The sequence below is a fragment of the Sphingomonas sp. BL-S-05 genome (assembly GCF_055521695.1).
The window spans coordinates 3,320,001-3,550,686 of the sequence record NZ_CM145499.1 but is presented as its reverse complement, the minus strand read 5'-3'; the positions used below and the strand labels follow the sequence as shown (position 1 = coordinate 3,550,686).

Here is a 230,686-nt window from a genome sequence, read left to right as displayed (position 1 = left end):
CGGCAGCCCCGCCGCCTTGCCCTTGATATCCCACAGCGCGGTATCGACCGCGGCGATCGCGGTCATCGTCACCGGCCCGCGCCGCCAATAGGCGCCGCGATAGAGATATTGCCAGATATCCTCGATCCGGTGCGCGTCGCGCCCGATCAGCACGGGCACGACATGGTCGGTCAGATACGACGCGACCGACAATTCGCGACCGTTCAGCGTCGCGTCGCCGATGCCGTAGATGCCCTGGTCGGTCTCGATCTTCAGCGTGACGAAATTGCGCCCCGGACAGGTCACGATCACGCGTGCGTCGCGGATGATGAGCGGTATGCACGACGTTGGGGTGGGGCCTGTCACTGTCCGACTCTCCTGATATCAAGGACGCATCATTCGGCGTCTCGAAGGACCGTTAGCGCTAACAACGACAAGAATGAACCCGGAAATCGCCGGGCAGAGAGGAAGTCATGCCGATCCCGACCATTACCGCTCCGCCGCCCGATACAGCACCCGACCATGGCGGGCATCGGTTCATCACGCCGGGGTTCGGCGTCGGTTTCGCGGTGGTGGTCAGCCTGTTCTTTCTTTGGGCGATCGCGAACAACTTCAACGACATCCTGATCCGCCAGTTTCAGAAGGCGCTGGCACTGAACCGGGCCGAGGCCGGATTCATCCAGTTCGTCTTCTATCTCGGCTATTTCCTGATGGCGCTGCCGGCCGGGATCATCATGCGGCGCTTCGGCTATCGTGCCGGTATCCTTGCCGGACTGGGGCTGTACGCGGTTGGCGCGCTGCTCTTCTATCCGGCCGCGGAGCTGCGCGAATATGCCGGGTTTCTGGGGGCGCTGTTCGTGCTGGCGGCAGGGGCGGCATTCCTCGAAACGGCGGCCAATCCGTATATCGTCGCGTTCGGCGATCCGGCGCGGGCGGAACAGCGACTCAATCTGGCGCAGGCGTTCAACGGGTTGGGCGGCGCGATCGCGCCCAGCATCGGCGCGCTGTTCATCTTTTCAGGTGTCGAACATGACCGCGCGACGCTCGACGCCATGGCTCCCGCCGCGCTCGAAGCCTATCGCGCCGGCGAGGCGCAGATGGTGCAGCTGCCCTATCTGGTGCTCGCCGGGGTCGTGACGGTCATCGCCATCGCGGTGGCGCTGGTTCGCCTGCCCGAACTCGCGCACGACACGCGCGGCGGCACGCTGGCGGGGTTGAAGTCGGTGATCGGCGTCCGGACGCTGCGCTGGGCGGTGGTCGCGCAATTCTTCTATGTCGGGGCGCAGGTCGGGGTGTGGAGCTTCTTCGTCGATTTCGTGAAGACGCTGAGCCCCGCCACGCCGGAGCGCGAAGCGGCCTATCTGTTGTCGGTCAGCCTGGCACTGTTCCTCGCCGGGCGGCTGGTCGGCACGTTGCTGATGCAGAAGATCGCGGCGACGCGGCTGCTGGCCGGATTTGCCTTGGCGAACATCGTGTTGACGCTGGTCGCGGCACTGGCCGGGGGCATGATCGCGATCGGGGCGCTGCTGCTGACCGGTTTCTTCATGTCGATCATGTTCCCGACGATCTTTTCGCTGGGGGTGCGCGATTTGGGACCGCAGGCGACGCTGGGCGCGCCGCTGATCGTGATGGCGATTATCGGCGGGGCACTATTCCCCCCGGCTATGGGGTTGTTGAGCCACGATATCCTGTCGATCCAGACCGCGATGCTAATACCCTGCCTGTCGTTCGCGGTCGTGCTGGCGTTCGCGCTGGCGATGCGGAGGCGGGCAGCATAGGAGGACGCATGCGATACCGGCGGGCGGGGATGGCGGGGGCGGCGCTGTGGCTGAGCGCGGCGGCGCCCGATCCCGGGGTCGAGGCCGCGGTGCGCGCGGCGCTGGCACAGGCGCCGGCGGGCACGCGCTTCGGGCTGGTCGTGCGCGATGCGAATGGGGTCGAGCGCGTCGCGATCGATGCCGACAACCGCTTCGTACCTGCTTCGAATACCAAGATTTTCACGACCATCGCCGCCTTTGCCAACCTGGCCGTGGATGGGCCGGACAGCGCGCGGACGGGGGTGCGGATCGAGGGGCGCGACGTGGTGCTGGTCGGAGCCGGCGATGCGCGGCTGTCGTCGGCGGAGGATTGCGCAAGCGACTGTCTTTCCACGCTGGCCGATGCGGTGGCGGCGCGCACGCGGGTGGTGGAGGACGTGATCGGCGATGACAGCGCGTTCCCCGACCAGCGCTGGTCGCCGGGCATGGGGTGGAACAACATCGTCACCCGCTATGGCACCGGCATCTCCGCGCTGACGCTGGACGACAACGAACTGGCGCTGACCGTCGGGGTCGAGGACGGCAAGGCGGTGGTAAGCGGTTCGGATTATTACCGGATCGACAACCGCGTGACGGTCGGCCCGGGCAACGCCATCGCCTATGACCGGATGCCGGGCAGCGACCTGCTGAGGGTGTCGGGGACGGTCGCGAGGGGGCCGAGCGAGCGCATCCGGGTGGGGATCGACGACCCGGCGCATTATGCCGCGTGGAAGTTGGCGAAGGTGCTACGTAGCAAGGGGGTCCGGGTGACCGGGCGGGTACTGGTTCGGCACCGGCCCTACAGGGCGGCGGAGGACGGAGCGGTCGTGCAGCGTGGCGTTTTGCCGCCGATGTTGACACAGACCCGGCCCGGAGCGCTGCGCGAGGACATCGCGGTCACCAACAAGGTCAGCCAGAACCTGCACGCCGAATTGCTGCTGCGCCGGGTCGGCGCGGTGCAAGGGAGCGGGTCGATCGCCGATGGATTGAAGAAAGTCAGCGCGATCATGACGTTGGCAGGCGTGCCGCGCACCGCATGGGATTTGTCCGACGGGTCGGGCATGTCGACCTATAACCGGGTGACGCCGCGGGCGATGGTCGCACTGCTGGGCTGGGCGCAGGCGCAACCTTGGGGCGCGGCGTGGCTGGAGACGCTGCCGGTCGCGGGCGTCGACGGCACGCTGGCGCGGCGGTTCAGGGGCACGGCACTGGCGGGGAAGCTGCGCGCCAAGACCGGGTCGTTGTCAGGGACGTCGGCGCTGGCGGGGACGATGACCGCCGCCAGCGGGCAGACGCTCACCTTTGCGCTGTACGCCAATGACATACCGGAAGGGGCTTCGGCGACGGCAGCCATGGATGCGGCGTTGCTGGCGGCCGCTGCGGGATTGTAGGGGCTGAGCGCAGTCGAAGACCCGTATCGAAGTACCTGTGGCGGTCCTTCGATACGCCATTTCGACAAGCTCAATGGCTACTCAGGACGAACGGGCGTGGCGCAAGTGACCCGTTCTCGACAGGCTCGAAGCTGCTCGAACCGAACGGGTTTTGCCTATCCTTCAATGTTTGCGCGGGAGGACGTGCAGGACGCCGGCGATGATCGCGCCGATGACGATGCCGACCACCGCCGACAGCGCGGCGTTGACGATCCAGTCGACCACGCCGCCGATCGCGGGCAGCGCCTCCGCCGCATGATGGGCGGTGTCGTGGATCAGGTGCGGCAGGGCGACGACGCCGAATTCCTCCATCCCATGGACGATGATCTGTCCGCCGACCCACAGCATCGCGGCGGTGCCGATCAGCGCCAGCGCCTTCAGCAGCACCGGCATCGCCTTTACCAGTCCGCGCCCGATCGTCTGCGCCAGCGCCCCAGACCGGCGGGCCAGCGCGAGGCCAATATCGTCCATCTTCACGATCAGCGCGACGACGCCGTAGACGCCGACGGTGATGGCGATGCCGACCGCCGCCAGCACCACCGCCTGCATCCACACCGGCATGTCGGGCAGTTCGTTGAGCGCGATGATCATGATTTCCGCCGATAGGATCAGGTCGGTGCGAATCGCCCCGCTGACCTGCGTCCGTTCCAGCTCGGCCGGGTCGGTGGTGGTCGCCGCTTCCTCCGCAGCATGGCCGCCAAGCCAGGGGGCGAGGATCTTCTCCGCCGCCTCGAAACACAGGAACGCGCCGCCCGCCATCAGGATCGGGGTGATCGCCCATGGCGCGAACACCTTCAGCAGCAGCGCGGCCGGCAACAGGATCAGCAGCTTGTTCTTGAGCGATCCCAACGCGATCTTGCCGATGATCGGCAGTTCGCGCGCCGGCGACAGGCCGACGACATAGCGTGGCGTCACCGCCGCATCGTCGATGACCACGCCAGCCGCCTTGGCCCCCGCCCGGCTGGCCGCCGCGGTCACATCGTCGAGCGACGCCGCCGCCAGCTTCGCGATCGCCGCGACGTCGTCGAGCAGTGCCACCAATCCGCCAGCCATTGCCTGTCCCCTTGTTCCGTCGCGCCGAGCGGTAGCGGGCGGCGGACGACAACGCCATCGAAAGCGAGGATGAAATTTTGTTTCTTAACCTTTGGCGGAGCAGGTTCGGGGACCAGTGCGAGCAACCAGATCGACGGCAGTTCGGTACGCTAACGTACCAAATTACTGGTTTGTGCTCATTTTCGTCGCGGCGATCGACGGCGGCGCTGTCGCGCGGAAACGGCATGTCCGTTCCGCCGAAGTCCAGATACCGTAATGCGCCCAACTGTCGTTAATAGCTGTTCCACAATGGTTAACCGCGCAACAGCCATTTGTTAAACGACAGCATCCTACCCGTTGTCGGGATGAACTCACAGCCGCGAATATTGTCCGCGGCTTCGTTCTTATTCGTCGTCGGGAGGGCATGATGCGTTGGACGATTAAAGCCAAGTTGGGGGTGACATTCGGGATCGTAGTGATGATGCTGCTTGCAGTCGTCACGATCGGCGTCACCCGGATGTCGCAAATGAATGCGGACATCGTCGACGTCATCGACGGTCCGGCCGCGCGGCAGGCGCGGTCGTTGCGCGTGCAGGTCGAGGTGAACGAGATCATCCGGCTCGAAAAGAACATGGCGCTCGCGACCGATCCGGCGCTGCTGCGACAGTGGGAGCAGGATTCGACGACGAAGATCAATTCGACGACCGAACTGATCCGGGATGCATTGAACAAGGCGCCGAGCGAAGCGAAGCCGAGTTGGGCGACGACCGCCGGTTTGTGGGATGATTTCAAGCAGGTGAACCAGGAGGTTCGGGCACTGGCGCTCGCCGGGAAGCGCGACGAGGCCGGGGTCGCGTCGATCAACCGGTCGCGCGAGACCGTGAAGAAGCTGTACGCCGGCCTGGACGACATCGTGTCGACCAATACCGCGCTGATGAACGACGCGAAGACGTTGACGACCGCAAGCTTCGAAAGCGCACGGACGATGTTGCTCGGCGTGGCGATCGCCGCGATCCTGATCGCGATCGGCGGCGCGGTGTGGGTCAGCCTGATCGTATCGCGCGGATTGAAGCAATTGGCGCTCGCGCTCGACACGGTGGCCGGCGGCGATCTGACCCAGGATCTGGTCGCGAACAGCAACGACGAGATCAAGGACCTGATCGGAACCACCAACAACATGATCGAACGGCTGCGGATGGTCGTCGGCGACGCATCGGGCGCGGCGGACAATGTCGCCGCCGGCAGCCAGCAGCTCTCCGCCTCTTCCGAACAGGTCTCGCAGGGCGCGACCGAACAGGCGGCGGCTGCCGAGGAAGCTTCGGCGTCGATGGAACAGATGGCCGCCAACATCAAACAGAATGCCGACAATGCCGCGCAGACCGAAAAGATCGCACGCCAGTCGTCGCAGGATGCCGAAGCGAGCGGCGTCGCGGTGGAACGCGCGGTGGGCGCGATGCGCGTGATCGCCGAAAAGATCAGCATCGTGCAGGAAATCGCTCGCCAGACCGACCTGCTGGCGCTGAACGCGGCGGTGGAAGCGGCCCGGGCCGGCGAACATGGCCGCGGCTTCGCGGTGGTCGCGTCGGAAGTCCGCAAGCTGGCCGAACGCAGCCAGACGGCCGCCGCTGAGATCAGCGCGGTGTCGGGCGATACGGTGCAGGCGGCGGCCCAGGCCGGCGAGATGCTGACCAAGCTGGTGCCCGACATTCGCCGGACCGCCGAACTGGTGTCGGAGATCAGCGCCGCGTGCCGCGAACAGGATATCGGCGCGTCGCAGATCAACCAGGCATTGCAGCAGCTCGATCAGGTCACGCAGCAGAACGCGTCGGCTTCGGAACAGATCACCTCGACCTCCGAGGAACTGGCCGGACAGGCGGAAGAGCTGCAGTCGAGCATCGCCTTCTTCCGCGTCGATACCGGCTCGGGCGCAACGGCCAAGCGTCCCGCCGCCGCGCGCAAGTCCGCCAAGACCAAGGCGCCCGCTGCGCCCAAGGCCAAGCCGAATTCGGTCGCCGACCAGCAGGCGCGTGCCCGCGGCTTCGCGCTCGATCTCGCGCAGGGCGGGCCGGACGGTGACGATGCGGCGTTTGGCCGTGCCGCCTGAACGCTGATTCGCCGCCCCGGGCGCGGCGGCGATCGGAACGAGACAATCGGAACGGACGGCGGGCGCCCTGGCAAGGACGTCCGCCGTTCGCATTCCGATGAAGTGAGTCGCGGATAAAGGCGACGAAAATCAACAGAAAGCACGTTAACCGTAACCGGCCCCCGTCGACCAACGGCGCGATCGATCACAATTTCGTCCACAGCGTACCAAGCCGTTAGGCCATAGGATTTTTTCAAGCGCCGTGCTCGCGAAGCATTTGCGGGTGACCATGCGACCTTGCGGCAAGTCGCGCCGGCTTCGGTCGATCTCCACCGTCATGTTAAGCTTGGTTCGATTTCACCTAACGATCGTCCAACCAAATCTTAAAATCGTTCGCGCCATTCGATTCCCGTGCCCCCGTTCGGCGGGGTTTGGTTTCACAGCACCGGGAATAGAACATGCGCGCTACGATCAGAATGAAATTGGGGGCGACCTTTGCCGTCGTCCTCCTGTTGCTGGCGATCGTCGTCGGTTTCAGCGTCGTGCAATTGTCGACCTTGAGCAGCGCGATGGGCAGGCTGGTCGACGATCCGGCGACCGCGCTCGACCGTATCCAGCAGTTCAACGATGCACAGACCTCCGCGATCGTCGCCGAAAAGAATCTCGCCCTGTCCAACGACCCGCAGATCGAGGCGGCACAGATGGAGGAACTGCGCAAGCAGCGCAGCCGCGCCGACGAACTTATCGCCAAGGCCCCGCCAATGGCCGATCAGTCCGATATCGAGCAATATGCCAGGATCCGAGCGGCGTGGACCGAGTATAAGGCCGCTGCCGACAAGGCGGTCGAACTGGCGCTGGCCGACAAGAATATCGAAGCCGGCATGGTCTCGCTGGGCGCCGCGCGCATCGCCGCCGAGAAGACCGGCGGGCTGATCGACGAAATGGTCGAACGGCAGCGCGAGGAGATGAAGCAGGCCGATGCCGAGGGCGACGCACTATATGCCAGCGCGCGCACCTGGCTGATCGTGATCGCGGTGGTGGCCTTTGCCGTGGCGATCGCCGGCGCGCTGTGGATCAGCAAGATCGTGGCGCAGGGGCTGCGGCGGGTCGGCGTGGCGCTGGACGCGGTGGCGATCGGCGACCTCGACAACGAAGTCGTCGTCACCAGCAACGACGAGATCCGGGAACTGGTCGACACCGTCAACCGCATGACCGCATCGCTACGCAAATCGGCCGAACTGGCCGACACGATCGCGCTGGGCGACCTGTCGGTCGATCACAAGCCGCTGTCGGACAAGGACAAGCTGGGCTTTGCGATGGTGTCGATGGTCGACGGGCTGCGCAAGTCCGCGGCGCTTGCCGACACGATCGCGCTGGGCGACCTGTCGGTCGACCACAAGCCGCTGTCGGACAAGGACCGGTTGGGCCATGCGATGGTGTCGATGGTCACCGGGCTGCGCAAGTCGGCGGCACTGGCCGACACGATCGCGGGCGGCGACCTGACCGTCGATCACAAGCCGCTGTCGGACAAGGACCAGCTGGGCCATGCGCTGGTGACGATGGTCGGGCGGCTGCGCACCGTGGTGGGTGACGCATCGGATGCGGCCGACAATGTCGCGGGCGGCAGCCAGGAACTGTCGGCTTCGTCCGAACAGGTCAGCCAGGGCGCGACCGAACAGGCGGCGGCTGCCGAGGAAGCTTCGGCGTCGATGGAACAGATGGCCGCCAACATCAAACAGAATGCCGATAACGCGGCACAGACCGAGAAGATCGCACGCCAGTCGTCGCAGGATGCCGAGGCGAGCGGCGTCGCGGTCGAGCGTGCGGTCGGCGCGATGCGCGTGATCGCCGAAAAGATCAGCATCGTGCAGGAAATCGCCCGCCAGACCGATCTGCTGGCGCTGAACGCGGCGGTGGAAGCGGCCCGGGCCGGCGAACATGGCCGCGGCTTCGCGGTGGTCGCCTCGGAAGTCCGCAAGCTGGCCGAACGCAGCCAGACGGCGGCCGCCGAAATCAGCGCGGTGTCGGGCGACACGGTGCAGGCAGCGGCACAGGCCGGCGAGATGCTGACCCGGCTGGTGCCCGACATCCGCCGGACCGCCGAACTGGTGGCGGAGATCAGCGCCGCGTGCCGCGAACAGGATATCGGCGCATCGCAGATCAACCAGGCACTGCAGCAGCTCGATCAGGTCACCCAGCAGAACGCGTCGGCCTCCGAACAGATCACCTCGACTTCCGAGGAGCTGGCCGGACAGGCGGAGGAACTGCAGCACAGCATCGCCTTCTTCCGGATCGGCACGCCCGACGCGGCGGCGAAGCGGCGCAAGGACCGCAAGTCGGCGGGACGCAAGCCGGCGGCAAAGGCGAAGCCGAACACGGTCGCCGACCAGCAGTCCCGCGCCCGCGGCTTCGCGCTCGACCTGCAGCAGGGCGGCCCGGACCCGCACGACGACGCCTTCGACCACGCCGCCTGACCCTTTTCGCCGGTCGCCACCCGTTGCGGCGGGTGGCGACGCGTAACCGACAGGAGCAACCGCCATGTTCCGCGCGACGATCCTCGGGCTCACCGCCCTCGCCTTTGCCAGCATGTCCGCCGCCGTCCGCGCGCAGGACGCCGAACCGGCGTCGGCGCTGTCGATCGATTTCGCCTATAAGGGCGATGTCGTCGGCGTGGCGGCGGGCGGGACGCGGGGCGTACGCTATCTCGACAATATCGACCTGCTCGCCGCGCTCGACCTCGACCGCGCGGTCGGCTGGCAGGGCGGCAGCGCGTTCGCCAGCCTGCTCAACAATCTGGGCGGGCGGCCGAACGATCTGGCGGCCACGTTGCAGGGGGTGAACAATATCGAGGTGGGGGCGCCCGACCTGCTGCTGTACCAGGCATGGTTCCAGCAGAATTTCGCGGGCGACCGGCTGTCGGTGCTGGTCGGCAAATATGATCTGAACAGCGAATTCTATTCGGGCGACGCGGCCGCGCATCTGATCGCGCCGGCGTTCGGCATCGGGTCGGAACTGGCCGCGACCGGGCCGAACGGGCCGTCGATCTTTCCGCGCACCGACCTGGCCATCCGGCTGCGCGCCGCGGACGATCGCCATTATGTGCAGGCGGTGGCGATCCGCGCGCCGCGCGGCACCGCCGATACCGGGCGCGACCGATCGACGCTGTTCGTCGCCGAGGGCGGGCTGCAGGGGCGCACCGCGATCGGCATCGGCGGCTGGGCCTATAGCCGTCGCCAGCCGCACATCGTCCCGCCGGGCGTGACGCTGGCCGAGGGGAAAGCCGCATCGCATGGCGTCTACCTGCTGGTCGAACAGGATCTGGCGGGGCAGGCTGATCAGCCCGGCCATTGGCGCGCCTTTGCCCGCGCCGGGCTGTCCGACGGGCGGACGACGCCGTTCGCCGGCGGGTTCCAGTTCGGACTGACCGGACGCGGCATCGTGCCCGCACGGCCCGACAGCCAGCTGTCGATCGGCGTGGCGAGCGCCGACCTGAGCACCCCCTATCGCCGCGCCAATCCGGCGGGCCAGCCGGGGCTGACGGGATCGGAGGGGATGGTCGAGCTGACCTATAGCGACCGGATCGCGCCGTTCCTGACGCTGCAACCCGATGTGCAATATGTCCGCCGCCCCGGTGGCCTGCGCGACGTCGACGATGCGCTGGTGCTGGGCTTGCGGGCGATCGTCGAATGGAAGGTGATGTAGCGCCTATGCCGGTACCGCCACCCCCTGTGGCGCAAGGCCAGCATCGACCAGATTGCCGACGAACTGGTCGGTGCAGTGCGACCAGCAATATTGCGTGCCGATGCGGACACATGCGTCGCGATCGGCGGTGAGCGCCTGGCGGACGGCGACCGCCAGATCGGTATCGAGCGCGCCGATGCGGTCGGTGCCGCCGCCCATCCCGTCCAGCCCGATCACGTCGAGCGGCCCCGGCACCGGATAGGCGGCGACCGGCGTGCCGCAGGCCAGCGCCTCGATCATCACGAGGCCGAACGTGTCGGTACGGCTGGGAAAGACCAGCACGTCGGCGGCGCGGTACGCGGCGGCAAGGCTCGCGCCCTGCTTGACCCCGACGAACTGCGCGAGGGGATAGCGCCGCTCCAGCTCGGCACGCGCCGGGCCGTCGCCGACCAGCAGCTTGGTGCCCGGCGTATCGAGCGACAGGAACGCCTCGATATTCTTTTCAATGGCGATGCGCCCGACATGGAGCAGGATCGGGCGCGGCAGCGTCGCCACGTCGAGCCGCGCGCCATCGGGTTTGAACAGCGACAGATCGACGCCACGCGACCAGCGCCTTGTATGGGCGATGCCATGGTCGTGGAGCGAGCCGGCGACGCGCGCGGTCGCGGTCATCACCGCGCTGGCCGCCGCATGGAAACGGCGCAGGAACGGCCAGAACAAGCCGGCGGGCAAATGCGTGCGCATCGCCAGATAGTCGGCGAAATTGGTGTGGAACGAGGTGGTGAAGCGCGCGCCATTCCCGCGACACCAGCGCCGCGCCGCCCAGCCGAGCGGTCCTTCGGTGGCGATATGAATCGCATCGGGGTGGAAGGCGGCGAGGCGGCGACCGAGTTCGGGACCGCAGCCAAAGGCCAGCCGGATTTCGGGATAACCGGGACAAGGCCGGGTGGCGAAACCGTCGGGAGTGAAGGTTTCGACGACGTGCCCCCGTTGTTGCAGGCGGGCGATCGTCGTCTGCAACGTGCGGACGACGCCGTTGACCTGCGGACTCCATGCGTCGCTGACGATGGCGATCCTCACGCGGTGGCGACCGCCCGGCCGGCATCGGCGGCCTTGCCGTTCGCCTTCGCCAGTTCCTTTTCCCAGGTCAGCGCACGCCAGTCGATCAGCGACAGCGCACCCGCATGATCCTCGACCAGCGCGGTGCAGCTTTCGACCCAGTCGCCATCGTTATAATACATGATGTCGCCGATCTGGCGGATCTCGGCGGTGTGGATATGGCCGCACACCACGCCGTCGACGCCATGTTCGGCGGCGGCGTGCGCCACGGTTTCCTCGAACCGGCCGATGAAGTTGACCGCGTTCTTCACGCGATGCTTGGCATAGGCCGACAGCGACCAATAGGGCAGGCCGAGCTTGCGCCGCGCGAAGTTCCACACGCGATTGGCCTTCAGCAGCGCGGTATAGGCATGGTCGCCCAGAAAGGCGAGCCATTTGGCATAGAGCACCACGCCGTCGAACTTGTCGCCGTGCAGGACCAGCAGGCGGCGGCCATCGGCGGTTTCGTGGATATCCTCCTCGACCATCTCGACGCCGCCGAATTCGAGACCGGTATAGTCGCGAAACGCTTCGTCGTGATTGCCGGGGATGTAGATGACGCGGGTGCCGCGGCGCGCGAACTTCAGGATCGAGCGGATGACGTCGTTATGGCTCGACGGCCAGTACCAGCCGCGCCGGATCTGCCAGCCATCGACGATGTCGCCGACCAGATACAGCGTCTCGCATTCGAACGAATGGAGAAAGTCGACCAGTTGCGTGGCACTGCACCCCGGCGTGCCGAGATGGACGTCGGAGATGAAGACGGTGCGGTAGGATTTCTTCGGACCCTCGGCCTGATAGCTTTGCGGGTCGTTGATCCAGTCGGGAATCTTGCGCGCCAGCGACTTGATAGGCGACCGTTTGCCGCAATCCTTTTCCGACCGGTGTTCCGTCCGGGATACAAATGCCGTCGTCATCGTATTTCCCCACGATAGTGGATCGGACGTCCGTCCTCGCGATGGCGAACCCTGTATAGCGTCACCGCGACAATAGTATTTCGCGCGTGTGACGCTCGCTCTCATCAAACTGAAACCTTGCTGACACGGGTACGACATTGCCCTGTCATCGACCGGCGTCATTGTGGCTGGCCAGACAAGCCCGGTGCGGCACTGGACAAGGAAACTCACGGATTGGCTCAGGAATTGAACCGCCTCGGCGTGGCGAGCGCCTATGATCGCTGGGCGCCGATCTACGATCTGGTCTTTGGTCCGGTGTTCCGGCGCGGGCGGCGGGCCGCGATCGATGCCGCCGAAACGGTCGGCGGACGCATCCTCGAAGTCGGCGTCGGCACCGGCATCTCGCTGCCGCATTACCGCCACGACAGCCGGATCACCGGCATCGATATCGCCGACCAGATGCTCGACAAGGCGCGCGACCGGGTGCGCCGGCTGAAGCTCAACCATGTCGAGCGGATCGCGATCGGCGATGCCGAGGCGCTGGACTTCGCCGACGCATCGTTCGACGTGGTGGTCGCGCAATATGTCGTGTCGGCGGTGCCGCATCCCGACCGCGCCCTGAGCGAGTTCCTGCGCGTGGTACGGCCCGGCGGGATGATCGTGATCGCGACCCGGCTGGGCGCGGAAGCGGGGATGCGCGCCAAGATCGAGCGCGCGCTGATGCCGATCACCAGCCGGCTTGGCTGGCGGACCGATTTCCCTTGGGCGATCTATGGCGACTGGGCGGCGCGCAACCCGCAGGCGGAGTTGATCGAGCGCCGCCCGCTGCCCCCGCTCGGCCATTTCTCGCTGGTCTGCTTCCGTCGTGCGGTCGACGGGCAGGACAATCACCCGACACCGGCACACGCTGCGACCGCCTGAACCAAAACCCTTTTCATCAAAGGCTTATTCAATGCCCGGATTCAAGGAAGCGCTGAAGGAACAGCGGTGGGACGATCATCGCTATTACCATCACAGCATCATCAACCAGGCGCTGCACTTCGTCAGCGCGACGACGTTCCTGATCGCCTATGTCGTGGTGTGGATCGACCCGGCGGTCGCCAGCCTGCTCGGCTGGCTGGTGGCGATGACCGCGCGGCAATCGGGGCATTTCTTCTTCGAACCCAAGACCTACGACCATGTGAACCAGGCGACGCACGAACATAAGGAAGAGATCAAGGTCGGGTATAATCTGTTCCGCAAGGTCGTCTTCATGGGCCTATGGGCGGCGACGCCGATCCCGCTGCTGCTCGACCCGACCTTCTTCGGGGTGTTCGAACCGCATGTCGGCTTCGTCGGGTTCCTGCGGCATCTGGCGCTGCTGTGGCTGGCGTTCGCGGTCGGCGGGCTGGTGTTCCGGGTGGTGCAGCTGTTCGTGCAGCGCGATGTGATGACCGGGCTGGTATGGGCGACGAAGATCGTGACCGATCCGTTCAACGACTTCATCCTGTATCGGAAAGCGCCGGTGCAGTTGCTGAAGGGCGCGCGGATTGACACGGATTTGCAGGAAGCAGCGCGCCACTAAGCGCCGGGCGAGGCGTAGCGACGCTACGTCGAGCCTTAAGGCGCGCCCGGCCGGCGGCGCGAAAAGCGCCGTCCGACGGCACGGGCTTTGCCTGTGCCGGGCTGAAAACACTGCGTTTTCCAGAACAAGTTCACTAAGTTCACACTCGCGACCGGTTTGCCGACATGGCGGACCGGTCGCGTTTTGTGGTGGTGATGCGATCGACGTGGAGAAAGAGCGGGCGGCAGTGTGGCGAGCGCCCGGCTGGTAGGAAAGCGATATTGGACCGACCGAGAGCGATGCATTAAACTGCACCGATAGTAGGATTTTGTTGGAGGCCGAACATGGCGGTCGTGCGCAAGACCATTACCCTGACCGAACAGCAGAATGCTTGGATCGGTGCGCAGATTGCGGCAGGTCACTATACCAACGACAGCGAGGCGATACGCGACCTGATCCGCCGCGAGCAGGAGCGGGGCCAAGCGACCGAACGGCTGCGTGCGGCGCTGATCGAAGGCGAGGAGAGCGGAGCAGCCGAACCGTTCGACTTCGGCGCGTTCAAGGAGCGCAAAGTCGCACAGCATGGCTGAGTTCCGGCTGACGCCGGCAGCGCGAGACGATCTGGACGCAATATTCGACCATAGCGCGGCAGCATGGGGTTTGACGCAGGCTATGGCATATGCCGATCGGATCGAAGCCGTTCTGCGCGCAACCGCGGCCGCGCCGATGCAAGCTGCCAGTTGCAACGATATCCGGCCCGGGTATCGACGCCGGTCGGTCGGACAGCATGTGATCTTTTTCCGGCCGACCGACTATGGGATCGCGGTCGTCCGCATCCTGCATCGTCGCATGGATGTGGACCGACATTTCTAGCGTCGAGCTCGATCGGCTCCAGTCGCCCTCACCCTTCCGCCGGGGAGGGAGAAGGGCGCCGCCCGAGCCGCCGCGACAGCGTCTCTTTCAACACCCGCCGCCGCAGCATCTTGTTGGTCGTGCCGGGCGCGTTCCACCACCAACCGTCCGCGGCCATCGCCTGCGCCGCCTTCACGAACCTTGCCACGACCTCGGCGAAGGCCGCGTCGTCATAGTTCAGGCTGAAGATCAGGCGGCCGGTGCCGACCCAGCTTAGCGCGAGGCCCTCGGCTCGGGCATAATATTGCAGCATCCAGTTGTAGCGCGACGGCACGGTGTAGAGGATCGTCCAGACCGTCTGCATGCCCGCGGCACGGACCGGCAGGTCGGCGGCCGCCATCGCCGCGTTGAACTGTTCGAGGCGCGCGTCCCAGCGGGCGTCGACGTCGGCGTACATCGCCTGCACTTCCGCGCTGTCGAGCCGTTCGAGGAACACGTCCATCGCCCCCATCACATAGGGATGCGCGTTGAACGTGCCGCGCGCGAAGCAGATGTCGGCGGGCGCTTCGGGGCGGAAGCGCTTCATCAGGTCGGCGCGGCCGCAGACGACGCCGATCGGCAGGCCGCCGCCCAGCGTCTTGCCGTACGTCACCATATCGGGCTGCACCCCGAACGCCTCGGCCATGCCGCCCTTCGCCAGACGGAAGCCCATGAAGACTTCGTCGAAGATCAGGACGATGCCGGCCCGCGTGCACACGTCGCGCAGCTTGACCAGCCAGTCGCGATAGGCGGCGCGGTCGACATGCGCGCTACGGCTGCTGTCGACCAGCGTCCCGTCCGACGGCGCGCCCCGGTTCGGGTGCATCGCTTGGAGCGGATTGACCAGCACGCAGGCGATGTCCTTCCGCGTCGCCAACACATGGAGCGTGCGGTCGGACAGTTCGGACAGGGTCAGCGTATTGTCGGCCGGGGTCGGGTTGCCGATGCCCGGCTGCACATCGCCCCACCAGCCATGATAGGCGCCGGCGAAGCGCACCACGCGGCGGCGGCCGGTATGATAGCGGGCGAGGCGCACCGCCTGCATCACCGCTTCGGTCCCCGACATGTGGAACGACACTTCGTCCAGCCCGCTGATCGCGCGCAGCCGGGCGACATTGGCGGCGATGACCGGGTGATAGGTGCCGAGGACGGGGCCGAGATCGGCGACGCGCGCGGCCCCTTCGGCAATGCAGTCCTTGTAGAAATCATGGCCGAACAGGTTGACGCCGTAGGAGCCGGCAAGGTCGTAGAAGACATTGCCGTCGAGGTCGGTGGCGGTGACGCCCGACGACGATAGGTAGAAGGCACCGGTGGCGAGGCGTTCGCGGACCAGCCGGCTGAACTGGAACGGTACGCGATAGCGGCCGGTGAATTGCAGGTCGGACAGCCCTTCGCGCAATTCCTTCGTCGCGGCGACGGTCTTGGCGAAGCGGGTTTCGTACAGCGCCGACAGCCGGTCGAAGCCGGCGCGGCGCTGGGCCGCGACATCGGCGGGTGCGTCGTCGGCGGCGAAGAAGCGGGCGTCGTCATAATCGTAAAAGGCGATTTGCCGCGCGATTCGCTGGCCCCAGCGGACATGCCCGGTGAGCGAGCCGTGCTTGGCGCGGCTGAGCGCGAGGCGGGCGCGGCCCTTGGTAGCGACAAGACCGGCGGTGCCGGCGGCGAGGACGATGGCGAGTGGCGTCATGACTGACGCGAATATGACGCGATCGGGAAATATTGATGACGGCCATGGACGATATCCGCCCCGCGCGCCCAGCGCCCGCCGCCCCTGCCCTGTCCCGCTGGATCACGAAGCTGACCGACATCGAATCGGTCAATTATGCGCTGACCAACTGGCTGCCCCGGCGCAGCGCGACGCAGGCGATGGGGTGGCTGAGCAAGGTCGAGCAGCCGCTGGTGGCAAAGGCGTCGATCGCGCTGTGGCGCACCTTCTGCGACGTCGACCTGTCCGATGCGGCGGAGGCGACATGGCCGTCGCTGCACGCGGCGTTCATCCGGCGGCTGCGGCCGGGGGCACGCCGGTTCCGCGCGGAGGCGCAGCAACTATCGGCACCGTCGGACGGGATCATCGTCGCCAGCGGGCGGATCGCGAGCGACAGCATCGTACAGGCCAAGGGGCGGCGCTATTCGATCGCGGAGCTGACCGGGGGCGAGGGCGAGGCCTATATCGGCGGCAGTTTCGTGACGCTGCGGCTGACGGCCGGCATGTATCACCGCTTCCATGCGCCTCAGGATGCGGTGGTCGAGCGGGTGCGCTATTTCCCGGGCGACTGTTTCAACGTCAATCCGCCGGCATTGAAGCGGGTCGACCGGCTCTATTGCCGCAACGAACGCGCGACGGTGCGGCTGCGCCTGGACGACGGGACGCCGGTGCTGCTGGTGCCGGTGGCGGCGATACTGGTCGCGGCGATCCGGCTGACCTTCCTCGATACCGTCAGGCTGCTGCGCGAACGCGCCGACCCGGTCGCGACGCTGGCGACGCCGGTCGCGCAGGGGGAGGAGATGGGCTGGTTCGAACATGGATCGACGATCGTGATGCTGACGCCCGCGCCGTTCGTGCTGGCGGACGGGGTGCAGACCGGCGACCGGGTGCGTGCGGGGGATGTGTTGTTCGATCGGGTGGTGATCGAGGAGATCTGAATTGGCTTCCCCCTCCCCGGCCCAGGGAGGGGAGAAGAAGACATGGACCCGTTTGCCCCTCTCCGCCTAGAAGACGCGCGATCTTTACCGGGGAAACCACCATGGTCCGTTCGCTGTTCGCCGCCCTGCTCGCTTCCTCGATCGCGCTGCCCGCGTTGGCGCGGACCGCGCCGGTGCATCCGGCCCCTGCCCCCGGCCAGCGCGATCCGGGCGCGGCGGCGAAGGTGCGCTACGACGTGTCGTTCCCGCAGGTCGCGCATCACCGCGCGCGGATCACCGCGACCTGGACCGGAGTGCCCGCTGGTCCCTTGCGCGTGCAGATGTCGCGGTCGTCGCCGGGGCGCTATGCGATCCATGAATTCGCCAAGAACGTCTATGACGTCACCGCCACCGACGGCGCCGGCCGGCCGCTGAAGCTGACGCGCAGCGATCCCTATGGCTGGAGCGTCGCGGGGCATGACGGCACGGTCGTGGTCACCTACACGCTGTTCGCCGACCATGGCGACGGCACCTATGCGCAGATCGACACCAGCCATGCGCACCTCAACATGCCGGCGACCTTCCTGTGGGCGAGCGGTTACGATGCGCAGCCGATCCGCGTCCGTTTCCAGCGCCCCGACCCGAAATGGAAGGTCGCGACGCAGCTGCCCGAGAGCGATGCTACGGACACCTATTGGGCGCCGAACCTGCAATATTTCATGGACAGCCCGACCGAGCTGTCGGACCATATGGTCCGCGAATGGCAGGAGGGCGGCAAGACCTATCGCCTAGCGCTGCATCATGACGGCAGCGCCGCCGACATGGACCGCTATACCGAGAAGGCGAAGCGGGTGGTGCGCGAGCAGATCCGCATCTTCGGCGCGCCCGCGCCCTATGATTTCGGCCGCTATACCTTCATCGCCGATTACCGCCCGTCGATCACCGGCGACGGGATGGAACATCGCAACTCGACGATCATCACCGACAAGCGATCGCTGGCCGGGGCGAAGGACGATCAGCTCGGCACGCTGGCGCATGAATTCTTCCATAGCTGGAACGTCGAGCGCATCCGCCCGGCCGAACTGGAACCGTTCGACTTCTCCCGCGCCAATCCCACGCCGTCGCTGTGGCTGGCCGAGGGGTTCACCAGCTATTACGGGCCGTTGTCGATCCGCCGCGCGGGGCTGTCCAGCGTCGACGAATATCTGGGCGAGATGGGGCCCATGCTGAGCGGCATCGTCAACAATCCGGCGCGGATCGCGGCACGGATCAATGCGTCACCGCAGGAGATGAGCCTGCGCGCACCGTTCGTCGATGCCGCGCGCTCGATCGATCCGGTCGATCCCAACATCTTCGTGTCCTATTACCCCTATGGCGCGATCATCGGCATGGCGCTCGACCTCGAACTGCGGCAGCGTTTCGCGGGCAAGAGCCTCGACGATTTCATGCGGACCTTGTGGGCGCGGCATGGCCGGAACGAACAGGCCTATACCCCCGCCGATCTGCGCGCGGCGCTGGCGGCGACGACGGGGGACCAGGGCTTTGCCGATGCGTTCTTCGCACGCTCGATCGATGGCAGCGGCCTGCCCGATTTCGCGCCGCTGCTGGCACAGGCCGGGCTGGTGCTGCGGCCTGCCGCGCCGACGCGTGGCTGGATCGGGCGGACGGCGGCAAGCGACGAGGCGGAGGGAGTGACGCTGACCTTCCCGCCCGCGCAGAATTCGCCGCTGTTCGCCGCCGGGCTCGACCGGGGCGACGTGATCGTCGCGGTCGGCGGGCAGGCGATCGCCAATGGCGCGGCGTGGAATGCGGCGGTCGCGGCGCTGAAGCCGGGCGCGCCGGTCGAACTGCGCTATCGCCGGTTCGGCACCGAACATAGCGTGACGCTGACCCCGGCGGCCGATCCGACGCTGGAGGTGGTGCGCGGCGAGACGGTCGGCCAGGCGCCGACCGCGCGGCAGAAGGCGTTCCGCAAGGCCTGGCTGGGCGCGTAGCATGCGGCTGTGCGCCGATGTCGGCGGGTCGTTCGTCGACATCGCCGCATTCGACGATGCGGGCGCGATCGGCGGGCGAAGGAAGGTACCGACGCCGGTCGACGACTGGGCGGCGTTCGTCGCGCTGTTCGCCGATGCGCTGGCGGCCATGGCGTGCGACCGGGTGTCGATCGCGACCGCCGGGCTGGTCGATCCACATTCGGGCATCGTCACCAGCGCCAATATCCGCTGCATCGACGGCCGGGCGCTGGGCGAGGAACTGTCCGCCGCGCTGGAGGTGCCGGTGCGGGTGGTGAACGATGCCGATGCCTTCGTACTGGCGGAGGCGGCGCGCGGCGTCGCGGCCGGGCATGCGCGGGTGTTCGGCATCATCCTCGGCACCGGGGTCGGGGGCGGGCTGGTCGAGCATGGCCGGATCGTCAGCGGGGCCGGCGGGATCGGCGGCGAATGGGGCCATGGACAGGTCGTGCCGGAAAGCCGCATCGCACCGGGAACCAATCCGGTATTCGCCTGTGGCTGCGGGCTGAAGGGATGTCTCGACACGATCGGCAGCGCGCGCGGGCTGGAGCGGCTGCACCGGTTTCTGCACGGGGTCGATGCCGACAGTATCGCGATCACGCGCGGTGCGGAGGGTGGTGACGTGGCGTCCGGGGCGACGGTCGATTACTGGTGCGATCTGGTCGGCGGGCCGCTGGCGATGCTGCTCCATGCCGTGTCGGCGACGATCGTGCCGGTCGGGGGCGGGCTGGCCAATGCGACCGCGCTGATCGCGGCGCTCGACGCGCGGGTGCGGGCGAACTTGCTGATCCCGACGACGGCGGCGGTGGTGGTGCCGGGGCGGCTGGGTGCGGATGCCGGGCTGATCGGGGCGTTCGTCGCGGGGGGATAGGCTGGCGTACCCGTACCCCCGCCTGCGCGGGGATACGGTCCTGGTTTCGATCCTTACCGGCGATAGCCCGGGCGGTTGTTGCGGTCGCGCTTGTCGACGCGGACCTTGTACGCCAGCGCGTCGAAGCGGCGGTCGAGATCGCGGCGTTCCTGCATCGACAGGCCGTTCGACCGGCGATAGCGCTGTTCGAGCTGCGCGATCTGACGGAATTCGACGCGCAGATTGGTCGCTTCGCGGCGGCTGAGCGCGCCGCTGCGAATGCCCTGGTCGATGCGGCGCTCGATCTGCGCCTGACGCTGGTTGACCGACTGCCATGGCTGGGCGGCGGCGGGCAGCGCGGTCATGGCGACGCCGAGGCCGGCGAGCATCAGTGCGAACTTCTTCATGAACTTTCTCCTGTTCGAACCCCTTGGGCTGAACAGACAATGGGGACGGCGTGTCGCAAGGGTTTGTCGCCAACCCGCGAAAATTGTGTCGGAATGTCGCGACGGCGGTGGGTTCGTTCAGCTTGTCAGACGGCCAGTCGCTTCGCGCGCAGGATCGGGGTCAGCACCGCCCCCATCGCGGCATAGCCGGCGGCGGTCGGGTGGACGCCATCATCGGCGAAACCCGGCTTCATCGCCCCGCCGGGCGTCGCCAGCGCCGGCGTATAGTCGACAAAAATCGCGCCCGTCTGTGCGGCATAGGTTTTGATCCAGGCATTGAGCGCACGGATCGGCCCGACGGTGGCGAGACCGGGACGCCATGGAAAGCCGTCCGCCGGGGGCACGCTGGCGAGGAGCACGCCGATCTTCGCAGCCTGCGCGAGCATCACCATCATCGCCAGATTGTCGTGCGTCTGCTGCGGCGTCATCGGCCCGGTATTGCCGGCGATGTCGTTGGTGCCGGCCATGATGTGGACGAATTTCGGGCGGTGGGCGATGACGTCGGCCATCATCCGCAGCACCATTTGCGGCGTCGTCTGCCCGCTGATCCCGCGCCCGACCCGGCCGGCGCGGAAGAATTCGGGGCGCTTGCCGACCCAGCCTTCGGTGATCGAATCGCCGATGAATACGATGTCGGTCGGCTTGCCCGATGCAGCGAGCGCGGCATTGTCGGCGGCGTAGCGGCCGAGCCACGGCCAGTCGGTCGCGAGTTGCCGCTGGCGCTTGACCTCATAGCTTTCCTCCTGCGCGCAGGCGGTGGCGGGAAGCAGGGCCGCACCGGCGGCGAGGCCAAGGAAATGACGGCGATCGGGGGTCATAGCGATCCTTGCAAGCGGCAGATTTCGGGGCGGATGTCGCCGTCGCGAGGCGTGGCCCCGCGGGCGTCGAACAGGATGTTGGCGGGCTTGCCCTTGGTCGTGCGCGGCCATGCCGGGCGGCCATCGCCATTGGGGTCGCCGGTGGTGGCGAAGGCGACCCAATAATCCTGCATCGACACCGGTCCGACGCGGCGATCGGCAAAGATATAGCCGATCTCGGCGGCATGGGCGGTGCGGCCCGGCCCGCCATCGCCCGCCATGTCGAATTCATAGCGCCAGACCGGCCAGTTGCGGCCGGCGAGCAGATTGGCGAGCGACCCCGCCGGACAGCGGAAGGTGGCGTCGGTGGCGATCTGCTGGTCGCGGCTGCCCATGCGCGGATGGGCGACGGGATCGGGGTCGTCGAGCCGGTAGAAGGTGCGCGCGCCTTCCGCGTTGGTGCCGAACGACAGGTCGACAAAGCCGTCGCGCGCCGGGCGGCCGCCGGGCAGGTCGAGTTCGAGCATATTGCTGCCGATCAGGACCGGGCGCTTCGGCGCGGTGACGAACAGCCGGTCGGGCGTGTCGGGCAGCACCGCGCCGTCGATCGTCGTGCGCAGGTACAGATAGTCGTCGGCGGTCAGCTTCGCGTCGTGCAGCTTCAGGTCGGCCGCCAGCAGCGCGGCGGGCGACGCGCTGCGCAGCGCCGCTGTGCCCCGGGTGCCGAGCAGCACGTCGAGCTGGTCGCCGATGCGGAACGCTTCCTTCAGCGAGCGCCATGGCAGGCCGAAGCCGGGGGTGCCCGACTCCATCGCCGCCCTGGCGAACAGGCCGCGCGCCAGTGGCGAGGCGAGCAGCAGCGACACGTCCTGCGACCCGGCGCTTTCCCCGGCGATGGTGACGTTGTCGGGGTCGCCGCCGAACTTGGCGATATTGTCGCGGACCCAGCGCAGCGCCGCGATCTGGTCCATCAACCCGTAATTGCCGCCGGTCCCGTTCGCCTCTGCCGCCAGCGCACGGTGGGGCAGGAAGCCGAAGATGCCGAGCCGATACTGGATGGCGACGACCACGACGTCGCGCTTGCCGATCGCCGACAGCGCCATGTCGCCCGCCGAACCCGCGCGGTTGCTGCCGCCATGGATCCACACGATCACCGGACGCTTGCCGGTCAGTGCCGGGGTGCCGACATCGAGCGTCAGGCAATCCTCGGCGGCATAGACATGGTCGGTATGGTTCCAGCCATAGTCGTTCTGGAGACAGGCGGGCGCCTGCGCCGTGGTGGCGCGGATGCCGAGCCATTCGACCACCGGCTGCGGTTCGCGCCAGCGATTGGCGCCCAGCGGCGGCGCGGCGAAGGGGATGCCGCGGAACAGGATGCGGTCGGGCTCGGCCTTGCCCTCGACGATCCCGCCCGAGACCGAGACACGCGGGGGAACGGGCGCGGCGGCGGGCGTGGCTTCCTGCGCGATGGCGGGGGTTGCCGTGGCGAGAAAGAGTGATGCCCAGATTGCCTTCATCGCCGATGCCCCTGTGTGTCGTCGCTGGCGCGCGGTTAGCAAATCCTCCCCGGCACGGGGAGGGGGACCAGCGAAGCTGGTGGAGGGGGTTGTCCGCATACGGAACCGTTGCGTTGCGGGGCGAACCCCCTCCACCATCGCCTGCGGCGACGGTCCCCCTCCCCGCCAAGCGGGGAGGAGCTTACTTGCAGCTTACGGTTACGTCGGCGGTCGTACCCAGCGCCACGCGCGCGACGCTGACCGTCAGCCCGCCGTCGGTCGAAAGCACGAAGGGCGTATCGACCTTGGCCATGTTCACATTGCCGCCGAAACATTTGAGCGGCACGCCCAGCGTCTTCCACTGGCCGACCGGCAGCTGCTGCAACTGATTAAGCGCGACCTGTCCGCCGCCGGGGCCGCTGCGTAGCGACAGGGTGACCGGCCGGGTCGCGGCGGCGTCGACGCGCATCGTCGATACCAGCATCACGTCGCCATTGGTCTGGCGCGTCAGGTCGACCGGCGACTGCGTGCTCAGCACGATCTGCGCCGGGCCGCTGCCGTCGATCGCGAAGCGGCGCGCGCCTTCCTGTACGCCATGGTCGGTCGCGGTGACCTTGACGCGGCCTGCCCCCGATTGCGCGGGGACAGTGGTGATGCGGGTGTTGCCGCCGGTGCCGGCGCCGCCGACTTCCAGCGACCATGCCGTCGCGGGCAGGCCCTTGTCCATGAACACGTCGCCGGCATCGGCCTCGGCGACCTTCGCGTCTTCGGACAGCGTCGGCACCGTCGCCTTGCTGGTGGCGGTCAGGCCATAGCCGATCGGAAATTGCGTCGGCCCGGTCGCATCCGCCGTCGCCGGCCATGGGAAGGACAAGGTACCGGTAAAGTCGCGCTTCGGCTTGCCGCCCTGCCCGGCGAGCAGCACATCGGCGACGCCCGCGCCCTCCGATCCGGGCAGCCAGCCGACGACGAAGGCATCGGCGGCGTTGATCGCGGCGTTCACGAACAGCGGCCGTCCGGTCAGCATCAGCGCGACGACCGGAATCCCCTGCGCCTTCAGCTTCTTCATCGTTTCGATGGGGCCACGCAGTTCGGGGCGGAGCTGCAGCGTCTTTATGTCGCCCTGGAACTCGGCATAGGGGGTTTCGCCGAACACCACGATCGCGGCATCGGGCTTCTGCCCGGTAAAGCTACCATCGGCCGACAGCGTCGCCGATCCGCCCGCCGCCTTGGCCGCCGCATCGATTCCCTGCCAGATCGAGGTCGCGCCGGGGAAATATTTCGGGTCGATGCCGGTCCCCTGCCATGTCAGCGTCCAGCCGCCCGACTGGCGCGCGACGTCGTTGGCGCCATCGCCCGCAACCAGCACCCGCGCGCCGGCCCTGATCGGCAGGACCGAACCATTGTTCTTCAGTAGCACCAGCGACTTGGCCACCGCCTCGCGCGCGATGGCGCGATGTTCGGGACTGCCGAGCAGGTCGAACTTGCCCGACAGCGGCCGCGACGACGGCTTGCCCGCCTCGAACAGCCCGGCGCGCAGCTTCACGCGCAGGATGTTCGATACCGCGTCGTCGAGACGCGCCATCGGCACTTCGCCCGACTTGACCTGGCGGACGAGATTTTCCCAGATCGGCTTCCAGCTATCGGGCGCCATATACATGTCCAGCCCGGCATTGATCGCGCGCGGGCACGAGGCATTGGTGCAGCCCGCAACCTGCCCGTGCGCGTTCCAGTCGCTGACGATGAAGCCGCCGAAACCCATGCGCTGCTTGAGCACATCGGTCAGCAGCCCCTTGTGCCCGGTCACCTTCTCGCCGTTCCAGCTCGAAAAGCTGGCCATGACCGTCTGCACCCCGGCATTGATCGCCGAGACATAGGGCGTGCCGTGAATGTCGCGCAGCGTGGTTTCGGGGATTTTCGCGTCGCCCTGATCCTGCCCGCCGAACGTCCCGCCATCGGCAAGGAAATGCTTGGTCGAGGCGAGGACGTACGGCCCCTTCAACTGATTGGTCGACCCCGGCGCGCCCTGCAGCCCCTCGATGAACTGGGTGACATAGCTGGCGACCAGCTTCGGATCTGACGAATAGCCTTCATAGGCGCGGCCCCAGCGCAGGTCCTGCGGCACGGTGATCGTCGGCGCGAAGGTCCATTCGATGCCGGTCGCGCGGATTTCGGCCGCCGTCGCCTGCGCGATCTTCCGCATCAGCGCGGGGTCGTGCATCGCGCCCAAACCGACATTGTGCGGGAACAGCGTCGCGCCGACGATATTGCTGTGGCCATGGACCGCATCGGTGCCCCAGATGACGGGAATGCCGACGCCGCCGTCGCTCTTGTCGACCGAGGCCGCATAGAAACGGTCGGCGAGCTTCAGCCATTCGGAGGCGGGCGCGAATTCGTCGTTGTTCGGCGCGGAATTGCCGCCGTTCAGCACCGATCCGAGGTGATAGCGCTTCACGTCGTCGGGCGTCAGGCTGGCGATATCGCCCTGCACGACCTGTCCGACCTTTTCCTCGACGGTCATCTTCCGCAGCAGGTCGGCGATGCGCTTCTCGATCGCCGGATCGACCTTGTACGGCCAGTTGGCACGCGGCCAGAGTTCGGGATGGACGGTCGCGGCGGGCGCGGGTGCCGGTACGGTCTGCGCCGTCGCGGGCGGAGCAAGCCCGATACCGGCCAGCATCGTGCACAGCAGAAATTGCGGTACCGGTTTCATCGCATCACCCTCCCTTTGCCCATGATCGCATCACGAGCGCCTGTTCGGCCCCCGTTCGCCAATTCCGACAACGTTGTCAATGTCCCGCCCGGCGTTTCGGCAACCCGCTTTCCGATTGAACTGACCTGTCCACTGGTCCACGCTTCGGCAAAAGAACGAACGGCGCCGCCGTGACTGGGAGATACCGCGTGTCCTGCCCCCTGCCCGCCCGGGACCTCCGGACGTGACCGATGGTGCGTCGATCCGCCTGTCGGGGACCAATCTCGAACGGGCCGCCGATCATAACCAGCGGATCACGCTGCACGCCATCCGGGTGTCGGGGTCGCTGACCCGCATCGATCTGGCCAATATCACCGGACTGACCCCGCCGGCGATCGCCAACATCACCCGCCGGCTGCTGAGCGAAGGGTTGATCCTCGAGGCCGGACAGCGGCGCGGCGGGCGCGGGCAGCCACCGACCAAGCTGGTCGTCAATCCCGCCGCCTGCTACGCGATCGGTATCAATATCGACCGCGATCATGTGACGATCGTGCTGGTCGACTTCACCGGGCAGACGCTGGCGCGCGCCAGCCGCGACGTCGATTTCGCGCTGCCGGGCGACGTCGCCGACTTTTATCGATCGGCGGTCGAGGGGCTGGTCGCCGAAGCCGGCATCGATGCCGGACGCATCGTCGGCATCGGCGTGGCGCGGCCCGACGATCTCGGCACCGTCGACCTGCCCGGCCGCCCCGCCAGCTATGCCGAATGGGAAAGCGTCGACCTGGCCGCGCTGTTCGCCGCGCCGATCGACCGGCCGGTCTTTGTCGAGAACGATGCGGCGGCAGCGGCGATGGGCGAGTTGCAACTGGGGCATGGCCAGCAACAGGCCAGTTTCTTCTACGTCCTGATCTCCTCGGCGCTGGGTGGCGGGCTGGTGATCGACGGCAGCTATTTCCGGGGGGCAAGCGGGCGATCGGGCGAGCTAGGCTTCCTGCTGGGCAGCGACGGCAAGGGCGGGCAGACCCAGATCCAGCACACCGTATCGCTGTCGGGCCTGTCGCATCCGCTGCGACGCGCGGGCTTCACGCTCGGCGACATCCGGGGCGAACGCGATCCGGCCGAGTTGCTGACGATCGTCGATGCATGGATCGACGCCTCGGTCGAGCGGCTGATCGAACCGATGATCGCGATCAACTGCCTCATCAATCCGGCGGCGATCTTCGTCGGCGGGCGGCTGCCGGGGCGGCATGTCGAGACGCTGGCCGCGCGGCTCAACGAACGGTTGCGGGTGAAGGCGACCAACGTTCCCACCCTCGCGCCGGTGCGCCGCGCGATGCTGGCCGAGGATGCCCCGGCGGTGGGTGCGGCGATCCTGCCGTTCAGCCACTTCCTGCTGCCGAGCGCGACCGCTTTGTGGAAGGCAGCGGACGCCGGTTAAGGTTTCGCGAAGTCGAGCAGGTGGCGCAGCGAACGATAGGCCACCGAGGATTTGGGTTCGAACACCGCATCGAGATGCGCCAGACGCTCGCGCGCCTGTGCGGCGAAATCCATCTTCACGTCGGCGGCGGGCGTCCCGTCGGTCGCGATCAGTTCGCGGCGGAAGCGGTGCAGCGTATGGATGTCGATCGCGCCTTCCGCGAACAGGTGAAAGCCGTAATCGGCCATTTCGCGTGGGCTCATGTCCCGGATATCGGGCGGCGACACGGTGGACGCCGGCTGGGCGGCGCTCCCCTTGAACTGCGCCGCGAATGCCAGTTCGAACCGTCCGCCCGCCCCCGCCGCCGCACCCTTCGCATTCGCCTGCATCGCCGACTCCATTTCCAGCCGACAGCTTTGGCATGGCGGTCCTTGCCGTTCGGTTAGCGGCGGGGCAGAAATTATACGAAATCTGCCGCACTGCCGGACGGCATGTCCCGGGACGATCGATTTTATTAAACAAACCGATTTTCCTAATTGCGCTTGACCGACAAGGCTGCGACGTTGCCGACTTTCACCGGTGACAGGATTTTCGCGAATGAACATGACGATCGATCCTTTGGCGGCGCGCAATCAAGGCGACCTGCCGCTGGCCGGGATCGAACTGGGCGGGACCAAGTGCGTCTGCACGCTGGCGCATGGCTCGGGCCGGATATTGGCACAGGAAACGGTGCCGACCGAGCATCCCGACGTCACCCTGCCCGCCATTGCCGCCGTGCTGCAGCGCTGGTGGGACGCGACCGGGTTCGCGGCGCTCGGCATTGCCAGCTTCGGCCCGGTCGATCTCGACCCTGCTTCGCCGACCTGGGGGCATATCCTCGCCACGACCAAGCCCGACTGGCCGATGACCGACGTCGCCGGCCGGCTGTCGGCACTGTTCGACATACCCCATGCCTTCGATACCGACGTCAATGGCGCGGCCTTCGCCGAAACGCTGTGGGGCTGTGCGCAGGGGCTGGACGATTTCGCCTATGTGACGATCGGCACCGGGGTCGGCGTGGGGCTGTTGGTCAACGGCCAGCCGACGCGCGGGATCGGCCATGCCGAGATCGGCCATTTGCGCACCCCGCGCCTGCCGGGCGATACGCTGCCGAGCGGTTGCCCGTTCCATGACGATTGCGTCGAGGGGCTGGCATCGGGCACGGGGATCAAGGCCGCGCTGGGCGACGTCCATGTATCGACGCTGTCGCCCGACCATCCGGTCTGGGACCGCGTCGCGGCGTCGATCGTCGCCATGTGCCACGCGATGGTGTGCGCCACCGGGCCGAAGCGGATCGCGATCGGCGGCGGGGTGATGAACAAGCAGCCGCATCTGCTGGCGCGGATCGAACCGGCACTGCGGGAAAGCATCAACGGCTATCTGCCGCTGCCGGCACGCGACTATGTCGTCGCCCCGGCGCTCGGCGATCAGGCGGGGCCGCTCGGCTCGATCGCACTGGCGCAGAATGCGTTGCGGGCGCGCGTCGCGGCGTGAAGCGGGGGCGGGCAGCGACGCCCGCCCCGTCCGGTCAGTGCAGGCTCTTCGCCGAAGCGACGTTGCGCGTCGCGGTCCGTCCGGCGGCGATGGCGAAGCCGCACAGCGCCGCATAGCAGAGCGCCGGCACGAGGAACGCCGGCCCATGGCCGACCGCGCCCGAGACCAGCCCCACGACCGGCGGGATCACCGCCCCGCCGAAGATCGCGGTGCACAACAGGCCGGAGGTCGCCGCCTCGCTGGCGGTCGAGCGTTCGAGCGTCAGGGTGAAGATGACGGGGAACATGATCGAGTTGAACAGCCCCATCGATAGCGCGACGAACCCGGCGGTGACCCCGCCCACGCCCGCGACATAGAGGCACATGCCGACCGCGATCGCGGTGAACAGCGCCATCAGCTTCCACGCCTTCACCTTCGACAGCAGCACCGATCCGATCGCGCGACCGACCATCGCTCCGCCCCAATAAAAGGCGACGGCCTTGCCCGCTTCCTGCAACGACACGCCGGGCACGCCGTCGCTGCCCATCGCGAAGCCGAGCAGCGGCACGCCGAACGGCGCGTCCGACCCGCCCCAGACGCTGTCGGCATTGAGGAACAGCGCCATCTGCGTCCCGATCGCGACTTCGGCACCGACATAGAGGAAGATCGCGCTCGCCCCGAGCAGCGCCCAGCGCGACGAGAAGGCATCGGCGAGCAGCGCGCCCGGCCCCGGCACCTTGGCGGGCGCGGCGGGCACCGCTGCCGACACGACCCGGCGGCTGAGGAAGAAGAAGATCGCCAGCGCCGCGATCAGCCCGGCGATCCAGAAATAGGCGCGATCGATCCCGGCCAGCGCCCCGGCGCGCACCGCGTCCGTCAACACCGTGCCGTCCTTCACCTCGACCCCTTCGAGGAACAGGCTGGCGCCGAGCAGCGGCCCCAGAAAGGTACCGAACGAGTTGAATGTCTGGCTGAGCGTCAGCCGGAAATGGCTGAGCTTCGGATCGCCGAGCGCGGCGGCCAGCGGGTTCGCCGCGACCTGCAACACGGTGATGCCCGCGGCGAGGACGAACAGGCCGAGCAGTACCAGCGGAAACACCGCGAGGTTCGCCGCGACCAGCATCGTCAGGCAGCCGATGATCATCGTCACCAGCGCGAACAGGATCGACGGCACCGCGCGCAACCGGCCGAGCAGGATCGCGGCGGGCATCGAGATCAGGCCATAGGCGAGGAAGAAGGCCGAAGCGGCCAACTGCGCCTCGAAATCGGTCAGGGTGAAGATGCCCTTCACCGCCGCGACCAGCGGGTCGATCAGCGAGGTGATGAATCCCCAGGCGAAGAACAGGGTCGTCACGGCGGCGAATGCCAGCCCGGTGGTGGCGGAACCCGCCTGTTTGTCAGCCAATGCGGCGCTCCCCTTAGTCGGACTAATTCGACTATTTGCTTATGATATTGGTGCGCTCGCCGAGGGCGGGGGGAATGTCAAGGCGGGGGCGGTTGCGATGTGCCAGTCCCGGACCAGTCGCCCTCGTTATCCCGGACTTGAGCAAGGCTTCTTGGAAAGCACTGCTACTGCCCCCTGCCGTACCCCCGCGCAGGCGGGGGTCCAGGGTCCAAAGCGCAGGCCGTAGTCCTGCTTGGCTCTGGACCCCCGCCTGCGCGGGGGCACGGCAGATTTTTGGTCAAGCTCGCGCCTTTCGCAGAGGTCTCGAGCAAATCCGCGGTAACGGAACGCCCCTACCCCAGCATCACCACCATCGCCGCCGCCAGTTCGGACAGCGTATCGTCGCGCGCGCCCATCACCACGATCCGATCGCCGTCACGCGCCTGCGCCACCAGATGCGCCGCCGCCGCCGCCCGGTCGGGGATATGCCGTGCCGGAGCGCCCTGCACGGTCAGGTCGCTGACGATATCGGCGCTGGTGACCTCGCGCGTCACCGTGCCGCCGCGATAGACCGGATCGGGCAGCACCAGCAGGTCGTCGCCGTGCAGTTCGCGCGCGAACATCGTCACCAGTTCGCGGCGCATGACCTTGAGCGGACCATAGCCATGCGGCTGGAAGAACAGCAGCAGCCGCCCCGGTTGGGTGCGCAGCGTGGCGATGGTCGCGGCGATCTTGTCGGGATTATGCCCGAAATCGTCGATGACGCTGACCCCGCGTGCCGTGCCGACCCATTCGAAACGCCGCTTCAGGCCCGAAAAGCCGGCGATGGCCGCGACCGCATCGGCGATCGGCACCCCGGCGGCAACGACCGCGCCGATCGCCGCCAGCGCGTTGGCGACATTGTGCCGCCCCGGCACCGCCAGCCGCACCGCATGGACCTGCCCGTCCGCGACCAGTTCGAAGCGGCTGGCAAAGGGGTCGAGCACCAGCGCGCGGGCGACCAGATCGGCCTCGCCCTCGACCGCGAAGGTCGTGCGCTTGGCCGCCGGCACCGCCGCCGCCAGCGCCGCCGCCTCGCCATCGCCGATATTGACGACGACATGCCGCGCGCGGTCGGCGAAGCCGCCGAACAGGTCGCGCAACTCCGCCAGCGTCTTGTGGTCAAGGCTGACATTGTTCAGCACCGCGACCTGTGGGCGGTAATAGGCGATCGACCCGTCGCTTTCGTCAACCTCGCTGACGAACGCATCGCCCTGCCCGACCAGCGCGCTGGCGAAGGGGCGGTCGGTGGCGACGAAATCCTTCATCACCGCGCCGTTCATCACGGTCGGATCGCGGCCGAGCGCGTGCAGCACAGTGCCGATCATGCCGGTGACCGTCGACTTGCCGCTGGTCCCTGCCACCCCGATCGACAGCGGCGCGGCGTTGAACAGTTGCGCAAGCAATTCGGCGCGGCCCATCCGCTTCGCGCCGACTGCCTCGGCAGCGACGATATCGGCGACGGTCGGTTCGATCGCGGCGGAGGCGACGACGATCTGGTCGGCCGAGACGATGCCGCTGCCGTCCTGTGGGAACAGCGCGATGCCGGCGGCGCGCAGCGCGTCGAACTTGGCGGGCAGGCTCGCCTGGTCGAGCGATCGGTCCGATCCGGCCACGGTCGCGCCGCGCCCGGCAAGGATCATGGCGAGCGGCAACATGCCCGAACCGCCGATCCCGACGAGGAAGAAGGATTTGCCGTACAGCATCGCGCGGGGCTATCGACCTTGTCCTTCAGTGGCAAGCGGGGTTGCAGGATGCGGATCGGTGTGGTGGCCCCGGCGCGGCGCGTGGACGAGGAGCAGATGGCGCGGACACAGGGCTATGCCGCGCTGACCTACCCCTCGGTCGATCTGGTCGTGCATCCGCAATGTTTCCTCGACGCCGGGCATTTCGCCGGCACCGACGAACAGCGCGCGGCCGCCTTTCTCGAATTCGCCAACGATCCCGGCTTCGACGCAATCTGGTTCGCGCGCGGCGGCTATGGGTCGAACCGCATTCTCGACATGGTCATGCCGCAACTCAACCGCGCGGCGGCGGCGAAGACCTATGTCGGATTTTCGGACATGGGGTTCCTGCTCGGCGCGCTCTACGCCCGGCGGATCGGACGGCCGGTCCACGGCCCGATGGCGGCACAGGTCGGCAAGGCGGGCGGCACCAACAGCGCGGCGCGCTCGCTCGCCTGGCTGGTGAACCGCGACCGGTCGGTACTGGCACCCGAACTCGACGGCCGCCCGAGTGTCGCGTTCAACCTCGTGATCCTGTGCGCGCTGATCGGCACGCCATGGCTGCCCGACCTGACCGACCATGTCGTCATCGTCGAGGAAGTCGGCGAGGACCTGTACCGCATCGACCGGCTGTTCTGGCAATTGCGCGAGGCGACGCAGTTGAAGGGCATTGCCGGTATCCGCCTCGGCGCGGTGACCGATCGCCACCCCGACGACACCGGCTTCGGCGAGACCGAGGAACAGATCGTCACCCGCTGGGCCGGCGCGATGGGCGTGCCCTATCTGGGGCGCGCCCATGTCGGCCATTATGCCGACAATATGGTGGTGCCGTTCGGGGTGGTTTGAGCACCAAGCCAATTAAGAAGAAGATGTTTGATTTAGATACGTTTTGGACCAAACGCGCTTTCATCTAGCTCGCCCCGGTGGAATGCCGAGACTATGTCCATTTGCATAAGGTGCGCCTCGTTTCTTATTGCCACGATCCTTTCAACGCAATCTAGAATATCCCGCTCGGTCCATCGGAACATCTCACGCTTCCTAGGATCATACTCGATCAGATCGTCAGGGTACTGATCCGATTGCATCCATTGCGCATGTGCAATTCGGTTACGTTCCCTCGATCGTTTCGTTAGGTTTGAAATAAATATCTTCCAGCGCTCCTCCAAGGAGGAGGCTTCGAGCAATTTTCCAACCGAGGCGTCCAACAGCTTTATTCTGCCACGAATTGTTTCTGCAGTTGCCATCATGTTGTAGGCGATCATGTTAGTATAAAACTCAACACTTCCGCTAGCCGGATCCCGCGATGCGCCACAGACATTCCCGACGAGCGCGACCAGACCACTCTCAACCCAAGTCCATTCCGCCAAGACAGCGGTAATGGCAGACGAAATACCAGGCCGTGCCAATGTGCCTTTAGGAGGAAACTGCCACGAATTGGGATTAATCGGTTGAGGCACTAGCCAACACCTCCGATGAAAGTCCTACTCTCCGAACGTCCGCGGTGCCGGGCTGACCGTCACCGCACCCCCCGTCCGCACTTCCTGTACCTCCAGCGCGCGTTCGGCGATGCCGTCGCGGCCGAAGCGGAAGGCGCCGTCCAGCCCGGCAAAGCCATCGTCGCCGCGCAACCGGCTTTCGGGGAAGTCGCGGCCGATCGGCCAGTCGCGGGCGATGCGCACCGTCAGCAGCACCGAATCATAGCCGAGGCTCGACAGGCGGTACGGCGCGGCGTTGAAACGCGCGCGATATTTGGTGGCGAACTGGCGATAGAGGGTGTTCGACACGCTCGCATACCATGCGCCGTTGAGCGCCGGCATCGACCCCAACCCGGTCTCGGTATTCCACAGCTCGGTGCCGAGCACCTTGGCACTGCGGCTGGGCGACTTGCGGATCGCGGGCACCGCCAGCGCCGCCGTGCCGGCCTGATCGGCGATCAGCACCGCTTCATAGGGCGAGGTGCGCGACAGGCGGGTGACGGCAGCCGCCACCTGTCCGCTGCCGCGATCATAGGTCTGGATCGACACGACCTGTCCGCCCGCCTGTTCGACCGCGCGCAGGAAGCTGGTCGAGGCGCGCTGGCCATAGACGCCCGCCGGCACCAGCCCGGCGAACTTGCTGATCCCGCTGGTCCGCGCGAAGCCGACCACGCGCTCGATCGATTGCGCCGGGGTATAGCCGAGCAGATAGGCGCCGTTGCCCGCGACCGACACGTCGTTCGAATAGCTGATGACCGGCACCTTCGCACCGCGCGCGATCGGCGCGACCGCGCGGACGTCGTCGGCGAGCAGCGGGCCGAGGATCAGGCGATTGCCTTCCGCGATCGCGCGCTGCGCGGCGGCGGCGGCACCGGTGGCGGTGTCATAGGTCGTGATTCGCACCCGTTCGCTGCGCGTGTCGAGCAGCGCGAGCTGCGTCGCATTGGCGATCGATCGGCCGACGCCGCCATTGGGACCGGTCATCGGCACCAGCAGCGCGACGCGGTGGCGCTGCGTATCTTCGGGAATGCCGCCGGTCACCGGCGCGGGGCGGGTCGGTTGCGGACGGGTGGTCGTGGGCGGCGCCTGTTCGACCGGCCCCTTGGGCACCAGCGTGGCGCACCCCGCCAGCAATGCCGCGCCCAGCAGCGCCGTGGCGCGCGCGAAATGGTGCCGCCATTGCCGGGGCGCTATCGTCTCTGCCATGACCCTATCCCTGATGACCGAAAAACTTGAGCCCGGCCTCTACATCGTCGCGACCCCGATCGGCAATCTCGCAGACCTAAGTCCGCGCGCTGCCGATATTTTATCGCGCGCCGACATTATCGCGGTGGAGGACAGCCGGGTGACCGCCGGGCTGCTGCGCCATATCGGCGTCAAGCGGCCGATGATCCCCTATCACGACCATAATGCCGAGGGGATGCGCCCCGGCCTCATCGCGCGGATGGCGTCCGAAGCGGTGGCGTTGGTGTCGGACGCGGGCACGCCGCTGATTTCCGATCCGGGATACAAGCTGGTGCGCGATGCCCGCGCGGCGGGCCATGCGGTGGTGACGATTCCCGGCCCCTGCGCGGCGGTGGCGGCGCTGACGCTCGCCGGGCTGCCGACCGACCGGTTCCTGTTCGCCGGCTTCCTGCCGCCCAAGGCGCATGCCCGCGCCGAATCGATCGCCGAGATCGCCGCCATTCGCGCGACGCTGATCTTCTACGAAAGCGGGCCGCGCCTGTCGGCGACGCTGGCGGCGCTGGCCGAGGGGCTGGGCGACCGGGACGCGGGCGTCGCGCGCGAAATCACCAAGAAGTTCGAGGAATGCGTGACCGGCAACCTGTCGACGCTCGCCGCGCGCTATGCCGATGCGCCGCCGAAGGGCGAGATCGTGATCGTGGTCGCCCCGCCCGGCGCGCCGCCCCCCGCGACCGAGGCCGACGCCGATACGGCGCTGCGCGAAGCACTGACCCGGCTACCCGCGTCGAAGGCGGCGGGCGAGGTCGCCAAGGCGCTAGGGCTGGACCGGCGCGAACTCTATGCGCGGGCGATGGCGCTGAAAGGGGAATGAATTAGGCGGCGATGATGCCGAACGCCTGGGTCTGCAGCGGGCGGACGGCGGCGTTGATCGGCAGCGTATCGCCGCAACAGGCGCATTCGGCGATGATCCGTCCGACAAACCATTGCGAGGCACCGCAGCTGGGGCAGTTGTTGCGCCCGTGCAGCGCGTAGAGCGGCACCCGCGTATGGAATTGGACGGATCGTTCCATGGCATTCTCCCTGTCGAAAAGGGAACGCCACCACCGCTTCGCAGTTCCGTGCCGAAGCCGCTGAAAAATAGACGAAGCCACCAAAGGTTCCGAACACTGTGCCACGGTTGGACGGTTACGCGAACCGGCCCGCCGCACTTCCGGTTACGCGGGCGTCCGTTCGTCCAGCAGGCTTTGCGCGTCAAGCCCCAGCAACGCGATATGCGCGCGAATCCGGGGCCAGTGCCCGGTCAGGAACCGCTCGCGCTCCGCCACGCGCAGCCGCTCGACCGCACCGGGCAGGACGAACATGCCGACGCCGCGCCGCACCTCGACATAGCCATCGTCCTGAAATGTCTGGTACGCCTTGGCCACGGTCAGCGGGTTGGCACCATGTTCGGCCGCGAAGGCCCGGACCGAGGGTAGCTGGTCGCCCGCCCGATATTCCCCACGCAGGATCGCCGCCGCGATCAGCGCGCGCAGGCGAAGATAGACGGGCGTGTCCTCATGGTCGATCGCTGTCATGCTGACTTAATACAGCAACGGCCGGGAAAGTCCACCGCTCACCCGGCCCAAACCGTACGGATGCGCGCCAGATCGGGACGCGGCCGTTCGTCGAGCGGCCGCCCCGGCGACCCGATATAGACGAAGCCGGCAATCGCTTCGTCCCCCGAACCGAACGCGTCGCGAACCTGCGGACTGAACGCCGCCCAGCCCGTCAGCCAGCTCGCGACATAGCCCATGGCATGCGCGGCGTGGAGCAGGTTCATCGTCGCCGCCCCCGTCGACATCAGTTGCTCCCATAGCGGGATATGGCTGTCGACCGGCGCGGACAGGACGACGATCAACGCCTCCCCCTCCTGCGCGAAGCGGTCGCAGGCGTCGAGTTGCGCTTCGGTCGCGCCCGGATTGTCCGCGGCAAAGGCGTCGCGCAGCAACGCCGCGAACGCCGCGCGACGCGCGCGCGGGATCACCACGAACCGCCACGGCGCCAGCTTGCCATGATCGGGCGTGCGCGCGGCGATCGCGATCATCGCATCGATCTCGGCATCGCTTGGCCCCGGCGCCACCATGTCGCGCGGCTTGCCCGAACGGCGGGTTTCCAGATAGCGAAGCGGCGTGGAAAGGTCGTTGAAGGTCATGCCCGGCCAAGTAGGGCACCGACCCGGTCCACACAATGCGCTTGGCATTGCCGTTTCTTGCGTTACCAATTGGCGACAGGAGACGGGCGCGTAGCGGCCCGATGACGATACCCCAGGACAAGGGACAACAGCGTGCCTGAATTCAAGGCGTTTGCACTATGGAGCGAGGCTGACTGGATCGCCGCGATCGCGACCTTCATCCTCGCCGCATTCCTCGCGGGCGGACTGGCGGTGGGGTTCAGCCGCAAGCCCGAATTCGCCGGCCACCCGCGCGGCCTCTACATGCTGTTCTTCGCGGAGATGTGGGAGCGGTTTTCCTATTACGGGATGCGCGCCATCCTGATCTTCTACCTGACGCAGCATTGGCTGTTCAGCGACGGCAAGGCGAACCTGATCTATGGCGGCTATACCGCCTTGGTCTACATCACCCCCGTGCTCGGCGGCTATCTCGCCGACCGCTATCTGGGACAGCGCAAGGCGGTGCTGTTCGGCGGCGTGCTGCTCGCCTTCGGCCATTTGTTCATGGCGTTCGAGGGGATGGAGGGCGTCACCGACGCCGCGGTCAAACAGGCCGATCCCGCGATCAACATCTTCTGGCTGGCCCTCGCCCTCATCATCGTCGGCGCGGGCTTTCTGAAGGCCAATATCTCGGTGATGGTCGGACAGCTCTACAAGCTGACCGACGTGCGCCGCGATTCGGCCTATACCGTCTTCTATATCGGCATCAATCTCGGCGGGGCGGCGGGTTCGATCCTTGTCGGCTATCTGGGACAGACGGTCGGCTGGGCATGGGGCTTCGGCCTCGCCGGCATCGGCATGATCGCGGGCCTGCTGGTGTTCGTGGTCGGCAAGGGGCTGCTGAACGGTCGCGGCGAGGCGCCCGACCCGGCGGCGCTCAAGCGGCGCGTGGCCGGCATGCCGTTCGAATGGCTGCTCTACGGGACCGGTATCGTCGCGGTCGCGGTGATGTGGGGCCTGATCCAGTATCAGGACGTGATCCAGACGCTGCTCATCGTCTCGGGCGTCGCACTGCTCGGCTATGTCCTGTTCGAAGCGTTCAAGCTCGAACCCCATGCCCGCGACCGGATGTTCGCCATCCTGTTCCTGATCGCGCTCAACCCGATCTTCTGGGGCCTGTTCGAACAGGCCGGCGGCAGCTTCAACCTCTATACCGACCGCTATGTCGATCGCGGCGGGGTACCGGCGTCGCTGTTCCAGTCGGTCAACTCGATCTACATCATCCTGCTGGGCGCGATCTTCGCCGGCTTCTGGGGCTTCCTCGCGCGGCGCGGGCGCGAGCCTTCGGCACCGGCCAAGTTCGCGGTGGCGCTGATGCTGGTCGGCCTCGCTTTCCTCGCCTTCGTCTGGGGCGCGAACAGCGTCGGGCCGGAAGTCGCGACCCCGGTCGCCTTCGTCTTCCTGTTCTATTTCCTCCAGACGTCGGGCGAGCTGTGCCTGTCGCCGGTCGGGCTGTCGGCGATGAACCGGCTGGCCCCCAAATATCTCGCATCGCTCATCATGGGCGCGTGGTTCTACATGACCGCGGTCGGCAATTTCGTCGCGGGCAAGATCGGCGAGGCGACCGGCGGCCATGACGGCGAGATGACGAAGGAAGGCACGCTGTCGGTCTATACCACCATCGGCCTGTGGACGATCGGCATCGGCGTGGTCGTGCTGCTGCTCTCCCCGATCGTGAAGCGGTGGATGCACCTCGACACGCTCAAGGACGATGTCGACCACAGCCTCGCCGGCGAAGCCGCAATCGGCGAGCCGAAGGCGGCGGGCGTCGACGTGTGGAAGGAACAGCGCTGACCGGATCGCGATGCGGGACGGTTCTTGACGACCGTTCCGCATCGCATCGGATACCCGCAGAACATGATGACAACCAGTCGAACCGTTCGTGCTGAGTAGGGGCTGAGCTTGTCGAAGACCCGTATCGAAGCACCTGCACCGGACGATCCTTCGATACGCCCTTTCGCCATGCGCAATGGCTACGCAGGACGAACGGATGATGGGGTTGGCGCAACGTCATCGCGCTTTGGCCGCGCCGGATGATCCGGTATCGCGACGACATTGACGGGCTGCGCGCGGTCGCCGCGCTGCTGGTGGTCGCCTTCCACTGCGGCTTTGCGAAATTCGTCCCCGGCGGGTTCGTCGGGGTCGATATCTTCTTCGTCATTTCGGGCTATCTCATCACCGGCATCGTGCACGGCGAGGTGCAGGCCGGGCGCTTCTCGCTCTGGCACTTCTACGAACGGCGGGTGCGACGCATCTTTCCGGCGCTGATCGCGGTCTATGTCGCGGTGCTGCTGGCGTCGTTCGTGCTGCTGTTTCCCAGCGAAACCGCGCAGCAAGCGAAGAACGCGACCGCGTCGATCCTGTTCGTCTCGAACGTCTATTTCTATCTCGGCACCGATTATTTCGATTCGGCATCGCGCTTCAACGCGCTGCTCCACAGCTGGTCGATCTCGGTCGAGGAGCAATATTATCTGTTCTTCCCGCCGCTGCTGGCGCTGGCATATCGGCGGTTCCGTGCCGGTTTGAAGCCGCTGGTCGCGATCCTGCTGATCGGATCGCTGGCGCTGGCGCAGTGGCGCGTCACCGACGATGCGTCCGCCGCCTTCTATCTGGTCCAGTATCGCGCATGGGAACTGATGATCGGCGCCGCGCTCGCGCTCGGCATGATGCCGGCGGCGCGGCATCGCGGCGTCGCCGAACTGGTCGCCATGCTCGGTCTGGCGCTGATCGTCGGCAGCACTTTGCTGCTCACCCGCGACAGCGTGTTTCCGGGGCTGGCCGCCGCGCCCGCCTGTCTCGGCGCGGCATGTCTGATCTGGTCGGGCATTGCCGGGCCGACGCTGGTCGGGCGGATCCTCGGAATGAAGCCGGCCCGGTTCGTCGGCAGGATCTCCTATTCGCTCTATCTGTGGCACTGGCCGCTCTGGGTGCTGGGCGGGCAGGTGCGCGAGATCAAGTCGCTTGCCGGATCGGCGGCGTTCCTGCTGCTGTCGCTGCTGGTCGCGGCGATCTCCTGGCGGTGGATCGAACAACCCTTCCGCCAGCGCGATTCGACAGTCCCGCCCCGGCGCGTCGTGCTGATCGGGGTCGCGGCGATGCTGGCGACGCTGGCCTTCGTCGTTGCGATCCCGTTCGCGGCGCGCGCCTATTGGCAGGTGCCGGCTGCGGTCGAGCGCGTCGCGCAGTTCGTCCGCTACCGCGCCGCGCCCAATTCGCGCGCCGGGCAATGTTTCCTGACCACGCATGACCGCTTCGCGGCGTTCGATCACGACCATTGCCTGCGCCTGTCGCGGGACCGGCCGAACGTCCTGCTGCTCGGCGACAGCCATGCCGCGCATTTCTATCGCGGCCTTTCCGCCCTGCCCGGCATCAACCTGCTGCAGGCCAATGCCTCGGGCTGCCGGCCCGTCGCCGATCCGGTGGGGGAGGCGCGCTGCACCGCGCTGATGCGCTATGTGACCGACGATTTCCTGCCGAAACACCACGTCGATACGGTGATCCTGTCGGCGCTGTGGCGCGAAGACGACTGGCCGGCGCTGCAACGGCAGATCGCACTGTTGCGGCAATATGTTGACCAAGTCGTGGTCTTCGGCCCGATCCCCGAATACAACCACCCCCTGCCCCGCATCCTCGCCGAGGCGCTGTATCGCCGCGATCCGGCGATCGTCGATCGCCACCGCGTCGCCGCGCGGCAACGGCTCGATGCGATGCTCGCCGCCCGCGTACCGGCGACGGGAGCGCGCTATGTCTCGACCTATCGCGCGTTGTGTCCTGCGGATCGCTGCACGCTGTGGACCGACGACGGCAATCCGATCCAGTTCGACTATGGCCATCTGACCGCGCGCGGATCGCGGCTGATGGTCGAGCGCATGCGTCCGCAACTGCCCTTCGCCACCCGCTGACCGAGCGGCCACACGAAAACCCTGTTGCACTTGGCCGAAACCACGGTATGCCGGCCGCTCCCCGATCGGGGGCGCTTAGCTCAGTTGGTAGAGCATCTCGTTTACACCGAGAGGGTCGGCGGTTCGAGCCCGTCAGCGCCCACCACCGCCCGAAGCGGCGATCGCGCGACAACCCATGCTGTCGAACGACCACGCGAAATCGGAACGCTTCCGTACCGATTATTCGATTGGGCTTGTTTCCGCAGATGGCGGGACTTGGTGAACATAACGCATTAACGATTGCACCATAATGGACGGGTATGCGGTTCGCTCAGGCCAACTACCTGCTCATTTTGCAGCTTTTTCTTGTCACCGCGACCTTTGCGGCGTTCAGTCTCTGGCCGCCTGTGTCGGGACGGATGCTGCTGGTCGCGCTCGACGGATCCAGCCGCAGCGACGTCGCCAGGACCGCGCTTGCCGGCGGGGCCGCGCTGCTGCGCGCCGGCGTGCTGCCCGGATCGATGGTGGTATCGGGCAACCGCGCGGACATCGCGGCGCAGCATCGGGGGCGCCCGATCCTGATCCTCGCCGCCTCGGGCGTGACCTGCGGGAGCGGCGCCGGTGGCAAGTAGCGTGGGAGAAGATACGGTGCTGGCACGGCTCAAGGCGTCGGTCCTTCGCGAACCCACCGAAGCGCTCGGATCACTCGACCGGCTGCGCTACCATGGCATTCGGGCATGGGCGGTGCTCGGCTGGGTGTCGCTGATCCTGCTGTTGATCGGCAATGCGATGATGGGGATCGGGGTCGCGCCGCCGCTGTTCGTGGTCGGCATCCTGCTGAACCTCGCGCCGACGACGGTCGCGTTGCAGGGGCGCTATGACGCGACGGCGCGCGCACTGATGGGAACGCTTGCCGCATCGATTCCGGCGATGCTGGTCTTCCTGTTGCGTGGCCATGCGTGGCAGATGGACGCACACATGTATTTCTTCGTCGGCATGGCGGCGCTGGTCGTGCTGGCCGACTGGCGACCGATCGCGGTGGCGACGGTGCTGACCGCGCTGCACCATGTCCTGCTCGAATGGCTGGCCCCCGATTATGTCTTTACCGGCGACGGCAATATCGGCCGGATCGCGTTCCATGTCGTTGCGGTCGGGCTGCAATCGGGGTTGCTGACGGTGGTGACGATCCAGCTGTCCCGGCTGTTCGACGCACAGGATCGCGCGGTGCGCCACGCCTGCGATCTGGCCGGGGCCGCCGCCGACGGGCAGCGTCGGGCGGAGGCGGCGATGCAGCTGGCGCGCGCCGCCGAACGCGATGCGGCGGACCAGCGGCGACGGCGCGAGGAACAGGCCGCGCGCATCGCCGACGACCGCCACCGCGAACTGATCGAACTGGCGCAGCAATTCGAACGATCGGTGACGACCGTCGTCCGCAGCATCAGCGACACGACCGACCGGCTCGAAGGGGCGGCGGCGACGCTGGAGGACGTCACCGGCCTCGCACGGACGGAAGCGGTGGAAGCGTCGGCCGGTGCCCATCGCGCCACCGACGAAATCGTCGCGGTCGCCGCGTCGATCCGCGACCTGTCGACCTCGATCTGGACCATCGCCGCCGCCGCCGAACAGCAGAACGATCTGACCGGCACGGCGAGCGGACAGGCGGCGCGCAGCGTGCGGACCGTCGCGATGCTGGAGGAACAGGCGATCCAGATCGAGGGGTTTCTGGGCGATATCCGCGCGATCGCATCGAAGACAAACCTTCTGGCGCTGAACGCGACGATCGAGGCCGCCCGCGCTGGCGAGGCGGGCCGCGGCTTCGGCGTGGTCGCCGGCGAGGTGAAGGCGTTGTCGGCCGATACGCGGCGGGCGAGCGACCGGATCAGCGCGCTGATCGCCGGCATTCGCGGCGGCGTCGCCGATACCGGCGACAAGCTGCGATCGGTGCATCAGTCGATCGAGGAGGTCGCCGCCGCCGCCAGCGGCATCGCTGCCGCCGTCCGCGACCAGAGCAATACCTCCCGCGCCGTCGACGATGGCGCGACGCGGGTGGCGACGGCGGCGGCCGAGGCCGGACAGCAGATCGACAGCGTCGCCAATGCCGCCGGCGCCGCATCATCGCTGTCGGCGGCGGTTCGCATCAGCGTGGAGCAATTGGTCGGCAGCGCGGGCGCTCTACGCCGCTCGACCGACCAGTTCGTTGCATATCTGCGTTCCGATCAGGCCCAGCCCAACCCCGCCCGCCCCACCGCCTCGGCATAGCCCTGCATGCCGGCCACGCCGCGCGCGGTCAGCACGATGAACGCCCGACGCTTGTCGGCCGGGTCCTCCTGCCGTCCGACCAGTCCGGCATCGGTCAGCGTCGTGATCCAGCGCAACGCGGTGGTCGGCGGCACGGCGGAGGCAATGCACAGGCTGGAGACCGAGACATTGCCGCCCTCCAGCCGCGCCGCGAACAGGTCGAGCAGCATGTCCCATGCCGGATCGGCGAACAGGTCGGGCGCGAAGAACTGATCGCGCAGCCGCCGCGCACGGATCGCACCGCGCACGCTCGCCGCCGAGACCGCCGGCACCGGGGCGTCGCCCATATCCGGCGCGGCGAAATCGTCGGTGCGGTCGCGCACGCCCTCCCCCGTGTCGCCGTCGCGAGCGAGCCTCGCCAGCGCCTCGGCGATACGCGCGACCTCGACATTCAGCCGCCGCAACCGCTCGGCGTCTCGTTCAGGAGCGCTGAACCCCGCACCGCTACCCACGCCCAGCACGATCGCCGCGATCCGCTCCTCGGGACGCGCCTCGCACAACAGCGTCGCGGGACCGCCCAGCAGGTGCAGCGACACCATGTCGATCGCCTCGACCCCGAAGCTGACCACCAGCTGCGCTCGGTCGCGCTCGGCCCGTGCCGCGAGCAGGGGCAGCGCAGCGTCGAGCGCCTCGATCGCGACCCCGGTCGCATCGACCAGCAACAGATCGGCATGGGTGATGTCGTCCAGCGCCTGCGCCAACCCGGCAAAGCCGATCGTCGCCGCGATCACGATCCCGGCATGGCGCACCGTCGCCTGCGCATCGGCCGCCGCCAGCGTATCGTCCGCGACGATCACCGCCCGCCGCGCCGCCATCGATTGCTGCTCGAATCCTTCGAACCCCGTCACCCGCCTGCCCCTTCGCTTCCGTCGCGCACGTTACGCCGCGACCGTTGCGATGAAGCAACGAACCGGGTCAGTCCATCGCCTTGACGATCTCCTCGACCATCTTCTTGGCATCGGCCAACAACATCATGGTGTTATCACGGTAGAAAACTTCGTTATCGACGCCGGCATAGCCGACGCCGCCCATCGACCGCTTGATGAACAGCACCGTCTTCGCCTTTTCGACGTCGAGGACAGGCATGCCATAAATGGGCGAACTCTTGTCGGTCTTCGCCGCCGGGTTGGTCACGTCATTGGCACCGATGACGAAGGCGACATCGGTCTGCGCGAATTCGCTATTGATGTCCTCGAGCTCGAACACATCGTCATAGGGCACGTTCGCCTCGGCGAGCAGCACGTTCATATGCCCCGGCATCCGCCCCGCGACCGGATGGATCGCATATTTCACGCGGACACCATGTTCCTTCAGCTTGTCGCCCATTTCGCGCAGGGCATGTTGCGCCTGCGCCACCGCCATGCCGTAGCCGGGGACGATGATGACCTGTTCGGCCTGTTGCATCAGGAAGGCGGCGTCCTCGGCCGAGCCGCGCTTCCACGGCCGGTCGATCGCGGCCGCGCCACCTCCGCCGCTGTCGGTCGCGCCGAACCCGCCGGCGATGACGCTGATGAAGCTGCGGTTCATCGCGCGGCACATGATATAGCTGAGGATCGCACCCGACGACCCGACCAGCGCGCCGGTGATGATCATCGCGGTGTTGCCGAGCGTGAAGCCCATCGCCGCCGCCGCCCAGCCCGAATAGCTGTTGAGCATGCTGACGACGACCGGCATGTCCGCGCCGCCGATCGGGATAATGAGCAGGAAGCCGATCGCGAACGACAGGACGACCACTGCCCAGAACGGCCACGCATCCTGCGTATGGGCAAACTGTGCGACGAGCAGCAGGATCGCCGCCAGCGTGGCGAGGTTGATCGCATGGCGCGCGGGCAGCAGGATCGGCTTGCCCGACATGCTGCCGTTCAGTTTCAGGAATGCGATGACCGAGCCGGAAAAGGTGATCGCGCCGATCGCGACGCCCAGACCCATCTCGACCTTGCTGACGGGGTTGATGACGTTGAACGGCTCGCCGATCATCGGCACGACGACCGACGAAATGCCGAACGCACCCGGGTTGAGATAGGCGGCGATCCCGACCAGCACCGCCGCCAGCCCGACCAGCGAGTGGAAAGCGGCGACCAGCTGCGGCATCGCGGTCATCGCGATGCGTTTGGCGGTGGTCAAGCCGATGACTGCGCCGATGGCGATGGCGGCGAGGATTTCGGCCGCGCTGACCCAATCGATCGCGATCGGCAGGGAGCTTGCCGGTGCGTAGACCGTCGAGCCTTCGGGTGCCGTTTGTGGCAGATGCGTCAGGATCGTGGTCAGCACCGCGATCCCCATGCCGATCATGCCGAGGCGATTTCCCCGCCGGCTGGTCGCGGGCGACGACAGCCCGCGAAGGGCAAGGATGAAGCACACCCCCGCCACCAGATAGGCGAAGGCGACCCATGGATTGACCGGTGCGGCCTCGTGCATCCCCCTCACCCCTTCTTCTTGTACATGGCGAGCATGCGTTCGGTCACCGCGAACCCGCCGAAGATGTTGATGCTGGCCAGCACCACGCCAAGCAGCCCCAGCCACTTCGCCCCCGGCACCCCGGCGGCAGCGGCGGCGATCAGCGCGCCGACGATGATGACCGACGAGATCGCGTTGGTGACCGCCATCAACGGCGTGTGCAGCGCCGGCGTCACCGACCACACGACATAATAGCCGACGAAGCAGGCGAGGACGAAGATCGACAGGATCGAGAGGAAGTCCATCGGTCACTCCGTTGGGTGAAAGACGTCTAAATCCTTCCCAAGCGCGCTTGGGGAGGGGGACCGCCGCCGAAGGCGGTGGTGGAGGGGCAGCGCCGCCGCGACGATCGCTTCGGCCGCCGCTTCGACATCCGCCAGCACTTCGCGAGCAGGCATGCGCAATATCGTCAGCCCGTGAGCAACAAGTGCCGCATCGCGCCTGTCGTCACGCCCGGGCCGATCGCCGCAATCATGCGCTTCACCATCGATCTCCACCGCCATCTTGGCGCGGGCGCAGTAAAAGTCGAGAACGTAACCAAGCACCGGGTGCTGCCGACGAAACTTAACGCCGTGCGGCTCCAGTCGCAATTTCTGCCATAACAACACTTCAGGCAAGCTCATCGCTCGCCTTAGCTGCCGCGCTCGCGCGACCGTGGAAACCCCTCCACCACGCTTTGCGTGGTCCCCCTCCCCACGCGGAGCATGGGGAGGATTTGGGGGCACCCCTCCGCTCACCGCTTCGCCAGCACCAGTTCCGCGAGCAGCCGCTGGATCGCCGCCGGGTCGGCGTTGCGACTAACCTTCAGCGACAGCGGCATCGCCTCGCCGGTCACCCACAGCTTCAGGTCGCTGTCGAGGTCGAACGTCCCCGCGCTTTCGACCGAAAAACTCTGGATCGAGCGATAGGGCACGCTGCGGAACGAGATTTTCGAGCCGGTAAGCCCCTGCACATCGACGAGCACGAAGCGGTAATTGGTCAGGAACGCGGTGTCGCGCAGCGAACGGAACGCGGCCAGCACCTCCTCGCCGCCGATCAGCGCATGGCCGTATTTCTCGCGGATTTCCGCCGGGTCGACTTCGTGGCTGCTGAACAAACCCATGGCGTTTCCCCTGTGGAATCAATCGATCAGGCGCGGACTTACGATCTGGCCGTCGCGGGTCAGCACGATCGCCTGCGTCACTTCGTCATCGGGGGGCAGGATGGGACGGCCGGCGTCCTTGTCCCAATAGGCCGACAGAAAGTTGTAAAGGTTACGCGCAAACAGGGCCGATGCGTCCGCGGCCAGCCGGCTCGCCACGTTGCGATGGCCGACGATGTTGACACCGTGACGCTGCACGACCTCGCCCGCGACCGACCCTTCGACATTGCCGCCCTGTTCGACCGCGAGGTCGACGATGACGCTGCCCGGCCGCATCGACGCGACCTGCGCGTCGCTGATCAGGCGCGGCGCAGGCTTGCCGGGGATCAGCGCGGTGGTGATGACGATGTCCTGTTTGGCGATGTGACCGGAGACGAGTTCAGCCTGTGCCGCCTGATACTCGGCGCTCATCTCGCCGGCATAGCCGCCCGCGCCCTCGCCCTCGATCCCCGCCACCTTCTCGACGAAGATCGGCTTGGCGCCGAGCGACAGGATCTGTTCCCTCGTCGCCGAACGAACGTCGGTCGCGCTGACCTGCGCACCCAGCCGCCGCGCGGTCGCGATCGCCTGCAGCCCGGCGACGCCGACGCCCATCACGAACACCCGCGCCGCGCTGATCGTGCCGGCGGCAGTCATCATCATCGGAAAGGCGCGGCCATATTCGGACGCGGCATCGAGCACCGCCTTGTACCCCGCCAGATTGGCCTGCGACGACAATATGTCCATCGACTGGGCGCGGGTGATGCGCGGCATCCATTCCATCGCCAGCGCCTCCAGCCCCAGCGCGGCATAGCCGTCGATCCGCGCGCGGTCGGCAAAGGGGTTCAGCCCGGCGACCAGCCACGCGCCGCGCTTCGCCCCCGTCAGACTGTCGGGCGCGGGCGGGGCCACGCCCAGCAGGATATCGGCACCGGCAATCGCCTCCGCCCGCCCGGAAGGCGTTGCGCCCGCAGCGGCATAGGCGGCATCGTCGATCGACGCGCCGGCCCCCGCCCCCTGCTCGACCATGACGGTCGCGCCCAGCGCGATCAGCTTCTTGACGGTTTCGGGGGTCGCGGCGACCCGGCGCTCGCCGGCGGCCTGTTCGGCGAGAACCGCGATCCGCATGTCAGCCCGCGATCAGCCAGATGACCAATGCGGCAAGCAGGGCGCAGATCACCGTGCCCCAGGTGAACCAGCGGATGAAGCTGTTGTATGTCCCGGCATGGGCCGGGGTGCGGCCGTCGCTCGCCATCGATGAACCTCTCCATACAGCGTCGTTCAGACAACTCTAACGCAGGTTGGACCAAGAACAAGCCCCGCACCGCCCACGACGGTTTTGATTACCGTCTTAAGGCGAATTTTACGCCCCTCGGCGCAAGACGGTGTCGATCCGGGACGGCAGGGACGTAGGAACAGCAATGACGCGAGACGGACAGCGAGTGCTGATGGTGATCGACGACGAACCGGCCCAGCGCCGGCTGGTCGGTGCGATCGCGGGGCGGCGCGGCTGGCGGACGGTGTTCGCGAACGATGCGCGGGCGGCGCTGGCCATGCTGAACACACCCGATGGGCTGGCGCTCGATGCGGTGCTGATCGACCATTGGTCGCCCGACGCCGATGCGCTGACGCTGATCGCCGATCTGCGGGCCGCGCGGCCGACGCTAGCCATCCTCATGCTTACCGCCAACGAATCGGTTGCCGGCGCGGTGGCGGCGATGCGGGCCGGGGCGAGCGACTTTCTGGTCAAGCCGCTGGCCGCCGAACGGCTGCTCGCCGCGCTGGAAGCGGCGGCGGGAGCGAGCGGCCACGGCGAATTGCGCCCGCTGACCGAGAAACTGTCGATGACGCTGGCGTTCGACGAGATCGTCGGATCGGCCCCGCAATTCCGCGCCGCGCTGGCCATCGCGGCCAAGGCGGCGCGCGCCCGCGTGCCGGTGCTGATCGAGGGCGAAAGCGGCGTCGGCAAGGAAGTCGTCGCCGAGGCGATCCACGCCGCCTCCCCGCGTGCCCGCAAGCCGATGGTGCGCGTCAATTGCGGCGCGATCGCCGCCAATCTGGTCGAAAGCGAGCTGTTCGGCCATGAAAAGGGCGCGTTCACCGGCGCATTCGAACGCAAGGCCGGCCGGTTCCAGGAGGCGGACGGCGGCACCATCTTTCTCGACGAAATCGGCGAGATGCCGTTCGAGACGCAGGTCAAGCTGTTGCGCGTGCTGCAATCGGGCGAGATCCAGTCGGTCGGCGCGCGCACCACGCGCGAGGTCGATGTCCGCGTGATCGCCGCGACCAACAAGACGCTGATGGCCGAGGTCGAGGCCGGCCGGTTCCGCGAGGACCTTTATTACCGGCTGAACGTCGTGCAGGTGACGATCCCGCCACTTCGCGAACGGCGCGGCGACATTCCGGCGCTCGCCCGCCATCTGCTGGCGCGGATCGCGCAGCAGCCGGGGCTGCGCCAGTTGGGCATTACCGACGATGCGATCACGCTGCTCGACAGCTATGGCTGGCCGGGCAATGTTCGCCAGTTGCAGAACGCGCTGTTCCGTGCGGCGGTGCTGTGCGAGGGCGACGCGCTGACCCGTGGCGACTTCCCGCAGATCGCGCAGATCGCGCAGGGCGAGGCGCCGCCGCCGGTGACACTGGTCCAGCGCCACGACATGGCGGGCGGGGTGACCTTGTTCCGCCCCGACGGCAATCTGCGCATGCTGGAGGAGATCGAGGCCGACGTCATCCGCCTCGCCATCGGTCATTATCGCGGCCGCATGACCGAAGTCGCCCGGCGGCTGGGGATCGGGCGCTCGACGCTGTATCGCAAGCTGGGCGAACTGGGGATCGACCAAAGCGCGGCGTGAGGCCGGACACGGTTCCAGCACCGTATCCCCGCGCAGGCGGGGATCCCGAGCGGCAGGCGTTGCGCTCCGTAACCCTGGATCCCCGCCTGCGCGGGGATACGGCTGCCCCCCAGAAGTCGGAGCTTACGCCGACACCTCGCGCCATTCCCCCGGGGCCAGTCCCTCGACCGTCCACCCGCCGACCTGCCACCGAACCAGCCGCAGCGTCGGCAGGCCGACCGCGGCGGTCATCCGCCGCACCTGCCGGTTGCGGCCTTCGCGGATGGTGATCGACAGCCAGTGATCGGGCACGGTCTTGCGGAAGCGCACAGGCGGCACCCGCTCCCATAATGCGGGCGGATCGATCGCGGCGACCTCGGCCGGGCGGGTCGGTCCGTCGTTCAGCGTCACCCCGCGCCGCAGCCGGTCGAGTGCCGCGTCGTCGCGCGCCCCCTCGACCTGCACCCAATAGGTCTTGGCGAGCTTGAACCGCGGATCGGCGATGCGTGCCTGCAGACCGCCATCGTCGGTCAGCAACAGCAACCCTTCGCTATCGCGGTCGAGCCGCCCGGCCGGATAGACGCCCGGCACCGCGACATGGTCCGACAGCGTCGCGCGGGCGCCGCCGGTCCCGCGATCGGAGAATTGCGACAGCACGCCATAGGGTTTGTTGAGCAGGATCAGCCGCGCCATGCCGCCCTGTCGGCGATCCGCCCCGCGCTGTCGAGAGGAACCGGATGTTGCCGCGAACCGTCCCTATCCTGTAGCCCCTGCACACCATCGGTGGAGAACCCCATGAAGACCGTTTCGACCGCGCGCGCCCATGGCGGTACGCAGGGCGTCTATTCCCACGAATCGACCGCGACCGGCACGACCATGACCTTTTCGGTGTTCGTGCCGCCGCTGGAGCCGGGGCAGCGGGCGCCGGTGCTGTGGTATCTGTCGGGGCTGACCTGCACCCACGCCAATGTCACCGACAAGGGCGAATATCGCGCGGCGTGCGCCGCGGCGGGCATCGCCTTCATCGCGCCCGACACCTCGCCACGTGGCGAGGGCGTGCCCGACGATCCGGAGGGCGCGTGGGATTTCGGGCTGGGCGCAGGCTTCTATGTCGATGCGACCGAGGATCCATGGGCGCAACATTATCGGATGCGCTCCTATATCGAGGACGAACTGCCCGCGCTGGTCACCGCCGAATTCCCGATGCTCGATTGCAGTCGTCAGTCGATCACCGGCCATTCGATGGGCGGGCATGGGGCGCTGACCATCGGCTTGCGCAACCCCGACCGCTTTCGCTCAATCTCCGCCTTCGCGCCGATCGTCGCGCCGTCGCAGGTGCCTTGGGGGGAAAAGGCGCTGGGCGGCTATCTCGGCGACGACCGTTCGGCATGGCGCGCAGCGGATGCGGTCGCGCTGATCGAGGATGGGGCGCGGGTAAAGGAAATCTTGATCGATCAGGGGGATGCCGACAATTTCCTGGCCGAGCAGCTACGCCCGGAATTGCTGGCCACGGCATGCGCGGACGCCGGGATCGACTGCACGCTGCGGATGCAGCCGGGATACGACCATAGCTATCATTTCATCTCGACCTTCATGGCCGATCATGTGCGGTGGCATGGCGCGCGGTTGAAATAGCCTGCGAGACGCACACCGTACCCCCGCGGAGGCGGGGGTACGGCAGAACGTGCCGGAGTGCCTCACCCCGCCCCCCGCGCGTCGATCAGGTCGAGCACGTCGCCGATCAGCGCGCGCATCGCGCCCCGCGCCGCGATCGGATCGCGTGCGGCAATCGCCTCCGCCACCGCCGCATGCTGTTCGACGCTGGCCGAGCGGCCGACGATGGTGTTGGTGAAGCGGATCGAGGTGTTGAGCGCGGTCGCCACCATCTCGCGGAACTGCGCGTAGAAGGGGTTCTTGGCGGCGAGCAGGATCGCGACGTGGAAGTCGATATCGGCCTCCAGCGGATCGTCCTCGCCGCGTTCCGCCGCCGCCATCCGCGCAAGGCCATCGGCGATCCGCGCCTGATCGTCATCGTCCGCCGCCACCGCCGCCAGTGCCGCCGCTTCGGGTTCGATCGCGACGCGCAGCTGGTTGAACTGGCGCAACAGCTCGACCGAGAATTTGCGGTCGAGCAGCCAGTGGAGGACATCGGGGTCGAACAAATTCCATGCCGCCGCCGGGCGGACCACCGTCCCCTGGCGCGGGCGGGCGCTGACCAGCCCCTTCGCGGTCAGCATCTTCACCGCCTCGCGCGTCACCGACCGGCTGATGCCATGCGCCTTGCCGATCTCGGCTTCGGTCGGGAACGGCGTTTCGTCATATTCGCCGGTGACGATCGCGCGACCGAGCGTGTCGAGCGTCGTGCGGGTCAAATTGCCGCCGGGCATTCCGCTCATCCGCGCTGCCATCCCGTCTCCTTTCGGTTCGTCCGTGCCGCTTGGCACTGGACACATTGCATTCGTCGTATAATTGTCCGCCTCCAAAAGCCAGTGGGCGGGGAGGACATCATGCGTCTGTCGACGATCGATCTGATCGTCGTGGTCATCTATGCGATCGGCATTTTCGGCCTCGCGCAATGGGTGAGCCGCGACAAGGGGGGGCATCAGAAGGATAGCTCCGACTATTTCCTCGCATCCAAGTCGCTGCCATGGTGGGCGATCGGCGCGTCGCTGATCGCGGCCAACATCTCGGCCGAACAGATCGTCGGCATGGCTGGCTCTGGCTATGCGATCGGCCTCGCCATCGCCTCGTACGAATGGATGGCGGCGCTGACGCTGCTGATCGTCGGCAAATTCTTCCTGCCGATCTTCCTGCGCAACGAAATCTACACGATGCCGCAGTTCCTCGAACAGCGGTACGGCCCGTCGATCCGCACGCTGATGGCGGTATTCTGGCTGGCGCTGTACGTGTTCGTGAACCTGACCAGCATCATCTGGCTCGGCTCGATCGCGGTGACGCAGGTCGCGGGCGTCGACCAGACGGTGGCGTTGATCGGCCTCGGCCTGTTCGCGTTGCTCTACCAGCTGCGCGGCGGGCTGAAGGCGGTGGCGCTGACCGACATCGTGCAGGTCACGCTGCTGGTATTCGGCGGCCTCACCATCTCCTACCTCACGCTGTCGCAGATCGGCGGCGATGCCGGGGTCGTGGGCGGCTTCCACGAACTGACCCGTCGCGCGCCCGAAAAGTTCCAGATGATCCTGACCCCCGACAATCCCTTCTACAAGGATTTGCCGGGCCTGTCGGTGCTGATCGGCGGCATGTGGATCGCTAACCTCAGCTATTGGGGTTTCAACCAATATATCATCCAGCGCGCGCTGGCCGCCAAGTCGCTGCCCGAGGCGCAGAAGGGCATCGTGTTCGCGGCGTTCCTGAAGCTGCTGATGCCGCTGGTGATCGTCGTGCCGGGCATGGCGGCGGTGCTGCTGGCGCCCGACCTAGCCAAGCCCGACGAAGCCTATCCGACGATGATGCGGCTGCTGCCCTCGGGCCTGCTCGGCCTCGTCTTCGCCGCCCTGATCGCCGCGATCATCGCGTCGACCGCGTCGAAGATCAATTCGATCGCGACGATCTTCACGCTTGACCTCTATGCCAAGCGCACGAGTGAGAGCGGGCAGATGGATGCCGGACAGGAACGCAAGCTGGTCCGCATCGGCCGCATCGCCGCGACGATCGCCATCCTGATCGCGATCGTCGCCGCCCGGCCGCTGCTGGGCGGTGCGGATCAGGCATTCCAGTTCATCCAGGAATTTTCGGGCTTCTTCACGCCGGGGATCACCGTGATCTTCCTGCTCGGCCTGTTCTGGAAGCGCGCGACCGAAGCCGGCGCGATCGGCGCGGCGATCGCCTCGGTCGTGCTGTCATACCTGTTCCGCAGCTTCGCGCCGGGCATCCCGTTCATGGACCGGATGGGCATCGTGTTCCTGCTCAGCCTCGGCCTCGCCATCCTGTTGTCGCTGGCGGTGAAGGGGCGCGGTGACGCCAATCGCATCACCATGCAGGGCGTGTCGTTCGGCACCTCGACCGGGTTCAACGTCGCCGGTCTGGGCGTCATCCTGATCCTCATCGCGCTGTACGCGACATGGTGGTGAGCCCGTTCATCGCCCTCGACTGGGGCACCACCAACCGCCGCGCCTACCGGCTGGAGGATGGCCGCATCGCCGCCGTGGTCAAGTCGCCCAAGGGCGTGTCGGCGATGGCGGCGGACGACTATCCGCAAGAACTGGCGGCGATCCGGGCGGAATTGGGCGACTTGCCGGTGCTGATGGCCGGCATGGTCGGATCGACGATCGGCTGGCAGGTCGCGCCCTATGTCGCGGTCCCCGCCGATATCGCCGATATCGCCGCGCACCTCACCTGGATCGACGACCGTACCGCGATCGTGCCCGGCCTGTCCTTCATCGACGGCGATCTTGGCGATGTGATGCGCGGCGAGGAGGTGCAGTTGCTCGGTGCGGCGCTCGCCGGACAGGTGCCGGCGGACGCGCTGCTCTGTCAGCCCGGCACCCATTGCAAATGGGTCGAGCTGACCGGGGGCAAGGTCACCGCCTTCACCACCGCGATGACCGGCGAGCTGTTCGCGCTGCTGAAGGGCGGCGGCGTGCTCGCGCCACAACTTGCCGCGCCGGTCACCGCTGCCGACGCCTTCCGCGAAGGCGTCCGTGAAGGGGCGAAGCGCGACCTTGCCGCCAGCCTGTTCGGCATCCGCGCCTCGCACGTCCTTGGCCTCCGCAACGAATCGAACGCCGCGTCCTATGCCAGCGGTGTGCTGATCGGCAGCGACGTCGCCGCACGCATCGGGGACGGCCGCGACGTCCATCTGGTCGCCGACGGCGATCTCGCCACCCTCTATGCCACCGCGATCGAGACGCTGGGCGGCCGCGCCATTGTCAGCGGGTGCGAGCATGCCTTTATCGCCGGTATCACCCATATCCGAAAGTTGTCCGCATGAGCCATTTGTCCGCCTTCGACGCCGCCTTTGCCCGTTGCCCGCTGGTCGCGATCCTACGCGGCGTGCAGCCGCACGAGGTGGAGGCGATCGGCGACGCGCTGATCGATGCCGGCTTCACCATCGTCGAAGTGCCGCTCAACTCGCCCGATCCCTATGAGAGCATCACCCGCCTGTCGAAGAAGCTGGAGGGCTATGCCGCGGTCGGTGCGGGCACCGTGCTGACCGTCGAACAGGTCGAACGGGTCGAGGCGGCCGGCGGCACGCTCATCATCTCGCCCAACGCCAACACCGCCGTGATTTCGGCCGCGGCCGAGCGGGGACTGGTGGCGATGCCCGGCATCGCGACCCCGACCGAAGCCTTTGCCGCATTGGAAGCCGGTGCCGCCGCGCTGAAGCTCTTCCCCGCCGAAGCGGCCAGCCCGGCAGTGATGAAGGCGATGCGCGCCGTGCTGCCGCGCGACGTGCGGATGCTGCCGGTCGGCGGCATCGTGCCGTCGGTGCTGGCCGACTGGCACAAGGCGGGGGCGGCGGGCTATGGTCTTGGTTCGGCGCTGTACGTGCCCGGCATGGACGCGGACACGGTCGGCGAACGCGCGCGGGCGTTCGTCGCGGCGTGGAACGCGCTGGAGAAGTAAGCCTTTCGTCAAAGCGCGGACCGTCTTCCTCGCAGAACCCGTACCCCCGCGCCGGCGGGGGTCCAGCGCCAAACAGCGCACTGTTTGCGGCTCTGGATCCCCGCCAACGCCGGGACAAGCCGTTCCGTACGGACGCGGGACTTGAGGGAAACCCCCGCCCCCTCGACCGTTTGCCTCGCTCCCCCCCTTGTCGGAGCACCGCTTATGTCGCACCCCCGCCCCGTCCTCGGCCTGTTCGCCGGGATCGCCGCCGGCCTGATCGCCTCCGCCGCGATGGCCGCGTTCCAGTCGGTCGCCGCCAAGCCGATGGGACAGGACCAGGGCGACGACGATCCCGCGACGGTGAAGGCCGCCGACAAGGTCGCACTCGCCACCACCGGCACGCGCGTGCCCGACGCCTATCGCGCCCCCGCGGGACAGGCGGTGCATTATCTCACCGGCGCGGCGCTGGGCGGGCTGTACGGCGTGCTCACCGAATATCGGCCGGGTGCTGCGAGCGGCTTCGGCAGCCTGTACGGCATTGCCACCTCCGCGCTGCTCGACGAAGCGGCGGTACCGGCGGCGGGGCTGGGATCGGCACCATGGGACACGTCCGCCGCGACCCACGCCTATGGCGCGCTGGCGCATCTGGTGTTCGGGGTGTCGCTGGAAGGGGCACGGTCGCTGCTAGGCGGGCGGCAGGGATAGGCCCCCCTCCCCCCTTCCGTTCGGTTCGAGCCGCCCCCCCCAGCCGTTTGCTTCGAGCGCAGGTTCGAGCCTGTCGAGAACCGAAGTCGAGAAGGGGTTGCCCCAAACGGGGCGTTCTCGACGGACGCTTCTCGACTTCGCTCGAAGCTGCTCGAACCGAACGGGTAAGTAGGACAGGTGAGGGCAAACCTACCGCCCGACCATCTCCACCATCCCGACCTCGATCACCGGAATCTCCCACGGGTGCACCGCCGCGATCGCCGCCAGTTCGGCATCGATATCCATACCCATCGCCGCATAGGTCTTCACCACCACCGTCGGCACGACCGCCGCCTCGCCGGCCCGCCCGGTAGTCGGCACCGCCTCCACGCCGGGCACGAAGCTCTCCAGCCCGAAACCCAGTTCGAACACCCCGCGATACGGGCCGATCGCGCCCAGCACGTCGCTGCCCCGGATCACGCCGACCACCCCGACCAGCACCGGATCGTCGCCCAGCGCCGCCGTCTCGCCCACCTGCAACCGCGCGAGGACATTGCCGGACACCGGGCAATGCACCCGCACCACCTGCATCGCGGTCCGGGTCACAGCAGCAGCCAGTCGTTACGGCTGCGAGGCTTGATCTCGCCGCCGCCCTGCCGCCGCGCCAGTTCGGTTTCGGCGGTAAAGCGGACATCCTCGTCGCGGTCGGTCAGGAACCCGTCGAGCGAATCATCGTCGATCTCGGTCCAGGCACGCCCGCGATCGGGGCCATAGCGCACCCGCGGCAACAGTCCCGGCAGGCGCGACCATTCGAGCAACTGCGCGATCGACGCCTCGTTCAGCATGTCGCGCAGGTGGAAGGCGGTGACATAGGCATCGGGAAACGCCCGATGCGCCGGCAGCCCGCGTTCATGCTCCATGCCCTGCGGCTTGCGCCAGTAGCGCAGCATCTGGTTCGAAAAGCCCGGACTGTCCGGCCACAACCGCAGCGCGCATTTCCACGTGCAGATCCAGTCGGCCCCGTGCGTCAGCTGCGCAGTACAGAATTTCTGTTCGAAATCCGCACGATGCGCCGCCAGCGCCACGCGACGGGGGTAGGGGTCGAGCACGCGGCGGGCGATATCCTGCCACCACGGCGCATCGGCGACCTGTTCGTCGAGGATGTGATGCACCGCCTGCGTCACCGGCGGGATCGGGCGGCCGGGATTGACGAAATGCTGTCCGCCCTCGCCCATCAGCTCCCAGCGCCCGTCCTCGCCCAGCGCCACGTCCTGCCAGCCGACCTCGCACACGCCATGCGCGGGGGGAGCCTGCCCGGTGGTTTCGAGGTCGACGACACGGATGATCTGCGGTTGCGCCATGGGGCACAAATGGCGCTTTAGGGCCGAAAATGCCACCCCGGGGGCGGTGAGGGTCCGGTTTGAAAGAAGGAAAGAGTGGGTTCGCGCAAAGGCGCAAAGGACGCCAAGAGGTTGCGTGCTGGGCATGGCCGGCGCGAACGGCAGACCGCTTCGCCCGCGGAAAGCGCAATACGGAGCGGCTACGCGAAACCCCTTTGCGCCCTTCGCGCCTTCGCGCGAACCAACCAGCTACCTCCGCACCACCCCCGACGCCGCCAGTTGCGCGTCGACCTCACCCAATAACCGCGCCAGCCCTTCCTCGGTCCGTGCCTCCGCCCGCGCGGTCAGCACGTCCTGCGTGTTCGAGGCGCGCAGCAGCCACCATCCGTCGGCCGTCGTCACCCGCGCGCCATCGGTGGTGTCGACCTGCGCCCCCGCCGCCGCCAGCCGCGCCAGTACTTCGTCGACCACCGCGAACTTGCGCGTCTCGTCGACAGTGAAGCGCAGTTCGGGCGTGGTCGCCATTTCGGGCATCGCATCGCGCAATTCGGTCAGCGACCGCCCGCTCAAGTGGATCGCACGGATCAGTCGCACCGCCGCATAGGGCGCGTCGTCGAACCCGTAATCATCGCCGCCGAAAAACACATGCCCCGACATTTCGGCGGCGAGCGGCGCGCCGGTTTCCAGCAGCTTGGTCTTCATCGGGCTGTGCCCGGTCTTCCACATCAACGGCGTGCCGCCGAGTTCGGCGATGCGGTCGAACAGCAGCTGGCTGGCCTTCACGTCCGCAATAATCGTCGCGCCGGGCGTCTCGCGCAGTTGCGGCTCGGCGAGCAGCATCAGCAACTGATCGCCCCACAGCGTCCGCCCCCGTCCGTCGACCGCCCCGATCCGATCGCCATCGCCGTCGAACGCCAACCCGAAATCGAGCCCCTTTTCGACGACCAGCCGCTTCAGGTCGACCAGATTGGCTTCCTCGGTCGGGTCAGGGTGATGATGCGGGAAACGGCCATCGACCTCGGTGAACAGCAGGTGATGTTCGCCGGGCAACAGCGCCACCAGTCGCTCGATCACCGGCCCCGCAGCACCACTGCCGGTATCCCAGCCGATGCGGTAGCTGCCCCCGGCATAGCCGGCCATCAACCGTCCGACATAGGCATCGACATGGTCATGGTCGGTGACGGTCCCCGCACCCTCGTCCCAGTCGCCCGCCGCCGCCATCGCGCCCAGCCGCTGGATATCGTCGCCAAAGAACGGACGGTGCTGCAACACCATCTTGAAGCCATTGTAATCGGACGGATTATGGCTGCCGGTGATCTGGATACCGCCATCGACCTCCAGCATCGCTTCGGCATGATAGAGCATCGGCGTGGGGCCAAGGCCGATGCGCACCACGTCCACCCCGCTGGCGGTCAGCCCGGCGACCAGCGCCGCCTCCAGCTCGGGCGACGACAGCCGCCCGTCGCGCCCGACCAGGACCCGCGTTCCGCCCGCGCGCCGCACCAGCGTCGCAAAGCCGCGCCCGATCGCATTCGCGTCGGCCGTCCCCAGCGTCCGCCCGACGACCCCGCGAATGTCGTATTCGCGCAGCGAACTGGGGTGGAAGTCATGGGCCATGCCGGTATCCTCGCCATTACAAGGCGGACGGGTTTAGGTCGAAGCGGCGACGGAGAGTAGGGAAAAGAAACGGTTCGCGCAGAGGCGCAAAGGCGCAGAGAGGTTGCGCTTGTCGCGAAGCACCCGCGACCGGGAGACCTTCTGCAAAGTTCAGACCAGACGACTAGGCCGCCGGCGCTGGTGGCGTTGCGCCGACCGCAACCTCTCCGCGCCTCTGCGCCTCTGCGCGAACAACTATCTTCTTACCTTCGAACAGCGGCTCAATGCCGCAGCCGCCCCAGCAGCACATCCCGCGCCGCGTTGATCCGCCGCGCCAGATCGGCCGACCCGCCGCGATCGGGATGGACCGCCTGCATCAGCCGCCGGTGCGCGGCGCGGATTTCGCCCGCCTTCGCATCCTTGCCGACGCCGAGGATCGCACGTGCCTCCGCCTCGCCGCCCACTTTCTTCGGCTTGGCGCGCAGCCACAGCCAGAAGGCGAGGATCATCGCGACGATCAGGACGAACTTGAGCATCGCGCCCGGAACGTCAGATCGCGGTCGGCGCGCCGAGCGGTTCGGGCAGTTGCAACCCGCCCATCATCTCGCGCAATTCCTGCCGCGCCGCGACATGCGACAGCCCCATCTCGCCGAATTCGTTGCGGTCGAGCATGGTCAGCCCCGACGGGAACAGTTCGCGATAGACGACGCGTTCGGACAGGCCCGGCGTCACGCGAAAGCCGACGCGCTTCGACAGCGAATTGATCGCCTCCGACACGCGGCGCATGTTGCGCGCCTCGATATGCTGCAGCCGGTTGCGCAGCACGACCCAGTCGATCGTCGACCCGTCGATCTTCGCGCGATGCTTGCGCGTTTCCCAGATCAGTTCGGAATAGAAGCTCGGCCGCGTCACCTTGAACGTGTCGGGATCGACCTGTCCGATCAGATCGAAATCGACGAAGCTGTCGTTCATCGGCGTGACCAGCGTATCGGCATTGGTCACCGCGATCCGCGCGAAGCGATCGTCGCGGCCCGGCGTGTCGATCACGAGGAATTCGGCATTCTCACCCAACCGGCCGAGCGCGTCGTTGAAGCGCGTCATGCTCTCGCCATCATGCGTGTCGTAGATCGGCATCGGCAGGTTGCGGCCGGTGCGCTTGATCGTTTCCGCCCGGTTGTCGAGATAGCGGCCCAGCGTCCGCTGGCGATGGTCGAGGTCGAAGCACGCGACGCGCGCGCCCTTTGCCGCCAATGCGATGGCGACATGCACTGCCGTCGTCGACTTGCCGGTGCCGCCCTTCTCGTTGGCGAACACGATGACGTGCAACCGATCCGAACCTTCGTCCAAGCGCGCAACCCAACCTTGTTGATCCCGGGCGGCCTGATCCAGTACAGCCGCCTCCCCCACCCATATCGAAGGGCCATCGGCCGTGCAAATTATACGTCGGTTGGAGGTGCTTCGCGAAGCGCTCGACCAGTTTACCCAGGCGGGGGAAGGCGTTGCGCTGGTCCCGACCATGGGCGCGCTCCATGCCGGCCATATGGCGCTGGTCGATGCCGCGCGCCGCCGCGCGGCCCGGGTCGTCGTGTCGATCTTCGTCAATCCCAAGCAGTTCGGCCCGAACGAGGATCTGGCGCGCTATCCAAGGCGTGAGGCCGCCGATGCGCAGATGCTGTCCGAGGCGGGCGTCGACATCCTGTGGGCGCCCGAGGTCGAGGAAATGTACCCGGCGGGCTTTGCCACCAATGTCAGCGTCGCGGGCGTCAGCGAAGTGCTCGACGGCGCGCACCGCCCCGGCCATTTCGATGGCGTCGCAACGGTCGTCAGCAAATTGTTCGGGCAGGTCCGCCCGGCGGTCGCGCTGTTCGGCGAAAAGGATTTCCAGCAACTGGCGGTCATCCGCCGCATGACCGCCGACCTGCACCTGACGCCCGAGATCGTCGGCGTCCCGACGCAGCGCGAGGATGACGGCCTCGCTTTGTCGTCGCGCAACATCTATCTCGACGAAACCGAACGCGCCCGTGCCGTCGCCCTGCCGCGCGCGCTGGGCGAGGCGAAGCGTGGCATCGAGCGCGGCGACGATCCGGCGACCGCGCTGGCGGCGGCGATCGCGACGCTGACCCGCGCCGGCTTCGATCCCGATTACGTGACGCTGGTCGACGCCGAAACGCTGACCGCCCCCATTCGCGGCCGCCCCGCCCGGCTGCTGGCGGCCGCGCGGATCGGCACGACGCGGCTGATCGACAATATCGCGGTGACTTTCGAGTAGACGCTGCATGCACACCAAGTGATTGTTCGCGCAGAGGCGCAAAGGGCGCAAAGGGGTCGCGTTCTACGCAATGTTCTCCGCGGCAGCGGCCTTCCAAACCGGTTGCCGCCGCTCGCGAGGTCTACCGGTCGCGGTCCAGTTGCCAGAAACACAACCCTTTGCGCCCTTCGCGCCTCTGCGCGATCAAACCCTTCTTCCTCTCAAACCTGAACCAGCATCCACACGGCCATTGCGACCATCAGCAGATTCTCGGTCAGCGACACGAAGCCCAGCGGCACGTTGCTGTTCCCGCCGACACACGCGCATTTGAGCGAGCGTTTGTCGATATAGACCGCCTTCACCACCGACACCGCGCCGACCGTCCCGATCACCAGCGCGACCGGAATCGCGATCCACAGCAACGCGCCGGCGATCATCAGCACCCCCGCCAGCCCCTCCGCCCATGGATAGACCCATGCATAGCGCACCACCCGCTGCGCCAGCAGGTCGTAGCCCAGAAAGCCATTGGCGAAGCCATCGATATCGCGCAGCTTCTGCAAGGATAACAGGCACATGGCAATGCCGACGAACCATTCGCCCGCCCGCATGGTCAGCGCGTCGCCGAACGCCGAATGGCTTGCCGCCAGCGCAATCGCCGCCGCCATGCCAAAGATCGCCACGACCGGGGCATAGGTCGTCGCCTTGGGATCGCGGACCTTCAGCCCGAAATGGCGGCGCAGATCGTCATGCCCGCCGATCCGCTGTCCGTCGATAAAGGTCTGCGGCGTGGTCTTGACACCATGCTCGGCCTTGAACGCATCGACCTCGGCGCGCGTCGTCAAATGCCGGTCGTCGACCGTAAATCCATGCCGCCGCAATAGATCGAGCGCCCGCCGCCCGAACGGGCAGACATGGTCGGGCATCACCATGCGGTACAAGGTAGCGGTCCTGGCCATCACGGCTCCTTTCGTCCGCTATATGGGGAGGCGCGGCGGCACCTGCACGTCCGGCTTTCCTACAGCGGGGACGAATGCCATGCTCGGCAGGCTCTTTGACATGGTTTGGCTGGCGGGACGTCGCCGACGACAACCGCGCCCCGCCTTCGCGGGAAGACGGACCGGCGGAAACCGAAACCACACAAATAGCGCACGAGTGTGAACTTCGTGAACTTTGGCCTAGCCGCTATTGCGCAGCGCCGTAGCGATCGCATTGATCGACAACAGGATTCCCTCGCCGATCCGCGCATCGGCCTCGCCCGCGCGGTGCCGCTTGAGCAGTTCGATCTGCAGCAGGTTGAGCGGTTCGATATAGGGCGTGCGCAACCGGATCGATGCTTCGAGCGCCGGACTCTTCTCCAGCAGCCGCGTCTGGCGGGTGACCGACAGCAACCCGTCATGCGTCGCCTGCCAGCCGTCGCGGATCCGGCCGAAGATCGCCTCCGACAGCGCCTTGTCCTCGACCAGCCCGGCATAGCGCGCCGCGACGTTCATGTCGGACTTGGCCAGCACCATCTCCATATTGGCCAGCGTCGCGGCGAACAGCGGCCATGCGCTTGCCATCTCGCGCAGCAACCCCTTGTCGTCGAAGGATTGCAGCGCCGCGCCGACCCCGTACCAGCCCGGCAGCATGATCCGCGCCTGCGCCCAGCTGAACACCCACGGGATGGCGCGCAGATCCTCGATCGCGTCGGACTTCTTCCGGCTCGCCGGGCGCGATCCGATCTTGAGGCCGGCGATCTCGGCGATCGGCGTCGCCTGTCGAAAGAAGGTGGTGAAGCCGTCGGTGCCGTAGACGAGGCCGCGATAGGTCTTGAACGCGGTGTCCGACAGCGCGTCCATGGCGGCGGCGAACCGCGCCGCATCGGCCGGGTTCAGCGAGTCGGGTTCGAGGCTGGCGAGCAGCGTCGCCGACGTCATCGCCTCCAGATTCGTCACCGCGCTGTCGCGCGTGCCGTATTTAGCGGCGATCACCTCGCCCTGTTCGGTGATGCGGATGCGGCCCTGCACCGTGTCGTGCGGCTGCGCGCGGATCGCAGCGAAGGACGACCCGCCGCCGCGCCCCACCGCGCCGCCGCGCCCGTGGAACAACTGCATGCCGATGCCGGCTTCCTCGAACACCGGCGCCAGCGCCGTCGACCCCTTCGACAATTGCCAGGTCGAGGTGAGGTAGCCGCCATCCTTGTTCGAATCGGAATAGCCGATCATCACTTCCTGATGGCCGCGTGCCTGCGCGATGGCCGCCACTTCGGGCAGCGCCAGCCAGCGGGTCATGATCGCGGGCGCGGCCTCCAGATCGGCGACGGTCTCGAACAGCGGGATCGCCATGATATGCGCCTGTGGCGGCTCGCCCGGGACGTACAGCCCCGATTCCTTCAGCAGCAGATGCACTTCGAGCAGGTCGGACACCGACTGCGCCATCGACACGATATAATGGCGGATGCATTCGCGACCGTAGCGGGCATGGGCGTCGGCGGCGGCGCGCAGGATCGCCAGTTCGGACGCGGTCTGCTCCGAATAATCGGCATAGGGGCTGGTCAGCGGGCGTGGGCTTTGCAGTTCGCGGCGCAGCAGTTCGACGCGCGCCTCCTCGTCCAGCGCCTTATAGTCGGCCTCGACACCGGCGACCTTGAGCAGCTCGGCGACGACGCTTTCGTGGATCACGCTGTTCTGGCGCATGTCGAGCGTGGCGAGATGGAAGCCGAATGTCTCGACCGCGCGGATCAGCCGTCCGAGCGCGCCGCCGGTCGACAGCGGACCATTGCCCTCCTGCACCAGCCCGCGCGCCAGGGCCGCGAGATCGGCACGGAATGCCGCCGGATCGGCATAGGGTTCGCCGGTCAGATTGCCGGGGCGCGGTGCGACCTTGCCGGTCAGCTTCTGATGGGTCGCGGCGAGGCGCGCATAGATTCCGCTGATCGCCCGGCGGAACGGTTCGTCGGCCCGGCTCGGCGCATTGTCGCCGCTCCGGTCGGCCAGCGCGGCGATCGCCTCGTCGACCGTCACATGTTCGGTCGAGATCGACAGTTCGGCACCCAGGCTATGGAGCTGGTCGAGATAATAGCCGAGCACCGCCTCGGCCGCCTTGGCCAGCGCCAGCCGCATCGCGTCGGCATCGACGAACGGATTGCCGTCGCGGTCGCCGCCGATCCAGCTACCGGGCTTCAGGAACGAGGGCGGCCGCTGGCCCAGCACCCGCTCCCACCGCGCATAGAGCGCGGGCAGCGTCGGCAGGAACACGTCGCGCAGATAGCTCAAAGCGGTCTCGACCTCATCGGCGACGTACAGCCGCTCGCGGCGCAGGACGCGGGTCTGCCACAACAGCGCGATCTGGCGCAGGATCGCTTCGTCGACCCGGTCGCCCTCCGGCGTCTCATCGGCGCCCTGATCCTTCAGCAGCATCAGGTCGGCGATGCGGTTCTTGTGGTCGATCATCGACTTGCGCCGCACCTCGGTCGGGTGCGCGGTCAGCACCGGCGCGATCAGCGCATGATCGAGCAACGCCAGCACCGCGTCACGGCCAATGCCCTCGCCTGCCAGCTTCTCGATCGCGGTGGCGACATCGGCGCCCGGTTCGGCGGCGATGCCCTGCCGATCCTCGGCCAGATTGGCGAGCATCGAGAACATCATGAACCCGCGGACGAACGCGATGGTGTCGTCGAGGCTGAGGCTGTCGAGCCCGAGGTCGATCGTATCGGCCCCCGCCACCCCGCGATGCCGGTCGACCGAGGTCGATCGGATATGCTCGATCCGCTTGAACAGCGCCTCCCCGCCATAGGTGCGGATGACGTCACCGAGCAGCCGGCCGAGAAAGCGGATGTCGGGATTGTTCGTGATCGGGGGCAGAGTCGTCATGGGCACACTTGCTGCAATGCGGCAGGATGCGGGTCAAGGCACGATAAGCGACATGGCGCAAAGATCGCCCGTCGCGTACAGCGGCGGCGCTGCAATCGATCCGCGGCGGACCGTTCGAAGGAAGAGCCGATGACGACGCCGATGACCCTGTGGTGGCAGATGTGGACCGATGCCGCGCAGACCGGGCTGCGCCTGTGGGAGACGATGGCCGCCTCCGCCGTCGTTATCGACCGGCGGATGCCGATGATCGATGCCGGCATGCGCAATCCGTGGACCGCCGATCATGTCGAACTGACCGGCATGGTCACCGAAAAGGCGCAGGCATTTTCAAAGGCCGGCGATTCGCTGGCAAAGGACATGGCGGCGATGCAGGGGCTGTGGATGCAGACGATGCAGGACGCATGGTCGCTCGGCACCGCCGGCCGCGTGCCCTCCGCGCGCCGGATCGCCGCCGGACAGGACCGGGCGATGCGGCTGACCGCAGGCATGATCGGTGCGGGCGGGCGGGCGCTGACCCCGATCCATGCCAAGGCTACCGCCAATGCCAAGCGGCTGAGCAGCCCGAAAAGATAGTCTGTACGCAATCGGCGTTGAACCGTTCGCCGCGCGTAACGTTTATCCCGGCGAACCGTCTTTCAGGACCTCCGCCGTCATCTTGACCCAGCCCGCCCCCGCGTCAGTCGCGCCAGTCGAGCACCGGCCAGCCTTTCTTGCGCGCCAGCGCCTTCAGCGGGGCATGGGCGTTGACCGGGAACGGTTCGTCGGCCCAATCGAACACCGGCGCGTCGGAGACATGATCGCTGTAGAACCGCACCGCGACATCGCCGCGCGCGATCCCCTGTTCGGCGGCCCATGCCTCGATCGCGCGCAGCTTGGCCGCGCCGTAGCAATTCTCGCCATCGATCCGCGCCAGCACATTGCCGCCGGTCTCCTCGGCGCAATTGGTCGCGATCACCGCATCGAAGCCGAGCAGCGCGGCGATCTCCTGTGCGTAGAATCGGTAGGATGCGGTAGCGAGCACCAGCATCCGCCCCTCGGCCCGGTCGGCCTCGATCCGCGCGCGGGCGCCATCGAGCAGCCCGGTGGCGACCGTCGCCCGGGCAAAGGCGCGCGCCGTATCGGCCAGCCGTTCGCCCGGCACCGCACGGCCCAGCACCAGCCGGTGGGTCATCTCCTTCAACCGGTCGCGACCATAGAGGCGCAGGACATAGCCGGTGACGGCGATCCCCGCGATCGGCAGCAGCCACAAAGCCCCCCGCCCCCGTTCCTTCAACGCATGGCGCAGGAACGGCGTCCACGTCGCGACGCGGGTGATGGTCTTGTCCATGTCGTAGATGGCGAGATCGCGGTGGCGCATGGGAAAGGCGCGTACCACCTTGCCGCGACGCGGCAAATCGCCGATGGATGGTGGCGATGAGCGCTTCCGCCGATTTTTCGCACGACCGGGCCGATGGCGGCGACGTGCTGCGCTTCACCGGCAATCTGTCGCTTGCCCATGTCGGCGACCTGCCCGAACGATTGGGCGCGTTCGACGGCCGGGTGAGTCGCATCGATCTGTCGCAGGTCGATCGCATCGACACGGTCGGCGCGTGGCTGGTCCATCGCTTCGCCCGCGACCGCGACGTTGCGATCGAGGGGCTGAACGACGACAGCCGGCATCTGTTCGATCAGGTCGCCGCCGCCGACGATCCCGTCGTCCGCAAGGAAAAGGCGCTCAGCCCCCCGCTGCGCGTGCTCGAGGAAATCGGGGAGGCGGTGAGCGGCAGCGCGCGGCAGCTGCTCGGCCTGCTCGGCTTCATGGGCGCGACCGTCCTCGCCTTCCTGAACGTGCTGCGCCATCCCAAGCGGTTCCGCTTCAACGCGACGGTCCAGCGATTCGAGGTCGTCGGCGTCTCGGCGCTCGGCATCATCGGGCTGATGAGCTTCCTGATCGGCATGGTCATCGCGCAACAGGGCGCGGTGCAGCTTCGCCAGTTCGGCGCGGAGGTGTTCACAATCAACCTGATCGGGCGGCTGACGTTCCGCGAACTGGGCGTGCTGATGACCGCGATCATGGTCGCGGGGCGCTCCGGTTCGGCCTTCGCCGCGCAGCTCGGCACGATGAAGCTGACCGAGGAGATCGACGCGATGCGCACGATCGGCGTGTCGCCGATGGAAGCGCTGGTCCTGCCGCGCGTCATCGCCGCGATCGTGATGATGCTGCTGCTCGGCTTCTATGCCTCGATCATCGCGATCATCGGCGGCGGCCTGCTCAGCTGGGCGCAGCTTGGCATTCCGCCGATCACCTTCGTCACGCGCATCCGCGAAGTCGTGCCGATCACCGACCTCTATATCGGGCTCATCAAAGCTCCGGTGTTCGGCGCGATCATCGGCATCTCGGGATGTTTCCACGGAATGCAGGTCGAAAGCGACGCCGAACAGGTTGGCGGTCGCACCACCGCCGCCGTGGTGCAGGCGATCTTCCTCGTGATCGTACTCGACGCCTTCTTCGCCATCTTCTTCGCATGGATCGGCTGGATATGAGCGACGACAACGACGCCATCATCCGCGTGCGCGGCCTGAAGAACCAGTTCGGCGATCAGGTCATCCACGACAATCTCGACCTCGACGTGCGGCGGGGCGAGATCCTTGGCGTGGTCGGCGGATCGGGCACCGGCAAGTCGGTGCTGATGCGCTCGATCATCGGCCTCCAGACGCCTGCCGCCGGCACGATCGAGGTCTTCGGCGAAAACACGATCGGCCGCGAGGAAACCGAAGCGACCGAGATCCGCAAGAAATGGGGCGTGCTGTTCCAGGGCGGCGCGCTGTTCTCGACCCTGACCGTGGCCGAAAACGTGCAGGTGCCGCTCAAGGAATTCTACCCGAAACTCAAACCCGCCCTGCTCGACGAGCTTGCCGGGTACAAGGTCGTGATGACCGGCCTGCCCGCCAATGCCGGGCCGAAATATCCCAGCGAGTTGTCGGGCGGCATGAAGAAGCGCGCCGGTCTCGCCCGCGCGCTCGCGCTCGACCCGCAGTTGCTGTTCCTCGACGAACCGACCGCCGGGCTCGACCCGATCGGTGCGGCGGCGTTCGACGACCTGACCGCGTCGCTGCAAAAGACGCTGGGGCTGACTGTCTTCATCATCACCCACGACCTCGACACGCTGTACGCCATTTGCGACCGCGTGGCGGTGCTGGCCGACAAGAAGGTCATCGCCGTCGGCACGATCGACGAACTGCTCGCGCTGGACCATCCATGGATCCAGGAATATTTCAACGGACCCCGTGGCCGCGCCGCGACCGATGCGCAGGAACGCATCGCCGCCCGTGACCACGACCGCGACGCCGGCGCAGAACCGGCCTCGCTGCAAGCCCAGAGGCGCTGATGGAAACCCGGTCGAACCATGTCCTTGTCGGCGCGGTGGTGCTGATCCTGCTGGTCATGCTGGCGCTGTTCACCGTGTGGCTGGCCCGTGTCGGTGGCGGCCGCGAAAAGGAATATGACGTCTTCTTCAAACAGGCCGTTGATGGCCTGGCCAAGGGGTCGCCGGTATCCTTTTCGGGCGTACCCTCGGGCCAGGTCGAGGATATCGCGCTGTGGCCGAAGGACCCGCAATTCGTCCGCGTCCGCATCAAGGTGAAGGACGAGACCCCGGTCCTGCTCGGCACGACCGCGACGATCGTCGGCAGCTTCACCGGCGTGTCGACGATCACGCTCGATGGCGCGGTCAAGGGTGCGCCGCCGATCACCTGTCCGGAGACCAACGCCGAACAATCGTGCCCGATGGGCGTGCCGGTCATTCCGCCCAAAGCCGGCGGGGTCGCCGCGCTGCTCAGTTCGGCGCCGCAATTGCTCGAGCGCGTCACGACGCTGACCGAGCGGCTGGCCGACGTCCTGTCCGACCGCAACCAGAACTCGATCGCCGCGATCCTCGACAGCACCAACCGGCTGACCGACGCGCTGGCCGATCGCGGGCCGGAAATCGCCGCGACGCTGGCCGAGACGCGCGTCGCGATCCAGCGTGCCGGCATCGCGTCGCAACAGATCGGCGAACTGGCGGCGACGACCAACGGCGTGCTGGCCAATGATATCCAGCCGACGATCCAGCAATTGAACCGCACCATCGCCAGCGCGCAGAAGAGCGCCGACACGCTGAATGAAGCGATCGGCGATGCGAAGCCGGGGCTGCAGGCGTTCAGCAAGCAAACGATCCCCCAGGTCAACCAGCTGGTCGGCGACCTGCGCGCGATGACCGGTGCGCTCGCCTCGGTCGCGGAAAAGGTCGATCAGGGTGGCGCGACCGCGTTGGTCGGCCGCTCGAAGCTGCCCGACTACGACCCCAAGAAGTGATGCGGAAGACGAGGATGCACGCCATGAAGAAGCTGTCGGTTCTGCTGCTCCTGCCGCTTGCCGGGTGCATCCGCTTCGGTGCCGAACCGCCGCCTGCACTGCTGACATTGGCCCCCGCCGCCCCGATCGCGGCCGGCGCGACGCAAAGCTCGGCGCAGGCACGTTCGATCACGGTGCAGGTCCCGGTCGTGCCCCAGGAACTGGCGGTGACCCGCGTGCCGGTGCAGTCGAGCGCGACCAGCATCGCCTATGTCAAGGAAGCGCAATGGGTCGAACCGCCGGCGCGCCTGTTCGCCCGGCTGTTGTCCGACACGCTGACGTCGCGGGCGAACATGGTGGTGCTCAGCACGCGGCAGGGCTTTGCCGATCCGGGCGCTCAGTTGACCGGCGAGTTGCGCGAATTCGGCATCGACGCCGGACGCAGCGAAGCCGTCGTCGTCTATGACGCCACCCTGCAACGCGCCGGATCGACCGCCTTCGAAAAGCGCCGCTTCGAAGCCCGTGCGCCGGTCGCGACGATCGACGCGAACAGCGTGGGTCCGGCGATCAACCAAGCTGCGAACAACGTCGCCACCGCCGTCGCCGACTGGGTCCGGGGCTGATCCCGCACCGCCATGGCACTGCATAGCTGGCTGTTGTTCGTCGCCGCGGTGGTCGTGCTGTGTGGCACCCCTGGTCCGAACATGCTGCATGTCCTGACCCGCAGCGTCTCGCTCGGCTGGCGCGGCGCGCTGCCGGCGATGGCGGGCTGCCTGACCGCGCTCGTCGGGGTGCTTGCGGCATCGGCGGCGGGATTGGCGGCGCTGCTGACGGCGGTGCCGGGCCTGTTCGACGTGCTGCGCTATGCCGGTGCCGCCTATCTGGCATGGCTGGGCTATCGCGCGATCACCGCGCGATCGGCACCGATCGACGTCGCTGCTGACGCCATCCCGTCGCGTCACCTGTTCCGGGGCGGCTTTCTGGTCGGGATCAGCAATCCCAAGCTGTTGCTGTTCGCCACCGCCTTCCTCCCGCAATTCGTCGATCCGAACGGCTCGCAGCCGGTGCAGTTCGCGATCCTCGTCGCGACCTTCGCGCTGGTCGAATGCCTGTGGTACGCGGCCTATGCGATCGGCGGACGGTCGCTCGCCCGCCATCTGACCCGCCCACGCGTCCGCCGCTGGTTCGACCGCGCGACCGGTGGCATCTTCATCGGCTTCGGCGCAGCGCTCCTCGCCTCCCGCGCCTGACGCCTATTTGGTCGGCGTCCGCCGGACCGGCGGCATCGCATTGCAGATATCCGCGCCGCCCGCCGGTACTTCGAAAAAGGGCGGCTCGCGATTTTCACGGCCCTTCACCCATGCGGCGTAGCGGGCATTGTCCGCCGCCCGCACCTGAAAATGCGGTCGTTCGGCCGCTGGGATCTCGCTCGCCAGCCGCACCGACACGATCTGGGTGGGCGTCTGATCGGGCGCATAGAAGCCCATCGTGCCGGTACCGCGCGGCAAGGACGACAGATATTCGATCCCCTCCACCACGCGGCCGACCAGTGCGATGTTGCGGTCGAGATGGCGGGGGCCATGGCCGATCACCGCATAGAGTTCGGCGCCGCTGCCGGTGCTCGGCGCCATGTCGCGGCCGACGCCGACCATCGCATAGCAATGGGTCAGCCACGCTCCCTTGCCGTCGCTCGCCACCGGCCAACCATCGGCGCTATGCCCGCTCTTCGCCGCATAGGGATCGCGTCGCGTCATCTGCGTTACCGCGTCATAGCGGCCGGTGACATATTCGGCGGGCGGATTGGCGACGACTCCGGCGGGCAGCGGCTTCTTCTCGGTCACGTCGCCCCATTGCGCGACGTAATTGTCCTGCACCCGGTAGACCGAACTGCCATCCCACCAATGTGCCTGCGCCAGCTTACGCAGATTGTCGACATGGACCGGCGCGTAGCGCGGCGCCAGCCGGATCACGACCCGCTTGTCCCCCGCCAGCGTCATCACCAGCAATTCGTTGTCGGGAATCGCTCGCCAGTCGCTCTCGATCGGATCGGCCGGCATCGGCGGAGAGGCGGGGGCAGCGGCCTGAAGCAAAGCTGCGATCAGCGAGACGAAGTGCATGCGCCATCCTGCCACGCGCCACGTTGCCCCCGCAACTCCCGCTTGCACGAAACCCCGCCGCGCCCTAGGGAACCCACCTTCCGGCAATGCGGAGCGGTGGCCGAGTGGTCGAAGGCGCTCGCCTGGAAAGTGAGTATACGGCAAAACCGTATCGAGGGTTCGAATCCCTCCCGCTCCGCCACCTGGTCCCCCGATATATGCTTTCGTGGCAAATGTCGGCAAATCCGCCCGGTCGCAACCTTACCGTAGCGACACGCCATGCGCCGCCCATGCCTGACCGAGACGCCTTGCCGGCGAACATTTACATCCGCGGCAGCCGGCAGGATGATTCTCTCACCCTGCCGGTCCGCTCTCCTCAAAAACCCCGGCGCAGCGTCACGAACCACTGGCGCGGCGCGCCGGCGAGCAGCGTCTGGTTGTCGCCCCGCGCGGTGTAGCCGTTGGTGCCGACGGTCGCGATATACCGCCGGTTGGTCAAATTGTTGACGCTACCCTCAATCGCCAGCCCGTCTAGCACGCCCCCGATGCCGGTCAGGCGATAGCCGATGCTGGCATCGACCAGCAGCCGGGCACCGACCGACCGGTCGTTCAGATAGGTGAAGTAGCGCTTCGACATATAATCGCCGCCGACCCGGGTGAAGAAACGGTCGTCGTCATAGGCGATCTCGCCCTTCGCCATATGCTCGGGCGTATCGACCACGGTCTTGCCCGCGGTCGGTTGCAGCACCACGCCCGCCGCGTTGCGGACGTCGTCACGATAGGTCGCCTTGTTGTACGAATAGCTGGCGAACAGCGTCAGCGGACGCGCCACGCGATAGGTCGCGGCGAGTTCGGCGCCATAGCTTTCGACACTGCCGGCATTGTTCAGCGTCGGCGGGTTGCCGATGATCCCGGCGCCATTGGCGAAGGTCAGCAGCCGGTTCGCGAAATCGACATGATAGGCGACCGCCGACAATTGCAGCCCGCCCGAGCGCAGGCGCGCGCCGCCCTCGATCGTCTTCGAGGTTTCGGGCTTCAGCGTCGCGCGGATCGCGTTGAACCCGTTCTGCGTGGTCGCGAACGGACCGGTGGTCGCCGAGGAGACGAAGGCCCGCAGATTCTCGGTATAGCTGGCGAACAATTCCGCCCCGCCGCCAAGGCGGAACAGTGCCGACGCCTGTGGCAGGAACCAGTCGCGCGCCTTGATCTCACCGACGACCAGCGTGCCGGTCCGCAGATTGGCGGCGTTGTTCACGCGCAGCCCCTTCCACCCGCCATTCAGCGTCAGCGCGCCGAGGTAGAGCGTATCCGCGACGTGATATTGCAGCGTCTCGGTGTCGTACTTGCCGTCCCATTGGGTGCGATAGGCATTGGCCTGGAAATCACGCGCATTGCGGTTGGGCGACGCGGCGTCGTTCATTCCGTAGAAGCGGCGCGCCTGTTGAAAGCTGTTGGTCTCGTACCACAGGCCGATCTCGATCCGGTTGTCGCCGGTGGTCAGCGCCATGCGCGTCTGGTTGCCGGCACGGTCGATGCCATATTCGGTGGTACGGAAGCCGAGCGGCGAGGCGAGGCCGCTGGTCGAGGTCGCCGAAGCCGGCAGCGCGGTGCCATCGGGGCCGAGCGCGCCCGCCGGGGTCGGCGAATAGGGCGTGATCCACGACCCCTGCCCCTTGTTGTGATGATAATAGGCGGTCGAGGTCAGCGACAATTCGGGCGTCAGCTTCGCATCGACGGTCAGCCCGCCCAGCCAGTCGCGGCGCAGACCGGCGGCGTCGTAATAGGCATCGTCGACCGTGCCGAACCCGGTCGGGAAGGTGAAGCCCGCTCCGGTCCAGGGTGCCACGAAGCCGGTCGTCGAGCCGCCATTGGCGGCGGCATAGGCGCTCTGCGCCGCCTGATTCTGGTACACGCGGCCGATCTGCAACGCGGTCGGATAGTCGTTCGAGATATTGTCGGCACGCAGACTGCGACGGGCGATGATGTCGTAGCTGAGATCCTGATAGTCGTTTTCGCGCCGGTCGGAGAAATTGACGAACGCGGTGATGCTGCCACGCGTATCGATTTCCTTGACCAGCTTGGCATTGGCCTGGTGCTGGCGCTGCACGCCGAAGCCCTTCCACTTGTCGGTGCCGAGATAGCCATAGGACAGATAGCCCATCAGCCCGCCGCCCAGGTCGCCGCTGTCGATCCGCGCGAAGGCCCGGACGGTATCATTGCTGCCATAGGTGCCCGATGCGACGACATCGGCGGTGTCGGACGGCTTGCGGCTGACGAATTCCAGCGTCCCGCCCAGATTGCTGGTCGAAGCGGTGCCGAGCGCACCGGCACCCTGTGCGACGGTCGTCGTCGCGATGTTTTCGGACAGGATCGCACGGCTGATGTGCAGGCCGTTGACGTTGCCATAGCTCATGTCGCCGAGCGGCACGCCATCGAGGGTGAAGCCCAGCTGGTTCTGGTTGAAGCCGCGCAGCGAGATGCGGGTCGACCATTCATAGGCACCGAACGCGTCGGCGGACTGGAAATTGACGCCGGGCAGCTTGGCCGCCGCCTTCAGCGGCGACGTACCGGGGGTCAGGCGCTCCATGTCGACCGCTGAGATCGTCTGCACCTGTCGGGTCTGGCCGAAGCCGAGGACGACGATCTCATCGCCCTCGACCGGGGCCGCTTCGTCGACATCGGGTGCGGCAGTCGCTGCCACGACGACGGGTTCCTGCGCATGCGCGGAAGATGCGATAAGGGCGATGGGCGCGGCGCCGAGCAGCCACAAGCGTGCAGTCATGATATTCCCCCCGGACGTGCTGAACTGCCGTCCTTTCGGGGCGCGCCCTGCGATGCGTTGGTTAATCCTGCGCGACGGATCGATGACCTGTCGGTGACAATCTCCGTCGGTACGCCGACGTCCTCGAAAAACGGGCGGGAGCAGTCCCCCGCCCGGTTTCCCTTCATGCGTCGACAATCCCCTTCGACCGATCGGTCGTCACGCGGTGGCGCGCGGCGACGGTGCGGGTGAACGGTTTCGCCATGACGCTCGACACCGCGACATGCTCGGTCACGACCGCATCGGGGGTCAGCGTTAGCAGCGAATAGCCCTTGCGATCCTGATCGCAGAACAGGACCTCGCGGTTCGTTTCCGCCACCAGCGCACCGATACCGGGCAGCAGCGCGCCATAGGACGGGCTGGTAATCGCGGTGCAGCCGAACTCGACCGCGGCCAGCCGCCCGCCCGCGTCATACAGGTCGTTCGACCATGCGGCGTGGCTGTCGCCCGACAGCACCACCGGTCGGCTGCCGGCCCGGGCAAAGGCGGCGTAGAGCCGCTCGCGCGCCGCCGGATAGCCGTCCCACGAATCGAGGCTGAACGGCACCCCCGCACGATAGCCCGCGACCAGTGCCGGCAGGCGCTCGCGAAAGGAGGCGGGCATCGTCGCCAGCGCCGCTTCATAGCGCTCGCGGCCCATCATTACCGGCAGATCGGGTCCGGCGACGCGCGCCATCACCACCTGATTGCCCAGCAACTGCCACGGTTTCCCCGCCGCGACCGATTGCGACAGCATCTGTTCGAGCCAGCGCTGCTGCTCGGCACCCAGCATCTCGCGGTCGGGTCGGGCGCGCGTCGCCAGCACGGCGGCAACCTCGTTCGGCTCGGGTGCCTCCCCCTTGAACGCGGCCTGTTGCGACCGCGCCAGCAACCGCGTCTCGACCATCGCCAGGGTCGCGAGATCGCCGAATTCGAAGCTGCGATAAATCGCTTCGCGCCCCAGCCCGCGCCGGGATTCGCGGATCGGCATCCATTCGAAATAGGCCTGCATCGCTGCCGCCTTGCGCGCGGTCCAGTCGCCCTCGGTCGCGGGATCGTGATTCTCCGCCCCACCGACCCAGCCATCATTGGCGACCTCGTGATCGTCCCAGACACAGATGAATGCCGCACGGGCATGCGCCGCCTGCATATCGGGGTCGGACTTCACCTGCGCATGGCGGCGGCGATAATCGTCGAGCGCAACGATCTCGTGCGGCGGATCGGGCAGCCGCCCCAGCTTACGGCCGATATCCGCGCCATAGCCATCGGCGCCATATTCATAGATATAGTCGCCGAGATGCAGGACCGCATCGAGCTGCGGCAGCGCCGCCATGTCGGCATAGGCGTTGAACAAGCCGCCGGGATAGAGCTGGCATGAGGCGATGGCGATCACCAGCCGGTCGACCTTCCCCTGCGGCAGCGTGCGGAACCGCCCGACCGGCGAGCACGTCCCGTCGGGCGCGGTGAACCAGAAATGATAGTCGCGACCGGGGGCGAGGCCGGTCGCCTCGACCTTCGCCGTATGGTCCGCCGCCGCCCGCGCCGTGACGCGTCCCGAACGATAGGGCTTGGCATCGGGCGTTTCGGCGACGTGCCAGTCGAGCGCGACGTCCCCCGCCCCCGTATCGACGGTCGCGCGGGTCCACAGCACCGCGCCGTCCGTCGCCGGATCGCCGCTGGCGACCCCGTGGTCGAACCGCGCCGTCCGCACCGTCGTTGCGGTGGCCGCCGCTCCCGGCACCAGCATCCCCGCCCCGCCGCCGATCAGCGCCAATGCGCCGCGTCGTCCGATCATCGTCATCGTCGTGATTCCTTTAAAAACGGGGGGACAGCCGGGCGCCGTAGAAGCGCGGCTCACTGGGGAGGAAGGCCGGAATGCCGAAGCCGCCGCCGCTATTGCCGGCGCTGAGCAGATCATCCCGGTCGAAGGCGTTGCGCAGGAACTTGACCGAAAGCGTGATCGGCACATCCCTGGCGCGCTGTGCGATGTGCTGTGCGGCGACGATGATGTCGTTGCTGCTTGCGTCCTCGGCGTCCGCGTCGGGCTGTGTCGATGCCTGCGCCGACGCGGCCGGCATGGCGAGGCAGGATGCCGGCACCAGCGGTATGAAGGAAAATCCGATACGCGTGACCATGTCTGCCCCTTTGCGATACAGGACAACCCACTGACGGCGCATGATGAAGGCCATGCGACGATGGCGTGACGCGGCGGTTACACTGCGGGACGCATGCCGTCGCGATCGGTGGCGAGCGGTACCGCCCACTGCCCGGCATATACCGTAACCGATGGGTCGCAGTTCTCAGATTGACGGTGCGGGCGATTTCTTGTGTTGCACAACGACCTAGCGGGAGGCCGTGTGTACGATGGAGGAACCGCCGCGGCACGGCGGCGCAAGTTCCTCGACGAACGTGGGGCGATCAACAGCTACACGACCCGTGCTGGTGTCGATCGAATTGCGGTCACAGACCGAAGACGTGCTGAACGAGTTCGAGGAAGCGGTGGTACGCTGCCCGTCGATGAGCCTTTGCAGTTTCGTGTCGGGCGACACCGATTTCGTGATGATGGTGCATGTGCGTTCGTTCGGCGATTACGACCGGGTCTATCGCAGCAAATTATCGAAGCTGCCGGATGGCGCGCAAATCCGCAGCGACCGCATTGCTCTTAGCCGGATATGTCGCCGGACACTGGACCCCGGCGTGCGGAACGTCCATCGTCCGGCGAGGCTGCCGCATCCAACGCGGCACGGCCGAGCCGGCATCCGATTTCCCGCAACGCCGTAGAGTGATGCATGTCCCAGTTGAATTGCGAGTTGCTGGACCTGCGCGCGCTCCTCGCCGTGGCGGAGGGCAAGAGTTTCCTGCGCGCGGCGGAACAGCTCAACCTGTCGCAGCCGGCGCTAAGCCGGCGAGTGCAGAAGCTGGAGGCGATGGTCGGCACGCCGCTCCTCGAACGGACGACCCGCAGCGTCCGGCTGACCCCCGCAGGGCAGGAGATCGTGCCGTTGCTGCGGCGGTTGCTGGAGGAAGTCGACCATTCGCTGCTGGGCATGATGGCGCTGGGCGAGCGACGCGCCGGGCGGCTGACCGTCGCCAGCATCCCCAGCGCGACGGTGCGGTTCCTGCCCGACGTGCTGGAACAGTTCGGGCAGGAATATCGCAACGTCCGCGTCCGCGTGCTCGACCTGTCGGCGACCGAATGTGCCGAGGCGGTGCGGACCGGCGAGGCGGAGTTCGCCATCACCCTGCCGGTGCTGTCGGATGCCGACCTGTCGTTCGAGCCGCTGACCGACGATCCCTATGGCCTGGTCTGCCGACGCGACGATCCGCTGGCGGAGATGCCCGCACCGGGTTGGGCCGACCTTACGGGCATGCGGTTGGTGACGGTGCATATGGGCAGCGGCAACCGGACCGCGCTCGACGCCGGGCTGGCGCGGGCGGGGATCGAGTTGCGCTGGTTCTACGAAGTGACGCGGCTGACTTCGGCGCTGGCGCTGGTGCAGGCGGGACTCGGGCCATCGGTGCTGCCGCGCCTCGCCTGCGAGGGGCCGGAGGCGCGCGATCTGGTGTGGCGGCCGCTGGCCGGGGCGGAGGTCGTGCGGACGATCGGCGTGCTGCGCCGCGCGTCGGCGACGCTGTCGCCGACCGCGACCCGGCTGATGGCGCTACTCGCCGCGGCGTGGGGACGGTAGCGCGGGGCGGACCCCGCTCCACCGGGTGACCAGCAGCGACGCGGCGACATTGGCGGTACCGCTGGTCAGCGCACGGATTTCGGACAGGAAGCGGTCGATCGCGATCAGCAGCGCCGCCGCGCCCACGGGCACGTCGGGCAGCAGCGACAAGGTCAGCAGCAGCGCCGAAAAGCCGCTGCCCGTGACCCCCGCCGCCGCCTTCGACGTGATGAACATCACCGCGAGATAGGTAAGGATACGTGCGGGCGAGAGGGTCACGTCGACCGCTTCGGCGAGGAACAGCGTCGCGACGATCAGGTAGACGGCGGTGCCGGCGAGGTTGAGCGAATAGCCGAGCGGTACGGTCAGCCCGACGATGCCGCGCGGACAGCCCATCGCCTCGAGCTTTTCGATCAGGCGCGGCAGCACGACCTCGGTCGAGGAGGTGCCGAGGACGATCAGGATTTCGTCGCGGAACAGGCGCCACAGGCCGCCGGGACCGATGCCGGTCGCCAGCCTTATCGCCAGCAGCAGCCCGGCGACCAGCAGGCCGCAGGCGAGCGCCAGCGTCGCCACCAGCACGCCGAGCGATCCGATGAAGCCGATACCATAAGTGCCGACGGTAAAAGCAATAGCACCGAAGGCGCCGACCGGGGCGGCGCGGATCAGGAAGCCGAAGATCGCGAACTGCAACCGCGTCAGCGCCTCGATCCCGCGGACGATCGGTGCGCCCGCTTCGCCGATGCGCAGCAGGCCGAAGCCGACCAGCGCGGCGACGAACAGGACCGGCAGGACGTCGCCGGCGGTGAAGGCGGAGAACAGCGTGTCGGGGACGATATGGAGCAGGAAATCGCCCGGCCCGGCGATCGAGCGCGCGCGGACCTGTTGCGCGACGAGGTCGAGCGTCGCGGCGTCGGGGGCGAGCACCAGCCCCTCGCCCGGATGGAGGACCAGCGCGGCGCCCAGCCCCAGCCCGAGCGCGGCAAGGGTAATTGCGAGGAACATCAGGACGCTGCGCAACACGGTCGCGCCGGTGTCGCGCGCCGCGCCGTGGCGCACGATCCCCTCGACGATCGTGCAGAACAGGACGGGCGGCACCATCATCCGCATCGCCTTCACAAAGGCGATGCCGAGCGGACCCAGCGCGCGGCCGAGGTCGGGCAGCCAGACGCCGATCAGCGTACCAGCCGCGATCCCCAGCAGCATCTGCACCCAAAGGTGACGAAGGTTACGCGTAGCGACCGTCCTTTCGCGACTATTTATGCGTCTGACGCATAAAGCGGCTCGATCATTGCATTTGATCGAAAGGCCGCCGGTGCTGCTTAGTGTCGCATACGGCACGCCGGCTCAAGCCTTTGCCGCCACGGGAATCCGCCGGAGAGCGGGACGAACGAGAGGTGTTCATGCACGATCCACTATCCAGGCCGATGGCCGTCCTGTCGCGGCGCACCGCGCTGTTCCTGGGACTTGCCGCGCTGATCGGCTTCCAGACCGGCGATGCCACCGCGCAGCGCCGCCCCCGCGAACTCCATGTCTTCACCTCGGGCGGGTTCACCGCCGCGTTCGAGGCGCTGGCCAAGCAATATGAACGCGATACCGGCGTCCATATCGTCACCGAACACGGGCCGTCGATGGGCGACACGCCACAGGCGATCCCCAATCGCCTGGCGCGCCACGAAGCCGCCGATGTCGTCATCCTCGCGCGCAGCGGGCTCGACAAGCTGGCCGAACAGAAGGTCGTGACGCCCGGAACCACGGTCGATCTGGGCCTGTCCAAGATCGCGGTCGCGGTCAGGACGGGCGCGCCCACCCCGAACATCACCACCCCCGAAGCGCTGCGATCGACGCTGCTGACCGCCAAGTCGGTGGCGTGGTCGGACAGCGCATCGGGCGTGTATATCCAGTCGGCGATGCTCGACCGGCTGGGCATCGCCGATCAGGTCCGGCCCAAGGGGCGGATGATTCCCGCCACCCCGGTCGGCAAGATCGTCGCCGACGGTCAGGCCGAGATCGGGTTCCAGCAGCTGAGCGAACTCAAGCCCGTCAAGGGCATCCGAATCATCGGCCTGCTGCCCGACACGTTGCAGAAGGTCACGCCCTTCTCGGCCGGTGTCGTCGCCTATTCCCCGCATCAGGCCGAAGCACGCGCGCTGATCGCCTATCTCGCCTCCCCCAAAGCCCACCGGCAGATCCGCGACAGCGGCCTCGAACCGGTCGTCGCAAAGGTGACACCATGACCCAAGCCATCCCCTATCCCGCCGACAGCGCGGGCGCCGCGCCGCCGATTTCGGCCGAGCGGAAAAAGTCGGCATTCAAGTCGATCTTCATCGTCGCCAGCGGCAACTTCCTCGAAATGTTCGACTTCATGGTGTTCGGCTATTACGCCACCTACATCGCGAAGGCGTTCTTCCCGACCGGCAGCGAGTTCGCGTCGCTGATGCTGACGCTGATGACCTTCGGCGCCGGATTCCTGATGCGTCCGGTCGGTGCGCTGGTGCTGGGTGCCTATATCGACCGGCACGGGCGACGGCAGGGCTTGCTGCTGACGCTGGGACTGATGGCGCTGGGCACGCTCGCCATCGCGGTCACGCCGACCTATGAACAGATCGGCCTTGCCGCGCCGATCATCATCCTGATCGGGCGACTGGTCCAGGGCCTGTCGGCGGGTGTCGAGGTCGGCGGCGTGTCGGTCTATCTGAACGAGATCGCGCCGCCCAACCGCAAGGGCTTCTTCACCTCATGGCAGTCGGCCAGCCAGCAGGCGGCGGTGGTGTTCGCCGCGCTGATCGGGTTGCTGGTGTCGACCAACCTGTCGCCCGACACGATGCAGGCATGGGGTTGGCGCATCCCGTTCATCATCGGCTGCGTGATGATCCCGTTCCTGTTCGTCATCCGTCGCCACATGGAGGAGACCGAGGCGTTCCTGAACCGCAAGGAGCATCCGCAACTCGGCCAGATCCTGCGGACCATCGGCGGCAATTGGGGCGTGGTGGTGCAGGGTACGCTGATGGCGGTGATGACGACCGTCTTCTTCTACATGATCACCGCCTATACCCCGACCTTCGGCAGCAAGGTGTTGTCGCTCAGCCCCGGCGAAAGCCTGTTCGTCACCGCCTGTGTCGGCATCACCAACTTCGTGCTGCTGCCGGTGATGGGCGCGCTGTCGGATCGGGTCGGGCGTCGGCCGCTGCTGATCACCGCGACGGTGCTGGGCGCGGTGCTTGCCTATCCGCTGATGAGCTGGCTGGTCGCGTCGCCCAGCTTCGGGCGGCTGCTCGCGGTCGAACTGCTGCTCGCGGCGATCTATGCGACCTATAATGGTGCCTTCATCGTCTATTTGACCGAAGTCATCCCGGCGCATGTCCGCACCGTCGGCTTCAGCCTCGCCTACAGCCTTGCCACCGCGATCTTCGGCGGGTTCACCCCGGCGATCAGCACCGCGCTGATCGGCGCGACCGGCGACAAGGCGATCCCCGGCGCATGGTGCGCCGCCGCCGCGATCCTGTCGCTCCTCGCGCTGTTGATCGGCAGTGCGCGGGCGCGGCGCAAGGCGGGGTGATCGGACGGACATGCCCCGGCAGACGCCGGGATATGTCGGCACGGCAGTTTCACCACCGCGCGCCGGATCCCCACCAACCGTCGTCATTCCGGCGAAGGCGAGACCTCTGCGATAGGCCGCTTCGCCGTATCCCCGCGAAGGCGGGGATCCAGGGCCACATCCGCAAACCTCTGTTCTGCCTGGCTCTGAGCCCCCGCCTTCGCGGGGGTACGGGAGGGTTCAGGGATACGGTGAAGCGGACTTTTCGCCCCCCTTTGCGGGAACGACGACCCGCTGCGAGCGGCACGGCCGCCGCGCTTCCCCCATTCGGAGAAATCCCATGTTTCGTGCCAGCCTGTTGGCCACGAGCCTGTTGATCGCCGCGCCGGCAGCGGCGCAGGACGCCGATGTCGCGACGCTGGCCCGGCTGGTCCGCGAACAGGCCGCCCGGATCGAACGCCTCGAAGCGCGGCTGGCCGCGGTCGAAGGCACCGCTACCCCCGCGACCGATCCGGCGACGCCACAAATGGCGCAGACCACGCCGCCGGTCCGCACCCCCGCCCCGCTCGGCCAGTCGCTGCCGTCCGACGCGCATCCGCCGTCGCTGGAGGCGCGGATGGCGCGGGTCGAGCGGGCACAGCGCGAAAATGCGCATGTCGACTGGTCGAAGGGCACGCCCGAATTCGTCAGCGCCGATGGCGCGCTGAGCTTCCGTCCGCGCGGTCGCATCCTGATCGACATGGGCTCCACGACCGGCAGCGACGTGGCGACCCGCAACGTGACCGCGACGCAGGCGCGGTCGCTCCGCCTCGGCATCGAGGGGACGTTCGGCAAGCATCTGTCCTATCTGCTCGAAGGCGATTTCGCCGATAACGAGGTGGCGATCAAATCGGCCTATCTCGCCTGGACCACCGGATTCCTGGGGCAGCAGGCGGAGTTCGCGCTTGGCAACCGGCTGAACGATCGCGGGCTGGACGGGTCGAGCGGCACGATCGCGGTCCCGTTCCTCGAACGCAATGTCGTGGCGCAGGGCATCATCCCGGCGCGGGGCTTTTTCGGACTCGGTGCGGCGGCCCGCATCTATGGCAAGGGCTGGCATGTCGGCGTGCAGCTGTCGGGGGACGATATCGCCAACCCCGGCACGGCGGGCGACGGGCTGACCATCGCGGCGCGCGCGCACTGGAACCCGGTTCGCACCGACGACTGGCTGGTGCATCTGGGGCTATGGGGTTTCCACGAACGGCTGGCGAGCGATGTCAGCCGCCCGACGCGCAGCATCGCCGTCGGCGGCTTCTACAACGACAATCTGCGGATCGCGCCGGGCAGTTTCCCCGGTCCGGTGGCGGGCGATGGCTATGGCGTCGAACTCGGCACCTTCCACCATTCGCTCTGGGCCTATGCCGAGGCGGGCAGCCGGCGATTGGAAAATCGCGCGGGCGACACCACCCATCAGAACGCATGGGCGGTACAGGGCGGCTGGTTCCTGACCGGCGAGACGCCGCCCTATCTGACGCGGGGCGGGGTGTGGAGCCGGCCAAAGGTGCTGCGGCCCTTCACCACCGGCGGCAGCGGTGCGGTCGAACTGGCCGCGCGATACGAGGAGCTGGACTATAGCGACAATCCGACCGCCGGGCGCGGGACGGCATTGACGCTGGGCGTGAACTGGTACCTCAACAATTTCGTCCGGCTGCAACTGAACGCGATCGACTGGATGCTGGCCAACCCGGTCGCGGGCGCGATAGCGCGCGACCATGGCCGGAGCCTGATCGGACGGGCGCAAATCGCGTTCTGATGCGTTCAAGGTTGCAGTGCAGCAACGAGTGGGACGGCATGGGGTCGCGACGCGGTAGATTGGCGACGACGATGGCGGATGCGGGCGACGGGGTCCCGCCGGGCAGCGGCCTGTCGGACGTCACCGATGCCCGGCCCGCAGCGGCGCGCGGCTATCGCGTGATCGCGCTGGTGGTGGCGTCGGCACTGTTCATGCAACAGCTCGACGGCACGGTGCTGACGATCGCGCTGCCGACCATGGCGCGCGATCTGGGCGTGCCCGCCACCAATCTCAGCCTTGCGCTGACCAGCTATCTGCTGTCGCTGGCGCTGTTCATTCCGGCGAGCGGGACGCTGGCCGACCGGTTCGGGTCGCGGACGATCTTTTGCGGTGCGATCGGCGTGTTCCTGCTCGGGTCGATCCTGTGTGCACAGGCGGGGTCACTACCGATGCTGGTCGCGGCGCGCTTCCTGCAGGGTATCGGCGGGGCGATGATGGTGCCGGTCGGGCGGCTGGTCCTGCTGCGCAGCGTGCGACGCGAGGACATGGTGCAGGCGCTGTCATGGCTGGTCATGCCCGCACTGGTCGGGCCGATCCTCGGGCCGCCGCTGGGCGGGTTGATCGTGACATGGCTCGACTGGCGCTGGATCTTCTATCTCAACATTCCGATCGGCATCGCCGGCATCCTCGGCGCGCTGACGCTGATCCCCGACATTCGCGGCGACGGGCCGCAGCGGTTCGATGCGGGCGGGTTCGTCCTGTCGGGGATCGCGCTGGGGTGCCTGTTGTTCGGGTTCGAACTGGCGAGCCGGGCGGGGACCGGCTGGATCGCGCTGGCGCTGATCGGGTTCGGGCTGGCCGCCGGATACGCCTATATCCGCCATGCGCGGCGCGCCGCCGACCCGATCCTCGACCTGCGACTAATGCGGGTGCCGACCTTTCGCCTGTCGGTGATCGGCGGGTCGCTGACGCGGATCACGCAGGGGGCGCAGCCGTTCCTGCTGCCGCTGATGTTCCAGATCGGGTTCGGCCTGACGGCGGCGACGACCGGCACGATCACCATGGCGACCGCGATCGGCGCGCTGGCGATGAAGGCGCTGGCGCCGCGCGTGCTGCGCCGTTTCGGTTTTCGTCGCAGCCTGATCGTATCGGGGCTGGTGAGCAGCCTCGGCTATGCCACCTGCGCGTTGTTCCGGCCCGACTGGCCGGTCGCGGCGATCATCGGCGTGCTCGCCCTGTCCGGCTTCTTCACCTCGTTCCAGTTCACCGGCTACAATGCCATCGCCTATGCCGAGGTCGCGGACGAGCGGATGAGCGCGGCGGCTAGCTTCTATGCGACGTTCCAGCAGCTCATGCTGTCGCTCGGCATCTGCGTCGCGGCGACGGTGCTGGAGGTCGGCACGCTGGCCCGCGGCGGGGGTGCGCCGACCCTCGCGGTCTTCTCGACGTCGTTCATGGTCGTATCGGCGATCTCGGCCGCGGCGTTCTTCTGGAACCGGCAGTTCGCGACGGACGCCGGCGACACGATGAGCGGCCATCGCGGCTAGGGGCCGATGCCTATCCGGCCACGCCCAGCTGCGACAGCATGAACGCCTGCCATTCGGCCTTCTGGCGAAGGCGTTCGAACCGGCCGGACTTGCCGCCATGCCCCGCCTCCATGTCGATGCGGAACAGCAGCGGGTTGGCGTCGGTCTTGCGCTCGCGCAGCCTCGCGACCCATTTGGCGGGTTCGTAATATTGCACCTGGCTGTCCCACAGCCCGGTGCCGACATAGAGCGCCGGATACGCCTGTGCCGCGACATTGTCGTAGGGCGAGTAGCTCAGCATATAATCGTAATAGGGCTTGTCCGCCGGGTTGCCCCATTCGTCATATTCGAAGGTCGTGAGCGGGATCGACGCGTCGAGCATCGTCGTGACGACGTCGACAAAGGGGACCTGCGCGACCATCACCTTGTAATCCTGCGGCGCCATGTTGGCGACCGCGCCCATCAGCAGCCCGCCGGCACTGCCCCCCATCGCGGCGACGCGCCCCGGGGCGGCATATTTCTGCGCGACCAGATAGCGGGTGACGTCGATGAAATCGGTGAAGCTGTTCTTCTTCTTGAGCAGATGGCCGTCGTCATACCAGCGGCGGCCCATTTCCTGACCGCCGCGGATATGCGCGATGGCATAGACCACGCCGCGATCGAGCAGCCCGATCTGTCCCGGATCGACCGACGGATCGGTCGAATAGCCGTAGCTGCCATAGGCATATTGGAACAGCGGCGCGGTACCGTCGCGCTTCAGGCCCTTGCGATAGACGAGCGAGACGGGGATGCGCGTCCCGTCGCGGGCCGGCGCCCATAGCCGTTCGGTGACGTAGTTCGACGGATCATAGCCCGGTACCGGCGTTACCTTCAGCGTCCGGCGCTCGCCGGTCCGCGCGTTGATCTCGAAGGTCGTCGTCGGTGTGACCAGCGAGCTGTAGGTGTAGCGGACCCAGGGCGTATCCGGCTCCTCGTTCGTCGACAGGCCCATGCGATAGGCGGGTTCGCCCGCCTGCACCGGGACCGATCGGCCGGTATCGGTCAGCAGGCGGATCATGCGGTTGCCGCCCTCGCGCTGGTCGATCGCGACGAAGCCGGCGAACGGCTTGAAATCCTCGATGAACACCGTGTCGCTGGCCGGCACCAGATCGCGCCACGCGGCGACGCCGCTTGCCGCATCCCGGTCGGCAAGCGTCACCAGCTTGTAGTTCAGCGCGTCCCGGTTGGTCCGGATGATCCAGCGCTCGCCCAGATGGTCCGCACCATAGCGAAACTCGCGGCGGCGGGGCGCGATCACGGTGAACGCGTCCGGCCGGGTCGCAGGCGCGCAACGCTGTTCGTCGCTGACCGTGCTCTGGACGGTGATGCAGACATAGCGATCGTCGGTGGTCCGGCCGATCGTCATCTGGAAAGTGTCGTCCTTCTCCTCGTACAGCATCCGGTCGGCGCTGACCGGGGTGCCGAGAGCATGCGCCATCACCCGGTAGCCGCGAAGCGTCACCGGGTCCTTCGCGATATAGAGGATCGTGCGGTTGTCGCCGGCCCAGACGATATTGGGTTCGATGTTCGAAACCGTATCGGCATGGACCTGGCCGGTCGCGATATCCTTTACCTTCAGCACATATTGCCGCCGCCCGACCGTATCTTCGGCCCAGGCGACCATCCGGTTGTCGGGACTGACCGACCAGTTCGACAGCGCGAAGAAACTATGCCCCTTGGCCATGGCGGGCTGATCGAACAGCACCGCCGGGGCGGCGGTCGCGCTGCCCCGACGCCGTTCGATCACCGGATAGTCGGCACCGGTCGCGAAACGCGACCCATACCAATAGCCGTTCTTCAGGAACGGGACGCTGCTGTCGTCCTGCTTGATATGCGCGACGGCCTCTTCGTAGAGTTTCGTCTGGAGCGGCTTGAGCGCGGCCAGTTGCGCGTCGGCATAGGCATTCTCCGCCGCCAGATAGGCCAGCATGTCCGGCCGCTTGCGGCTGTCGTCGCGCAGCCAGTAATATTCATCCGCCCGCGTGCCGTTCGGCGAGGTCACCTGATACGGTTTCTTCGCGGCGACCGGCCCGCGCGGCCCCGCCCCTTGCGCGAACGCCGGAACCGCCAGCGACACCAGCATCATCGCCGTCACCCACCGCATTCTCATGGTCCTGTCCCCGAAGCATCGTCGAGCGGGAGGATGACCGGGCCGGGCGAGCAACGCAAGGGCGCCCGATCCGGTGGTTAGGCACCGGATCGGGCGGGCATCGGCTATTTCGCGACCGTTGCCGTCCCGTCGGTCGCGATGCGCGATCCGTCGGCGTTGAGGCCCAAGTCGCGCAGCAGCGGGCCGACCTGCGGATCGGCGCCGTTGAAGTTGCGGAACATGGTCGCGTAATCCTCTGTATGGCCCTTGGACAGGATCAGGTCGCGGAAGCGCTGGCCATTGGCGCGGGTCAGGCCGCCATGCCGACCGAACCAGTCGAACGCGTTCGCGCTCAGCATCTTGGTCCAGCTATAGGCGTAATAGCCCGCCGCATAACCGTTGCCCCAGATGTGCAGGAAGTAGGTCGAGCGATAGCGCGGGGGCACGTCGGCAATGTCCAGCCCGGTCGCGGCCAGCGCCTTCGCCTCGAACGCATCGGCGTCCTGCACCCCGTCCGCGGCGGTCAGCGAATGCCAGCTCATGTCCATCTCGGCGGCGGCCAGCGCCTCGCCGAACGAATAGCCCGAATTGAACGTGCCGGCGCGCTTGATCTTGTCGATCAGGGTCTGCGGAATGATCTGTCCGGTGCGGTAATGCACCGCGTAATGCGGCAGGATCTTGGGATCGAGCGCCCAATGTTCGTTGAACTGCGACGGAAACTCGACGAAGTCGCGCGCGGTGTTGGTGCCCGAGATGCTCGGATAGGTCTGGTTCGCGAACAGGCCGTGCAGCGCATGGCCGAATTCGTGGAACATGGTCGTCACGTCGTCGAAGCTGATCAGCGCAGGCTGTCCGGCGGCGGGTTTGGTGAAGTTGGCGACGTTATAGATGACCGGCTTCGTGCCAAGCAGTTTCGACTGGTTGACGAAGTTCGACATCCACGCGCCGCCATTCTTGTTGTCGCGTTTCCACAGGTCGAAATACATCAGCCCTACGGGCGTGCCGTTCGCCTCCAGCACCTCATAGACGCTGATGTCGGGATGATAGACCGGAATGTCGGTCCGCCGCTTGAAGGTCACGCCGTAAAGCTGGTTGGCGGCATAGAACACGCCGTCGGTCAGCACCTTGTCGATTTCGAAATAGGGCTTCAGTTCGTCCTGGTTGAGGTCGTAGCGCGCCTTGCGGACCTGTTCGGAATAGAAATCCCAGTCCCATGGCTTAAGCTGGAAATCGCCGCCGGTCGCGGCGATCTGTGCCTGCAACTCGGCCGCCTCGCGCCGCTGCTCGGCGGCGACCGGCGTGCCCAGGCGCTGCATGAAGCCCAAAGCGGTCTGGGGGTTCTGCGCCATCTGGTCCTGCAGCACGTAATCGGCCCAGGTCTTGAAACCGAGCAGCTTCGCCTTTTGCGCACGCAGCGCCGCGATCTGCACGATCGTCGCGCGGGTATCGTTGGCATCGCCCTTCGCCGCGCGGGTCCAGCTGGCGTTGAACAGCGCCTCGCGCGTCGCACGATTCTTCAGCGTCGCCAGTTCGGGTTGCTGCGTCGTGTTCTGCAACGTCAGCACATATTTGCCGGCCAGCCCGCGCGCCTTCGCCGCATCGGCCGCCGCGGCGATCTCACCCTCCGACAGTCCGTCGAGCTTCGCCCGGTCGTCGACCACCAGCGCGCCGGCCTTCGCCGCGGCGAGCAGCTTCTGCTGGAACGCGGTCTCCAGCGTCGAGAGTTGCGCGTTATAGCCGCTCAGCGTCTTCTTGTCGGCAGGCGACAGCAGCGCGCCGGCGCGGACCATGCCCTGATAGGTGAGCGTCAGCACCTGCAACTGTTCGGCGTTCAGGCCCAGCGACTGGCGCTGGTCGTACAGCGTCCGCACCCGCGCGAACAGGGCGGGGTCGAGGTTGATCGCGTCCTGATGCGCAGCGAATTCGGGGGCGAGTTCGGCCTGCGTGCGTTGCAGCGTGTCGTCGGTATTGGCGCCGACGACGCCGTAGAAGGCGAGGCTGGCGCGTTCGAGCAGCCGGCCCGACCGCTCCATCGCCGCGATCGTGTTGTCGAAGGTCGGCGCGCTGCGGGCGCGGGTGATCGCGGCGATCTCCGCGCGTTGTTCGGCCATGCCCGCACGGATCGCCGGGCCGTAATCGTCGCTCTTGACCCGGTCGAACGGCGGCGCCTGGAACGGCAGCGTGCTCGCGCGCGCGAACGGATTGGTCGCGGGTAGCGGCGCGGCGATGGCGGTGGTCGACAGCATCAGGATCGTGGCGGCGGCGGTAACGGGAAACAGGCGCATGACGGCTCCGTCGGTACAAGGATGGCGACGGTGTCGCACCGCCGGCTTCGTCCCGCAATGGCCGCCGACATGCGAAGCCGGCCGCATCGCGTGGCGGTGCCTGCTTGTCATCGGGTTCACAGCCGCTAAGCCAGCGGCAACGCGGCGAAAACGCCGGTCGATAGGTAGGAGAGCACCATGCGCACGGCATTCGGCATCGGTTTGGCGCTGGCGATGATGGCCTTCCCGGTCATGGCCGGACCTGCGCAGCAACGGAACAACGTCCTGAGCGCACAGGAACGGGCGCAGGGGTGGCGGCTGTTGTTCAACGGGCGCGACCTGTCGGGATGGCGGTCGTTCGATGGTTCGGCGCCGGCCGCGTCCTGGGTGGTGCGCGATGGCGCGTTGATGCTCGACAAGCGCGATGGCGAGATGCGCGGCGACGATCTGGTCACCGCCGATCGCTATGGCGCGTTCGAGCTGACGCTCGACTGGAAAGTGGCGCGCGGCGGCAATAGCGGCGTGCTCTACCTTGCCCGCAACGTGGCCGGCGCGCCGCTGCTGTACCAGAGCGGGCTGGAGATGCAGGTGCTCGACGATGCCGCCCATTCGGACGGCAGGATCCCGACGCACCGCGCCGGGGCGCTGTACGATATGACCGTGCCGCCGTCCGGCGCGGCGCGGCCGGCGGGTAGCTGGAACCATGCCCGGCTGCTGGTCGAGCGCGGGCGCATCCGCCAGTGGCTGAACGGGACGCCGACCGCCGACGTCTCCTATGGCGACGCGGCGTGGCGCAAGCGGGTGGCGGGATCGAAGTTCGCGACGATGCCGGCGTTCGGCACCTTCGCAAGCGGGGTCATCGGCCTGCAGGACCATGGCGAGCCGGTCGCGTTCCGCAACATCAAGCTGCGCCCGATCGCCGCATCGGCCATCGACGCGCGCCGGTAACGGTCAGGCGTCGGCCCAGCGCCGCAGCAGATTGTGATACAGCCCGGTCAGTTGCACGACGACGGCATCGCCCTGCCCGCGCTCGGCAGCCAGCGTCTGCACCGACTGGTCGAGGTCGAACAGCATGCGCCGCGCGCCGTCGTCGCGGACCATCGACTGCACCCAGAAGAAGGCGGCGGTACGCACCCCGCGTGTGACCGGCGTCACCCGGTGCAGGCTGGACGCGGGGTAGAGGATCATATGCCCGGCGGGCAGCTTGACCGTCTGCGGCCCGAACCGGTCCTCGATCACCAGTTCGCCACCATCGTAACTGGCCGGGTCTTCGAGGAACAAGGTGGCCGACAGGTCGGAGCGGATGCGAAAGTCGGTGCCGCGCTTCATGCGGATGGCATTGTCGACGTGCAGCCCGAACGCCTCCCCGCCGGCATAGCGATTGAACAGCGGCGGAAAGACTTTCAGCGGCAGCGCGGCGGCGATGAACAGCGGCGCCCGGCCGAGCGCGTCGAGCACGATCGCCCCCGCCGCGCGCGCCGCATCGCCATCCTCGGGCAATTGCCGGTTGCGCTTGGCGAGCGCCGCCTGCGGCCCCGACGTCGCGTTGCCGTCGGTCCAGTCGCCGCCCGCCATCAGCGCGCGCACCCGGTCGAGGGCGGCGGCGTCGAGAACCTCCGGTATCGCAATCAACATCGCCGCCGCCCCCAGGTCAGAAGTTGTAGAACAGGCTGAGCACCGCCTGCCGCCGGTCGCCCGGCATCGCCCAGCCACCCGAAACCGCGCCAGTGGTGCCGTTCACATTGCTGCGCACGCCGGTCAGATAGCGTTCGTCGGTGAAGTTCTGCACGTTCAATTGCACCGTTGCCCGTTCGGCGATGGTATAGGCCAGGTAGGCGCGGTGGATCAGATAATCGTCCGCGCGGAACTGCACCGGTTGCAGCGCGGTCGGCACGTTGAGCGCGATGCTGCCCTGATAGGTGAGGCCATAGCCGACCTCCAGACCGAAGGGCAGCTTGTAGGTGGTGAACAGCGACCCCGAATGTTCGGGCGTCTGCACCAGCACGGCCCCCGCCTGCGGATCGCGGACGCCCGCCGCCCGGTCACGGTTCGAGATCGACTGCCGCACCCCGCCGTCGAGATAGGTATAGTTGGCGAAGATCGTCCAGGCAGGCACGATCGATCCCGACAGGCCGAGCGCGATGCCGTCGACCCGCGACCGGCCGTCGAGCACCTGCAAGCCCGCCGGCAGCGCCGGGTCGTTCGACGGCACGCGGTAATTGGTGCGTTCGTTGCGGAAGATCGCGGCGGTCGCCTCCAGCCGGCGGCCGAACAGCGCCGCCTTCACCCCCGCCTCGATATTCTGTGCGGTTTCGGGGGCGACGGCGCACGGGTCGGCACCGCCGATCACGCTCGGCACGCCGCAGCCCAGCCGCACCGTCTGCGACGAAGGGGTCTTCGCCTTGCCATAGCCGGCATAGATGCTGACCGTTTCGACCGGATGGAACACCATGCCGCCGCGATAGGAGAAGAGCCGTTCGTTCGAGTGCTGCACCTGTTGCTGCAGGGCGGTCAGGGCGGTCGTGCCCGGCGGCACCACCGCCAGCGGCAGGTTGCGGAAGCGGGCGTCCTGCACCTCCCAGCGGACCCCGCCGTTCAGTTCGAACCAGCGGCCGATCTCCAGCGTGTCGAAGGCATAGACCGCGACATTTTGGGTTTCGGAACGCGCCTGGGCGGTGACGGTCAGGTTGACCGGCCCGGCCCAGCGCGTGCCGGGACGCGCGATCGGCAGGTCGGGCTGCGTCACCGCGACCCCGGCCGGGGTGCGCAACAGGCTGCCGCTGGTGATGTGATAGTTCTCGACCGTGCCCGACATGCCGATATTGGCGATATTGTGCAGCGCGCCCTTGCTGCCCGCTTCGTGGCGCAGATCGACCTGGTTGTGGAGCAGGTCGTTCACCTGATCGCGCGACAGGCCGCGCGGCCCCGATGGCCGCCAGTTGCCGCGCGCAAGGCCGGCGGGGCAGGCAAGACCGACCGTTGCCGCGGCATTGGCGCCGACCGGCTGCAGCCCGGTGGTGGCGAGGCAATAGGTCCCCTGCGGCGCGCTGGTGACGCTGTCCTGCGCGACGCGCTGCCACCGGGTCAGGTTGCGCACCGACAGATGATCGTCGACGGCATGGCGGAAGGTCGCGGTGAAGCGATCGACGATCTGGTCCTGCCGGTCGAGATTGGCGATGCCGTAATAATCGGACCGGTCGACGCCGGGCAGCACGCCGCCGCCGATCGGGCTTTCATAATAAGGCACGCCGTAGAGCGGGACGTTGCGATCCTGTTGGTGGACATAGGCGAGCGTCAGGCTGGTCGGGCCGCCGATGCCGATCGTCACCGAAGGCGCGATGCCCCAGCGTTCGAACGTCTCGACGTCGCGTCCGGGCACGCGATTATGGTGATAGGCGCCGGTCAGCCGCACCGCGACCAGATCGGAAACGCGCCGGTTGGCGTCGATCGACGCGCGGCGATAATCGTCCGTGCCGACCGACAGTTGCGCGATCGACAGGTCCTGCGCACCCGGCACCTTCGACACGAGGTTGATGGTCCCGCCGACCGATCCCGATCCGTTGAAGACGGTGTTGGCGCCGTTATAGACCTCGATCTGCTGCAGGTTGAACGGGTCGGTACGGTTATATTGCGCCGAATCGCGCACGCCGTCGACGGTGATGTCGTTCGCCGCCGAATAGCCGCGCAGGTTGATCGAATCGCCGTAACCGCCGCCGCCCTCGCCCGCGGCGAAGGTGATGCCGGGAATGGTCTGCAACGCATCGCGCAGCGTCTGCAGATTCTGCTTGCGGATCGTCTGGTCGTTCAGGACGGTAATCGTCTGCGGCACATCGGCCAGCGGCGCGGTCGCCTTCGGGCTTTCGAGCTTCGCCTCGGCCGTCTTCTGTCCGTTGACCACGATGACGTCACGGTCGTCGATCCGGTCCTGTTTCGTGTCCGGCGCTGCCATGGCGGCGGCCGGTGCCGTGGCGATGAAGCCGACACAGCCCATCGCGAGAAAACCTATCGTGTGGTTCATTCTGGTCCCCCTTTGCGGAGGCCAGCTATTGCGACTTACTCGCATAGTCAATCTTGTTGCGACAAATTCCTATTAGCACTCGGATGGCGCGTCGATCGGATCGGGGCGATGGTTCGTGCCATGTGCTCCCCCCCCTACTGCGTCCGATCGGCGCCACGCCCTACAGATCGCGCGTCGCGCCGAACCGGCGAATCATCACATGCCCAACGGACGCCGGGAAAATCATTTCGCAATCGATATGATTGCGATCCTTTTACTTTTTGAAAAACCTTGATCTTTGAAACGATCCGCATCGCCGACGCCAATTGAAGCAGAACCGCAACACAGGAACAGTAGAAAGGTCGTTTCGGCGATGGCAACTCGTACTAAATGTTGATCCGCCGTTGAAATGTCCCGGTTATTCCGGTTTTTGAACGCCGATAAGTGGCATATATGTTCATACTGTCCCGGAATGTGCCATTGGTATCAGTTGACACAAGGTTTACCGGATGACTTAATCCTTCCTGAACCAGTGGAAAGGATTGAAATAAACCCTTCTACAAAAACAAGAAAATAACCGCCTTGCCGGTAACGCCGAAACTGACCGATTCCGTCGCCCGATGGCGAGGAAACGACAATCGGCGTTGGTGCGCCTTCCTTCGGGCATCGGGACGCGTGGCGCGCGGGGACTGACGAAATTCGAACGGATCTTCCGATGCACGTCGCTGCATCGGTTGGGGGGGTGCGTCCTGCCGACAATCGACGGGCGCATGGTTGATTAAACGCCGACTTCAGGGGGCCACATTGCAAATACCGACGATCACGTCCGCATCGACCAAGTCCTTGGCCGAAGCATGGGCCGCAGGCGACTTCACGCCGCAGACCGCTTATATCTCTGCCTTCGCCGAACCGACCGCCATCGCCGGCCTTTCGGCGGCCAAGATGGAGAAGAATATCCAGAATGCGCCGGTGGGCGTGACGTTCGACCTGACCACCGGCAAGACGGTCAGCCTGAACATGGACCTGTACTCGCCGGGCGTCGCCTCGCAGGAAGCCTATGGCCAGTGGCACCTGCGCTATCTTGGTGACATCGCCAAGGTGTGGAAGGACTATACCGGCAAGGGCGTCAGCGTCGGCGTCTATGACACGGGCGTCGAAAGCGCGCACTGGGACCTCACCAACAACATCGATACCTCGAAGCAGCTGGTCGACGACGAGGGCAATGTCCTGAGCGGCGAGCCCGTTTATTACAATCCCGAGGATCGAACGGACGGCGCGCACGGAACCTCGGTCGCCGGCATCATCGGCGCGGAACGCAACGGCAAGGGCGGCATGGGCATCGCCTATGACGTCAAGATGACCGGCGTGAACATCTTCGATTTCCAATCGCAGGCGCGCTCGACGGATTGGGCGATTTCGCAGGGCGGTCATTTCGACATCCTCAGCAACAGCTGGGGCTATCCGCCGGTCTTCCCGGCCACGGCGGGCTTTTCGCGGGCCAACGACCTGGGCTGGAAATCGACGATGGACGTCCTCGAGACCCTTGCCGAGGAAGGGCGCGGCGGCCTCGGCTCGGTCTTCGTCAAGGCAGCGGGCAACGACACCAGCGACAACGCCACCGACGGCATGAATACGACCCGCCATACGATCGCGGTCGGTGCCTATCGCGGACCCGACGGCGTCGCGTCCTATTACAGCAACCACGGCCCGTACCTGCTGATTTCCGCGCCATCGAACGATTTCCTCATCCTGGGCGGCACGGGACAGGTCACCGCCGACCTGCTCGGCACGCGTGGGTACAACATGACCGTCAATCCGACCGGCGCGGCCGATTATACCGACGATTTCGGCGGCACGTCGGGCGCGACCCCGGTCGTGTCGGGGGTCGTCGCGCTGATGCTGGACGCCAATGCAAGTCTCGGCTGGCGCGACGTGCGCGACATTCTGGCCGCCTCGGCCAAGATGCCGGTCGCCTTTGAAACCGGGCCGGTCGCGTTCAACCTCGCCAATGACGGCGGCACCAAGCTGCTGCCGATGAACGAGAGCCAGTTCAAGCTGGGCGGCGCCGACGCCAACTGGAACGGCGGCATGATGCACTATAGCAACGATTACGGCTATGGCGCGGTCGACGCCTATGGCGCGGCGCGCATGGCCGAAGTCTGGTCGCTATTCGGTGCGGCGAAGACCTCCGCCAACGAAGCCCATGTCACGGTCGAAACCGCGGTCGGCGTGACCGCCGACAGCACCGGCAACGTCAACCCCAGCCATCTGCAGATCTATAACAGCTTCGCCAAGGATCCGGTCAGCTTCAAGTTCGAGGTGACGGAGTCGATCGACGTCGAACATGTCGACCTGTCGCTGCTGTTCCACGAACTGACGACGGTCATCGCGCCGGATTATTTTGACGAATTCTATGCCGCGCTGAGCAACGTGCAGATCAAGCTGATCGCGCCGGACGGCACCGAAGCCTTCTGGGCATCGGATCGCTATTACACCGGCGGCGAACAGAATGACGAATTTACCTTCGGCCTCGCCGGTTTCCATGGCGTGGACAGCAAGGGTACGTGGACGCTGCAATTCTCGACCTACGGCCATTCCGGCAAGATGGACGAAACCGCCGATGCCGCGACGTGGGAAGCGATCAACAAGCTGACCGTCGACGGGCTGAAGATGGACCTGTTCGGATCGGCCCCGACCAACGACGACGTCCACACCTACACCAACGAATTCTTCAAGATGCTGGCCATTGCCGGGGAATCGGACCGTAAGGTGTTGGTCGACAAGAATGGCGGCGAGGACTGGATCAACGCGGCGGCGGTGTCGACGAACGTCGTGCTCAATCTTGCCACCGGCAAATCGGGCGGCGCGAGCTTTGGCGGGCAGAAGGCCTTCACCATCGCGTCCGGCAGCGTCATCGAAAACGCGGTGACCGGTGACGGCAACGACACGATCACCGGCACCAGCGTCGCCAACAAGCTGTACGGCATGCGCGGCAACGACAAGCTGCTGGGGCTGGGCGGCAACGACAGCCTCGACGGCGGGGTCGGCGACGACTGGCTCGACGGCGGCAAGAACAACGACGTCCTGACCGGCGGCGCAGGCAATGACGTGTTCTTCTTCGACAACAAGGGCAAGTCGGGCGTCGACCGCATCACCGACTTCTCCGCGGACGACAAGCTGATGCTGACCGCGGCACTGCGCGACAGCAACAATGACGGCATCATCACCTTCGGATTGGACGGCGTCCTGACCCTCGACTCCTCGAGCAAGGGCGATCGGGTGACGCTGGACGGGGTCGATCCCGATAGCGGGCTGAAGTTCGCGGGCATGGAAAACGGCTATTACGTCTATGTCCTGAACACACCGACCGCCGACATCCACGGCTGATGCATCGGGCGCGCCGGGAGGTTCCGGCGCGCCCTTTTCTTTGACAACCGGCGTCGCGCGGTCCGTCGATCCCATCCCCGTCGCCGCCGGCGAGAGCAGCGGTCGGACAGGCCGGGCCGGCACCGATCGGTGACGCACGCCCGACGATCCTGGGGATTTCCATCATGTCACGACATTTGCCGACCGTCCGCACGGTCCAACTCGACGCCAACGACATCGTGCCGCTCGCCAGTGGCGCGGCCACCGCAGCGCCGGTCAGCACGCCGCGCAACATGTCGTTCGACACGCGGACCGGTGCCGAAGTGAAGCTGGCCATGCCGGTCTATTCGACCGCAACCATCGCCGAGACCGCCGACCAGTGGCATCTGGGCTATCTCGGCGACATCACGAAGGTCTGGCAGGACTTTACCGGCAAGGGCGTGAAGGTCGGCGTGTTCGACGACGGCGTTCAGGGCTGGCACTGGGACCTGTCCCCCAATTACGATGCGTCCAATCATCTCAACGTCGACGGCTTCGTCGTCGATGGCAGCTGGGAAGGGCCGTATCACGGTACCGCCGTCGCCGGCCTGATCGCCGCGGCACGCAACGACAAGGGCGGCGTCGGCATCGCCTATGACGCGAAGCTGAGCGGCGTGTCGATCTACACCGACTGGGAACCATCCTATGTCGACGGCCCCGATTTCTGGAAGGCGTTGCAGGCGGCGGCACAACAATATGACGTCATCAACAATAGCTGGGGGGGCGACGGCAGCGTACTCGATACCGCATCGTCGCGATCGAACCCCGACAGCATGGCGTCGATGTATGCCCGCGGATGGGCGGCGCTCGCCGAACAGGGTCGCGACGGCCTCGGCACCGTTTCGGTAAAGTCGGCGGGCAACAGCGCGGCCGACATGCAGAGCGAAGGCTACGACACGACCCGCCACACGATCAGTGTCGGCGCGTATCGTCAGGTCGACGGCGTCGCGGCAAGCTATAGCAGCAATGGCCCCGCGCTGCTGGTATCCGCCCCGTCGAGCGACCGGGGGTCGATGCAGGGCACCTATCTGGTGACGACCGATCTGCTCGGCGACAGTGGCATGAACTGGTATGTATCGCTGGCCACGGGCGAGATCGACGACGCGAAGTCGGACTATACCAACGTCTTCGGCGGCACGTCGGCGTCAGCGCCGATCGTGACCGGCGTGGTATCGCTGATGCTTGATGCCAACGAACAGCTCGGCTGGCGCGACGTCCGCACGATCCTCGCGCAATCGGCCAAGATGCCGATCGCCTTCGACACCGGGCCGGTATCCTATACCGGCTTCATCCAGGGTGCCGAACGTACCGTGATGATGAACGAAAGCCAGTTCAAGCTGTCGGGCGAGGCGGCGAACGTCAATGGCGGGGCGCTGCACTATAGCAACGATTATGGCTATGGCGCGGTCGATGCCTATGCCGCGGTGCGCATGGCGGAGGTGTGGTCGCTGTTCGGTGCGGCCAAGACGTCGGCGAACGAGGTCCATGCCACGGTCGCGACGAATGTCGGCCTGGTTGCCGAGGGCGACGCATCGGCGATGGCGGTCAGCCGCCAGGCGCAGAGCGGGTTCCTGACGACGCCGGTGCGCTTCACCTTCGAGGTCGGCGACACGGTCGATCTGGAACATGTCGACCTGACGATCAACTTCCTCAACCGCCTGACCATCGACGACGGCAATGGCGGAACGACCTATGACTCCGACCTGACCAACGTCCAGATCCGGCTGATCGCACCCGACGGCACCGAAGCCTTCACCGCCCAGCCGGGCACGATGACCAGCGTGACCGGTGCGCAGGAATTCACCTCCGGCCTTGCCGGTTTCCAGGGCACGGAAAGCAAGGGGACGTGGACGCTGGAGTTCGCGACCTATGCCGGGACGACCGATCAGGATGGCGAGCCGGCGGTCGTGACCAGCGACCTGACCATCAACAGCCTGAAGATGGACCTGTACGGCGCGACGCCGACCAATGACGACGTGTACAGCTATACCGACGAATTCTTCACCATGGCGGCGATCGCAGGGGAAGCCGGTCGCGCGGTGCTGAGCGACAAGAATGGCGGCAACGACTGGATCAACGCCGCCGCCGTGTCGACGGACGTCGTGCTCGACCTCGGCACCACCGGCGGCGCGAGCTTCGGCGGTACCCGCGCCTTCTCGCTCCAGCGCGGCACGCTGATCGAGAATGCGGTGACCGGCGACGGCAACGACAAGGTCACCGGCAACGCCGGCGCCAACAAGCTCCATGGCATGCGCGGCGACGACCGGCTGTTCGGGCTGGGCGGCAACGACGTGCTCGACGGCGGGGCGGGCAATGACTGGCTCGACGGCGGCAAGAACAACGACGTCCTGACCGGCGGGGCGGGCGACGACGTGTTCTTCTTCGACAACAAGGGCAAGTCGGGTGTCGATCGCATTACCGACTTCGCCGAGGGCGACAAGCTGATGCTGACCGCCGCGCTGCGCGACAGCAACCGCGACGGCATCATCACCTTCGGCCGCAACGGGGTCCTCAACCTCGACAAGTCGAGCAGCGGCGACAAGCTGACGCTCGATGGCGTCGATCCCGATGCCGGACTGAAGTTCGCCGGCATGGAAGGCGGCTATTACGTCTATGTCCTGAACGTGCCGGATATCGCCGGCCAGGGCTGAGGCCGTCGCCGGGCCCGGCGCGATCCGGGCCCGGCCACCACGTTCGACGATCACCGATCCGGTCGGGAGCGACCGGGCGCACGCCGCGTCCGGCGATGCCCGACCCTGTGCCACTAGTCTGTTCATGCCGTTCTGGGGGGAATTTGTTGATGATGCAGCGCACCGAAACCGCGTACCGGTCCATGGTCCAAACGATGGACAGCGACGTTCCGTTCGCCCGTTCGGAGATGGCCTATTCTCCGGCCTCGGTCGCACCGACGACCTTCACCCCGCCCGAGCAGATGGCGTACGACAAGCAGACCGGAAAGCCGGTCACGATCACCATGCCGGTCTACGACACGGCGACGGCAGTCCCCGAAACGGTCGACCAGTGGCATCTGGGCTATCTGGGCGACATCGTCGCGATCTGGAACGACTTTACCGGCAAGGGCATGCGCATCGGCGCGCTCGACGAGGGGATCCAGTCCGACCATTGGGACATCGCCGCGAATTTCGATGAATCGAACACGATGATCATCAACGGTCAGGCCGTTCGCGGGGACGTCAATATCGGCGATCACGGCACGCCGGTCGCCGGCCTGATGGTGGCGGCGCGCAACGGGCTGGGCGGCGTCGGCGTCGCCTATGACGGCAAGATCAACGGGGTGAACGTCTTCGACTGGGGATCGCCCAGCGACGTCGATGGCGCCGGGTTCACCAATGTCCTGAAAGCGGCCGCAAATCAGTTCGACGTCATCAACCTCGGCTATGCCCGCCCGGATACCTATCCGATAGCGAGCTGGACATCGCGGACCCATGGCGGCTGGGCGGCGCGCTATAATGACGGCTATGCCTATCTGGCGGAACAGGGCCGCAACGGGTTGGGCACGATCACGGTGAAGCCCGCCGCCAATGAGGCGCGCGACAACCAGATCGATGCCAGCAGCACGATCCGCTATCTTATCAACGTCGCCGCCTATCGGCAGGTCGATGGCGTCGCGTCGAGCTGGAGCAACCATGGCCCCAACCTGCTGATCTCCGCCCCGTCCAGCGACCGCGAATTCCTGGGGGGTACCGGACTGGTCGCGACCGACCGGACCGGCGATGACGGCTATAACTGGTGGGACGATATCAACGACGACGATTACAATCCGGACAAGTCCGACTACACCAACGCCTTTGGCGGCACGTCGGGATCGGGCCCGATCGTCGCGGGGGTGACCGCGCTGATGCTCGACGCCAACGACCAGCTTGGCTGGCGCGACGTGCGTACGATCCTGGCGCAATCGGCCAAGATGCCGATCGCATTCGAAACCGGACCGGTCTCCTATATCGGCGAATATTATGGCCAGAACTATACTGTGTCGCTGAACGAACGCTATTTCACCATTGGCGGCCAGGCCGCGAACGTGAATGGCGGCGGGCTGCACTACAGCAACGACTATGGCTATGGCGCGGTCGACGCTTATGCCGCGGTGCGCATGGCGGAGGTCTGGTCGCTGTTCGGAGCGGCCAAGACATCGGCCAACGAAGTCCATGCCGCCATCGAAACCCAGGTCGGCATCACCGCCATCGGCGATCCTGCGGCCGTCGTCAGCAACCCCGCATCGGTGATCCGCGATCGGGTGGCGATGCAGGATTTCGTCGACGATCCGGTCCGCTTCAGCTTCGAAGTGACCGACGCGATGGACGTCGAGAATGTCGACCTGACGCTGCGCTTCACCTGTCGGGTCAAGGTGCAGGACGCCGATGGCAACATCGTCGACACCTATCTGTCCGACATGTCGATGACCCAGCTCAAGCTGATCGCACCCGACGGAACCGAGATGTTCACCGCACAGCCGGGCAATCGCGGCGGAGTCGCCGGTGTGCAGGAATTCACCTTCGGCCTCGCCAATTTCCAGGGGGTCGACAGCAAGGGGACCTGGACGATCGAGGTCGCCACCTATGCGCAGGAGGGCAATCGCGACGGCCGGCCCGTCGTCATCACGACCGACGTGACGATCGAGAGCCTGAAGATGGACCTGTACGGCGCGACGCCGACCAATGACGACGTGTACAGCTATACCGACGAATTCTTCACCATGGCGGCGATCGCAGGGGAAGCCGGTCGCGCGGTGCTGAGCGACAAGAATGGCGGCAACGACTGGATCAACGCCGCCGCCGTGTCGACGGACGTCGTGCTCGACCTCGGCACCACCGGCGGCGCGAGCTTCGGCGGTACCCGCGCCTTCTCGCTCCAGCGCGGCACGCTGATCGAGAATGCGGTGACCGGCGACGGCAACGACAAGGTCACCGGCAACGCCGGCGCCAACAAGCTCCATGGCATGCGCGGCGACGACCGGCTGTTCGGGCTGGGCGGCAACGACGTGCTCGACGGCGGGGCGGGCAATGACTGGCTCGACGGCGGCAAGAACAACGACGTCCTGACCGGCGGGGCGGGCGACGACGTGTTCTTCTTCGACAACAAGGGCAAGTCGGGTGTCGATCGCATTACCGACTTCGCCGAGGGCGACAAGCTGATGCTGACCGCCGCGCTGCGCGACAGCAACCGCGACGGCATCATCACCTTCGGCCGCAACGGGGTCCTCAACCTCGACAAGTCGAGCAGCGGCGACAAGCTGACGCTCGATGGCGTCGATCCCGATGCCGGACTGAAGTTCGCCGGCATGGAAGGCGGCTATTACGTCTATGTCCTGAACGTGCCGGATATCGCCGGCCAGGGCTGAGGCACGGGCGCGACCGGACCCGACCGGTCGCGCCTCCTTTCCCGATGGAGCGCTAAGCATGACCGTTTTCGACCCGAAACCGAACCCGATCTTGGAGGGACTTTCCGGCGGTGCCGGCCCCTTCGGCCTTGGCGGCTGCGGGGCGGAGCGGGTCGAACGCGGCCGAACGGTGCCCGACGCGCTGCTGGCACAGGCGCAGGCACATCCCGGCCAGGTCCGTATCGTACGGCACGGGCAGGCGATGACGATGGATCTGCGCCCCGAGAGGCTGACGATCGTCGTCGACGAGGACGGCAGGGTGATCGCCGCGCGCTGCGGTTGATCGATCGGATCGTGCCGGATCATCGGCACGACGCGCACCGGACGCGCGCTTTTTCCGGCAATCTATATGCGGGGCGTTGGAAAGGTCGGCGGTGGCGGTAAAGGTCCGAATGTGACCGAATCGGAAGCCCTTGCCCGCCTGACACCGCGCGAACGCCGTTGCCTCGAACTGGTGGCGCGGCATTACGACACCGGACAGATCGCCGCCGAGCTTGGCATCAGCGTCGCGACCGTGAACGGATATCTGGCCGATGCCCGTCAGAAACTGGGCGCGCGCAACCGCAAGGAAGCGGCGCGGATGCTGGGCGCCGCCCCCCTTTCCCCCTCCGAAACAACGGGTTCCGACACCCCGTCCGAAGATAGGGGTATGTTCGAACGGGTTGAGCCGGCCGCGCCGGCCACGCCACCATCCGCCCCGCAGGTCGAGAGTGGATCGGGGGGATGGTTGTCCCGGCTGCTCTATCTCGAACGGACGACCGAACCGCGTCGTTTCGGGGTGGGAGGTCGCACGTTGATGATCGTCGGGCTGGTCGTGGCGCTATGCGCCGCGCTGGCCATGTCGGTCGTCGCCGCCGTGGGCCTCGTATCGATCTTTGCGAGCCTGCGTCCTTGAGCGACGAAGGGGGCATTTCATGCATACACCACTGCATCCGGTGGTCACCGACATTACCCACGGGCTGCTGACCGCCGAACGGTCGAACGACGATGCGATCGTGTCGGCGGCGGCGATGATCCAGGCGCTGGTCGCCGATCGCGGGCAACTGCAGCTCCAGTTCGGCACGATCCAGGCGCCGCTGACCGACGCGGCCAAGGCAATGATGCTGGCGGTGGAGGCCCGCGCGCATCTCGGCCGCTGCCACAAGCGGATGCACGAGATCGGCGTCGAGCACGCACTGTTCGCGCCGAACGCGCATGGCGACGTCTTTCCGACGACCGGCGCGAGCGAGGCGACGCGATCGCCGCTGCCGCTCGCGGCCTGACCGATCGGGCGACCGCGTGAACGCCTGGCTTTATCTGGCACTGCTGCTGACCGTTTCGGTCTGGACGCTGTGGCGTGGCGGCGCACCCGAACGGATCGCGATGCTCGCGATCCTGTTCGCGGTCGCCGCCACGATCGCGGTCGCGTCCAACCATGTGTTCACCAGTCGCGAGACCGGCATCTTCGCGGTCGACCTGGTCCTGACCCTGGTGATTTGTACGCTGGCGATGCTGGCGGAAAGGTTCTGGCCGTTATGGCTAAGCGCAATATTGATCGTCGGCGTAATGCTGCAATTGGCGATCTGGTACGCTCCGCGCTCGTACCGGGAAGTCTATTTGATCCTGCACGCGATGAGCGCCTATCCGACGCTGATGCTGATCCTGGCGGGGACGTTGCGCCATCGCCATCGGCTGCGTCGCGACGGGCGCGATCCGGCATGGTCGACGACGCGACGCCGGAAAACGCCGCCCGCGCCCGCCGCCTGATCGCGATGAAGGACCGGATTGCCGGTCTCTATCCGGTCAAGGTCACCGACCCCGTCTATGACGCGCTGTTCCATCTCTACATCGCCGAGGAAGAGGGACGGCCGATGTCGGTATCGGCAGTGGCACCGATGATCCGCGTGCCATCGACCACCTGGCTGCGCTGGGTGGCGTTGATGGAAGAAGCCGGACTGGTCATACGCCAGCCCGATCCATCGGACGGACGCCGCAGCTGGATCGCGCTGACCCGCGAGTGCAAGGCGCGGCTGGACGAGCTGATCGCCGATCTGTGGTGACGACACGCGTGCGGTACCGTACCATCGGACCGGTTCCGCAACGGTCGTCGCCGCCTGGGGCACAGTATCGGCCCCTTGACCATGCGCTGACGCGCTGTAGGGCAAATTATTGATAGTGTTGTGTAAATAACTGTTTGAAATTCGCACGACATTAAAATTGCCACGGTTCGTCGGAAAGAACGCCGATCCGGTTGGTACTTTGCCACTACGGTTTCTGGCAGAAATACCAGGAACGCACCTCCATTCGGGCGGTTGATGCGCCCGAACCGGACGCGTCCCCGCGCCCCGGTCGGAGGAACCGACCATGAAATCATTGGCGCTGATCTTGCTGGGTACGGCCGCGCTATCGGCCTGTGCTGCACCCGCCACCCGTATCTCTACGGGGTTGCAGCGCTATGGTCTCGATGCGCAGCGTGCCGATTGCGTCGGGACCCGCCTGCAGGGCGATCTGTCGCTCGGGCAGTTGCAGCAACTCGGCCGTGCCGCCGCGGCATATGGCAAGAACGATCCCAATCCCGGCGTCCTGACCGTCGGCGACCTCATCCGGGTAGCGGGCGAGCTGAAGGACCCGGCGATCCCGCTGGCGGTCGGCAAGGCCGCGGCCGGCTGCAACGTGCTGCCCTGACGCCCCGCTTCCCATTCGCAACCAGAGGAGCAATTCGGTGAACAGCGACGAATTCGAAGGCGGTGTCCGCTACGCGACCGGCAAGGTCGAAAAGGCCGTGGGCGATGTCGCCGACCGCCGCGACTGGCAGGCCGATGGCGTGGTCGATCAGGTCGCGGGCGGCGCGCAGCACGGCTATGGCCGCGCCAAATCGATCCTGAACGACGCGATCGACAGCGCGCCCGGCATGTTGCGGGACGCACGCGACCGGCTGGAAACGACCGGCCGGCAGGTCACCGATGCCGCGCAGCGTGGTGGCAAGACGACCGCGCGCGCCGCAAAGGAACAGCCGCTGCTTTGGGCGCTCGGCGCGGTTGCGGTCGGCTATGGTCTCGGCTGGCTGATCCACGGGCGGCACGACTGAACGCATCATGGCGGAGGCGTCGTTCAAATCGCTGCGCGAGACGGCCGATCTGCGGCATTTGCGGCAGATCATCGTCGGTCTGGACGAAGGCGTGATCCTGATCGATCCCGATCAGAGCCTGTTATGGGCGAACGACGCCGCGCTGGCGATGCACGGCGTGCAGGACCTTTCCGAACTGGGCGCGACCGTCGACGAATATCGGTCGCGCTTCCAGCTCCACTATCGCAACAATCACCGGCTGGCGGCCGACGACTACCCGATCGACCGGGTCGTGTCGGGCGACCGGTTTTCGGAAGTGGTGGTCGAGGTGACCGTGGCCGGCGAGGACAAGCCGCGCTGGACGCATCAGGTACGCAGCCTCGTGCTGAACGACAGCGACGACGGCGAGCCGACCTGTCTGGTGCTGATCGTGCAGGACGTGACCGCGCAGTATGAGGCGGAGGACCGGTTCGAACAGTCGTTCAACGCGAACCCCGCGCCCGCCCTCATCTGCCGCCTGCGCGACCTGCGGTTCGTAAAGGTCAATAAGGGGTTTCTCGACATGACCGGCTATGCCCGCGATCAGGTGCTCGACAGGACGGTGTACGACATCGACGTACTGCGCCGTGCCGAACGCCGCGATCTGGCCAAGGAACGGCTGGCCGAGGGGCGTACCATCCCGCAGATGGAGGCCGAACTCGACCTTCCCAATGGCGACACCAAGCTGGTGATCGTCGCCGGACAGCCGATCGAGATGGCCGACGAACCCTGTCTGTTGTTCACCTTCGCCGATCTCGAACCGCGTCGCCGCGCGCAGGAGGCGCTTCGCCACAGCGAGGAACGCTTCACCCGGACGTTCCAGATGGCGCCGGTGCCGATGGCGATCGGTGCGCGCGACGGGCATCTATTGTGCGAGGTCAATGCGAGCTTCACGCAGATGACCGGCTATGCCCCCGACGAGATTATCGGCCGGCCGCTGGGCGATGTCGGCCTGTGGGAAAGTGCCGCGGTTCGTCGCCGGGTCGAGGGCGCGATCGATGCCGGGCAGGACCTGCGCGACGAAGAGGTGCGCATCCATGCCAAGGACGGCGCGATCCTCGACTGCATCGTGTCGACCGAGGCGATCCGGCTGGGCGACGGTGCCTGCATCCTGTGGGCGATGCAGGACATCACCCAGCGCAAGGCGACCGAGGTCGAACTGGTCGAGGCGATCGAGGCGGTGATGAAGGACACCAGCTGGTTCAGCCGGTCGGTGATGGACAAGCTTGCCCGGCTGCGCACGCCGCAGGGCGAGAAGGCCGGTCCCGGGCTGAACGACCTGACGCCACGCGAACGCGACGTGCTGGCGCTGATCTGTCGGGGGCAGGACGACAAGACGATCGCGCGGACGCTGGACGTGTCGGGCAACACCGTGCGCAACCATGTCGCGCGCATCTATGCCAAGATCGGCGTCAATCGCCGGATCGCGGCGGTGGCATGGGCGCGCAACCGCGGGTTCGACGATGGCACCCGGCTGGAAACCGGCGATCGGGAGGCAGCCGCATGAACGACGGCAAGGCGACCGACCGCAAGCGCAGCCCCGACGAACCGTCGGTGCGCGCTGCCAAGGGATCGGTCCACGAAGCGATCGGCAAGCTGATCGGCGACGACAGCGCGCGCGCCCATGGCTCCGCCGAAAAGGCGGCGGGCGAAGCGGCCGACAAAGACAAATCCTAGCGGCCCCGAGCCGCAAGCGATCCGTAACAACAGGAGTATCCATGGCGACCAATCTGAACACCGGCTATCGGCCGGCCGACCCCGCTTATGTCGACAAGACGCCGACCCGCATCTCGTGGGGCGCGGTCTTCGCCGGCGTGGTGATCGCGATCGCGGTACAGTTGGTGCTCGGCATTCTCGGCGCGGGCATCGGGCTGACCATGGTCGACCCGGTCGAGGGTACGACGCCGGGGGCGGCCGGCTTCGGCATCGGCGCGGGCCTTTACTGGCTCATCACCACCGTCGTCGCGCTGGGGGCGGGCGGCTATGCGGCGGCGCGGGTGTCGGGCGTGACCGAACGGTTCGATGCACTGGTCCATGGGCTGGTCGTATGGGGCGTCACGCTGATCCTGACGCTGTATCTACTGACTTCGGCGGTCGGCGGCATCATCGGCGGCGCGTTCCGTACCGTGGGTGCGGTCGCCGGCACGGCGGGCAGCGCGGTCGGCACGGTCGCGTCGGCAGCGCCTGCCGCAGCGGCGGTCGCCGGTGTCGATGCCAATGACGTGAAGGACGCCGCGCAGGACGTGCGCAGCGAAGCCGCCGCCTATCTGTCGGACGCGCCCAATGATCCCGCGCAGATGACGCCCGAACAGGCGCAGGCCGAGATCGCCCGCCAGCTCCCCGCGCTCGCCCGTGGTGGCGCCGAGGGTCAGCAGGCCGAGAGCCGCATCGTCGACGTCGTCGCCGCACAGCGCAAGATCAGCCGTCCCGAGGCACAGGCGCAGGTCAAGCGCGCCAAGCAGCAATTCGTCCAGACCAAGAACGAAGCCGTCGCCACCGCCAAGTCGGCGACCGACAAGGCCGCCGGTGCGGCGGCCGGTACCTCGTTCGTCCTTGTGCTCGCGCTGCTGATCGGCGCGGCTGCGGCAGGTTTCGGTGCAACCACGGCGGCACGTCGTAAGTTGCGCTGAGTGTAGGTGGCGGGTCGGCGTATCTCGACCCGTCACAATCCCGTTTTGATAAGGAAGGAGCATCACCATGACCCGCAAGATCGGTCTTATCGTCGCCCTCGCCGCCACCGTCACGCTGGGTGCGTGCAACACGGTGAACGGCGCCGGCAAGGATCTGAAGTCGGCCGGATCGGCGATCGAAGGCGCATCGGGCCAGAAGAAGTAATTCCGGTTTCCCATGGGGGCGGGGCTGCGCGGGCAGCCCCGCCCGCTTTGTAGTCGCACACCGCGATCCTACATCATTGATCGTGCGCGACCTTCCCGCTCCCCTGTCCGACTGGTTCGCCGCACGCGGCTGGACACCCCGCCTCCATCAGCTCGACATGCTCGAACAGGCCCGCGCCGGTCGCCACGCCCTGCTGGTCGCCGCGACCGGGGCCGGCAAGACGCTGTCGGGTTTCCTGCCGACGCTGGTCGATCTGATCGAACGGCCCCGCGACGGGCTGCACACCCTCTATATCTCACCGCTCAAGGCGCTGGCGGTCGACGTGCAGCGCAACCTGCTGACCCCGATCGCCGAAATGGATTTACCGGTCCGGGTCGAGACCCGCACCGGCGACACGCCGTCCGACCGCAAGACGCGGCAGCGCGCCAAGCCGCCGCATATCCTGCTGACCACGCCCGAATCGCTGAGCCTGTTGCTGTCCTATCCCGACAGCGACAAGCTGTTTGCCTCGCTGTCGACGATCGTCATCGACGAAGTCCATGCCTTTGCCACCGACAAGCGCGGCGACCTGTTGTCGCTATGCCTGACCCGGTTGCAGAAATTCGCGCCCGGTCTGCGCCGCGTCGCGCTGTCGGCGACGGTCGCCGATCCCGACGGCTATCGCGCGTGGCTCGCCCCCGATGGCGATATCGATGCCGTTGCGGCGGTGCAGGGCGAGGCGGGCGCCGACCCCGATATCCGCATCCTGTTGCCGCAGGAACGCATCCCATGGTCGGGCCATTCGGGGCGCTATGCCGCCGAGCAGGTGATGCGCGAGATCCGCGCGCACCGCACGACGATCGTCTTCTGCAACACCCGCAGCCTTGCCGAGCTGATCTTTCAGGATTTGTGGAAGGCGAATGACGACCAACTGCCGATCGGCGTCCATCACGGCAGCCTCGACCGCGAGGCGCGGCGCAAGGTCGAACAGGCGATGGCCGATGGCAAGTTGCGCGCGCTGGTCGCGACGGCCAGCCTCGACCTCGGCGTCGACTGGGGCGATGTCGATTGCGTGATTCAGATGGGCGCGCCCAAGGGGTCGTCGCGCCTGCTCCAGCGCATCGGCCGCGCCAACCACCGGCTCGACGAATCGTCGAAAGCGTTGCTGGTGCCCGGCAACCGCTTCGAGTTTCTGGAGGCGCAGGCGGCGCTCGACGCGGTCGATGCGGGCGAACTCGACCGCGACATTTTCCGCCCCGGCACGCTCGACGTGCTCGCCCAGCATCTGATGGGCTGTGCGTGCGCCGAACCGTTCGACGCCGCCGAAATGCTCGACGAAGTGCGCGGCGCCCTGCCCTATTCGGCACTCGACAGCGACACGTTCGACCGCGTCCTGCATTACATCGCCGAGGGTGGCTATGCGCTGAAGGCGTACGACAAGTTCAAGCGCCTGCGCCTGGGCAGCGACGGGTTGTGGACCGTCACCAAACCCGGCTTCATTGCGCAGCACCGGCTGAACGCCGGGATCATCGTCGATGCGCCGACGCTCGACGTCCGGTTCAAGAACGGGCGGCGGCTGGGCACGGTCGAGGAGTATTTCGCCTCGACGCTGTCGCCGGGCGATACCTTCTTCTTCTCCGGCCTCAGCCTCGAGGTCGAGAAGATCGAGCTGACCGACCTGGTCGTTCGGGCGACCAGCAAGCCGGCGCGCATCCCCAAATATGGCGGCACGCGCATGGCGCTGTCGACCAACCTCGCCGACCGGGTGCGCGGCTTCCTCGCCGATGCGGGCGAATGGCACCGCTTCCCCGACGATGTCCGCGAATGGCTGGAGATACAGGCGCGGCGATCGGTCCTGCCCCGTGCGGGCGAGCTGCTGGTCGAAACCTTTCCGCATGACGGGCGGCATTATATGGTCGCCTACAGCTTCGAAGGATGGAACGCGCATCAGTCGCTCGGCATGCTGGTCACGCGGCGGATGGAGGCGCTGGGATTGAATCCGATCGGCTTCGTGTCGAACGACTATGCGCTCGCCTGCTACGCGCTCGAACCGATCACCGATCCGCATGCGCTGTTCTCGCCCGACATTCTCGAACATGAATTCGTCGATTGGGTGCAGGGATCGGCGCTGCTCAAACGCGCCTTTCGTGAGGTGGCGGTGATCGGCGGTCTTGTCGAGCGCCAGCATCCGGGCAAGCGCAAGACCGGCAAGCAGGTCACCTTCTCGACCGACCTGATCTACGACGTGCTGCGCAAATATGAACCGGGCCATTTGCTGTTGCAGGCGGCGTGGGAGGATGCGCGGGCGCGGATGACCGATGTCGGGCGGTTGGCGACCCTGCTGGAGACGGCACAGGCGCGGATGCGGCATGTGACGCTGGAGCGGGTCAGCCCGCTGGCGGTGCCGGTGCTGGTGCTGATCGGGCGCGAACGCGTGACGCAGGGCTCGGCCGACGATGCGCTGCTGGTGGAAGCGGAGGCGCTGGCGGCGCAGGCGATGGCGCTGGATTGAGCGTGGGCGCTCTCTGCCCACCCCTTGATTAAAAGCCGTATCCCCGCGCAGGCAGGGATCCAGGGCCAAAGGCGTTGCGCGCAGTGACCCTGGATCCCCGCCTCCGCGGGGATACGATCTACGTGGTTACGTAGCCCGCCCCGATCAAACGTCGAGATTGGCGACGTTCAGCGCATTCTCCTGAATGAAGTCCCGCCGCGGTTCGACGACATCGCCCATCAGCCGGGTGAAAATCTCATCCGCCACATCGGCCTGATCGATCGCCACGCGCAACATCGACCGGTTGGCCGGGTCTAGCGTCGTCTCCCATAGCTGTTCGGCATTCATTTCGCCCAGCCCCTTGTAGCGCTGGATCGACAGCCCCTTGCGCCCGGCGGCGAGGATCGCATCGAGCAACTGGCTCGGCCGCGCGACCAGCGTCTCGCCCTTGCCCGCGACCGCCGGTGCCTCTTCCTCGCCCTCGGCGACCGGATCGGCGGCGCTACGCGCGCTGACCAGCTTCGACACGCCGGCATAGCTCGCCGCTTCCTCGGCGGCGAGGCTGTGGAGCTTGCGCCCTTCCGCCGACAGCAGGAACGCCGGTTCAATATTGTGGGTGTCGGTCACCCCGCGCCAGCGCCGCTGGAACTGCAAACCGTGATCCTCGGTCACCCGTGCGGTCCATTCGGCCTCGACATCGGTCCGGCCGATCCGCGCCACCGCATCCTGCAACCGCGTCTGGCGATCGGCATCCCCGATCGCCGGATCGAGCACGCCGGCCAGTGCCAGCACTTCGACGATCCCCATGTCGTAGCGGCGCGGCACGTAGCGCATCAGCGTCCGCATCCGCCGCGCGTGACCCAGCAGCGCCTTCAGATCGTCGCCGCTGCGCGCACCCGCCGGCCCTTCCAGCACATGTGCGCTGACCCCGGCCTCGACCAGATATTCGTCGAGCGCATTGTCGTCCTTCAGATACACTTCGGACCGACCCTTGGTCGCCTTATACAGCGGCGGCTGGGCGATATAGAGGTGCCCCGCCTCGATGATCTCGGGCATCTGGCGGTAGAAGAAGGTCAGCAGCAGCGTACGGATATGCGCGCCGTCGACATCGGCGTCGGTCATGATGACGATCTTGTGATAGCGCAGCTTGTCGAGGTTGAAGTCGTCGCGGATGCCAGTGCCGAGCGCGGTGATGATCGTGCCGATCTCGCGGCTGGCGAGCATCCGATCGAACCGCGCGCGCTCGACGTTCAGGATCTTGCCGCGCAGGGGCAGGATCGCCTGGAAATGGCGGTCGCGGCCCTGCTTGGCCGAGCCACCGGCCGAGTCACCCTCGACGAAGAACAGTTCGGACTTGGCGGGATCGCGTTCCTGGCAATCGGCCAGCTTGCCGGGCAGCGAAGCGATATCCATCGCGCCCTTGCGCCGGGTCAGCTCGCGCGCCTTCTTCGCGGCCTCGCGCGCGGCGGCGGCGTCGATCACCTTCTGGATGATCGCCTTCGCATTGCCGGGATTTTCCTCCAGATAATCCGCCAACTTGTCGGCCATCAGCGCTTCCAGCGGCTGGCGTACTTCGGACGATACCAACTTGTCCTTGGTTTGGCTGCTGAACTTCGGATCGGGCAGCTTGACCGACACGATCGCGGTCAACCCTTCGCGCATATCGTCGCCGGTAAGGGAGACCTTCTCCTTCTTCAGCATGCCCGACTTGTCGGCATAGCTGTTCAGCGTCCGCGTCAGTGCTGCACGGAACGCGGCCATGTGCGTGCCGCCGTCGCGCTGGGGGATGTTGTTGGTGAAGGCGAGGACGTTCTCGTAATAGCTGTCATTCCATTCCAGCGCGACGTCGATGCCGACATCGTCGCGGAAACCGTGGATCGCGATCGGATCAGGCATCAGCGGCGTCTTGGTCCGGTCGAGATACTTCACGAACGCGGCGATCCCGCCCTCGTAGAACAATTCGACCTCGCGCGGCTCTTCGTGCCGGGCATCGACCAGCACCAGCCGCACGCCAGAATTTAGGAACGCCAGCTCGCGGAAGCGATGTTCCAGCTTGTCGAAATCGAACTCGACGATCTTGAACGTTTCGGGCGACGGCAGGAAGGTGACGCGCGTCCCACGCTTGTCCGACGGCCCCATCACCTTCAACGGCGCTTCGGCATCGCCGCGGCGGAAGCGCATGTAATGCTCCTGCCCGTCGCGCCAGATGGTCAGGTCGAGAAAGTCGCTGAGCGCGTTCACCACCGACACGCCGACGCCGTGCAAGCCGCCCGACACCTTATAGGCATTGTCGTCGTTGGTGTTTTCGAACTTACCCCCGGCGTGGAGCTGGGTCATGATGACCTCCGCCGCCGACACGCCCTCTTCGCTGTGGATACCGGTCGGGATGCCGCGACCATTATCCTCGACCGAGACCGAACCATCGGCGTTCAGCGTGATGAGGATGCGGTCGCAATGTCCGGCCAGCGCCTCGTCGATCGCATTGTCGCTGACCTCGAACACCATGTGGTGCAGGCCGGAGCCGTCGTCGGTATCGCCGATATACATGCCGGGGCGCTTGCGGACCGCGTCCAGCCCCTTGAGCACCTTGATCGAGTCTGCGCCGTAGTCGTTCTGATTGGGGTTCGTTGCCATAGCGAGTATATAGGGTTTCACGCGATGGAACTAAAGCAAAACCCGCATGGGCGCGCGGGCGGTTTGCGGGACGATGAGCGCCCCTCGAAGTCCAGCGTACCCTCGCGCAGGCGGGGGGCCAGAGCCAAGCAATGCTGCCGCCCGCCTTTACGACCCTGGACCCCGGCCTTCGCGGGGAGTGACGAAAAACCGCCATCCGTCCCCGTCCGATACTGAACGGCAGCTAACAGGCGCATTCAGTATCGGCTCAAGCGAATCAGGGCATACCCCAAATCACAGACGGACTTCCCCACCCGGAACCGTCACCAGATTTTGAGGGAGAAGACCCATGTTCAAGAAGCTGACGCTCGCTGCCGCCGCCCTTGCCACGGTCGCCACCGCCGCCGCCCCCACCGCCGCTTCGGCGCAGAGCTGGCGCGGGGACCGCTATGAGCGGGATTATCGGGACGGCCGCAGCTATCGCGAATATCGCGGCGACCGCGGTTACTACAACAACCGCTACGTCAACCGTCGCGGCGAACGTTGCGAAAATGGCGACGGCGGCACGGTGATCGGCGCGATCGCTGGCGGCCTGCTCGGCAACCAGGTCGGCGGCAATGGCAACCGCTTGCTCGGCACCATCCTGGGTGGCGGTGTCGGCGCCCTGGCCGGCCGGGCGATCGATAAGGCGGACGCCCCGCGCTACTGCCGCCGCTAACCGCTTTCCCGGACCCCCGGTGGCGTAACGGGGTTACGGGGTTGGGCCGGTCTTCCGATATGGAGGGCCGGCCCTTCTGCATTGCGCCCGGTTGCCGAAGCCCGACGCCCCCCCCCCCTGTCGCCGCACCGGCCGATCGCTGCTGCCACCGTGAAGCGGCCCGCCGTCCATTTGCCCCGTTCTGCCACGATCCGGCCGGAAACCCTTCGTAGTCCGCAGGCGCAACGGTGACGGAGTGGCGTGCATGACGCGATACGGGCGGGACGGCTGGCGGACGCTGGCCGGAGCGGCGCTTCTGGCCGCTCCGGTCCCGTCCTGGGCACAGGACGACACCGAGCAACCGGGTGAGGAAACGCGCGGGCAAGAGATCGTCGTCACCGGCAAACGTCCGCCGGGATCGGCGCTGGGCGATGCCGTGCCGGTCGCGATACTCGATGCCGAAGCGATCCGGGCCATGGGCGTGACCAGCATCCAGGAACTGCTCAAGCTGCTGAAACCGCTGACCACGTCGAACAGCGGCGGCGAGCCGGTGTTCCTGCTCAACGGCCGCCGCATTTCGGGCTATCGCGAGATCCAGTCGCTGCCGCCCGAAGCGCTGGAGCGGACCGAAATCCTGAACGAACAGGATTCGGCGCGCTTCGGCTTTCCGGCGACGGTCCGCGTCGTCAATTTCGTTACCAAGAAACGCTTTCGCGGGCGCACCATCGAACAGGCGGCGGGCACCACCACCGATGGCGGCGGCGGGACCGCGCGCACCGAACTGGGCGCGACCCGGATCGAGGGGAATCGCCGCACCACGCTGGCGATCAACTACGACCGGCAGAACCCGTTATTCGCCGATCAGCGCCCCTATCAGGTCGACAACGACACGCTGTTCGACCGGACCGGCAATCTGCGCGCATTGGACGGCGGCAGCATCGACCCCGCACTCGACGCCCTTGCCGGGCGCGCGATCACCGCCACCGCCGTGCCGACCGATCCGGCACAACGCGACACCCTGCGCGCCTATGCCGCCGGCACGACCCGCGCGACCGACATCTCGCCCTTCCTGTCGCTGCGCAGCAACGACCAGTTGAAGGTCGACATGACCCACGCCGTCCCGATCGGCAAGACCATGACCGGGTCGCTGAACCTGATCATGGACGCGCAACGCGGCTTTGCGCTCGCCGGGCTGCAAGGCGCCGCGCTGCGCCTGCCCGCCACCAATCCGGCCAGCCCCTTTGCCGGCGACGTGCTGCTCTACCGCTATCTGGACGAAGCCGGCACGCTGACCCAGCGCAACGACAATCTGACGCTGCATGCCGGATCGGCGGTGCAGGGCGGGATCGGCCGATGGATGTGGACGGTAAGCGGCGAATATGACCGCGTCCGTGCCCGTGCCTCGGTCGATCGCGGCGTCGATCCGGCGGTGTTGCAGGCGGCGGTCGATGCCGGCGCCGATCCCTATGACCTGTCCGACCGCATCGGCACCGCCGGCCGGATCATCACCCGCAGCCGCACGCTGACCAACACCGCCACGGCCAAGGCGACCGCCAACGGCCCGGCCTTCACCCTTCCCGCCGGACAGGCGCTGCTGACGCTCAACGCCGATTACGCCAGATCGGACAGCGACGGCCGGCTGGCCGACAATATCGGCGCGGCGACGTCGCTGACCCGCACGATCGCGGGCACCAGCGCCAGTCTCGACCTGCCGATCACCTCCGCCGATCGCGGCGTGCTGGACGCGATCGGGACGGTTTCGGCCAATGCGACGCTGGGGGTGACCGGCGTGTCGGACTATGGCAATCTGACCAGCAGCAACCTGGCACTGCGCTGGAACCCGTGGCGCCCGATCCAGATCACCGCGTCGATCAACACGGCGCAGACCCCGCCGGCCATCGCCGCGCTGACCAACCCGATCGTCACCGTCCCCAACACGCCGTTCTTCGACTTCGTCACCGGCACCAGCGCGCTGATCGCGGTCACCGGCGGCGGCAACACCGACCTCGCGCCCGAGGAACGCCAGGTTCGTACGCTCGGCGTCGACTGGCAACCGATCAAGAACAGCGAGATGCGCCTGAACCTCGCCTATGTCGACACGCGGATCACCGATCAGCCGGTCTATCCCGGCAGCGCCACTGCCGAGTTGCAAGCCGCCTTTCCCGAACGCTTTCCACGCAATGCCGCCGGGCGATTGGTGCGCGCCGACCTGCGCCCGATCAACGCCTTCGACGAACGCGAACGCAAGATCACGGCGGGCTGGTCGTTCTTCGGACAGATCGGTCCCAAGCCGCCTGCGCCGAAGCCCCCGGCCAAGGGCGCACCGCCCCCGCCGCCACCCCGGCAGCGGCCCATGCTGTGGAGCTTCAGTACCTTCACCGCGCGGCTCGACGACCGGCTGGTGCTCAGTCCCGGCCTGCCTGCGCTCGATCTGCTCGATGGCGCCTCGATCGACGGCAATAGCGGACGGTCCCGATACCAGGTCGAGAGCAATATCGGCGGTTCCTATGGCCCGGTGCGGCTCGGCACCTATGCCTTCTGGCAGGCCCCGACCCGCATCCGCAGCGCTATCGCCGAATCCGACCTGCGCTTCACGCCGGCGACGATTATGGGCATTTATTCGCAACTGGAGGGTCAGCAACTGGCTCCCAAAGCCGCCTGGGCAAAAAGCCTGACCTTCCAGTTCCATATCCAGAATCTGCTGAACGACCGCCCCGACGTCCGCGACCGGAACGGCGCGGTGCCGTTCCGCTTCCAGCCGGCGTTCCTCGACCCCTATGGGCGGATCGTCAGGTTCTCGGTGCGCAAGCTGTTTTGAAGGCGCCTGCGCGGGGACGACGGGGTCGTGAGCGCAGGACCGCCGCCTACTCCACCCAGTCCAGCCCGATATCCCGGTACAGCATCCGGTCCTCTTCCCAATTCGGCTTGACCTTCACATGCAGGTAGAGGTGCACCCGCACCCCCAACAACTCCTGCAATTCCTTGCGCGCGGTCGCGCCGATTTCCTTGATCCGCTGCCCGCCCTTGCCCAGCACGATCGCGCGCTGGGTATCGCGCGCGACATAGATTTGCTGGTGGATTTCGACCGACCCGTCCTCGCGCTCCAGATAGCGTTCGGTGTCGACCGCGCTCGCATAGGGCAGTTCCTCGTGCAGCTGATGGTATAGCTGCTCGCGCGTCACCTCCGCCGCCAGCATCCGGTCGGTGGCGTCGCTCACCTGATCCTCCGGGAAATGCCACGGCCCCTCGGGCATCCGCTTCGCCAGCGCAGCCTTCATCTCGGCCAAGCCATCGCCGGTCGTCGCGCTGACGAAGAACGTCTCCTCGAACGCCGCCATCTCGTGCAACCGCGCCGCATGATCGAGCAGGCGCGGCTTGTCGGCAATGTCGACCTTGTTCAGGATCAGCAGCTTCGGCTCCTTGCGCGCGGCCAGCGGCTCGACGATCGCGCGGACCTTCGGCCCGATCCCGCCCTTGCAGTCGACCACGACCGCGATCGCATCGGCGCCCGTCGTGCCTTCCCACGCCGCCGACACCATCGCCCGGTCCAGCCGCCGCTTCGGTTCGAAAATACCCGGCGTGTCGACCAGAAGCAGCTGCGTGTCGCCCTCGATCGCGATCCCCATCAACCGGGTGCGCGTCGTCTGCGCCTTGGGACTGGTGATCGCGACCTTCTGCCCGACCAGCGCATTGACCAGCGTCGACTTGCCCGCATTGGGGGCGCCAAGGACCGCGACCAGGCCGCACGACTGGGAAGAAGACGTCAAAAGCTAACCTCGTTGCAATATTCGATGACGCCCTTCTTACGCGTGGCAGCGACGCAAGCAAAGCGTGCGCGCACCACAAGTCGGTGCTTGATCCGCCCCGACAGGCCCGCTACCCAATAGTCCGACAAGAACACAGGAGGGGGCGAGAACCCATGCGTACTCAATCGACCGCGCACCGCACATTGCGGACCCGCGCGCGCAATTTCGTGCTCGGCACGGCATCGCTGCTGATCGCCGCGACCGCATCGGCCCAGGCCCCCGCCCCCGCGACGCCGCAGCCGGGCGAACCGGCGCAGATCGCGATCCGCGGCGATCAGCAGGGTCCGACTTATGACCGCCGCATCTTCACCCAGTTCGCCGAGCATCTCGGCAACGGCATCTATGGCGGCCTGTGGGTCGGCAACGATCGCCGGATCCCGAACACGCGCGGGTTCCGCAACGACGTCGTCGCCGCGCTGAAGCGCCTCGGCGTGCCGGTCATCCGCTGGCCGGGCGGCTGCTTCGCCGACGAATATCACTGGCGCGAAGGGATCGGGCCACGCGCCAAGCGCCCGGTCAAGATCAACACCAACTGGGGCGGCGTGACCGAGGACAATGCGGTCGGCACCCATGAGTTCATGGACCTGACCGAACAGGTCGGCGCCGAAGCCTATATCTCGGGCAATGTCGGCAACGGATCGCCGCGCGAAATGGCCGAGTGGGTCGAATATATGACGCAGGAGGCCGGCACCCTCGCCGACGAACGCGCGAAGAACGGCCGCAAGGCGCCGTGGAAGGTCCCCTATTTCGGCATCGGCAACGAGCTGTGGGGCTGTGGCGGCAATATGCGCCCCGAATATGCCGCCGACGAGACGAAGCGCTTCGCGACCTTCATCAAGTCGCCAGCCGGCAGCCGCGTTCTCAAGATCGCATCCGGCGCCAATGTCGAGGACTATAACTGGACCGACGTGATGATGCGCGAGGCGATCAACCAGATCGACGCCGTCTCGCTGCATTACTACACCGTCCCCGGTGGCGGCTGGCCGCCCAAGGCGTCCCCGACCCAGTTCGACGAATCCGCATGGGCCGAAACGCTCGCGCGGACGTGGAAGATGGACGAGCTGATCACCAAGCATTCGCAGATGATGGACAAGTACGACCCGCAAAAGCGCGTCTGGCTGGCCGTCGACGAATGGGGCACGTGGTATGCCCAGGATCCGGGCACGACGCCGGGCTTCCTGCGCCAGCAGAACACGCTGCGCGACGCACTGGTCGCCGCGATCAACCTCGACATCTTCGCCAAACATGCCGACCGTGTGAAGATGACCGCCATCGCGCAGATGGTGAACGTGCTGCAGGCAATGATCCTGACCGACGGGCCGAAGATGGTCCTGACGCCCACCTATCACGTGTTCGAGATGTACAAGCCGTTCATGGACGGCACGGTGCTGCCGATCACGGTCAACAGCCCCTATTATTCGCGTGACAAATGGGTGATGCCGGCGGTGTCGGCCTCGGCGGTGCGTGGCAAGGACGGCGTGGTCCATGTCGCCCTGTCGAACGCCGATCCGAACCGTCCGACCACCGTGTCGGCGGCGCTGACCGGGATCAACGGCGCGACCGTCACCGGCCGGGTGCTGACCGCGCCGACGATCACTGCGCACAATACGTTCGACAATCCGAACGCCGTGACTCCGACCGCCTTCACCGGCGCACAGGTCGCGAACGGCACGTTGACGGTGACGCTGCCGGCCAAGTCGGTAGTGATGCTCGACATCAAATAAGGGCGTGGGGCGGCGTCGGCCGCCCCATTCTCCCGCTACGGACGGGGACGTTCCCGCCGTGCGTCAGTCGGCCCAGAGCCGTACCGCCAGCCCCTCGATATAATTCGCCGCCCGACCCGCCGCGCCCGCATCGTACAGCGCGGCCAGCGCCGCCGGATCGAGCGCCTTGGCGGCGTCCAGCAACCCGCGCCACGGTGCGAGCGATCCCGGCCACTGGTGCAGCGCCACCGCCGCGCCGACTTCCGCCAGCCGATCCGCCTTGCGCGTCTGTTCGGCGAAATACCGCCATTCCGGCGCGCAGATATAGGGGCGGCCGACCCGGGCGATCTCATGCACCGTATTGTCGCCCGCCGATGCGATCACGACGTCGGCGGCGGCGATGTGATCGGTGACGCCGTCGACCCAGCCGCGTTCGACCAGATTGCCGAAATCGGTCTCATGCCCCTCGCGATGCACCGGTCCGATCACCAGCCACAGCGCGTCGGGCACTGCCCGCGCCGCCATGGTCAGCGGGGCATAGGGCGTCCCCGCCCCGCCGCCGCCGGTCAGCACCAGCACCACTTCCTTGTCGGGATCGATGCCCAGCTTCGCCCGCGCCTCGGCCCTGGTCGGCACGGCATCGGTCGTGGTGCACAGCCCGCCGGTATAGCAGGTCTTGGCCCGACCCCAGTCGGGGAAGTCGTCCTGCTCGATTCGCTGATCGAACGGCGCCAGCAGCCCGACGCACGCCTGATAGGCCCCCAAATGCCCCGGATCGGTGCGGTCGCCATGCATGCGGATCTTGATCGCCGGCACGCTGGCGATGCGCGACAGCAGCGCGATCTCCGCCGAAACATCGACCACGAACAGCGCGGGGGCGGCATCGTCGAGATGGTCGAGGATCGTCCGCATCGTCCGCCGCGTCGCCTCGACGCCCAGCGGCACGCAGTGCAGCACCTCGGGCGTCGGCTGGTCGAACAGCGCACGCGTCGGGACCGGTGCGCCGATCATGTTGGGCAGCGCCACGATCTCGATTGGCCGGTCGAAGCCGTCGAACAATTCGGGCCGCGCGCACAGGATCGTCACCGGCCGCTCGGCGGGAAGTTCGCGAATGATCGCCACCGCCCGATTGGCGTGGCCGCGACCCTGATGATGGATGAAAAAGGTGATCGGCCGCGTCGTCATCTGTCCCCCGGAGAAACCCGTCTTCGTACCTGCGCACGAACGCGGCGGAACCGTTGCCGGCTCCCCGCGTAACCGCCATACCGAAAATTATTTCGGAAACACAACGATTTCCGATGATTCAGATGGGAATAGAACCTGCATGACGACGCATGACGGCTGGTCCAATCCGCGCCCCGGCCTGACGATATTGCGCCGTGGCGACGCGCCGATCCGCGCGATCCAGGTCTACGGTCAGCGCTGTTCGGGGACCAACGTCCTGATCCGGTCGATCGAGGCCAATCTCGGCCGCGCCGCCTTTACCGAACAACATGGCTTCAAACACTGGTTCGTACCCGAACAGGTGCTGTTCCCGCGCGACGTGATGGTGCTGGCGGTGGCGCGCGATCCGGTCGACTGGGTGCGCAGCCTGCACCGCCAGCCATGGCACGCCCATCCCGAACTGAAGAAACTCGGCTTTTCCGACTTCATCCGCGCGCCGTGGCACAGCTATTGGGACAGCGAATTTTGGGGCGTCGAGGACGATCATCCGGTGCTGGGGCGCGAGATGCTGCACGAACGCTGTCCCGACACCGGCGAACGCTTCGCCAACCCGCTTGCCAAGCGGACCGCGAAGCTGCGCCATTGGGCGGGACTGCACGACCGGGCGCATCATGTCGCGCTGCTCAACCACGAGGCGTTCGTCGCCGATCCAGCAGGCGTGATCGCCGATCTTGCCGCCGCGACCGGCCTGACGATGGCCGAACCGTTCGTCGCGCAGGACACGTACAAGGGGCAGGGACGGCGTGCCTTCACTCCGACTGCCTATGCGCCGGTGTCGGACGCCGATCTCGCCCATATCCACGCCTGGCTCGATCCGGCGGTCGAGGCGCGCTACGGTTTCCTTATCCCTGAACCGCAGGCGCAGGCGGCGGAGTAGAATTGGTCCGCGCGGAGGCGCGGAGACGCGGAGGGTTGCGTTCGGGGCAATGTCTCGCGACCGGCAGACACTTGCTTGCATTGCCATGCAGATGAGGTCGCTGGCGCGGTAAGGCTTGGCCCCCGGCGCAACCCTCCGCGTCCCCGCGCCTCTGCGCGAACCCCTATCTTCCCTCTGCCCTCGCCCGACGGACCAGTACCGCCACGGCAACCGTCAGCACCCCGGCGACCACCGCCCAGATCGCCAACCCCTGCCATGGCGTGAAGCCCAGCCATTCATCGGCCACCGTCCGCAGATAGCCCGGATCGAACCGCGCCGCGAACACCGCCACCGCCAGCGCGCGCGGCTCATCCTGCGGCGCGGTGATCTCCGCGCTGGCGATCGCCATGTTGAGGATGACCGACCCCGCCAGCAACGCCGTGACCGCCACGCGCGACCAGCGCGTCGCCCGCGCCCAGAACGCGCCGATACCGATGCACAGAAACCCGACCGCCGGCAGCGCGTGGCGTGGCCCGGTCGCGTTGCCGCCGTCCCAGTAATAATAGCTGGCGTTGATGAGGAACGGCACCACCGCCCCCGCGACCGCCAGCCAGCCGAGGTCGCGCGTGGCGCGATCGCGCACCAGCATCGCCAGCCCGAACGGCGCGACGATCAGGATCGGCGCGACCCACAACATGCCCCGCCGCTCGCCGAGGATCAGTTCGTACAGTACATAGGGCTTGGGGTAGGTCAGTCCGAACAGCCCCTCCTGCATCCCCGCAAAATCGGTGACGCCCGAATAGCCGAGCCGGAACACCGTCCCGAACGCGATCAAGTTATAGGCGAGCAGCACGACGAGCGCGCTGGCCCCTGCTGCCAATGTGATAGCGACGGTCCGCACCGTCTCCCCCCGCGCGACCGTCCGCAGCCGCCACAGCGCGAAGCCCGCGACCGGCAACCCGGCGATCAGCGCCGAATGTTCGATCAGCACCGCCCAGCCGAGCGCCAGCCCGGCGACGACCGCATGACCGGGCGACCGCGCCACCCCGGTGCCCCGCCACACCGCCCAGGCGGCGATCAGCAGCAACGCTGCGACCGGGGCATGACCGAAGATCGTCGTCGACCAGCCCCAGATGGTGGTGCCAAGGCCATAGGAAAGCGCAGCGACCGCTCCCGCCTCGCCATCGCCGGTCACCCGCCGGACCAGATCGTAGAGCAGCATCGCCGCCAATGCGCTCAGCACCGCACAGATCGTCACCGCGACCAGCCGGATGCGGATCTTGAGGAACCGGTTGAACTCGCGATTCTCGAAGCCGGGAATGAAATCGTCGGCGCGCTGTCCCGACAACCGGTCGGCAATGGCGACGGCGGGCATGCCCAGCACGGTCATCCCCGGCGCCTTGTCCGAATAATAATGGCTGCCGAACTGCGCCTTGTCGATCGTCAGGGGGGCGAACTCGTCGATCGTCGCGTCGCCCTGTTCGACCAGCGACAGGGCGGCGAACATGCGCACGGCGTTGTTGGGATTGAATTCCCACGACCCGAACCATGCGCAGGAAAACCAGACCAGCAGCAGGATGAGCCATGCCACCGGATCACGGCGCAGCGGCACGACCGACCGGTCCCCCCGCTGCGCCGCCACCGTCATGCGATCAGAAGACCCGGTTCAGCAGCAGGTAGAGCGACCCCGACAGCAGCACCGACACCGGCAGCGTCAGCACCCATGCCATCAGCAGGTTGCGGACCGTCCCCATCTGCAACCCCGACCGGTTCGCCGCCATCGTGCCGGCGACGCCCGACGACAGGACGTGCGTGGTCGACACCGGCAGGCCGAGGCTGTCGGCACCGAAGATCGTGCCCATCGCCACCAGCTCGGCCGACGCGCCCTGCGCATAGGTCAGGTGGGTCTTGCCGATCTTTTCGCCGACGGTGACCACGATCCGCTTCCACCCGACCATCGTGCCGAGACCGAGTGCGAAGGCGACCGCGACCTTCACCCACAGCGGGATGAAGCGCGTGCCGGCGTCGAGCGAACCGCGATAATCGGTCAGCACCTGCTGGTCGCGATCGTTCAGGCCCAGCGACTTTTCCTTGGCCATGCGCTTCACCGCTTCGGAGGCGAGGTACATGTCGTTGCGCATGTTGCCGCTGACCGCTGCCGGAACCTTGGCCAGCGAACCATATTCGCGGACCTGCCGATCGATCGTCCCGACCAGCGCGGTGACGGCGGGCACGGTTTCGGCGTCCAGCTTGCGGTCGGTGATATAACGCTGCGTCTGGCTGCGCGCGGCGGTGTCGTCGAGGCCGATACGGGGACCGCGCGGGGCCAGCACCTGCACCGCCGCCGCGCTGTTGGCGGCGAACTGCGCCTCATATTCGGCGGGAACCGCACGGTTGAGCGCATAGGCGGTCGGCACCGTACCGATCAGGATCAGCATGATGAGGCCCATGCCCTTCTGCCCGTCGTTCGACCCATGGGCGAAGCTGACGCCGGTGCAGGTGAAGATCAGCAGCGCGCGGATCCACAGCGGCGGCGGCGTGTCGCCGACCGGCGCCTCGTACAGCTTGCGGTTGCGCACCAGCGTCTTCATCGCAAGGAACAGCAGCGCGGCGACGCCGAAACCGATCAGCGGCGAGATCAGTAGCGCCTTGCCGATCTCGGTCGCCTTGTCCCAATCGACGCCGGCCGACCCGTTGCGCCCCTGCAGGATCGCGTTCGCCACGCCGACGCCGATGATCGATCCGATCAGCGTGTGCGACGACGATGACGGGATGCCCAGCGCCCAGGTGGCGAGGTTCCAGACGATCGCCGCGATCAGCAGCGCGAAGACCATCGCGAAGCCGGAAGACGACCCGACCTGCAGGATCAGTTCGATCGGCAGCAGCGAGATGATGCCGAACGCGACCGCGCCGGTCGAGAGCAGCACACCCAGGAAGTTGAACACCCCCGACCACACGACCGCGACATGCGCGGGCATCGAATTGGTGTAGATCACGGTCGCGACCGCATTGGCGGTGTCGTGGAAGCCGTTCACGAATTCGAAGCCGAGCGCGATGATCAGCGCCAGCACCAGCAGCGCGAACGGCATCAGCGTCAGCGGATCGACGCTGGCCGCCGCCGCGTCATGATACACGTTGTAGACGACATAGCCGAGTGCGGCGATGATCGCCGTGGCGAATCCAAACGTACCGGCGCGGCCGAAGCCGTCGTCCAGTTTCGGGCCGGGGCGTCCATCCCGCTCCAGCGCTGCGCTCGTCATCGAAATTCCCCTGCCGAATGGACGAATCGCCCTAATGGCGAAGTGTGACAGTTCCACACCGCCCTCGCGTCGGCATCGCGATCGGCGAGGCGCCCATAGCGGATGGAAGATGCTTTGGCGATATGCCGCGCATATGCGTCCGATTCCGGAACGACGCCGTTACCGGTGCGCCACACTATGCGCGCGCAACGCCGGTCACGGCAGGATGCGCAGCCGTTCGATCACCACCCCCGGATCGACCATCCACAGCCGGATGCGATGCCGCCCGCCCGTCACCACCTTATGACTGGACCGGGTCACGCGCACCGCGTTGCTGACCGCCTCCGCCCATTCCTTCTCGCCCGTTCCTTTCCACAGGTCGATCACCTGCGGCGCGGCATCGTCGATCGCGATGGCGTAGCGCCGCCCGCTGCCGGTGACGTCCAGCGACGGTGCCGCCAGCACCTCGAGCGTCGCGGTGCCGGCCGGCAGCGTGACGTGATAGTCCAGCGCCGGCCCCTTGCCCGGCGCCTGCGCCGTCGCCGTCTGCGGCCATGGCGTCACCGCGCGACCGACGATGCCGAGGCCGGGCACCGTCACCCAGCGCACCGCGCCGGCAGGACGTTCGGCAGCGAACGCCGCCGCATCGATCTCGGTCGCCTTGGCCGGCGGCTGGACCGCGATCGGCGTGCGCGGCGTGCCGGGTGCGACGCGGCGCACCTCGGGCATCACATCGGTGTCGGGCTGTTGCCAGCCGGTATAGCCGATATGCGTCTGCGCCATCATGTGCCGCCACTTGCCGCCGTTCAGCGCTTCATAGCGCGCCCGGATCGCACGATCATTGGCGAACAACCGCTCCGCCTCGTCCGCCAGCGCATTCGCTGCCGGGTCGCCCGCTGCCGCTGCCGCGCGGTTGCGCGCGACCGTCACATATAGCCGGGCGAGATTTCCCGCCGCCTCGACCGGATGCGCGACCAGTTGATAGAATGCGTCCTGCCCCGCGACCTTCGGCCGCACCGCCGCGACGTCGCGGTCGAGCGCCGCCCATTCGGCCAGCACCCGGTCGGCGGCGCCGTCGGTCAGGCTCCAGCTATCGGGCGACCATAGTTCGGGCTTCTGCCGCGCCATATAGCGGGTCGTGCGGTCGAGGATCGACGCGATCACGTCCGCCTGCCCCGCCCCGAACTGTTCGGCTGCCCAGCGGCGATGATAGTCCGCCATCGCGTCGATCGTCATCGCCTTCGGATTCCACGCCATGTCGAGGAAGAAGCTGGTCGGCAGCTCCATCGGCTTCAGGTCGCCGACATTGACGATCCACATCCGGTCGACACCATGCGCGTCGGCCAGCGCCATCTGTTCCCAGGTTCGCGAAATCTGGTTGGTGTTGAGCCACTTATAGTTGCGCGGACCGCCGACATAATCGAAATGATAATAGACGCCATATCCGCCCGGCCGCGCCTCCCCGACCTTGGGCAGGCGACGGATATTCCCCCAATTGTCATCGGCGAACAGCAGCGTCACGTCGTCGGGGACGCGCATCCCGGCATCGTAATAATCCTGCACTTCCTTGTAGAGTGCCCAGACCTGCGGCGTCTGCGCGGCGGGCTTGCCGGTCACCTCGGCGATGATGCCGCGCTGGTCGGCGACGATGCGTTCGAGCAGCTTGGTCGCGGTGCCGCTGGTCATCGGCTCGTCGCCATCGCCGCGCATGCCGACCGTCACCACCGCATCGCGCCCGGCGTTGCGCACCATCCCCTCGCGCCAGAAGCCGCGCAGCTTGTCGGCATTGGTCGTGTAATCCCACGCCCCGCCCTTGCCCCGCGCCCATTCGACATGCGCGCGCTGCATCGGCTCGTGGTGCGAGGTGCCGAGCACGATTCCCATCCGCTGTGCCAGCGCCGCGCTGGCCGGATCGTCCTGCCACAGCGATTTGCCCCACATCGCCGGCCACAGATAATTGCCCTTGAGCCGCAGCGTCAGTTCGAACACCCGCTGATAGAAGCGCGCATTGACCCCGCCGAAGCTGCTGCGCGCCCATTCGCCGAGCGCCGGCTCCTCGTCGTTCAGAAAGATACCGCGATAGCGCACCTGCGGCGCGTCGATCCGCCGCCCTGCCGTCACATACAGCTTCGGACGCACCGGCACCGGCACATCGGCCCACCAATTCCAGGGCGACACCCCCGCCCGGCGCGAAAGATCATAGGTGCCGAAGATCGCCCCGCGCTTGTCGGCGCCGACGATCACCAGCGCGCGGGCGACGCCCGGCATCGGCGCGTCGACCACCTGCTGGACATAGCCTTCCCACCGGCCCTGCAACGTCGATACGTCCAGCTTGCCCGCCGCGACCAGGGCGTCGATCGTCCGGCTCTGCCCCAGCACGCCGATCAGCACTACCCGGTCCTTCGCCTCGCCGCTGCGGCCGGCGAGTCCGGTCAGGTCGCGGGACAGATCGTCTGCGGCATCGCGAACGCCATCATCGGCCGCCGGCTCGACAACGACCCGTGCCGGCACGCCGTTTTCGATCAGGGCCATCGCGTCGCTCGACGCCTTCTCGCAGATCGCAACCAGACCGGTGCAGGCCGATGCCGGATTCGACGCCGCTATGCCGACCGCCCCGGCCATCAGGCCAATTCGTCGAATCATCGAACGCCGGTCAGGACGATGAACGGATTGCTGCATGACCTCTCCGAATATTGATATCGTTGGGCAAATGCCCTGACAGCGTAGCCACGCCGCCTTCATCGGTCGACCCGTTCGCTGGGTCAACTTTCCATCCGTCGGTCCAGCTACTTTTCGCCGTACACATCATGGACGGTAACACACCGACTATCGGTCAAACCAATTATACGAGACTGGCTTGACGCCCGCGCGGTGATAGCGCTACCACCATTACATCATTCGTAGCGAATGGACGCGACCCCGAATTCGGGGCGCTGGTGTGGGAGAGTTGAGATGTTGACGAACACCCTGTTGCGCCGTGCCGGTACCGTGTCGGCGCTGCTGCTGGCCGGCACCGCCTGGCCCGCCCTCGCCCAGACCGCGACGACCACCACCAACGAAGCCCCGACCGCACAGGCGCAGGACGGTGCCGGCGCGACCCAGCCGACCGCGATCGATTCGACCGACCAGCCGCCGGCCGATCCGTCGCTGACCGGCAATGACGAGATCGTCGTCACCGGCTACCGCGCCTCGCTGACCAGCCAGACCAATGCGAAGCGCAACTCGATCGGCTTCACCGACACGATCTTCGCCGAGGATATCGGCAAGTTCCCCGACACCAACATCGCCGAATCGGTCAACCGCATTCCCGGCGTGACGATCAGCCGCGAAGTCACCGGCGAAGGCGCCAATGTCGCGATCCGCGGCCTCGGCACCAACTTCACCCGCGTGCTGCTGAACGGCGCACCTGTCGCGATCGCCTCGGTCCGCTTCGATGCGCAGAGCACCAATCGCGAGGTCGATCTCGACCTGATCCCGACCGAGCTGTTCACCCAGCTGACCGTCAGCAAGTCGCCGACCGCCAGCCAGATCGAGGGCGGCGCCGCCGGCACCGTCAACCTTCGCTCGGCCCGTCCCTTCGACAATCCCAAGCCGTACATCAGCTACGGCCTGCAGGGGTCGAAGGTCAGCAGCGCCGACAAATGGGGCTATCGCGGCCATGTGCTGGCCAGCGCCACCTTCGGCGATTTCGGCATCCTCGTCGGCGGTGCGGCGGTCCATAACCAGTTCCGCGTCGACGGGTTCGAAACCATCGGCTGGACCAACCCGAACCTGACCGCGGCGCAAAGCAGCAGCTCGACCCGCAATGCGACCGGCGGCGGCAACTTCACCATTCCGGGCACCGTGCCCGCCAATGCCGGCAACGGGCTGATCCCCGGCACCGTCATCGACGAAGCGTTCCTGCTGCGCAACAATCCGGGTGCCACGATCCAGCAGATCGACAACGGGCTGCTTCCGCGTCTTGGCCGCCCGCGCACCGAAATCGGTGAACGCACGCGCTATAACGGCCTCGTCAGCCTCGAATGGCGGCCCAGCGACGCGCTGCATTTCTATGTCGACGGCATGTATGCCAAGCGCGATACCGAGTTCACCCGCAACGCGATGAACTGGGCGGTGCGCAACGGCGCGGCGATCCCGCTCAACACCACCTATGACAAGACCGACTGCGCGGCCGGCTGCACCGTCACCGGCGGCACCTATGCCAATGCGCAGTTCTTCCTCGAATATCGTCCGTACAAGGACACGCAGGATTATTGGGGTGTGAACCCCGGCGTCGAATTCGTCGTCAATGATTTCATCAAGGGCGATTTGCAGGCGAACTACACGCAGAGCAATTTCCGCCGCGAAAGCCCGACCTTCCTCGTCATCACCCCGGCCAGCAGCGGCACGACGGTGACGTACAAGAATGACGGCGGCATCCCGTCGATCACCAGCAATATCGACCTGAACGACCCGCGCAATTTCGGCTGGGCCGGCGGCGGCCGCGTCAACCTGAACGGCGAAGAGCGCCGGACCGAGACGCGCGGTGTGCGCGGCAGCCTGTTGTTCGGCGACGACCAGCGCTTCAGCGTCCGGGTCGGCGGCGCTTATGACGATACGCAGCGCCGGATCACCCCGTTCGACAATACCAATCCGTGGCAGGCCGCGATCTGTGGCAACAATCCCAACGTCATCCTGCCCGGTCCGAACCGCCAGCCGCTGTGCGACGGCGCCAACCAGCCGGGCACGGTCGCGCCCAGCGGCTATCCCACCTATCCGGCCTATGGCACCGGCTTCACGGCGGGCGGCCAGCCGCTGGTCTATGGCGGCTCGCTGATCCCGACCGCCGCCGTGCCCTCGTTCCTGCTGCCCGGAGACAACGGCTTCATCACCGTCGACTGGGCCAAGGTGAAGGCCGCGACCGGCTATGACCAACTGCTCGCCGGCGCGACCGAAATCGGGTCGGGCAGCAGCGGCGCGAATGGCGGCCTCATCCGCGAAAAGGTCACCGGCACCTTTGTCGAAATGAACGACGTCATCGATATCGGCGATAACGACACGCTGCGGCTGAACGGCGGCCTGCGCTATGTCCGCACCGAACAGATTGTCGGCGGGCGCACCACCATTCCGAACCCGCTCAACACCCGGGGCGGCGTGACCTGCCCGGGCAGCAGCGCCAACAACTTCGCGCTCGACGGGTCGTGCTACCCCGCGATCATCAACTTTACCGAGACGAACCGCCTCTATTCGAACTTCCTGCCCTCGGCGAGTGTCGCCTACAGCTTCGGTCGCAAGGCGGTGGCGCGCGGCTCGATCTCGCGGACGATGACCCGGCCCGATCCGAACCAGTTGCTGCCGGGCGCGTCGTTCACCTCGCCCTCGGCCGATGTCGGTACGCTCGGCAACAATGCGCTCAGCCCGTACATCTCGGACAATATCGATCTCGGCTTCGAATATTATACCGGTGGCGAAGGCGTCATCGCGTTCGCGGCGTTCCGCAAATCGATCACCGGCTTCACCGTCAACGGCATCACCACCGTGCCCTTCTCGACGCTCGAACCGTTCGGCATCACCTTCGCCTCGCTGACCCAGGCGCAGCAGCAGGCGCTGCTCGACCGGGCGCGTCCGGCGGGGATCGCGCCCGAAGCGGTGCCGGTGCAGATCCAGCAGCAGGTCAACGCCGACGGCAAGCTGAAGGTCAACGGCCTCGAATTCCAGATCACCCAGCCGCTCGACTTCCTGACCCGCTATATCGGCGTCGAGGGTTTCGGCGTGCAGGGCAATCTGACGCTGATCGACCAGCGCGGCGAGGGTCAGGGCGCGCCGGCGATCGCGCTGGGCGTCGCGCCGACCACCTATACGCTGACCGGCTATTATGAAGGCAACGGCCTGTCGGCCCGCCTGACCTATACCTATAACGAAGGGTCGCAGGGGTCGGGGCTGAACCAGAACGGTCTGCCCGCCGCCGCGATCTTCGGTCGCAGCTATGGCCAGCTCGACTTCTCGGGCAATCTCGACCTCGGCAAGATCCTCGGCAACGATTACCTGCCGACCGTCGTCGTCAACGTCATCAACATCACCAAGGAAGCGCAGTCGAGCTACTTCCAGTTCCCCAACGCGACCTTCAACGAATACAATCCCGGCCGCACCTTGCTGGTCGGTGTGCGCGGGCGTTTCTGATCCACTTGCGTGGAACCGGCACCGGCCCGCTCCCCACCCGGCCACCCATAGCATATCCTGAATGGGTGGCCGGGTGGGGGAGCGGGCCGGTACCGCCCTCGTCCGGCTTGGCCGGACCAGGTTCCGCCCCGCCCGAACCCTCCCCCAACTGACGGGCGTGGCCGATCCCTCGGCCACGCCCCTTTCTTTGCTTGACGTGGCTGTCCGGTTCGCCGCACCGCAGCACCGTCATGACCAACCGCATCGATCCGCCGCGCGCCGGACGGCGCAACCGTCGCGACACGCTCGACGAGCGAACCTGCCAGATGATCTGCCCGATCGCCGCGGCGATGGTCGGCGTCTGCCTGACCGGCATCGGCCTGCTGCACGTCACCATCACCTTCCGCGCGCGCCAGACCGTCGCCGACGACCTGTTGTCGATCGACGCGCTGATCTTCCTGATCGCGACGCTCAGTTCCTATTTCGCGCTGCGCGTCCAGGGCGTGCGCCGGCTGCACTGGCTGGAGCGGATCGCCGATGCGACCTTCATCACCGCGATGCTGCTGCTGACCGCCGCCTGCTTCCTCATCACCTATTCGCTCAATCGATAGAAGATTACCGATTGTTCAGCGCGCGCTGAACGCCCGGCAAGAATGCGGCGGCTACATCCCCGGATCATGAAGGGGATGCGGGCGATGCGCACATGGTTGGCGATATTGACGGCGACACTCGCCATGCCGGCAGCGGCGGCGGCGGCGCCCGCCCCGGCCGGCCTGTGGATCAGCCCGCATCATGACGTGGCGGTCCGCACCGCGCCGTGCGGCAGCCGGCTGTGCGGCTGGGTCGTCTGGGCCAGTCCCACTGCCCAGGCCGATGCCCGCGCCGGCGGCACCGACCGGCTGATCGGCACCGAACTGCTTGAGGATTATGCCGCCACCGGCAACGGCACATGGGCGGGCACGGTGTTCGTCCCCGATATGGGCCGCCGCTTTTCGTCGCGGATCGAACTGCCCTCCGCCGACAGCCTGCAGATTCGCGGCTGTCTGATCGGCGACATGCTGTGCCGGACCCAGCGCTGGACCCGCATCGCCCAGGTGCCGCATGGCTGAGCTGCGCCGCTGGATCGAACGCTATCGCACCCCGCTCGGCGTCCTGATCGTCCTCGCGCTGATCGGGCTCGGTTTCGCCGCGCTCGAACATCTGACGCAGGAGGTGCGCTTCGCCGATGTCCGCGCGGCGATGCACGCGCTGTCGCCGCACCGGATCGTGCTGGCATTGCTGGCGACGGCGGGCAGCTATCTGGCGCTGACCTTCTACGACCTGCTGGCCTTGCGCGTCATCGGCCGCCCGCTGCCATGGCGCACCGCCGCGCTCGCCTCCTTCACCAGCTATACGCTGAGCCACAATCTCGGCCTTGCGCTGCTGACCGGCGGGTCGGCGCGCTACCGCATCTATACCGCCGCCGGGCTCGACGGCCCCGATGTCGCCCGCGTCGTCGCCATCGCCAGCGGCACCTTCTGGGCCGGGGTCGTCAGCGTCACCGGCGCGGCGCTGCTGCTCCACCACGGCCCGCTCGACCTGGTCGGACTGAAGCTGAGCGCCATGCAGGTCGCGCTCGCCGGCTGGGCGATCGCCATCCTCGCCATCGCCTCGCTTGCCGCCTGCGCCTTGGTCCGCAGCCCGATCCGCCTGTTCGGCTTCACCATCCCGCTGCCGACGCCGACGCAATTGCTGCTGCAGATCGCCATCGCGCTGGTCGACATCAGCTGCGCCAGCGCCGCGCTGTTCGTGCTGATCCCGGGCGCGACCCCGGCGCTGCTCCCGGCCTTCATCCTCGCCTATGCGCTCGGCATCGTCGCGGCGGTGGTCACCCATGTCCCCGGCGGCATCGGCGTGTTCGAGGCGGTGGTGCTGGCGGTCGTCCCCGCCGGTCGCGCGACGCTGTTCGCCGCGCTGATCGCGTACCGCGTGCTCTACTACCTGTTCCCGCTCGCACTCGGCATCCTCGTGCTGGCATGGCATGAGGGCGCACGGCAGCGGCGGCGCTCGGTCCGCTTCCTGTCCGGTGTCCGCGCGGTCGCCACCGGCGTCGCTCCGCTCGCCTTGAGCGCCGCGACCTTCACCACCGGCGCGATGCTGCTACTGTCGGGATCGCTCCCCTCGGTCCGCGCGCGCATGGGCGACCTCGCAGCGATCCTGCCGCTGCCGATGATCGAGGCGAGCAGCATCGCCGCCAGCCTGACCGGCACCGGCCTGTTGCTGCTGGCCCCCGCTTTGTATCGCCGGCTCGACGGGGCGTTCGTCGCCGCCCGTGGGCTGCTGATCGTCGGCGCGATCTTCTCGATCGGCAAGGGGCTGGATTATGAGGAAGCGACGATCTGCCTGACCGTCGCCGCGCTGCTGCAATGGACGCGCAGCGCCTTCTACCGCCGCACGACGCTGACCAGCCAGCCGATCGGTCCCGGCTGGATCGCATCGGTCGCGGCGGTCATCGCGCTGACCATCTGGGCGGGCTTCTTCGCCTATCGCCACGTGCCCTATTCCGAAAATCTGTGGTGGAAATTCGCGCTGCACAGCGATGCGCCCCGCTTCCTGCGCGCGTCGCTGGGCGTGATCGTCATGCTGGGCGGGGCCTGTATCTGGCGGCTGATGGCACCGACCGCCGCCCCGCTGCGTGCCGCCCCCTCCGCCATCGACGCCGCCAGCGTCCGCCGCATCCTGAACGCCGCCAACCGAACCGATGCGATGCTGGCGCTGACCGGCGACAAACGCTTCCTGCTGTCGCAGGCGGGCGACGCTTTCGTCATGTATCAGGTCTACGGCGCCAGCTGGATCGTGATGGGCGATCCGGTCGGCCCGCGCGACGCGTGGGGCGAATTGCTGTGGAACCTCCGCGACCTCGCCGACCGCGAACAGGGGCGGCTGCTGCTCTACGAAGTCTCGTCCCCCGTCCTCGACATCGCGATCGGCATGGGGCTGAACATCGTCAAATATGGCGAGGATGCGGTGGTCGACCTGACCCGCTTCACCCTCGACACGCCCCGGCTGCGCGCGCTGCGCAAGTCCGAACGCGCCGTCGCACGCAAGGGCGCGACGCTGCACATCGTCGCCGCCAGCGAATTGGGCACCATCATCGACGAACTCGAAAGCGTGTCCGACGAATGGCTGGCGGCAAAGGCACAGCGCGAAAAGGGCTTCAGCCTCGGCCATTTCGATCGCGCCTATCTCAGCCATTTCGACGTGGCGGTGGTGACGATCGACGACCGCATCGTCGCCTTCGCCAATCTGTGGCTGACCGCGTCGAAGAACGAAGCCTCGGTCGACCTGATGCGCCACCGCAGCGACGCCCCGCCGGGAACGATGGATTTCCTGCTGGTGAACCTGATGCTGTGGGCGCAGGCACAGGGCTATGCCCGCTTCTCGCTCGGCATGGCGCCGCTGTCGGGGATCGAGGATCGCCGCCTCGCCCCCGCCTGGGCCAAGGCGGCGGCGTTCATCTTCCGCCATGGCGAGCGTTTCTACGGCTTCCGGGGTCTGCGCACCTACAAGGAGAAGTTCGCGCCCGGCTGGGAGCCGCGCTACATCGCCGGCCCCGGCGGCATCGGCCTGTTGCGGGGCTTGCGCGACCTCTCCCGGCTGATCGGCCGGCCACAGCCCGCCCAATATCTGCCCCCCGCCCCCGCATCCGCCGCCCCAGCGGACGAAGCGAAAGTCCATCCATGACGCTGTCCCCCCGCGCCCGCCGCCGCCACCGCCTGCGCCGCCGGATCGGCATCGGCGCGCTGCTTGCCGGGCTGCTGATGCTGCTCGCCTTGGCCGCGCCCGCCCTCCATTTGATCGATACCCAGTCGATCCGCTTCTTTCAGGGGCGCAAGCATCCCGACGTCGTCGCCGTCTACTTCTCCGGCGACATGGGGCTGCGCTTCGGCATGGGCAGCAAGGTCGTGCCCGCGCTCGCCGCGCACGGCATTCCGGTGATCGGGGTCAGCTCGCCGGTCAATTTCGGTACGACGCGCAGCCGGGCACAGGCCGATGCGATCGTCACCGGCGCGATCCGCACCGCGCTGGCGCAGACCGGCGCGCGCCGGGTGATTCTGATGGGTCAGTCGTTCGGCGCCGATATCGTCTCGGCAATCGCCCCCGACCTGCCCGCCGACCTGCGGGCGAAGGTCGCGGCGATCAACGTCGTCGTGCCGGCGCAGACGGTCTTCTTCCGCTCCGACCCGACCGGCATCCTCTATCACGGCACCCCCGACGCCCGTCCCGAAGCGGGGATGCGCGCGCTGCACTGGGCGCCGGTCATCTGCATTTATGGCAGGCAGGAAACCGAAAGCCTGTGCCCGACCCTGCGTGGCAGCGGGGCGCAGGTCGTCGGCCTGCCCGGCGGCCATTTCCTGCGCAACGATGACCAGCTGTTGATCGCGACCATCCTCGCCACGCTGCGCACCGCCGATCCGTCGATCCTGACGTGAAGAATTTGCCGGGCCACCCTTGAACCGGACACTTTGTCCGCTTATTGTGCACCGCAGCGGGCCAAGCGGCGTTCCGCGACTCTTCGGAACGACGACGCATGACCGACCAGCAGCCCAGTGAAGCGCCTGCCCTCGTGCAGGACGAGCCCGCCCCGACCCGCAAGAACGGCCGGGCGAAGCTCATCCTGCTCCTCCTGCTCGCCGTCACATTGGTCGGCGGCATCTGGTGGTACGTAGATTACCAGAACCACGGCAAATATCTGGAGGAGACCAACGACGCGACCGTGCAGGCCGACATGGTCACGATCGCGCCGCGCGTGTCGGGCTATGTCGCAGAGGTGCTGGTCGCCGAAAATCAGGACGTCCGCGCCGGCCAGCCTTTGGTCCGCATCGACCCGCGCGACGCCCGGGCGCAGGCGGCACAGGCGGAGGCGCAGATCGCCGTGGCCGGCGCACAGGCCGATACCGCCCGCGCCCAGATCGCCGAACAATATGCCGCGATCGAACAGGCGCAGGCGCAACTCGCCGCCGCGCGCAGCAAGGCCGCCTATGACGCCGCCGAGGTCGCGCGCTATCGCCCGCTCGCCGCCTCGGGCGCCGAAACCCGCCAGACCCTCGCCCAACTCGAAGTCACCGCGCGCCAGTCCGCCGACAATGTCCGCGCGGCGCAAGCCGCCGTCGCCGCGCAGCAGCGCCGGGTCGGCTCGCTCGACGCCCAGGTCGCACAGGGCCGCGCACAGGGGCAGGCCGCGCGCGCCCAGCTCGCCGCCGCCAGCGTCGATGTCGGCGCGACCCAGCTGACCGCGCCGATCGGCGGGCGGATCGGCGACAAGACGGTGACGATCGGCCAATATGTCCAGGCCGGCACCCGGCTGATGTCGGTCGTGCCGCTCGACCGCCTCTACATCACCGCGAATTTCAAGGAGACCCAGCTCGCGCTGATGCGGCCGGGCCAGCCGGTCGAGATCCATGTCGATGCGCTCGACGATGTGGCCGTGAAGGGCCGCGTCGAAAGCCTCGCCCCCGGCACCGGCGCGCAATTCTCGCTGCTGCCGCCGCAGAACGCGACTGGCAATTTCACCAAGATCACGCAGCGCGTGCCGGTCCGCATCTCGATCGAGGCGACGCCCGCCGCCCGCCGCCTGCTGGTGCCCGGCCTGTCGGTGACCGTCACCGTCGACACCAAATCGGCTCGGCAAGAGATCGAACAGCTCCGCGAGCAGGCGGGCCGCTGACATGGCCAGCGCGGCGATGACCGCCGCCGCCCCGCCGCAGCGCGCCGACCTGAGCGCGTGGCTGGCGGTGATCGCGGGCAATCTCGGCGCGCTGATGGCGACGCTCGACATCTCGATCGTCAATTCGGCGCTGCCGACCATCCAGGGCGAGATCGGCGCCAGCGGGACCGAGGGGACGTGGATCGCCACCGCCTATCTGGTCGCCGAAATCGTCATCATCCCCATGGCGGGCTGGTTGCAGCGGATGCTGGGCCTGCGCACCTTCCTGCTGATCGCCGCCGGGCTGTTCACGATCTTCTCGGTCGTCTGCGGCATCGCCACCACCCTGCCGATGATGATCGTCGGTCGCGTGGGACAGGGGTTCACCGGCGGCGCGATGATCCCGACCGCACAGACGATCATCGCCCAGCGGCTGCCGCGATCGCAGCAGCCGATCGGCATCGCCGTGTTCGGCGTGACCGCCATTCTCGGGCCGGTGCTCGGGCCGCTGGTCGGCGGCTGGCTGACCGAGAATATCAGCTGGCACTATGCCTTCTTCCTCAATGTGCCCATCTGCGCGATCCTCGTCACGCTGCTCCTGGTCGGTCTCCGCCACGAAAAGGCGAAGCTGGAACTGTTCCGCGAGGCCGACTGGTTCGGCATCGCCGGTCTGGCGCTGGGTCTGGGCGGCCTGACCGTGTTGCTGGAGGACGGGCAGCGCGAACAATGGTTCGACTCCGACCTGATCCGCTGGATGGCGTTCGTCAGCGCGACCGGCTTCGGCCTGTTGTTCTGGGGACAGGCGACGGCGCCGCGCCCGATCATCAAGCTGAAACTGCTGCTCGACCGCCAATTCGGCTCGGTCGCGCTGATGGGCGTGGTGCTCGGCATCGTCCTCTACGGCACCAGCTACGCCATCCCCCAATTCCTCGCCGCCCTCGCCGATTACAACGCGTTGCAGGCGGGGAAGGTCGTGCTGCTGTCGGGCATCCCCAGCCTGATCCTGATGACAATGGTCCCGATCCTGCTCAAACGGATCGACATCCGCATCGCGGTGTCGGCCGGGTTGCTCATCATGGGCAGCGCCGCGCTGCTCGACGCGAACCTGACCGCGCAATCCTCCGGCCCCGATTTCACCGTGTCGCAATTGCTGCGCGGCGTCGGGCAGATATTGGCGATGCTGTTCCTCAGCCAGGCCTGTGTCCGCTCGGTCCCGCCCGAGGAGGCCGGCGACGCGTCGGGCCTGTTCAACGCGATGCGCAATTTGGGCGGCAGCTTCGCGCTCGCCGGCATCTCGATCCTGCAGGACCAGCGCATGTACTTTCATTCGCGCCGGATCGAGGAAAGCCTGAGCGCCAACAGCCCTTCGGTGCAGGCTTATGGGCAAGGCCTCGGCCAGTCGGTCGGCGACCCGGGCGCCGGTTTACGCCTGTTATCGCAACAGATTGCTCAACAGGCACTGACCATGACCTACAACGACATCTTCTGGATCATGGGCGTAGGCGCCTTCGCCGTGCTGCCGCTGGTCCTGTTCCTGCGACCGCTGCCTACGGGCGCCGAACCGGCAATGGTGCATTGATGAAGCGATCTTTCCCCCTGCTCGCCCTGTTGCTGCTCGGTGCCTGCACCGTCGGTCCCGACTATGCCGGCCCGCCCGCGACCGCGTCGGACGCGGCCCGCTTCGTCCGCGCGACCGATACGGCGCTCACCCCCACGCCCGGCCTCGCCCACTGGTGGGAAGGGCTGAACGACCCGCTGCTCACCCGCCTTGTGGATGACGCGCTGACCCGCAGCCCGACCATCGACCTCGCCACCGCCCGCCTGCGCGAAGCCGAGGCACGCCTGACCCAGCAGCGCGCCGGCCAGCTCCCCAGCGCCAGCGCCAACGGCACCGCGATCTTCGCCGAACTCCCCCCGATCGAACCGGGGGCGGGCGGCACCAGCGCCAGCTTCTACAATCTCGGCCTCAACGCATCGTGGGAAGCCGACCTGTTCGGCGGCGGCCGCCGGACGGTCGAACAGGCGCAGGCGACCGCCGGTGCGCGGCAGGCGGACCTCGCCGACGCACAGCTATCGCTGTCGGCGGCGGTCGCGCAGGCCTATGTCGCGCTCCGCGACGTACAGGCACGCATCGCCTTGAGCGACACCAACGCCCGCCTGCAACAGCGCCAGCTCGACCTCACCCACCAGCGTTTCGCCGCCGGCACCGCCTCGAAACTGGCGATCGAACGGCTCCAGACCCAGCTAGAGAATACGCAGGCGGAGGCAATCCCGCTTGCCGCGCAGCGCGACGAATATCTCAACCAGCTCGCGGTGCTGACCGGCCGTACCCCCGGCACACTCGACGCGACGCTCGCCCCGCCCGCCCCGGTGCCGCTCCCGCCGCAAAGCGTCGCCGTCGGCGATCCCGCATCGCTGATCGCCCGCCGCCCCGATATCCGCGCGGCCGAGCGTCAGCTCGCCGCCGGTACCGCCGCGATCGGGGTCAGCAAGGCGCGCGAACTCCCCGGCATCCGCTTCCTCGGGCTGTTGGGCCTCGGCGGCACCTCGCCCGAAAAGATCTTCGACCTCGGCAATCTCGCCGCGCTCGCCGTGCCGTCGCTCAACTGGTCGTTCCTCGATTTCGGCCGCGCGAAGGCCGCGACGCGCGTGTCGGAGGCGCAGCGCGATCAGGCCGACGCGACCTACCGCCGCACCGTGCTCGACGCGTTGCAGGATGCCGAGACCGCGCTGTCGCGCTTCGGCAACCGCCGCCGCCAGCTAGGGCAGCTGGTACAGGTCGAGACGACCGCCGCCCGCGCCGCCGCGCTCAACCGCCAGCGCGTCGCCGCCGGCACCGCGACGCTGATCGACCAGCTCGACGTCGAACGCCAGCAGGTCGCGGCCGCCAGCGCCGTCGCGCAGGCGCGCGCCGGGCTGACGCAAAGCTATATCGCGGTGAACAAGGCGCTGGGCCTTGGCTGGACCGATCCGATCAGCGCGGGCGCAACCCGGTAAACAGCAGCCGCAGCCCCGTTTCGATCTGCACGCCGACCTCTTCGTCGCACATCACCGGCAGCACCAGACTGCCGGCCATGCGTAGCGCCAGCACCAGATCGCGCGGGGTGGCGTCCTCCCGCACCTCGCCGCGCTGTCGTGCCGCGTGCAGCGCCGGTGCGAAAATCCCTTCCATGCGGACGCCCAGCGCCTGAAACGCCGCACGATTGGCATCGTCGAGATGCAGTTCGGCCGAAATCCGTGCGAACAGCGAAAGCGCCCCCCTCCCCGCGCGCACCATCGTCGCCATGGCCTGCTCGATCGGCACGTCGGGATCGAGCATCGCCGCCAGCCGATCGACTTCACGCGAAAAGATCGCCAGCGCCAGCGCCTCGCGATCGTCGAAATTGCGGTACAGCGTCGCCCGCCCCACCCCGGCGGCGGCAGCGATCGTTTCCAGCGGCACGCCATAGCCCTGTTCGGCGAAACACGCCGCCGCGGCATCGATCAGCGCGTCGCGTCGCAACTGCGCATCGCGCCGCGGCGCGCGGCCGGTCGGGGGGAAGGGATCGTCGGTCATCGCACCTGCCCTATCGGGATTCGCCGAGGACGTCATCGGCTCGACACGGATTACCCCGCCTTCGCCACGCTCCTGAAAGCGGGAATCCATAAACGCTGTCAGCGCCGATCCTGCCCAAATGTCAGCGTGCATGGATTCCCGCCTTCCTGAAACCCAGCCGTACCCCCGCGAAGGCGGGGGTCCAGAGCCAAGCAAAACAAAGGTTTGCGAGTTTGGCTCTGGGTCCCCGCCTGCGCGGGGATACGGTGCAGCGGTCGTTCGAGGAGGTCTCGCCTTTGCAGGAATGGCGAGCGCGCTACCCGATCGCCCAACTGGCCTCCCCCCGTCGAACCCGTTACACGCGCCCCCATGACCAACGCCGCCGCCCCCGCCGCCCCTGTCAGCGCCCGCGCCGAACTGGCCGCGACGTTGCGGCTGGCGGCACCGCTGGTCGGTGCGAACCTGTTGCAGACGGCGGTCTATGCCGTCGACGTGGTGTTCGTCGCCCGGCTGGGCGCGGTCGAACTCGCCGCCGCCACGCTCGGCGTCTATATCTACAGCGTCATCCTGTTCGCCATGTCGGGGCTGGTCGGCGCCGCCGCGCCGATCATCGCCGCCGAACTCGGCCGCCGCCGCCATGCCGTGCGCGAGGTGCGGCGATCGTTCCGCATGGGCGCATGGATCGCGGTGCTGGGCAGCCTGCCGTTCATGGCGCTGCTGGCGCATGGCGAGAGCCTGTTGCTGCTCGCCGGACAGGATCCGCGCGTCGCGGTGCGCACCGACGCGTTTCTCGATATCCTGCTCTGGTCGATGATCCCGGCGCTGACGGGTACGGTGATGCGGATCACCGCCTCGGCACTGGGGCGCGCCGGCTGGGCGATGGCGATCACCGCCTTGGGCCTTGTTGTCTCGATCCTCGCCAACTGGCTGCTGGTGTTCGGCAATCTCGGCTTCCCGGCGCTGGGGCTGGAGGGGTCGGCGATGGCCAGCCTGAGCACCGCGATCGCGATGATGCTCGCCTATGCCATCGTCCTGCTTGCCGACCGGCGGCTGCGGCGCTTCCGCCTGTTCGGCAATTGGTGGCGCGGCGAATGGGCGCGCCTGCGCCAGATCGTCATCCTCGGCTTGCCGATCGCGGCGACGATGACCTTCGAAGGTGCGCTGTTTTCCGCCGCCGGTTTCCTGATGGGCCGGATCGGCGTGACCGAGGTCGCGGCCCACGCCATCGCCCTGCAGATCGCGGCCTTCCTGTTTCAGGTGCCGTTCGGCATCGCCCAGGCGGCGACGATCCGGGTCGGTCTTGCCTATGGCGCGGGCGACCGGACATGGATCGCGCGGGCGGGCTGGTCGGCGCTGGTCGTCGGCACCGGCTTCATGGGGTTCACCGCACTGCTGCTATGGATCGCGCCACGCGCCTTCATCTCGGTCTATGTCGAACCGCAGGCGCCCGCCAATGCGGCGATGGTCGCGCTGGCGCTGCAATATCTCGCCATCGCCGCCATCTTCCAGCTCGCCGATGGGGCGCAGGCGGTGGCGGCGGGCGTGCTGCGCGGGGTACAGGATACGCGGGTGCCGATGGTGATCGCGTTCATCGGCTATTGGGGGGTCGGCTTCACCGCCTCGGTCGTGCTCGGCTTCTGGACCGGACTGGCCGGCGTGGGGGTTTGGATCGGGTTGGCGCTGGGCCTGCTGGTCGTCGCGCTGCTGCTGGTCGATCGCTGGCGGCGGCGGGAACGGCTCGGCCTGGTTCGACCCGTCTGACGGGCGCCACGTATCAGCATCAAAATTGTTCCCGCTGCGCTTGACGCCCGATGAACGGCTTCACATATCCCGCCCGCTGGCACTCCCATCCGGCGAGTGCCAAGACCGTTCAACGTACCAAAAGGGAATCGCGCATGAACTTCCGTCCGCTGCACGACCGCGTGCTCGTCCGCCGCGTCGAAGCCGAGGAAAAGACGCTCGGCGGGATCATCATCCCCGACACCGCCAAGGAAAAGCCGCAGGAAGGCGAAGTCGTCGCCGCCGGCGCCGGTGCCAAGAACGACAAGGGCGAAGTCGCCCCGCTCGACGTCAAGGCCGGCGACCGCATCCTGTTCGGCAAGTGGTCGGGCACCGAGGTCAAGGTCAACGGCGAAGACCTGCTCATCATGAAGGAAAGCGACATCCTGGGGATCGTCGGCTGACCTGATTTTCGTCACCCCAGCACAGGCTGGGGTCTCCCTGTAACTGCAAGACTCCGGCCTTTGCTGGAGTGACGAACTCAAAGAAAGGGTAGCCACCATGGCAGCCAAGGACGTAAAATTCGGTCGTGACGCCCGCGAACGCATCCTGCGCGGCGTCGACATCCTCGCCGACGCGGTGAAGGTCACGCTGGGGCCGAAGGGCCGCAACGTCGTCATCGACAAGTCGTTCGGCGCGCCCCGCATCACCAAGGACGGTGTGTCGGTCGCCAAGGAAATCGAACTGAAGGACAAGTTCGAGAACATGGGCGCGCAGATGGTGCGCGAAGTGGCCTCGAAGACCAACGACATCGCGGGCGACGGCACCACCACCGCCACCGTGCTGGCCCAGGCGATCGTGCGCGAAGGCATGAAGTCGGTCGCCGCCGGCATGAACCCGATGGACCTGAAGCGCGGCATCGACATCGCCGTGACCAAGGTGGTCGAGGACGTGAAGTCGCGTTCGAAGCCCGTCTCGGGTTCGTCGGAAGTCGCGCAGGTCGGCATCATCTCCGCGAACGGCGACCGTGAAGTCGGCGAGAAGATCGCCGAAGCCATGGAAAAGGTCGGCAAGGAAGGCGTCATCACCGTCGAGGAGGCCAAGGGTCTCGAATTCGAACTCGACGTCGTCGAAGGCATGCAGTTCGACCGCGGCTATCTGTCGCCCTATTTCATCACAAACCCGGAAAAGATGCAGGTCGAACTCAACGACCCGTACATCCTGATCCACGAGAAGAAGCTGTCGTCGCTGCAGGCGATGCTGCCGATCCTCGAAGCGGTGGTGCAGTCGGGCCGTCCGCTGCTGATCATCGCCGAGGACATCGAAGGCGAAGCGCTGGCGACCCTCGTCGTCAACAAGCTGCGCGGCGGCCTGAAGGTCGCAGCGGTCAAGGCACCGGGCTTCGGCGATCGTCGCAAGGCGATGCTCGAAGACATCGCGATCCTGACCAAGGGCGAAGTCATCAGCGAAGATCTCGGCATCAAGCTCGAGACCGTCACGCTCGGCATGCTCGGCACCGCCAAGCGCGTCACGATCGACAAGGACAACACCACCATCGTCGATGGTGCCGGTGAAGCCGATGCGATCAAGGGCCGCACCGACGCGATCCGTCAGCAGATCGAAGTCACCTCGTCGGACTATGACCGCGAAAAGCTGCAGGAGCGTCTGGCGAAGCTCGCCGGTGGCGTCGCGGTGATCAAGGTCGGCGGTGCGACCGAGGTCGAGGTGAAGGAGCGCAAGGACCGCGTCGACGACGCGCTGCACGCGACCCGCGCGGCCGTCGAAGAAGGCATCGTCCCGGGCGGCGGCACCGCGCTGCTGTACGCGACCAAGGCGCTTGAAGGCGTGACCGGCGTGAACGACGACCAGACGCGCGGCGTCGACATCGTCCGCAAGTCGCTGACCGCGCTGGTGCGTCAGATCGCGCAGAATGCCGGCCATGACGGTGCGGTCGTCTCGGGCAAGCTGCTCGACCAGAGCGACACGTCGTTCGGCTTCAACGCCTCGACCGACCAGTATGAGAACCTCGTCGCCGCCGGCGTGATCGACCCGACCAAGGTCGTCCGCACCGCGCTGCAGAACGCGGCCTCGGTCGCCGGCCTGCTCATCACCACCGAAGCGACCGTTTCGGAACTGCCCGAGGACAAGGCTCCGGCCATGCCCGCCGGCGGCGGCATGGGCGGCATGGGCGGCATGGACTTCTGATTTTCGACCGGGGCAGGGAAACCTGCCCCGGACCGGAAATCAGAACGGCCGGCGGGTCGGCGGCTTCGCCCCGACCCGACCGACGGGCACCGGCTTCGCCGGTGCCGTGCCGATCCAGACCCAACAAAAAGGCCGGGAAGGGCCCCCCCTTCCCGGCCTTTCTGCGTCCGTCCTTCATCCGAAAAGCTGACGAAGATACTTCACACCCCGTTAGCGACTTGCGCGTACAGCGGCGGCAGACGGGAGAACTCCGAATGCCATCAGGTTGCGACGGTTGTCGCGCACGACAACAGGATTTCGCGATCGCGATGGCGTTCCAGCCGATCGTCGACGTCGAAACCGGCCTGCCCTTCGCCTATGAGGCCCTGGTCCGTGGCAGCGACGGACAAAGTGCGGCGAGCGTGCTGTCGAGCGTGACCCGCGAAAATCGCTACGCGTTCGACCAGCAATGTCGCGTCGCCGCGATCGAGGGCGCGGTCGCCGCCGGCATCCTCGACACCGACGCCCGGCTGTCGATAAACTTTTTGCCCAACGCGGTATATTCGCCAGTCGCCTGCATCCAAGTCACCCTCGCTAGCGCGCGCGCGAGCGGTCTGCCGACCGAACGATTGATCTTCGAGTTCACCGAGAACGAACAAATGGGCGATGTCGGTCATGTGCGGACGATCGTCGACGCCTATCGCCGGATGGGTTTCGCCACCGCGCTCGACGATTTCGGCGCCGGTCATGCCGGCTTGGGGCTGCTGGCACAGTTCCAGACCGACATGCTCAAACTCGACATGGATCTCATCCGCGGCATCGACGTCAGCACGCCCCGCCGCCTGATCGTCGAGGGGATGGTGCGGATCGCCACCTCGCTCGGCATGGCCATCATCGTCGAAGGGGTCGAGACGATCGAGGAATATGCCGTGCTGCGCGCGATCGGCATCCGCTTCATGCAAGGCTATCTGTTCGCCCGCCCGGAACTGCGCCGCCTGCCCGCAATCACCATGCCACGGATCGCGCAAGCCGCCTGATCGTCAGGCCGCCGGCTTCCACGTCTGCGTCTGGCACAGAAACGCGATACACCCCTGCACCTTCAACGTCCCGTCGCCATTGCGCGAAACGATCGACTTGTACATCTTGCCGTTGCGCGGATCATAGATCCGGCCGCGCCAGTCCTTTCCGGCATCGGTGAAACCACTGAGGATCGGCATCCCCAGAATCGGTCGCGAGCGCAGCGCCGGGTCGCTGTTGTTGACGTCGGTCTTCGGCGCGTTCGGCTCGGCCTTCAGGATACGGACCAGCTTGCCACACATGGTGGCGCCGCAGCGGCCGATCTCGATCACGCCCGAACCGTCCTCGGTGACGTAGCGCCCGGCGACGGGCGTCGCCGCCAGCGCGGGCATGGCGAGCAGCACGGCGGTCGCGGCGAGGCAGGTGCGGATCATTTGAAGTTGTCGGCGTAGGCTTGCAGCTTCAACTTGCGTTCCGGCGCCGGTACGACATGGAAATCGATCCCTTCGCGCTTCGCATAGTCGGTCGCCGCGTCGAGCGACGGGAAGCGCAGCTTCACCTGCTCGCGGGTGTCGCCCGATCCAGCCCAGCCGGTCAGCGGATCGGCCTGCTTCGGTTCGGCCGGTTCGAATTCGAGCATCCAGATCTGCGTCTTCGCACGACCCGACTGCATCGCGTTCTTGGGATATTGGTAGATACGGGCGTTGGGCATGGTCGAAACCTTGAGTAGCGATCGAATTTAAGGTCTGCATAGCAAAGCCCGCGCCGCTTGCCAGCAGAGTCGCACGTCCGAACGCATCGAATCACGCTTTGTCGCGTCGATTGGCCGACCTGGTGGCAAGTTTTCAGAGCACGTTCATACCGAACCTCGCATTTCCGCGAGATCCACGCCTTATTGCATTTGCGATCCATTATCGATAAGGCGCGCTTTAGGGTTGTTTCTCCCGCCAAAACGCCGTACAGCGCCCCCGTCGCGGCAGGACCGCGCCCGACTTGCTACGGAGAGAGACGTCTTGGCTCGCAAGAAGATCGCGCTGATCGGCGCTGGCAACATCGGCGGCACGCTCGCCCACCTCGCTGCCCTGAAGGGGCTGGGTGACATCGTACTGTTCGACGTCGTCGAAGGCGTGCCGCAGGGCAAGGCGCTCGACCTGTCGCAGTGCGGCCCCGTCGAAGGCTTCGACGCCACGATCACCGGCACCAACGACTATGCCGATATCGCAGGCGCGGACGTCATCATCGTCACCGCCGGCGTCGCCCGCAAGCCGGGCATGAGCCGCGACGACCTGCTCGGCATCAACCTGAAGGTGATGAAGGCGGTCGGCGAGGGCATCAAGAACAACGCCCCCGACGCGTTCGTCATCTGCATCACCAACCCGCTCGACGCGATGGTGTGGGCGCTGCGCGAATTCAGCGGCCTGCCGCACAACAAGGTCGTCGGCATGGCCGGCGTGCTCGACAGCGCGCGCTTCAGCCACTTCCTCGCGGACGAGTTCAAGGTGTCGGTCAAGGACGTCAACAGCTTCGTGCTGGGCGGCCATGGCGACACGATGGTCCCGGTCCTCGAATATTCGACCGTGTCGGGCATCCCGGTCACCGACCTGATCGAAATGGGCATGTCGACCAAGGAACGCGTCGACGCCATCGTCAAGCGCACCCGTGGCGGCGGCGGCGAGATCGTCGCGCTGCTCAAGACCGGTTCGGCCTTCTATGCGCCCGCGACCAGCGGCATCGCGATGGCCGAAGCCTATCTCTATGACCAGAAGCGCGTTCTGCCCTGCGCAGCGTATCTGTCGGGCGAATATGGCGTCGACGACCTGTATGTCGGCGTGCCCGTCGTGATCGGTGCCGGCGGCGTCGAGAAGATCGTCGAGGTGAAGCTGGGCGACGAAGCCAAGGCGAACCTTCAGGTCTCGGTCGACGCGGTCAAGGAACTGCTGGTCGCCTGCAAAGGGATCGACGAGACGTTGGCGTAAGCCGCCGTCCGCACGACAACCGTACCCCGGCGAAGGCCGGGGTCCAGTTGGGTGAAAGCTGCCGATGGAACGACCGGCGTTCGTCTACATCATGGCAAGCGGACGCAACGGCACGATCTACATCGGATCGACCACTGAGTTGGTGAAGCGCGTTTTTGACCACCGGAACGGTACGGTCGATGGATTCACCAAAGAACGGACATGTCATCGCCTCGTCTGGTTCGAGGTACATGACGACATCAATTCCGCCCGCCTGCGCGAGCGGCGAATGAAGGAATGGAAGCGAGCCTGGAAACTGCGCGAGATCGAAGGCCTAAATCCCGAATGGGACGACCTGTACGATCGGATCGCACGACCATGACCGCCTTCGCAACTGGACCCCGGCCTTCGCCGGGGTACGCTGGAGCAGACGCATGAGCATCCTCGTCAACAAGAACACCAAGGTCATCACCCAGGGGATGACCGGCGAAACCGGCAGCTTCCATACCAAGGCGGCGCTGGAATATGGCACGCAGATGGTCGGCGGCGTGACGCCGGGCAAGGGCGGCACCGAGCATCTCGGCCTCCCCGTCTACAACACCGTCGCCGAAGCCAAGTCGAAGACCGGCGCCGACGCCTCGGTCATCTATGTCCCGCCGCCCTTCGCCGCCGATTCGATCCTCGAAGCGATCGACGCCGAGATCCCGCTGATCGTCGCGATCACCGAGGGCATTCCGGTGCTCGACATGGTCAAGGTGAAGCGCGCGCTGTCGGGTTCGAAGTCGCGGCTGATCGGTCCGAACTGCCCGGGCGTGCTGACGCCGGGCGAGTGCAAGATCGGCATCATGCCGGGTTCAATCTTCAAGAAGGGCAGCGTCGGCGTCGTCTCGCGCTCGGGCACGCTGACCTATGAAGCGGTGTTCCAGACCTCGAACGCGGGCCTCGGCCAGACGACCGCCGTCGGCATCGGTGGCGACCCGGTCAATGGCACCAACTTCATCGACGTGCTGGAGCTGTTCCTAGCCGACGACGAGACCCAGTCGATCATCATGATCGGCGAGATCGGCGGCGACGCGGAAGAACAGGCCGCACAGTTCCTGATCGACGAAGCCAAGCGTGGCCGCAAGAAGCCGATGGCCGGCTTCATCGCGGGCCGCACCGCGCCTCCGGGCCGTCGCATGGGCCATGCCGGCGCGATCGTGTCGGGCGGCAAGGGCGATGCGGAAAGCAAGATCGCGGCGATGGAAGCCGCCGGCATCAAGGTCGCGGCGAGCCCCAGCGAGCTGGGTTCGACGCTGCTCGAAGTGCTGAACGGTTGAAGGTGACTTGCCCCGTGCCGCCAAGCGCACGGGGCACCGCCCGGTTGAACCGGGCAAAAGCGGACAGGATGTGACCATGGGCTACGAAGGCCAGGATTTCGACATCGCCGCCGGCGTCAGCCCGGCATTCGTGGAAACGCTCTATGGTCGCTACCGCGAGGATCCCTCGTCGGTCGATGCCGGCTGGCGCCAGTGGTTCGAAGGGCTGGAGGGCGCGACGCAGCATCCCAGCTGGGCGAGCAAGCGCTGGCCGCTGACCGACACCGACGAGCTGACCGCCGCGCTCGACCCGACCCAGATGGAGCCGGCGCCCAAGCCCGCGCGCGGCGGCAAGCCCGCCCCGGCCGCCGCGGCTCCGGCCGCGCCCAAGGTCGACGTGGCGAAGGCCGCGGGCGACGCGATCCGCGCGCAGATCCTGATCCGCACCTACCGCGTGCGCGGCCATCTTGCTGCCAATCTTGATCCGCTCGGCCTCGCCCGTCGCGAACTGCCCGAAGACCTGCGCACCGAATATCACGGCTTCTCCGATGCCGAGATCGACACGCCGGTCTATCTCGGCGGCACGCTCGGGCTCGAATGGGCGACCGTGCGCGAGATCGTCGACATCCTGCGCGCCAATTACTGCGGCAATGTCGGCCTCGAATATATGCACATCGCGGACGTCGAGGAACGCAAGTTCCTGCAGGACCGGATGGAAGGCCGCGACAAGGCGATCCAGTTCACCCCCGAAGGCAAGAAGGCGATCCTCGCCAAGGTCATCGAGGCGGAACAGTGGGAGAAGTTCCTCGGCCGCAAATATGTCGGCACGAAGCGCTTCGGCCTCGACGGCGGTGAATCGATGATCCCGGCGCTCGAAGCGGTCATCAAATATGGTGGCCAGCTCGGCGTGCGCGAGATCGTGTACGGCATGGCGCATCGCGGCCGCCTGAACGTGCTGACCAACGTGATGGCCAAGCCGTTCCGCGTCCTGTTCCACGAATTCGCGGGCGGCAGCGCCAACCCCGACGATATCGGCGGGTCGGGCGACGTGAAATATCACCTCGGCACCTCGACCGACCGCAGCTTCGACGACGTGTCGGTGCACATGTCGCTGGTCGCCAACCCCAGCCATTTGGAAGCGGTCAACCCGGTCGTGCTGGGCAAGGTGCGCGCGCAGCAGACCTTCCGCGGCGACCTCGAAAAGCACGAGCAGGTGCTGCCGGTCCTGATCCATGGCGACGCGGCGTTCGCGGGTCAGGGGATCGTGTGGGAATGCCTCGGCTTCTCCGGCATCCGCGGCTACAATACCGGTGGCTGCGTCCACTTCATCATCAACAACCAGGTCGGCTTCACCACCAGCCCGCAATTCGCGCGCTCGTCGCCCTATCCGTCGGACGTGGCGAAGGGCGTGCAGGCGCCGATCTTCCACGTCAACGGCGACGATCCCGAAGCGGTGACCTTCGCCACCAAGATGGCGATCGAGTTCCGTCAGGCGTTCAAGCGCGACATCGTCATCGACATGTGGTGCTATCGCCGCTTCGGCCATAACGAAGGCGACGAACCGTCCTTCACCCAGCCGCTGATGTACGCGAAGATCAAGGGCCATCCCGGCGTCAGCGACATCTATGGCAAGCGGTTGCAGGAAGAAGGCGTGATCGACGGCGAATTCGTCGCCGCCAAAACCGCCGAGTTCACCCAACTGCTCGAAGGCGAGTTCGAAAACGCCAAGAGCTACAAGCCCAACCGCGCCGACTGGTTCGCCGGTCGCTGGTCGGGCCTGCACGCGCCGATGGATGCCGAAGGGTCGCGCCGTTCGGTCGACACCGGCATCGAACAGAAGCTGTTCGACTCGCTCGGCCGCACGCTGACCACGATTCCCGACAGCATCCAGGTCCACAAGACGCTGTCGCGTGTGCTCGACGCCAAGCGCGCCATGTTCGCCAATGGCGAAGGCTTCGACTGGGCGACCGCCGAGGCACTGGCCTTCGGTTCGCTGCTGTCGGAAGGCTTCGGCGTTCGCCTGTCGGGTCAGGATTCGGGTCGCGGCACCTTCTCGCAGCGCCACGCGGTGTGGGTCGACCAGACCGACGAGCATAAGTATGTGCCGCTCAACAATATCGAGCATGGCAGCTTCGAGGTGCTCGACAGCCCGCTTAGCGAATATGGCGTGCTCGGCTTCGAATATGGCTATGCGCTCGCCGATCCGAAGGCGCTGGTCATCTGGGAAGCGCAGTTCGGCGATTTCGCCAACGGTGCGCAGATCATGATCGATCAGTTCATCGCGGCGGGCGAGGCCAAGTGGCTGCGCGCCAACGGCCTCGTGATGATGCTGCCGCACGGCTATGAAGGTCAGGGACCGGAGCATAGCTCGGCGCGTCTCGAACGCTTCCTGCAACTGTGCGCGGGCGACAATATGCAGGTCGCCAACGTGACTTCGCCGGCGAACCTGTTCCACCTGCTGCGTCGTCAGATGCATCGCAATTTCCGCAAGCCGCTGGTCATCATGACGCCCAAGTCGCTGCTGCGGCACAAGCTGGCGGTGTCGAAGACCAAGGACTTCCTGCCGGGTACGCACTTCAAGCGGCTGCTGTCCGATCCGTCGGCACCGAGCGATGCGAACACGACCCGGCTGGTGCTGTGTTCGGGCAAGGTCGCGTTCGACCTGATCGAAGCGCGCGATGCGGCCGGCGATACGCAGACCCAGATCGTCCGCGTGGAACAAATTTATCCGTTCCCGTCGGATGCGCTGGTCGAGCGGCTGAAGCGCCTGCCCAACCTGACCGACGTGGTCTGGGCACAGGAAGAGCCGAAGAACAACGGTTCGTGGTTCCTGGTCGAACCGGCGATCGAGGAAGCATTGGCCGAGGCCGGTGCCCCGGTCGCACGCGCCCGCTATGCCGGTCGCGCGGCGGCGGCATCGCCCGCCACCGGGCTGATGAAGCGGCACCAGGCCGAACAGGGCGCGCTGGTCGCCGATGCACTCGGCCACAATGTCCGCGACGAAATCCGCCGCACCCGTCAGGCCGAGGGCGAACGCGCCACCGGCAAGGCCGCATCCTAACCGTGTTATTACCCCCGACACGGGGGAGATGAGGAAGATCCGATGGCAACCGAAGTTCTGGTCCCCACGCTGGGCGAATCTATCACCGAAGCGACGCTGGGCGAATGGTTGAAGAAGCCCGGTGAGGCGGTCGCCGCCGACGAACCGATCGCCAGCCTCGAAACCGACAAGGTGTCGGTCGAGGTGCCGGCACCCGTGGCGGGCGTCATGGGGCAGCACGCCGTGCAGCCCGGCGACACCGTGTCGGTCGGTGCGATGATCGCGACGATCGAATCGGGCGACGGCGCCGCCGCTGCCCCGAAGGCGGAAGCCGCTCCGGCACCCGCCGCCGCCACGCCTGCCCCTGCCCCGGCCGCTGCGCAGCAGGCTCCGACCGGCGGCGACAGCAATGTCGACGCCGCCGCGCTGTCGCCGTCGGTGCGTCGCGCGATCCTCGAACACGGCGTCGACCCGGCCAAGGTCAAGGGCACCGGTCGCGACGGCCGCATCACCAAGGAAGACGTGGTCGCCGCCGCCGGTGACAAGTCGGCCGCCGCCGCGCCGGCTGCCGCCGCCGCTGCGCCGGCCGCCAGCGCCGCCCCGGCGCGTGGCGAGGAACGCGTCAAGATGACGCGCCTGCGCCAGACGATCGCCCGCCGCCTGAAGGAAGCGCAGGACAATGCCGCGCTGCTCACCACCTTCAACGACGTCGACATGACGGCGGTGATCGAGGCACGCGCCAAGTACAAGGACCTGTTCGAGAAGAAGCATGGCGTCCGCCTTGGCTTCATGGGCTTCTTCGTGAAGGCCGCGACGATGGCGCTGAAGGACATTCCGGCGGTCAACGCGCAGATCCAGGGCGATGAGATCGTCTACCACGACTATGCCGACATCTCGGTCGCGGTCAGCGCGCCGCAGGGTCTGGTCGTCCCGGTCATCCGCGACGCCGACAAGCTGTCGGTCGCGGGCGTCGAAAAGACGATCGGCGATTTCGGCAAGCGCGCCAAGGACGGCACGCTGAAGATGGACGAGATGAAGGGCGGTACCTTCACCATCTCGAACGGCGGCGTGTTCGGGTCGCTGATGTCGACCCCGATCATCAACCCGCCGCAGTCGGCGGTGCTGGGCCTGCACCGCATCGAGGAACGCCCGGTCGTCCGTAACGGACAGGTCGTGGTGCGTCCGATGATGTACCTCGCGCTCAGCTACGACCATCGCCTGATCGACGGCCGCGAGGCAGTGACCTTCCTCGTCGCACTGAAGAACGCGATCGAGGATCCGACCCGCCTGCTGATCGACCTCTAAGGGCGAACGCGAAACCGATGGGCATGGTGATCTATCTGCGTCGGGCCGGCGATGCCGACATCGACCGGCTGGTCGCCGACCCATCGGTGTTCGAGGATTTCCTGTTCGAGGAAGGCGTCGAGAATCTCGATTTCCTCGACCTCGGCGAAGCGTGGCACGCGGTCCATTATCTGCTGACCGGATCGGCCGAGGATGTAGGGCACACGCTCGGCATCATCATCGCCGCGCTGCCCGAACTGGGCGCCGACGAGAATGGCGAGGGCGGGATCGGCCTGCTTGCGCCGCCGCTGATGCAGGCGTTCGCCGACGCGCTCGACAAGATCGATGACGCCACGCTGGCGGGCCGTTTCGACCCCCGTGCGATGGCGAAGGCCGATGTCTATATGGCGGACAGTTTCGGCAGTGCCGACACGCTTGATTATGTGATGCAGGGGATACCGGCCCTGCGACAATTTGCGGCACAATGCCGCCGTACCGGCGACGGCGCGATCCGCGTGATCGCCCACAACGACTAGGACGGGATAGAGACTATGGCTGAATATGACTTCGACGTCCTCGTGATCGGTGCCGGCCCCGGCGGCTATGTCGCGGCGATCCGCGCGGCGCAGCTCGGGCTGAAGACCGCCTGCGCAGAAGGCCGCGAGACGCTGGGCGGGACCTGCCTCAACGTCGGGTGCATCCCGTCCAAGGCGCTGCTGCACGCCTCCGAACTGTACGAGGAAGCGACCGGCGGCCATCTCGCCAAGTTCGGCGTCGAGATCCAGGGTGCGTCGCTCAACCTCGACCAGATGCATGCCGAAAAGAAGAAGGCGGTCGGCGAGCTGACCGGCGGCATCGAATATCTGTTCAAGAAGAACAAGGTCGAATGGCTGAAGGGCTATGCGTCGTTCGAGAACGACCATAGCGTCAAGGTCGGCGATCGCACCGTCACCGCGCGCGATATCGTCATCGCCACCGGTTCGTCGGTCACCCCGCTGCCGGGCGTGGCCGTAGACAATGACGCGGCGGTCATCGTCGATTCGACCGGTGCCCTCGCGCTGCCCAAGGTGCCCGAGCATCTGGTGGTGATCGGCGGCGGCGTGATCGGCCTCGAACTCGGCAGCGTGTGGCGCCGTCTGGGTGCCAAGGTGACCGTGGTCGAATATGCCGACCAGATCCTGCCCGGCTTCGATGGCGAAGTCCGCAAGGAATCGGCCAAGCTGTTCAAAAAGCAGGGCATGGACCTCAAGACCTCGACCAAGGTCACCGGCGCGTCGGTCGATGGCGGCACCGCCACGCTGACGCTGGAACCGGCGGCGGGTGGCGAGGCGACGACGCTGACCGCCGATGCGGTGCTGGTGTCGATCGGCCGCCGCGCCAACACCGAACATCTCGCGCTCGACAAGGCCGGGCTGTCGGTCAACCAGCGCGGACAGGTCGATATCGACGACGAATTCCGCACCAAGGTCGACGGCATCTGGGCGATCGGCGACGTGGTGCATGGGCCGATGCTGGCGCACAAGGCCGAGGACGAGGGCGTCGCGGTTGCCGAATTCATCGCCGGCCAGACCGGCATCGTGAACCACGACGTGATCCCGAGCGTGGTCTACACCATGCCCGAAATCGCGGGCGTCGGCCTGACCGAAGAAGCCGCCAAGGAAAAGGGCGAGGTGAAGGTCGGCAAGTTCCCGTTCGCCGCCAACAGCCGCGCCAAGACCAACCGCGACACCGACGGCTTCGTGAAGGTCATCGCCGATGCCAAGACCGACCGCGTGGTCGGCGTGTGGATCGTTTCGAGCCTCGCCGGCACGATGATCGCGCAGGCGGCGCAGGCGATGGAATTCGGCGCGACCAGCGAGGACATCGCCTACACCTGCCTCGCACACCCGACCCATGCCGAGGCGCTCAAGGAAGCGGCGATGGCGGTGCAGGGCAAGCCGATCCACATCTGATCGGGTCCGCGAACGCGACATTGGGGGGCGGGGCATGGCGACATGCTCCGCCTTTCGCGTCTACGCCCTACCGGTCGTAGTTAGGCAATTGTAGAAACTTCCCCCCTAGCCTGCCCGTCACGAATCAGAAGGGTGGCGGGCGTGAACGCATTCGGACGGCGGAGCGGCATGAGCGGGGCGGGCGGCGGCAGGCCGTCCTTCGGAGTGGCGCGGCCGATGCAGGGATCGGGGCCGGCGCGTGCCGCCGATCTCGACCTCGGCTCGCAATTCCCGCCGCTGACCCAGATACCGCTGTCGGGCGACGATTTCGCGCCGATGCCCGGCGAACAGGCCGGCAGCCTGCCCCAGGGGGTGGGCGACGCGATGCAGCGGCTCGCCGATCGGCAGGCGCTGTCGGGCGAGGCGGGCAACAGCCGCGTCGAGGGGTTCGAATCGTCGATCCACCGCATCAAGGAACAGGTGCTGCCGCGCCTGCTCGAACGCGTCGATCCCGAAGCCGCCGCGACGCTCAGCAAGGACGAGCTGGCCGAGGAATTCCGGCCGATCGTGGGCGAGGTGCTGGCCGAATTGAAGCTGACGCTGAACCGGCGCGAGCAGTTCGCGCTGGAAAAGGTGCTGGTCGACGAGCTGCTGGGGCTGGGTCCGCTCGAGGAACTGCTCGCCGATCCGGCGGTCAGCGACATCATGGTCAACGGCCCCGAACAGACCTTCGTCGAGCGCAAGGGCAAGCTGGAGCTGGCCAATATCGCGTTTCGCGACGAGGAGCATCTGTTCCAGATCGCGCAGCGCATCTGCAATTCGGTCGGGCGCCGCGTCGATCAGACCACGCCGCTGGCCGATGCCCGGCTGAAGGACGGCAGCCGCGTAAACGTGATCGTGCCGCCGCTCAGCCTGAAGGGCACGGCGATCTCGATCCGCAAATTCTCGGCGAAGCCGATCACCATCGACATGATGGCCGGCTTCGGATCGATGAGCAAGGAAATGGCCACCGCGCTGAAGGTCGCGGGCGCCAGCCGGTTCAATATCGTCATCTCCGGCGGCACCGGCTCGGGCAAGACGACGATGCTCAACGCCCTGTCGAAGATGATCGACCCCGGCGAGCGCGTGCTGACCATCGAGGATGCCGCCGAACTGCGCCTGCAACAGCCGCACTGGCTGCCGCTCGAAACCCGCCCGCCCAATCTGGAAGGGCAAGGCGAGGTCACCATCCGCGATCTGGTGAAGAACGCGCTGCGTATGCGCCCGGACCGGATCATCCTCGGCGAAATTCGCGGCAGCGAGTGTTTCGACCTGCTCGCGGCGATGAATACCGGCCATGACGGATCGATGGCGACGCTCCACGCCAACTCCCCGCGCGAATGCCTCGCGCGGATGGAGAATATGGTGATGATGTCGGACATCAAGGTACCGAAGGAAGCGATCAGCCGTCAAATCGCGGACTCGGTCGATCTGGTGGTGCAGGTCAAACGCCTGCGCGACGGTTCGCGCCGCGTGACCAACATCACCGAAGTGATCGGGATGGAAGGCCCGGTGATCGTCACCCAGGAATTGTTCAAGTTCGAATATCTGGACGAAAGCGCCGACGGCAAGATCATCGGCGAATATCGGTCGATGGGGATGCGCCCCTATACGCTCGACAAGGCACGGCAATATGGCTTCGACCAGGCATTGCTGGAGGCGTGCCTGTAGCGCCGATCGAACGCGCGTCCTACATCCGGGCGGTGTTGTTTCGCCTGATCCTCGCGCTGCTGCTCTGCGCGCCCGCCGCTGCCCATGCGCAAGGCACGCTGTCCGCCGATGCCGAGGCGCGCTGGGTGCCGTTCACGCTGACGGCCGCCAACCATCTGCGCTTTGCGATGACGATCGACGGCGTCGCGGCGCAGGCGCTGCTCGACACCGGGCTGAACCATAGTGCGGTCAGCCGGGAGTTCGCCCGGCGGGCGAAGCTGACCATCGATACGAAGGACGCCGCCGCCGGAGTCGCGCTGGGCGGATCGATCCGGGTCGACTGGGCAGCGACCAGGGCGGTGGCATTCGGCGCGCTCAGCCGCAGCGGTGGACGCGTGGCGGTGATCGACCTGCCGAAACTGCTCGCCAGCGCGTCGGGCGATGCCGACATGTTGGTGGGAACCGACCTGATCGGGCCGCACGCGCTCGACATCGATTTCGCCAATCGCCGTTTCCGGCTGTTGCCGAGCGGGCGGATGCCGTTCACCGGTACCCGCGTGCCGATGTCGCGGCAGTCGGACACCGGCCTGTACCTGACGCAGGCGACGCTCGGTCGTACCCGCATTCGCCCCTTGCTGGTCGATACCGGCGACGGCGGGGCGCTCAGCATCGCCCGCAGCCAGTGGCGGGCGGCAGCGGTCAAGGGCGCGCGCGTCACGTCGACCATCGCCTATGGCGCAGGCGGGGTGGTCGATGCCGGACTGACCGTGACCGACGCCGTGGCACTGGGTGGGCTAAGGACCGGTCCGATCGAACTCAGGATCGAAGCGGATGGCGGCTTCGCCAAACAGGTCCGAGTCGCCGGGCGGATCGGCACCGGCCTGCTGCTGCGCTACCGCGTGCTGCTCGATCCGGGGGCCGGACAGATGCTGCTCTCGCCAAATCCCGCCGCCCCGCCCGCCCCGCTCAAATCGACCAGCGGGCTGCTGCTCGGCTATGACCGGGCGCGGCTGCGCGTGTTGCACGTCATGGCCGGCAGCCCGGCGGCCAAGGCGGGGTGGAAGGCCGACGAACTGATCTGCCAGGTCGATGGGCAGGCGGTGGCGCTGACCCCCGATGGCGGGGTCGATGTCCGCTGGGGCACCGATGCGCCGGGCCGCGTCGTGCGGCTGACCCTGTGCGATGGCGCGACGAGGACGCTGACGCTGGCGCGCTTCTACTGAACGCGCGGCGTTGCGCCGCTACCCGGCACCGCCGCTCTGGCGACCAGATATGCCTGGATCGCCGCCATCTCCTGCCGGGTCAGGCTCGACAGCCGCTTGCGCGCCTCTTGCGCCATGTCGCCGGCGGGCTGGCCGTTGCGGTTGATGCCGGTCGTCAGCAGGCGCGCGAACTCGCCCGGCGTATAGGCGGCGGCGATCGACAGGTCCGGCGGATCGCCCGGACGCGGATCGCGTGGACCCGACAGCTCCGGTCCGTGGCATTCGGCACAGGCGATCGTCGCCAGATAGCGTCCCTGCCGGAACCGGTCGTCCAGCACAACCGGTTGGCGCGCCTTCAGCCGTTCGGCCTGCGTCGCCGAATCCCGAAACCCATGCTCCATCGCCACCGCGAACATCGGGCCGCGTCGGATCGGCGGATGGTCGGTGCCGCCCGGCGGGACGGTGCGCAGCCATGCGATCAGGTCGCGCAGGTCATCGTCCGATAGCTGGCGTTGCGCGAACGTCGGCATGAACCAGAGCGCACTGCCATCCGGGCGGCGTCCGCTGCGCAGTACCTGTTCGATCTGCCGATCGGACCAGCGCGGCAGGATGCGCGACAGGTTGCTGCTCCACGCAAGGGCGAATTGCAGGTCTTCCTCGAACAAATGGCCGTCGAGCTTCGCGCCATGACAACTGGTGCAGCCCATTACCGTCGCCAGCCGATGGCCATGGTCGATATCGGCCGATCGCCGTGTCGTCCCGCACCCGGCCAGCAGCAACAGTGCGGCAACCATTCCCCATGATCGCATGACGTCCCCCCGACGCATCCTGTCGGGGACAGGATAGCAGCTTTGCGACCGGTCGGATATCGTGCCCTATTTCTGCGCCAGCGCCATCGCGACGCTGAACACCATCAGCAACACCGCCAGCAGTTGCAGCAGCGTCCATGGTACCCACCCGACCCGATCGGGATCGCGCCTGCGGCTGCGGCGGCGTTCGGCCAGTACCGAACCGGCGAAGAGCATCGCCGCGCCCGCCGCAATAGTCCATAACATCATCATCCTATCGTCCACCCAGCGCCCCTTTCGGAGAATCGCCATGCGTCGAACCGCCCTGTTGCTGCCAGCGTTAAGTGTCGCGCTGCTCGCCCTGACCCCGGCCCCGGCACAGGCGCCGCGCGGGCCGATCGCCGCCGCCATCGCTTCGCCGCTGCGCGATCCGGCGAATACGCCCCGCGACCGCTATCGCCATCCGGCCGAGACGCTGGCCTTCTTCGGGGTGAAGCCGACCGATACGGTGGTCGAGATCTGGCCGGGCAATGGCTGGTACAGCGAAATCCTCGCGCCGATGCTGCGCGAAAACGGTCGCTATGTCGCCGCCGGTCCGCTGCCGCGGACGGCCGAGATGCTGACGAAGCTGCAGGCGCGCGACGCGACCGCGTTCGGCAAGGCGCAGGCCGTCGCCTTCCCGACCGATGCCGGACGGGCCGGCGTGCCCGACGGCATGGCGGACAAGGTGCTGACCTTCCGCAACGTCCATAACTGGCGCTTCGGCGGCGCGGATCAGGCGCAGGCGGCGTTCAATGCGATGTTCCGGATGTTGAAGCCGGGCGGTGTGCTGGGTGTGGTCGAACACCGGCTGCCGGAAAGCCGCGATGCCGCCGCTGAGGAAAAGTCGGGTTATATGAAGGAAAGCTCGGTGATCGCCTTTGCGACCAAGGCCGGGTTCAAGCTCGCAGGCAAGTCGAACGTCAACGCCAACCCGAAGGACACCGCCGATTGGCCGCAGGGCGTGTGGACGCTGCCGCCGACCTATCGGCTGAAAGATGTCGACCGCGCGAAATATGCCGCGATCGGCGAGAGCGACCGGATGACGCTGCGCTTCGTCAAGCCGAAGTGAAGGCTCGGGGCGGGATTATACCCGCCCCCACCAACCCCGGCTGGTTCGAGCATATCGCGAATCGCAGTCGAGAGGAGGATTGCTCCACCCAGCGCCTTCTCGACTGCGCGCAAAGGCTGCTCGAACCGAAGGGGAACAGGGTTCAGCTTCGAACGACCCCGGTTTCGCGGAATGGTCGCGGCTCCTTCGGCGGAACCGTCCCTTCGTTCAGCCGGCATTGCCAGAAGCCGACATCGATCCAGCGGCCCTGTTTGAAGCCGACCTCGCGGTACACACCCGCGCGGCGGAAGCCGACCGCTTCGTGCAGCGTGATCGACGCGTCGTTGGGGAGCGACAGCACGCCGATCGCCTGGGTAAAGCCTTGCGCGCGCAGCGTGTCGATCAGCGCTTCGTACAACAGCCGCCCCGTCCCCTTCTGCTGCGCGCTGCCGGCCATGTAGATCGAGGTTTCGACGACATAGCGATAGGCGGGCCGTTCGCGGAACTTCGTCGCATAGGCATAGCCGAGCACGGCATCGCCATCCGCCTCGCCCGTCGTCGCGACCAGCCACGGATAGAAGCCGTCGCTGGCGGCCATGCGGTGGCGGATCGCGCGGGTGTCGGGCGCCTCGGTTTCGAACGACACCGTGCCGCCCAGCACATAGGGCGCATAGATTGCGGCGATCGCGGCGGCGTCCTCGGGCCGGGCGGCGCGGATCGCGATCATAGGCCCAGCCGCGCCACGATCAGGTCGAACAGCGACGCATCGTCGGGCGACGGGGTGACCGGCCCCAGCCCGGCGCATTCGAGGCAACGCGCCTGCACGCCGGTTCGCGCGGTGAGCATCCGGCGGGCGTCGCCCAGCGCCTGTGCCATCAGCGCGCGCTGTTCGATCGCGGCGGCACCGAGCAGATCGGTGGCGGCGTCGGTCGTCTCGCCCTTCTCACGATCGGCAAAACCCTTCATCAGCTTTTCGAAAGCGCTGGGTTCGCGGTCGAGATAGACGGCGCGCGCCTTGGCGGGGTCGAGCTTCGCGCGGCGCGCGGCCTCGGCGACGGCATCGCCCAGATTGCCGAAGCGGTCGACCAGCCCCAGTTGCCGCGCGGTGCCGCCGTCCCAGACCCGGCCCTGTCCGATCTGATCAACCCGCTGCGGCGTCAGCTTGCGCGAAGCGGCGACAAGGCCGGTGAAGCGGCGATAGATATCCTCGACATTGCCCTGCATGATCGCATCGAACGCCGGGCTGGTCCCGCGCATCACGTCGGGCTGTCCGCTCAAGGGCGTGGTGGCGACGCCATCGGCGGTGACACCGATTTTGGCGAGGGTGTTTTCGAAGGTCGGGATGACGCCGAATACGCCGATCGACCCGGTGATGGTATTGGGTTCGGCGAAGATCACATCACCTGGCGTCGACACCCAATAGCCGCCCGATGCGGCGAGGCCGCCCATCGAGACCACGACCGGAATCTTGCTGACCTGTTTCGCCTGCAGGATCGCCTGTCGGATGCGTTCGGAGGCGAGCACCGACCCGCCCGGCGAATCGACGCGGACGACCAGCGCCTTCAGATTCTTGGTGGCGAGACCGTCGAGCAGCAGCTTGGCGATGGTGTCGCCGCCCGCCGTCCCCGCCTTCGCCTCGCCATCGACGATCGTGCCGGCGACGGTGATGACGCCGACCGCGTCGCCGCCGGTCGGGACCGGGTTCGCCGCCAGCCAGTTGTCGTACTTGATCGTGCGGAAGCTGCCCGCGCCCTTGCCCTTGTCCTCGCCCGCCAGTGCGGCGACGCGGTTGCCGAAGGCGATGCGGTCGCCGAGCTGGTCGACAAGGCCGCCGCGCAGATTGGCCTGGGCGATATCGCCGCCCGCCGCCTGCACCGTTTCCGCCGGGCGGGTCAGGAAGGCGTCGATCTGCGCCTTGGGCCGCGCCTTCTGCACCGCCGCGCGCCATTGGTCGAAGATCGCGCCGTACAGCGCCTGATTGGCGGCACGCGCCGGTTCGGACTGGTCCGCGCGGGTGAAGGGTTCGACAGCGGACTTAAATTGCCCGACGCGGTAGACATGCGCATTGACGCCAAGCCTGTCGATCAACCCCTTGTAATATGGCTGTGAGCCGCCGGGGCCGCGGAACAGCGTGCCGCCGAACGGATTTTCCCAGATCTCGCTGGCGTTGGACGCAATGCGATAGCCGCCATCGGTGTAGAGCGTGGCATAGGCCAATACCGGCTTGCCCGCCGCGCGCACCCGCGCGACCGCGTCGCCGACCTCGGCCAGCGCGGACGGATAGCCGCCGGCGAACTTGTCGAGGTCGAGCACCACGACCTTGACCCGCGAATCGCCCTTTGCCGCATCGAGTGCGCGGACCACGTCGCGCAGGCGCAGTTGCTGCGCGACCGGCTGGCCGCTGAGCAGCGCGACCGGATCGGCCTCAGCAGGTTGCTCAACGATCGATCCCGACAGGTCGAGCAGCAGCGCGCCATCGGTCACCCGGGTATTGGGGCGGCTCGACAGGGCCGCGAACAGACCGCCGAAGAACAGCAGCATCAGGATCAGGACCAGTGCGTCCTTAATCCCGACCAGCAGCTTCCACGCACCCCGGACCAGTTTCACGGCAATTCCTTCGTTTATCGTCTAGCGATAAATAGCTTGATGGTCGGGGGAGTAAAGCGGAGTCCGCATCTTCGGCCGAACGAACGACGGCCCCACACGCGGGCTGCGTACGGGGCCGTCGGATCGCTCGGACGCGGCGCGTCAGACGCGCATCGGCATCAGCACGTAGAGCGCGGGCGAGGCGTCGTTCTCACGGATCAGCGTCGGGGCGGCGGCGTCCGACAGATGGACCTCGCACAGGTCGCTGTCGATCTGCCCCAGAATGTCGAGCAGATAGCGGCTGTTGAAGCCGATTTCGAACGGGAGCGCGGCATATTCGCCGGGCACTTCCTCCGCCGCCGCGCCGTTTTCGGGGCTGGTGACCGACAGGGTGATCTTGTCGCGGTCGAGCGCCATCTTGACCGCGCGGGTCTTTTCGGTGGCGATGGTCGACACGCGATCGACACCGGCCATGAAGCTCTTCGGATCGAGCTTCAGCAGCTTGTCATTCGCCGTCGGGATGACGCGCGAATAATCGGGGAAGGTGCCGTCGATCAGCTTGCTGGTCAGGATCGCCTGTCCCAGATCGAAGCGGATCTTGCTGCCCGACAGCGACACGCCGACCGATCCGTCGACTTCGTCCAACAGCTTGCGCAGTTCGGCGACGCATTTGCGCGGTACGATGACATCGGGCATCTTTTCCGCGCCCTCGGGCCGGTCGACGGTCATGCGGGCAAGGCGGTGGCCGTCGGTCGCGGCGGCCTTCAGCACCGGCTTGCCGTCATTCTCGGCGACGTGGAGGAAGATGCCGTTCAGATAATAGCGCGTCTCCTCGGTCGAGATCGCGAAACGGGTCTTGTCGATGATCGCCTTCAGCGTGGTCGCCGGCAGTTCGAATTGCGTCGGCAGTTCGCCCTCGGCAATCACCGGGAAATCGTCGCGCGGCAGCGTGGCGAGGCTGAAGCGCGCGCGCCCGGCGACCACGGTCAGCCGCCCTTCGGCCGCCGACAACTGCACCTGTGCACCCTCGGGCAGCTTGCGCGCGATGTCGAACAGCGTGTGCGCCGACACGGTGATCGCGCCCGCCTGATCGATCGCCGCCGCGATCGTCTCGTCGATCTGGAGATCGAGGTCGGTCGCCATCAGGCGCAGCGTCGATTCGCCCGCCTCGATCAGCACGTTCGACAGGATGGGGATGGTATTGCGCCGCTCGACCACGGACTGGACGTGGCTGAGGCCCTTCAACAGGGTCGCGCGTTCGATCGTCGCCTTCATGATGTTCCCCTGCGCGGATGCGCTCGCACTCGGGCCGGCGGATTCGGTGCCGACCCCTTAGAAAACCGAGCAGGGTGTCTAGCGCAAAGAAGGGCCGGAGCAAACTGCTCCGACCCTCCTCGCGCAACTTGGTTACCGAGATGTAAACGCGTCGCTTTGGTCGCTCTCTCGAGCGACTTGCGGTGCCGGCCCGCTCCCGTCAAAGATCAGAAGCGGATGCCGACGCCCGCCACGACCTGATGCCGGTCGGTGTCGATGTCGAATTGCGACGTGGTGCTGCCGTCGCGGAACTGGAAGTCGGCGTTGTTGTAGTTCGAATAGCGATATTCAAGCTTGGCATAGGCGCGCGAGCCGATCGCCTGTTCGACACCGGCACCGAGGCGATAGCCGTTCAGTTCGAAATTCTCGCGGTTGTCGACGGTGCCGTCGCTGGCCAGCACGTTCAGCCGGGCATTGGTGTAGCCGCCCTTCACATACGCCAGCGTGGTCGGCGCGACGAGCAGGCCGGCACGGGCGCCGACATAGAGGTCGCGGCCGGTCGATACGCTGCCGAAGCCGAAGAAGTTCGGATCGGTGCGCGCGGTCTCCACCTTGCCGGTCGATCCGGTATATTCCCCCTCGACACCGATCAGGAAGTTGCTGAGCGCGAAATCGTAGCCGGCATCGACGCCGTAGAGCAGGCCGTTGACGGTCTGGTCGTCGCCGTCGAGGTCGGTATCCTGGGTGCTGCCCGGACGGATGCCGTCATAACCGGCGAGCGCGCCGACACGGAAACCGGTAAAGGCCGGGTTGACGTCCTGCGCCATGGCGGGCGCGGCGGAAAGGACAGTGCCGGCAGCGGCAAGACCGAGGATGAGGGTACGCATAGTCGAAACTCCGTTGTCACCGCCCATATGGGCGCCGAGGTTCAATGGACGCATTCGCCGGGCGTTGCATGAACCTCACCTAAACAGCGAAAACCGTTGCAATCGCGCAACACGGGCTTGAAAGCAGGACCATGACGACCCATCCCCACGCCGCCCGCAAGGGACGCGACTTCATCGCCCGCCATGGCGAGACCGTGTACAATATCGCGCAGCGGATGCAGGGCGATCACCCGCATACCCCGCTGACCCGCAAGGGCTTCGCACAGGCCGATGCGATGGGCGCGGCATTGCGCGATCTGCTGGGCGCGAAGCCGAAGCTGACGCTATGGGCGTCGAGCGCGGGTCGCGCGCTCCAGACGCTGGCGATCATCGCCGAACATCTCGAACTCGACTGGCACGCGGCGCGCCGCGACGACCGGTTGGTCGAGATCGGCATGGGCGAATGGTCGGGGCGTTACTATCACGAACTGGTCGGGGCGGACGCCGACTTCCTCGATGTCGAGGCGCGGCTGTACCGCCGGCCGGCGCCGGGCGGCGAATGGTATGACGCGATCGCGGCGCGGGTCGGTGCCTGGGCGAGCGATACCGATGCCGATCCCGGCGACCGGCTGGTCATCATGCACGGCATGTCCAGCCGGGTGCTGCGCGGCGTGCTGACGGGTGCCGATGTGATGCCGCAGTTCGACGCGCCGGTCGCGCCCGACCTGCCGCAGGGCTCGATCGCGCTGATCGAAGGCGGGCGCGAGACGATCGCGCATCTAGGAAGCGGCGGGCCGTCGATGGCGGCGCCGGCTTGATCGCGCTGCTGCTGGCGGTGGCGGCACCGCAGGCGATCGGTATCCACCAGCGCTGGGGCGCGTTTCGCGACGAGGCGCCCACGCGCTGCTACGCGATCAGTCGCCCGGTGCGGGGGAACACCGGCGCGCCCTTTGCCAGTATCGGCAACTGGCCGGGTGCGGGGACACGGGGGCAGGTCCATGTCCGCCTGAGCCGGGCGCGAAGCGACCGGGCGCAGGTCGTGCTGGCGATCGGCGAGCGACGGTTCGAGCTGAAGGCCGGGCGGATCGACGCATGGAGCCCCGACACCGCCACCGACCGCGCGATCGTCGCGGCGATGCGCGGCGGGCGGTCGATGAGCATCGAGAGCGTCGCCGAGAACGGCGCGCCGTTCGTCGACGTCTATGCGCTGGCGGGGGCGGCGACTGCGATCGATGCGGCGGCTTTGGGGTGTTTATAGGGTATCCGAGGCTCGGACCGTTCGTGCTGAGTAGGGACTGAGCGAAGTCGAAGGCCCGTATCGAAGCACTTGGTCAGCAGTCCTTCGATACGCCGCTTCGACAGGCTCGGCGGCTACTCAGAGTCTGACTCGTTATTGAGATCTGGCGATTTGTCTGGTGAGGGTTTTGACGGAAGCGAGGTTGCACCAGGCTTCCTGCGACTGTTCGGAGGCTTCATAGTCCCTGGCGAGACGCCGGTTTCGACCGAGCCATGCGAACGTCCTCTCGACGACCCATCGTCGCGGTTCCTGGACGAAGTGTCCGACGCGTTGCGAGCGGGTGATGATCTCGATGGTCCATGGCCGCGGATCGGCGACCGCGTCGAGCAGCTTGTTGCCGCGATAGGCGCGGTCGGCATAGGCATGGCGCAGGCCGGGAAACCGGGCGGCCAGCGCCTTGAGCAACGGCACGGCGCCATGGCTGTCCTGCACGTTTGCCGGAGTGATCCGCGCCTCGATCAATCGGCCTGACGTATCGGTCGCGATGTGGCGCTTGCGACCCTTGACCTTCTTGGCAGCATCGAACCCGCGCGGACCGCCGCTCTCGGTGGTACGCGCGCTCTGGCTGTCGATCACCACGGCCGATGGTTCGGGATCGCGCCCCTCGAGCATCCGCGAACGTGCCACCAGCAACGCATTGATCCGGGGCCACCAGCCCTGATCGCGCCAGCGGTAGAAATGATACTGTACGGTCGTGAACGGCGGAAAATCACGCGGCAGACCACGCCACGGACATCCCGACCATAGCAGATACAGCAACGCGTTCACGATCCGCCGCAGCGGCGTCCGCCGCCGTCGGCCACGAACCGACGGCGGCGGCAGAAGCGGACCCAATACCCGCCACTCCGCCGCACTCAAGTCGCTTGCATACCGACCCTCGGCCCGGCGATACCGCTCCCGGGTGGCCTCATTCCAAACCATCGTCGATCCTTTCGTAGCTTCGCAACCACGATCGAATCATACATGGCGAGGTCATCCAACCTTTTCCCGGTCAGCCTCTCAGGACGAACGTTGTGTGAGTGAACGGATGTCCGAGTGGAAATCCCACCTGAAATCGGCTATATCCTGCCGATGCTGACAGTCTCGTCGCCCCCCATGCCGATTCCCGGCCATGTCGATCCCGTGCCCGTTCCGCGGCCATTGGCGCCGCGTCCCGATGGCCGCACCGATCTGGTCGGGCTGTCCAAGCCCGAAATCCGTGCCGCGCTCGAAGCCGCCGGGTTCGACGCCAGACAGGCGAAGCTGCGCGCCAAGCAGATCTGGCACTGGATCTATAATCGCGGCGCGACCGAATTTTCGGCGATGACCGACATCGCCAAGGCGCAGCATCCGACGCTCGACCGGCACTTCGTCATCGGCCGCCCCGATGTGAAGGAGGCGCAGGTCTCGACCGACGGCACGCGCAAATGGCTGCTGACCTCGCCCGACGGGCAGGATTACGAGATGGTGTTCATTCCCGACGCCGATCGGGGAACGCTGTGCGTGTCGAGCCAGGTCGGTTGCACGCTCAACTGCACCTTCTGCCACACCGGCACGATGCGGCTGGTGCGCAACCTGACGCCGGGCGAGATCGTTGGGCAGGTGATGCTGGCGCGCGATGCGCTGGGCGAATGGCCGAGCCAGCCCGAAGGGCGGATGCTGACCAACATCGTGATGATGGGCATGGGCGAGCCGCTCTATAATTTCGATGCGGTGCGCGATGCGCTGAGCGTCGTGATGGACGGCGATGGCCTTGCGCTGAGCAAGCGGCGGATCACGCTCAGCACGTCGGGCGTGGTGCCGATGATGGCGCGCGCGGGCGAGGAGATCGGCGTGAACCTCGCCGTGTCGCTGCATGCGGTGACCAAGCACGTGCGCGACGAGATCGTGCCGCTCAACCGCAAATACGGTATCGAGGAATTGTTGCAGGCCTGCGCCGACTATCCCGGCGCCAACAATGCCCGCCGCATCACGTTCGAATATGTGATGCTGAAGGACAAGAATGACAGCGACGACGATGCGCGCGAACTGGTGCGGCTGCTGCGCAAGTACCAATTGCCGGCGAAGGTCAATCTGATCCCCTTCAATCCGTGGCCGGGCGCGCCGTACGAATGTTCGACGCCCGACCGCATCCGCGCGTTCAGCGACATCGTGTTCGAAGGCGGCATTTCGGCCCCCGTGCGCCGGACGCGCGGGCAGGATATTGGCGCGGCGTGCGGACAGCTGAAGACCGCGGCCGAAAAGAAGAGCCGCGCGGAACGCGACCGCGAGGCGGCGGAAGCGGCGGCGATCTGAACGATGCGGCCCGGCGGCGATGTGCCGCCGGGCCGCATATCGTCAACCGCGGTGCTTCAGCGCGGCGTCGACCGACGCGGCGAAATGATCGCCGGGCCGCGCCTTGCAGCTTGCCACCACCATCGGCCGGATCGTTTCGACACCCGCGACGGTGACGGTCGGATGCGGCTTGCCCTTCGGACCGTAATTGGCAGCATAGCGGATCGCTTCCGGCTTGAACGATTCGTCGAGCATGTTGAAGTCGCGACAGCTGACGGTTTCGAGGTTCCTGCCGCTCTTGATGACGGCGACGGTCCGTTCGGTGCCGGCACGGCCGGGAAGCTGCGCCGCTTCGGTTACCCATGGCTTCTTCGCCGGCTGGGTAGCGAGGGCAGCCCCGCCGCTCAGAACGCCAAGGGTGCCGACGATCGCAAAAACCAGTTTCTTCATGATGTCATCTCCTCTTTGCCAGAGGCCGATGAATCGCGCGAGCCGATGGGTTGTTTCGCCTCCGATCCGAATATGACGGACGTTTAATCGCACGACGCGCCGTCCCTCCGTACGGAATGAAATGGCGGTAATGTGCGTCGGATCGGGTGGCCCCTCGACAGTCCCGGGCCGATAGTATCTAGCCCGCCCGATGCTCGATATCTCCTCCCTGTTGCTCGCGGCCGGTGCCGGTGTGGTCGGCGGCGCGATGAACGCGCTGGCCGGTGGCGGCACGTTCGCGACGATGCCGGCGCTGATCGCGCTGGGGCTGCCCGGATCGATCGCCAATGCGACGTCGAACGTGGCGTTGCAGCCGGGTGCGATCGCCAGCGCCTGGGCCTATCGCAAAGGACTGGGGCCGCTCGGCGGGCTGCCGATCCGGTTGCTGGCCGCCATTACCTTCGTCTCGGGACTGGTCGGCAGCCTGTTGCTGGTATGGACGCCCAGCGACCTGTTCGACGTCATCGTGCCGTGGCTGCTGCTGGTCGCCTTCCTCGCCATCGCGCTCGGCAAGCGGGCGGCGGTGTGGCTGCACGACCGGGTGACGATCGGGCCGGCGACGCTGGTCGTGGCGCAGGTGCTGCTCGGCGTCTATGGCGGCTATTTCGGCGGTGGCGTGGGCATGATGGTCACCGCGACCTATGGCCTGCTGGCCGGCACCGATCCCAAATCGATGGCGGCACCGCGCACGTTGATGCTGGCCACCGCCAACAGCGCGGCGGCGATCGTATTCATCGTCGGGGGCATGGTCGCATGGGCGGCATGCATCCCCATGCTGCTGGGCGGGATATTCGGCGGCTGGCTGGGGGCCAAGCTCGGTGTCAGGCTGACATCGGGACAGGTGCGGGCGTGGACGTTGCTGGTGACGTTCAGCGTGACGGTGGCGTTTTTCGTCCGCGCGTACGCATAGCGCTCGCCCGCGGGACGCCCACTCCACCATGCTGCGCATGGTCCCCCTCCCCGTCCCGGGGAGGATTATTTTGGCCGGCGCAGGTCGAAGCGTTCGCCCGGTTCGAAATAATCCCCCGCCCCGCCGCCGCGCAGGATCGGATGCGCGCGTTCGGTGCGGTAGATGCCGTCCTCCAGCAAGGCGGGGTCGATATGGACCTGCACCACTTCGCCGAGCACCAGCCACGTATCGATTTCGCCGCCGGCATGATCGGTCAGGCGGACGATCTGGGTCGATCGGCATTCGAACTGGACCGGCGATCCAGCAACGCGCGGCGGAGCGACGGTCGTCGACGCAAGCGTGTCGAGCCCGGCGAGCACGAACTCGTCGGCTTCGGTCGTCGCCGACGTCGCGTTCATCGCCTCGGCCTGCGCCCGGGTCGCGAGGTTCCAGACGAACTCGCCGGTCGCACGGATATTGGCGAGGGTATCCTTGGCCCCGGTCGAGGCGAAACCGATGATCGGCGGGCCGTAGTTGAAGGCGTTGAAGAAACTGTAGGGCGCGAGATTGCGTTTCCCTTCCGCCGACACGCTGGCGATCCAGCCGATCGGGCGCGGCGCGATGATCGCGTTGAACGGGTCGTGCGGCAGGCGATGGCCCTCGGCCGGCGCATAGGAGTGAAATTCGGTCATGCCCGCCCCCAACGCACGATCCGCACCGTCGACGCAACCATGCTTCGCAATCGTCCCGATTCGGCCTAAACCAAAAGCATGACGCGTTCGATTCATCGCCACCGACTGGCCACGCGCCTGTGGCACTGGGTCAATGCGGTCGCGGTCGTCATCCTGATCGGCAGCGGGCTGATGATCCTGAACGCGCATCCCCGGCTCTATTGGGGGCGCTATGGCGCGAATTTCGACCATGCCTGGCTGACCTTCGACCGGTTTCCAGGATGGGTGACGATCCCGCAAAATTACAATCTGGCGCTGGCGCGCAACTGGCATCTCAGCTTTGCGCTGGTGCTGGGCTTCGGGCTGCTGGCCTATATGGTCGCCAGCCTGCTCAATCGGCATTTCCAGCGCGATCTGCGCATCCGGCGGCGCGAATTGTCATGGGCGCATCTGATCGCCGATATCCGCGCGCATCTGGCGTTCCGCTTCCATGATCCGGAGGCGCCGGGCGACTACAACGTGCTCCAGAAACTCAGTTATGTGCTGGTGATCTTCGGGCTGCTGCCGCTGGTGATCCTGACCGGGATTGCGATGTCCCCGGGGCTGAACGCGGCATTTCCTTGGGTGCTGGAGGTGCTCGGCGGACGGCAGTCGGCGCGGTCGATCCACTTCCTCGCCGCCAGCGGCATCACCCTGTTCGTCATCGTCCATCTGGTGCTCGTGATCCTGGCGGGCGCGGTGAACGAAGTGCGCTCGATGATCACCGGGCGTTGGCGGGTGCCCGAATGAGCCGGCTGCTCTCTCGCCGGTCGGCGCTGGTCGTCGGCGCCGGCGGACTGGTCGCGGCGTGCGACCGGGTGTCGCAACTGCCGGCGGCGCAACAGCTATTGGGCGGGGCGGAGGTCGCGCATCGTGGGTTGCAGCGGGCAATTACCGCGCGGGATGCGCTGGCGGTCGAATATCGGCCGGAACAGCGCTCGCCGATCTTTCGCGCCAACGGCACCAACAATCCCAACACGCCGGACTATAACGCGCACGCGGCGAACCGCTTCGCCGACTGGCGGGTGCGCGTCGACGGGCTGGTCGCGCGACCGCTGTCGCTGCGGCTCGACCAGATCCGGTCGATGCCGTCGCGTCAGCAGATCACGCGGCATGATTGCGTCGAGGGATGGAGCGCGATCGGGAAGTGGACCGGGCCGCGGCTGTCGCGTATCCTCGACCTCGCGGGGCTGCGGCCCGATGCCCGCTATCTGGTGTTCCACTGCGCCGATGCGATCGGCGGGCGGCCTTATTATGAATCGATCGACCTGATCGATGCCTTTCATCCGCAGACGATATTGGCGTGGGCACTCAACGACCGGCTGCTCGGCGTGCCGAACGGTGCGCCGCTGCGGCTGCGGGTCGAGCGGCAACTGGGCTACAAACACGCCAAATATGTCGAGCGGATCGAGGCGGTGGCGTCGTTGAACCCCATTGCCGGCGGCAAGGGTGGCTTTTGGGAGGATGTCGCCGGTTACGACTGGTATGCCGGCATCTGATCGACACGGGTCCAGGCGGCCGCCTTGCCGACCAGCCATGGTACCCGCCCCCCTGCCAGCAACAGCGCGCTGCCCCGCCGGTCCTCTGCCAGCGTCCGAAGCAGCCCCGCCAGCATGATCGGGCGGCGGAGCGCACGCGCCAGATCGCGCTGATAGCCTACCGCCCCCGCAGCGCCCCGACGCTGCCACGCCGCGACCGCGCGGATCGCGCTGGCGATGGCGATGCCCATGCCTTCGCCGGCGAGCGACGTGATCACCCCCGCCTGATCGCCCAGCCGATACACCCCCGCCCCGGTCGTGCGCGCACGCCAGCCATAGGGCACGTTGGCGACCGCATCGATCGTCGGAGTTTCGGCGAGATATGCCAGCCGTTCGCCAAGCGCTGGGCATTCGGTCGCCAATAGTCGCAACAGACCCGGCAGATCGCCCGCCGCGCGCAGCCGCGACCGGCGCAGCGCCATGCACAGATTGGCGCTGCCATCTTCCTGCAGCACCAGCCCGCCATAGCCACCGGCAAAGGCGTGGAGTTCGATCGCATCGCCGACCAGCCGGGTCAGCGCCGGATGCGCGGCCAGCCGGACCCGTACCCCCATCGCCGGATCGGCACCCGGATCGGCATCGCGCATCGCCCCGCGCAGGTCATGCTTGCCGGTGGCGAGGAACAGCGTCTCCCCGACAATATCCGCCCCGTCGCCGGTATGGAGCGTGCGCCCGTCGGCCGACCGGACGGCCACGCCGCGTTCGACCCTGGCCCCCGCGGCCTGCGCCGCTGCCAGCAATTGGGCATCGAGCCGCCGCCGCGACAGGCCGATGGCGGGCGCGGGCAGCGGTGAGTCGGATCGCCCGCCCCCGGCAAACAACACCACCCGGCGTACGACATGGCCCTCCACCTCGACCCCGATCTGCCGGAGCGATGCCAGCGTCCGCCACGACAGGAATCCGCCGCACAGCGCATCAGGCGTACCGCGCGACCGCTCCAGCAGCACCGGCCCGGCCCCGCCGCGCGCCAGCAGCAGCGCCGCGACCGCCCCGGCCGGACCGCCGCCCGCGATCAGCGCCGACGTTCGACGCATAGCCGGAACGGAAAGCGCCGATCGACCCGAGCATCCGTTATCCCCGCTTCGGCAAGGATCGGCGGCCATTCGTCGGGGCGATAGGAACGCGCGATCGACAGCGTGCCATCGGCCCGGACGATCGGATGCCAGCGCATCAGCGTGGCGAGCAGCGGATAGCCGCGATGCGCGAAGCGATGGCGATGCAGGTCGTTGACGAACCAGCCGCGTGCCGCCTCCGCCTCCATGAAACGCAGAAACGCGACCAACTGGTCGGCAGTCATGTGATGCGCGACGAGGCTGGAGACGATCACGTCCCAGCCCTGCCCCGCCAGATCGGCATAATCGCCGGTGCGATAGGTGATCGGCAGGTCCGATGGCGTATCGGCACGGGCGATGGCTTCGCTGCGCGGGTTTAGGTCGATGCCGACCAGTTCCGCCGCCACGCCCTTTGCCGCCGCCCAACGCGCGATCCGGCGCAGCATGTCGCCATCGCCATAGCCGACATCGAGCAGCTTCAACCGATCACCCCGCGCGACGATCCCCGACAGAAAGGCGAGCGTCGGTCGCGCCGCCATCGTCATCCGGTTGACCCGCGCCAGATCGCGCAGCACCGCCGCATAGATTGCCGGATCGAGCGCGGGATCGTCCATCGCCTCCTCGGCATGAACCCGCGCGAAGCTCATGCCGCGCTCCGGAAGCCGAACCCCTCGGCGGCAAGGCCGGGGCCGAAGGCGAGCGCGATGCCATTGGCGACCGGTGGCCCGGCGAGCAGTTCGGCAAGGACGAACATCAGCGTCGCCGACGACATGTTGCCGTTCGCCGCCAGCACCCCGCGCGATGCGTTGAGCGCGTCCTGCGACAGCGACAGGCTGCGTTCGACCGCGTCGAGGATAGATCGCCCGCCGGCATGGACCGCCCAGCCATCGACCTCGGCCAGCGATCGTCCGCCGGTCGCCGCCGCCGCGAAACCCGGATCGGTCAGCGCGGTGGCGATGCGCCCCGGCACTTCGCCCGACAGGTGCATCGCGAAACCGGCGTCGGTAATGTCCCAGCGGATCAGATCGGCCGAATCGGGCAACGCCGCGGCGAACGGCGTCTCGATCGCGATGCCGGCCGGGTTGGTCGTGACCAGTGCCGCCGCCGCACCATCGCCGAATTGCAGCATCGCCAGCAATGGTTCGAGGGTGATCGCCGGTTGCAGGTGCAGCGTCGACAGTTCGACCGTGACGACCAGCACCCGCGCATCGGGTTCGGAGCGGACGATGTGGCGCGCACTGCGCAATGCGGCGACGGCGGCGTAACAGCCCATGAACCCGATCAGCAGCCGCTCGGTCGTGGACGGCAGGCCGAGCCGCGCGGCGATGATCTGATCGATCCCCGGCGCGACGAAGCCGGTGCAGCTTGCGACGACGATATGGGTAACGTTCCCCAGCGGATGCTGCGCAGCAAGCCGCTCGATCGCCGACAGCGCCAGGGTCGGCGCGGCATCGGCATAGACGGTCATGCGCGCGGCGGTGCCGGGCATCGCATCGGCATAGAAGCCGCCCGGCGCGACCGGCGATCCACCATCGGCGCCCTGTGGCAGCACCGACCAACGCCGGGCGATCCCGGCGCGCTCGACCATCCGGTCGAACAGCCGCGCCTCCCGCAACGGCAATCGCGCGCGCGCCCAATCGATAAAGGCATGATGGATATCGTGGGCAGGCGTGGCGGTGGCGACCGCGTTGAGCCAGGCGACGGGCGCGACGGGAGGGGTCATTGCGGCTTCAACGCACCGGGGCCGCAAATGGCTACGAAATCAGTCCTTCCACGCCCACCAAAGCTGGGCCGGCGGCACGTTCCACCATTCCATGTCGTGATCGATCCGCGCGAATTGCCGGTCGAGGAAATCGCGGACCCGCGGGTTGAACTGATAGACGAGGAACGCCCCGCCCGGCCGCAACACCGCCTGCGTCGCGGCGGCGATATCGTCCCCAACACCGGCGGGGAGCGTCGAAAAAGGCAGGCCCGACAGCACGTAATCCGCGTGTGGCTGACCATGATCGGCAACGATCCGTTCGACATCGGCCGCCGATCCATGGACCGCCGAAAAGCGCGAATCGAGGATCGTGGCGTTCAGATAGTCGATGAAATCGGGGTTGGTATCGATGACGATCAACTGCGCATCGGGGGCGAGGCGTTCGAGGATCGGGCGGCAGAAGGTGCCGACGCCCGGACCATATTCGACCACCACCTTGGCAGTGGCCCAGTCGATCGGGGCCAGCATCTTGCGGATCAGCCGGTTCGATGACGGGATGACCGATCCGACCATGACCGGATGCTTCACGAACCCACGGAGGAAAATGCCGGCCGGCGATGGTACGCCGCGCGGCTTCCGTCGGGTCGCGGCGTTGGAAGTCGTCGTCATGGAAATCCTCGAACGGATGGCCGGGCGGCCATGGTCATCGCGTCGTCGCAAAAGCGAAACGAACTTGCAAGCATATCGGTTTCGCTTCGGCGTTTCGGTCCGCCGCACGTCGTTCCATTTCGATGCCGCTCCGCCACCGGCGGGGCGGCATCGCCAACGTGCTATCCCTTCGGTCCGCGTCCCTCGACCATGCCCGGTGCGATGAAGCCAAGCGGCTGAATGGACAGGGCATCCTGCTTCAACCGCGACGACATGGCGCGATATTCCTCCTCCATCTCGGGCGTGACCGACGCACGCGATTCCCCGAGCGCCGCCTCGAAATGCGCCATCGTCACCGCGCGCGTGTCGAGCGAATCGCGCAGCGCGAACAGGCCGGCACGGCGCACCACATCCTCCAGATCGGCACCGGTGAAGCGTTCGGTCCGCCCGGCAATGACGTCGAGATCGACGTCGTCGGCCAGCGGCATCTTCTGCGTCTGGATGCCGAGAATGCGTGCGCGCCCCGCCCGGTCGGGCACGCCGACATAGATCAGCTCGTCGAAACGGCCGGGCCGCAACAGCGCCGGGTCGACCATGTTCGGCCGGTTGGTCGCCCCGATCACGACGACCGACTGCAATTCCTCCAGCCCGTCCATCTCCGCCAGGATCGTGTTCACGACCCGCTCGGTCACCTGCGGCTCACCAAGGCCACCGCCGCGCGCGGGGACCAGCGAATCAAGTTCGTCGATGAAGATGACCGTCGGTGCCACCTGCCGGGCGCGCGCGAACAGGCGGGTGATCTGCTGCTCGCTCTCGCCATACCATTTGGACAGCAGGTCGCTCGATTTGGTGGCGATGAAATTCGCCTCCGCCTCGCGCGCGACCGCCTTGGCCAGCAGCGTCTTGCCGGTGCCGGGCGGTCCGTAGAGCAGGAACCCCTTGGCCGGGCGGATGCCGAGGCGACGGAAGGAATCGGGCGATTTGAGCGGCAGCTCGACCCCTTCCTTCAACTTCATCTGCGCATCGTCGAGGCCGCCGACATCGTTCCAGCGGACGGTTGGTGCCTGCACCATCACCTCGCGCATCGCGCTCGGCTGCACCCGCTTGAGCGCCTCGACGAAATCGTCGCGGGTCACCGACAGGCTGTCGAGCACGTCCTGCGGGATCGTGCCTGCCGACAGGTCGATGCGCGGCATGATCCGCCGCACCGAATCGATCGCCGCCTCGCGGGTCAGCGCCGCCAGGTCGGCACCGACGAAACCATAGGTCGTGCGCGACAATTCGCTCAGATCCACATGCTCGTCGAGCGGCATGCCGCGGGTGTGGATGCCGAGAATCTCGCGCCGCCCGCGCTCGTCGGGCACGCCGACCACGATCTCGCGGTCGAACCGGCCGGGACGGCGCAACGCCTCGTCGATCGCCTCGGGCCGGTTGGTCGCGGCGATGACGACGATGTTGGCGCGCGATTCGAGCCCGTCCATCAGCGTCAGCAACTGTGCGACCAGCCGCTTCTCGGCCTCGCCCGATACCTGTCCGCGCTTCGGCGCGATCGAATCGATCTCGTCGATGAACACGATCGACGGCGATGCCTTGGTCGCTTCCTCGAACACCTCGCGCAGCCGCTTCTCGGATTCGCCATAGGCCGATCCCATGATCTCGGGACCGTTGATGAGGAAAAATTCGGCGTCGGATTCATTGGCGACCGCGCGGGCGAGCCGCGTCTTGCCGGTGCCGGGCGGCCCGTGCAGCAACACGCCCTTGGGCGGATCGACGCCGAGCCGCTGGAACAATTCGGGATAGCGAAGCGGCAGTTCGACCATCTCGCGCAGCTGGTCGATCGTCTGCCCCATGCCGCCAATATCGTCATAGGTGACGTCGGCACGGCGCGTCTCGCGCGGCTCCTCATATTCCGAGCGCAATTCGATCTCGGTCGATTCGTCGATATGGACGACGCCCTTGGGCGTCGCTGAGACGACCGCGAGGCGGATCTCCTGCAGCGAAAAAGCGGGCGCATTCACATAGCGGCGGACATTGGGCGACAGATTGTCGACGCGCTGATGGCCGGTGGTGGCGACGATATCGCCCTGGCACACGGGCCGCCCGAAAAAAGTGCGCTTGAGCGCATTCGACGATCCCTGCAGCCGCAGATTCTGCTGCGCGGGCGCAAAGACGACGCGCGTGGCCGGGCGCGATTCGGCCTTGCGGACCTCGACCTGATCACCCGATCCGACCCCGGCATTGGCACGCTGCAACCCGTCGATGCGGACGATGTCGAGACCCTCGTCCTCGGGGTAAGGGGCGATGGCGCGTGCGGGCGTCGTCTTTTTGCCGACGATCTCGACCACATCGCCCTCGTTGATGCCGAGCAGCGCCATGACCGAGCGCGGGAGATGGGCGATGCCGCGCCCGCTATCCTCGGGCCGTGCATTCGCCACCTGCAACCGCCGTCCGCCTGTTTCGCTGTCCGCCATGCGCTATCCCGTCCTGCTGGAACGATTTGAACAGCGGAGATAGGCGGCAGGTTGCCCGCAACAAGGCGAAAAAAAAGGCCGGTCGCAAAGGACCGGCCGGAAAGTTTTTAGGAGAGGATGCCTGAAAGGCCTGCCCTATGTGCAGCGCGGGATAGTTTGCTGCAAGTGCGAACGACGCAATCGATATTGCAAAAACTGCAATGGTTAATTGCGGCGGTGGTTGCAACGGAGACGATCGCAGTGCAGCTTGTGCCGCACCGCAACCAGATAGGGACCCGGATGCGCCGCCTGCCGCCACTCACCGCCATCGAAGCGTTCGTCCACGTCGCGCGGCTGGGATCGGTCAAGCTCGCCGCCGACGAACTGGCGCTGTCCTCCCCGGCGCTCAGTCGCCGGGTGCAGGCGCTCGAACGCTTCATCGGCAAGCCGCTGTTCGAACGCCGGCATCAGGCACTGCGCCTGAACGACGATGGCGAACGGCTGCTGGCGCTGCTGTCGGGGGCGCTCGACACGCTGTCCGACGCGGTCGAGCAGATGTCGGGCGCGGTCGAGGTGCTGCGGCTGCGCCTCGGCGTATTGCCGCTATTCGCGATTCAGCGGTTGATGCCGCGCATGGGCGACCTGCACGAAAAGCATCCCGAACTGCATCTCGATTTCGATACCGCGCATCACGGGTTGGGGCGGCTGGGCGAAGGGATCGACGTCGCGATCGTGCTCGACCATGCGATCGATCCCGCGCTCTATGCCCGGCGGCTCGACCGCAATCGCGTCTATGCCATCGCCGGACGCGCGCTGATCGACCGGTCGCCGATCACCGATCCGGCGCAGCTGGCACAGCATACCGCGCTGATCCACCGCGACATGCCCGATACCTTTGCCGACTGGATGCATGCGGCAGGCCTGCCCGATCTGGAACCGGCGGCGATCGACCGATTCGATTCGGGAACGCTGATGCTGGAGGCGGCGGCACAGGGGCTGGGCGTCGCCTTCATGCTCGAATCGCATTTCGAAACGGCACGCGACGAGCGGCTGGTGCCGCTGTTCGATCGCGCGGTCGATTCGACCTATAGCCACTGGTTCGTGTGCCGCCCGCGCATGTTGCAGCAACGGCCGGTAAAGCTGTTTCACGACTGGCTGGTGCAGGCACTGAACGCACCGGCGGAGTAGGGGACCACCCCGTCCGCGCCGTCATTCCGGCGAAGGCCGGAATGACGGACGACGGCAAACCGCTTACGCCTCGCTGCGCGCGGTCACGATCTTGCCCGGATTGCGCGGCGGTTCGCCCTTGGGCAGCGCGTCGACGGCGTCCATGCCGCTCTCGACCACGCCCCACACCGTGTACTGACGATCGAGGAAGGTCGCGTCGTCGAGGCAGATGAAGAACTGGCTGTTGGCCGAGTTCGGGTCCATCGTCCGCGCCATCGAGCACACGCCACGGACGTGCGGCTCGGCGTTGAACTCCTGCTTGAGGTTCGGTTCCTTCGACCCGCCGGTGCCGTCGCCGCGACCGCCGTCACCGCCCTGCGCCATGAAGCCGTCGATCACGCGGTGGAACGGCACGCCGTCGTAAAAGCCCGAATCGGCGAGCTTGACGATGCGTTCGACATGGTTCGGCGCCAGATCGGGGCGCAGCTTGATGCGCACTTCGCCGGTGTCGAGCGTCATCACGAGCGTGCTGGGGGTATCGGCCATTAAAAGCTCCTTGAAAGTCGGGGCCTAGCTAGGGTGCCGGAACCGCACTGGCAACCGCACAGGCTTTGCACGGCGGTGCAGCATGGCTACAGCGTTGCGACGCACGCGGCAGGAGGGTTGCGACCATGACCGAACTCGACCTTCCCGACGCGACCAGCGAACTGGACGAAGACGACCGGCTGAAGCCCGAATTCGTCCGCGCCGTCTGCGAGGCGGTCGATCGCGGCGACGACGAGGCCGCGCGCGAGCTGGTCGAACCGCTCCACCCCGCCGATCTCGCCGACCTGTTCGAACTGGTGCCGGGCGAACAGCGCGCCGCGCTGGCGGCGGCGATCGCCGAGCGGCTGAACGGCGACGTCCTCGCCGAGATGAACGACTGGGTGCGCGAGGCGGTGATCGAGGCGCTGACCGCGACCCAGGTCGCCGATCTCGCCGCGCAGCTCGACACCGACGACGCAGTCGCGATCATCGAGGATCTCGACGATGCCGAGCAGCGCGCGGTGCTGCGCGCGCTAGACCCCGACGATCGCGCCGCGATCGAAGAGGCGCTGTCCTATCCCGAGGAGTCCGCCGGCCGCCTGATGCAGCGCGAGCTGGTCGCGGTGCCCGAACACTGGACCGTCGGCGACGCGCTCGACTATCTGCGCGCAGACGAGGCGCTGACCACCGATTTCTGGGAAATCTTCGTCGTCGATCCGGCGCACCGGCCGGTCGGCACCTGCCAATTGTCGTGGATTCTCCGCACGCCGCGATCGGTCGCGATCGGCGACGTCATGGCGCGCGAACAGACGCTGATCCCGGTCGACATGGACCAGGAAGAGGTGGCGCTGCGCTTCCAGAAATATGCGCTGATCTCCGCCGCGGTCGTCGATGGCAGCGGGCGGCTGGTCGGGATGATCACCGTCGACGACGTGGTCCACATCATCCAGGCGGAAGCGGGCGAGGACGCGCTGCTGCTGTCGGGTGCCGGTGAAGGCGACATCAACGAACCGATTCGCGACTCGTACAAGGCGCGGGTGCGGTGGCTCATCACCAATCTCATCACCGCGCTGCTGCCTGCGACGATCATCGGCGCGTTCGGGGCGACGATCGACCGGATGGTGACGCTGGCCGCGCTGATGCCGATCGTCGCCGGGCTTGGCGGCAATGCGGGGACACAGACCATGGCGGTCACCGTCCGCGCGCTCGCCACCAATCAGTTGACCCAATCGAACACGTTGCGCGCGATCCGGCGCGAAATGGTGATCGCGCTGATGAACGGGGCGACCGTCGCCGCGCTGATCGGTACCGGCGTGACGCTGTGGTTCGGCAACCCGCAACTGGGCGCGGTCATCGGCAGCGCGATGTTGCTCAACGTCGTCATCGCCGGCTTTGCCGGCGTGTTCGTGCCGCTGACGCTCGACCGGTTCAATGCCGACCCGGCGGTCGCCTCCTCGATCTTCGTGACGATGACGACCGATTCGATGGGGTTTCTGGTGTTTCTCGGCCTTGCGACCGTCAGCGGACTGACGGGTTGAGGCGGGTAGGGACGCTTCCCATCTGGGGCGCGTGCCGCTGCATCTGACCAAAGTCGCCTTCGCCATCGAATCGGTCGAACAACTCGCCGACCGGCTTGCCGTCCGCCATGCCGAGGGCGGGGCGCTGACCACCCGCTATTTGCCGAAACGCGCCGCCGAGATCGCCGGCGGATCGCTGTTCTGGATCCTCAAGCATCGTCTCGTCGCGCGCTCGCCGATCCTCGGGTTCGGCGAAGCGGAGGGCGGCCGCGTCGCGATCCATCTGGGGCCGAAGCTGGTGCTGGTCGAGGCCCGACCGAAGCGCGCGCATCAGGGCTGGCGCTATCTGGAGGAAGCCGACGCCCCGGCCGATCTGGGTGGCGAAGGGACGGGGGCCGATGAACTGCCGCCGCGTCTCATCGGCGAGTTGATGGCGCTGGGGTTGCTGTAAGAAGAAGCTTTTCTCGCGAAGGCGCGGAGACGTGGAGGAGGTTGCGGCTTCCCGCCGTTTCGCGTCAGCGGAACTATCAACGTCATCAGGACAGACGGATCGCTACGCGATCGGGCAGCAACAAGCACACTCCCGTCGCGTCTCCGCGCCTTCGCGTGAAAACGACCTTCTCTACTACCCCACCAACCGCGGATAGGCAGCCTTCGCCGCAGCGACCTTCGGCTTGTCCCACCGCACGATATAGGGATGCGACGGGTTCCGCCGCGCAAAGTCCTGATGATAGGCCTCCGCCGGATAGAAGGCCCCCGTCTCGACCTTCGTCGCGATCGGTTTTGGAAACGCCTTTGCCTGCGTCAGTTGCGCAATATAGCGCCGCGCGACCGCAGCCTGTGCCGGGGTCTGTGGAAAGATCGCCGAGCGATAGCTGGGGCCGCGATCGGGATATTGGCCGTCGACCTGCGTCGGATCATGCGCGACCGAGAAATAGAGCCGCAGCAACGTGCCATAGCTGACGATGCGCGGGTCATAGGTGATGCGGATCGCCTCGGCATGACCGGTGCGTTCGGTCGATACCCGGTCGTAGGTCGCGTCGCCCTTCGCACCGCCGGCATAGCCGCTGACCACCGACTTCACGCCCTTCACCCGTTCGAACACCGCCTCCATGCCCCAGAAACAGCCGCCCGCCAGTACGGCGGTGGCAAGGCCGGGGGTCGGCGGCACGTCGGCGGCGATGGCGGGGACCGGCACCGCGCGTTCGGCGGTGGCGGGCGGGATCGCAAGCGCGGCGGCGATACCGACCGCGGCGATCGACAGGGGCAGCAGGGACTTCATGATCGGTTCCTCGCAGGACGAACCGACAGGAGATGGGGCGTGGACGACCGCCCCGCCAGATCAGCCGATGCGTTCGACGACGGCGGGTGCGGAACGGACCGACTTCGCATCGCTGGGATCGGCGACCTGCACCGCGACCAGCGCGACCGCGCCCAGTGCGAAGCCGCTGATGAAATGGCGAAGGAAACCGGTGCGCTTGTTCGTCATCTGCCTCATCCTCTTGCCGGACCGCGCACCCCGATGGTGCGCAGCAGCGGATCGATTGCCATTGCGGCGCAAGACCCGATCGTTCGACGGCAAGATATAGTGGGTGGCGGTGAACCGATGCTGGCGCGTCCGTTCATCTCCTGCACAGCCTCAACCATGTTGCGCGTGCGAAATCAAGGTACTGGATGGGTAGCTTTCGGCAACGCTACGTTGCGGGAACGATGTGCGTTCGTGGCGGCGCTGTTTCACGACATACATGTCCGCGTCGGCGGCGGCGATCAGCGTGGCGCTGTCGGTCAGGTCGCCCACCGCGCAGCCGACGCTGATCGACACCGGCAGGTCGGCGGGGGCGATCGCCTGCATCGCGCTGCCATAGCGTGCGCCGATGGCGGCGGCGGTGGCGTCGGCATCGGCCATGTCCGCGCCCGGCAGGATGCAGACGAACTCGTCGCCACCCCAGCGAAAGATGCGGCCGTCCTGCGGCAGCGCGGCCTTGGCGGCCCGGACGAGTGCGACGAGCGCGGCGTCGCCGGTGGCATGGCCGCAGCGATCGTTGAGGATTTTGAAATGGTCGACATCGATGACGAGCGCCGCCCCGCCTCCGCGCCACCGCGCGGCACGTCGCTCGAACCCCGATCGGTTCAGCGCGTCGGTCAGCGGATCGCGTTCGAGCAGCGCGGTCAGCAACTGGTGCCCCCGCTCAGCCTCCATCGTCAGCAGCGCGATGCCGCGAAAGATGATGAACGAGATCGGCAGTGCCGTCAGCCATGCCACGATCCCGGTCTGCGGACTGGCGATGCTGACGCCGACATCGCCTTGCAGTGACGACCATGCCCGGACGAGGAACAGCGGCACGGTCGGCGCGAACAGCGCGACGACGATCCAGGCGGTATGCAGCGATTCGCGCCGGGCAAGCCGGATCGCGATCAGGACGATCGCCGCGTCGAACATCGCCCGCACCACGCTGAGATAGGCAATCCGCAGCCCCAGTTCCTCCGGCGAAACGGAGAAATAGAGCGGGATGCCGGCAACGAACGCGCCGGCCAGCAACAGCCGGTTGCGGCTGTCGGGATAGGCGAAGGTGCGCAGGCCGATGAAGATCGCCGCATAGGCCATGATCGCCAGCGGATTGCCGAACCGGGCGATGAACTCGCCGCCGCCCAGTTCGCGGATGAGCGCACCGCCGGCGGTGATGCCCAGCAGAATGTGGCCGAACCCCCACCATGCCGCGCAACGGTCGAATCGCCCCGTCGCCCACGGCACGACATGGATCAGGCCGGCAACGATCGATGCCAGCGACACCATGACATACAGGGTTGAGAGGTCGAGCAAACGGTCCTCGTCTATCGGAACTTATGTCCCGATAGACGAGCAAGCGCTAAAAGTCCGTTTATTGATGCAGGTTACTTCAGCAAATCGGAGGCGGTACGAATACGCGCGCAAGCCTCGCGCAGCAATTCGTCCGACGTCGCATAGCTGATGCGCATCGCCGGCGACAGGCCGAACGCCGCGCCCTGCACTGCCGCGACCTTCGCATCCTCCAGCAGATAGCCGACGAAATCCTCGTCGGTCTCGATCCGGCGGCCGCCCGGCGTCGTCCTGCCGATCAGCCCCGACAGCTCGGGATAGACGTAGAAGGCGCCCTCGGGCGTCGGACAGGTCACGCCGTCGATCGCGTTCAGTTCGGCGACCACCATGTCGCGACGACGCTGGAAGGCCGCGTTACGCTCGGCGAGGAACGACTGGTCGCCGTTCAGCGCGGCGACGGCGGCGGCCTGCGCGATCGAACAGGGGTTGCTGGTCGATTGCGACTGCAGCTTGGCCATCGCCTTGATCAGCCATGCCGCACCGCCGGCATAGCCGATGCGCCAGCCGGTCATCGCATAGGCCTTCGAACAGCCGTTCACGGTCAGCGTGCGATCGTACAGCGTCGGGTTCACCTCGGCGATCGTCGCGAATTCGAAGCCGGGATAGACGATGTGTTCGTACATATCGTCGGCGAAGATCCACACATGCGGGTGCCGTTCCAGCACCTTGCCCAGCTCGCGCAGTTCGGCGCGGGTATAGCCCGCCCCCGTCGGGTTGGACGGCGAATTCAGGATCACCCACTTGGTGCGCTCGGTGATCGCCGCGTCGAGCTGTTCGGGGGTGATCTTGTAATTCTGTGCCGCGCCCGCCGCGATGAATACCGGCGTCCCGCCCGCGAACTGCACGACATCGGGATAGCTGACCCAATAGGGCGCGGGCACGATCACCTCGTCGCCGGCATCGACCGTCGCGACCAGCGCGTTGAACAGCGTGTGCTTGCCGCCGACATTCACGCTGATCTGGTTCGCGGCATAGGTCAGGCCGTTGTCGCGCTTGAACTTCGCGGCGATCGCGTCCTTCAGTTCGGCGGTGCCGTCGACGTTCGTGTACTTGGTCTTGCCGGCGCGGATCGCCTCGATCGCGGCGTCCTTGACGAAATCGGGCGTGTCGAAATCGGGTTCGCCCGCGCCCAGCCCGATCACGTCGACGCCCTGCCGCTTCAGTTCGAGCACCTTCGACGTGATGGCGAGGGTCGGCGACGGATTAATGCGGTCGAGCGCGGCGGAGGGCTTCATGGGACGTCCGATGCTGAGAAGGAACAGGTGCCGCGCCCTTAGCCGCCCCGTTCCCCGTCCGCAACCAGCCGCGCATGAATCAATCCGCGAACCGCATTGCCAATGAAAAATCCTTGCGCGAGATCGGCCGGCATCAGTGGCATCTCGACGGCTTCGCCGCGTGCGATCAGGTCGGCGCGCAGCACGCCGGGCAGCAATCCCCGATCGATCGGCGGGGTCAGCAACTGCCCCCCCTCCTCCCGCCGGACGAAGACCGAGGTGAAGCTGCCCTCGGTCACCTCGCCATTCGGGCGGGTGAAGATCGTTTCGAAACAGCCCGGCGGCGGCGCCGGCCAGAAGCGCCGGTCGCTGGTCTTGTAGGCGAGGCGAAGGTCGGCGGAGGGCAATGGCAGGGGCGCGATCGCGACTGCCACCGGCCCGGCGGGCGGCGACGGCAATGGCGTGACATCGACGGCGATCGCCCCCGATCGCGACAGCAGCAGCCGGATGCGCGACGGATTGCGCAGGCGAAAGGTCGCCGCCTGCAATTCGTTGCGGGTCGCATGCCGGTCGAACGCGAAACCCAGCCGCCGCGCGCTCTCGGTCAGCCGTGCGACATGGCGTTCGAGCAGCGCGATGCCGTTCAGCGGATCGAACGCCATCGTTTCGACCAGATCGAAGCGCGCCGGCGGCAGGTCGAGGAAGCGCGCCTTGGCCAGACATTCGCACCATTCGTCGGCGGCGGACGAATCGGCGACGATTCCCGATCCCAGCCCCAGCGTCGCACGGGTCGCGCCGGCGGGCAGGTGCAGCGTCCGGATCGCCACGTTGAACGATGCATCGCCCGCGCCGTCGATCCACCCGATCGCCCCGGTATAGATGCCGCGCGCGCGATCCTCGATCGCGTCGATCGCCTCCATCGCCCGCTTCTTGGGCGCGCCGGTGATCGATCCGCACGGGAACAGCGCCGCCAGCGCATCGACCGCGGTCTTGCCCGGGGACAGTTCGGCCGTCACCGACGACACCAGCTGGTGGATGCTGGGATAGGTTTCGACGACGAATCGCTCTGGCACGCGCACGCTGCCCGCCACGCCGACGCGCGACAGGTCGTTGCGCATCAGGTCGACGATCATCAGATTTTCGGCGCGCTGTTTGGGATCGGCGGCCAGGTCGCGGGCAGCGGCGGCGTCGCGCGCCCGATCGGGATCGCGCGCCGCCGTACCCTTCATCGGCCGCGCGGTGATTCGCCGCCCCTCGACCGCAAAGAACAGTTCGGGCGAAAAGGACAGGATCCATTCCTCGCCGGTCCACACCACCGCGCCATGCCCCGCCGCCGCGCGCGGCCGGATCGCGGCATAGATGGCGAGCGGATGGCCCGCGACCGGCACCGTCGCCCCGAAGGTCAGATTCGCCTGATAGAGATCGCCTGCCGCGATCAGGTCGAGGACGGTGTTGCATTCGGTCGCATATCGCTCGGCGTCGATCGCCGGATCGACCTCACCGATCCATGCCCCCGCCGGGTCGGGCAGCGCGGTGGCGACGTCGATCGAATCAGCCGAATCGAACACCCCGAACCACAGCAACGGCGCGGCAGCGCTGCGGTGGTGCAGCCCCGGGACCAGCGCCGCGCCGGCTTCATAATGGAGATAGCCCGCGACCGTCGCACCTTCGCCGATCGCGCGCGACACGTCCGCCAACGCCGCCGGCACTTCTGCCACGCGATCGGCGCGGATGATGCGGATCGGTGCCTGATACAGCGTTGCCGAACCGCCCGGCCGGGCATCGTCGAACAGCACGAAAGGCCGGGTCGTATCGAACATCGCCAACGCTTGCCGCTTGCCGCGGCGCGGGGCAAGCACCGAACCGCGCTTTGTCGTTACGGCTTTCGCGGGTAAAGGCAGCGACATGACTCCATCCCCGATCCGTGCGGCGATCATCCCGGTGACTCCGCTCCAGCAGAATTGCACGTTGTTGTGGTGTACGAAGACGATGCGCGGCGCCTTTGTCGATCCCGGCGGCGACCTGCCGCGCCTGATCGCCGCGGCCGAACAGCATGGCGTCTGGATCGAAAAAATCCTCCTGACCCATGGCCATATCGACCATTGCGGCGAGGCGAAGCCGCTGGCCGAGCAGCTGGGCGTGCCGATCGAGGGACCGCATGAGGCCGACCGGTTCTGGATCGCGCGGCTGGACGAGGACGGCAAGCGCTGGGGCCTGCGCGGCGTGCCGTTCGAACCCGATCGCTGGCTGGTCGAGGGCGATACGGTGACGGTCGGCGAGGCGCACTTCGCGGTGTACGAGACCCCCGGCCATACTCCGGGCCATGTCATCTTTCACCATGAAGTCGCGAAATTCGCGCTGGTCGGCGACGTGCTGTTCCAGGGATCGATCGGCCGTACCGACTTTCCGCTGTCGGATACGCAGGCGCTGATCGATTCGGTCGTGACCAAGCTGTGGCCGCTGGGCGACGATGTCGCATTCGTGCCGGGCCATGGTCCGGGCAGTACCTTCGGCCATGAACGCGCGACCAATCCGTTCGTCGGGGATGCGGCGCTGGCAGTCTGAGCGCGCCTGTGGCCACGAACGTCACCCCAGCGAAGGCTGGGGTCTTTCGCGGCTGCTGTTCCGTGCTATCAACGGGAGACCCCGGCCTTCGCTGGGGTGACGGCGTTGGAAGCGAAATTGCGGCATCCAACCCCAACCCGAAGCTTGCAACGCCGCGCGAAAACGCTATAGGCGCGGTTCGCTTCGCGACCAGCCTGTCTGCCGGTCCGGCGGGTCGCCGGTCGCGAAAAGCGGTCGGGCACTTGCCTGGGCCGCGTCGTCAGTTGGTGGCGAAACCAAGTGATACCCAAGTTATAAAGGTGCCGAAATGGCAGTTCCCAAGAGAAAGACCACGCCCTCCAAGCGCGGTATGCGTCGCAGCCACGATTCGCTGAGCGTCGAGTCGTTCCAGGAATGCCCGAACTGCGGCGAACTGAAGCGTCCGCACAATCTGTGCAACGCCTGCGGCCATTATAACGGTCGCGAAGTCGTCTCGGTCGAAGCGTAACCGCCAGACCGGACAGGGAAGCACGCATGGCCGACGGGTCCTGGATCGCCATCGATGCGATGGGCGGTGACGAAGGGCTTGCCACCATGCTGGCGGGCGTCGCCCACGCGCGACGCCGCCACGAATCGATGCGGTTCCTGCTGGTCGGGGACGAAGCGGCGATTCGTGCCGGGCTCGAATCGCACCCGAACCTGTCCGCCGCGTCGGAAATCGTCCACGCCCCGGAAGTCGTCGGATCGTCGGACAAGCCCAGCCAGGCGATCCGCCGGGCCAAGACGACGTCGATGGGCGTCGCCATCGGCTTGGTGAAGCAGGGTCGTGCCGCCGCCGCGGTGTCGGCGGGCAATACCGGCGCGCTGATGGCGATGGCGAAGCTGGCGCTGCGCACCATGCCGGGCATCGATCGCCCGGCGCTGGCGGCATTGCTGCCCAGCCTTGGCGACAACGATCTCGTGATGCTCGACCTCGGCGCCAATGCCGAGTGCGATGCGCGCAACCTCGTCCAGTTCGCGGTGATGGGTGCGGCCTATGCCCGCACCGCGCTCGATCTCGAATCCCCCCGCGTCGCGTTGCTGAACATCGGCACCGAGGAGCTGAAGGGCATCGACAGCGTCCGCGAGGCGGCAGCGATCCTGCGCGCCTCGCCGCATCTGCCGATGACCTTTTCGGGCTATATCGAGGGCGATCGCCTGTCGCGTGGGCAGGTCGATGTCGTGGTGTGCGACGGTTTCTCGGGCAATATCGCGCTGAAGACTGCCGAGGGCACTGCGCGATTCGTCGCCGACCTGCTTAAGCGCGCCTTCCGGTCGTCGATCCGCTCCAAGATCGGGTTCCTGATCTCGCGCCCGGCGACCGAATTGCTGCGCCATCACCTCGACCCCAACAATCATAATGGCGCGGTCTTCCTTGGCCTCAACGGGCTGGTGGTCAAAAGCCATGGCAGCGCGAACGAGGCCGGTATTTCGAACGCGATCCAGGTCGCGGCCAAGATGGTCCGCGACGACCTGACCCGTAGCATCGCCAGCGATCTGGCGGGCATAGAGGCACGCGCGGCATGATCCGTTCGGTTGTCACCGGCACCGGTTCGGCACTGCCGGCGCAGCGCGTTTCGAACGCGGAACTCGCCGAGCGCGTCGACACCTCCGACGAATGGATCGTCGAGCGCACCGGCATCCGCTTCCGCCACATCGCCGCCGCGCATGAGACGACGGCGACCCTCGCCGCCGATGCCGCCCGCGCGGCGATCGCCGCTGCGGGGATCGAGACGCAGGCGATCGACCTGATCGTGCTGGCCACCGCGACTCCCGACCAGACCTTCCCCGCGACCGCGACCAAGGTGCAGGCGATGCTCGGCATCGACGACTGCGTCGCGTTCGACGTGGCGGCGGTGTGTTCGGGTTTTCTCTACGCGGTGCAGGTCGCCGATGCGATGCTGCGCACCGGTATCCACCACCGGGCACTAGTGATCGGAGCCGAGACTTTCAGCCGCCTGCTAGACTGGGAAGACCGCACGACCTGCGTCCTGTTCGGCGACGGTGCGGGTGCGATCGTGCTGGAAGGGCGCGAGGCCGAGGGCGACACGCCGCGCGGCATCCTGTCGACCAGGCTCCATGCCGATGGTCGCCATAACGGCCTGCTCTATGTCGATGGCGGTCCCTCGACCACCGGCACGGTCGGCAAGCTGCGGATGAAGGGCAAGGAAGTGTTCCGCCACGCGGTGGTCAACCTTGCCAGTGTCATGGGCGAATCGCTGGAACTCGCGGGACTTACCCCCGACGATGTCGACTGGGTCGTCCCGCATCAGGCCAATGCCCGCATCCTCGATGCGACGGCACGCAAGCTCGGCCTCGCGCCTGAGAAGGTCGTGGTGACCGTCGACATCCACGCCAACACCTCGGCCGCGTCGGTCCCGCTTGCGCTCGACGTCGCGACGCGCGACGGTCGCATCCAGCCGGGCGACATCGTCGTGCTGGAAGCGATGGGGGGTGGTTTCACCTGGGGTGCTGCTGTAGTCCGTTGGTAATCCTTTAGTATTTTTGAATCTTCGTATACGCTGTGCTAGCGGAAGCGGCGTACACGAAAGAAGGATTTCTCCAATGGTTTCCGATGGTACGCTGACCCGCGCCGATCTCGCCGAAGAAATGCATCGTGAGATCGGTCTGTCGCGTGCCGATTCCGCGCGCGTCGTCGAACAGATTCTCGACCATATGTGCGAGGCGCTGGCCGCGGGCGAGAACGTCAAGATTTCGGGCTTCGGCAGCTTCGTGCTGCGCGACAAGGGCGAGCGGATCGGCCGCAATCCCAAGACCGGCATCGAAGTGCCGATCGCGCCGCGCCGCGTGCTCACCTTCCGCGCCAGCCAGATGATGCGCGACCGCATCGTCGCCAACTGAACGGATTCGGTTGCCACCCCCGGTCGACAAATCCGCCAACGCCTATCGCACGATCGGCGAAGTGGCGCGCGACCTGGGGGTGCCGCAGCATCGGCTCCGCTATTGGGAAGGGCGCTTCCCGCAGATCCGGCCGCTGACTCGCGCCGGCGACCGCCGCTATTATCGGCCCGAGGACGTCGCGCTGCTGCGCCGGATCCAGGCATTGCTCGGCGAACAGGGCTATACCGTGCGCGGCGTCCAGCAATTGCTGGCGCAGGAGGCGAAGGCCCCGGCGGTGCCGGTCGCGCCGATCACCCGCCGCGCCGCGCGGATCATCGAACTGCGCGCGATCCGCTCGCTGCTGGCCGATGCGCTGGCAGCGGACGACTGATCGCCGTTCCGCCGTTCGTCCTGGGTAGCCGCCAAGCCTGTCGCAGCGGCGTATCGAGGGACCATTGGCGGCGGCGCTTCGACTTCGCCCGGCACGAACGGTTCCATGGTCGGGGGCTCATCGGCGCCCGCTCCGCCCCCTCCCTTCCCCCCACGCCCAAACCTGCTAAACCGCGCGGGCAATGAGCGTATCCGATACCGACACCTCCCCCGCCCCCTCCCGGCGGGCCCGTTTCGCCCGCATCCGGCGACGGTGGTGGTTCCGCCTGCCCGCCATTGCCCTGCTATTGTCCGGGATCGGCGTGTTCCTGATCTGGCTGCTGCTGTGGCGAACCCTGCCCTCGGTCGATTCGCTGCGTGCTTATGAACCGCCGCTGCCGACCAATGTCCGCGGGATCGCGGGCGATCCGATCCACAGCTATGCCCGCGAACGCCGGGTGCAGCTGTCCTATGCCGAATATCCGCCGCTGCTGGTCCGCGCCTTTCTCGCGGCAGAGGACCGGACGTTCTTCGAACATCACGGCGTCGACTATCCCGGCATCGCCGCCGCGATCCTGACCAATTTGCGCAATGACGGCCGCCCGATCGGCGCCTCGACGATCACGCAACAGGTCGCGAAAAACCTGCTGCTGACCAACGAAGTCAGCTATGTCCGCAAGGCGAAGGAGGCGCTGCTCGCCTATCGTATCGAGGACGCCCTGACCAAGCAGCAGATCCTCGAACTCTATCTCAACCAGATCGCGCTCGGCCGGAACGCCTTCGGCGTCGAGGCGGCGTCCCATGCCTATTTCGGCAAGGAGCTGCGCGAGCTGACCCTGCCGCAAATGGCGTATCTGGCGATCCTGCCCAAGGGGCCGTCCAACTACACGCCCGAACGCGGATATGATCGCGCGATCACCCGCCGCAACTGGGTGTTGGGCGAAATGGAGCGCAACGGCTTCATCACCCCTGCCCAGCGCGCCGCCGCCGCGGCCCAGCCGCTCGGCACCATCCCGCGACAGACCCCGCGACAGGAAACCGCCGGCGGCTATTTCATCGAGGAAGTCCGCCGCCAATTGCTCGGCCAGTTCGGCGAGAATGCGAAGGACGGCCCGTACAGCGTCTATGCCGGCGGCCTGTGGGTGCGCACCTCGCTCGACCCGAAAATCCAGCAGGATGCGCAGGATGCGCTGCGCAGCGGTCTGATCCGGTTCGATTCGGGGCGTGGCTGGTCGGGCCCGCTGAACAAGCCGCGCGCGACGATCGACGGCGACAATTGGCAGCAGGCGCTGCTTAACACCAATATCGGCGTAGATTATCAGGATTGGCAGGCGGCGATCGTCATCGACAAGGACGGCGATGCGGCGCGGATCGGCTTTGCCGATGGCCGCACCGGCACCCTGCCGCGCGGCAATGCGCAGATGCCGGTCCGCGGCGGCACCGGCAACGCCTTCGGCGCGATCCGGCGCGGCGACATCATTGCCGTCGCGCCGGCCGGCAGCCAATGGTCGCTGCGTTCGGTCCCGCGCGTATCGGGCGGCATGGTGGTCGAGGACCCGCGCACCGGCCGCATCCTTGCCATGCAGGGCGGGTTCGACAGCCGCATCCAGTCGTTCAACCGCGCGACGCAGGCGATGCGTCAGCCCGGATCCACCATCAAGCCGATCGTCTATGCCGCGGCGCTGGAAGCGGGGATGACCCCGGCGTCGATCATCGTCGACGGCCCGTTCTGCGTGAATCAGGGCGGGCGGCTGGGCCAGAAATGCTTCCGCAATTTCGGCGGTGGCGGTGCCGGACCGCACACCATGCGCTGGGGCATCGAACAGTCGCGCAACCTGATGACGGTGCGCGCGGCGGCGCAGACCGGCATGGACAAGGTCAACGACCTGATCCAGCGCGTCGGCATCAGCGATACGAAGTTCCCGCCCTATCTCTCCTATGCGCTGGGTGCGGGCGAGACGACGGTGCTGCGTATGGTCAACGCCTATTCGATCCTCGCCAATCAGGGCCGCGAATTGAAGCCCACCGTCATCGATTTCGTGCAGGACCGGCGCGGCAAGGTGATCCTGCCTGCCAACTGGCGTGCCTGCGACGGGTGCAACGCCCCCGATTGGGACGGCAAGCTGATGCCGCGTCCGCAGATCCGGTCGCGCCAGGTCATGGACGCGATGAGCGCCTACCAGATGGTGCATATCATGGAGGGGGTGATTCAGCGCGGCACCGCCACCACGCTGCGCGACCTGAACCGTCCGATCATGGGCAAGACCGGCACCTCGACCGGTCCGACCGACGTCTGGTTCGTCGGCGGCACGCCGCAGATGATCGCCGGGCTGTATCTCGGCTTCGACAGCCCCCGCAATCTCGGCGGCTATGCGCAGGGCGGGACGATCGCCGCGCCGATCTACAAGACGTTCGCGGTCAAGGCGTATCAGGACATGGAGGTCCTGCCCTTCCGTGCCCCCGCCGGCATCCGCATGGTCCGCATCGACCGCGCCAGCGGCCGCCCGGTCTATGGCGCATGGCCGACCACCGATCCGAAGGCGGCCGTCATCTGGGAAGCGTTCAAGCCCGAGACCGAGGCGCGCCGCGCCACCGGGCGGCTGGGCGAGGCGCGTGCGCCGGTCACCCGCGATCCGACCCGTAGCGCACCGAGCCGGCAACAGGCGCAGCCGCGCGACAGCGACTTCTTGCAACGCGAAGGGGGAATCTACTAGCGCGCCGCCTATATCGGCGGCATTCCCTTCGATTCAGATTTTCCGGAGTTTTCCCATGCGCGCTGAAGCGCAAGCCCATGTAGACAAGATCAACGATGCGCTCTCGCTGCTGCGCCGCTTCCTCGACTGGGACCGCGCGCTGCGCCGGCTCGACGAGCTGAACGCGCGCGTCGAGGATCAGGCATTGTGGAACGATCCCAAGGCCGCGCAGGATGTCATGCGCGAACGCCGCCGGCTGGACGAGGCGATCACCGCCACCCGCACCATCGAGCGCGAACTGGCCGACACGGTCGAGCTGATCGAGATGGCCGAGGAGGAGGGCGATGCCGAGATGGCCGACGAAGGCGTCGCCAATCTCGCCGAACTCGCCAAGCGCGCCGACCATGACAAGGTACAGGCGCTGCTGTCGGGCGAAGCCGATGCCAACGACACCTATATCGAGATCAACGCCGGTGCCGGCGGGACCGAGAGCCAGGACTGGGCCGGCATGCTGCAACGCATGTACACCCGCTGGGCCGAACGGCGCGGGATGAAGGTCGAACTGGTCGACCAGCATTCGGGCGAACAGGCGGGCATCAAGTCGGCGACGCTGCTGATCAAGGGCGAGAATGCCTATGGCTTCGCCAAGACCGAGGGCGGGGTCCACCGGCTGGTCCGCATCAGCCCCTATGACAGCGCCGCGCGCCGCCACACCTCGTTCGCGTCGATCTGGGTCTATCCGGTGATCGATGACAATATCGAGGTCGAGTACAACGAAAGCGACCTGCGCATCGATACCTATCGCGCGTCGGGCGCCGGGGGTCAGCACATCAACACCACCGATTCGGCGGTGCGCATCACCCACATCCCGACCGGCATCGTCGTCCAGTGTCAGAACCAGCGCTCGCAGCACAAGAACAAGGCAGAGGCCTATAACCAGCTCCGCGCCCGCCTGTACGAGCGCGAACTGGCGATCCGCGAGGCGGAGGCCAATGCCGAGAACGCGACCAAGACCGATATCGGCTGGGGCCACCAGATCCGCTCGTACGTGTTGCAGCCGTATCAGATGGTGAAGGACCTGCGCACCGGCGTCGTCTCGACGGCACCGAGCGACGTGCTCGACGGCGCGCTCGACCCGTTCATGGCGGCGGCACTGTCGCAGCGCGTGACCGGTGAAAAGGTCGAAATCGAGGACGTCGACTGAGATGCGGCGCGTCCTCCCGCTTGCACTATTGCTGCTGGGCGGCTGCGATGCGACGCAGCCGGGCGCGGTCGCCAATGCGCAGCGCGAGGACCGCCACGACTTCCCGAAGGCCGACCGGCCGGTAGCGACGATCGTGTCGGCCCGCTGGTCGACCGAGGAAGCGCGCGACCGGCTGAACGAGGCCGAACTGGTCATGGACCGCGCCGGCATCGCGTCGGGGATGACCGTCGCCGATATCGGCGCGGGCGAGGGCTATTACACCATCCGCATGGCGCAGCGCGTCGGTCCCGATGGCCGCGTGCTGGCCGAGGACATCATCCCGCAGATCCGCGACGCACTGGCGCAGCGCGTCGCGCGCGAACGGCTCGACAATGTCAGCGTGCGGCTCGGCGAACCCGATGATGCGAAGCTGCCGGCGAACAGTTTCGACCGGGTGCTGATGGTCCATATGTACCACGAGATCGCAGAGCCGTACGCGTTCCTGTGGAACCTGCGCCCGTCGCTGCGTGCCGGTGGACAGGTGGTGGTGGTCGACGCCGACCGCCCGACCCAGAATCACGGTACCCCGCCTGCGCTGCTGAAGTGCGAATTCGAAGCGGTCGGGTACCGGATGGTCGAGTTGCAGAAAATGCCCTCGGCGGGTGGCTATATCGCGATGTTCACGCCCGAGGGTCCGCGCCCGGCGCCGGAAAAGATCGTGCCGTGCCGCGTGCCGTCACCCACGCCCGGTGCCAGCCCGAGCGGCAACCACAAGGGCTGAGGCCCTTCCCCCTTCCCCCTTCCCCTTTCCCCCTTTCCCCCTTTCCGTTCGGTTCGAGCAGCTTCGAGCGAAGTCGAGAAGCGTCCGTCGAGAACGGGTTGCTTGGGGCACCCCCTTCTCGACTACGGTTCTCGACAAGCTCGAACCTCCGCTCGAAGCAAACGGGTGGGGAAGAGACAGGACAGGAAAGGCCAATCCCAACCCCAACCGCTTATGCTGAGTAGGGGCTGAGCTTGTCGAAGACCCGTATCGAAGCACCTCGGGCGGTCCTTCGATACGCCATTTCGACAAGCTCAACGGCTACTCAGGAAGAACGGCAGGGGACGCATATGGCGGCCGTCACCCCAGCAGAACCGCCCCCAGCAACAGCAGCAGCTTCACATCGACCGCCTTGCCCGCTGCCCGCTGCGCCGCGACGAACCCGGCAAGGTCCGCCAGCGCCACCCGGTGGACGATGATCTCCTCCCCCGGCACCCCGCCGCCATCGCCGACCCGCGTCAGCTCGCCGGCACGGAACAGCGTGAAGCTTTCCGACACCATGCCCGGCGACGAATGATATTCGCCGAGCGAGGTGATGCTGCCGGCGCGATAGCCGGTCTCCTCCTCCAGCTCGCGCGCGGCCGCCACCGCCGCCGCTTCCCCCGCCGCATCGTCGCCGACCAGCCCGGCGGGCAGTTCGATACATGCCCGCCCCAGCGGCACGCGATATTGCTCGACCAGCAGGACATGGCCGTCGTCGATCGCGACGATCACCGCCGCGCCGATGCCGTTCGCCCGCCCGACATATTCCCAACGCCCGCGTTTTTTCGCGGTGATGAAGCGCCCCGCCCACATCACTTCTTCGGGAGCGTCGCTGTCGATCATCGAACTTCCTGTCATGGCCCTTGCCTGTACGCACCGTATCGAAGCACAACAGCGTCCTCAACCATGGGGAGATGGTCATGGGAATGCTCAAGGAATTCCGCACCTTCGTCGCGCGCGGCAACGTCCTCGACCTTGCGGTCGGCGTCATCATCGGCGCGGCGTTCGGGACGATCACCAAATCGCTGACCGACGACATCATCATGCCGGTGATCGGCTATCTCTTCGGTGGCTTCGATTTCTCCAGCTACTTCCTGCAACTGGGGCCGATCCCCGCCAACTATACCGGCTCGCCGACCAACTATGCCGCGCTGAAGGCGGCGGGCGTGCCGCTGTTCGGCTATGGCGAATTCATCAGCGTGGTGATCAACTTCCTGATCCTCGCCTTCATCGTCTTCCTGCTGGTCAAGTTCGTGAACCGCGCGATCGCGGTCGTCCATGAAGAGCAGAAGACTGGCGAAGCACCGCCCGCTGCCGATCCGGCCGATATCGCGCTGCTCCGCGAAATCCGCGACGAACTGCGCGCGGCGCGGGCAAGGGACTGATCGTCCTCCGGGCGACGGCGACGGCAGGAATCGCGAACGACTCCGGTTCGAACCGGCGATCGACCGATCCCGACGCGCGCCGGGGACACCGTTCGGTCTGGCCGGACCGGCCGCCCGATCGAAACCGACACAGCAAAACCCGCCGGTCGTCCATCGACATCCGGCGGGTTTCGAAAGCCCCAAGCGGCACGTCCGGTCCCGCTGGACCGGCGCGGCTTACTTGATCTTCGCTTCCTTGAACTCGACATGCTTGCGCACGACCGGGTCGTACTTGCGGAAGGTCAGCTTTTCGGTCTGGTTGCGCGGGTTCTTCTTGGTGACATAGAAGAAGCCGGTATCGGCCGAGCTGACGAGCTTGATCTTGACGGTGGTCGGCTTTGCCATGACCCAAAAACCCCTTGGGCCTGACGCCCGCGAATTGACAATAAAAAGCGGCCCGCCACATGGGGGCTGCTGCAAGACGTGGGCGCATGGGCCAAATGCGCGCCGAAGTCAAGGCGAGCGGTCTTCACCGGAACGTAACCAAGTCATCCTAGGTTCTGATTCAAGGCTTTGGAGGTCGGGATGCGGATCGAGGCAGCACATATCGATGCGGAACGGGCACTGCGCGTCGGATATCGCGCCTGCCCCCTTGCCGAGATCGAGGCGATTCGCGCCATCGCCACCGCCGAATCGAGCCTGCCGGCGCTGAGCGTGCTCGCCGTCGTCGATGCCGCCATGGCGCGCGGGGAACGGCGCTCGATCGGCGAATGGACCGCGCTCGCCCGCGAAGCGATGCATTGCGGCCGCAGCGACGTCGCGACGGCACAGGCCTATGCCGCGGCCTGCACGGTGCGCCTCGCCGACTGAACCGGCACGCGATGGACCCGCTCGTTCCCGCGTTCGTCGCGGTCCTGCTGGCGGGGGTGAGCGACCGCCCGCCGCTGCTCGCCGCGATCCTGTCCGATCGGCTCGGACGCGGTGCGCTATGGGGGACGATCGTCGCGCAGGCGACCGGTTTCGTGCTCGCCGCGATCGGCGGCATGCTGGTCGCGCCGGCCCTGACACCGAACGCGCGCAGCGCCATGCTCGCCCTCGCGCTGATCGCAGCGGCGAGCGCCGCGCCGATCCCGGCACGGATCAAGGATCGCCTCGACAACTGGCGGCTGCCGCCCTTCCTGACCGGACTGCTCGGCATGGCGGTGGGGACGCTGGGCGATCGCAGCCAGTTCCTCGTCTTCGCCCTTGTCGCGCGCACGCCCGATCCGGTGGCCGGCGCGATCGGTGCGTCGCTGGCGGGCGCAGTCCTCCTGCTGGCCGCGGCGACGCTGGGCGAGCGCGACTGGCAGAAACTGCCCTTCACCGCGATTCGTATCGCGGTGACGCTGCTGCTCGGCCTGACCGGTGCGGTCGTCGGCCTCGGCGCGCTGCGGCTGCTGTGATCCAGCCGGACGATCACCGCGACCGGATTTTTTGACTGGAGCTTGGCGGAAAGATTCGGCAGCGCGATCGTTGCTGAACCGAACCATATACAGCCGGAGACTCTCCCCGTGACCAATCCCGCGCTCGATACGCCGACCGACCTGCCCAACAACAAGACGGTGACCGTCGCCGACGGTCTGAATGCCGCGCTGGCGGACTGCTTCACCCTGTATCTGAAGACCAAGAATTTCCACTGGCACGTGTCCGGCCCGCATTTCCGCGACTATCACCTGATGCTCGACGATCAGGCGTCGCAGATCCTCGCCGTCACCGACGTCATCGCCGAACGCGTGCGCAAGACCGGCAACACCACGCTGCGTTCGATCGGCGATGTCGCCCGTCGCGCCGCGATCAAGGACAATGACAAGGATTTCGTGAAGCCCGACGACATGCTCGCCGAGCTGCGCGACGACAATCTGAAGCTGGTCGAACGGCTGCGCGAGGCGCGCGAGGCCGCCGAAGACGCCGGCGATACTGCGACCAGCAGCCTTGCCGACGACTGGATCGACCAGGCCGAGGAACGCGCCTGGTTCCTGTTCGAAGCCGCTCGCAAGGGCTGATCGGGCGTGCGGGGCGACCGATGTCGCCCCGCCTGTCCCGCATGAACCGATGCGCGCCTTTGCCGACCTGCTCGACCGCCTGATCTACACCCGGTCGCGCAATGCCAAGCTGGCGCTGATCGGCACCTATCTGCGCGATACGCCCGATCCCGATCGTGGCTGGGCGATTGCGGCACTCACCGGCGATCTCGACCTGCCCGCCGTCAAATCGGCCACGATCCGCGCGCTGATCACCGAACGTACCGACCCGGTGCTGTTCGCGATGAGCCGCGATTTCGTCGGCGACACGGCCGAAACCGTCGCCCTTCTGTGGCCCGAACCACCGCCCGGCGCGATCCCCGATGGCGACCCGCTGACGCTCGACGCCGTCGTCACCCGCCTCGCCAGCCTGTCGCGTTCCGATGCGCCACGCGCGCTGGCCGACATGCTCGACCGGCTCGAATCCGACGAACGCTATGCGCTGTTGAAACTGGCGACCGGGGCGTTGCGCGTCGGCGTCTCCGCCCGCCTTGCCAAGACGGCACTGGCACAAGCCTTCGGGCTCGACGTCGATGCGGTGGAGGAGGTCTGGCACGGCCTCGCCCCGCCCTATGCCGAACTCTTCGCCTGGGCCGAGGGGCGCGGGGAACAGCCGCATGCCGCCGACCTGCCCGTCTTCCGCCCGTTCATGCTCGCCCATCCGCTCGACGACGGCGTGGTCGACCTTGCCGACTATGCCGCCGAATGGAAATGGGACGGCATCCGCGTGCAGCTGGTCCATGTCGGTGGCGAGACCCGGCTCTACAGCCGCGCCGGCGACGACATCACCGCCGCCTTTCCCGAAGTCGCCGCCGCCTTCCGCACGCCCGGCGTACTCGACGGCGAATTGCTGGTGCGCGGCGAGGGACAGGGCGCGAGCGTCCATGAAGACGCCGGCGCCGCCAGCTTCAACGCGCTGCAACAGCGGCTGGGGCGGAAGATCGTGTCGAAGGCGATGCTGGCGGACTATCCCGCCTTCGTCCGCCTCTACGACATTCTCTTCGACGGCACGGAGGATTTGCGCGAGCAGCCGTGGACCGCCCGCCGCGCCCGGCTCGAAGCATTCGTGCCGCAACTCGACCATAAAGTCTTCGACCTGTCGCGCCTGATCGACGCCGGTGATTTCGACGCGCTGGCCGATATCCGCAGCGGCGCGCGCGACGCCGCGATCGAAGGCGTCATGCTCAAGCGCCGCGACTCGCCCTATGTCGCCGGCCGTCGCGTCGGGCTGTGGTATAAATGGAAACGCGATCCGCTCGTCGCCGATTGCGTGATGATGTACGCACAGCGCGGCAGCGGCAAACGTTCGTCCTTCTATTCCGACTATACGTTCGGCTGCTGGACCGCCGATCCGGCCGAGGGCGGCGAGCTGCTGCCGGTGGGCAAGGCCTATTCGGGCTTCACCGATGCCGAACTGAAGGACCTCGACCGCTTCGTCCGCCAGCATACCGTGCAGCGCTTCGGCCCGGTGCGCGAAGTCGAAAAGACATTGGTCCTCGAAGTCGCGTTCGATTCGATCCATGCCTCCAAACGCCACAAATCGGGCGTCGCGATGCGCTTCCCCCGCATCAACCGCATCCGCACCGACAAGCCGGCGGCCGAGGCCGATCATGTCGCGACGTTACTGAAGCTGGTGAGCTAGGTCCGTACCCCACCCGTACCCCCGCGCAGGCGGGGGTCCATAGCCCAGCAGAACGACCGTAGCTTCCTGCAACCCTGGATCGCCACCTGCGCGAGGATACGGAGCGATCACCCGGCAACCGGCTCAAACGCGATCTCGAACAGCGTCGGCCACCATTTGCCCGTAACGAACAACCGCTTGCCCGCCGCGTCCCATGCGATCCCGTTCAGCACCGCTTCCGGATCGAGCGGCCCTAGTTCCGCACGCAGCGGCGCCAGATCGACCAGTCCGTCGACCGCCCCCGTCGCCGGGTCGATCCGCACGATATAGTCGCGGTGCCAGATATTGCCCCACAGCTTGCCGTCGATCATCTCCAGCTCGTTGAGGTTATGCACCGGCCGGCCATTGGCGGTGATCGTCACCCGCCGCGTTTCCCGAAACGTCTTGGGATCGAGGAAGCGCAAGGTCGGCGTCCCGTCCGACAGGATCAGCGACCGGCCGTCGCTCGCCAGTCCCCAGCCCTCGCCCGGATAGCGCGCGCTCCCGACCGCTTTCAGCGTCTTCGCGTTCCAGCGATGCGCGATGCCGTCCTGCCATGTCAGGCTGACCAGCTGCTGCCCGTCGACCGCCAGCCCCTCGCCGAACTGCTGCCCCGGCAGGCGGGTACGCGCCAGCACCTTGCCATCGGTCAGGTTGACCCGCCGCACATCGGACACGCCCGGCTGTCCGGTGCTCTCGAACAGCGCGCCGTCATGCCACACCAGCCCCTGGGTAAAGGCAGTGCGATCATGCGGATAGCGCGCCACGATCCGCGCGGCGATGCCCTCGACCGGCACCGGCTGCACCGGTGCGGACGGCGGCGCAGCGGTCTGCGCCGACGCGACGGCGGCAAGCGAAAGGGTTACGGGCAGGAACCAGCGGATCATGGTCGTCGTCATCCTCGCATCTGCCTTGCCGGTGCCTGAACGATCAGAACGGCACCGCCGGTCCCGCCGGCACGATCCCGGTCGGGTTGATGTCCTTGTGGCTGCGATAATAATGCGCCTTGATCTGGTCGAGGTCGATCGTCTCCGCGACGGACGGCAGCGCCGCGATCCGTTCGGTCAGCGCGCGCAGCCGCGGATAATCGAGCAGCCGCCGGACATTGCATTTGAAATGGCCGTGATAGACCGGATCGAACCGCACCAGCGTAGTGAACAGGCGGATATCGGCCTCGGTCAGCCGGTCGCCGACCAGCCATTGGCCGGTCAACCGTTCCTCCAGCCAGTCGAGCGATTCGAACAACGCCCCGACCGCGTCGTCATAGGCCGCCTGCGTCGTCGCGAAGCCCGCGCGATAGACACCGTTGTTGACGGTCGCATAGACGCGTTCGTTGACCGCATCGATCTCGCCACGCAGTTCCGGTGGATAGAAGTCGCCCGGCGTCGCGCCCAGATCGTCGAACGCGGTGTTCAGCATCCGGATGATTTCCGACGATTCGTTGTTGACGATCCGCCGTTCGGCCTTGTCCCACAGCACCGGCACGGTGACCTTGCCGGTCATGTCGGGTTCGGCCAGCGCATAAAGCTGGTGCAGATGGTCGACACCGTTGACCGGATCGCCCGTCCCGCCGAACGCCTCGGCAAAGCTCCACCCCTGTGCCCCCATCAGCGGACCCACCACCGTCACCGGCAGCAAGTCTTGCAGGCCCTTGAGTGCGCGAACCACCAGCGTCCGATGCGCCCATGGACAGGCGAGGCTGACATATACGTGATAGCGCCCGACCTCGGCCGGCCAGCCGCGCTGCCCGTCCGGCCCCGCACCGCCGTCACGCGTCAACCAGTCGCGAAACCCGCTTTCCGCCCGCTGGAAATTGCCCGACGCATCGGTCGGCGCGACCGGCATATCGTTGGTCCAAACCCCGTGCTGCAACATCCCCATCGCCGATCCCTTCACTGTCCGCCGCTGCAACGAGCGAGAATGGGTCGGGGTTCTCGACCATCGGTCGATCGCATCGGCACAATCGGACGCCGAACGCCTCAAGGATTCTGGATCAGCCGCAACAGCGAACTATCGGGATCGAGCAACGCGCCGATGCGCAGGCCGTTCTGTTCGCGCGCCGGTTGCAGCCGGGGAAAGCCGGTCGGTTTCTCCGCAATGCCCGCCGCCTTTGCCACCGCATAGAAAGCGTCGAGGTCGTCGAGCCGCAGGCAACTGCCATAGCCGCTCGTCGTCGGATCGAAGTCGGGCCAGGGAAAGAATTCGAGCTTCAGCGAGCCGCGCTCGAGGATCATCCACGTCGCATCGCGCCACGTTTCGACGAAGCCGAGCGCGGCGAAGAACGCCGAAGTCACCGCAAAGTCGCGCGACGGCAAATTGGGGGTCGCCAGATCCATTCGAACCTCCGATTCGCGCGCTCGCCGCGCAAACGAAAAGGGCCGGTCACCCCTGCGAGCGACCGGCCCCTTGTCTATCGCCGAAGCGCGAACCTCAAAGCTTGTTGAGGTTCACCGCGGCGTGCTTGCCGCGACGGTCGACTTCGAGTTCGAACTCGAGACGATCGCCTTCGTTAAGCGTCGGCAGACCCGCACGCTCGACGGCCGAGATGTGGACGAATGCGTCCGGCTGGCCATCGTCGCGCTGGATGAAGCCGAAGCCCTTCATCGCGTTGAAGAACTTCACGACGCCGCTCGCGCGCTCGCCGGTGAGCTGCCGCTGCGGGCCGCCCATGCCTCCGCCACGCGGGCCGCCTTCGCGCGGTTCGCGCGGGGCGCCGCCGCCGGTGACCGGCATCGGCTCGCCGTCGATCTTCAGGTCGGTCGCCGAAATGCGGCCGCCACGATCGACGAGGGTGAAGCCCATCGGCTGACCTTCGGCCAGCGCGCTCAAGCCAGCCTGTTCGACGGCAGAGATGTGGACGAACACGTCTTCGCCGCCATCATCACGGACCACGAAACCGAAGCCCTTCTGCGCGTTGAAGAACTTGACCACGCCGGTCGCTTCACCGACGACCTGCGGCGGCATGCCGCGGCCACCGCCGCCGCCGCCACCAAAGCCGCCACCGCCGCCGCCGAAGCCGCCACCGCCGCCACGGAAACCACCGCCGCCGCCGCCGAAGCCGCCGCCGCGATCACCGTAACCGCCGCCGCCGAAGCCGCCGCCACCGAATCCACCGCCGCCGAAGCCACCGCGATCGCCGCCGAAGCCGCCGCCATAGCTGCCGCCTTCGTCACCAAAACCGTCGCGCTTGTCCCTGCCGCGCCCACCGCGCTCGCCGCGCCGTCCTCGATCGAAACTCATTGCCCTGTTCGTCTTCCCGGTTCGCCCAACTTCATTCTAAACCCAAGCGCCGAGCGAAAAACGCAGGTGTCCGGGCACCGCCAAACCGGGTGCCACAGCCCTGCCATAGCGTAAAAGCGCGCGGCCCCAAACGAATTTCGCCGTTGCAATCGTTCCGGTGGCCGCGAACCTCGCGATTATCTTGCGGTTATGTTGCGAAGACGGCACAGAATCCTCGCATGGACACCATCTTGGCGCTTGTCGCCGATCCGACTGCCTGGGCAGCCTTTTTCACGCTGGTCGTGCTCGAAGTCGTGCTCGGCATCGACAATCTCATCTTCATTTCGATTCTGTCGAACAAGTTGCCGGCGCATCAGCAACAACTGGCGCGGCGAATCGGTATCGGTCTCGCGCTGGTGATGCGACTGTTGCTGCTGTCGATGATCGCCTTCATCGTCTCGCTCACCAACCCGGTATTCGACCTCGGCATTCAGGGCCGGCCCGACGGCTATGGCCGGCCGAGCTTCGAGACGGCATTTTCGTGGCGCGACCTGATCCTGATCGCGGGCGGTCTGTTTCTCGTGTGGAAGGCGACCAAGGAAATCCATCACACGATGGACGACGAACCGACCGGCGAAGCGCTCGACAAACAAGGCAAGACCGCGCTGTCGTTCGGATCGGCGATCGCGCAGATCGTCGCGCTCGACATGGTGTTCTCGATCGATTCGATCCTGACCGCGGTCGGCATGACCGACGAAGTCCCGATCATGATGGCGGCGGTGATCGTGACGGTCGGCATCATGCTGGTCGCCGCCGACCCGCTGGCGCGCTTCATCAACGCCAACCCGACCGTGGTCATGCTGGCGCTCGGCTTCCTGCTGATGATCGGCGCGGTGCTGATCGCCGACGGCTTTGGCGTGCATGTGCCCAAGGGCTATATCTACGCCGCCATGGCCTTCTCGGCGGGGGTCGAGACGCTCAACATCGTCTCGCGCCGGTCCAAGGCAAAGAAGCGAGCAGCGCGCGAGGCCATTGAGCGCGCCCCCTCCAACCGCTAGGCGCATTCGATGACCGTTTATTTCCACGAAGAAGATCTGCCCGAAGGCGTCTTCGCCCCCGGCGCCGACATCGCCGTCGATACCGAGACGATGGGCCTCATCACCCCGCGCGACCGGCTGTGCGTCGTCCAGTTGTCCGATGGCGGCGAGGACCAGCATCTCGTCCGCTTCAACCCCGGCAGCGACTATGCCGCCCCGAATCTGAAAGCGGTGCTCGCCGATCCGGCGCGGGTGAAGCTCTATCATTTCGGCCGGTTCGACCTCGCCGCGATCCAGCATTACCTCGGCGTCACCGCCGGCCCGGTATTCTGCACCAAGATCGCGTCGCGACTGGTCCGCACCTACACCGACCGGCACGGGCTGAAGGAACTGGTCCGCGAACTGCTCGGGCAGGAACTGTCGAAGCAGCAGCAGTCGTCCGACTGGGGCGGTCCGGTGCTGTCCGATGCGCAGCGCGACTATGCCGCCTCCGACGTCCGCTTCCTCCACGCACTGCGCGAGGAACTGAGCAAGCGGCTGGCGCGCGAAGGCCGCACCCATCTGGCGCAGGCCTGTTTCGATTTCCTGCCGCACCGTGCCGCCCTCGATCTCGCCGGCTGGCCCGAGACCGATATCTTCGCGCACATGTAAGGGACCGCCATGTCGGAAATCGCCCGCCAGGAACGCTCGCGCCGGCAACGCCGTGCCGCGCCCGGCAGCGCGCATGACCGGCTGATCGCGGTGCTGATGGTCGCACTGCCGATCGGCATCGGCGTGCTGGCGGCGTTTCTGGTGATGGCGCCGCTGTTCATGCGCGGCGATACCAGCTTCGTGCTCGACAAGAACAAGGTCGATGTCGCGCAGGAACGGATGCGGCTGCGCGCGGCCGAATATCGCGGACAGGATGCCAAGGGGCAGCCCTTCGTCATCGATGCCGGGTCGGCGGTGCAGAAAAGCTCGGCCGAACCGGTCGTGCAGTTGCAGGAACTGGCCGCCGCCATCCGCCTGCCCGACGGCCCCGCCCGCCTGACCGCGCCCAGCGGCCGATACGACATGCGTGACGAACAGGTCGATGTGAACGGCCCCATCCGCTTCCGCGCGGCGGACGGCTATACGCTCGACACCAACGACGCGACCGTCGATCTGAAGACCCGCCGCCTGCAAAGCGGCAGCGCGGTAACCGGTACGACGGCGATGGGCACGTTCAGCGGCGACCGGCTCGATGCCGATCTCGAGTCGCGCACCGTGCGGCTGACCGGCAATGCCCGCTTGCGTATCGACCCGGCACGCACGAAATAGCCGCGATGATTCGCCATGCGCTCCCGGGCCTTATCGCCACCATCGGCTTCCTCGCCATTGCGAGCTCGGCTCCGGCGCAGACGCGGCACGATTCGAACGCGCCGATCGATTTCTCGGCCAACGCCATCGAGTTGCAGGATCGCGCCAATCGCGCGGTGCTGACCGGCGGGGTCACCATCCGCCAGTCGACCATGACGCTGACCGCCGACCGCGTCGTCGTCGCCTATACCGGCCAGATTACCGAAGGCGCCTCGCCCCAGGCATCGCGCATGGACGCGACCGGCAACGTCACCGTCACCCGTCCCGATCAGACCGCCAAATCGCGCTTCGCCGTCTATGACGTCAACCGCCGCGTCGTGACGATGATCGGCGGCGTGCAGTTGACGCAGGGGGCGAACACCCTGACCGGCGGGCGGCTGTCGATCGACCTCGACACCGGCCGCGCGACGATCGACGGCTCGGGCGTCGGCACGACCCGCGCGCCCGATGGCACGGTCCAGCAGAGCGGTGGCCGCGTCACCGGTCGCTTCTCGGTACCCCGGCGCAACTAATCGCACTTTCCGGGCGGGCCGGTGATCCGACCTTTGCTTGCATGCGCCTTTCATGCAATATTCCTGCCAATCGAACCGTACTAACGGTACGGTAACTATTGCCATGCGATCAGGACGCTGCCGATGACCGACACCACCCTGTTGTCCCGCAGCGCCGATGCTGTCCCGGTCCACGAACTCCCGTCGGACACGGGGCTGTCGGTCGTGTCGATCGCCAAATCCTATGACAAGCGGGTCGTGCTGTCCGACGTGTCGATGTCGGTCGGGCGCGGGGAAGTCGTGGGACTGCTCGGCCCCAATGGCGCGGGCAAGACGACCAGCTTCTATTCCGCCATGGGCCTGGTGAAGCCCGATGCCGGCCGCATCCTGCTCGATGGCGAGGATATCACCGCGCTGCCCATGTATCGCCGCGCGATCCTCGGGCTGGGCTATCTGCCGCAGGAAACCTCGATCTTTCGCGGGCTGTCGGTCGAAAAGAACATCCTCGCCGTGCTTGAACTGGCCGAGCCGGACAAGGCGGCGCGCGCCGCGCGGCTCGAACAGCTGCTCGACGAATTCGGTCTGACCCGGCTGCGCACCGCATCGGCGATGGCGCTGTCGGGCGGCGAGCGGCGCCGCGCCGAAATCGCCCGTGCGCTTGCTGCCAATCCGACGATCATCCTGCTCGACGAACCCTTTGCCGGTATCGATCCGATCTCGATCGCCGACATTCGCGACCTGGTGATCCAGCTCAAATCGCGCGGGATCGGCGTGCTCATCACCGACCACAATGTCCGCGAGACGCTCGAAATCGTCGACCGCGCCTACATCATCTATGACGGGCGCGTGCTGTTCGCCGGATCGCCGTCCGAACTGGTCGCCGACGCCAATGTCCGCCGCCTCTATCTCGGCGAAGGCTTCGAGCTCTAACCAGGATGAGCCTCGCGCCGCGCCTCGACCTGCGCCAGTCGCAATCGCTGGTGATGACGCCGCAGTTGCAGCAGGCGATCCGCCTGCTCGCGCTGTCGAACCTGGAGATCGAAGGCTTTCTCGCCGAGGAAATCGAAAAGAACCCGCTGCTCGAATCGGGCGGCAGCGATGACGACGGCCCCGCGCTCGACGCCCCCGAACCCGCCCCCTCGGGCGAACCTGCCGGCTCGGACGAACTGCTCGGATTGGGCGCGGCGAGCGGCGAGTCGCTCGACCTCGATCTGGGCGACACCTTCCACCATGACAGCGCCTCGGACGGGGTCGGTTCGCTCGACGGCGGCCTCGGCCTCGCCGCGACCGGGTCGGGCGGCTATGAGGATGCGCCCGACCTCGACGCGCTGGCCAGTGCCGATGTGTCGCTGGTCGACCATCTGCTGCAACAGGCCGGGGCCTGCGTGTCCGGCGCCGACCTGTTCATCGCCAGCGCGATCATCGATCAGATCGACGATTGCGGCTATCTGTCGGGATCGCTGCTCGACATCGCCAACCGCCTCGGCGTGCCGCTCGCGCGCGTCGAATCGGTGCTGACCATCGTCCAGACCTTCGACCCGAGCGGCGTCGGCGCACGCAGTCTCGCCGAATGCCTTGCGATCCAGGCGCGCGAGGTCGACCGCTACGATCCGTGCATGGCGCGGCTGCTCGACCATCTCGACCTGCTCGCGCGCGGCGCACTGCCGCAACTGCGCCGGATCTGCGAGGTCGATGAGGAAGACTTGGCCGACATGATCCGCGAACTGCGGGGATACGATCCCAAACCCGGCTGCCGTTTCGGCGGCGAACGCACCCAGTCGGTGGTCCCCGACCTGTTCGTCGCCCCCCGCGGCGATGGCTGGGCGGTCGAGATCAACGGCGCGACGCTGCCGCGCGTGCTGGTCAATCGCGGCTATTTCGCCGAACTGAACGCGAACGGCACCAAATCGTCCAAGGCATGGCTGTCCGACTGCCTCGCCAGCGCCAACTGGCTGGTAAAGGCGCTCGACCAGCGCCAGCGCACCATCCTGAAGGTCGCGACCGAGATCGTGAAGCAGCAGGAGGCGTTCTTTCGGCAGGGCGTCGCCCATCTCCGCCCACTGACGCTGGCGAAGGTCGCCGAGGCGATCGAGATGCATGAATCGACGGTCAGCCGGGTGACGTCGAACAAATATCTGTCCTGCCCGCGCGGCCTGTTCGAACTGAAATTCTTCTTCACCTCCGCCATCCAATCGGCGGACGGCGGCGAGGCGGTATCGGCGCTCGCGGTCAAGGAAGCGATCCGCACCCTGATTGCCGGCGAGGATCCGAAGAAGATCCTGTCCGACGACACGCTGGTCGAATTGCTCAATGCCAAGGGCTTCGACATTGCCAGGCGCACGGTCGCCAAATATCGCGAGGCGATCGGCCTGGGGTCGTCGGTACAACGGCGGCGGCAAAAGGCGCTAGGCGGGTAGGGCTTTCCTACAGGGGGCGGCGGCGGCAGGATCGCGCGCGCTCTTTGCTACCGTTCATCCAGCGCCCCCCGTTACCGGGCAAAGTCACGCACGCCGCAAAACGCGTACGAGTGTGAACTTAGTGAACTTTGGCCGTCGCCAATTGGCTAAGTGCTTCAGATATTACGATCCGTTGGGTTCGAGCAGCTTCGAGCGAAGTCGAGAAGCGTTCGTCGAGAACACCCGGCCACAAGCGAACCCTACCAAGGTCTCCCCTGCGGAACCCCGTTCTCGATACGCGCTCTCGACAAGCTCGATCGCTACTCGAACCGAACGGGAGGGGAAGGGTAGCAAAGACAGGCGGCGGCTACCGCCCCCCTAAACGTCCAGCTTCTCATAATCCGCCGGCGGCGGCACGCCTTCCATCCGCTCGGCCAGCAGCGGCCGGAAACTCGGCCGGCTCTTCATGCCGACATACCAGCGCTTGGCGAGGTCGTGGGTCTTGAAATCGATCCCGCCCAGATAGTCGGCGATCGAAATCTGCGCCGCCGCCGCCAGATCGGCGAGGCTCATCGTCGCGCCACCGATCCATTGCCGGTGATCGAGCAGGTAATCGATATAATCGAGATGCTCGACCGCCGCCTTCATCGCCTCGCGCAGCACGCGCGTATCGGGCGTCTGGCGGTGGACGATGCGCTTCTCCATCCGCTCCATCAGCAGCGGCCCAGTGATCTCGCGATAGAATTGGGTATCGAACCATGTGACCAGCCGCCGCTGTTCGGCACGGTCGGCGGCGTTGCCGTTCAGCATCGCCGGCTTGTCGCCCGTCTCCTCGATATATTCGCAGATCGCCATCGAATCGATCAGCCGGATGCCCGCCGCTTCGTCGATCATCACCGGCGTCTGTCCCGCCGGGTTCAGGTGCAGGAATTCGTCGCGCCGCGTCCAGGGCGATTCACGAACCGGCTGATAACCGATGCTCTTTTCCGCAAGCAGCAGACGGACCTTGCGCGAGAAGGGACATAACGGGAATTGCAGGAGCTGCCACATGGCTTTGTGTTAGGCGGCGCGGCTGCGGTGCGGAAGGGGATTCGTGTGGGATTGCTGATTGCGCTGCTATGGCTCGGTGCCGCGATCCTGCTGGTCCGCATATCGTCCCGATCGGTGGTCCATGCCGCCGCGATCGTCTGCGCGGGGATCGCCGGCACGACCCTGCCTGATCTCGACCTGTTGCTGCCGATCGGCCACCGCAGCGGCCTGACCCATTCGCTGCTGCCGCTCGGGCTGGCGCTGTTCGCCCGCCACTGGCGTCCGGTCATGGCCGGATTGGCGATCGGCATCGGGCTGCATCTTGCCGCCGATGCATTCCCCAATGCCATGCGCGGCTTCGCGACGGTCAAGCTGCCGGGCTTCGGATCGCTCGGTGTTTCCGGCTCTTACGCCTGGCTGGGCGTGCAGGCGGTGGTGGCGACGCTCGCCGGTGCGATCCTGCTCGCGGCGGCGCTGCCGGTCGGCCTTTCGCTCGCGACCGCGCTGCTCCTGATGCTGATCGGCGTCGCCTATCTGTTCGTGACCGATGGCGGCTGGTGGGCGCTCGGCTGCTATGCCGCGCTTGGCTGGATTGCGATAGGAGGCAATCGAAATGCCGCCCCGGCATCAGATAGATCAGCCTAATTGCCTATCCGCACGCGCTATATTTTCGGCAGGAGTATACGATCCGGAAACCGGTTGCGCGCCACAATACTGCCATGGAAGCGACCTTTACCCTTACTGCCGACCCGGAGTCGGGGATCTTGCGGATCACGATGAGCGGGTTCTTCGCACCCCCGGATATCGCCCGCCTCAACGCCGCAGTCGGCGACGGGGTGGTGCGACTGAACACCGCTCCCAACCAGCATCGGACGTTGGTCGACATGCGGCATGTCGATATTCAATCGAGCGAAGCCGTCGCCGAGTTTCGGCGCATCCTTGCCAATCCGCGTACCGCAGCGTCCTGTATCGCGTTCGTGGTCGCGAAGTCGCTGGCGGCGATGCAGGTTCGTCGCGCGGCAGCGGGGCGCGTCGCCCGGTATTTCGACACGATCGAGGCGGCCGAGGCATGGCTGCACTCGGCCGACCTCGACACGGCACCGCGACGATCGATCGGCTGACCGTCGCGGCGCGTTGGTTCAGGCGGCGGCGACCGCCTGTCCCGGTTCGCCCGCCGCATCGTCGAGCAGCTGGTGCGGCAGCCGCGTCAGCATCTCCTTGGGCACCACCTGCCAGAACCGGCTCTTGCACCGGTCCCAATCCTCGAGGATCGCTCCCGACCAACGGCTGTCGGTCGCCCGGTGATGCTGTTCCACCAGGTCGCGCAGGGTCGCTTCCCAATGCGCCGAGCCGAGCCGGTGCAGCGTGATGCTTTCCGCATTATAGTGCCGCTCGAAACTGTCGTCATGGTCGTAGATGAACGCCATGCCGCCGGTCATGCCCGCACCGAAGTTCGTACCGGTCCGCCCCAGCACCACCGCGACACCGCCGGTCATATATTCGCAGCCATTGGCACCGCAGCCCTCGACCACCACCGTCGCGCCCGAATTGCGGACCGCGAAGCGCTCGCCCGCCTGTCCCGCCGCGAACAGCCGGCCAGAGGTCGCGCCGTACAGCACGGTATTGCCGACGATCGTGTTCTCATGGCTGCGCAGCGGTGACGACACCATCGGCCGCACCACGATCGTCCCGCCCGACAACCCCTTGCCGACATAGTCGTTGGCGTCGCCGAATACCTCCAGCTTGATGCCCTTGCACAGGAACGCACCGAGGCTCTGCCCCGCGCTCCCGCGCAATCGAACCGTCACATGGCCGTCGGCCAGCTTCGACATGCCGAAGGTCCGCGTGATCTCGCTCGACAGGCGGGTGCCGACCGCGCGGTGGGTGTTGCGCACCGAATAGGTAAGCTGCATCTTCTCACCGCGCGAGAACACCGCCGCCGCATCCTTGATCATCTGCGCATCGAGGCTGTCGGGCACGTCGTTGCGGAAGGTCGACAGGCTGAAGCGCCGCTGGCTCTCCTCCGCATCGACCTTGGCCAGGATCGGATTGAGGTCGAGATCGTCGAGATGCTCGGCCCCGCGGCTGACCTGCCGCAGGAACTCGGTCCGCCCGACCACTTCGTCAAGCGACCGCACGCCCAGCCGCGACAGGATCTCGCGAACCTCCTCGGCGATGAAGGTCATCAGGTTGATGACCTTTTCGGGCGTGCCGGTGAACTTGGCGCGCAGCCGCTCGTCCTGCACGCACACGCCGACCGGACAGGTGTTGCTATGGCACTGACGCACCATGATGCAGCCCATCGCCACCAGCGACAACGTGCCGATGCCGAACTCCTCCGCGCCCAGGATCGCGGCGGCGACGATGTCGCGCCCGGTCTTCAGGCCACCATCGGTGCGCAGCACCACCCGCCCGCGCAGGCCGTTGAGGGTCAGCGTCTGGTTGACCTCCGACAGCCCCATTTCCCACGGCGTACCGGCATATTTGATCGAGGTCTGCGGGGACGCACCGGTCCCGCCGACATGGCCCGACACGAGGATGACGTCGGCATGCGCCTTCGCCACGCCTGCCGCGACGGTGCCGATGCCCGCCGAGCTGACCAGCTTCACGCACACCCGCGCCTTGGGGTTGATCTGCTTCAGGTCGTAGATGAGCTGCGCCAGATCCTCGATCGAATAGATGTCGTGGTGCGGCGGCGGGCTGATCAGCGTCACCCCCGGCGTCGCATGGCGCAGCTTGGCGATGAACTCGGTCACCTTGAAGCCGGGCAGCTGCCCGCCCTCGCCGGGCTTGGCACCCTGTGCGACCTTGATCTCAATCTCGTCGCAGGCGTTCAGATATTCGGCGGTGACGCCGAAGCGGCCTGACGCCACCTGCTTGATGACCGAATTGCCGTTGTCGCCATTTTCATAGGGTTGATAGCGGATCGAATCCTCGCCGCCCTCGCCCGACACCGCCTTCGCACCGATCCGGTTCATCGCGATCGCCAGCGTCTCGTGCGCTTCCGGCGACAGCGCGCCCAGCGACATGCCCGGCGTCACGAAGCGCTTGCGGATCTCGGTGATCGCCTCGACCTGATCGATCGGCACGCCGGTATCGGGGAAGTTGAACTCCAGCACGTCGCGCAGATAGACCGGCGGCAGGTCACGCACCCCGCGCGAAAACTGCATATAGGTCGAATAGCTGTCGGTCGCGACGGCGGTCTGCAGCAGGTGCATCAACTGCGCCGAATAGGCATGCGCCTCGCCACCGCCGCGCTGGCGATAGAAGCCGCCGATCGGCAGCGTCGCCACCGCCGTATCGAACGCCGCCTCGTGCCGCTGCGTCGCGTTGACGTGCAGCGAATGATAGCCCTCGCCCGAAATCTTCGCCGGCATGCCGGGGAAGAAGTCGTTGACCAGCGCGCGGCTAAGGCCGACCGCCTCGAAATTATAGCCGCCGCGATAGCTGGAGATCACCGCGATCCCCATCTTCGACAGGATCTTGAGCAGCCCCTCGTCGATCGCGGTGCGATGGCGCTTCAGCGCCTCGTCCATGCTGATCTCGCCGAACAGCCCGCGCGCATGGCGGTCGGCGATGGCGGCTTCGGCCAGATAGGCGTTCACCGTCGTCGCGCCGACGCCGATCAGCACCGCATAATAATGGGTGTCGAGGCATTCCGACGACCGCACGTTGATCGACGCGTAGGAGCGCAGCCCCTTGCGGACCAGATGCGTGTGCACCGCCGCCGCCGCCAGCACGCCCGCGATCGGCACCTTGGTCGCATCCAGATGCTCGTCGGTCAGGAACAGCTCGCTGCGCCCCTCGCGCACCGCCTGTTCGGCCTGCGCGCGGATGCGGGCGATGGCGGCACGCAGCGCCTCCGGCCCCTCGCCCGCCGGGAAGGTGCAGTCGATCTCGGCGGCCTGGGCGCCGAAATGCGCCTTCAACCGCAGCCAGTCGGTGTTGGTCAGCACCGGGCTGTCGAGCACCAGCACCGCGCTGCCCCGGTCGGCGGCGTCGAGGATGTTGGCCAGATTGCCGAACCGCGTCTTGAGCGACATGACGTAGCGCTCGCGCAACGGGTCGATCGGCGGGTTGGTGACCTGCGAGAAATTCTGGCGGAAGAAATGGCTGATCAGCCGCGGCTTGTCCGAAATCACCGCCAGCGGCGTATCGTCGCCCATCGACCCGATCGCTTCCTTGGCCCCTTCGACCATCGGCGACAGGATCAGCTCCATATCCTCCAGCGTCTGGCCCGCGCACACCTGCCGCCGCGCCAGTTCGGCACGGTCGTAGCGCAGCGGTTCGGCGGTGGCGGCGGGCAGGTCGTCGATGGTCAGGAACTTGCCGGTCATCGCGGCATAGTCCGCCTCACCCGCGATCTTGTCCTTGATCGCGCGGTCCTTGTAGAGCTTGCCCTCGCCCAGATCGACGGCGAGCATCTCGCCCGGCCCCAGACGGCCCTTCTCGACCACCGTCGCTTCGGCGACCGGGACCATGCCCGCTTCCGACCCGACGATCAGCAGCCCGTCGCCGGTCAGCGTATAGCGCAAGGGACGCAGCGCGTTGCGATCGAGCCCTGCGACCGCCCAGCGGCCATCGGTCATCGCCAGCGCGGCGGGACCGTCCCACGGCTCCATCACGCTCGCGAGATAATCGTACATCGCGGTATGCGCCTCGGGCATGTCGGCAACACCCTGCCACGCCTCGGGCACCAGCATCAGCTTGGCGGTCGGCGCGTCGCGCCCCGACCGGCAGATCGTCTCGAACACCGCGTCCAGCGCCGCCGTGTCCGACGCGCCGGCCGGGATCACCGGTTTGATGTCCTCCGAGCGTTCGCCGAACGCGATGCTCGCCATCTTGATCTCGTGGCTGAGCATCCAGTTCTTGTTGCCGCGGATCGTGTTGACCTCGCCATTGTGCGCGAGGCAGCGGAACGGCTGCGCCAGCCACCATTGCGGGAAGGTGTTGGTCGAGTACCGCTGGTGAAAGATCGCGACGCGCGATTCGAAGCGTTCGTCGGTCAGGTCGGGATAGAAATCCGACAGGCTCTCCGCAAGGAACAGCCCCTTGTAGATGATCGAGCGGCACGACAGCGAACAGAAATAGAAGCCGGTGATCTGCGCGGCGATGATCCGCTTCTCGATACGCCTGCGGACCAGATACAGGTTCTTTTCGAACTCGGCCTCGTCCATTTCCTCGGGCGCCGGACCGGCGATCATGATCTGCTCGATCTCGGGCCGGGTCGCCTGCGCCTTCATGCCGATGACCGACACGTCGACCGGCACCTGCCGCCAGCCATAGATCGACCAGCCCGCCTCGATGATCTCCGATTCGACCAGCGTGCGGCAGGTTTCCTGCGCGCCCAGATCGGTGCGCGGCATGAACACCATGCCGACCGCGAGCCGCGCATGGAGCGGCTTGTGCCCCGATGCCGCGATCGCATCGTCGAAGAAACGATGCGGCAGGTCGACATGGATGCCGGCACCGTCGCCGGTCTTGCCATCGGCATCGACCGCACCGCGATGCCACACCGCGCGCAGTGCATCGATCGCCGACTGCACGACACGCCGCGACGGCTTGCCATCGGTCGCGGCGACCATGCCGACACCGCAGGCGTCGCCCTCATATTCGGGGCGATACATGCCTTCGGTGGCGAGGCGGAGGCGTTCGGAGGTCATGTCGGTCATTGCTTTGCCTCCTTGGCTGGCGCGAGCGCCATCAGTTCCTGAACAAATTCTTTGGCGTCAGCGCCAATCGTCGCGATACTGGCACTCTGAACCCTTGCCTGCCACGCCGCGACATCCGGGTCGGACATGATTGTCATCGACTGAGCGATGTAAACGCGTCCGGTCGGCGTTTCGAAGAAGCTCTGCATTTCCTTGAGTTGCGCTTCCGTGAAACGACGGGCGTAGGCATTCGCCATGGCGTCGACCATGCCAGGCAGGTTGTCCTTCATCGTCGCCGCGGTCTTGTTCTGCTGCCGCTGCATGAAGCGTTCGAACACCGGCCGAGCGCGCGGCTCCTTCTCGATCATCCGCGCGATGTCGGGCTGCTGCATCAAACTACCAAGCATCGCTTTATTCATGCTGCCGACCATCGCCGTCATCATCTGCTCGCGTTGCGCCGCAGGAAACACCGTTTCCACAACCCGCCTGGCCGCTGCCAGCCGTGCAGGTTCGATGGCCATCGCGGCAGCAGGCGCTGCCGGGACTTGCCCGGACGCGATCGCCGGCATCATCAACACCGCAGCTAGGAAAAGCGCTCTCACGCCGCCACCTTCGCCGCCTTGGCCTTCGCCTTCAGATACGCGTGCATCCGCTCGGTAACGTCACGCCCGTCCCGGATCGCCCACACCACCAGCGACGCCCCACGCACGATGTCGCCCGCCGCAAACACGCCGTCGAGCGACGTCATCATCGACTTGCCATCGACGCGCACCGTGCCCCAGCGGGTCACGCCCAGCTCCGGCGCATCGAACAGCGTCGGCAGATCCTCGGCATCGAAGCCCAGCGCCTTCACCACCAGATCGGCGTCGAGGACGAATTCGTTGCCCGGATCGGTCTCCGGCGCGCGGCGACCCGAAGCGTCGGGCGCGCCCAACCGCATGCCGGTCGCACGCACCTGCACCACCTGTCCGTCGCGTTCGTCGAACGCAGCCGGGGCCGAGAGCCAGACGAACTCGACACCTTCTTCCTCGGCGTTGGCGACTTCGCGCTGCGACCCGGGCATGTTGGCGCGGTCGCGGCGATAAAGGCACTTGACCGACTTCGCCCCTTGGCGGATCGCGGTGCGGACACAGTCCATTGCGGTATCGCCGCCGCCGACCACGACGACATTCTTGCCCGCCGCATTCAGCGAACCGTCGTCATAGGCGGCCACGCTGTCGCCAAAGCCGATCTTGTTCGACGTGGTCAGATAGTCGAGCGCATCGACCACCCCGCCGCTGCCCACGCCCGGTGCCTTGATCGCGCGCGGCTTGTAGACGCCGGTCGCGATCAGGATCGCGTCGTGCTTCGCGCGCAATTCGTCGAGCTTCGCGTCGCGGCCGACCTCGAACCCTTCGTGAAAGACGATGCCGCCTTCCTTCAACCGCTCGACGCGGCGCATGACCACCGGCTTTTCGAGCTTGAAGCCGGGAATGCCATAGGTCAGCAGCCCGCCGGCGCGGTCGTAGCGGTCATAGACATGGACGTCATAGCCGAGGTTGCGCAGCCATTCCGCCGCCGCCAGCCCCGCCGGGCCTGCCCCGACGATGCCGACCGACTGGCCGCGCGCCGGGCCGACCGCGACCGGTTCGACCCAGCCATTCTCCCACGCGGTGTCGGTGATGAACTTTTCGACCGACCCGATCGTGACCGCGCCGTGCCCCGAAAATTCGATGACGCAATTGCCCTCGCACAACCGGTCCTGCGGACAGATGCGACCGCAAATCTCGGGCATGGTCGAGGTGCTGTTCGACAGTTGATACGCTTCCTGCAACCGCCCCTCGGCGGTCAGGCGCAGCCAGTCGGGAATATGGTTGTGCAGCGGGCAATGGACCGAACAATAAGGAACGCCGCATTGCGAGCAGCGCCCCGCCTGATCCTCGGCCGTCGGCGGCGCGTACCGCTCCGCGATTTCGCGGAAATCCTCCGCCCGCAATTCGGGTTCGCGCTTCGCAGGATAGGACTGCGGACGCGACACGAACTTCAACATTGCTTGCTCGGCCATAATGCCCTCCGACCTTACGGAAAGCATATTTTGACGTCCGAGTCACGCAACAAACTGTCTTTAGGTCAGCGCTATTGACCTTGTTGCCTTCAACTTAACGTGGCTTTTTCAAGAACCATTCTCAACAACAGCTTTTAGGTCCGTTCCGGCCCTATGCCAACGGCGCGATACGTCCTTGCGACAGAAGATAAATCAACGTGCCGCCCAGCAGGACGCGATAGATGACGAACGCCATATAGCCCCGGGTCGATACGAGCTTCAGGAATCCGACGATCGATGCATATCCCACGACGAACGAGATCGCGGTGGCCAGCAGCGTCGGCCCCGGTCCATAGGGCCCGAACTGTCCCCAGGTCTTGAGCAGTTGATACAGCCCCGACGCCAGCACGGCGGGAATCGCCAGCAGGAACGAATAGCGTGCCGCCGCCTCGCGGGTGAAACCCATGAACAGCCCGGCGGTGATCGTGCCGCCCGAACGCGATACGCCCGGCAGCAACGCCATCGCCTGCGCGAAGCCGAAGGCGATGCCGCTGCCCCAGCCGAGCCGGTCGATGCCCCAACGCCGCCGCCCGACCCGGTCGGCAATCCCGAGCAGGATGCCGAAGCCGATCAGACTGAACGCGGTGAACCACAAATTGCGCAACGACGTCTCGATCGCGTCCTTGAACAACAGCCCCAGCACGACGATCGGCAGCGTGCCGATGATGACCAGCCAGCCGAGCCGCGCATTATCGCGCGCCGCCTGGTCCTTTGCCCCGAAGAACTGCCCCAGCCACGCCGTCGCGATCCGCCAGATATCCTTGCGGAAATAGAGCAGCACCGCCGCTTCGGTTCCGATCTGAATGATCGCGGTGAACGCGGCCCCGGGATCGGTGTGCGACGGCAGGAATGCCCCGGCGATGCGCAGATGCGCGCTGGACGACACCGGCAGGAACTCGGTCAGCCCCTGGATGATGCCGAGGATCGCGGCTTCGAGCCACGCCGTTGCAGGGTTCACGCGCGGGCGACCTTGTTGAAGCGCCCGTTCTTGCGATAGACGACCAGCCAGTCGGGTGCGACCGTCGCCAACGGCACCGGCCGGACGCCAAACGCCTCGATCCCGGCCTCGCCGTCACCGACGACATTGTCGCGCGACAGCATCGCCCATTGGTCCTTGCTGATCGGCGTGAACGGCATCGCGGCGATCGCCCCGCCCAGATCATCGGGAATTTCGAGGAAGCGGACGTCGCGACCGATTGCGCCCGCGATCCAGCGGTTGAGTTCACCCATCGAGATCACGTCCGGACCGCCGATCGCATAGCGCTGCCCGCCGAACCGCTCCGGCTCGGCCAGCGCCTTGACGACGACCTGCGCGAGGTCGACGGCATAGATGGGCTGGAACTTGGTCGCCGCCGCCATGACCGGCACGATCGGCCGCCCGATCAGCGCCGGCGCACCGGCGATCATGCCGGCGAAGCGATTGACGAAGCCGTCCTCGCGACCGAACACGATCGAGGGGCGCAGGATCGTGGCATTGGGAAACGCCGCCCGCACCGCATCCTCGCCCGCAGCCTTGGACCGGCCATAGGCGGAGGGTGACGCCGGATCGGCACCGATCGCCGAAATCTGCACGAACGCCCCGACACCCGCCGCGGCAGCCGCCTTGGCGACGTTGCCCGCACCGGTGACGTGCACCTTGTCGAAATCGCCTTCGAGAATGCCGACGAGGTTCACGACCGCGTCCGATCCCGCCACCGCCCGCGCGAGCGTATCGGGGCGCGACAGGTCGGCCGCGACGAACTGCGTCTGGCCGAGGCCGCCTTGGGTGCGCAGGTACAGCGCCTGGCGCGGATCGCGCTGCGCGATGCGAACGCGTGCGCCCGCCTTCAACAATTCCTGTGCGACATAGCGGCCGACGAAACCGCCACCGCCGAACAGCGTCACCAACTGGTTCTTCATCGTGCCCGCCTTTGCTTGGCCCACATGCCTCTATGCCAGCCCCATGCCGCTCCCGCAGCAAAACGGCAAGGACAACGTAGAAATCGCAAAACAAGTTGTTGACACCCCGTCGCACCCCCCGTAGAGGCGCCCTCCTACCCCGTGCCCAGATGGCGGAATTGGTAGACGCACCAGCTTCAGGTGCTGGCGATCGCAAGGTCGTGGAGGTTCGAGTCCTCTTCTGGGCACCATTTTCCGGTCAAAGATGCGCATCATGCCATCTTTGACGGAAAGTCCGACAGACACGTTATTTTGCAGGCTCGACACAGCGTCCGAAATGGCGATCTTGTGATCCGACATGCTTACGTCCGTGACAAACGTCGCAAGATAAAGCGAACGAAGCACGCCGCTCAATCAGCCGATCCGTTGCTGGTCGACCCTGTGCTTATCCTTCGCCCGTTGCGCTTCCAGCACATCGATCCGGCTCGATACCGGCGCCAGCGCGGCCCGAAGGGCGCGATGCGTTCGATAAACGCCGTCATCATCCCGTCTGCGATCGAAGTAAGCTGGCTACCGATCGCGATGCCGGGCCGTGTCCGCTTCGATCGGCGAGGAACGCGGTCAATGTGCTGAGCGAGGATGCCGAGGTTAACAGCATCGCGCGAAATGCGATACGCACAACCCTGCTCGGCCCTTTCGGATACATCGTCAACTCTTTGCTAAAACACGACAATACTTCCTTCGAGAAGGTCGTGATGGCGGTCCGACGACACCAACCATCATTAAGCATATGTCATGCAGGCGTCACGACACGGTAATTCCAATGCCACGCAACCCGGGCAGTCGACCGTTTCAGCGCGGCGACGGGCCGCTACCGGATACGCAGGGGTGGGCAATGGATCTTTCGAACTATGTACGGGTCGGTCGTTACGACCTGCCGGAACCTACCCGCACCAAGGCCCCGACCGGTAACGTCCTGGGCCAGGAAGCGTCGGGCGTCGCCTATAACTGGGATACCGACACGCTGTTCATCATCGGCGACGGCGGCCGGTCGATCACCGAGGTCGACAAGACCGGCAAGCTGGTCAGCACCATGACGCTGGGCGCGGGCAACAGTCCGCAAGGCACCGCCTTCTTCGATCCCGAAGGCATCACCTATGTCGGCAACGGCCAGTTCGTGTTCACCGAGGAACGCGATCGCAATGCCGTGCTCATCACCTACGAAGCAGGCGCCACGAAGACGCGCGCCGACGCGCAGATCGTCAACCTCGGCACCTTCGTCAACAATATCGGGTTGGAAGGGTTGAGCTACGACCCGCTGACCAAGGGCTTCATCTTCGTCAAGGAAGCGGGTCCGATCGGCGTGTTCCAGACGACGCTGGATTTCGCCAACAACATCGCCAGCAACGGATCGGCGACCACCGAGAATTCGACGAACCTGTTCGACCCGGCGCTGCTCGGCCTGTCCGACGTCGCCGACGTGTTCGCGCTGTCGAACCTTCCGTCGCTCTCCGGCACCAGCGAAGCCGACAATCTCCTCATCATCAGCCAGGAGGAGGGAAAGATCGTCAAGGTCGATCGCGCCGGCAACATCCTGAGCGAACTGGTCATCAAGACCGATGCCGGCAATCCGCTGGGCGTCGCCGACCAGCAGCATGAAGGGATCACCGTCGACCGCAACGGCTTCATCTACGTCGTCAACGAAAATGGCGGCGGCGACGCCGACCATCCGCAACTCTGGGTCTATGCCCCTGCCGACTTCCCCAATGCCGCGCCGACGGCCGTCACGCTGGGCAACGCCCTGTCGGAGATCGAGGAGAATAGCGGCACCGCCCGCCGGGTGAAGGTCGCCGACGTGCTGGTCACCGACGACGGCATCGGCGTGAACCAGTTGACGGTCACCGGCGCCGACGCCGCCTTCTTCGAAGTCGATTCGACCGGCCTATATCTGAAGGCCGGTACCAAGCTCGATTACGAGACCAGGACCAGCTACGCCGTCACCGTCGCGGTCGACGATCCCAATGTCGGCGGCGCGGTCGATGCCAGTGTCGATTACGTGCTGAACGTCACCGACATTCCGAACGAAGTCGCGAAGCCGACGCTGTTCATCTCCGAAATCGCGCCATGGTCGAGCAGCAACAGCCCGGTGGCAGCCGACTGGTTCGAAGTCACCAACAATGGCGATGTCGCGATCGACATCACCGGATGGAAGATCGACGACAATTCGGCGCAGTTCAGCAACGCGCGGGCATTGACCGGTATCGACAGCATCGGCGCGGGCGAATCGGTGATCTTCTTCGAGACCGCCGATCTCGCCGCGACCAAGGCGGCGTTCATCGACGCATGGTTCGGGGGGAAGGCACCGGCGGGGCTCCAATTCGGGGCCTATACCGGGTCGGGCGTCGGCCTCAGCAGCAATGGCGATCAGGTCAATCTGTACGACACCGCGGGGGCGGTTCGCGCCAGCGTCAGCTTCGGCGCGTCGCCCGCCGCCAGCCCGTTCGCGACCTTCAACAACGCCGGCGCGATCAACAACGGCGAAGTCACCACCCTGAGCGAAGCCGGCCGGAACGGCGCGGTCGCGGTCGGCGACGGCGCGACCGCCGCGATCGGTTCGCCCGGCACGGTCGGCAAGCTGTTCGTGTCCGAAGTCGCCCCCTGGGCCAGCGGCGACAGCCCGGTCGGTGCCGACTGGTTCGAGGTCACCAACTCGACCGGTCTCGCCATCGACCTGACCGGGTGGAAGGTCGACGACAATTCGCAATCGCCGGTCGCCGCCGTCGCCCTGTCCGGCGTCGCGGAGATCGCGGCCGGGGAATCGGTCATCTTCGTCAATGGCGGCGCCGCCGAGGTTCAGGCGTTCGTCACCACCTGGTTCGGCGGCAGGCTGCCCGACGGGATCCAGATCGGCACCTATACGGGATCGGGGATCGGCCTCAGCACCGGTGGCGATCAGGTCAATCTCTACGATCCCGCCAATATGCTGCGCGCCAGCGTCAGCTTCGGCCAGTCGACCGCGCTGCCCTCGCTGGCGACGTTCGACAATGCCGCCGGCCTGACCGGCGCGATCACGCAGATCAGCACCATCGGCAGCAACGGCGCCTATCAGGTGACAACCGCGAACGGCACCGAGACGGGATCGCCGGGGTCGATCCGCACGATCGTCGACGACAGCAATGTCGCGCCGAGCGCCATCGCCCTCGCCAACGCGCTGGGCAGCATCGACGAGAACAGCAATACGCTGACCCGGATCAAGGTCGCCGATATCGCCATCACCGATGACGGACGCGGCACCAACGCACTCGGCCTGACCGGCTCGGACGCGGCCTTTTTCGAAGTCGATGCGAACGGCCTGTATCTGAAGGCCGGCACCAATCTCGATTACGAGAGCAAGACCAGCTACGCCGTCACCGTCACCGTCGACGACCCGACCGTGGGCGCGACGCCCGACGCCACCACCGATTATGTGCTGAACGTCCGCGACATCGCGAACGAAGGCAGCGGCCCGGCGATCCGCATCACCGAAGTCGCCCCCTGGGCCAGCGGCGACAGCCCGGTTCGCGCCGACTGGTTCGAACTGACCAACTTTTCCGATGCGGCGGTCGATATCGCCGGGTGGCGCGTCGACGACGATTCGAACAGCTTCGCCGCGTCGGTCGCACTGGGCGGCGTGACCAGCATCGCCGCCGGGCAATCGGTGATCTTCCTGCAGACCACCGACCTCGCCACGACCGCCAAGGCCTTTGTCGACACCTGGTTCGGTGGACAGGCACCGGCCGGGCTGACCTTCGGCAGCTATACCGGTTCGGGCATCGGGCTGAGCGGTAGCGGCGACGCGGTCGTCCTGTTCGACGCCGCCGGCGCCGTCGCGGCCAACGTCACCTTCGGCGCGTCGACCGGCGTCCCGGCGCTGGCGACCTTCGACAATGCCGCCGGGCTGAACAATGCCCGCCTGACCACGATCGCGACTGCCGGTGTCGACGGCGCCTTCACGGTACCGGGCAGCACCGGGAACAGCGAGACCGGATCGCCCGGCTATATCGCGCCGTCGCGGATCGTCGGCGGGACCGACAACGACGTGCTCGGCGGTACGGTCCTCGCCGACCTGATCGACGGTGGCGCGGGCAACGATATGCTGTCCGGCATGGCCGGCAACGACCGGCTGGTCGGTGGTGCCGGATCGGACACCATGCGCGGTGGTACCGGCGCCGACGCGTTCTTCTTCTCGATCGATGACATCGGCCTGTCGCGCGGCCGGGCGCAGACGCTCGATCGCATCCTCGATTTCTCTTCCGAGGATGTGCTGGTCACCGACGCAGCCTTGTTCGACAGCGACGGCAACGGCGTCGTCACCTTCGGTCGCAACAAGCTGCTCGACCTGACCGGCGGCGGCCAGGTCAGCATCATGGGCGCGACCGGCAAGCGTGTCGTCGCGCTCGAATATGACGGCATCTGGCATGACGAGGCGACCGGCATCGATCACTATGTCTACAGCCTGATCGGATCGGCCGCCGGGGTCGGGACGCTCGCCGGGATCGGCTGACCGGACACGGTGGATCGGCCGGCCGAGCGGCCGATCCACCGCTATCGACCGGGCAATCGGTCCAGTATCGCCGCGACCCCGTGATCGAGCGCCGGCGTCAGGGCACCGGTCATTCGCGCACGGGCCTGTCCCGAAAACAGCGCCGACAACAGGGCTGCGTCGGTCGTTGAGGGTGGCTGATCCGGCGGCAGGATCGCCCGCAAATGGCGGATCGACGTGCGCCCGCGCAGATAGCGTAGTTGCGCGGCAAAGGGCTGTAACGCCGGATCGCGCGACGCCGCGAGCATCAGTTCGAAAAAGGCCCGCAGGGCAAGGTCGTCGCCGGGGCGTTCGTTCTGGGTAACGATCAGGTCGACCGGCGCGCTTCCTTCGCCCAACGGCCGGACGATCTGGCGGTACAGCGCCTCGCACGCCGCGCGAAGCAGGTCGGCACTGCTGCGGAACCGGTTCGAAACCATGCCCAGCGTTTGTCCCGCTTCCTCGGCGACCGCGCGGTGGGTCAGGCCCGGAAGCCCGCGCTGGGCAACCGTGCGGGCGGCGGCAGCGGCGATATGTTCGGTCACCGGATCCCAGTCGGGCACGGCGGGCTGCCCGGCCAGCGCCTCGCGAATGGCCAGCGTCCGCCAGGGTGCCGGCATAGCGGCCCGACCTTCGGTCCATCCAGCCCAGACCGCACATAGTTCCGACAATGCCGATCGATCGATCAGCCGCCGCCAGCGCACCAGATGCAGCGACGTCTCTGCATCGAACAACAGTATGACCGACGCGGACAGGTCGCCGACCCCGAACCGGTCGCAAATCGGTTGCCAGAAATCGAACAGCAACTGCCATCCGGCCTGCGACGCGCCTTGCCATGCGGCATGGCGCATTGCCTGCGACTGCACCGCACGCCATGCATAGGCCAGCCCCCGCTGATCCTCGCACCACGCGTCGATCGTCGCGGCGATGAGGTGCGCAAGATCACCGGCATTGCCCGAGGCCCCGGCCAGTGATTGCGCCTTCGCCTCGAACCATTGCGCCGTCCGCGCCATTACCACGTCGGCGGCGTGCAGCAGCAACCCGTCCATGTCGCCGAAATGATGGTAGATGGACGAGACCGGTATCGCGGCGTCGCGCGCGACGCTGCGCGCGGAAATGGTGCTCGTCCCGACGCCTGCCCATGCCTGTATGACCGCGCCAATCAACCGGTCGCGCGTCGGTACCACCTCGTTCATCTGCTTCGCTTACCGCGCCGGACCGGCGATGTCTTCCAGATACATACGTTACAGTAAATTCTGTAGCGCACGAAGCACTGACCGCTAAACTGCTCAAAAGTCGCGATTAGCACAGTATCGTCCTTCGCACCTGTAACGGAACTGACGTGAATCTGACGATAAGCTGAAATACAATCGTTCTAACGGCACCCCCAACAGCCATTCCTAGGGGAAAATACTATGCGCCGTTTTCACCGGACCGCCGCGTCCGGCATCGCCCTTGCCGCCGGGCTCGCCTTGCCCGCCGCCGCACAGCAGACCATGGTTGCCGACACCCGCATCGCGGTCGATGGCTCCGAAACCGGTGCGGGCGATGATGGCGAGATCGTCGTCACCGGCTCGATCGTCGAGGCCCAGCGTTCGTCGGTTCTGCAGAAGCGCATGGCCGACAATCTGGTCGATATCGCCGCCGCCGATGCGGTCGGTCGCTTCCCCGACCAGAACAGCGCCGCCGCGCTCGCCCGCCTGCCTGCCGTCGCCGTGCAGCGCGATCAGGGGCAGGAACGCTATATCCAGGTCCGCGGCGCGCCCAATCGCTGGACGTCGGTCAGTATCGACAATGTGCCGGTGATCGGCGTCGACGAAGGCGGCACGACGCGCGCCTATCGCTTCGACGCGATCCCGGCGGTGCTGTTGAGCGGCCTGGCGATCAACAAGTCGCTGACCTCGAACCTGCAGGCCGAAGCGATCGTCGCCAATATCGACCTGCGCACCTATTCGCCGATGAGCGAGAAGGGACTGAATGTTCAGGGTGACCTTGGCTATGGCATCATGGCGCTGGGCGGCGGCGAACAGCGGCAGGCGTCGCTGCGCGCCAGCTGGTCGAACGACGTGTTCGGCATCGTGCTGGGCGGGTCGCATTATCGCCGGCACCAGGTCACCGACAATCGCGAAGTCGGGCTGTACGACGAACCCAGCAGCACCACCGATACCCAATTCGGCCCGACCGAGATCGACATCCGCAGCTATCGCCTGATCCGCGAGAATAACGGCCTGTTCGCCGGGCTGGAATATCAGCCGGTCGAGGGCCAGCGCCTCTGGGCAAAGGCGATCTACACCGACTTCAGTGACGACGAACAGCGTAACCAGTATGAATTGCGGCTCGACCGCGCAGCGGCGGGCACGCGCAACCTGGCTGGCGGCGATCTGGTACGGGTGCCGGTGCGCGGCACGTTCAACGACGGGCAATATCGCACCCGCAACTACATCAATACCATCGGCGGCGAGCTGGACGATGGCAACGGGTTCCGGGCGGCGGTCGCGCTGAACTATACCCGGACCGAGAATACGACATACCTGCCGCTGGTGCAGGCGAGCACGCCCGCTTCGGCCTCGCCATCGCTGACCTATGATTTCAGCGATCCGCGCTTTCCGATCGTGCAGCTTTACGCCACCAACGCCGGCACCGTGCCGAGCCGGGGGGCGGCGCTGTCGGGCTTCGATCAGCGGACGCTCGCCGCGCCGATCGCGATCATCGGGCGACAGGACAGTTTCACCGACAGCTATACCGCCAAGTTCGACGTGGCGCAGGATTTGGGCGACGTTACCCTGACGGCCGGCGGCCTCTATGCCGACCGTACGATCACCGGCTTCACCTTCGCGACGGCGAATATCATCAATCTTGCCAGCTTCCCTGCCGGCTCGGGGCTTGGGTTCGACGTCAACCGCTACGTCACCGACCGGCGCTGGGACACCGACTATCCGCTCGGCTTCACGTTGAACAATATCGATAACAGGGGGATGCGTCGCGACATCGACACTATTGTCGCGCGGCTACGGACGCTGGGGATCTACGACCCGGCGCGCGACGTGCCGGTCAGCAACCGTTATGCGCTCGGCGAAAAGCTGCTGGCCGGCTATGGCATGGCCAAGTGGAAGTTCGACGGCGGACAGGTCGTCGCCGGCCTGCGCGTCGAGCATTTCGATCTCGACAATCGCGGCACCGCGACGCTGGCGGGCGGGCGGTTGCAGCCGCTGTCGGTCGGGCAACGCTATACCGACCTGTTCCCCAGCCTGAACACCCGCTTCGACCTGACCGATCGCCTCCTGTTCCGCATTGCCGGGCAGCGCGGCATTGCCCGGCCGTCCTTCGGCGAAGTGCGGGTCGGGTCTTCGATCGACGACACCGCCTCGCCCGGGCAGATTAGCGGCGGCAACCCTACCCTCCGCCCCGAATATACCTGGGGGATCGACAGCAGCCTCGAATATTATCTGCCCGGCAGCGGCATCCTGTCGATCGCGGGCTTCCATCGCTGGGTCGACCATGTCCTGTACGGCAATACCCAGCGCGTCGGGAACGATGCGTTCGATGCGGGCGGGATCGACCGTTCGGGCTATCTGCTGTCGTCGACCTTCAACGGCCGCAGCGGCAAGCTGTACGGCGTCGAGCTGAACTATCAGCAACAATTCACCTTCCTGCCGGGTGCGCTTGCGGGCCTCGGCTTTCAGGGCAATCTGACGCTGATCGACGGCAGCTTCGACACGACGGAACGGTTGAACATCCGCTTCCCCGGCACCTCGAACCGCATCACCAACGCCTCCCTCTATTACGAAAAGTCCGGCCTGTCGGCACGGATCAGCTATCAGCATCGCACCCGCTGGCTCGACACGCTGGGCGGCCTGGGTCTGGGCGGGGGCAGCGACGAATATCGCGCCGGCTACGACAATGTCGACGTCGCGATCCGCTATGCGGTGACCGCGAATCTATCCGTTTACGCCGACGTCAACAATCTGACCGACGCGGTATACTGGGCCTACCAAGGCAACGAAGCCCGCCCAACCGAGGTCGAACAGATTGGTCGCCGCTACATGGGCGGCATCCGCTTCAATTTCTGACCCTATCATCGGAGAAGACCGATATGCGCCACATCCTCGCGCTGACGGCGTTGCTCGCCGTCGCCATTCCGCCCGCAACGCTTGCCGTTGCACATCAGGCGAAGCCCTTCGTCCAGCACCAGCGTGTGCTGCCGCTGGAAGGCGGACAGAATTTCCGCGATCTTGGCGGCTATCGCACCGACGATGGGCGGCAGGTGAAATGGGGGCTGCTCTATCGCTCGGGTGCCATGAACGGCCTCACCGACCGCGATTTCGCACAGCTTGAGGCGCGCGGTATCCGAACCGTCTGCGACTTCCGCTCGACCAGCGAACGCGTCGGCGCGCCGGTCCGCTGGCCCGGCAAGGTCAAACCCGCGGTCTTTGCCGAGGATTACAGTATGGACCGCGATTTCGCCGGGCTGATGCGCCCGAACCTGACCGGCGCGCAGGCGGCGGAAGCCATGACGGCCGCCTATGCGAAAATGCCGCTACGCTTCGCCAGTCAGTATCGCCGGATGTTCCGCGAACTGGTCGCCGGACGGGTACCGCTCGCCTTTAACTGTTCGGCCGGCAAGGATCGCACCGGCATAGCGGCGGCGCTGATCCTGACCACCCTCGGCGTGCCCTATGGGACGGTTGTCGAGGACTATCTGCTGTCGAACCGCTACTATGACCCCCGCAAGGGCGCGAGCGGTACCGCCGCCGACGACCAGACCTCGGCTTTCATACAGCACCTGCCGCCCGATGCGCTGAAAGCGCTAGTCGGTGTCGACAAGCGCTATCTCGATGCCGCCTTCGCAACGATGCGGGCGCAGCCCGGTGGGTTTGAGGGGTATCTACGCGTCCAGCTTGGTCTCGATGCAGCTGCCCTGAAGACGCTACGCAGTCGCTACCTGATCCGCATCTAAGCCGTTACAGGTCGGAGCGGGCGTCGCGAGCGCGTCCGCTGTGATCCTTCAACTCGTCATCCCACCGGGCCCGAGCGGAAGGTTTACTCGGGCCAGCCTGGCGCGCGGCATGACAACGGCGTGGGGGACGGCGGATCGGAAGGAGTGGCGTCTGCGATACCGACAGGCGTGGCTGCTACGGCGCGCATCGCTGCCCGGAGACCGATCCAGCCCCCTTCAGTATGGGGAGCAAACGCAGGGCGTGTGCTGCAAACGCACGAAAGCCCCGCAGCGCGGTGCTACGGGGCTTTGGCAATTTTGGTTGCGGGGACAGGATTTGAACCTGTGACCTTCAGGTTATGAGCCTGACGAGCTACCGGGCTGCTCCACCCCGCGACACATTTGGCGCTCGAGTGAGCGGAAGTGAGGAGGACAGTTGTGAATGGTGATGTGCACCGGCTTCAATGCCTGGCGACGACCTACTCTTCCACTGCTTAGGCAGTAGTACCATTGGCGCAGGCTGGTTTCACGGCCGAGTTCGGGATGGGATCGGGTGGTTCACAGACGCTATAGCCACCAGGCAATGAAGGCGGTGCACGTTTTTCAAATCGGTGTGTTTCAAGGTCTGAGGGTTTCAACCACCTTTGACGGCAGCCAGTGCTGACGTTGGGGGTGTGAACTCTCATAAGCGCGAATAGGACAATTAGTATCGGTTAGCTTCACGCATTACTGCGCTTCCACATCCGATCTATCGAGGTCGTGGTCTCCGACCGTCCTAAGAAATCTTATCTTGAGGGAGGCTTCCCGCTTAGATGCTTTCAGCGGTTATCCCGTCCATGCATAGCTACCCTGCTGCGCCGTTGGCACGACGACAGGTACACCAGAGGCATGTTCACCCCGGTCCTCTCGTACTAGGGGCAACTCCTCTCAAATTTCGACGCCCACGGCAGATAGGGACCAAACTGTCTCGCGACGTTCTGAACCCAGCTCACGTACCACTTTAATTGGCGAACAGCCAAACCCTTGGGACCTGCTCCAGCCCCAGGATGTGATGAGCCGACATCGAGGTGCCAAACAACCCCGTCGATATGAGCTCTTGGGGGTTATCAGCCTGTTATCCCCGGCGTACCTTTTATCCGTTGAGCGATGGCCCTTCCACGAGGGACCACCGGATCACTATGACCGACTTTCGTCTCTGCTCGACTTGTCAGTCTCGCAGTCAGGCTGGCTTATGCCATTGCACTCTAACAGACGGTTTCCAACCGTCCTGAGCCAACCTTCGCGCGCCTCCGTTACTCTTTAGGAGGCGACCGCCCCAGTCAAACTACCCGCCACAGAGGGTCCCTCGCCCAGTTTCATGGGCGCAGGTTAGACATCAGAAAACAACAGGGTGGTATTTCACCTATGGCTCCACACCGGCTGGCGCCAATGCTTCAAAGCCTCCCACCTATGCTACACAGTTCTTTCCTAATGCCACTCTGAAGCTGCAGTAAAGGTGCACGGGGTCTTTCCGTCTAACCGCGGGTACTCCGCATCTTCACGGAGAATTCAATTTCGCTGAGCATGTCCTGGAGACAGTGGGGAAGTCGTTACGCCATTCGTGCAGGTCGGAACTTACCCGACAAGGAATTTCGCTACCTTAGGACCGTTATAGTTACGGCCGCCGTTTACCTGGGCTTCATTTCAGAGCTTGCACCCCTCCACTTAACCTTCAGGCACCGGGCAGGCGTCAGGCCCTATACGTCGTCTTGAAGCCGACTTAGCAGAGCCCTGTGTTTTTGCTAAACAGTCGCTACCCCCTGGCCTGTGCCCCCAGCAAGAGCTTGCGCCTATGCTGGGCCTCCTTCTTCCGAAGGTACGGAGGCAATTTGCCGAGTTCCTTCAGGACACTTCTCTCAAGCGCCTTGGTATACTCTACCAGACCACCTGTGTCGGTTTCGGGTACGGTCTATACGGTGGGGCTATTTCCCGGGACAGCTTCGAAGCACGATCAATCCGATAAGATCGTACAACACACGCCATCCGTCACACACCACCAGGCCCACGAATATTAACGTGGTTCCCATCGACTACCCCCTTCGGGCTCGTCTTAGGGGCCGGCTCACCCTGCGCGGATTAGCCTTGCGCAGGAACCCTTGGTCTTTCGGCGAGAGGGCATCTCACCCTCTTTATCGCTACTCATGTCTGCATTCGCACTTCCGATACCTCCACGGTCCATTACCAGACCGCTTCACAGGCGTACGGAACGCTCCGCTACCGCGTACGCTAAGCGTACACCCTAAGCTTCGGTGCGTGTCTTGAGCCCCGTTACATCTTCGCCGCAGGAACCCTTGTTTAGACCAGTGAGCTGTTACGCTTTCTTTAAAGGATGGCTGCTTCTAAGCCAACCTCCTGGTTGTTTTGGGATTCCCACATGCTTTCCCACTTAGACACGACTTGGGGACCTTAGCTGTAGGTCAGGGCTGTTTCCCTTTTGACGACGGACCTTAGCACCCGCCGTCTGTCTCCCGGATATCACTCTTATGTATTCGGAGTTTGGTTAGTATTGGTAGATCTCGCGACCCCCGCAACCATCCAGTGCTCTACCCCATAAGGTGTCCATCCGAGGCACTACCTCAATAGTTTTCGCGGAGAACCAGCTATTTCCCGGCTTGATTGGCCTTTCACCCCTAAACACAACTCATCCGGTAACTTTTCAACGTTAATCGGTTCGGACCTCCAGTGGGTGTTACCCCACCTTCATCCTGGTCATGCCTAGATCGCCGGGTTTCGGGTCTAATCCATCAAACTATGTCGCCCTATTCAGACTCGCTTTCGCTGCGCCTACACCTAACGGCTTAAGCTTGCTTGATAGATTAAGTCACAGACCCATTATGCAAGAGGTACGCTGTCACCCCATAAAAGGGCTCCAACTGCTTGTAGGCAATCCGTTTCAGGTACTGTTTCACTCCCCTCATCGGGGTGCTTTTCACCTTTCCCTCACGGTACTAGTTCGCTATCGGTCATGTACGAGTATTTAGGCTTGGAGGGTGGTCCCCCCATGTTCAGACAGAATTACACGTGTTCCGCCCTACTCGAGTCCTGACACATCACTTTCGCATACGGGGCTGTCACCCGCTATGGCGCTCCTTTCCAGAAGCTTCTGCTAGTTGAATGTCAGGCACTGGCCTGGTCCGCGTTCGCTCGCCACTACTAACGGAATCTCGGTTGATGTCTTTTCCTCCGGGTACTGAGATGTTTCAGTTCGCCGGGTTCGCTTCTCGAAACCTATGTATTCAGTTAAGAGATACCTTGTCCACCTAACTCTAGCTGAGCCGCTCGGCGGCACGCTTTACGCGTGTCGTCGAATGG

The 230,686-nt window shown here is 66.6% G+C and carries 200 protein-coding genes, 4 tRNA genes and 2 rRNA genes (2 of these 206 only partly in view); 118 read left to right on the top strand and 88 right to left on the bottom strand.

The genetic code is table 11. From position 1 onward, the window contains the following. A protein-coding gene (gene manD, locus ACZ1JS_RS16490) for a D-mannonate dehydratase ManD (RefSeq protein ID WP_465168724.1) crosses the window boundary here: on the bottom strand, positions 1–318 show its start. Its footprint begins 900 nt before the window's first position; 318 of the gene's 1,218 nt are visible here — the first part of the coding sequence; the start codon lies at positions 316–318; its stop codon lies beyond the left edge, outside the window. Between the two features lie 134 nt (positions 319–452). On the opposite strand from manD, the gene fucP reads away from it, so the two are divergent. Both fucP and dacB read left to right on the top strand, forming a co-directional pair. Beyond that, positions 453–1,757 (top strand): L-fucose:H+ symporter permease, encoded by a 1,305-nt coding sequence (fucP, locus tag ACZ1JS_RS16485; RefSeq protein WP_465166991.1) that lies wholly within the window; start codon positions 453–455, stop codon positions 1,755–1,757. An 8-nt stretch (positions 1,758–1,765) separates the two neighbouring features. After that, positions 1,766–3,166, top strand: a complete 1,401-nt coding sequence (gene dacB / locus ACZ1JS_RS16480) for a D-alanyl-D-alanine carboxypeptidase/D-alanyl-D-alanine endopeptidase (RefSeq protein ID WP_465166990.1) — start codon at positions 1,766–1,768, stop codon at positions 3,164–3,166. A gap of 162 nt (positions 3,167–3,328) precedes the next feature. On the opposite strand, the gene ACZ1JS_RS16475 is transcribed toward dacB, so the two are convergent. Further along, positions 3,329–4,258, bottom strand: a complete 930-nt coding sequence (locus ACZ1JS_RS16475; RefSeq protein WP_465166989.1) for a DUF808 domain-containing protein — start codon at positions 4,256–4,258, stop codon at positions 3,329–3,331. A gap of 406 nt (positions 4,259–4,664) precedes the next feature. On the opposite strand from ACZ1JS_RS16475, the gene ACZ1JS_RS16470 reads away from it, so the two are divergent. From ACZ1JS_RS16470 to ACZ1JS_RS16460, 3 genes are all read left to right on the top strand, one after another. After that, the gene (locus ACZ1JS_RS16470) at positions 4,665–6,341 is read left to right on the top strand and encodes a methyl-accepting chemotaxis protein (protein WP_465166988.1); all 1,677 of its coding nucleotides are present in this window, start codon (positions 4,665–4,667) and stop codon (positions 6,339–6,341) included. 437 nt (positions 6,342–6,778) lie between these two features. Next, positions 6,779–8,794, top strand: a complete 2,016-nt coding sequence (locus tag ACZ1JS_RS16465) for a methyl-accepting chemotaxis protein (protein WP_465166987.1) — start codon at positions 6,779–6,781, stop codon at positions 8,792–8,794. 64 nt (positions 8,795–8,858) lie between these two features. Further along, entirely contained in the window at positions 8,859–10,022 is a 1,164-nt protein-coding gene (locus tag ACZ1JS_RS16460) for a carbohydrate porin (RefSeq protein WP_465166986.1), read from the top strand. 3 nt (positions 10,023–10,025) lie between these two features. Here ACZ1JS_RS16460 and ACZ1JS_RS16455 read toward each other — a convergent pair whose 3' ends face one another. Beyond that, entirely contained in the window at positions 10,026–11,081 is a 1,056-nt protein-coding gene (locus tag ACZ1JS_RS16455; protein WP_465166985.1) for a glycosyltransferase family 4 protein, read from the bottom strand. Next, positions 11,078–12,016: a UDP-2,3-diacylglucosamine diphosphatase gene (locus ACZ1JS_RS16450; protein WP_465166984.1), complete on the bottom strand. Its 939-nt coding sequence runs from the start codon at positions 12,014–12,016 to the stop codon at positions 11,078–11,080. The genes ACZ1JS_RS16455 and ACZ1JS_RS16450 overlap by 4 nt, the downstream gene beginning before the upstream one ends. Positions 12,017–12,229: 213 nt before the next feature. Between ACZ1JS_RS16450 and ACZ1JS_RS16445 the strand changes: the two genes are divergently transcribed. From ACZ1JS_RS16445 to ACZ1JS_RS16430, 4 genes are all read left to right on the top strand, one after another. Next, the gene (locus tag ACZ1JS_RS16445) at positions 12,230–12,916 is read left to right on the top strand and encodes a class I SAM-dependent methyltransferase (protein WP_345877013.1); all 687 of its coding nucleotides are present in this window, start codon (positions 12,230–12,232) and stop codon (positions 12,914–12,916) included. Between the two features lie 31 nt (positions 12,917–12,947). After that, positions 12,948–13,559: a hypothetical protein gene (locus ACZ1JS_RS16440; protein ID WP_345877014.1), complete on the top strand. Its 612-nt coding sequence runs from the start codon at positions 12,948–12,950 to the stop codon at positions 13,557–13,559. A 323-nt stretch (positions 13,560–13,882) separates the two neighbouring features. Continuing rightward, the gene (locus ACZ1JS_RS16435) at positions 13,883–14,128 is read left to right on the top strand and encodes a type II toxin-antitoxin system ParD family antitoxin (protein WP_465166983.1); all 246 of its coding nucleotides are present in this window, start codon (positions 13,883–13,885) and stop codon (positions 14,126–14,128) included. Beyond that, positions 14,121–14,411 carry a type II toxin-antitoxin system RelE/ParE family toxin gene (locus tag ACZ1JS_RS16430; protein ID WP_465166982.1) on the top strand — a complete coding sequence of 97 codons (291 nt, stop codon included), beginning with the start codon at positions 14,121–14,123 and terminating at the stop codon, positions 14,409–14,411. Before ACZ1JS_RS16435 ends, ACZ1JS_RS16430 begins: the two co-directional genes overlap by 8 nt. Positions 14,412–14,439: 28 nt before the next feature. Here the strand turns inward: ACZ1JS_RS16430 and ACZ1JS_RS16425 are convergent, their stop codons facing one another. Next, a complete protein-coding gene (locus tag ACZ1JS_RS16425) occupies positions 14,440–16,116 on the bottom strand; it encodes an aminotransferase class III-fold pyridoxal phosphate-dependent enzyme (protein WP_465166981.1) in 1,677 nt (558 codons plus the stop codon). A gap of 35 nt (positions 16,117–16,151) precedes the next feature. Between ACZ1JS_RS16425 and asd the strand changes: the two genes are divergently transcribed. The 3 genes from asd (at position 16,152) to ACZ1JS_RS16410 (ending at position 19,934) form a co-directional block, all read left to right on the top strand. Further along, entirely contained in the window at positions 16,152–17,072 is a 921-nt protein-coding gene (gene asd / locus ACZ1JS_RS16420) for an archaetidylserine decarboxylase (protein WP_465166980.1), read from the top strand. Positions 17,073–17,173: 101 nt separating this feature from the next. Then, positions 17,174–19,045 (top strand): M61 family metallopeptidase, encoded by a 1,872-nt coding sequence (locus ACZ1JS_RS16415; RefSeq protein ID WP_465166979.1) that lies wholly within the window; start codon positions 17,174–17,176, stop codon positions 19,043–19,045. Position 19,046: 1 nt separating this feature from the next. Continuing rightward, positions 19,047–19,934, top strand: coding sequence for an ROK family protein (locus ACZ1JS_RS16410; protein WP_465166978.1), 888 nt, complete (start codon positions 19,047–19,049; stop codon positions 19,932–19,934). Between the two features lie 53 nt (positions 19,935–19,987). Here the strand turns inward: ACZ1JS_RS16410 and ACZ1JS_RS16405 are convergent, their stop codons facing one another. The 4 genes from ACZ1JS_RS16405 to ACZ1JS_RS16390 all read right to left on the bottom strand — a co-directional run bounded on the left by ACZ1JS_RS16405 (position 19,988) and on the right by ACZ1JS_RS16390 (position 25,365). Next, a complete protein-coding gene (locus ACZ1JS_RS16405; protein WP_242119099.1) occupies positions 19,988–20,320 on the bottom strand; it encodes a hypothetical protein in 333 nt (110 codons plus the stop codon). Between the two features lie 125 nt (positions 20,321–20,445). Further along, positions 20,446–21,177, bottom strand: coding sequence for a GDSL-type esterase/lipase family protein (locus ACZ1JS_RS16400; RefSeq protein WP_465166977.1), 732 nt, complete (start codon positions 21,175–21,177; stop codon positions 20,446–20,448). After that, positions 21,174–22,673 carry a carboxylesterase/lipase family protein gene (locus ACZ1JS_RS16395; RefSeq protein WP_465166976.1) on the bottom strand — a complete coding sequence of 500 codons (1,500 nt, stop codon included), beginning with the start codon at positions 22,671–22,673 and terminating at the stop codon, positions 21,174–21,176. Before ACZ1JS_RS16395 ends, ACZ1JS_RS16400 begins: the two co-directional genes overlap by 4 nt. A gap of 181 nt (positions 22,674–22,854) precedes the next feature. Next, positions 22,855–25,365 (bottom strand): glycoside hydrolase family 3 protein, encoded by a 2,511-nt coding sequence (locus tag ACZ1JS_RS16390; RefSeq protein ID WP_465166975.1) that lies wholly within the window; start codon positions 25,363–25,365, stop codon positions 22,855–22,857. A 223-nt stretch (positions 25,366–25,588) separates the two neighbouring features. On the opposite strand from ACZ1JS_RS16390, the gene ACZ1JS_RS16385 reads away from it, so the two are divergent. Next, entirely contained in the window at positions 25,589–26,782 is a 1,194-nt protein-coding gene (locus ACZ1JS_RS16385; protein WP_465166974.1) for an ROK family transcriptional regulator, read from the top strand. Here the strand turns inward: ACZ1JS_RS16385 and ACZ1JS_RS16380 are convergent. Then, positions 26,779–27,150 carry a hypothetical protein gene (locus ACZ1JS_RS16380; protein WP_465166973.1) on the bottom strand — a complete coding sequence of 124 codons (372 nt, stop codon included), beginning with the start codon at positions 27,148–27,150 and terminating at the stop codon, positions 26,779–26,781. The two genes, ACZ1JS_RS16385 and ACZ1JS_RS16380, sit on opposite strands and share 4 nt — an antisense overlap. A gap of 208 nt (positions 27,151–27,358) precedes the next feature. Between ACZ1JS_RS16380 and ACZ1JS_RS16375 the strand changes: the two genes are divergently transcribed. Next, entirely contained in the window at positions 27,359–28,294 is a 936-nt protein-coding gene (locus ACZ1JS_RS16375) for an ROK family protein (RefSeq protein ID WP_465166972.1), read from the top strand. A gap of 34 nt (positions 28,295–28,328) precedes the next feature. Here ACZ1JS_RS16375 and ACZ1JS_RS16370 read toward each other — a convergent pair whose 3' ends face one another. Beyond that, positions 28,329–29,678, bottom strand: a complete 1,350-nt coding sequence (locus tag ACZ1JS_RS16370; protein WP_465166971.1) for an MFS transporter — start codon at positions 29,676–29,678, stop codon at positions 28,329–28,331. Positions 29,679–30,010: 332 nt separating this feature from the next. After that, positions 30,011–31,402 (bottom strand): glutamate ligase domain-containing protein, encoded by a 1,392-nt coding sequence (locus tag ACZ1JS_RS16365; RefSeq protein ID WP_465166970.1) that lies wholly within the window; start codon positions 31,400–31,402, stop codon positions 30,011–30,013. Positions 31,403–31,450: 48 nt separating this feature from the next. Here ACZ1JS_RS16365 and ACZ1JS_RS16360 point away from each other — a divergent pair, with 48 nt between their 5' ends. Next, positions 31,451–32,266 (top strand): LD-carboxypeptidase, encoded by an 816-nt coding sequence (locus ACZ1JS_RS16360; RefSeq protein WP_465166969.1) that lies wholly within the window; start codon positions 31,451–31,453, stop codon positions 32,264–32,266. 32 nt (positions 32,267–32,298) lie between these two features. On the opposite strand, the gene ACZ1JS_RS16355 is transcribed toward ACZ1JS_RS16360, so the two are convergent. Next, on the bottom strand, positions 32,299–32,682 hold the full coding sequence (locus ACZ1JS_RS16355) for a hypothetical protein (RefSeq protein WP_465166968.1): 384 nt from the start codon (positions 32,680–32,682) through the stop codon (positions 32,299–32,301). 219 nt (positions 32,683–32,901) lie between these two features. Next, positions 32,902–34,101, bottom strand: coding sequence for a penicillin-binding protein activator (locus tag ACZ1JS_RS16350; RefSeq protein ID WP_465166967.1), 1,200 nt, complete (start codon positions 34,099–34,101; stop codon positions 32,902–32,904). Between the two features lie 13 nt (positions 34,102–34,114). On the opposite strand from ACZ1JS_RS16350, the gene rsmI reads away from it, so the two are divergent. Continuing rightward, complete coding sequence (gene rsmI, locus ACZ1JS_RS16345; protein WP_465168723.1) at positions 34,115–34,951, top strand: 16S rRNA (cytidine(1402)-2'-O)-methyltransferase; 837 nt, start codon at positions 34,115–34,117, stop codon at positions 34,949–34,951. A gap of 1 nt (position 34,952) precedes the next feature. On the opposite strand, the gene ACZ1JS_RS16340 is transcribed toward rsmI, so the two are convergent. From ACZ1JS_RS16340 to ACZ1JS_RS16330, 3 genes are all read right to left on the bottom strand, one after another. Next, the gene (locus ACZ1JS_RS16340) at positions 34,953–35,150 is read right to left on the bottom strand and encodes a hypothetical protein (protein ID WP_242119075.1); all 198 of its coding nucleotides are present in this window, start codon (positions 35,148–35,150) and stop codon (positions 34,953–34,955) included. 144 nt (positions 35,151–35,294) lie between these two features. Beyond that, positions 35,295–35,654 carry a GntR family transcriptional regulator gene (locus ACZ1JS_RS16335; protein ID WP_242119073.1) on the bottom strand — a complete coding sequence of 120 codons (360 nt, stop codon included), beginning with the start codon at positions 35,652–35,654 and terminating at the stop codon, positions 35,295–35,297. Between the two features lie 38 nt (positions 35,655–35,692). Next, the gene (locus ACZ1JS_RS16330; RefSeq protein ID WP_465166966.1) at positions 35,693–36,271 is read right to left on the bottom strand and encodes a nitroreductase family protein; all 579 of its coding nucleotides are present in this window, start codon (positions 36,269–36,271) and stop codon (positions 35,693–35,695) included. A gap of 132 nt (positions 36,272–36,403) precedes the next feature. Here ACZ1JS_RS16330 and ACZ1JS_RS16325 point away from each other — a divergent pair, with 132 nt between their 5' ends. The 5 genes from ACZ1JS_RS16325 to ACZ1JS_RS16305 all read left to right on the top strand — a co-directional run bounded on the left by ACZ1JS_RS16325 (position 36,404) and on the right by ACZ1JS_RS16305 (position 42,429). Then, positions 36,404–38,083: a peptide MFS transporter gene (locus ACZ1JS_RS16325; RefSeq protein WP_345879552.1), complete on the top strand. Its 1,680-nt coding sequence runs from the start codon at positions 36,404–36,406 to the stop codon at positions 38,081–38,083. 239 nt (positions 38,084–38,322) lie between these two features. Continuing rightward, a complete protein-coding gene (locus tag ACZ1JS_RS16320) occupies positions 38,323–40,191 on the top strand; it encodes an acyltransferase family protein (RefSeq protein ID WP_465166965.1) in 1,869 nt (622 codons plus the stop codon). A 69-nt stretch (positions 40,192–40,260) separates the two neighbouring features. Further along, positions 40,261–40,336: transfer RNA gene (locus tag ACZ1JS_RS16315), tRNA-Val, on the top strand. A gap of 187 nt (positions 40,337–40,523) precedes the next feature. Continuing rightward, a complete protein-coding gene (locus tag ACZ1JS_RS16310; protein ID WP_465166964.1) occupies positions 40,524–40,802 on the top strand; it encodes a hypothetical protein in 279 nt (92 codons plus the stop codon). After that, a complete protein-coding gene (locus tag ACZ1JS_RS16305) occupies positions 40,792–42,429 on the top strand; it encodes a methyl-accepting chemotaxis protein (RefSeq protein ID WP_465166963.1) in 1,638 nt (545 codons plus the stop codon). Before ACZ1JS_RS16310 ends, ACZ1JS_RS16305 begins: the two co-directional genes overlap by 11 nt. Here ACZ1JS_RS16305 and ACZ1JS_RS16300 read toward each other — a convergent pair. The 7 genes from ACZ1JS_RS16300 to ACZ1JS_RS16270 form a co-directional block, all read right to left on the bottom strand. Further along, the gene (locus ACZ1JS_RS16300) at positions 42,387–43,316 is read right to left on the bottom strand and encodes a winged helix DNA-binding protein (protein WP_465166962.1); all 930 of its coding nucleotides are present in this window, start codon (positions 43,314–43,316) and stop codon (positions 42,387–42,389) included. The two genes, ACZ1JS_RS16305 and ACZ1JS_RS16300, sit on opposite strands and share 43 nt — an antisense overlap. A 67-nt stretch (positions 43,317–43,383) precedes the next feature. Next, a complete protein-coding gene (locus ACZ1JS_RS16295) occupies positions 43,384–44,886 on the bottom strand; it encodes an NAD(P)(+) transhydrogenase (Re/Si-specific) subunit beta (RefSeq protein WP_465166961.1) in 1,503 nt (500 codons plus the stop codon). A 5-nt stretch (positions 44,887–44,891) separates the two neighbouring features. Further along, entirely contained in the window at positions 44,892–45,170 is a 279-nt protein-coding gene (locus ACZ1JS_RS16290; RefSeq protein WP_055757824.1) for an NAD(P) transhydrogenase subunit alpha part 2, read from the bottom strand. A 3-nt stretch (positions 45,171–45,173) separates the two neighbouring features. Next, the gene (locus tag ACZ1JS_RS16285) at positions 45,174–45,548 is read right to left on the bottom strand and encodes an endonuclease domain-containing protein (protein ID WP_465166960.1); all 375 of its coding nucleotides are present in this window, start codon (positions 45,546–45,548) and stop codon (positions 45,174–45,176) included. A gap of 110 nt (positions 45,549–45,658) precedes the next feature. After that, the gene (locus ACZ1JS_RS16280; protein WP_056452913.1) at positions 45,659–46,027 is read right to left on the bottom strand and encodes a PH domain-containing protein; all 369 of its coding nucleotides are present in this window, start codon (positions 46,025–46,027) and stop codon (positions 45,659–45,661) included. A gap of 18 nt (positions 46,028–46,045) precedes the next feature. Then, entirely contained in the window at positions 46,046–47,173 is a 1,128-nt protein-coding gene (locus ACZ1JS_RS16275; protein WP_465166959.1) for a Re/Si-specific NAD(P)(+) transhydrogenase subunit alpha, read from the bottom strand. Between the two features lies 1 nt (position 47,174). Then, positions 47,175–47,300 carry an aa3-type cytochrome c oxidase subunit IV gene (locus ACZ1JS_RS16270; RefSeq protein ID WP_465166958.1) on the bottom strand — a complete coding sequence of 42 codons (126 nt, stop codon included), beginning with the start codon at positions 47,298–47,300 and terminating at the stop codon, positions 47,175–47,177. A 166-nt stretch (positions 47,301–47,466) separates the two neighbouring features. Here ACZ1JS_RS16270 and ACZ1JS_RS16265 point away from each other — a divergent pair, with 166 nt between their 5' ends. Further along, positions 47,467–48,897 carry a sigma-54-dependent transcriptional regulator gene (locus tag ACZ1JS_RS16265; RefSeq protein WP_465166957.1) on the top strand — a complete coding sequence of 477 codons (1,431 nt, stop codon included), beginning with the start codon at positions 47,467–47,469 and terminating at the stop codon, positions 48,895–48,897. Positions 48,898–49,020: 123 nt separating this feature from the next. Here the strand turns inward: ACZ1JS_RS16265 and ACZ1JS_RS16260 are convergent, their stop codons facing one another. After that, the gene (locus ACZ1JS_RS16260) at positions 49,021–49,569 is read right to left on the bottom strand and encodes a pseudouridine synthase (RefSeq protein ID WP_465166956.1); all 549 of its coding nucleotides are present in this window, start codon (positions 49,567–49,569) and stop codon (positions 49,021–49,023) included. Between the two features lie 102 nt (positions 49,570–49,671). Here ACZ1JS_RS16260 and fghA point away from each other — a divergent pair, with 102 nt between their 5' ends. Next, positions 49,672–50,511: an S-formylglutathione hydrolase gene (fghA, locus tag ACZ1JS_RS16255; protein WP_465166955.1), complete on the top strand. Its 840-nt coding sequence runs from the start codon at positions 49,672–49,674 to the stop codon at positions 50,509–50,511. A gap of 62 nt (positions 50,512–50,573) precedes the next feature. Here fghA and ACZ1JS_RS16250 read toward each other — a convergent pair whose 3' ends face one another. After that, positions 50,574–51,284: a FadR/GntR family transcriptional regulator gene (locus tag ACZ1JS_RS16250; protein ID WP_465166954.1), complete on the bottom strand. Its 711-nt coding sequence runs from the start codon at positions 51,282–51,284 to the stop codon at positions 50,574–50,576. A gap of 99 nt (positions 51,285–51,383) precedes the next feature. Here ACZ1JS_RS16250 and ACZ1JS_RS16245 point away from each other — a divergent pair, with 99 nt between their 5' ends. The 4 genes from ACZ1JS_RS16245 to ACZ1JS_RS16230 all read left to right on the top strand — a co-directional run bounded on the left by ACZ1JS_RS16245 (position 51,384) and on the right by ACZ1JS_RS16230 (position 55,146). Continuing rightward, the gene (locus ACZ1JS_RS16245; RefSeq protein ID WP_440491169.1) at positions 51,384–52,964 is read left to right on the top strand and encodes a sodium/sugar symporter; all 1,581 of its coding nucleotides are present in this window, start codon (positions 51,384–51,386) and stop codon (positions 52,962–52,964) included. Next, positions 52,955–53,824: a 2-dehydro-3-deoxygalactonokinase gene (locus ACZ1JS_RS16240; protein ID WP_465166953.1), complete on the top strand. Its 870-nt coding sequence runs from the start codon at positions 52,955–52,957 to the stop codon at positions 53,822–53,824. Before ACZ1JS_RS16245 ends, ACZ1JS_RS16240 begins: the two co-directional genes overlap by 10 nt. Beyond that, entirely contained in the window at positions 53,821–54,459 is a 639-nt protein-coding gene (locus ACZ1JS_RS16235) for a 2-dehydro-3-deoxy-6-phosphogalactonate aldolase (RefSeq protein WP_465166952.1), read from the top strand. Before ACZ1JS_RS16240 ends, ACZ1JS_RS16235 begins: the two co-directional genes overlap by 4 nt. A 204-nt stretch (positions 54,460–54,663) precedes the next feature. After that, entirely contained in the window at positions 54,664–55,146 is a 483-nt protein-coding gene (locus tag ACZ1JS_RS16230; RefSeq protein WP_465166951.1) for a DUF1440 domain-containing protein, read from the top strand. Between the two features lie 189 nt (positions 55,147–55,335). Here the strand turns inward: ACZ1JS_RS16230 and ACZ1JS_RS16225 are convergent, their stop codons facing one another. From ACZ1JS_RS16225 to ACZ1JS_RS16205, 5 genes are all read right to left on the bottom strand, one after another. Next, the gene (locus ACZ1JS_RS16225) at positions 55,336–55,731 is read right to left on the bottom strand and encodes a hypothetical protein (protein WP_465166950.1); all 396 of its coding nucleotides are present in this window, start codon (positions 55,729–55,731) and stop codon (positions 55,336–55,338) included. Continuing rightward, complete coding sequence (locus tag ACZ1JS_RS16220) at positions 55,728–56,486, bottom strand: exonuclease domain-containing protein (protein ID WP_465166949.1); 759 nt, start codon at positions 56,484–56,486, stop codon at positions 55,728–55,730. Before ACZ1JS_RS16220 ends, ACZ1JS_RS16225 begins: the two co-directional genes overlap by 4 nt. A 228-nt stretch (positions 56,487–56,714) precedes the next feature. Further along, complete coding sequence (pgmG, locus tag ACZ1JS_RS16215) at positions 56,715–58,082, bottom strand: phosphoglucomutase/phosphomannomutase PgmG (protein ID WP_465166948.1); 1,368 nt, start codon at positions 58,080–58,082, stop codon at positions 56,715–56,717. 260 nt (positions 58,083–58,342) lie between these two features. Beyond that, a complete protein-coding gene (locus tag ACZ1JS_RS16210; protein ID WP_242119030.1) occupies positions 58,343–58,597 on the bottom strand; it encodes a J domain-containing protein in 255 nt (84 codons plus the stop codon). 13 nt (positions 58,598–58,610) lie between these two features. Next, complete coding sequence (locus tag ACZ1JS_RS16205; protein ID WP_242119027.1) at positions 58,611–59,408, bottom strand: division plane positioning ATPase MipZ; 798 nt, start codon at positions 59,406–59,408, stop codon at positions 58,611–58,613. An 82-nt stretch (positions 59,409–59,490) separates the two neighbouring features. Between ACZ1JS_RS16205 and panC the strand changes: the two genes are divergently transcribed. After that, the gene (panC, locus tag ACZ1JS_RS16200) at positions 59,491–60,330 is read left to right on the top strand and encodes a pantoate--beta-alanine ligase (protein ID WP_242119026.1); all 840 of its coding nucleotides are present in this window, start codon (positions 59,491–59,493) and stop codon (positions 60,328–60,330) included. A 200-nt stretch (positions 60,331–60,530) separates the two neighbouring features. Here the strand turns inward: panC and ACZ1JS_RS16195 are convergent, their stop codons facing one another. Next, positions 60,531–61,265: a MauE/DoxX family redox-associated membrane protein gene (locus tag ACZ1JS_RS16195; RefSeq protein ID WP_465166947.1), complete on the bottom strand. Its 735-nt coding sequence runs from the start codon at positions 61,263–61,265 to the stop codon at positions 60,531–60,533. A 219-nt stretch (positions 61,266–61,484) separates the two neighbouring features. Next, complete coding sequence (ppc, locus tag ACZ1JS_RS16190) at positions 61,485–64,160, bottom strand: phosphoenolpyruvate carboxylase (RefSeq protein ID WP_465166946.1); 2,676 nt, start codon at positions 64,158–64,160, stop codon at positions 61,485–61,487. 129 nt (positions 64,161–64,289) lie between these two features. Here ppc and ACZ1JS_RS16185 point away from each other — a divergent pair, with 129 nt between their 5' ends. Then, the gene (locus ACZ1JS_RS16185; RefSeq protein WP_465166945.1) at positions 64,290–64,733 is read left to right on the top strand and encodes a hypothetical protein; all 444 of its coding nucleotides are present in this window, start codon (positions 64,290–64,292) and stop codon (positions 64,731–64,733) included. 103 nt (positions 64,734–64,836) lie between these two features. Here ACZ1JS_RS16185 and ACZ1JS_RS16180 read toward each other — a convergent pair whose 3' ends face one another. Next, positions 64,837–65,517, bottom strand: coding sequence for an HAD family hydrolase (locus ACZ1JS_RS16180; protein WP_465166944.1), 681 nt, complete (start codon positions 65,515–65,517; stop codon positions 64,837–64,839). Positions 65,518–65,573: 56 nt separating this feature from the next. Between ACZ1JS_RS16180 and ACZ1JS_RS16175 the strand changes: the two genes are divergently transcribed. From ACZ1JS_RS16175 to ACZ1JS_RS16155, 5 genes are read left to right on the top strand one after another with little or no spacing between them, the layout of a single operon-like run. Then, positions 65,574–66,683 carry an MlaE family lipid ABC transporter permease subunit gene (locus ACZ1JS_RS16175; RefSeq protein ID WP_465166943.1) on the top strand — a complete coding sequence of 370 codons (1,110 nt, stop codon included), beginning with the start codon at positions 65,574–65,576 and terminating at the stop codon, positions 66,681–66,683. Beyond that, positions 66,680–67,528: an ABC transporter ATP-binding protein gene (locus ACZ1JS_RS16170; protein ID WP_465166942.1), complete on the top strand. Its 849-nt coding sequence runs from the start codon at positions 66,680–66,682 to the stop codon at positions 67,526–67,528. Before ACZ1JS_RS16175 ends, ACZ1JS_RS16170 begins: the two co-directional genes overlap by 4 nt. Further along, complete coding sequence (locus tag ACZ1JS_RS16165; RefSeq protein WP_056453616.1) at positions 67,528–68,493, top strand: MlaD family protein; 966 nt, start codon at positions 67,528–67,530, stop codon at positions 68,491–68,493. Before ACZ1JS_RS16170 ends, ACZ1JS_RS16165 begins: the two co-directional genes overlap by 1 nt. Positions 68,494–68,516: 23 nt before the next feature. Next, the gene (locus ACZ1JS_RS16160) at positions 68,517–69,095 is read left to right on the top strand and encodes an ABC-type transport auxiliary lipoprotein family protein (protein WP_465166941.1); all 579 of its coding nucleotides are present in this window, start codon (positions 68,517–68,519) and stop codon (positions 69,093–69,095) included. Positions 69,096–69,107: 12 nt separating this feature from the next. After that, positions 69,108–69,722 (top strand): LysE family translocator, encoded by a 615-nt coding sequence (locus tag ACZ1JS_RS16155; RefSeq protein WP_465166940.1) that lies wholly within the window; start codon positions 69,108–69,110, stop codon positions 69,720–69,722. A gap of 3 nt (positions 69,723–69,725) precedes the next feature. Here the strand turns inward: ACZ1JS_RS16155 and ACZ1JS_RS16150 are convergent, their stop codons facing one another. Next, a complete protein-coding gene (locus ACZ1JS_RS16150) occupies positions 69,726–70,589 on the bottom strand; it encodes a peptidylprolyl isomerase (RefSeq protein ID WP_465166939.1) in 864 nt (287 codons plus the stop codon). Positions 70,590–70,679: 90 nt separating this feature from the next. Here ACZ1JS_RS16150 and ACZ1JS_RS16145 point away from each other — a divergent pair. Beyond that, positions 70,680–70,770, top strand: a tRNA-Ser gene (locus tag ACZ1JS_RS16145). A 174-nt stretch (positions 70,771–70,944) separates the two neighbouring features. Here ACZ1JS_RS16145 and ACZ1JS_RS16140 read toward each other — a convergent pair. From ACZ1JS_RS16140 to ACZ1JS_RS16130, 3 genes are all read right to left on the bottom strand, one after another. Then, the gene (locus ACZ1JS_RS16140) at positions 70,945–73,350 is read right to left on the bottom strand and encodes a TonB-dependent receptor domain-containing protein (protein ID WP_465166938.1); all 2,406 of its coding nucleotides are present in this window, start codon (positions 73,348–73,350) and stop codon (positions 70,945–70,947) included. 163 nt (positions 73,351–73,513) lie between these two features. Then, positions 73,514–75,169 carry an alkaline phosphatase D family protein gene (locus tag ACZ1JS_RS16135; RefSeq protein WP_465166937.1) on the bottom strand — a complete coding sequence of 552 codons (1,656 nt, stop codon included), beginning with the start codon at positions 75,167–75,169 and terminating at the stop codon, positions 73,514–73,516. 13 nt (positions 75,170–75,182) lie between these two features. Continuing rightward, positions 75,183–75,557 (bottom strand): hypothetical protein, encoded by a 375-nt coding sequence (locus ACZ1JS_RS16130; RefSeq protein ID WP_465166936.1) that lies wholly within the window; start codon positions 75,555–75,557, stop codon positions 75,183–75,185. Between the two features lie 253 nt (positions 75,558–75,810). Between ACZ1JS_RS16130 and ACZ1JS_RS16125 the strand changes: the two genes are divergently transcribed. Next, a complete protein-coding gene (locus tag ACZ1JS_RS16125; RefSeq protein ID WP_465166935.1) occupies positions 75,811–76,149 on the top strand; it encodes an Lrp/AsnC ligand binding domain-containing protein in 339 nt (112 codons plus the stop codon). 8 nt (positions 76,150–76,157) lie between these two features. Further along, on the top strand, positions 76,158–77,057 hold the full coding sequence (locus tag ACZ1JS_RS16120) for a LysR family transcriptional regulator (RefSeq protein WP_465166934.1): 900 nt from the start codon (positions 76,158–76,160) through the stop codon (positions 77,055–77,057). On the opposite strand, the gene ACZ1JS_RS16115 is transcribed toward ACZ1JS_RS16120, so the two are convergent. Beyond that, positions 77,031–78,242, bottom strand: coding sequence for a cation:dicarboxylate symporter family transporter (locus ACZ1JS_RS16115; protein WP_465168722.1), 1,212 nt, complete (start codon positions 78,240–78,242; stop codon positions 77,031–77,033). The two genes, ACZ1JS_RS16120 and ACZ1JS_RS16115, sit on opposite strands and share 27 nt — an antisense overlap. Positions 78,243–78,463: 221 nt before the next feature. Between ACZ1JS_RS16115 and ACZ1JS_RS16110 the strand changes: the two genes are divergently transcribed. The 4 genes from ACZ1JS_RS16110 to ACZ1JS_RS16095 all read left to right on the top strand — a co-directional run bounded on the left by ACZ1JS_RS16110 (position 78,464) and on the right by ACZ1JS_RS16095 (position 83,892). Then, positions 78,464–79,273: a substrate-binding domain-containing protein gene (locus tag ACZ1JS_RS16110; protein WP_465166933.1), complete on the top strand. Its 810-nt coding sequence runs from the start codon at positions 78,464–78,466 to the stop codon at positions 79,271–79,273. After that, complete coding sequence (gene tcuC, locus ACZ1JS_RS16105; RefSeq protein ID WP_465166932.1) at positions 79,270–80,595, top strand: tricarballylate/proton symporter TcuC; 1,326 nt, start codon at positions 79,270–79,272, stop codon at positions 80,593–80,595. The genes ACZ1JS_RS16110 and tcuC overlap by 4 nt, the downstream gene beginning before the upstream one ends. A 319-nt stretch (positions 80,596–80,914) precedes the next feature. Beyond that, positions 80,915–82,366 carry an OprO/OprP family phosphate-selective porin gene (locus ACZ1JS_RS16100; RefSeq protein WP_465166931.1) on the top strand — a complete coding sequence of 484 codons (1,452 nt, stop codon included), beginning with the start codon at positions 80,915–80,917 and terminating at the stop codon, positions 82,364–82,366. 38 nt (positions 82,367–82,404) lie between these two features. Next, positions 82,405–83,892, top strand: a complete 1,488-nt coding sequence (locus ACZ1JS_RS16095) for an MFS transporter (protein WP_465168721.1) — start codon at positions 82,405–82,407, stop codon at positions 83,890–83,892. A 10-nt stretch (positions 83,893–83,902) separates the two neighbouring features. Here ACZ1JS_RS16095 and ACZ1JS_RS16090 read toward each other — a convergent pair whose 3' ends face one another. Both ACZ1JS_RS16090 and ACZ1JS_RS16085 read right to left on the bottom strand, forming a co-directional pair. Further along, positions 83,903–86,020: a S9 family peptidase gene (locus tag ACZ1JS_RS16090; RefSeq protein ID WP_465166930.1), complete on the bottom strand. Its 2,118-nt coding sequence runs from the start codon at positions 86,018–86,020 to the stop codon at positions 83,903–83,905. A 104-nt stretch (positions 86,021–86,124) separates the two neighbouring features. Next, on the bottom strand, positions 86,125–88,284 hold the full coding sequence (locus tag ACZ1JS_RS16085) for a M3 family metallopeptidase (protein WP_465166929.1): 2,160 nt from the start codon (positions 88,282–88,284) through the stop codon (positions 86,125–86,127). 177 nt (positions 88,285–88,461) lie between these two features. Here ACZ1JS_RS16085 and ACZ1JS_RS16080 point away from each other — a divergent pair, with 177 nt between their 5' ends. Continuing rightward, on the top strand, positions 88,462–89,211 hold the full coding sequence (locus ACZ1JS_RS16080; protein WP_465166928.1) for a 3-keto-disaccharide hydrolase: 750 nt from the start codon (positions 88,462–88,464) through the stop codon (positions 89,209–89,211). Between the two features lie 3 nt (positions 89,212–89,214). On the opposite strand, the gene ACZ1JS_RS16075 is transcribed toward ACZ1JS_RS16080, so the two are convergent. Next, positions 89,215–89,898: a Fe2+-dependent dioxygenase gene (locus ACZ1JS_RS16075; RefSeq protein WP_465166927.1), complete on the bottom strand. Its 684-nt coding sequence runs from the start codon at positions 89,896–89,898 to the stop codon at positions 89,215–89,217. A 16-nt stretch (positions 89,899–89,914) separates the two neighbouring features. Then, positions 89,915–92,281, bottom strand: coding sequence for a TonB-dependent receptor (locus ACZ1JS_RS16070; protein ID WP_465166926.1), 2,367 nt, complete (start codon positions 92,279–92,281; stop codon positions 89,915–89,917). 822 nt (positions 92,282–93,103) lie between these two features. Here ACZ1JS_RS16070 and ACZ1JS_RS16065 point away from each other — a divergent pair. The 15 genes from ACZ1JS_RS16065 (at position 93,104) to ACZ1JS_RS15995 (ending at position 109,474) form a co-directional block, all read left to right on the top strand. Next, entirely contained in the window at positions 93,104–95,647 is a 2,544-nt protein-coding gene (locus ACZ1JS_RS16065) for a S8 family serine peptidase (RefSeq protein ID WP_465166925.1), read from the top strand. A gap of 164 nt (positions 95,648–95,811) precedes the next feature. After that, a complete protein-coding gene (locus ACZ1JS_RS16060; protein WP_465166924.1) occupies positions 95,812–98,316 on the top strand; it encodes a S8 family serine peptidase in 2,505 nt (834 codons plus the stop codon). A 194-nt stretch (positions 98,317–98,510) separates the two neighbouring features. After that, entirely contained in the window at positions 98,511–101,024 is a 2,514-nt protein-coding gene (locus ACZ1JS_RS16055; protein WP_465166923.1) for a S8 family serine peptidase, read from the top strand. Between the two features lie 58 nt (positions 101,025–101,082). Beyond that, positions 101,083–101,346, top strand: a complete 264-nt coding sequence (locus tag ACZ1JS_RS16050; RefSeq protein ID WP_465166922.1) for an I78 family peptidase inhibitor — start codon at positions 101,083–101,085, stop codon at positions 101,344–101,346. 111 nt (positions 101,347–101,457) lie between these two features. Beyond that, complete coding sequence (locus ACZ1JS_RS16045; RefSeq protein ID WP_465166921.1) at positions 101,458–101,958, top strand: helix-turn-helix domain-containing protein; 501 nt, start codon at positions 101,458–101,460, stop codon at positions 101,956–101,958. Positions 101,959–101,977: 19 nt separating this feature from the next. After that, positions 101,978–102,325, top strand: coding sequence for a hypothetical protein (locus ACZ1JS_RS16040; protein WP_465166920.1), 348 nt, complete (start codon positions 101,978–101,980; stop codon positions 102,323–102,325). Between the two features lie 16 nt (positions 102,326–102,341). Beyond that, positions 102,342–102,809: a hypothetical protein gene (locus ACZ1JS_RS16035; RefSeq protein ID WP_465166919.1), complete on the top strand. Its 468-nt coding sequence runs from the start codon at positions 102,342–102,344 to the stop codon at positions 102,807–102,809. Next, complete coding sequence (locus ACZ1JS_RS16030; protein ID WP_465166918.1) at positions 102,761–103,102, top strand: MarR family transcriptional regulator; 342 nt, start codon at positions 102,761–102,763, stop codon at positions 103,100–103,102. The genes ACZ1JS_RS16035 and ACZ1JS_RS16030 overlap by 49 nt, the downstream gene beginning before the upstream one ends. 304 nt (positions 103,103–103,406) lie before the next feature. Beyond that, complete coding sequence (locus ACZ1JS_RS16025; RefSeq protein ID WP_465166917.1) at positions 103,407–103,727, top strand: hypothetical protein; 321 nt, start codon at positions 103,407–103,409, stop codon at positions 103,725–103,727. Between the two features lie 37 nt (positions 103,728–103,764). After that, the gene (locus ACZ1JS_RS16020) at positions 103,765–104,130 is read left to right on the top strand and encodes a CsbD family protein (protein ID WP_465166916.1); all 366 of its coding nucleotides are present in this window, start codon (positions 103,765–103,767) and stop codon (positions 104,128–104,130) included. Positions 104,131–104,137: 7 nt separating this feature from the next. Next, positions 104,138–105,655: a helix-turn-helix transcriptional regulator gene (locus ACZ1JS_RS16015; protein WP_465166915.1), complete on the top strand. Its 1,518-nt coding sequence runs from the start codon at positions 104,138–104,140 to the stop codon at positions 105,653–105,655. Continuing rightward, positions 105,652–105,825 carry a hypothetical protein gene (locus tag ACZ1JS_RS16010; RefSeq protein ID WP_465166914.1) on the top strand — a complete coding sequence of 58 codons (174 nt, stop codon included), beginning with the start codon at positions 105,652–105,654 and terminating at the stop codon, positions 105,823–105,825. Before ACZ1JS_RS16015 ends, ACZ1JS_RS16010 begins: the two co-directional genes overlap by 4 nt. Positions 105,826–105,866: 41 nt before the next feature. Next, the gene (locus ACZ1JS_RS16005) at positions 105,867–106,778 is read left to right on the top strand and encodes a hypothetical protein (RefSeq protein WP_465166913.1); all 912 of its coding nucleotides are present in this window, start codon (positions 105,867–105,869) and stop codon (positions 106,776–106,778) included. 67 nt (positions 106,779–106,845) lie between these two features. Continuing rightward, positions 106,846–106,983, top strand: coding sequence for an entericidin A/B family lipoprotein (locus ACZ1JS_RS16000; protein ID WP_465166912.1), 138 nt, complete (start codon positions 106,846–106,848; stop codon positions 106,981–106,983). 82 nt (positions 106,984–107,065) lie between these two features. After that, positions 107,066–109,474: a ligase-associated DNA damage response DEXH box helicase gene (locus tag ACZ1JS_RS15995; protein WP_465166911.1), complete on the top strand. Its 2,409-nt coding sequence runs from the start codon at positions 107,066–107,068 to the stop codon at positions 109,472–109,474. A gap of 144 nt (positions 109,475–109,618) precedes the next feature. Here ACZ1JS_RS15995 and gyrB read toward each other — a convergent pair whose 3' ends face one another. Further along, positions 109,619–112,087, bottom strand: coding sequence for a DNA topoisomerase (ATP-hydrolyzing) subunit B (gene gyrB, locus ACZ1JS_RS15990; protein WP_465166910.1), 2,469 nt, complete (start codon positions 112,085–112,087; stop codon positions 109,619–109,621). A 328-nt stretch (positions 112,088–112,415) separates the two neighbouring features. Here gyrB and ACZ1JS_RS15985 point away from each other — a divergent pair, with 328 nt between their 5' ends. Further along, positions 112,416–112,784: a glycine zipper 2TM domain-containing protein gene (locus ACZ1JS_RS15985; protein ID WP_056459912.1), complete on the top strand. Its 369-nt coding sequence runs from the start codon at positions 112,416–112,418 to the stop codon at positions 112,782–112,784. A 244-nt stretch (positions 112,785–113,028) separates the two neighbouring features. Continuing rightward, entirely contained in the window at positions 113,029–115,581 is a 2,553-nt protein-coding gene (locus tag ACZ1JS_RS15980) for a porin family protein (protein ID WP_465166909.1), read from the top strand. A gap of 46 nt (positions 115,582–115,627) precedes the next feature. On the opposite strand, the gene era is transcribed toward ACZ1JS_RS15980, so the two are convergent. Continuing rightward, positions 115,628–116,530, bottom strand: a complete 903-nt coding sequence (gene era, locus ACZ1JS_RS15975) for a GTPase Era (RefSeq protein ID WP_465166908.1) — start codon at positions 116,528–116,530, stop codon at positions 115,628–115,630. 152 nt (positions 116,531–116,682) lie between these two features. Between era and ACZ1JS_RS15970 the strand changes: the two genes are divergently transcribed. After that, positions 116,683–118,293, top strand: coding sequence for an alpha-N-arabinofuranosidase (locus tag ACZ1JS_RS15970; protein ID WP_465166907.1), 1,611 nt, complete (start codon positions 116,683–116,685; stop codon positions 118,291–118,293). A gap of 63 nt (positions 118,294–118,356) precedes the next feature. Here the strand turns inward: ACZ1JS_RS15970 and ACZ1JS_RS15965 are convergent, their stop codons facing one another. After that, complete coding sequence (locus ACZ1JS_RS15965) at positions 118,357–119,457, bottom strand: glycosyltransferase (RefSeq protein ID WP_465166906.1); 1,101 nt, start codon at positions 119,455–119,457, stop codon at positions 118,357–118,359. Between the two features lie 139 nt (positions 119,458–119,596). On the opposite strand from ACZ1JS_RS15965, the gene ACZ1JS_RS15960 reads away from it, so the two are divergent. Continuing rightward, entirely contained in the window at positions 119,597–120,373 is a 777-nt protein-coding gene (locus ACZ1JS_RS15960) for a hypothetical protein (protein WP_465166905.1), read from the top strand. A 163-nt stretch (positions 120,374–120,536) separates the two neighbouring features. On the opposite strand, the gene ACZ1JS_RS15955 is transcribed toward ACZ1JS_RS15960, so the two are convergent. From ACZ1JS_RS15955 to ACZ1JS_RS15945, 3 genes are all read right to left on the bottom strand, one after another. After that, complete coding sequence (locus ACZ1JS_RS15955; protein ID WP_465166904.1) at positions 120,537–121,994, bottom strand: hypothetical protein; 1,458 nt, start codon at positions 121,992–121,994, stop codon at positions 120,537–120,539. Between the two features lie 10 nt (positions 121,995–122,004). After that, positions 122,005–123,612, bottom strand: a complete 1,608-nt coding sequence (locus tag ACZ1JS_RS15950) for an inorganic phosphate transporter (protein ID WP_465166903.1) — start codon at positions 123,610–123,612, stop codon at positions 122,005–122,007. 195 nt (positions 123,613–123,807) lie between these two features. After that, the gene (locus ACZ1JS_RS15945) at positions 123,808–126,234 is read right to left on the bottom strand and encodes a glycosyl hydrolase 115 family protein (protein ID WP_465166902.1); all 2,427 of its coding nucleotides are present in this window, start codon (positions 126,232–126,234) and stop codon (positions 123,808–123,810) included. A gap of 309 nt (positions 126,235–126,543) precedes the next feature. On the opposite strand from ACZ1JS_RS15945, the gene ACZ1JS_RS15940 reads away from it, so the two are divergent. The 8 genes from ACZ1JS_RS15940 to ACZ1JS_RS15905 all read left to right on the top strand — a co-directional run bounded on the left by ACZ1JS_RS15940 (position 126,544) and on the right by ACZ1JS_RS15905 (position 138,412). Then, positions 126,544–129,750, top strand: coding sequence for a TonB-dependent receptor (locus ACZ1JS_RS15940; RefSeq protein ID WP_465166901.1), 3,207 nt, complete (start codon positions 126,544–126,546; stop codon positions 129,748–129,750). Positions 129,751–129,980: 230 nt separating this feature from the next. Beyond that, a complete protein-coding gene (locus tag ACZ1JS_RS15935) occupies positions 129,981–130,340 on the top strand; it encodes a hypothetical protein (RefSeq protein WP_465166900.1) in 360 nt (119 codons plus the stop codon). An 84-nt stretch (positions 130,341–130,424) separates the two neighbouring features. After that, positions 130,425–130,838 carry a DUF2147 domain-containing protein gene (locus ACZ1JS_RS15930; protein ID WP_465166899.1) on the top strand — a complete coding sequence of 138 codons (414 nt, stop codon included), beginning with the start codon at positions 130,425–130,427 and terminating at the stop codon, positions 130,836–130,838. Then, positions 130,831–133,452, top strand: a complete 2,622-nt coding sequence (mprF, locus tag ACZ1JS_RS15925) for a bifunctional lysylphosphatidylglycerol flippase/synthetase MprF (protein WP_465166898.1) — start codon at positions 130,831–130,833, stop codon at positions 133,450–133,452. The genes ACZ1JS_RS15930 and mprF overlap by 8 nt, the downstream gene beginning before the upstream one ends. Continuing rightward, positions 133,449–134,201, top strand: coding sequence for an AcvB/VirJ family lysyl-phosphatidylglycerol hydrolase (locus ACZ1JS_RS15920; protein ID WP_465166897.1), 753 nt, complete (start codon positions 133,449–133,451; stop codon positions 134,199–134,201). Before mprF ends, ACZ1JS_RS15920 begins: the two co-directional genes overlap by 4 nt. 98 nt (positions 134,202–134,299) lie before the next feature. Next, the gene (locus ACZ1JS_RS15915; RefSeq protein ID WP_465166896.1) at positions 134,300–135,436 is read left to right on the top strand and encodes an HlyD family secretion protein; all 1,137 of its coding nucleotides are present in this window, start codon (positions 134,300–134,302) and stop codon (positions 135,434–135,436) included. Position 135,437: 1 nt separating this feature from the next. Continuing rightward, positions 135,438–136,994 carry an MDR family MFS transporter gene (locus ACZ1JS_RS15910; RefSeq protein ID WP_465166895.1) on the top strand — a complete coding sequence of 519 codons (1,557 nt, stop codon included), beginning with the start codon at positions 135,438–135,440 and terminating at the stop codon, positions 136,992–136,994. Further along, positions 136,994–138,412, top strand: a complete 1,419-nt coding sequence (locus tag ACZ1JS_RS15905) for an efflux transporter outer membrane subunit (protein WP_465166894.1) — start codon at positions 136,994–136,996, stop codon at positions 138,410–138,412. The genes ACZ1JS_RS15910 and ACZ1JS_RS15905 overlap by 1 nt, the downstream gene beginning before the upstream one ends. On the opposite strand, the gene ACZ1JS_RS15900 is transcribed toward ACZ1JS_RS15905, so the two are convergent. Next, a complete protein-coding gene (locus ACZ1JS_RS15900; RefSeq protein ID WP_465166893.1) occupies positions 138,390–138,971 on the bottom strand; it encodes a TetR/AcrR family transcriptional regulator in 582 nt (193 codons plus the stop codon). The genes ACZ1JS_RS15905 and ACZ1JS_RS15900 overlap by 23 nt on opposite strands. Before the next feature lie 348 nt (positions 138,972–139,319). Here ACZ1JS_RS15900 and ACZ1JS_RS15895 point away from each other — a divergent pair, with 348 nt between their 5' ends. From ACZ1JS_RS15895 to ACZ1JS_RS15880, 4 genes are all read left to right on the top strand, one after another. Further along, positions 139,320–140,711, top strand: coding sequence for an MATE family efflux transporter (locus ACZ1JS_RS15895; protein WP_465166892.1), 1,392 nt, complete (start codon positions 139,320–139,322; stop codon positions 140,709–140,711). Positions 140,712–140,845: 134 nt separating this feature from the next. Next, on the top strand, positions 140,846–141,133 hold the full coding sequence (groES, locus tag ACZ1JS_RS15890; protein WP_066692772.1) for a co-chaperone GroES: 288 nt from the start codon (positions 140,846–140,848) through the stop codon (positions 141,131–141,133). A gap of 97 nt (positions 141,134–141,230) precedes the next feature. Then, positions 141,231–142,874, top strand: a complete 1,644-nt coding sequence (gene groL / locus ACZ1JS_RS15885) for a chaperonin GroEL (protein ID WP_242120857.1) — start codon at positions 141,231–141,233, stop codon at positions 142,872–142,874. Positions 142,875–143,128: 254 nt separating this feature from the next. Beyond that, on the top strand, positions 143,129–143,890 hold the full coding sequence (locus ACZ1JS_RS15880; RefSeq protein ID WP_465166891.1) for an EAL domain-containing protein: 762 nt from the start codon (positions 143,129–143,131) through the stop codon (positions 143,888–143,890). 3 nt (positions 143,891–143,893) lie between these two features. Here the strand turns inward: ACZ1JS_RS15880 and ACZ1JS_RS15875 are convergent, their stop codons facing one another. Both ACZ1JS_RS15875 and ACZ1JS_RS15870 read right to left on the bottom strand, forming a co-directional pair. Then, the gene (locus tag ACZ1JS_RS15875) at positions 143,894–144,304 is read right to left on the bottom strand and encodes a DUF2147 domain-containing protein (protein ID WP_465166890.1); all 411 of its coding nucleotides are present in this window, start codon (positions 144,302–144,304) and stop codon (positions 143,894–143,896) included. After that, positions 144,301–144,582: an ETC complex I subunit gene (locus ACZ1JS_RS15870; RefSeq protein WP_056001213.1), complete on the bottom strand. Its 282-nt coding sequence runs from the start codon at positions 144,580–144,582 to the stop codon at positions 144,301–144,303. The genes ACZ1JS_RS15875 and ACZ1JS_RS15870 overlap by 4 nt, the downstream gene beginning before the upstream one ends. A 301-nt stretch (positions 144,583–144,883) precedes the next feature. Here ACZ1JS_RS15870 and mdh point away from each other — a divergent pair, with 301 nt between their 5' ends. From mdh to ACZ1JS_RS15825, 9 genes are all read left to right on the top strand, one after another. Then, complete coding sequence (gene mdh, locus ACZ1JS_RS15865; RefSeq protein ID WP_465166889.1) at positions 144,884–145,846, top strand: malate dehydrogenase; 963 nt, start codon at positions 144,884–144,886, stop codon at positions 145,844–145,846. A gap of 64 nt (positions 145,847–145,910) precedes the next feature. Next, positions 145,911–146,207, top strand: a complete 297-nt coding sequence (locus tag ACZ1JS_RS15860; RefSeq protein ID WP_465166888.1) for a GIY-YIG nuclease family protein — start codon at positions 145,911–145,913, stop codon at positions 146,205–146,207. Positions 146,208–146,259: 52 nt separating this feature from the next. After that, positions 146,260–147,144, top strand: coding sequence for a succinate--CoA ligase subunit alpha (gene sucD / locus ACZ1JS_RS15855; RefSeq protein WP_056001204.1), 885 nt, complete (start codon positions 146,260–146,262; stop codon positions 147,142–147,144). A 76-nt stretch (positions 147,145–147,220) separates the two neighbouring features. Continuing rightward, entirely contained in the window at positions 147,221–150,184 is a 2,964-nt protein-coding gene (locus ACZ1JS_RS15850) for a 2-oxoglutarate dehydrogenase E1 component (protein ID WP_465166887.1), read from the top strand. A gap of 42 nt (positions 150,185–150,226) precedes the next feature. After that, a complete protein-coding gene (gene odhB / locus ACZ1JS_RS15845) occupies positions 150,227–151,468 on the top strand; it encodes a 2-oxoglutarate dehydrogenase complex dihydrolipoyllysine-residue succinyltransferase (RefSeq protein ID WP_465166886.1) in 1,242 nt (413 codons plus the stop codon). Positions 151,469–151,491: 23 nt separating this feature from the next. Then, complete coding sequence (locus ACZ1JS_RS15840) at positions 151,492–151,983, top strand: DUF1877 family protein (RefSeq protein ID WP_465166885.1); 492 nt, start codon at positions 151,492–151,494, stop codon at positions 151,981–151,983. A gap of 15 nt (positions 151,984–151,998) precedes the next feature. Then, positions 151,999–153,399, top strand: a complete 1,401-nt coding sequence (gene lpdA, locus ACZ1JS_RS15835) for a dihydrolipoyl dehydrogenase (protein WP_465166884.1) — start codon at positions 151,999–152,001, stop codon at positions 153,397–153,399. Between the two features lie 168 nt (positions 153,400–153,567). Further along, complete coding sequence (locus tag ACZ1JS_RS15830) at positions 153,568–155,088, top strand: CpaF family protein (protein ID WP_465168720.1); 1,521 nt, start codon at positions 153,568–153,570, stop codon at positions 155,086–155,088. Beyond that, entirely contained in the window at positions 155,079–156,290 is a 1,212-nt protein-coding gene (locus ACZ1JS_RS15825) for an aspartyl protease family protein (RefSeq protein WP_465166883.1), read from the top strand. Before ACZ1JS_RS15830 ends, ACZ1JS_RS15825 begins: the two co-directional genes overlap by 10 nt. On the opposite strand, the gene ACZ1JS_RS15820 is transcribed toward ACZ1JS_RS15825, so the two are convergent. Both ACZ1JS_RS15820 and ACZ1JS_RS15815 read right to left on the bottom strand, forming a co-directional pair. Then, positions 156,284–157,078: a c-type cytochrome gene (locus ACZ1JS_RS15820; protein WP_465166882.1), complete on the bottom strand. Its 795-nt coding sequence runs from the start codon at positions 157,076–157,078 to the stop codon at positions 156,284–156,286. The two genes, ACZ1JS_RS15825 and ACZ1JS_RS15820, sit on opposite strands and share 7 nt — an antisense overlap. A gap of 66 nt (positions 157,079–157,144) precedes the next feature. Then, entirely contained in the window at positions 157,145–157,330 is a 186-nt protein-coding gene (locus tag ACZ1JS_RS15815) for a hypothetical protein (RefSeq protein WP_465166881.1), read from the bottom strand. Positions 157,331–157,367: 37 nt separating this feature from the next. On the opposite strand from ACZ1JS_RS15815, the gene ACZ1JS_RS15810 reads away from it, so the two are divergent. After that, positions 157,368–158,168 (top strand): class I SAM-dependent methyltransferase, encoded by an 801-nt coding sequence (locus ACZ1JS_RS15810; RefSeq protein ID WP_465166880.1) that lies wholly within the window; start codon positions 157,368–157,370, stop codon positions 158,166–158,168. Between the two features lie 142 nt (positions 158,169–158,310). On the opposite strand, the gene ACZ1JS_RS15805 is transcribed toward ACZ1JS_RS15810, so the two are convergent. The 4 genes from ACZ1JS_RS15805 to ACZ1JS_RS15790 form a co-directional block, all read right to left on the bottom strand. Beyond that, positions 158,311–158,874, bottom strand: a complete 564-nt coding sequence (locus tag ACZ1JS_RS15805) for a GNAT family N-acetyltransferase (protein ID WP_242120888.1) — start codon at positions 158,872–158,874, stop codon at positions 158,311–158,313. After that, a complete protein-coding gene (gene sppA, locus ACZ1JS_RS15800; protein WP_465166879.1) occupies positions 158,871–160,754 on the bottom strand; it encodes a signal peptide peptidase SppA in 1,884 nt (627 codons plus the stop codon). Before sppA ends, ACZ1JS_RS15805 begins: the two co-directional genes overlap by 4 nt. A gap of 141 nt (positions 160,755–160,895) precedes the next feature. After that, the gene (gene dnaN, locus ACZ1JS_RS15795) at positions 160,896–162,008 is read right to left on the bottom strand and encodes a DNA polymerase III subunit beta (protein WP_242120892.1); all 1,113 of its coding nucleotides are present in this window, start codon (positions 162,006–162,008) and stop codon (positions 160,896–160,898) included. A 206-nt stretch (positions 162,009–162,214) separates the two neighbouring features. Next, on the bottom strand, positions 162,215–162,874 hold the full coding sequence (locus ACZ1JS_RS15790; RefSeq protein WP_465166878.1) for an outer membrane protein: 660 nt from the start codon (positions 162,872–162,874) through the stop codon (positions 162,215–162,217). A 131-nt stretch (positions 162,875–163,005) separates the two neighbouring features. Here ACZ1JS_RS15790 and ACZ1JS_RS15785 point away from each other — a divergent pair, with 131 nt between their 5' ends. Beyond that, positions 163,006–163,671, top strand: coding sequence for a histidine phosphatase family protein (locus ACZ1JS_RS15785; protein WP_465166877.1), 666 nt, complete (start codon positions 163,006–163,008; stop codon positions 163,669–163,671). Beyond that, the gene (locus tag ACZ1JS_RS15780) at positions 163,668–164,111 is read left to right on the top strand and encodes a hypothetical protein (RefSeq protein WP_465166876.1); all 444 of its coding nucleotides are present in this window, start codon (positions 163,668–163,670) and stop codon (positions 164,109–164,111) included. Before ACZ1JS_RS15785 ends, ACZ1JS_RS15780 begins: the two co-directional genes overlap by 4 nt. Positions 164,112–164,243: 132 nt before the next feature. On the opposite strand, the gene ACZ1JS_RS15775 is transcribed toward ACZ1JS_RS15780, so the two are convergent. Further along, on the bottom strand, positions 164,244–165,071 hold the full coding sequence (locus tag ACZ1JS_RS15775; protein WP_465165962.1) for an IS5 family transposase: 828 nt from the start codon (positions 165,069–165,071) through the stop codon (positions 164,244–164,246). A 174-nt stretch (positions 165,072–165,245) separates the two neighbouring features. On the opposite strand from ACZ1JS_RS15775, the gene rlmN reads away from it, so the two are divergent. After that, a complete protein-coding gene (gene rlmN, locus ACZ1JS_RS15770; RefSeq protein ID WP_465168719.1) occupies positions 165,246–166,424 on the top strand; it encodes a dual-specificity RNA methyltransferase RlmN in 1,179 nt (392 codons plus the stop codon). Between the two features lie 42 nt (positions 166,425–166,466). Here rlmN and ACZ1JS_RS15765 read toward each other — a convergent pair whose 3' ends face one another. After that, positions 166,467–166,853: an HdeA/HdeB family chaperone gene (locus ACZ1JS_RS15765; RefSeq protein WP_242120902.1), complete on the bottom strand. Its 387-nt coding sequence runs from the start codon at positions 166,851–166,853 to the stop codon at positions 166,467–166,469. 190 nt (positions 166,854–167,043) lie between these two features. On the opposite strand from ACZ1JS_RS15765, the gene ACZ1JS_RS15760 reads away from it, so the two are divergent. After that, entirely contained in the window at positions 167,044–167,802 is a 759-nt protein-coding gene (locus tag ACZ1JS_RS15760; RefSeq protein ID WP_465166875.1) for a sulfite exporter TauE/SafE family protein, read from the top strand. 65 nt (positions 167,803–167,867) lie between these two features. Here the strand turns inward: ACZ1JS_RS15760 and ACZ1JS_RS15755 are convergent, their stop codons facing one another. Then, positions 167,868–168,473: a flavin reductase family protein gene (locus tag ACZ1JS_RS15755; RefSeq protein ID WP_465166874.1), complete on the bottom strand. Its 606-nt coding sequence runs from the start codon at positions 168,471–168,473 to the stop codon at positions 167,868–167,870. Positions 168,474–168,551: 78 nt separating this feature from the next. On the opposite strand from ACZ1JS_RS15755, the gene ACZ1JS_RS15750 reads away from it, so the two are divergent. Beyond that, positions 168,552–169,241 carry a cytochrome b/b6 domain-containing protein gene (locus tag ACZ1JS_RS15750; RefSeq protein ID WP_465166873.1) on the top strand — a complete coding sequence of 230 codons (690 nt, stop codon included), beginning with the start codon at positions 168,552–168,554 and terminating at the stop codon, positions 169,239–169,241. Next, positions 169,238–169,990, top strand: a complete 753-nt coding sequence (locus ACZ1JS_RS15745; RefSeq protein ID WP_465166872.1) for a molybdopterin-dependent oxidoreductase — start codon at positions 169,238–169,240, stop codon at positions 169,988–169,990. The genes ACZ1JS_RS15750 and ACZ1JS_RS15745 overlap by 4 nt, the downstream gene beginning before the upstream one ends. Here ACZ1JS_RS15745 and ACZ1JS_RS15740 read toward each other — a convergent pair. The 5 genes from ACZ1JS_RS15740 to ACZ1JS_RS15720 all read right to left on the bottom strand — a co-directional run bounded on the left by ACZ1JS_RS15740 (position 169,966) and on the right by ACZ1JS_RS15720 (position 175,902). Continuing rightward, on the bottom strand, positions 169,966–171,063 hold the full coding sequence (locus tag ACZ1JS_RS15740) for an NAD(P)/FAD-dependent oxidoreductase (protein WP_465166871.1): 1,098 nt from the start codon (positions 171,061–171,063) through the stop codon (positions 169,966–169,968). The genes ACZ1JS_RS15745 and ACZ1JS_RS15740 overlap by 25 nt on opposite strands. Beyond that, the gene (locus ACZ1JS_RS15735; RefSeq protein WP_465166870.1) at positions 171,042–171,728 is read right to left on the bottom strand and encodes a methyltransferase domain-containing protein; all 687 of its coding nucleotides are present in this window, start codon (positions 171,726–171,728) and stop codon (positions 171,042–171,044) included. Before ACZ1JS_RS15735 ends, ACZ1JS_RS15740 begins: the two co-directional genes overlap by 22 nt. Further along, positions 171,725–172,804 carry a type III polyketide synthase gene (locus ACZ1JS_RS15730; RefSeq protein WP_465166869.1) on the bottom strand — a complete coding sequence of 360 codons (1,080 nt, stop codon included), beginning with the start codon at positions 172,802–172,804 and terminating at the stop codon, positions 171,725–171,727. The genes ACZ1JS_RS15735 and ACZ1JS_RS15730 overlap by 4 nt, the downstream gene beginning before the upstream one ends. Positions 172,805–172,843: 39 nt before the next feature. Continuing rightward, positions 172,844–173,452: a class I SAM-dependent methyltransferase gene (locus tag ACZ1JS_RS15725; RefSeq protein WP_242120916.1), complete on the bottom strand. Its 609-nt coding sequence runs from the start codon at positions 173,450–173,452 to the stop codon at positions 172,844–172,846. A gap of 161 nt (positions 173,453–173,613) precedes the next feature. Next, on the bottom strand, positions 173,614–175,902 hold the full coding sequence (locus ACZ1JS_RS15720) for a CDC48 family AAA ATPase (protein WP_465166868.1): 2,289 nt from the start codon (positions 175,900–175,902) through the stop codon (positions 173,614–173,616). 279 nt (positions 175,903–176,181) lie between these two features. Here ACZ1JS_RS15720 and ACZ1JS_RS15715 point away from each other — a divergent pair, with 279 nt between their 5' ends. After that, entirely contained in the window at positions 176,182–177,069 is an 888-nt protein-coding gene (locus tag ACZ1JS_RS15715) for a LysR substrate-binding domain-containing protein (RefSeq protein WP_242121003.1), read from the top strand. A 63-nt stretch (positions 177,070–177,132) separates the two neighbouring features. Here ACZ1JS_RS15715 and ACZ1JS_RS15710 read toward each other — a convergent pair whose 3' ends face one another. Next, complete coding sequence (locus tag ACZ1JS_RS15710) at positions 177,133–177,594, bottom strand: peptidylprolyl isomerase (RefSeq protein ID WP_242120920.1); 462 nt, start codon at positions 177,592–177,594, stop codon at positions 177,133–177,135. A gap of 125 nt (positions 177,595–177,719) precedes the next feature. Here ACZ1JS_RS15710 and mgtE point away from each other — a divergent pair, with 125 nt between their 5' ends. Both mgtE and ACZ1JS_RS15700 read left to right on the top strand, forming a co-directional pair. Then, positions 177,720–179,111 carry a magnesium transporter gene (mgtE, locus tag ACZ1JS_RS15705; protein WP_465166867.1) on the top strand — a complete coding sequence of 464 codons (1,392 nt, stop codon included), beginning with the start codon at positions 177,720–177,722 and terminating at the stop codon, positions 179,109–179,111. Between the two features lie 31 nt (positions 179,112–179,142). Then, complete coding sequence (locus ACZ1JS_RS15700; protein WP_242120924.1) at positions 179,143–179,541, top strand: DUF1489 family protein; 399 nt, start codon at positions 179,143–179,145, stop codon at positions 179,539–179,541. 174 nt (positions 179,542–179,715) lie between these two features. Here ACZ1JS_RS15700 and msrA read toward each other — a convergent pair whose 3' ends face one another. From msrA to pabB, 5 genes are all read right to left on the bottom strand, one after another. Further along, entirely contained in the window at positions 179,716–180,372 is a 657-nt protein-coding gene (gene msrA / locus ACZ1JS_RS15695) for a peptide-methionine (S)-S-oxide reductase MsrA (RefSeq protein ID WP_465166866.1), read from the bottom strand. Positions 180,373–180,432: 60 nt separating this feature from the next. Continuing rightward, positions 180,433–180,579: a hypothetical protein gene (locus ACZ1JS_RS15690; RefSeq protein WP_465166865.1), complete on the bottom strand. Its 147-nt coding sequence runs from the start codon at positions 180,577–180,579 to the stop codon at positions 180,433–180,435. Between the two features lie 150 nt (positions 180,580–180,729). Beyond that, positions 180,730–181,911: a GGDEF domain-containing protein gene (locus ACZ1JS_RS15685; protein WP_465166864.1), complete on the bottom strand. Its 1,182-nt coding sequence runs from the start codon at positions 181,909–181,911 to the stop codon at positions 180,730–180,732. 71 nt (positions 181,912–181,982) lie between these two features. Continuing rightward, complete coding sequence (locus ACZ1JS_RS15680) at positions 181,983–183,182, bottom strand: pyridoxal phosphate-dependent aminotransferase (protein WP_465166863.1); 1,200 nt, start codon at positions 183,180–183,182, stop codon at positions 181,983–181,985. 38 nt (positions 183,183–183,220) lie between these two features. Then, on the bottom strand, positions 183,221–184,981 hold the full coding sequence (gene pabB / locus ACZ1JS_RS15675; protein WP_465166862.1) for an aminodeoxychorismate synthase component I: 1,761 nt from the start codon (positions 184,979–184,981) through the stop codon (positions 183,221–183,223). A gap of 85 nt (positions 184,982–185,066) precedes the next feature. Here pabB and ACZ1JS_RS15670 point away from each other — a divergent pair, with 85 nt between their 5' ends. The 9 genes from ACZ1JS_RS15670 (at position 185,067) to ACZ1JS_RS15630 (ending at position 193,611) form a co-directional block, all read left to right on the top strand. Further along, positions 185,067–185,726: an MBL fold metallo-hydrolase gene (locus tag ACZ1JS_RS15670; RefSeq protein ID WP_465166861.1), complete on the top strand. Its 660-nt coding sequence runs from the start codon at positions 185,067–185,069 to the stop codon at positions 185,724–185,726. 307 nt (positions 185,727–186,033) lie between these two features. Then, the gene (rpmF, locus tag ACZ1JS_RS15665) at positions 186,034–186,213 is read left to right on the top strand and encodes a 50S ribosomal protein L32 (RefSeq protein WP_110153286.1); all 180 of its coding nucleotides are present in this window, start codon (positions 186,034–186,036) and stop codon (positions 186,211–186,213) included. Positions 186,214–186,239: 26 nt separating this feature from the next. Further along, positions 186,240–187,271, top strand: a complete 1,032-nt coding sequence (plsX, locus tag ACZ1JS_RS15660; protein WP_345878832.1) for a phosphate acyltransferase PlsX — start codon at positions 186,240–186,242, stop codon at positions 187,269–187,271. Continuing rightward, positions 187,268–188,236, top strand: a complete 969-nt coding sequence (locus ACZ1JS_RS15655) for a beta-ketoacyl-ACP synthase III (RefSeq protein ID WP_465166860.1) — start codon at positions 187,268–187,270, stop codon at positions 188,234–188,236. The genes plsX and ACZ1JS_RS15655 overlap by 4 nt, the downstream gene beginning before the upstream one ends. Positions 188,237–188,300: 64 nt before the next feature. After that, complete coding sequence (locus ACZ1JS_RS15650; protein ID WP_465168718.1) at positions 188,301–188,606, top strand: integration host factor subunit alpha; 306 nt, start codon at positions 188,301–188,303, stop codon at positions 188,604–188,606. A gap of 10 nt (positions 188,607–188,616) precedes the next feature. Next, on the top strand, positions 188,617–188,976 hold the full coding sequence (locus ACZ1JS_RS15645) for a MerR family transcriptional regulator (protein WP_345878830.1): 360 nt from the start codon (positions 188,617–188,619) through the stop codon (positions 188,974–188,976). 181 nt (positions 188,977–189,157) lie between these two features. Next, entirely contained in the window at positions 189,158–191,668 is a 2,511-nt protein-coding gene (locus ACZ1JS_RS15640) for a penicillin-binding protein 1A (RefSeq protein ID WP_465166859.1), read from the top strand. A gap of 55 nt (positions 191,669–191,723) precedes the next feature. Then, positions 191,724–192,851 carry a peptide chain release factor 2 gene (gene prfB, locus ACZ1JS_RS15635; protein WP_465166858.1) on the top strand — a complete coding sequence of 376 codons (1,128 nt, stop codon included), beginning with the start codon at positions 191,724–191,726 and terminating at the stop codon, positions 192,849–192,851. Position 192,852: 1 nt separating this feature from the next. Beyond that, positions 192,853–193,611, top strand: coding sequence for a class I SAM-dependent methyltransferase (locus ACZ1JS_RS15630; protein ID WP_465166857.1), 759 nt, complete (start codon positions 192,853–192,855; stop codon positions 193,609–193,611). Positions 193,612–193,950: 339 nt separating this feature from the next. On the opposite strand, the gene ACZ1JS_RS15625 is transcribed toward ACZ1JS_RS15630, so the two are convergent. After that, entirely contained in the window at positions 193,951–194,475 is a 525-nt protein-coding gene (locus ACZ1JS_RS15625) for an NUDIX hydrolase (protein ID WP_465166856.1), read from the bottom strand. Positions 194,476–194,552: 77 nt separating this feature from the next. Between ACZ1JS_RS15625 and mscL the strand changes: the two genes are divergently transcribed. Next, complete coding sequence (gene mscL, locus ACZ1JS_RS15620; RefSeq protein WP_465166855.1) at positions 194,553–195,017, top strand: large conductance mechanosensitive channel protein MscL; 465 nt, start codon at positions 194,553–194,555, stop codon at positions 195,015–195,017. Between the two features lie 216 nt (positions 195,018–195,233). Here mscL and rpmG read toward each other — a convergent pair whose 3' ends face one another. Then, positions 195,234–195,401, bottom strand: coding sequence for a 50S ribosomal protein L33 (rpmG, locus tag ACZ1JS_RS15615; RefSeq protein ID WP_055757016.1), 168 nt, complete (start codon positions 195,399–195,401; stop codon positions 195,234–195,236). Between the two features lie 180 nt (positions 195,402–195,581). On the opposite strand from rpmG, the gene ACZ1JS_RS15610 reads away from it, so the two are divergent. The 4 genes from ACZ1JS_RS15610 (at position 195,582) to ACZ1JS_RS15595 (ending at position 198,698) form a co-directional block, all read left to right on the top strand. Further along, positions 195,582–195,866: a hypothetical protein gene (locus ACZ1JS_RS15610; protein ID WP_345878824.1), complete on the top strand. Its 285-nt coding sequence runs from the start codon at positions 195,582–195,584 to the stop codon at positions 195,864–195,866. Between the two features lie 11 nt (positions 195,867–195,877). Next, positions 195,878–196,438, top strand: coding sequence for a TMEM165/GDT1 family protein (locus ACZ1JS_RS15605; protein WP_465166854.1), 561 nt, complete (start codon positions 195,878–195,880; stop codon positions 196,436–196,438). 108 nt (positions 196,439–196,546) lie between these two features. After that, positions 196,547–197,038, top strand: coding sequence for a Dps family protein (locus ACZ1JS_RS15600; protein WP_056455515.1), 492 nt, complete (start codon positions 196,547–196,549; stop codon positions 197,036–197,038). A gap of 49 nt (positions 197,039–197,087) precedes the next feature. Beyond that, positions 197,088–198,698 (top strand): cisplatin damage response ATP-dependent DNA ligase, encoded by a 1,611-nt coding sequence (locus tag ACZ1JS_RS15595; RefSeq protein ID WP_465166853.1) that lies wholly within the window; start codon positions 197,088–197,090, stop codon positions 198,696–198,698. A 107-nt stretch (positions 198,699–198,805) separates the two neighbouring features. Here the strand turns inward: ACZ1JS_RS15595 and ACZ1JS_RS15590 are convergent, their stop codons facing one another. From ACZ1JS_RS15590 to ACZ1JS_RS15575, 4 genes are all read right to left on the bottom strand, one after another. Continuing rightward, a complete protein-coding gene (locus ACZ1JS_RS15590) occupies positions 198,806–199,615 on the bottom strand; it encodes a glutaminyl-peptide cyclotransferase (RefSeq protein WP_465166852.1) in 810 nt (269 codons plus the stop codon). Between the two features lie 31 nt (positions 199,616–199,646). Then, positions 199,647–200,597 (bottom strand): glutathione S-transferase family protein, encoded by a 951-nt coding sequence (locus ACZ1JS_RS15585; protein WP_465166851.1) that lies wholly within the window; start codon positions 200,595–200,597, stop codon positions 199,647–199,649. Between the two features lie 98 nt (positions 200,598–200,695). After that, on the bottom strand, positions 200,696–201,052 hold the full coding sequence (locus ACZ1JS_RS15580) for a bleomycin resistance protein (protein ID WP_345878819.1): 357 nt from the start codon (positions 201,050–201,052) through the stop codon (positions 200,696–200,698). Positions 201,053–201,146: 94 nt separating this feature from the next. Beyond that, positions 201,147–201,956 (bottom strand): cold-shock protein, encoded by an 810-nt coding sequence (locus tag ACZ1JS_RS15575; RefSeq protein ID WP_465166850.1) that lies wholly within the window; start codon positions 201,954–201,956, stop codon positions 201,147–201,149. Between the two features lie 218 nt (positions 201,957–202,174). On the opposite strand from ACZ1JS_RS15575, the gene ACZ1JS_RS15570 reads away from it, so the two are divergent. The 6 genes from ACZ1JS_RS15570 to rpoN all read left to right on the top strand — a co-directional run bounded on the left by ACZ1JS_RS15570 (position 202,175) and on the right by rpoN (position 207,218). Continuing rightward, positions 202,175–202,993, top strand: coding sequence for a TerC family protein (locus ACZ1JS_RS15570; RefSeq protein ID WP_345878817.1), 819 nt, complete (start codon positions 202,175–202,177; stop codon positions 202,991–202,993). Between the two features lie 9 nt (positions 202,994–203,002). After that, positions 203,003–203,623: a ribonuclease D gene (locus tag ACZ1JS_RS15565; RefSeq protein ID WP_242120967.1), complete on the top strand. Its 621-nt coding sequence runs from the start codon at positions 203,003–203,005 to the stop codon at positions 203,621–203,623. A 9-nt stretch (positions 203,624–203,632) separates the two neighbouring features. Further along, complete coding sequence (gene lptC / locus ACZ1JS_RS15560) at positions 203,633–204,271, top strand: LPS export ABC transporter periplasmic protein LptC (protein WP_465166849.1); 639 nt, start codon at positions 203,633–203,635, stop codon at positions 204,269–204,271. Between the two features lie 5 nt (positions 204,272–204,276). Further along, positions 204,277–204,822 carry an LptA/OstA family protein gene (locus ACZ1JS_RS15555; protein ID WP_242120972.1) on the top strand — a complete coding sequence of 182 codons (546 nt, stop codon included), beginning with the start codon at positions 204,277–204,279 and terminating at the stop codon, positions 204,820–204,822. 123 nt (positions 204,823–204,945) lie between these two features. After that, entirely contained in the window at positions 204,946–205,731 is a 786-nt protein-coding gene (gene lptB, locus ACZ1JS_RS15550) for an LPS export ABC transporter ATP-binding protein (protein ID WP_465166848.1), read from the top strand. Positions 205,732–205,736: 5 nt separating this feature from the next. Further along, on the top strand, positions 205,737–207,218 hold the full coding sequence (gene rpoN, locus ACZ1JS_RS15545) for an RNA polymerase factor sigma-54 (protein ID WP_465166847.1): 1,482 nt from the start codon (positions 205,737–205,739) through the stop codon (positions 207,216–207,218). A 357-nt stretch (positions 207,219–207,575) separates the two neighbouring features. Here the strand turns inward: rpoN and ACZ1JS_RS15540 are convergent, their stop codons facing one another. Continuing rightward, positions 207,576–208,247 carry a glutathione S-transferase family protein gene (locus ACZ1JS_RS15540; RefSeq protein WP_440488327.1) on the bottom strand — a complete coding sequence of 224 codons (672 nt, stop codon included), beginning with the start codon at positions 208,245–208,247 and terminating at the stop codon, positions 207,576–207,578. A gap of 45 nt (positions 208,248–208,292) precedes the next feature. On the opposite strand from ACZ1JS_RS15540, the gene ACZ1JS_RS15535 reads away from it, so the two are divergent. After that, positions 208,293–208,871 (top strand): hypothetical protein, encoded by a 579-nt coding sequence (locus ACZ1JS_RS15535; RefSeq protein WP_465166846.1) that lies wholly within the window; start codon positions 208,293–208,295, stop codon positions 208,869–208,871. Positions 208,872–209,002: 131 nt separating this feature from the next. Further along, the gene (locus tag ACZ1JS_RS15530; protein ID WP_465166845.1) at positions 209,003–209,347 is read left to right on the top strand and encodes a hypothetical protein; all 345 of its coding nucleotides are present in this window, start codon (positions 209,003–209,005) and stop codon (positions 209,345–209,347) included. 18 nt (positions 209,348–209,365) lie between these two features. Here ACZ1JS_RS15530 and gltB read toward each other — a convergent pair whose 3' ends face one another. The 5 genes from gltB to ACZ1JS_RS15505 form a co-directional block, all read right to left on the bottom strand. Then, positions 209,366–213,898, bottom strand: coding sequence for a glutamate synthase large subunit (gene gltB / locus ACZ1JS_RS15525; protein ID WP_465166844.1), 4,533 nt, complete (start codon positions 213,896–213,898; stop codon positions 209,366–209,368). After that, positions 213,895–214,479 (bottom strand): DUF2059 domain-containing protein, encoded by a 585-nt coding sequence (locus ACZ1JS_RS15520; RefSeq protein ID WP_465166843.1) that lies wholly within the window; start codon positions 214,477–214,479, stop codon positions 213,895–213,897. Before ACZ1JS_RS15520 ends, gltB begins: the two co-directional genes overlap by 4 nt. Continuing rightward, positions 214,476–215,921 carry an NAD(P)-dependent oxidoreductase gene (locus tag ACZ1JS_RS15515; protein ID WP_465166842.1) on the bottom strand — a complete coding sequence of 482 codons (1,446 nt, stop codon included), beginning with the start codon at positions 215,919–215,921 and terminating at the stop codon, positions 214,476–214,478. The genes ACZ1JS_RS15520 and ACZ1JS_RS15515 overlap by 4 nt, the downstream gene beginning before the upstream one ends. Before the next feature lie 151 nt (positions 215,922–216,072). Next, positions 216,073–216,918 carry an undecaprenyl-diphosphate phosphatase gene (locus tag ACZ1JS_RS15510; RefSeq protein ID WP_465166841.1) on the bottom strand — a complete coding sequence of 282 codons (846 nt, stop codon included), beginning with the start codon at positions 216,916–216,918 and terminating at the stop codon, positions 216,073–216,075. Then, complete coding sequence (locus tag ACZ1JS_RS15505) at positions 216,915–217,859, bottom strand: complex I NDUFA9 subunit family protein (protein WP_465166840.1); 945 nt, start codon at positions 217,857–217,859, stop codon at positions 216,915–216,917. The genes ACZ1JS_RS15510 and ACZ1JS_RS15505 overlap by 4 nt, the downstream gene beginning before the upstream one ends. Before the next feature lie 143 nt (positions 217,860–218,002). Between ACZ1JS_RS15505 and ACZ1JS_RS15500 the strand changes: the two genes are divergently transcribed. Both ACZ1JS_RS15500 and ACZ1JS_RS15495 read left to right on the top strand, forming a co-directional pair. After that, positions 218,003–218,089, top strand: a tRNA-Leu gene (locus ACZ1JS_RS15500). Positions 218,090–218,733: 644 nt separating this feature from the next. Continuing rightward, complete coding sequence (locus ACZ1JS_RS15495) at positions 218,734–222,381, top strand: lamin tail domain-containing protein (RefSeq protein WP_465166839.1); 3,648 nt, start codon at positions 218,734–218,736, stop codon at positions 222,379–222,381. 41 nt (positions 222,382–222,422) lie between these two features. Here the strand turns inward: ACZ1JS_RS15495 and ACZ1JS_RS15490 are convergent, their stop codons facing one another. Further along, the gene (locus ACZ1JS_RS15490) at positions 222,423–223,595 is read right to left on the bottom strand and encodes a TetR/AcrR family transcriptional regulator (protein WP_465166838.1); all 1,173 of its coding nucleotides are present in this window, start codon (positions 223,593–223,595) and stop codon (positions 222,423–222,425) included. 219 nt (positions 223,596–223,814) lie between these two features. On the opposite strand from ACZ1JS_RS15490, the gene ACZ1JS_RS15485 reads away from it, so the two are divergent. Together ACZ1JS_RS15485 and ACZ1JS_RS15480 are read left to right on the top strand one after the other, a co-directional pair. Further along, positions 223,815–226,469 carry a TonB-dependent receptor gene (locus ACZ1JS_RS15485; protein ID WP_465166837.1) on the top strand — a complete coding sequence of 885 codons (2,655 nt, stop codon included), beginning with the start codon at positions 223,815–223,817 and terminating at the stop codon, positions 226,467–226,469. A 23-nt stretch (positions 226,470–226,492) separates the two neighbouring features. Beyond that, complete coding sequence (locus ACZ1JS_RS15480) at positions 226,493–227,356, top strand: tyrosine-protein phosphatase (protein ID WP_465166836.1); 864 nt, start codon at positions 226,493–226,495, stop codon at positions 227,354–227,356. A gap of 298 nt (positions 227,357–227,654) precedes the next feature. Here the strand turns inward: ACZ1JS_RS15480 and ACZ1JS_RS15475 are convergent. From ACZ1JS_RS15475 to ACZ1JS_RS15465, 3 genes are all read right to left on the bottom strand, one after another. Continuing rightward, positions 227,655–227,731: transfer RNA gene (locus ACZ1JS_RS15475), tRNA-Met, on the bottom strand. 70 nt (positions 227,732–227,801) lie between these two features. Then, positions 227,802–227,916 (bottom strand): 5S ribosomal RNA (gene rrf, locus ACZ1JS_RS15470). Positions 227,917–228,019: 103 nt separating this feature from the next. Beyond that, positions 228,020–230,686 (bottom strand): 23S ribosomal RNA (locus tag ACZ1JS_RS15465) (it continues 151 nt past the right edge of the window).

Bases quoted from the DNA above. Each gene is read 5' to 3' on its own strand.
- fucP (WP_465166991.1), top strand. From the start codon at position 453: ATGCCGATCCCGACCATTACCGCTCCGCCGCCCGATACAGCACCCGAC.
- dacB (WP_465166990.1), top strand. From the start codon at position 1,766: ATGCGATACCGGCGGGCGGGGATGGCGGGGGCGGCGCTGTGGCTGAGC.
- ACZ1JS_RS16475 (WP_465166989.1), bottom strand. From the start codon at position 4,258: ATGGCTGGCGGATTGGTGGCACTGCTCGACGACGTCGCGGCGATCGCG.
- ACZ1JS_RS16470 (WP_465166988.1), top strand. From the start codon at position 4,665: ATGCGTTGGACGATTAAAGCCAAGTTGGGGGTGACATTCGGGATCGTA.
- ACZ1JS_RS16465 (WP_465166987.1), top strand. From the start codon at position 6,779: ATGCGCGCTACGATCAGAATGAAATTGGGGGCGACCTTTGCCGTCGTC.
- ACZ1JS_RS16460 (WP_465166986.1), top strand. From the start codon at position 8,859: ATGTTCCGCGCGACGATCCTCGGGCTCACCGCCCTCGCCTTTGCCAGC.
- ACZ1JS_RS16450 (WP_465166984.1), bottom strand. From the start codon at position 12,016: ATGACGACGGCATTTGTATCCCGGACGGAACACCGGTCGGAAAAGGAT.
- ACZ1JS_RS16440 (WP_345877014.1), top strand. From the start codon at position 12,948: ATGCCCGGATTCAAGGAAGCGCTGAAGGAACAGCGGTGGGACGATCAT.
- ACZ1JS_RS16435 (WP_465166983.1), top strand. From the start codon at position 13,883: ATGGCGGTCGTGCGCAAGACCATTACCCTGACCGAACAGCAGAATGCT.
- ACZ1JS_RS16430 (WP_465166982.1), top strand. From the start codon at position 14,121: ATGGCTGAGTTCCGGCTGACGCCGGCAGCGCGAGACGATCTGGACGCA.
- ACZ1JS_RS16425 (WP_465166981.1), bottom strand. From the start codon at position 16,116: ATGACGCCACTCGCCATCGTCCTCGCCGCCGGCACCGCCGGTCTTGTC.
- asd (WP_465166980.1), top strand. From the start codon at position 16,152: ATGACGGCCATGGACGATATCCGCCCCGCGCGCCCAGCGCCCGCCGCC.
- ACZ1JS_RS16415 (WP_465166979.1), top strand. From the start codon at position 17,174: ATGGTCCGTTCGCTGTTCGCCGCCCTGCTCGCTTCCTCGATCGCGCTG.
- ACZ1JS_RS16410 (WP_465166978.1), top strand. From the start codon at position 19,047: ATGCGGCTGTGCGCCGATGTCGGCGGGTCGTTCGTCGACATCGCCGCA.
- ACZ1JS_RS16405 (WP_242119099.1), bottom strand. From the start codon at position 20,320: ATGAAGAAGTTCGCACTGATGCTCGCCGGCCTCGGCGTCGCCATGACC.
- ACZ1JS_RS16400 (WP_465166977.1), bottom strand. From the start codon at position 21,177: ATGACCCCCGATCGCCGTCATTTCCTTGGCCTCGCCGCCGGTGCGGCC.
- ACZ1JS_RS16395 (WP_465166976.1), bottom strand. From the start codon at position 22,673: ATGAAGGCAATCTGGGCATCACTCTTTCTCGCCACGGCAACCCCCGCC.
- ACZ1JS_RS16390 (WP_465166975.1), bottom strand. From the start codon at position 25,365: ATGAAACCGGTACCGCAATTTCTGCTGTGCACGATGCTGGCCGGTATC.
- ACZ1JS_RS16380 (WP_465166973.1), bottom strand. From the start codon at position 27,150: ATGCAGGCGAATGCGAAGGGTGCGGCGGCGGGGGCGGGCGGACGGTTC.
- ACZ1JS_RS16375 (WP_465166972.1), top strand. From the start codon at position 27,359: ATGAACATGACGATCGATCCTTTGGCGGCGCGCAATCAAGGCGACCTG.
- ACZ1JS_RS16365 (WP_465166970.1), bottom strand. From the start codon at position 31,402: ATGCTGTACGGCAAATCCTTCTTCCTCGTCGGGATCGGCGGTTCGGGC.
- ACZ1JS_RS16360 (WP_465166969.1), top strand. From the start codon at position 31,451: ATGCGGATCGGTGTGGTGGCCCCGGCGCGGCGCGTGGACGAGGAGCAG.
- ACZ1JS_RS16355 (WP_465166968.1), bottom strand. From the start codon at position 32,682: ATGATCGCCTACAACATGATGGCAACTGCAGAAACAATTCGTGGCAGA.
- ACZ1JS_RS16350 (WP_465166967.1), bottom strand. From the start codon at position 34,101: ATGGCAGAGACGATAGCGCCCCGGCAATGGCGGCACCATTTCGCGCGC.
- rsmI (WP_465168723.1), top strand. From the start codon at position 34,115: ATGACCGAAAAACTTGAGCCCGGCCTCTACATCGTCGCGACCCCGATC.
- ACZ1JS_RS16340 (WP_242119075.1), bottom strand. From the start codon at position 35,150: ATGGAACGATCCGTCCAATTCCATACGCGGGTGCCGCTCTACGCGCTG.
- ACZ1JS_RS16335 (WP_242119073.1), bottom strand. From the start codon at position 35,654: ATGACAGCGATCGACCATGAGGACACGCCCGTCTATCTTCGCCTGCGC.
- ACZ1JS_RS16330 (WP_465166966.1), bottom strand. From the start codon at position 36,271: ATGACCTTCAACGACCTTTCCACGCCGCTTCGCTATCTGGAAACCCGC.
- ACZ1JS_RS16320 (WP_465166965.1), top strand. From the start codon at position 38,323: ATGATCCGGTATCGCGACGACATTGACGGGCTGCGCGCGGTCGCCGCG.
- ACZ1JS_RS16295 (WP_465166961.1), bottom strand. From the start codon at position 44,886: ATGCACGAGGCCGCACCGGTCAATCCATGGGTCGCCTTCGCCTATCTG.
- ACZ1JS_RS16290 (WP_055757824.1), bottom strand. From the start codon at position 45,170: ATGGACTTCCTCTCGATCCTGTCGATCTTCGTCCTCGCCTGCTTCGTC.
- ACZ1JS_RS16285 (WP_465166960.1), bottom strand. From the start codon at position 45,548: ATGAGCTTGCCTGAAGTGTTGTTATGGCAGAAATTGCGACTGGAGCCG.
- ACZ1JS_RS16280 (WP_056452913.1), bottom strand. From the start codon at position 46,027: ATGGGTTTGTTCAGCAGCCACGAAGTCGACCCGGCGGAAATCCGCGAG.
- ACZ1JS_RS16275 (WP_465166959.1), bottom strand. From the start codon at position 47,173: ATGCGGATCGCGGTTCTCGCCGAACAGGCCGCCGGCGAGCGCCGGGTC.
- ACZ1JS_RS16270 (WP_465166958.1), bottom strand. From the start codon at position 47,300: ATGGCGAGCGACGGCCGCACCCCGGCCCATGCCGGGACATACAACAGC.
- ACZ1JS_RS16265 (WP_465166957.1), top strand. From the start codon at position 47,467: ATGACGCGAGACGGACAGCGAGTGCTGATGGTGATCGACGACGAACCG.
- ACZ1JS_RS16260 (WP_465166956.1), bottom strand. From the start codon at position 49,569: ATGGCGCGGCTGATCCTGCTCAACAAACCCTATGGCGTGCTGTCGCAA.
- fghA (WP_465166955.1), top strand. From the start codon at position 49,672: ATGAAGACCGTTTCGACCGCGCGCGCCCATGGCGGTACGCAGGGCGTC.
- ACZ1JS_RS16250 (WP_465166954.1), bottom strand. From the start codon at position 51,284: ATGGCAGCGCGGATGAGCGGAATGCCCGGCGGCAATTTGACCCGCACG.
- ACZ1JS_RS16245 (WP_440491169.1), top strand. From the start codon at position 51,384: ATGCGTCTGTCGACGATCGATCTGATCGTCGTGGTCATCTATGCGATC.
- ACZ1JS_RS16240 (WP_465166953.1), top strand. From the start codon at position 52,955: ATGGTGGTGAGCCCGTTCATCGCCCTCGACTGGGGCACCACCAACCGC.
- ACZ1JS_RS16235 (WP_465166952.1), top strand. From the start codon at position 53,821: ATGAGCCATTTGTCCGCCTTCGACGCCGCCTTTGCCCGTTGCCCGCTG.
- ACZ1JS_RS16230 (WP_465166951.1), top strand. From the start codon at position 54,664: ATGTCGCACCCCCGCCCCGTCCTCGGCCTGTTCGCCGGGATCGCCGCC.
- ACZ1JS_RS16220 (WP_465166949.1), bottom strand. From the start codon at position 56,486: ATGGCGCAACCGCAGATCATCCGTGTCGTCGACCTCGAAACCACCGGG.
- pgmG (WP_465166948.1), bottom strand. From the start codon at position 58,082: ATGGCCCATGACTTCCACCCCAGTTCGCTGCGCGAATACGACATTCGC.
- ACZ1JS_RS16210 (WP_242119030.1), bottom strand. From the start codon at position 58,597: ATGCTCAAGTTCGTCCTGATCGTCGCGATGATCCTCGCCTTCTGGCTG.
- ACZ1JS_RS16195 (WP_465166947.1), bottom strand. From the start codon at position 61,265: ATGGCCAGGACCGCTACCTTGTACCGCATGGTGATGCCCGACCATGTC.
- ppc (WP_465166946.1), bottom strand. From the start codon at position 64,160: ATGACGACTCTGCCCCCGATCACGAACAATCCCGACATCCGCTTTCTC.
- ACZ1JS_RS16185 (WP_465166945.1), top strand. From the start codon at position 64,290: ATGACGACGCCGATGACCCTGTGGTGGCAGATGTGGACCGATGCCGCG.
- ACZ1JS_RS16180 (WP_465166944.1), bottom strand. From the start codon at position 65,517: ATGCGCCACCGCGATCTCGCCATCTACGACATGGACAAGACCATCACC.
- ACZ1JS_RS16175 (WP_465166943.1), top strand. From the start codon at position 65,574: ATGAGCGCTTCCGCCGATTTTTCGCACGACCGGGCCGATGGCGGCGAC.
- ACZ1JS_RS16170 (WP_465166942.1), top strand. From the start codon at position 66,680: ATGAGCGACGACAACGACGCCATCATCCGCGTGCGCGGCCTGAAGAAC.
- ACZ1JS_RS16165 (WP_056453616.1), top strand. From the start codon at position 67,528: ATGGAAACCCGGTCGAACCATGTCCTTGTCGGCGCGGTGGTGCTGATC.
- ACZ1JS_RS16160 (WP_465166941.1), top strand. From the start codon at position 68,517: ATGAAGAAGCTGTCGGTTCTGCTGCTCCTGCCGCTTGCCGGGTGCATC.
- ACZ1JS_RS16155 (WP_465166940.1), top strand. From the start codon at position 69,108: ATGGCACTGCATAGCTGGCTGTTGTTCGTCGCCGCGGTGGTCGTGCTG.
- ACZ1JS_RS16150 (WP_465166939.1), bottom strand. From the start codon at position 70,589: ATGCACTTCGTCTCGCTGATCGCAGCTTTGCTTCAGGCCGCTGCCCCC.
- ACZ1JS_RS16140 (WP_465166938.1), bottom strand. From the start codon at position 73,350: ATGACTGCACGCTTGTGGCTGCTCGGCGCCGCGCCCATCGCCCTTATC.
- ACZ1JS_RS16135 (WP_465166937.1), bottom strand. From the start codon at position 75,169: ATGACGATGATCGGACGACGCGGCGCATTGGCGCTGATCGGCGGCGGG.
- ACZ1JS_RS16130 (WP_465166936.1), bottom strand. From the start codon at position 75,557: ATGGCCTTCATCATGCGCCGTCAGTGGGTTGTCCTGTATCGCAAAGGG.
- ACZ1JS_RS16120 (WP_465166934.1), top strand. From the start codon at position 76,158: ATGTCCCAGTTGAATTGCGAGTTGCTGGACCTGCGCGCGCTCCTCGCC.
- ACZ1JS_RS16115 (WP_465168722.1), bottom strand. From the start codon at position 78,242: ATGCTGCTGGGGATCGCGGCTGGTACGCTGATCGGCGTCTGGCTGCCC.
- ACZ1JS_RS16110 (WP_465166933.1), top strand. From the start codon at position 78,464: ATGGCCGTCCTGTCGCGGCGCACCGCGCTGTTCCTGGGACTTGCCGCG.
- tcuC (WP_465166932.1), top strand. From the start codon at position 79,270: ATGACCCAAGCCATCCCCTATCCCGCCGACAGCGCGGGCGCCGCGCCG.
- ACZ1JS_RS16100 (WP_465166931.1), top strand. From the start codon at position 80,915: ATGTTTCGTGCCAGCCTGTTGGCCACGAGCCTGTTGATCGCCGCGCCG.
- ACZ1JS_RS16095 (WP_465168721.1), top strand. From the start codon at position 82,405: ATGGGGTCGCGACGCGGTAGATTGGCGACGACGATGGCGGATGCGGGC.
- ACZ1JS_RS16090 (WP_465166930.1), bottom strand. From the start codon at position 86,020: ATGAGAATGCGGTGGGTGACGGCGATGATGCTGGTGTCGCTGGCGGTT.
- ACZ1JS_RS16085 (WP_465166929.1), bottom strand. From the start codon at position 88,284: ATGCGCCTGTTTCCCGTTACCGCCGCCGCCACGATCCTGATGCTGTCG.
- ACZ1JS_RS16080 (WP_465166928.1), top strand. From the start codon at position 88,462: ATGCGCACGGCATTCGGCATCGGTTTGGCGCTGGCGATGATGGCCTTC.
- ACZ1JS_RS16075 (WP_465166927.1), bottom strand. From the start codon at position 89,898: ATGTTGATTGCGATACCGGAGGTTCTCGACGCCGCCGCCCTCGACCGG.
- ACZ1JS_RS16070 (WP_465166926.1), bottom strand. From the start codon at position 92,281: ATGAACCACACGATAGGTTTTCTCGCGATGGGCTGTGTCGGCTTCATC.
- ACZ1JS_RS16060 (WP_465166924.1), top strand. From the start codon at position 95,812: ATGTCACGACATTTGCCGACCGTCCGCACGGTCCAACTCGACGCCAAC.
- ACZ1JS_RS16055 (WP_465166923.1), top strand. From the start codon at position 98,511: ATGGACAGCGACGTTCCGTTCGCCCGTTCGGAGATGGCCTATTCTCCG.
- ACZ1JS_RS16050 (WP_465166922.1), top strand. From the start codon at position 101,083: ATGACCGTTTTCGACCCGAAACCGAACCCGATCTTGGAGGGACTTTCC.
- ACZ1JS_RS16040 (WP_465166920.1), top strand. From the start codon at position 101,978: ATGCATACACCACTGCATCCGGTGGTCACCGACATTACCCACGGGCTG.
- ACZ1JS_RS16030 (WP_465166918.1), top strand. From the start codon at position 102,761: ATGGTCGACGACGCGACGCCGGAAAACGCCGCCCGCGCCCGCCGCCTG.
- ACZ1JS_RS16025 (WP_465166917.1), top strand. From the start codon at position 103,407: ATGAAATCATTGGCGCTGATCTTGCTGGGTACGGCCGCGCTATCGGCC.
- ACZ1JS_RS16015 (WP_465166915.1), top strand. From the start codon at position 104,138: ATGGCGGAGGCGTCGTTCAAATCGCTGCGCGAGACGGCCGATCTGCGG.
- ACZ1JS_RS16010 (WP_465166914.1), top strand. From the start codon at position 105,652: ATGAACGACGGCAAGGCGACCGACCGCAAGCGCAGCCCCGACGAACCG.
- ACZ1JS_RS16005 (WP_465166913.1), top strand. From the start codon at position 105,867: ATGGCGACCAATCTGAACACCGGCTATCGGCCGGCCGACCCCGCTTAT.
- ACZ1JS_RS16000 (WP_465166912.1), top strand. From the start codon at position 106,846: ATGACCCGCAAGATCGGTCTTATCGTCGCCCTCGCCGCCACCGTCACG.
- gyrB (WP_465166910.1), bottom strand. From the start codon at position 112,087: ATGGCAACGAACCCCAATCAGAACGACTACGGCGCAGACTCGATCAAG.
- ACZ1JS_RS15985 (WP_056459912.1), top strand. From the start codon at position 112,416: ATGTTCAAGAAGCTGACGCTCGCTGCCGCCGCCCTTGCCACGGTCGCC.
- ACZ1JS_RS15980 (WP_465166909.1), top strand. From the start codon at position 113,029: ATGACGCGATACGGGCGGGACGGCTGGCGGACGCTGGCCGGAGCGGCG.
- ACZ1JS_RS15970 (WP_465166907.1), top strand. From the start codon at position 116,683: ATGCGTACTCAATCGACCGCGCACCGCACATTGCGGACCCGCGCGCGC.
- ACZ1JS_RS15965 (WP_465166906.1), bottom strand. From the start codon at position 119,457: ATGACGACGCGGCCGATCACCTTTTTCATCCATCATCAGGGTCGCGGC.
- ACZ1JS_RS15960 (WP_465166905.1), top strand. From the start codon at position 119,597: ATGACGACGCATGACGGCTGGTCCAATCCGCGCCCCGGCCTGACGATA.
- ACZ1JS_RS15950 (WP_465166903.1), bottom strand. From the start codon at position 123,612: ATGACGAGCGCAGCGCTGGAGCGGGATGGACGCCCCGGCCCGAAACTG.
- ACZ1JS_RS15945 (WP_465166902.1), bottom strand. From the start codon at position 126,234: ATGATTCGACGAATTGGCCTGATGGCCGGGGCGGTCGGCATAGCGGCG.
- ACZ1JS_RS15940 (WP_465166901.1), top strand. From the start codon at position 126,544: ATGTTGACGAACACCCTGTTGCGCCGTGCCGGTACCGTGTCGGCGCTG.
- ACZ1JS_RS15935 (WP_465166900.1), top strand. From the start codon at position 129,981: ATGACCAACCGCATCGATCCGCCGCGCGCCGGACGGCGCAACCGTCGC.
- ACZ1JS_RS15930 (WP_465166899.1), top strand. From the start codon at position 130,425: ATGCGCACATGGTTGGCGATATTGACGGCGACACTCGCCATGCCGGCA.
- mprF (WP_465166898.1), top strand. From the start codon at position 130,831: ATGGCTGAGCTGCGCCGCTGGATCGAACGCTATCGCACCCCGCTCGGC.
- ACZ1JS_RS15920 (WP_465166897.1), top strand. From the start codon at position 133,449: ATGACGCTGTCCCCCCGCGCCCGCCGCCGCCACCGCCTGCGCCGCCGG.
- ACZ1JS_RS15915 (WP_465166896.1), top strand. From the start codon at position 134,300: ATGACCGACCAGCAGCCCAGTGAAGCGCCTGCCCTCGTGCAGGACGAG.
- ACZ1JS_RS15910 (WP_465166895.1), top strand. From the start codon at position 135,438: ATGGCCAGCGCGGCGATGACCGCCGCCGCCCCGCCGCAGCGCGCCGAC.
- ACZ1JS_RS15905 (WP_465166894.1), top strand. From the start codon at position 136,994: ATGAAGCGATCTTTCCCCCTGCTCGCCCTGTTGCTGCTCGGTGCCTGC.
- ACZ1JS_RS15900 (WP_465166893.1), bottom strand. From the start codon at position 138,971: ATGACCGACGATCCCTTCCCCCCGACCGGCCGCGCGCCGCGGCGCGAT.
- ACZ1JS_RS15895 (WP_465166892.1), top strand. From the start codon at position 139,320: ATGACCAACGCCGCCGCCCCCGCCGCCCCTGTCAGCGCCCGCGCCGAA.
- groES (WP_066692772.1), top strand. From the start codon at position 140,846: ATGAACTTCCGTCCGCTGCACGACCGCGTGCTCGTCCGCCGCGTCGAA.
- groL (WP_242120857.1), top strand. From the start codon at position 141,231: ATGGCAGCCAAGGACGTAAAATTCGGTCGTGACGCCCGCGAACGCATC.
- ACZ1JS_RS15880 (WP_465166891.1), top strand. From the start codon at position 143,129: ATGCCATCAGGTTGCGACGGTTGTCGCGCACGACAACAGGATTTCGCG.
- ACZ1JS_RS15875 (WP_465166890.1), bottom strand. From the start codon at position 144,304: ATGATCCGCACCTGCCTCGCCGCGACCGCCGTGCTGCTCGCCATGCCC.
- ACZ1JS_RS15870 (WP_056001213.1), bottom strand. From the start codon at position 144,582: ATGCCCAACGCCCGTATCTACCAATATCCCAAGAACGCGATGCAGTCG.
- ACZ1JS_RS15860 (WP_465166888.1), top strand. From the start codon at position 145,911: ATGGAACGACCGGCGTTCGTCTACATCATGGCAAGCGGACGCAACGGC.
- sucD (WP_056001204.1), top strand. From the start codon at position 146,260: ATGAGCATCCTCGTCAACAAGAACACCAAGGTCATCACCCAGGGGATG.
- ACZ1JS_RS15850 (WP_465166887.1), top strand. From the start codon at position 147,221: ATGGGCTACGAAGGCCAGGATTTCGACATCGCCGCCGGCGTCAGCCCG.
- odhB (WP_465166886.1), top strand. From the start codon at position 150,227: ATGGCAACCGAAGTTCTGGTCCCCACGCTGGGCGAATCTATCACCGAA.
- ACZ1JS_RS15840 (WP_465166885.1), top strand. From the start codon at position 151,492: ATGGTGATCTATCTGCGTCGGGCCGGCGATGCCGACATCGACCGGCTG.
- lpdA (WP_465166884.1), top strand. From the start codon at position 151,999: ATGGCTGAATATGACTTCGACGTCCTCGTGATCGGTGCCGGCCCCGGC.
- ACZ1JS_RS15830 (WP_465168720.1), top strand. From the start codon at position 153,568: ATGAGCGGGGCGGGCGGCGGCAGGCCGTCCTTCGGAGTGGCGCGGCCG.
- ACZ1JS_RS15820 (WP_465166882.1), bottom strand. From the start codon at position 157,078: ATGCGATCATGGGGAATGGTTGCCGCACTGTTGCTGCTGGCCGGGTGC.
- ACZ1JS_RS15815 (WP_465166881.1), bottom strand. From the start codon at position 157,330: ATGATGATGTTATGGACTATTGCGGCGGGCGCGGCGATGCTCTTCGCC.
- ACZ1JS_RS15810 (WP_465166880.1), top strand. From the start codon at position 157,368: ATGCGTCGAACCGCCCTGTTGCTGCCAGCGTTAAGTGTCGCGCTGCTC.
- ACZ1JS_RS15805 (WP_242120888.1), bottom strand. From the start codon at position 158,874: ATGATCGCGATCCGCGCCGCCCGGCCCGAGGACGCCGCCGCGATCGCC.
- dnaN (WP_242120892.1), bottom strand. From the start codon at position 162,008: ATGAAGGCGACGATCGAACGCGCGACCCTGTTGAAGGGCCTCAGCCAC.
- ACZ1JS_RS15790 (WP_465166878.1), bottom strand. From the start codon at position 162,874: ATGCGTACCCTCATCCTCGGTCTTGCCGCTGCCGGCACTGTCCTTTCC.
- ACZ1JS_RS15785 (WP_465166877.1), top strand. From the start codon at position 163,006: ATGACGACCCATCCCCACGCCGCCCGCAAGGGACGCGACTTCATCGCC.
- ACZ1JS_RS15775 (WP_465165962.1), bottom strand. From the start codon at position 165,071: ATGGTTTGGAATGAGGCCACCCGGGAGCGGTATCGCCGGGCCGAGGGT.
- rlmN (WP_465168719.1), top strand. From the start codon at position 165,246: ATGCCGATTCCCGGCCATGTCGATCCCGTGCCCGTTCCGCGGCCATTG.
- ACZ1JS_RS15765 (WP_242120902.1), bottom strand. From the start codon at position 166,853: ATGAAGAAACTGGTTTTTGCGATCGTCGGCACCCTTGGCGTTCTGAGC.
- ACZ1JS_RS15760 (WP_465166875.1), top strand. From the start codon at position 167,044: ATGCTCGATATCTCCTCCCTGTTGCTCGCGGCCGGTGCCGGTGTGGTC.
- ACZ1JS_RS15755 (WP_465166874.1), bottom strand. From the start codon at position 168,473: ATGACCGAATTTCACTCCTATGCGCCGGCCGAGGGCCATCGCCTGCCG.
- ACZ1JS_RS15750 (WP_465166873.1), top strand. From the start codon at position 168,552: ATGACGCGTTCGATTCATCGCCACCGACTGGCCACGCGCCTGTGGCAC.
- ACZ1JS_RS15745 (WP_465166872.1), top strand. From the start codon at position 169,238: ATGAGCCGGCTGCTCTCTCGCCGGTCGGCGCTGGTCGTCGGCGCCGGC.
- ACZ1JS_RS15740 (WP_465166871.1), bottom strand. From the start codon at position 171,063: ATGCGTCGAACGTCGGCGCTGATCGCGGGCGGCGGTCCGGCCGGGGCG.
- ACZ1JS_RS15735 (WP_465166870.1), bottom strand. From the start codon at position 171,728: ATGAGCTTCGCGCGGGTTCATGCCGAGGAGGCGATGGACGATCCCGCG.
- ACZ1JS_RS15730 (WP_465166869.1), bottom strand. From the start codon at position 172,804: ATGACCCCTCCCGTCGCGCCCGTCGCCTGGCTCAACGCGGTCGCCACC.
- ACZ1JS_RS15725 (WP_242120916.1), bottom strand. From the start codon at position 173,452: ATGACGACGACTTCCAACGCCGCGACCCGACGGAAGCCGCGCGGCGTA.
- ACZ1JS_RS15720 (WP_465166868.1), bottom strand. From the start codon at position 175,902: ATGGCGGACAGCGAAACAGGCGGACGGCGGTTGCAGGTGGCGAATGCA.
- ACZ1JS_RS15715 (WP_242121003.1), top strand. From the start codon at position 176,182: ATGCGCCGCCTGCCGCCACTCACCGCCATCGAAGCGTTCGTCCACGTC.
- ACZ1JS_RS15710 (WP_242120920.1), bottom strand. From the start codon at position 177,594: ATGGCCGATACCCCCAGCACGCTCGTGATGACGCTCGACACCGGCGAA.
- mgtE (WP_465166867.1), top strand. From the start codon at position 177,720: ATGACCGAACTCGACCTTCCCGACGCGACCAGCGAACTGGACGAAGAC.
- msrA (WP_465166866.1), bottom strand. From the start codon at position 180,372: ATGAAGTCCCTGCTGCCCCTGTCGATCGCCGCGGTCGGTATCGCCGCC.
- ACZ1JS_RS15690 (WP_465166865.1), bottom strand. From the start codon at position 180,579: ATGACGAACAAGCGCACCGGTTTCCTTCGCCATTTCATCAGCGGCTTC.
- ACZ1JS_RS15680 (WP_465166863.1), bottom strand. From the start codon at position 183,182: ATGAAGCCCTCCGCCGCGCTCGACCGCATTAATCCGTCGCCGACCCTC.
- pabB (WP_465166862.1), bottom strand. From the start codon at position 184,981: ATGTTCGATACGACCCGGCCTTTCGTGCTGTTCGACGATGCCCGGCCG.
- ACZ1JS_RS15670 (WP_465166861.1), top strand. From the start codon at position 185,067: ATGACTCCATCCCCGATCCGTGCGGCGATCATCCCGGTGACTCCGCTC.
- rpmF (WP_110153286.1), top strand. From the start codon at position 186,034: ATGGCAGTTCCCAAGAGAAAGACCACGCCCTCCAAGCGCGGTATGCGT.
- plsX (WP_345878832.1), top strand. From the start codon at position 186,240: ATGGCCGACGGGTCCTGGATCGCCATCGATGCGATGGGCGGTGACGAA.
- ACZ1JS_RS15655 (WP_465166860.1), top strand. From the start codon at position 187,268: ATGATCCGTTCGGTTGTCACCGGCACCGGTTCGGCACTGCCGGCGCAG.
- ACZ1JS_RS15640 (WP_465166859.1), top strand. From the start codon at position 189,158: ATGAGCGTATCCGATACCGACACCTCCCCCGCCCCCTCCCGGCGGGCC.
- prfB (WP_465166858.1), top strand. From the start codon at position 191,724: ATGCGCGCTGAAGCGCAAGCCCATGTAGACAAGATCAACGATGCGCTC.
- ACZ1JS_RS15630 (WP_465166857.1), top strand. From the start codon at position 192,853: ATGCGGCGCGTCCTCCCGCTTGCACTATTGCTGCTGGGCGGCTGCGAT.
- ACZ1JS_RS15625 (WP_465166856.1), bottom strand. From the start codon at position 194,475: ATGATCGACAGCGACGCTCCCGAAGAAGTGATGTGGGCGGGGCGCTTC.
- mscL (WP_465166855.1), top strand. From the start codon at position 194,553: ATGGGAATGCTCAAGGAATTCCGCACCTTCGTCGCGCGCGGCAACGTC.
- rpmG (WP_055757016.1), bottom strand. From the start codon at position 195,401: ATGGCAAAGCCGACCACCGTCAAGATCAAGCTCGTCAGCTCGGCCGAT.
- ACZ1JS_RS15610 (WP_345878824.1), top strand. From the start codon at position 195,582: ATGCGGATCGAGGCAGCACATATCGATGCGGAACGGGCACTGCGCGTC.
- ACZ1JS_RS15605 (WP_465166854.1), top strand. From the start codon at position 195,878: ATGGACCCGCTCGTTCCCGCGTTCGTCGCGGTCCTGCTGGCGGGGGTG.
- ACZ1JS_RS15595 (WP_465166853.1), top strand. From the start codon at position 197,088: ATGCGCGCCTTTGCCGACCTGCTCGACCGCCTGATCTACACCCGGTCG.
- ACZ1JS_RS15590 (WP_465166852.1), bottom strand. From the start codon at position 199,615: ATGACGACGACCATGATCCGCTGGTTCCTGCCCGTAACCCTTTCGCTT.
- ACZ1JS_RS15585 (WP_465166851.1), bottom strand. From the start codon at position 200,597: ATGGGGATGTTGCAGCACGGGGTTTGGACCAACGATATGCCGGTCGCG.
- ACZ1JS_RS15580 (WP_345878819.1), bottom strand. From the start codon at position 201,052: ATGGATCTGGCGACCCCCAATTTGCCGTCGCGCGACTTTGCGGTGACT.
- ACZ1JS_RS15575 (WP_465166850.1), bottom strand. From the start codon at position 201,956: ATGAGTTTCGATCGAGGACGGCGCGGCGAGCGCGGTGGGCGCGGCAGG.
- ACZ1JS_RS15570 (WP_345878817.1), top strand. From the start codon at position 202,175: ATGGACACCATCTTGGCGCTTGTCGCCGATCCGACTGCCTGGGCAGCC.
- ACZ1JS_RS15565 (WP_242120967.1), top strand. From the start codon at position 203,003: ATGACCGTTTATTTCCACGAAGAAGATCTGCCCGAAGGCGTCTTCGCC.
- lptC (WP_465166849.1), top strand. From the start codon at position 203,633: ATGTCGGAAATCGCCCGCCAGGAACGCTCGCGCCGGCAACGCCGTGCC.
- ACZ1JS_RS15555 (WP_242120972.1), top strand. From the start codon at position 204,277: ATGATTCGCCATGCGCTCCCGGGCCTTATCGCCACCATCGGCTTCCTC.
- lptB (WP_465166848.1), top strand. From the start codon at position 204,946: ATGACCGACACCACCCTGTTGTCCCGCAGCGCCGATGCTGTCCCGGTC.
- rpoN (WP_465166847.1), top strand. From the start codon at position 205,737: ATGAGCCTCGCGCCGCGCCTCGACCTGCGCCAGTCGCAATCGCTGGTG.
- ACZ1JS_RS15540 (WP_440488327.1), bottom strand. From the start codon at position 208,247: ATGTGGCAGCTCCTGCAATTCCCGTTATGTCCCTTCTCGCGCAAGGTC.
- ACZ1JS_RS15530 (WP_465166845.1), top strand. From the start codon at position 209,003: ATGAGCGGGTTCTTCGCACCCCCGGATATCGCCCGCCTCAACGCCGCA.
- gltB (WP_465166844.1), bottom strand. From the start codon at position 213,898: ATGACCGACATGACCTCCGAACGCCTCCGCCTCGCCACCGAAGGCATG.
- ACZ1JS_RS15515 (WP_465166842.1), bottom strand. From the start codon at position 215,921: ATGGCCGAGCAAGCAATGTTGAAGTTCGTGTCGCGTCCGCAGTCCTAT.
- ACZ1JS_RS15505 (WP_465166840.1), bottom strand. From the start codon at position 217,859: ATGAAGAACCAGTTGGTGACGCTGTTCGGCGGTGGCGGTTTCGTCGGC.
- ACZ1JS_RS15495 (WP_465166839.1), top strand. From the start codon at position 218,734: ATGGATCTTTCGAACTATGTACGGGTCGGTCGTTACGACCTGCCGGAA.
- ACZ1JS_RS15490 (WP_465166838.1), bottom strand. From the start codon at position 223,595: ATGAACGAGGTGGTACCGACGCGCGACCGGTTGATTGGCGCGGTCATA.
- ACZ1JS_RS15485 (WP_465166837.1), top strand. From the start codon at position 223,815: ATGCGCCGTTTTCACCGGACCGCCGCGTCCGGCATCGCCCTTGCCGCC.
- ACZ1JS_RS15480 (WP_465166836.1), top strand. From the start codon at position 226,493: ATGCGCCACATCCTCGCGCTGACGGCGTTGCTCGCCGTCGCCATTCCG.